Source organism: Marcopretia estuarina LEGE 06307 (assembly GCF_056633115.1).
Genome location: NZ_JBSJOY010000005.1, coordinates 1 through 225,088, shown reverse-complemented (window position 1 = coordinate 225,088; position 225,088 = coordinate 1). Strand labels below are relative to the sequence as shown.

The 225,088-nt window shown below is 67.3% G+C and carries 215 protein-coding genes, 3 tRNA genes and 2 pseudogenes (1 of these 220 cut by a window edge); 108 read left to right on the top strand and 112 right to left on the bottom strand.

Going from position 1 to position 225,088, the window contains the following annotated elements; genetic code table 11:
- The 6 genes from ACWJI3_RS12780 to ACWJI3_RS12755 all read left to right on the top strand — a co-directional run.
- On the top strand, positions 1–46 hold the final stretch of the coding sequence (locus tag ACWJI3_RS12780; protein ID WP_094513062.1) for an STAS domain-containing protein. It extends 305 nt beyond the left edge of the window; 46 of the gene's 351 nt are visible here — the last part of the coding sequence; its start codon lies off the left edge, out of view; its stop codon occupies positions 44–46.
- A 22-nt stretch (positions 47–68) separates the two neighbouring features.
- On the top strand, positions 69–449 hold the full coding sequence (locus ACWJI3_RS12775; protein ID WP_255100749.1) for a ribonuclease III domain-containing protein: 381 nt from the start codon (positions 69–71) through the stop codon (positions 447–449).
- 18 nt (positions 450–467) lie between these two features.
- Positions 468–2,690 carry a 23S rRNA (guanosine(2251)-2'-O)-methyltransferase RlmB gene (rlmB, locus tag ACWJI3_RS12770; RefSeq protein WP_480203863.1) on the top strand — a complete coding sequence of 741 codons (2,223 nt, stop codon included), beginning with the start codon at positions 468–470 and terminating at the stop codon, positions 2,688–2,690.
- Positions 2,691–2,772: 82 nt separating this feature from the next.
- Positions 2,773–3,021: a DUF1816 domain-containing protein gene (locus tag ACWJI3_RS12765; RefSeq protein ID WP_094513405.1), complete on the top strand. Its 249-nt coding sequence runs from the start codon at positions 2,773–2,775 to the stop codon at positions 3,019–3,021.
- A gap of 30 nt (positions 3,022–3,051) precedes the next feature.
- Positions 3,052–4,512 carry an Asp-tRNA(Asn)/Glu-tRNA(Gln) amidotransferase subunit GatA gene (gene gatA, locus ACWJI3_RS12760; protein ID WP_480203862.1) on the top strand — a complete coding sequence of 487 codons (1,461 nt, stop codon included), beginning with the start codon at positions 3,052–3,054 and terminating at the stop codon, positions 4,510–4,512.
- A gap of 93 nt (positions 4,513–4,605) precedes the next feature.
- Positions 4,606–8,148 carry a DNA polymerase III subunit alpha gene (locus ACWJI3_RS12755; RefSeq protein ID WP_480203861.1) on the top strand — a complete coding sequence of 1,181 codons (3,543 nt, stop codon included), beginning with the start codon at positions 4,606–4,608 and terminating at the stop codon, positions 8,146–8,148.
- Positions 8,149–8,210: 62 nt separating this feature from the next.
- On the opposite strand, the gene ACWJI3_RS12750 is transcribed toward ACWJI3_RS12755, so the two are convergent.
- The 6 genes from ACWJI3_RS12750 to ruvA all read right to left on the bottom strand — a co-directional run bounded on the left by ACWJI3_RS12750 (position 8,211) and on the right by ruvA (position 10,996).
- Complete coding sequence (locus tag ACWJI3_RS12750) at positions 8,211–8,507, bottom strand: hypothetical protein (protein ID WP_480203860.1); 297 nt, start codon at positions 8,505–8,507, stop codon at positions 8,211–8,213.
- 49 nt (positions 8,508–8,556) lie between these two features.
- Positions 8,557–8,703 carry a lmo0937 family membrane protein gene (locus ACWJI3_RS12745; RefSeq protein WP_144037023.1) on the bottom strand — a complete coding sequence of 49 codons (147 nt, stop codon included), beginning with the start codon at positions 8,701–8,703 and terminating at the stop codon, positions 8,557–8,559.
- Between the two features lie 351 nt (positions 8,704–9,054).
- Complete coding sequence (locus tag ACWJI3_RS12740; RefSeq protein WP_255100744.1) at positions 9,055–9,303, bottom strand: CsbD family protein; 249 nt, start codon at positions 9,301–9,303, stop codon at positions 9,055–9,057.
- A gap of 246 nt (positions 9,304–9,549) precedes the next feature.
- On the bottom strand, positions 9,550–9,984 hold the full coding sequence (locus ACWJI3_RS12735; protein WP_094513393.1) for a PAM68 family protein: 435 nt from the start codon (positions 9,982–9,984) through the stop codon (positions 9,550–9,552).
- Between the two features lie 8 nt (positions 9,985–9,992).
- The gene (rpsO, locus tag ACWJI3_RS12730; RefSeq protein WP_094513390.1) at positions 9,993–10,262 is read right to left on the bottom strand and encodes a 30S ribosomal protein S15; all 270 of its coding nucleotides are present in this window, start codon (positions 10,260–10,262) and stop codon (positions 9,993–9,995) included.
- A 71-nt stretch (positions 10,263–10,333) separates the two neighbouring features.
- Positions 10,334–10,996 (bottom strand): Holliday junction branch migration protein RuvA, encoded by a 663-nt coding sequence (gene ruvA / locus ACWJI3_RS12725; protein ID WP_480203859.1) that lies wholly within the window; start codon positions 10,994–10,996, stop codon positions 10,334–10,336.
- Between the two features lie 22 nt (positions 10,997–11,018).
- On the opposite strand from ruvA, the gene ACWJI3_RS12720 reads away from it, so the two are divergent.
- The 13 genes from ACWJI3_RS12720 (at position 11,019) to ACWJI3_RS12660 (ending at position 29,391) form a co-directional block, all read left to right on the top strand.
- Positions 11,019–11,477: a hypothetical protein gene (locus tag ACWJI3_RS12720; RefSeq protein WP_480203858.1), complete on the top strand. Its 459-nt coding sequence runs from the start codon at positions 11,019–11,021 to the stop codon at positions 11,475–11,477.
- Between the two features lie 591 nt (positions 11,478–12,068).
- Entirely contained in the window at positions 12,069–12,848 is a 780-nt protein-coding gene (locus ACWJI3_RS12715; RefSeq protein ID WP_255100741.1) for a hypothetical protein, read from the top strand.
- A gap of 60 nt (positions 12,849–12,908) precedes the next feature.
- The gene (locus ACWJI3_RS12710) at positions 12,909–13,808 is read left to right on the top strand and encodes a DUF4365 domain-containing protein (protein WP_480203857.1); all 900 of its coding nucleotides are present in this window, start codon (positions 12,909–12,911) and stop codon (positions 13,806–13,808) included.
- Positions 13,809–16,608: 2,800 nt separating this feature from the next.
- Positions 16,609–17,622 (top strand): DUF4331 family protein, encoded by a 1,014-nt coding sequence (locus ACWJI3_RS12705; RefSeq protein ID WP_480203856.1) that lies wholly within the window; start codon positions 16,609–16,611, stop codon positions 17,620–17,622.
- 48 nt (positions 17,623–17,670) lie between these two features.
- On the top strand, positions 17,671–17,832 hold the full coding sequence (locus ACWJI3_RS12700; RefSeq protein WP_480203855.1) for a hypothetical protein: 162 nt from the start codon (positions 17,671–17,673) through the stop codon (positions 17,830–17,832).
- Positions 17,833–17,847: 15 nt separating this feature from the next.
- Positions 17,848–18,213 (top strand): hypothetical protein, encoded by a 366-nt coding sequence (locus ACWJI3_RS12695; RefSeq protein WP_480203854.1) that lies wholly within the window; start codon positions 17,848–17,850, stop codon positions 18,211–18,213.
- A gap of 412 nt (positions 18,214–18,625) precedes the next feature.
- Positions 18,626–19,396: a hypothetical protein gene (locus tag ACWJI3_RS12690; RefSeq protein ID WP_480203853.1), complete on the top strand. Its 771-nt coding sequence runs from the start codon at positions 18,626–18,628 to the stop codon at positions 19,394–19,396.
- A 73-nt stretch (positions 19,397–19,469) separates the two neighbouring features.
- The gene (locus tag ACWJI3_RS12685; RefSeq protein ID WP_480203852.1) at positions 19,470–20,045 is read left to right on the top strand and encodes a VOC family protein; all 576 of its coding nucleotides are present in this window, start codon (positions 19,470–19,472) and stop codon (positions 20,043–20,045) included.
- Between the two features lie 997 nt (positions 20,046–21,042).
- Positions 21,043–23,916: a beta-phosphoglucomutase gene (pgmB, locus tag ACWJI3_RS12680; RefSeq protein WP_480203851.1), complete on the top strand. Its 2,874-nt coding sequence runs from the start codon at positions 21,043–21,045 to the stop codon at positions 23,914–23,916.
- Positions 23,917–24,477: 561 nt separating this feature from the next.
- Positions 24,478–25,545, top strand: a complete 1,068-nt coding sequence (locus ACWJI3_RS12675) for an HlyD family secretion protein (protein ID WP_480203850.1) — start codon at positions 24,478–24,480, stop codon at positions 25,543–25,545.
- Entirely contained in the window at positions 25,542–27,395 is a 1,854-nt protein-coding gene (locus tag ACWJI3_RS12670) for an ATP-binding cassette domain-containing protein (RefSeq protein WP_480203849.1), read from the top strand. The genes ACWJI3_RS12675 and ACWJI3_RS12670 overlap by 4 nt, the downstream gene beginning before the upstream one ends.
- Positions 27,277–28,266: an ABC transporter permease gene (locus ACWJI3_RS12665; RefSeq protein WP_480203940.1), complete on the top strand. Its 990-nt coding sequence runs from the start codon at positions 27,277–27,279 to the stop codon at positions 28,264–28,266. Before ACWJI3_RS12670 ends, ACWJI3_RS12665 begins: the two co-directional genes overlap by 119 nt.
- A 3-nt stretch (positions 28,267–28,269) precedes the next feature.
- The gene (locus ACWJI3_RS12660) at positions 28,270–29,391 is read left to right on the top strand and encodes an ABC transporter permease (protein ID WP_480203848.1); all 1,122 of its coding nucleotides are present in this window, start codon (positions 28,270–28,272) and stop codon (positions 29,389–29,391) included.
- A gap of 36 nt (positions 29,392–29,427) precedes the next feature.
- Here ACWJI3_RS12660 and ACWJI3_RS12655 read toward each other — a convergent pair whose 3' ends face one another.
- Positions 29,428–30,288, bottom strand: coding sequence for a DMT family transporter (locus ACWJI3_RS12655; protein WP_480203847.1), 861 nt, complete (start codon positions 30,286–30,288; stop codon positions 29,428–29,430).
- Positions 30,289–30,457: 169 nt separating this feature from the next.
- Here ACWJI3_RS12655 and dnaG point away from each other — a divergent pair, with 169 nt between their 5' ends.
- Positions 30,458–32,587 carry a DNA primase gene (dnaG, locus tag ACWJI3_RS12650; protein WP_480203846.1) on the top strand — a complete coding sequence of 710 codons (2,130 nt, stop codon included), beginning with the start codon at positions 30,458–30,460 and terminating at the stop codon, positions 32,585–32,587.
- Positions 32,588–32,644: 57 nt separating this feature from the next.
- On the opposite strand, the gene ACWJI3_RS12645 is transcribed toward dnaG, so the two are convergent.
- On the bottom strand, positions 32,645–34,135 hold the full coding sequence (locus ACWJI3_RS12645; RefSeq protein WP_480203845.1) for an SGNH/GDSL hydrolase family protein: 1,491 nt from the start codon (positions 34,133–34,135) through the stop codon (positions 32,645–32,647).
- A 220-nt stretch (positions 34,136–34,355) separates the two neighbouring features.
- Entirely contained in the window at positions 34,356–34,706 is a 351-nt protein-coding gene (locus tag ACWJI3_RS12640; RefSeq protein ID WP_480203844.1) for a hypothetical protein, read from the bottom strand.
- A gap of 157 nt (positions 34,707–34,863) precedes the next feature.
- Here ACWJI3_RS12640 and ACWJI3_RS12635 point away from each other — a divergent pair, with 157 nt between their 5' ends.
- Positions 34,864–36,192, top strand: coding sequence for an aromatic ring-hydroxylating dioxygenase subunit alpha (locus tag ACWJI3_RS12635; RefSeq protein WP_480203939.1), 1,329 nt, complete (start codon positions 34,864–34,866; stop codon positions 36,190–36,192).
- 3 nt (positions 36,193–36,195) lie between these two features.
- Here ACWJI3_RS12635 and ACWJI3_RS12630 read toward each other — a convergent pair whose 3' ends face one another.
- The 8 genes from ACWJI3_RS12630 to ACWJI3_RS12595 all read right to left on the bottom strand — a co-directional run bounded on the left by ACWJI3_RS12630 (position 36,196) and on the right by ACWJI3_RS12595 (position 43,568).
- Entirely contained in the window at positions 36,196–37,497 is a 1,302-nt protein-coding gene (locus ACWJI3_RS12630) for a Y-family DNA polymerase (protein ID WP_480203843.1), read from the bottom strand.
- A gap of 22 nt (positions 37,498–37,519) precedes the next feature.
- The gene (locus ACWJI3_RS12625) at positions 37,520–37,969 is read right to left on the bottom strand and encodes a LexA family protein (RefSeq protein WP_094513347.1); all 450 of its coding nucleotides are present in this window, start codon (positions 37,967–37,969) and stop codon (positions 37,520–37,522) included.
- A 71-nt stretch (positions 37,970–38,040) separates the two neighbouring features.
- Positions 38,041–38,466, bottom strand: coding sequence for a VOC family protein (locus tag ACWJI3_RS12620; protein WP_480203842.1), 426 nt, complete (start codon positions 38,464–38,466; stop codon positions 38,041–38,043).
- A gap of 65 nt (positions 38,467–38,531) precedes the next feature.
- A complete protein-coding gene (locus ACWJI3_RS12615; protein WP_255141736.1) occupies positions 38,532–39,053 on the bottom strand; it encodes a DOMON-like domain-containing protein in 522 nt (173 codons plus the stop codon).
- Between the two features lie 62 nt (positions 39,054–39,115).
- Complete coding sequence (locus ACWJI3_RS12610) at positions 39,116–40,264, bottom strand: phosphotransferase enzyme family protein (RefSeq protein WP_480203841.1); 1,149 nt, start codon at positions 40,262–40,264, stop codon at positions 39,116–39,118.
- A 64-nt stretch (positions 40,265–40,328) separates the two neighbouring features.
- Positions 40,329–41,870 (bottom strand): phosphonate ABC transporter, encoded by a 1,542-nt coding sequence (locus ACWJI3_RS12605; protein ID WP_480203938.1) that lies wholly within the window; start codon positions 41,868–41,870, stop codon positions 40,329–40,331.
- Positions 41,867–42,616, bottom strand: coding sequence for a phosphonate ABC transporter ATP-binding protein (locus tag ACWJI3_RS12600; protein ID WP_480203840.1), 750 nt, complete (start codon positions 42,614–42,616; stop codon positions 41,867–41,869). The genes ACWJI3_RS12605 and ACWJI3_RS12600 overlap by 4 nt, the downstream gene beginning before the upstream one ends.
- Positions 42,617–42,626: 10 nt before the next feature.
- Complete coding sequence (locus ACWJI3_RS12595) at positions 42,627–43,568, bottom strand: putative selenate ABC transporter substrate-binding protein (protein ID WP_480203839.1); 942 nt, start codon at positions 43,566–43,568, stop codon at positions 42,627–42,629.
- A gap of 228 nt (positions 43,569–43,796) precedes the next feature.
- Between ACWJI3_RS12595 and mnmH the strand changes: the two genes are divergently transcribed.
- Positions 43,797–44,846: a tRNA 2-selenouridine(34) synthase MnmH gene (gene mnmH / locus ACWJI3_RS12590; protein WP_480203838.1), complete on the top strand. Its 1,050-nt coding sequence runs from the start codon at positions 43,797–43,799 to the stop codon at positions 44,844–44,846.
- Here mnmH and selD read toward each other — a convergent pair.
- Entirely contained in the window at positions 44,843–46,942 is a 2,100-nt protein-coding gene (gene selD, locus ACWJI3_RS12585; RefSeq protein WP_480203837.1) for a selenide, water dikinase SelD, read from the bottom strand. The two genes, mnmH and selD, sit on opposite strands and share 4 nt — an antisense overlap.
- A gap of 213 nt (positions 46,943–47,155) precedes the next feature.
- Between selD and grrP the strand changes: the two genes are divergently transcribed.
- Complete coding sequence (grrP, locus tag ACWJI3_RS12580; protein ID WP_480203836.1) at positions 47,156–48,037, top strand: extracellular substrate binding-like orphan protein GrrP; 882 nt, start codon at positions 47,156–47,158, stop codon at positions 48,035–48,037.
- Positions 48,034–48,438, top strand: coding sequence for a GrrA/OscA1 family cyclophane-containing rSAM-modified RiPP (gene grrA, locus ACWJI3_RS12575; RefSeq protein ID WP_094513327.1), 405 nt, complete (start codon positions 48,034–48,036; stop codon positions 48,436–48,438). Before grrP ends, grrA begins: the two co-directional genes overlap by 4 nt.
- 89 nt (positions 48,439–48,527) lie before the next feature.
- Here the strand turns inward: grrA and ACWJI3_RS12570 are convergent, their stop codons facing one another.
- Together ACWJI3_RS12570 and ACWJI3_RS12565 are read right to left on the bottom strand one after the other, a co-directional pair.
- Complete coding sequence (locus ACWJI3_RS12570; RefSeq protein ID WP_480203835.1) at positions 48,528–50,357, bottom strand: mechanosensitive ion channel family protein; 1,830 nt, start codon at positions 50,355–50,357, stop codon at positions 48,528–48,530.
- Between the two features lie 36 nt (positions 50,358–50,393).
- Positions 50,394–50,475: transfer RNA gene (locus tag ACWJI3_RS12565), tRNA-Leu, on the bottom strand.
- 54 nt (positions 50,476–50,529) lie between these two features.
- Here ACWJI3_RS12565 and ACWJI3_RS12560 point away from each other — a divergent pair.
- The 3 genes from ACWJI3_RS12560 to ACWJI3_RS12550 all read left to right on the top strand — a co-directional run bounded on the left by ACWJI3_RS12560 (position 50,530) and on the right by ACWJI3_RS12550 (position 55,162).
- Complete coding sequence (locus ACWJI3_RS12560) at positions 50,530–51,534, top strand: Ycf66 family protein (protein ID WP_480203834.1); 1,005 nt, start codon at positions 50,530–50,532, stop codon at positions 51,532–51,534.
- Positions 51,535–51,590: 56 nt separating this feature from the next.
- Positions 51,591–54,674 carry an isoleucine--tRNA ligase gene (gene ileS / locus ACWJI3_RS12555; protein ID WP_480203833.1) on the top strand — a complete coding sequence of 1,028 codons (3,084 nt, stop codon included), beginning with the start codon at positions 51,591–51,593 and terminating at the stop codon, positions 54,672–54,674.
- Positions 54,675–54,742: 68 nt separating this feature from the next.
- Complete coding sequence (locus ACWJI3_RS12550; RefSeq protein WP_233133043.1) at positions 54,743–55,162, top strand: heavy metal-responsive transcriptional regulator; 420 nt, start codon at positions 54,743–54,745, stop codon at positions 55,160–55,162.
- Here the strand turns inward: ACWJI3_RS12550 and ACWJI3_RS12545 are convergent.
- The 5 genes from ACWJI3_RS12545 to ACWJI3_RS12525 all read right to left on the bottom strand — a co-directional run bounded on the left by ACWJI3_RS12545 (position 55,074) and on the right by ACWJI3_RS12525 (position 64,586).
- Entirely contained in the window at positions 55,074–57,956 is a 2,883-nt protein-coding gene (locus tag ACWJI3_RS12545) for a cation-translocating P-type ATPase (protein ID WP_480203937.1), read from the bottom strand. The two genes, ACWJI3_RS12550 and ACWJI3_RS12545, sit on opposite strands and share 89 nt — an antisense overlap.
- A 171-nt stretch (positions 57,957–58,127) precedes the next feature.
- Complete coding sequence (gene arsB, locus ACWJI3_RS12540) at positions 58,128–59,222, bottom strand: ACR3 family arsenite efflux transporter (RefSeq protein ID WP_094513313.1); 1,095 nt, start codon at positions 59,220–59,222, stop codon at positions 58,128–58,130.
- A gap of 210 nt (positions 59,223–59,432) precedes the next feature.
- On the bottom strand, positions 59,433–59,753 hold the full coding sequence (locus tag ACWJI3_RS12535) for an ArsR/SmtB family transcription factor (RefSeq protein ID WP_480203832.1): 321 nt from the start codon (positions 59,751–59,753) through the stop codon (positions 59,433–59,435).
- Between the two features lie 161 nt (positions 59,754–59,914).
- On the bottom strand, positions 59,915–60,619 hold the full coding sequence (locus ACWJI3_RS12530; protein ID WP_480203831.1) for a DUF4336 domain-containing protein: 705 nt from the start codon (positions 60,617–60,619) through the stop codon (positions 59,915–59,917).
- Between the two features lie 460 nt (positions 60,620–61,079).
- On the bottom strand, positions 61,080–64,586 hold the full coding sequence (locus tag ACWJI3_RS12525; RefSeq protein WP_480203830.1) for a diguanylate cyclase domain-containing protein: 3,507 nt from the start codon (positions 64,584–64,586) through the stop codon (positions 61,080–61,082).
- Positions 64,587–64,863: 277 nt separating this feature from the next.
- Between ACWJI3_RS12525 and ACWJI3_RS12520 the strand changes: the two genes are divergently transcribed.
- A complete protein-coding gene (locus tag ACWJI3_RS12520) occupies positions 64,864–65,946 on the top strand; it encodes an ArsJ-associated glyceraldehyde-3-phosphate dehydrogenase (RefSeq protein WP_480203829.1) in 1,083 nt (360 codons plus the stop codon).
- On the top strand, positions 65,943–67,196 hold the full coding sequence (gene arsJ, locus ACWJI3_RS12515; protein ID WP_480203828.1) for an organoarsenical effux MFS transporter ArsJ: 1,254 nt from the start codon (positions 65,943–65,945) through the stop codon (positions 67,194–67,196). Before ACWJI3_RS12520 ends, arsJ begins: the two co-directional genes overlap by 4 nt.
- Positions 67,197–67,409: 213 nt before the next feature.
- Here arsJ and ACWJI3_RS12510 read toward each other — a convergent pair whose 3' ends face one another.
- Entirely contained in the window at positions 67,410–67,676 is a 267-nt protein-coding gene (locus ACWJI3_RS12510) for a hypothetical protein (protein ID WP_094513287.1), read from the bottom strand.
- A gap of 105 nt (positions 67,677–67,781) precedes the next feature.
- On the bottom strand, positions 67,782–68,183 hold the full coding sequence (locus ACWJI3_RS12505; protein WP_480203827.1) for a Rid family detoxifying hydrolase: 402 nt from the start codon (positions 68,181–68,183) through the stop codon (positions 67,782–67,784).
- Positions 68,184–68,324: 141 nt separating this feature from the next.
- On the opposite strand from ACWJI3_RS12505, the gene ACWJI3_RS12500 reads away from it, so the two are divergent.
- Positions 68,325–69,431: an ABC transporter ATP-binding protein gene (locus tag ACWJI3_RS12500; protein ID WP_480203826.1), complete on the top strand. Its 1,107-nt coding sequence runs from the start codon at positions 68,325–68,327 to the stop codon at positions 69,429–69,431.
- A 13-nt stretch (positions 69,432–69,444) separates the two neighbouring features.
- Here ACWJI3_RS12500 and gloB read toward each other — a convergent pair whose 3' ends face one another.
- The gene (gloB, locus tag ACWJI3_RS12495) at positions 69,445–70,275 is read right to left on the bottom strand and encodes a hydroxyacylglutathione hydrolase (protein ID WP_094513279.1); all 831 of its coding nucleotides are present in this window, start codon (positions 70,273–70,275) and stop codon (positions 69,445–69,447) included.
- Between the two features lie 29 nt (positions 70,276–70,304).
- Here gloB and hisG point away from each other — a divergent pair, with 29 nt between their 5' ends.
- Complete coding sequence (gene hisG / locus ACWJI3_RS12490) at positions 70,305–70,949, top strand: ATP phosphoribosyltransferase (RefSeq protein WP_255101223.1); 645 nt, start codon at positions 70,305–70,307, stop codon at positions 70,947–70,949.
- The gene (locus tag ACWJI3_RS12485; RefSeq protein WP_255101224.1) at positions 70,949–72,748 is read left to right on the top strand and encodes an ABC transporter ATP-binding protein; all 1,800 of its coding nucleotides are present in this window, start codon (positions 70,949–70,951) and stop codon (positions 72,746–72,748) included. Before hisG ends, ACWJI3_RS12485 begins: the two co-directional genes overlap by 1 nt.
- On the opposite strand, the gene ACWJI3_RS12480 is transcribed toward ACWJI3_RS12485, so the two are convergent.
- Positions 72,721–73,500, bottom strand: a complete 780-nt coding sequence (locus ACWJI3_RS12480; protein WP_094513273.1) for an alpha/beta fold hydrolase — start codon at positions 73,498–73,500, stop codon at positions 72,721–72,723. The two genes, ACWJI3_RS12485 and ACWJI3_RS12480, sit on opposite strands and share 28 nt — an antisense overlap.
- Before the next feature lie 86 nt (positions 73,501–73,586).
- Here ACWJI3_RS12480 and ACWJI3_RS12475 point away from each other — a divergent pair, with 86 nt between their 5' ends.
- Positions 73,587–74,075: a GNAT family N-acetyltransferase gene (locus ACWJI3_RS12475; protein ID WP_094513270.1), complete on the top strand. Its 489-nt coding sequence runs from the start codon at positions 73,587–73,589 to the stop codon at positions 74,073–74,075.
- 22 nt (positions 74,076–74,097) lie between these two features.
- Here ACWJI3_RS12475 and ACWJI3_RS12470 read toward each other — a convergent pair whose 3' ends face one another.
- From ACWJI3_RS12470 to ACWJI3_RS12460, 3 genes and pseudogenes are all read right to left on the bottom strand, one after another.
- Complete coding sequence (locus ACWJI3_RS12470) at positions 74,098–74,808, bottom strand: TIGR04283 family arsenosugar biosynthesis glycosyltransferase (protein ID WP_094513267.1); 711 nt, start codon at positions 74,806–74,808, stop codon at positions 74,098–74,100.
- A pseudogene (locus tag ACWJI3_RS12465) lies at positions 74,796–75,380 on the bottom strand (TIGR04282 family arsenosugar biosynthesis glycosyltransferase); the annotation flags it as partial. The pseudogene ACWJI3_RS12465 and the gene ACWJI3_RS12470, both read right to left, overlap by 13 nt.
- A gap of 53 nt (positions 75,381–75,433) precedes the next feature.
- Positions 75,434–76,610, bottom strand: a pseudogene (locus ACWJI3_RS12460) (trypsin-like peptidase domain-containing protein).
- Between the two features lie 95 nt (positions 76,611–76,705).
- On the opposite strand from ACWJI3_RS12460, the gene dnaA reads away from it, so the two are divergent.
- Entirely contained in the window at positions 76,706–78,133 is a 1,428-nt protein-coding gene (dnaA, locus tag ACWJI3_RS12455; RefSeq protein ID WP_480203825.1) for a chromosomal replication initiator protein DnaA, read from the top strand.
- Between the two features lie 53 nt (positions 78,134–78,186).
- Here the strand turns inward: dnaA and cbbX are convergent, their stop codons facing one another.
- The 14 genes from cbbX to csoS1 (ACWJI3_RS12385) form a co-directional block, all read right to left on the bottom strand.
- Positions 78,187–79,137, bottom strand: coding sequence for a CbbX protein (cbbX, locus tag ACWJI3_RS12450; protein ID WP_233133041.1), 951 nt, complete (start codon positions 79,135–79,137; stop codon positions 78,187–78,189).
- On the bottom strand, positions 79,137–79,385 hold the full coding sequence (locus ACWJI3_RS12445) for a 4a-hydroxytetrahydrobiopterin dehydratase (RefSeq protein ID WP_094513256.1): 249 nt from the start codon (positions 79,383–79,385) through the stop codon (positions 79,137–79,139). Before ACWJI3_RS12445 ends, cbbX begins: the two co-directional genes overlap by 1 nt.
- Before the next feature lie 23 nt (positions 79,386–79,408).
- A complete protein-coding gene (locus tag ACWJI3_RS12440; RefSeq protein ID WP_480203824.1) occupies positions 79,409–80,542 on the bottom strand; it encodes a CO2 hydration protein in 1,134 nt (377 codons plus the stop codon).
- The gene (locus tag ACWJI3_RS12435) at positions 80,539–82,074 is read right to left on the bottom strand and encodes an NADH-quinone oxidoreductase subunit M (protein ID WP_255101228.1); all 1,536 of its coding nucleotides are present in this window, start codon (positions 82,072–82,074) and stop codon (positions 80,539–80,541) included. The genes ACWJI3_RS12440 and ACWJI3_RS12435 overlap by 4 nt, the downstream gene beginning before the upstream one ends.
- A 25-nt stretch (positions 82,075–82,099) precedes the next feature.
- Positions 82,100–83,950, bottom strand: coding sequence for an NAD(P)H-quinone oxidoreductase subunit F (locus tag ACWJI3_RS12430; RefSeq protein ID WP_480203823.1), 1,851 nt, complete (start codon positions 83,948–83,950; stop codon positions 82,100–82,102).
- Between the two features lie 76 nt (positions 83,951–84,026).
- Positions 84,027–84,500, bottom strand: a complete 474-nt coding sequence (locus ACWJI3_RS12425; RefSeq protein WP_480203822.1) for a ferritin-like domain-containing protein — start codon at positions 84,498–84,500, stop codon at positions 84,027–84,029.
- Positions 84,501–84,502: 2 nt separating this feature from the next.
- Positions 84,503–85,081, bottom strand: coding sequence for an alpha-carboxysome major shell protein CsoS1 (csoS1, locus tag ACWJI3_RS12420; RefSeq protein WP_480203936.1), 579 nt, complete (start codon positions 85,079–85,081; stop codon positions 84,503–84,505).
- Between the two features lie 277 nt (positions 85,082–85,358).
- Positions 85,359–85,610, bottom strand: a complete 252-nt coding sequence (locus tag ACWJI3_RS12415) for a carboxysome peptide B (protein WP_094513240.1) — start codon at positions 85,608–85,610, stop codon at positions 85,359–85,361.
- Positions 85,610–85,882 (bottom strand): alpha-carboxysome shell vertex protein CsoS4, encoded by a 273-nt coding sequence (gene csoS4 / locus ACWJI3_RS12410; RefSeq protein ID WP_094513236.1) that lies wholly within the window; start codon positions 85,880–85,882, stop codon positions 85,610–85,612. The genes ACWJI3_RS12415 and csoS4 overlap by 1 nt, the downstream gene beginning before the upstream one ends.
- A 1-nt stretch (position 85,883) precedes the next feature.
- Positions 85,884–87,443, bottom strand: a complete 1,560-nt coding sequence (locus tag ACWJI3_RS12405) for a carboxysome shell carbonic anhydrase (protein ID WP_480203935.1) — start codon at positions 87,441–87,443, stop codon at positions 85,884–85,886.
- Between the two features lie 142 nt (positions 87,444–87,585).
- Positions 87,586–90,030: an alpha-carboxysome scaffolding protein CsoS2 gene (gene csoS2, locus ACWJI3_RS12400; protein ID WP_255101231.1), complete on the bottom strand. Its 2,445-nt coding sequence runs from the start codon at positions 90,028–90,030 to the stop codon at positions 87,586–87,588.
- A gap of 147 nt (positions 90,031–90,177) precedes the next feature.
- On the bottom strand, positions 90,178–90,519 hold the full coding sequence (locus tag ACWJI3_RS12395) for a ribulose bisphosphate carboxylase small subunit (RefSeq protein ID WP_094513225.1): 342 nt from the start codon (positions 90,517–90,519) through the stop codon (positions 90,178–90,180).
- A gap of 86 nt (positions 90,520–90,605) precedes the next feature.
- Positions 90,606–92,018, bottom strand: coding sequence for a form I ribulose bisphosphate carboxylase large subunit (locus ACWJI3_RS12390; protein WP_094513223.1), 1,413 nt, complete (start codon positions 92,016–92,018; stop codon positions 90,606–90,608).
- Positions 92,019–92,091: 73 nt separating this feature from the next.
- Complete coding sequence (gene csoS1, locus ACWJI3_RS12385) at positions 92,092–92,403, bottom strand: alpha-carboxysome major shell protein CsoS1 (protein ID WP_015107695.1); 312 nt, start codon at positions 92,401–92,403, stop codon at positions 92,092–92,094.
- A 232-nt stretch (positions 92,404–92,635) separates the two neighbouring features.
- On the opposite strand from csoS1 (ACWJI3_RS12385), the gene ACWJI3_RS12380 reads away from it, so the two are divergent.
- The 3 genes from ACWJI3_RS12380 to bchL all read left to right on the top strand — a co-directional run bounded on the left by ACWJI3_RS12380 (position 92,636) and on the right by bchL (position 96,560).
- Positions 92,636–93,889: a ferredoxin:protochlorophyllide reductase (ATP-dependent) subunit N gene (locus ACWJI3_RS12380; RefSeq protein WP_255101232.1), complete on the top strand. Its 1,254-nt coding sequence runs from the start codon at positions 92,636–92,638 to the stop codon at positions 93,887–93,889.
- Positions 93,880–95,535, top strand: a complete 1,656-nt coding sequence (locus ACWJI3_RS12375) for a ferredoxin:protochlorophyllide reductase (ATP-dependent) subunit B (protein ID WP_480203821.1) — start codon at positions 93,880–93,882, stop codon at positions 95,533–95,535. The genes ACWJI3_RS12380 and ACWJI3_RS12375 overlap by 10 nt, the downstream gene beginning before the upstream one ends.
- Positions 95,536–95,660: 125 nt before the next feature.
- Entirely contained in the window at positions 95,661–96,560 is a 900-nt protein-coding gene (gene bchL, locus ACWJI3_RS12370) for a ferredoxin:protochlorophyllide reductase (ATP-dependent) iron-sulfur ATP-binding protein (protein ID WP_094513214.1), read from the top strand.
- Positions 96,561–96,640: 80 nt separating this feature from the next.
- Here bchL and ACWJI3_RS12365 read toward each other — a convergent pair whose 3' ends face one another.
- The 5 genes from ACWJI3_RS12365 to psaM form a co-directional block, all read right to left on the bottom strand.
- Entirely contained in the window at positions 96,641–97,531 is an 891-nt protein-coding gene (locus ACWJI3_RS12365) for a hypothetical protein (RefSeq protein ID WP_255141132.1), read from the bottom strand.
- Positions 97,531–98,082 (bottom strand): hypothetical protein, encoded by a 552-nt coding sequence (locus ACWJI3_RS12360; RefSeq protein ID WP_480203820.1) that lies wholly within the window; start codon positions 98,080–98,082, stop codon positions 97,531–97,533. Before ACWJI3_RS12360 ends, ACWJI3_RS12365 begins: the two co-directional genes overlap by 1 nt.
- Before the next feature lie 72 nt (positions 98,083–98,154).
- Positions 98,155–99,168 (bottom strand): protochlorophyllide reductase, encoded by a 1,014-nt coding sequence (locus tag ACWJI3_RS12355; RefSeq protein WP_094513208.1) that lies wholly within the window; start codon positions 99,166–99,168, stop codon positions 98,155–98,157.
- 123 nt (positions 99,169–99,291) lie between these two features.
- A complete protein-coding gene (locus ACWJI3_RS12350; RefSeq protein WP_233133039.1) occupies positions 99,292–99,612 on the bottom strand; it encodes a hypothetical protein in 321 nt (106 codons plus the stop codon).
- 292 nt (positions 99,613–99,904) lie between these two features.
- On the bottom strand, positions 99,905–100,009 hold the full coding sequence (psaM, locus tag ACWJI3_RS12345; RefSeq protein WP_094513206.1) for a photosystem I reaction center subunit XII: 105 nt from the start codon (positions 100,007–100,009) through the stop codon (positions 99,905–99,907).
- An 85-nt stretch (positions 100,010–100,094) separates the two neighbouring features.
- Between psaM and ACWJI3_RS12340 the strand changes: the two genes are divergently transcribed.
- On the top strand, positions 100,095–100,583 hold the full coding sequence (locus ACWJI3_RS12340) for a CRR6 family NdhI maturation factor (RefSeq protein WP_261346604.1): 489 nt from the start codon (positions 100,095–100,097) through the stop codon (positions 100,581–100,583).
- A gap of 4 nt (positions 100,584–100,587) precedes the next feature.
- Here ACWJI3_RS12340 and ACWJI3_RS12335 read toward each other — a convergent pair whose 3' ends face one another.
- Positions 100,588–101,358 carry a sulfite exporter TauE/SafE family protein gene (locus tag ACWJI3_RS12335; RefSeq protein ID WP_255101316.1) on the bottom strand — a complete coding sequence of 257 codons (771 nt, stop codon included), beginning with the start codon at positions 101,356–101,358 and terminating at the stop codon, positions 100,588–100,590.
- A gap of 107 nt (positions 101,359–101,465) precedes the next feature.
- Between ACWJI3_RS12335 and ACWJI3_RS12330 the strand changes: the two genes are divergently transcribed.
- Entirely contained in the window at positions 101,466–102,263 is a 798-nt protein-coding gene (locus ACWJI3_RS12330; protein WP_255101236.1) for a lipoyl protein ligase domain-containing protein, read from the top strand.
- Here the strand turns inward: ACWJI3_RS12330 and ACWJI3_RS12325 are convergent.
- Entirely contained in the window at positions 102,209–103,453 is a 1,245-nt protein-coding gene (locus ACWJI3_RS12325; RefSeq protein ID WP_094513196.1) for a site-2 protease family protein, read from the bottom strand. The two genes, ACWJI3_RS12330 and ACWJI3_RS12325, sit on opposite strands and share 55 nt — an antisense overlap.
- Before the next feature lie 81 nt (positions 103,454–103,534).
- On the opposite strand from ACWJI3_RS12325, the gene ACWJI3_RS12320 reads away from it, so the two are divergent.
- Both ACWJI3_RS12320 and ACWJI3_RS12315 read left to right on the top strand, forming a co-directional pair.
- Complete coding sequence (locus tag ACWJI3_RS12320) at positions 103,535–104,200, top strand: phosphoribosylanthranilate isomerase (RefSeq protein ID WP_255141135.1); 666 nt, start codon at positions 103,535–103,537, stop codon at positions 104,198–104,200.
- A 58-nt stretch (positions 104,201–104,258) separates the two neighbouring features.
- Complete coding sequence (locus ACWJI3_RS12315; RefSeq protein WP_255141136.1) at positions 104,259–104,768, top strand: hypothetical protein; 510 nt, start codon at positions 104,259–104,261, stop codon at positions 104,766–104,768.
- A 7-nt stretch (positions 104,769–104,775) separates the two neighbouring features.
- Here the strand turns inward: ACWJI3_RS12315 and folE are convergent, their stop codons facing one another.
- From folE to ACWJI3_RS12285, 6 genes are all read right to left on the bottom strand, one after another.
- Positions 104,776–105,519: a GTP cyclohydrolase I gene (folE, locus tag ACWJI3_RS12310; protein ID WP_094513189.1), complete on the bottom strand. Its 744-nt coding sequence runs from the start codon at positions 105,517–105,519 to the stop codon at positions 104,776–104,778.
- 7 nt (positions 105,520–105,526) lie between these two features.
- On the bottom strand, positions 105,527–106,237 hold the full coding sequence (locus ACWJI3_RS12305) for an SDR family oxidoreductase (RefSeq protein ID WP_480203819.1): 711 nt from the start codon (positions 106,235–106,237) through the stop codon (positions 105,527–105,529).
- Between the two features lie 24 nt (positions 106,238–106,261).
- Complete coding sequence (locus ACWJI3_RS12300) at positions 106,262–107,251, bottom strand: acetyl-CoA carboxylase carboxyltransferase subunit alpha (RefSeq protein ID WP_094513184.1); 990 nt, start codon at positions 107,249–107,251, stop codon at positions 106,262–106,264.
- Between the two features lie 36 nt (positions 107,252–107,287).
- Positions 107,288–108,340: a long-chain acyl-[acyl-carrier-protein] reductase gene (locus ACWJI3_RS12295; protein WP_255141138.1), complete on the bottom strand. Its 1,053-nt coding sequence runs from the start codon at positions 108,338–108,340 to the stop codon at positions 107,288–107,290.
- 150 nt (positions 108,341–108,490) lie between these two features.
- Positions 108,491–109,249, bottom strand: a complete 759-nt coding sequence (locus tag ACWJI3_RS12290) for an aldehyde oxygenase (deformylating) (RefSeq protein ID WP_480203818.1) — start codon at positions 109,247–109,249, stop codon at positions 108,491–108,493.
- A gap of 62 nt (positions 109,250–109,311) precedes the next feature.
- Positions 109,312–110,109 carry a creatininase family protein gene (locus tag ACWJI3_RS12285; RefSeq protein WP_094513176.1) on the bottom strand — a complete coding sequence of 266 codons (798 nt, stop codon included), beginning with the start codon at positions 110,107–110,109 and terminating at the stop codon, positions 109,312–109,314.
- 61 nt (positions 110,110–110,170) lie between these two features.
- Between ACWJI3_RS12285 and ACWJI3_RS12280 the strand changes: the two genes are divergently transcribed.
- The 3 genes from ACWJI3_RS12280 to pgeF are packed head-to-tail and all read left to right on the top strand — an operon-like array spanning position 110,171 to position 113,188.
- The gene (locus ACWJI3_RS12280; RefSeq protein ID WP_480203934.1) at positions 110,171–111,466 is read left to right on the top strand and encodes a S1 RNA-binding domain-containing protein; all 1,296 of its coding nucleotides are present in this window, start codon (positions 110,171–110,173) and stop codon (positions 111,464–111,466) included.
- A complete protein-coding gene (locus ACWJI3_RS12275; protein WP_094513170.1) occupies positions 111,463–112,350 on the top strand; it encodes a Tab2 family RNA-binding protein in 888 nt (295 codons plus the stop codon). The genes ACWJI3_RS12280 and ACWJI3_RS12275 overlap by 4 nt, the downstream gene beginning before the upstream one ends.
- A 10-nt stretch (positions 112,351–112,360) precedes the next feature.
- Positions 112,361–113,188 carry a peptidoglycan editing factor PgeF gene (pgeF, locus tag ACWJI3_RS12270; protein WP_255141141.1) on the top strand — a complete coding sequence of 276 codons (828 nt, stop codon included), beginning with the start codon at positions 112,361–112,363 and terminating at the stop codon, positions 113,186–113,188.
- Here the strand turns inward: pgeF and ACWJI3_RS12265 are convergent.
- Positions 113,167–114,867: an FAD-binding domain-containing protein gene (locus tag ACWJI3_RS12265; RefSeq protein WP_255141142.1), complete on the bottom strand. Its 1,701-nt coding sequence runs from the start codon at positions 114,865–114,867 to the stop codon at positions 113,167–113,169. The genes pgeF and ACWJI3_RS12265 overlap by 22 nt on opposite strands.
- A gap of 189 nt (positions 114,868–115,056) precedes the next feature.
- On the opposite strand from ACWJI3_RS12265, the gene ACWJI3_RS12260 reads away from it, so the two are divergent.
- The gene (locus tag ACWJI3_RS12260; protein WP_094513159.1) at positions 115,057–115,419 is read left to right on the top strand and encodes an AbrB family transcriptional regulator; all 363 of its coding nucleotides are present in this window, start codon (positions 115,057–115,059) and stop codon (positions 115,417–115,419) included.
- Here the strand turns inward: ACWJI3_RS12260 and ACWJI3_RS12255 are convergent.
- A complete protein-coding gene (locus ACWJI3_RS12255; RefSeq protein ID WP_255141164.1) occupies positions 115,385–117,112 on the bottom strand; it encodes an NAD(P)/FAD-dependent oxidoreductase in 1,728 nt (575 codons plus the stop codon). The two genes, ACWJI3_RS12260 and ACWJI3_RS12255, sit on opposite strands and share 35 nt — an antisense overlap.
- 195 nt (positions 117,113–117,307) lie before the next feature.
- Between ACWJI3_RS12255 and ACWJI3_RS12250 the strand changes: the two genes are divergently transcribed.
- Together ACWJI3_RS12250 and ACWJI3_RS12245 are read left to right on the top strand one after the other, a co-directional pair.
- Positions 117,308–117,460 carry a hypothetical protein gene (locus ACWJI3_RS12250; protein WP_198948298.1) on the top strand — a complete coding sequence of 51 codons (153 nt, stop codon included), beginning with the start codon at positions 117,308–117,310 and terminating at the stop codon, positions 117,458–117,460.
- Positions 117,461–117,489: 29 nt separating this feature from the next.
- A complete protein-coding gene (locus ACWJI3_RS12245; RefSeq protein WP_255141143.1) occupies positions 117,490–118,287 on the top strand; it encodes an MBL fold metallo-hydrolase in 798 nt (265 codons plus the stop codon).
- Between the two features lie 168 nt (positions 118,288–118,455).
- On the opposite strand, the gene ACWJI3_RS12240 is transcribed toward ACWJI3_RS12245, so the two are convergent.
- The 3 genes from ACWJI3_RS12240 to ACWJI3_RS12230 all read right to left on the bottom strand — a co-directional run bounded on the left by ACWJI3_RS12240 (position 118,456) and on the right by ACWJI3_RS12230 (position 119,892).
- Entirely contained in the window at positions 118,456–118,641 is a 186-nt protein-coding gene (locus ACWJI3_RS12240; RefSeq protein WP_094513153.1) for a hypothetical protein, read from the bottom strand.
- Positions 118,642–118,923: 282 nt separating this feature from the next.
- The gene (locus ACWJI3_RS12235) at positions 118,924–119,355 is read right to left on the bottom strand and encodes a hypothetical protein (RefSeq protein WP_255141144.1); all 432 of its coding nucleotides are present in this window, start codon (positions 119,353–119,355) and stop codon (positions 118,924–118,926) included.
- An 18-nt stretch (positions 119,356–119,373) separates the two neighbouring features.
- Entirely contained in the window at positions 119,374–119,892 is a 519-nt protein-coding gene (locus ACWJI3_RS12230; protein ID WP_255141145.1) for a pentapeptide repeat-containing protein, read from the bottom strand.
- A 50-nt stretch (positions 119,893–119,942) separates the two neighbouring features.
- On the opposite strand from ACWJI3_RS12230, the gene ACWJI3_RS12225 reads away from it, so the two are divergent.
- Complete coding sequence (locus ACWJI3_RS12225) at positions 119,943–120,341, top strand: YraN family protein (protein ID WP_255141146.1); 399 nt, start codon at positions 119,943–119,945, stop codon at positions 120,339–120,341.
- 15 nt (positions 120,342–120,356) lie between these two features.
- On the opposite strand, the gene ACWJI3_RS12220 is transcribed toward ACWJI3_RS12225, so the two are convergent.
- Positions 120,357–120,605 (bottom strand): hypothetical protein, encoded by a 249-nt coding sequence (locus ACWJI3_RS12220; protein ID WP_198948297.1) that lies wholly within the window; start codon positions 120,603–120,605, stop codon positions 120,357–120,359.
- Between the two features lie 330 nt (positions 120,606–120,935).
- Between ACWJI3_RS12220 and rsmA the strand changes: the two genes are divergently transcribed.
- From rsmA to ACWJI3_RS12185, 7 genes are all read left to right on the top strand, one after another.
- Positions 120,936–121,802, top strand: a complete 867-nt coding sequence (gene rsmA / locus ACWJI3_RS12215) for a 16S rRNA (adenine(1518)-N(6)/adenine(1519)-N(6))-dimethyltransferase RsmA (RefSeq protein ID WP_255141147.1) — start codon at positions 120,936–120,938, stop codon at positions 121,800–121,802.
- 13 nt (positions 121,803–121,815) lie between these two features.
- Positions 121,816–122,811: a 4-(cytidine 5'-diphospho)-2-C-methyl-D-erythritol kinase gene (gene ispE, locus ACWJI3_RS12210; RefSeq protein ID WP_255141148.1), complete on the top strand. Its 996-nt coding sequence runs from the start codon at positions 121,816–121,818 to the stop codon at positions 122,809–122,811.
- 56 nt (positions 122,812–122,867) lie between these two features.
- Positions 122,868–123,176 (top strand): DUF3082 domain-containing protein, encoded by a 309-nt coding sequence (locus ACWJI3_RS12205; protein WP_094513478.1) that lies wholly within the window; start codon positions 122,868–122,870, stop codon positions 123,174–123,176.
- Between the two features lie 266 nt (positions 123,177–123,442).
- Positions 123,443–124,426: a pyruvate dehydrogenase complex E1 component subunit beta gene (locus tag ACWJI3_RS12200; RefSeq protein ID WP_255101252.1), complete on the top strand. Its 984-nt coding sequence runs from the start codon at positions 123,443–123,445 to the stop codon at positions 124,424–124,426.
- A gap of 1 nt (position 124,427) precedes the next feature.
- Entirely contained in the window at positions 124,428–125,945 is a 1,518-nt protein-coding gene (gene secD / locus ACWJI3_RS12195; RefSeq protein WP_255141149.1) for a protein translocase subunit SecD, read from the top strand.
- Positions 125,946–125,951: 6 nt separating this feature from the next.
- A complete protein-coding gene (secF, locus tag ACWJI3_RS12190; protein ID WP_255141150.1) occupies positions 125,952–126,950 on the top strand; it encodes a protein translocase subunit SecF in 999 nt (332 codons plus the stop codon).
- Positions 126,947–127,129, top strand: coding sequence for a hypothetical protein (locus ACWJI3_RS12185; RefSeq protein WP_255101255.1), 183 nt, complete (start codon positions 126,947–126,949; stop codon positions 127,127–127,129). The genes secF and ACWJI3_RS12185 overlap by 4 nt, the downstream gene beginning before the upstream one ends.
- Positions 127,130–127,211: 82 nt before the next feature.
- Here ACWJI3_RS12185 and ACWJI3_RS12180 read toward each other — a convergent pair whose 3' ends face one another.
- The 3 genes from ACWJI3_RS12180 to psb28 are packed head-to-tail and all read right to left on the bottom strand — an operon-like array spanning position 127,212 to position 129,681.
- Positions 127,212–128,225, bottom strand: a complete 1,014-nt coding sequence (locus ACWJI3_RS12180; protein WP_255141151.1) for an AI-2E family transporter — start codon at positions 128,223–128,225, stop codon at positions 127,212–127,214.
- On the bottom strand, positions 128,222–129,301 hold the full coding sequence (locus tag ACWJI3_RS12175; protein ID WP_255141152.1) for an AI-2E family transporter: 1,080 nt from the start codon (positions 129,299–129,301) through the stop codon (positions 128,222–128,224). Before ACWJI3_RS12175 ends, ACWJI3_RS12180 begins: the two co-directional genes overlap by 4 nt.
- Positions 129,298–129,681 (bottom strand): photosystem II reaction center protein Psb28, encoded by a 384-nt coding sequence (gene psb28 / locus ACWJI3_RS12170; RefSeq protein WP_255141153.1) that lies wholly within the window; start codon positions 129,679–129,681, stop codon positions 129,298–129,300. Before psb28 ends, ACWJI3_RS12175 begins: the two co-directional genes overlap by 4 nt.
- A gap of 129 nt (positions 129,682–129,810) precedes the next feature.
- Between psb28 and ACWJI3_RS12165 the strand changes: the two genes are divergently transcribed.
- Both ACWJI3_RS12165 and ACWJI3_RS12160 read left to right on the top strand, forming a co-directional pair.
- Positions 129,811–130,560 carry a GUN4 domain-containing protein gene (locus tag ACWJI3_RS12165; protein WP_255101258.1) on the top strand — a complete coding sequence of 250 codons (750 nt, stop codon included), beginning with the start codon at positions 129,811–129,813 and terminating at the stop codon, positions 130,558–130,560.
- Between the two features lie 28 nt (positions 130,561–130,588).
- A complete protein-coding gene (locus tag ACWJI3_RS12160) occupies positions 130,589–131,008 on the top strand; it encodes an ATP-binding protein (RefSeq protein WP_480203817.1) in 420 nt (139 codons plus the stop codon).
- Between the two features lie 86 nt (positions 131,009–131,094).
- On the opposite strand, the gene ACWJI3_RS12155 is transcribed toward ACWJI3_RS12160, so the two are convergent.
- The gene (locus tag ACWJI3_RS12155; protein WP_480203816.1) at positions 131,095–131,496 is read right to left on the bottom strand and encodes a DUF6439 family protein; all 402 of its coding nucleotides are present in this window, start codon (positions 131,494–131,496) and stop codon (positions 131,095–131,097) included.
- 9 nt (positions 131,497–131,505) lie between these two features.
- Between ACWJI3_RS12155 and ACWJI3_RS12150 the strand changes: the two genes are divergently transcribed.
- Positions 131,506–131,793: a hypothetical protein gene (locus ACWJI3_RS12150; protein ID WP_094513133.1), complete on the top strand. Its 288-nt coding sequence runs from the start codon at positions 131,506–131,508 to the stop codon at positions 131,791–131,793.
- Between the two features lie 9 nt (positions 131,794–131,802).
- Here ACWJI3_RS12150 and ACWJI3_RS12145 read toward each other — a convergent pair whose 3' ends face one another.
- Positions 131,803–132,879 (bottom strand): class I SAM-dependent methyltransferase, encoded by a 1,077-nt coding sequence (locus ACWJI3_RS12145; RefSeq protein ID WP_094513476.1) that lies wholly within the window; start codon positions 132,877–132,879, stop codon positions 131,803–131,805.
- 108 nt (positions 132,880–132,987) lie between these two features.
- Positions 132,988–134,271, bottom strand: a complete 1,284-nt coding sequence (locus ACWJI3_RS12140; protein ID WP_480203815.1) for a type I glutamate--ammonia ligase — start codon at positions 134,269–134,271, stop codon at positions 132,988–132,990.
- A gap of 200 nt (positions 134,272–134,471) precedes the next feature.
- Here ACWJI3_RS12140 and ACWJI3_RS12135 point away from each other — a divergent pair, with 200 nt between their 5' ends.
- Both ACWJI3_RS12135 and ACWJI3_RS12130 read left to right on the top strand, forming a co-directional pair.
- On the top strand, positions 134,472–134,990 hold the full coding sequence (locus ACWJI3_RS12135) for an allophycocyanin subunit beta (RefSeq protein WP_094513131.1): 519 nt from the start codon (positions 134,472–134,474) through the stop codon (positions 134,988–134,990).
- 73 nt (positions 134,991–135,063) lie between these two features.
- Positions 135,064–136,269, top strand: a complete 1,206-nt coding sequence (locus ACWJI3_RS12130; protein WP_369803057.1) for a pyridoxal-phosphate-dependent aminotransferase family protein — start codon at positions 135,064–135,066, stop codon at positions 136,267–136,269.
- Here ACWJI3_RS12130 and ACWJI3_RS12125 read toward each other — a convergent pair.
- On the bottom strand, positions 136,199–136,729 hold the full coding sequence (locus ACWJI3_RS12125; RefSeq protein ID WP_399221456.1) for a nucleoside deaminase: 531 nt from the start codon (positions 136,727–136,729) through the stop codon (positions 136,199–136,201). The two genes, ACWJI3_RS12130 and ACWJI3_RS12125, sit on opposite strands and share 71 nt — an antisense overlap.
- A gap of 68 nt (positions 136,730–136,797) precedes the next feature.
- On the opposite strand from ACWJI3_RS12125, the gene ACWJI3_RS12120 reads away from it, so the two are divergent.
- A complete protein-coding gene (locus tag ACWJI3_RS12120; RefSeq protein ID WP_399221458.1) occupies positions 136,798–138,270 on the top strand; it encodes a pyridoxal phosphate-dependent decarboxylase family protein in 1,473 nt (490 codons plus the stop codon).
- A gap of 80 nt (positions 138,271–138,350) precedes the next feature.
- Here the strand turns inward: ACWJI3_RS12120 and ACWJI3_RS12115 are convergent, their stop codons facing one another.
- From ACWJI3_RS12115 to ACWJI3_RS12100, 4 genes are read right to left on the bottom strand one after another with little or no spacing between them, the layout of a single operon-like run.
- On the bottom strand, positions 138,351–139,940 hold the full coding sequence (locus tag ACWJI3_RS12115) for a YcjF family protein (RefSeq protein ID WP_480203814.1): 1,590 nt from the start codon (positions 139,938–139,940) through the stop codon (positions 138,351–138,353).
- Entirely contained in the window at positions 139,940–142,123 is a 2,184-nt protein-coding gene (locus tag ACWJI3_RS12110) for a transglycosylase domain-containing protein (protein ID WP_399221486.1), read from the bottom strand. Before ACWJI3_RS12110 ends, ACWJI3_RS12115 begins: the two co-directional genes overlap by 1 nt.
- Positions 142,107–142,583, bottom strand: coding sequence for a signal peptidase II (gene lspA / locus ACWJI3_RS12105; RefSeq protein ID WP_255101267.1), 477 nt, complete (start codon positions 142,581–142,583; stop codon positions 142,107–142,109). Before lspA ends, ACWJI3_RS12110 begins: the two co-directional genes overlap by 17 nt.
- Before the next feature lie 13 nt (positions 142,584–142,596).
- Positions 142,597–143,172 (bottom strand): biotin transporter BioY, encoded by a 576-nt coding sequence (locus ACWJI3_RS12100; RefSeq protein ID WP_094513125.1) that lies wholly within the window; start codon positions 143,170–143,172, stop codon positions 142,597–142,599.
- Between the two features lie 61 nt (positions 143,173–143,233).
- Here ACWJI3_RS12100 and ACWJI3_RS12095 point away from each other — a divergent pair, with 61 nt between their 5' ends.
- Entirely contained in the window at positions 143,234–143,497 is a 264-nt protein-coding gene (locus tag ACWJI3_RS12095; RefSeq protein WP_255141200.1) for an NAD(P)H dehydrogenase assembly family protein, read from the top strand.
- On the opposite strand, the gene ACWJI3_RS12090 is transcribed toward ACWJI3_RS12095, so the two are convergent.
- Both ACWJI3_RS12090 and ACWJI3_RS12085 read right to left on the bottom strand, forming a co-directional pair.
- Complete coding sequence (locus ACWJI3_RS12090; protein ID WP_255141199.1) at positions 143,443–144,786, bottom strand: M16 family metallopeptidase; 1,344 nt, start codon at positions 144,784–144,786, stop codon at positions 143,443–143,445. The genes ACWJI3_RS12095 and ACWJI3_RS12090 overlap by 55 nt on opposite strands.
- Complete coding sequence (locus tag ACWJI3_RS12085; protein ID WP_255141198.1) at positions 144,783–146,126, bottom strand: M16 family metallopeptidase; 1,344 nt, start codon at positions 146,124–146,126, stop codon at positions 144,783–144,785. The genes ACWJI3_RS12090 and ACWJI3_RS12085 overlap by 4 nt, the downstream gene beginning before the upstream one ends.
- A 52-nt stretch (positions 146,127–146,178) precedes the next feature.
- On the opposite strand from ACWJI3_RS12085, the gene ACWJI3_RS12080 reads away from it, so the two are divergent.
- The 11 genes from ACWJI3_RS12080 (at position 146,179) to ACWJI3_RS12030 (ending at position 157,714) form a co-directional block, all read left to right on the top strand.
- A complete protein-coding gene (locus ACWJI3_RS12080) occupies positions 146,179–146,922 on the top strand; it encodes a phycocyanobilin:ferredoxin oxidoreductase (RefSeq protein ID WP_255141197.1) in 744 nt (247 codons plus the stop codon).
- Positions 146,865–147,830, top strand: a complete 966-nt coding sequence (locus ACWJI3_RS12075; protein WP_255141196.1) for an HlyD family efflux transporter periplasmic adaptor subunit — start codon at positions 146,865–146,867, stop codon at positions 147,828–147,830. Before ACWJI3_RS12080 ends, ACWJI3_RS12075 begins: the two co-directional genes overlap by 58 nt.
- Before the next feature lie 16 nt (positions 147,831–147,846).
- Complete coding sequence (gene devC, locus ACWJI3_RS12070) at positions 147,847–149,031, top strand: ABC transporter permease DevC (protein ID WP_255141195.1); 1,185 nt, start codon at positions 147,847–147,849, stop codon at positions 149,029–149,031.
- A gap of 86 nt (positions 149,032–149,117) precedes the next feature.
- Entirely contained in the window at positions 149,118–149,813 is a 696-nt protein-coding gene (locus tag ACWJI3_RS12065; RefSeq protein WP_094513461.1) for a DevA family ABC transporter ATP-binding protein, read from the top strand.
- A 220-nt stretch (positions 149,814–150,033) separates the two neighbouring features.
- Positions 150,034–150,189, top strand: a complete 156-nt coding sequence (locus ACWJI3_RS12060; protein WP_011129965.1) for a hypothetical protein — start codon at positions 150,034–150,036, stop codon at positions 150,187–150,189.
- Between the two features lie 113 nt (positions 150,190–150,302).
- A complete protein-coding gene (locus ACWJI3_RS12055; RefSeq protein WP_255141194.1) occupies positions 150,303–151,235 on the top strand; it encodes a glycosyltransferase family 2 protein in 933 nt (310 codons plus the stop codon).
- A 143-nt stretch (positions 151,236–151,378) separates the two neighbouring features.
- Positions 151,379–152,092 (top strand): 30S ribosomal protein S2, encoded by a 714-nt coding sequence (gene rpsB / locus ACWJI3_RS12050; RefSeq protein ID WP_094513119.1) that lies wholly within the window; start codon positions 151,379–151,381, stop codon positions 152,090–152,092.
- 62 nt (positions 152,093–152,154) lie between these two features.
- Entirely contained in the window at positions 152,155–152,817 is a 663-nt protein-coding gene (tsf, locus tag ACWJI3_RS12045) for a translation elongation factor Ts (RefSeq protein WP_094513118.1), read from the top strand.
- Positions 152,818–152,857: 40 nt separating this feature from the next.
- Positions 152,858–154,420, top strand: coding sequence for a hypothetical protein (locus ACWJI3_RS12040; RefSeq protein ID WP_255141192.1), 1,563 nt, complete (start codon positions 152,858–152,860; stop codon positions 154,418–154,420).
- On the top strand, positions 154,378–156,942 hold the full coding sequence (gene recG, locus ACWJI3_RS12035; protein WP_480203813.1) for an ATP-dependent DNA helicase RecG: 2,565 nt from the start codon (positions 154,378–154,380) through the stop codon (positions 156,940–156,942). Before ACWJI3_RS12040 ends, recG begins: the two co-directional genes overlap by 43 nt.
- A gap of 22 nt (positions 156,943–156,964) precedes the next feature.
- Positions 156,965–157,714 (top strand): M15 family metallopeptidase, encoded by a 750-nt coding sequence (locus ACWJI3_RS12030; protein WP_255101275.1) that lies wholly within the window; start codon positions 156,965–156,967, stop codon positions 157,712–157,714.
- Here the strand turns inward: ACWJI3_RS12030 and ACWJI3_RS12025 are convergent.
- Entirely contained in the window at positions 157,648–158,025 is a 378-nt protein-coding gene (locus tag ACWJI3_RS12025; RefSeq protein WP_094513115.1) for a hypothetical protein, read from the bottom strand. The genes ACWJI3_RS12030 and ACWJI3_RS12025 overlap by 67 nt on opposite strands.
- Positions 158,019–159,782, bottom strand: coding sequence for an NADPH-dependent assimilatory sulfite reductase hemoprotein subunit (locus ACWJI3_RS12020; RefSeq protein ID WP_480203812.1), 1,764 nt, complete (start codon positions 159,780–159,782; stop codon positions 158,019–158,021). The genes ACWJI3_RS12025 and ACWJI3_RS12020 overlap by 7 nt, the downstream gene beginning before the upstream one ends.
- Positions 159,783–159,971: 189 nt before the next feature.
- Here ACWJI3_RS12020 and glyS point away from each other — a divergent pair, with 189 nt between their 5' ends.
- Entirely contained in the window at positions 159,972–162,140 is a 2,169-nt protein-coding gene (gene glyS, locus ACWJI3_RS12015; protein WP_480203811.1) for a glycine--tRNA ligase subunit beta, read from the top strand.
- Between the two features lie 84 nt (positions 162,141–162,224).
- Here the strand turns inward: glyS and chlP are convergent, their stop codons facing one another.
- On the bottom strand, positions 162,225–163,625 hold the full coding sequence (chlP, locus tag ACWJI3_RS12010) for a geranylgeranyl reductase (protein ID WP_255101279.1): 1,401 nt from the start codon (positions 163,623–163,625) through the stop codon (positions 162,225–162,227).
- A 128-nt stretch (positions 163,626–163,753) separates the two neighbouring features.
- Here chlP and ACWJI3_RS12005 point away from each other — a divergent pair, with 128 nt between their 5' ends.
- The 7 genes from ACWJI3_RS12005 (at position 163,754) to ccsB (ending at position 170,327) form a co-directional block, all read left to right on the top strand.
- Positions 163,754–164,497, top strand: coding sequence for a M15 family metallopeptidase (locus ACWJI3_RS12005; RefSeq protein WP_255101280.1), 744 nt, complete (start codon positions 163,754–163,756; stop codon positions 164,495–164,497).
- A gap of 61 nt (positions 164,498–164,558) precedes the next feature.
- Positions 164,559–166,367 carry a translational GTPase TypA gene (gene typA, locus ACWJI3_RS12000; RefSeq protein WP_094513110.1) on the top strand — a complete coding sequence of 603 codons (1,809 nt, stop codon included), beginning with the start codon at positions 164,559–164,561 and terminating at the stop codon, positions 166,365–166,367.
- A gap of 8 nt (positions 166,368–166,375) precedes the next feature.
- Positions 166,376–166,771, top strand: a complete 396-nt coding sequence (locus ACWJI3_RS11995) for a DUF309 domain-containing protein (protein ID WP_094513451.1) — start codon at positions 166,376–166,378, stop codon at positions 166,769–166,771.
- A 93-nt stretch (positions 166,772–166,864) separates the two neighbouring features.
- Positions 166,865–167,419, top strand: a complete 555-nt coding sequence (locus ACWJI3_RS11990; RefSeq protein WP_480203810.1) for an LptA/OstA family protein — start codon at positions 166,865–166,867, stop codon at positions 167,417–167,419.
- Positions 167,416–168,144, top strand: a complete 729-nt coding sequence (gene lptB, locus ACWJI3_RS11985) for an LPS export ABC transporter ATP-binding protein (RefSeq protein ID WP_094513108.1) — start codon at positions 167,416–167,418, stop codon at positions 168,142–168,144. The genes ACWJI3_RS11990 and lptB overlap by 4 nt, the downstream gene beginning before the upstream one ends.
- Positions 168,145–168,221: 77 nt before the next feature.
- Positions 168,222–169,340, top strand: coding sequence for an LptF/LptG family permease (locus ACWJI3_RS11980; RefSeq protein WP_480203933.1), 1,119 nt, complete (start codon positions 168,222–168,224; stop codon positions 169,338–169,340).
- A gap of 54 nt (positions 169,341–169,394) precedes the next feature.
- Positions 169,395–170,327: a c-type cytochrome biogenesis protein CcsB gene (ccsB, locus tag ACWJI3_RS11975; RefSeq protein WP_480203809.1), complete on the top strand. Its 933-nt coding sequence runs from the start codon at positions 169,395–169,397 to the stop codon at positions 170,325–170,327.
- Between the two features lie 375 nt (positions 170,328–170,702).
- Here the strand turns inward: ccsB and rpe are convergent, their stop codons facing one another.
- Entirely contained in the window at positions 170,703–171,386 is a 684-nt protein-coding gene (rpe, locus tag ACWJI3_RS11970) for a ribulose-phosphate 3-epimerase (RefSeq protein ID WP_255141189.1), read from the bottom strand.
- Positions 171,387–171,572: 186 nt separating this feature from the next.
- On the opposite strand from rpe, the gene glpX reads away from it, so the two are divergent.
- From glpX to ACWJI3_RS11935, 7 genes are all read left to right on the top strand, one after another.
- Positions 171,573–172,577: a class II fructose-bisphosphatase gene (gene glpX / locus ACWJI3_RS11965; protein ID WP_094513103.1), complete on the top strand. Its 1,005-nt coding sequence runs from the start codon at positions 171,573–171,575 to the stop codon at positions 172,575–172,577.
- Positions 172,578–172,587: 10 nt separating this feature from the next.
- Entirely contained in the window at positions 172,588–173,898 is a 1,311-nt protein-coding gene (locus tag ACWJI3_RS11960; protein WP_094513102.1) for a glutamyl-tRNA reductase, read from the top strand.
- Positions 173,899–173,976: 78 nt separating this feature from the next.
- Entirely contained in the window at positions 173,977–175,272 is a 1,296-nt protein-coding gene (locus tag ACWJI3_RS11955) for a glucose-1-phosphate adenylyltransferase (protein WP_480203808.1), read from the top strand.
- 86 nt (positions 175,273–175,358) lie between these two features.
- Positions 175,359–176,774, top strand: a complete 1,416-nt coding sequence (gene gndA / locus ACWJI3_RS11950) for an NADP-dependent phosphogluconate dehydrogenase (RefSeq protein WP_255101286.1) — start codon at positions 175,359–175,361, stop codon at positions 176,772–176,774.
- On the top strand, positions 176,774–177,502 hold the full coding sequence (gene pgl, locus ACWJI3_RS11945) for a 6-phosphogluconolactonase (protein ID WP_480203807.1): 729 nt from the start codon (positions 176,774–176,776) through the stop codon (positions 177,500–177,502). Before gndA ends, pgl begins: the two co-directional genes overlap by 1 nt.
- Positions 177,503–177,522: 20 nt before the next feature.
- Positions 177,523–178,086: a CIA30 family protein gene (locus ACWJI3_RS11940; RefSeq protein ID WP_480203806.1), complete on the top strand. Its 564-nt coding sequence runs from the start codon at positions 177,523–177,525 to the stop codon at positions 178,084–178,086.
- The gene (locus ACWJI3_RS11935; protein WP_480203805.1) at positions 178,083–178,559 is read left to right on the top strand and encodes a hypothetical protein; all 477 of its coding nucleotides are present in this window, start codon (positions 178,083–178,085) and stop codon (positions 178,557–178,559) included. Before ACWJI3_RS11940 ends, ACWJI3_RS11935 begins: the two co-directional genes overlap by 4 nt.
- Here ACWJI3_RS11935 and ilvD read toward each other — a convergent pair.
- From ilvD to ACWJI3_RS11895, 8 genes are all read right to left on the bottom strand, one after another.
- Complete coding sequence (gene ilvD / locus ACWJI3_RS11930; protein ID WP_094513096.1) at positions 178,556–180,226, bottom strand: dihydroxy-acid dehydratase; 1,671 nt, start codon at positions 180,224–180,226, stop codon at positions 178,556–178,558. The genes ACWJI3_RS11935 and ilvD overlap by 4 nt on opposite strands.
- Before the next feature lie 169 nt (positions 180,227–180,395).
- Positions 180,396–180,698: a hypothetical protein gene (locus ACWJI3_RS11925; protein WP_094513448.1), complete on the bottom strand. Its 303-nt coding sequence runs from the start codon at positions 180,696–180,698 to the stop codon at positions 180,396–180,398.
- Positions 180,699–180,733: 35 nt separating this feature from the next.
- Positions 180,734–182,248 (bottom strand): GMC oxidoreductase, encoded by a 1,515-nt coding sequence (locus tag ACWJI3_RS11920; protein WP_480203804.1) that lies wholly within the window; start codon positions 182,246–182,248, stop codon positions 180,734–180,736.
- Positions 182,245–182,856 carry a cytochrome c oxidase subunit 3 gene (locus ACWJI3_RS11915; RefSeq protein ID WP_255141185.1) on the bottom strand — a complete coding sequence of 204 codons (612 nt, stop codon included), beginning with the start codon at positions 182,854–182,856 and terminating at the stop codon, positions 182,245–182,247. The genes ACWJI3_RS11920 and ACWJI3_RS11915 overlap by 4 nt, the downstream gene beginning before the upstream one ends.
- Positions 182,857–182,859: 3 nt before the next feature.
- Positions 182,860–184,548 carry a cytochrome c oxidase subunit I gene (locus ACWJI3_RS11910; protein ID WP_094513093.1) on the bottom strand — a complete coding sequence of 563 codons (1,689 nt, stop codon included), beginning with the start codon at positions 184,546–184,548 and terminating at the stop codon, positions 182,860–182,862.
- A 5-nt stretch (positions 184,549–184,553) separates the two neighbouring features.
- Positions 184,554–185,477 (bottom strand): cytochrome c oxidase subunit II, encoded by a 924-nt coding sequence (locus ACWJI3_RS11905; protein WP_480203803.1) that lies wholly within the window; start codon positions 185,475–185,477, stop codon positions 184,554–184,556.
- On the bottom strand, positions 185,474–186,049 hold the full coding sequence (locus ACWJI3_RS11900) for a DUF2231 domain-containing protein (protein ID WP_094513091.1): 576 nt from the start codon (positions 186,047–186,049) through the stop codon (positions 185,474–185,476). The genes ACWJI3_RS11905 and ACWJI3_RS11900 overlap by 4 nt, the downstream gene beginning before the upstream one ends.
- The gene (locus ACWJI3_RS11895; protein ID WP_094513090.1) at positions 186,049–186,546 is read right to left on the bottom strand and encodes a DUF2231 domain-containing protein; all 498 of its coding nucleotides are present in this window, start codon (positions 186,544–186,546) and stop codon (positions 186,049–186,051) included. The genes ACWJI3_RS11900 and ACWJI3_RS11895 overlap by 1 nt, the downstream gene beginning before the upstream one ends.
- A gap of 180 nt (positions 186,547–186,726) precedes the next feature.
- On the opposite strand from ACWJI3_RS11895, the gene ACWJI3_RS11890 reads away from it, so the two are divergent.
- The gene (locus ACWJI3_RS11890; RefSeq protein WP_480203802.1) at positions 186,727–187,254 is read left to right on the top strand and encodes an HdeD family acid-resistance protein; all 528 of its coding nucleotides are present in this window, start codon (positions 186,727–186,729) and stop codon (positions 187,252–187,254) included.
- On the opposite strand, the gene ACWJI3_RS11885 is transcribed toward ACWJI3_RS11890, so the two are convergent.
- The 4 genes from ACWJI3_RS11885 to ACWJI3_RS11870 all read right to left on the bottom strand — a co-directional run bounded on the left by ACWJI3_RS11885 (position 187,238) and on the right by ACWJI3_RS11870 (position 193,726).
- Positions 187,238–187,378: a hypothetical protein gene (locus ACWJI3_RS11885; RefSeq protein ID WP_480203801.1), complete on the bottom strand. Its 141-nt coding sequence runs from the start codon at positions 187,376–187,378 to the stop codon at positions 187,238–187,240. The genes ACWJI3_RS11890 and ACWJI3_RS11885 overlap by 17 nt on opposite strands.
- Before the next feature lie 88 nt (positions 187,379–187,466).
- Positions 187,467–189,344, bottom strand: a complete 1,878-nt coding sequence (ggt, locus tag ACWJI3_RS11880; RefSeq protein WP_480203800.1) for a gamma-glutamyltransferase — start codon at positions 189,342–189,344, stop codon at positions 187,467–187,469.
- Positions 189,331–193,227 (bottom strand): hydantoinase B/oxoprolinase family protein, encoded by a 3,897-nt coding sequence (locus ACWJI3_RS11875; protein WP_480203799.1) that lies wholly within the window; start codon positions 193,225–193,227, stop codon positions 189,331–189,333. Before ACWJI3_RS11875 ends, ggt begins: the two co-directional genes overlap by 14 nt.
- A 7-nt stretch (positions 193,228–193,234) precedes the next feature.
- Positions 193,235–193,726, bottom strand: a complete 492-nt coding sequence (locus ACWJI3_RS11870; protein WP_094513087.1) for a YajQ family cyclic di-GMP-binding protein — start codon at positions 193,724–193,726, stop codon at positions 193,235–193,237.
- A 123-nt stretch (positions 193,727–193,849) separates the two neighbouring features.
- Here ACWJI3_RS11870 and ACWJI3_RS11865 point away from each other — a divergent pair, with 123 nt between their 5' ends.
- Both ACWJI3_RS11865 and ACWJI3_RS11860 read left to right on the top strand, forming a co-directional pair.
- Entirely contained in the window at positions 193,850–194,902 is a 1,053-nt protein-coding gene (locus ACWJI3_RS11865) for a serine hydrolase (protein WP_480203798.1), read from the top strand.
- Between the two features lie 40 nt (positions 194,903–194,942).
- Positions 194,943–195,416, top strand: coding sequence for an MAPEG family protein (locus ACWJI3_RS11860; protein WP_399220329.1), 474 nt, complete (start codon positions 194,943–194,945; stop codon positions 195,414–195,416).
- Between the two features lie 72 nt (positions 195,417–195,488).
- Here the strand turns inward: ACWJI3_RS11860 and ACWJI3_RS11855 are convergent, their stop codons facing one another.
- Positions 195,489–196,406: an SPFH domain-containing protein gene (locus ACWJI3_RS11855; protein ID WP_094513085.1), complete on the bottom strand. Its 918-nt coding sequence runs from the start codon at positions 196,404–196,406 to the stop codon at positions 195,489–195,491.
- A gap of 87 nt (positions 196,407–196,493) precedes the next feature.
- Here ACWJI3_RS11855 and ACWJI3_RS11850 point away from each other — a divergent pair, with 87 nt between their 5' ends.
- Positions 196,494–196,913 carry an NfeD family protein gene (locus tag ACWJI3_RS11850; protein WP_094513084.1) on the top strand — a complete coding sequence of 140 codons (420 nt, stop codon included), beginning with the start codon at positions 196,494–196,496 and terminating at the stop codon, positions 196,911–196,913.
- A 17-nt stretch (positions 196,914–196,930) separates the two neighbouring features.
- Here the strand turns inward: ACWJI3_RS11850 and ACWJI3_RS11845 are convergent, their stop codons facing one another.
- The 3 genes from ACWJI3_RS11845 to ebsA are packed head-to-tail and all read right to left on the bottom strand — an operon-like array spanning position 196,931 to position 198,997.
- The gene (locus tag ACWJI3_RS11845) at positions 196,931–197,443 is read right to left on the bottom strand and encodes a DNA recombination-mediator protein A (protein WP_094513083.1); all 513 of its coding nucleotides are present in this window, start codon (positions 197,441–197,443) and stop codon (positions 196,931–196,933) included.
- A gap of 50 nt (positions 197,444–197,493) precedes the next feature.
- On the bottom strand, positions 197,494–198,603 hold the full coding sequence (locus tag ACWJI3_RS11840) for a phosphotransacetylase family protein (RefSeq protein WP_094513082.1): 1,110 nt from the start codon (positions 198,601–198,603) through the stop codon (positions 197,494–197,496).
- 37 nt (positions 198,604–198,640) lie between these two features.
- On the bottom strand, positions 198,641–198,997 hold the full coding sequence (gene ebsA / locus ACWJI3_RS11835; protein WP_233133032.1) for a type IV pilus biogenesis protein EbsA: 357 nt from the start codon (positions 198,995–198,997) through the stop codon (positions 198,641–198,643).
- A gap of 154 nt (positions 198,998–199,151) precedes the next feature.
- Between ebsA and ACWJI3_RS11830 the strand changes: the two genes are divergently transcribed.
- Positions 199,152–199,883, top strand: coding sequence for an NAD-dependent epimerase/dehydratase family protein (locus tag ACWJI3_RS11830; RefSeq protein ID WP_255141179.1), 732 nt, complete (start codon positions 199,152–199,154; stop codon positions 199,881–199,883).
- Positions 199,884–199,932: 49 nt separating this feature from the next.
- Here ACWJI3_RS11830 and map read toward each other — a convergent pair whose 3' ends face one another.
- Positions 199,933–200,832, bottom strand: coding sequence for a type I methionyl aminopeptidase (gene map / locus ACWJI3_RS11825; RefSeq protein ID WP_255101301.1), 900 nt, complete (start codon positions 200,830–200,832; stop codon positions 199,933–199,935).
- A gap of 116 nt (positions 200,833–200,948) precedes the next feature.
- On the opposite strand from map, the gene ACWJI3_RS11820 reads away from it, so the two are divergent.
- From ACWJI3_RS11820 to gltX, 7 genes are all read left to right on the top strand, one after another.
- A complete protein-coding gene (locus ACWJI3_RS11820; RefSeq protein WP_480203797.1) occupies positions 200,949–201,236 on the top strand; it encodes a peptidase in 288 nt (95 codons plus the stop codon).
- 42 nt (positions 201,237–201,278) lie between these two features.
- Positions 201,279–201,728: a 50S ribosomal protein L19 gene (rplS, locus tag ACWJI3_RS11815; protein ID WP_094513430.1), complete on the top strand. Its 450-nt coding sequence runs from the start codon at positions 201,279–201,281 to the stop codon at positions 201,726–201,728.
- Between the two features lie 63 nt (positions 201,729–201,791).
- Positions 201,792–201,864 (top strand) — tRNA-Trp (locus ACWJI3_RS11810).
- Between the two features lie 36 nt (positions 201,865–201,900).
- A complete protein-coding gene (locus ACWJI3_RS11805) occupies positions 201,901–202,089 on the top strand; it encodes an SH3 domain-containing protein (protein ID WP_006043540.1) in 189 nt (62 codons plus the stop codon).
- 48 nt (positions 202,090–202,137) lie between these two features.
- On the top strand, positions 202,138–202,656 hold the full coding sequence (locus tag ACWJI3_RS11800; RefSeq protein ID WP_480203796.1) for an NADPH-dependent FMN reductase: 519 nt from the start codon (positions 202,138–202,140) through the stop codon (positions 202,654–202,656).
- Positions 202,657–202,755: 99 nt separating this feature from the next.
- A tRNA-Asp gene (locus tag ACWJI3_RS11795) sits at positions 202,756–202,829 on the top strand.
- 35 nt (positions 202,830–202,864) lie between these two features.
- Positions 202,865–204,316, top strand: coding sequence for a glutamate--tRNA ligase (gene gltX / locus ACWJI3_RS11790; RefSeq protein WP_480203795.1), 1,452 nt, complete (start codon positions 202,865–202,867; stop codon positions 204,314–204,316).
- 90 nt (positions 204,317–204,406) lie between these two features.
- On the opposite strand, the gene ACWJI3_RS11785 is transcribed toward gltX, so the two are convergent.
- Together ACWJI3_RS11785 and ACWJI3_RS11780 are read right to left on the bottom strand one after the other, a co-directional pair.
- Positions 204,407–205,594 carry a cation:proton antiporter domain-containing protein gene (locus ACWJI3_RS11785; RefSeq protein WP_480203932.1) on the bottom strand — a complete coding sequence of 396 codons (1,188 nt, stop codon included), beginning with the start codon at positions 205,592–205,594 and terminating at the stop codon, positions 204,407–204,409.
- A gap of 196 nt (positions 205,595–205,790) precedes the next feature.
- Positions 205,791–206,039: a hypothetical protein gene (locus ACWJI3_RS11780; RefSeq protein ID WP_094513077.1), complete on the bottom strand. Its 249-nt coding sequence runs from the start codon at positions 206,037–206,039 to the stop codon at positions 205,791–205,793.
- Between the two features lie 313 nt (positions 206,040–206,352).
- Here ACWJI3_RS11780 and polA point away from each other — a divergent pair, with 313 nt between their 5' ends.
- Entirely contained in the window at positions 206,353–209,463 is a 3,111-nt protein-coding gene (gene polA, locus ACWJI3_RS11775; protein WP_480203794.1) for a DNA polymerase I, read from the top strand.
- Positions 209,464–209,568: 105 nt separating this feature from the next.
- Positions 209,569–211,065 (top strand): cysteine--tRNA ligase, encoded by a 1,497-nt coding sequence (cysS, locus tag ACWJI3_RS11770; RefSeq protein ID WP_480203793.1) that lies wholly within the window; start codon positions 209,569–209,571, stop codon positions 211,063–211,065.
- A 93-nt stretch (positions 211,066–211,158) separates the two neighbouring features.
- On the opposite strand, the gene ACWJI3_RS11765 is transcribed toward cysS, so the two are convergent.
- A complete protein-coding gene (locus ACWJI3_RS11765; RefSeq protein WP_094513074.1) occupies positions 211,159–211,377 on the bottom strand; it encodes a hypothetical protein in 219 nt (72 codons plus the stop codon).
- 105 nt (positions 211,378–211,482) lie between these two features.
- Between ACWJI3_RS11765 and ACWJI3_RS11760 the strand changes: the two genes are divergently transcribed.
- Positions 211,483–212,724, top strand: a complete 1,242-nt coding sequence (locus ACWJI3_RS11760; protein ID WP_480203792.1) for a 1-deoxy-D-xylulose-5-phosphate reductoisomerase — start codon at positions 211,483–211,485, stop codon at positions 212,722–212,724.
- Positions 212,721–213,113: a (2Fe-2S) ferredoxin domain-containing protein gene (locus ACWJI3_RS11755; protein ID WP_094513072.1), complete on the top strand. Its 393-nt coding sequence runs from the start codon at positions 212,721–212,723 to the stop codon at positions 213,111–213,113. The genes ACWJI3_RS11760 and ACWJI3_RS11755 overlap by 4 nt, the downstream gene beginning before the upstream one ends.
- On the opposite strand, the gene ACWJI3_RS11750 is transcribed toward ACWJI3_RS11755, so the two are convergent.
- From ACWJI3_RS11750 to ACWJI3_RS11740, 3 genes are read right to left on the bottom strand one after another with little or no spacing between them, the layout of a single operon-like run.
- Positions 213,092–214,135, bottom strand: coding sequence for an alpha/beta fold hydrolase (locus ACWJI3_RS11750; RefSeq protein WP_255141201.1), 1,044 nt, complete (start codon positions 214,133–214,135; stop codon positions 213,092–213,094). The genes ACWJI3_RS11755 and ACWJI3_RS11750 overlap by 22 nt on opposite strands.
- A 14-nt stretch (positions 214,136–214,149) precedes the next feature.
- The gene (locus ACWJI3_RS11745) at positions 214,150–214,857 is read right to left on the bottom strand and encodes an SDR family oxidoreductase (RefSeq protein WP_480203791.1); all 708 of its coding nucleotides are present in this window, start codon (positions 214,855–214,857) and stop codon (positions 214,150–214,152) included.
- Positions 214,857–215,033, bottom strand: coding sequence for a hypothetical protein (locus ACWJI3_RS11740; RefSeq protein WP_198948295.1), 177 nt, complete (start codon positions 215,031–215,033; stop codon positions 214,857–214,859). Before ACWJI3_RS11740 ends, ACWJI3_RS11745 begins: the two co-directional genes overlap by 1 nt.
- Before the next feature lie 160 nt (positions 215,034–215,193).
- On the opposite strand from ACWJI3_RS11740, the gene ACWJI3_RS11735 reads away from it, so the two are divergent.
- Positions 215,194–216,753 (top strand): DEAD/DEAH box helicase, encoded by a 1,560-nt coding sequence (locus ACWJI3_RS11735; protein WP_480203790.1) that lies wholly within the window; start codon positions 215,194–215,196, stop codon positions 216,751–216,753.
- A 39-nt stretch (positions 216,754–216,792) separates the two neighbouring features.
- Here ACWJI3_RS11735 and infA read toward each other — a convergent pair whose 3' ends face one another.
- A complete protein-coding gene (infA, locus tag ACWJI3_RS11730) occupies positions 216,793–217,062 on the bottom strand; it encodes a translation initiation factor IF-1 (RefSeq protein ID WP_094513069.1) in 270 nt (89 codons plus the stop codon).
- A 1,076-nt stretch (positions 217,063–218,138) separates the two neighbouring features.
- Between infA and ACWJI3_RS11725 the strand changes: the two genes are divergently transcribed.
- On the top strand, positions 218,139–218,819 hold the full coding sequence (locus ACWJI3_RS11725; RefSeq protein WP_480203789.1) for a pseudouridine synthase: 681 nt from the start codon (positions 218,139–218,141) through the stop codon (positions 218,817–218,819).
- Positions 218,820–218,841: 22 nt separating this feature from the next.
- On the opposite strand, the gene ACWJI3_RS11720 is transcribed toward ACWJI3_RS11725, so the two are convergent.
- The 4 genes from ACWJI3_RS11720 to ACWJI3_RS11705 all read right to left on the bottom strand — a co-directional run bounded on the left by ACWJI3_RS11720 (position 218,842) and on the right by ACWJI3_RS11705 (position 221,789).
- A complete protein-coding gene (locus tag ACWJI3_RS11720) occupies positions 218,842–219,057 on the bottom strand; it encodes a hypothetical protein (protein ID WP_094513068.1) in 216 nt (71 codons plus the stop codon).
- Positions 219,058–219,610: 553 nt separating this feature from the next.
- On the bottom strand, positions 219,611–220,573 hold the full coding sequence (locus ACWJI3_RS11715) for an NAD(P)H-binding protein (protein WP_480203788.1): 963 nt from the start codon (positions 220,571–220,573) through the stop codon (positions 219,611–219,613).
- 64 nt (positions 220,574–220,637) lie between these two features.
- Positions 220,638–220,736: a cytochrome b6-f complex subunit PetM gene (petM, locus tag ACWJI3_RS11710; RefSeq protein WP_094513066.1), complete on the bottom strand. Its 99-nt coding sequence runs from the start codon at positions 220,734–220,736 to the stop codon at positions 220,638–220,640.
- Positions 220,737–220,754: 18 nt separating this feature from the next.
- Positions 220,755–221,789, bottom strand: coding sequence for a N2,N2-dimethylguanosine tRNA methyltransferase (locus tag ACWJI3_RS11705; RefSeq protein WP_480203787.1), 1,035 nt, complete (start codon positions 221,787–221,789; stop codon positions 220,755–220,757).
- 111 nt (positions 221,790–221,900) lie between these two features.
- Between ACWJI3_RS11705 and ACWJI3_RS11700 the strand changes: the two genes are divergently transcribed.
- Both ACWJI3_RS11700 and ilvN read left to right on the top strand, forming a co-directional pair.
- Positions 221,901–222,839 carry an alpha/beta fold hydrolase gene (locus tag ACWJI3_RS11700; RefSeq protein ID WP_480203931.1) on the top strand — a complete coding sequence of 313 codons (939 nt, stop codon included), beginning with the start codon at positions 221,901–221,903 and terminating at the stop codon, positions 222,837–222,839.
- A gap of 71 nt (positions 222,840–222,910) precedes the next feature.
- Entirely contained in the window at positions 222,911–223,441 is a 531-nt protein-coding gene (ilvN, locus tag ACWJI3_RS11695; protein WP_094513065.1) for an acetolactate synthase small subunit, read from the top strand.
- Positions 223,442–223,447: 6 nt separating this feature from the next.
- Here the strand turns inward: ilvN and ACWJI3_RS11690 are convergent, their stop codons facing one another.
- Positions 223,448–224,158 (bottom strand): peptidylprolyl isomerase, encoded by a 711-nt coding sequence (locus tag ACWJI3_RS11690; RefSeq protein ID WP_094513408.1) that lies wholly within the window; start codon positions 224,156–224,158, stop codon positions 223,448–223,450.
- 5 nt (positions 224,159–224,163) lie between these two features.
- Complete coding sequence (locus ACWJI3_RS11685) at positions 224,164–224,775, bottom strand: photosystem I assembly protein Ycf4 (RefSeq protein ID WP_480203786.1); 612 nt, start codon at positions 224,773–224,775, stop codon at positions 224,164–224,166.
- Positions 224,776–225,088: the final 313 nt, after the last annotated feature.

Genomic DNA, 225,088 nt, shown 5'->3' with positions numbered 1-225,088 from the left:
GCAGCCCGATCTGGAAACGGCACTGGGTGCCCTTGCCACCGCCTGATTCCGAGGCCGTCCGCTGGCTGATGCGCCTGCAACCGGCGGAAGCCGAGGCGCTGGGGCCGCTCCAGCTCGCCTGGCTGGGCGATGCGGTGTGGGAACTGCATCAACGTCTGCGCCACTGCCGCAGCCCCGGCCGCAGCGATGTGCTGCACCGGGCCGTGGTGGAGGAAGTGCGCGCCGATGCCCAGGCGCGGGCGCTGGAGCGGCTCGAGCCGCTGCTGGAGCCGGAAGAGCGGGAATGGGTGCGGCGTGGCCGCAACAAAGCCGGCCGTGGTCCTCGCCGGGGAGATCCGGGACGCTACGGACAGGCCACAGGGTTTGAGACAATGGTGGGCTGGCTCTTTTTACGGAATCCCGGACGGCTCGCCCAGCTGCTGGATCATCTGGAACAGACCGACCCCTGACCCCTTGCCTCCGTACCCATGAACCAACGTTTCGAGCGCCGCCGGCCCAATGGCGCAGGCGGGGGCAGCGATCGGCCCGGCGCCGGGCCGCGCGGCGCACGGCCGGCCCGTCCGGGCGAAGGGCGGCCTGAGCGCCGCGGTCCGGCGCCGGAGCGTGGCGGTCGCGAAGCCCCCGACCGGGGCGGTGAGGAATGGCGCAAGCAGCGCCGCGAGCGCGTTCAGCGCCCCGCCGGCGAAGGCCGCCCGGCCCGGGTGATCAGCTCACGTCCCGCCGGTCGCCGGCCGGAAGCGGGAGCGGCACCGGCCGAGGGCGGCGGCGTCCGCTTCGGTGGCGGTGGTGCACGGTTCGGCGGCGGCAGTGGTGCCGGCGGCGGTGCGCGCTTCGGTGGCGCTGGTGGCGGCGCCCGCTTTGGTGGTGGTGCCCGCTTCGGCTCCCGTCGTGGCACGGAAGATCGCGCCGGGGGTGAGCGGCGCTTTGGCGAACGGCCCGGTGGGGAGCGGCCTGCAGGTGATCGGCCCTCTGTGGACCGCCCAGCCGGCGATCGCCCCTCCAGCGACCGCCCTGGCGGCGATCGGCCCTCGGGCGCCCGCCCGTTCAGTGAGCGCCGCTTCGGCGATCGCAGGCCGGAAGGTCGTCCCTCCTTTGGTGGCCGTCCCTCTTTCGGCGGCCGTCCTTCCTTCGGCGGCCGCCCCACGGGCCGGCCGCCCTTCCGCAAGCCCCCCTTCTCCGCCCCCCGGCCTGATGGCCCCGGCGGTTCCGGCGGGGTGTTCGTCGACCGTGGTGCCAGCGAGCCGCCGGCAACGGGCGAATCGGAACGCTTCGGCGCTGAACCGGCCGATGATCTGATCTGGGGACGCCATCCCGCCCAGGCCGCCCTGGAGAGCGACCGGCCGATTCACCGCATCTGGTGCACCCCTGAGCTGCGCTTCGCTCCCCGCTTCCTGCAGCTGCTGCGCGAAGCCAAGGCCGGTGGGGTGCTGGTGGAGGAGGTCACCTGGGCCCGCCTCGGCCAGCTCACCGGTGGAGCGGTGCACCAGGGGATCGTGCTGCAGGTCGCTGCCGCCGAGACCCTCGATCTCGGCACCTTGATCGACGGTTGCCGCGGCATCGGCGAACCGCCCCTGCTGATGGCGGTGGACGGACTCACCGATCCCCACAACCTCGGCGCGATCGTGCGCAGCGCCGAAGCCCTTGGCGCCCATGGCCTGGTGCTGCCGCAGCGCCGCAATGCGGGCCTCACCGGCTCGGTGGCCAAGGTGGCCGCCGGCGCCCTGGAGCACCTGCCCGTGGCCCGGGTGGTGAACCTGAACCGCTCGCTGGAACAGCTCAAGGAGGAGGGCTACCGGGTGGTGGGCCTGGCTGAAGAAGGCACGGTAAGCCTCACGGAAGCCGATCTCGACGGCCCGCTGGTGGTGGTCACCGGCTCGGAGAGCCAGGGGCTTTCGATGCTCACCCGCAAGCACTGCGACCAGCTCATCCGCATTCCGCTGCGGGGCGCCACGCCCAGCCTGAACGCCTCGGTGGCCACGGCTCTGCTGCTCTATGAGGTAGCCCGCCGCGGCTGGATGCAGGCGATCACCGGCAATGCCCCGGCTCCACGCATCGTGCGTCCGCAGCTGCCGAGCAAGGCGGCAGCCAGCACCAGCGCAGCCGCGCCAGCGGCAGCCAACGTAGGTGCAGAGGCCGCAGCGGCGGTTGACCATTCGGCGGCCGTTGCTGACGGCCCGGACGCTGTGTTTTCGGCCGATGAGGAGCGGCAGGCCCTTGAAGAGGAGCAGCCTGTTGCTGGGCTGCTGGCCGTTGCGGAGGAGCTCCTCGTCGCTGCGGAGGAGCTCCTCGCCGTTGAGGGGGGGGGCCTTGTGGTTGAAGAGCTGTTGGTTGATGCGGACGTTCTCGTCGTTGAAGAGCAGCGCGCCGTTGCCGAGCAGCTCGCTGATGGGGACTTCACAGCCGATGCAGAGGCGCTCGCCGATCGGGAACGTTCCGTGAGTGGGGAGAGGCTCCTGGATGAGGAGCTGGAGGAGGAGGCAGCGGCTGCTGAGGAGTTCCTCACCGGCGTCGAACCGGAACCGGTGGGGCAAGCAGAAGCAACGGAGTCCGCCGCTCCCCCGTCGCCTGAGAGCACCAGCGAGGCGGCCGCTGGCACGGCACCCCCGGCAGCTCCCTCAGCGCCTCTGGAGCTCACCCTGGAGCTCTCGCCGACCAGCCCCACGGGCTTTCAGGGGGACATCCAGCTCTGAGTCCGACGGTGCACACCATTCGGGCAAAACGGCTATGGACGGCCCCATGCGAGGGCACAATGGGTCGGTACGAAAAGCCTGAATGGACGCCCTGATCCGGCCTTTGCGCAGCCTGGCGAACGGTCTGGGGATGGCATGGTGGGCGCGGGTGGAAACCCACGATCCCAACGTCATCTATTGGTTCGGCCCGTTCATGCGGCGCCAGGAGCTGGAAGTGGAGCTGGAGCACTTTCTCGCCGATCTTCAGGCAGAGGCGCCCGGCGGGCTGAGCCATGAAATCCTCCGCACCCACCGGGGCGAACCCCTCACCGACGTCCAGGAGCCCGGCTGATAGCGTCCCACCAGCAACGATGGGCTTGGGATGGGGATCGCCGAATGGCGTGAGCGGCTGCAGAGCGGAGATGTGTCCGCCCGTGAGCTCACCGATCACCACCTGGCCCGCATCGATGCGGTGGATCCCACCGTGCATGCCTACCTGGAGGTGACGGCGGAGAGGGCCCGCGCCGATGCCGATCGCATCGACGCCGCCCGTGCCGCAGGTGAGACGCTGCCGCCACTGGCCGGCATTCCCCTGGCGATCAAGGACAACCTCTGCACCAAGGGCATCGCCACCACCTGCTCCAGCCGCATGCTGGAGCACTTCGTGCCGCCGTACGAATCCACCGTCACCGAGCGGCTGTGGCAGGCCGGCGCGGTGTTGCTGGGCAAAACGAACCTCGACGAGTTCGCCATGGGCAGCTCGACCGAAACCTCCGCCTTCGGCCCGAGCCGCAACCCCTGGGACCCGGAACGGGTGCCGGGCGGCAGCTCCGGCGGCAGCGCGGCGGCGGTGGCCGCCGGCGAAGCGATGGCGGCCCTCGGCTCCGACACCGGCGGCTCGATCCGCCAGCCCGCTGCTTTCTGCGGCGTGGTGGGGCTCAAGCCCACCTACGGCCGGGTGAGCCGCTGGGGGCTGGTGGCCTTCGCCAGCTCGCTCGATCAGGTGGGCCCGTTCAGCACCAGCGTGGCCGATGCCGCCGAGCTGCTGCAGGTGATCGCCGGCGCCGACCCCCGCGATGGCACCTGCCTGCAGGCCACCGTGCCGGATTACCGGGCCGCGCTGCGGCAACCCATCGCCGGTCTGCGCGTGGGTCTCGTGCGCGAATGCTTCGAGCAGGAGGGGTTGGATCCCCAGGTGAAGGCGTCGGTGCTGGCGGCCGCCGCCCAGCTGGAGGCCCTCGGCTGCGAGCTGGTGGAGGTGAGCTGCCCCCGCTTCAACGACGGCATCGCCACCTATTACGTGATCGCCCCGTCGGAGGCGTCGGCGAACCTGGCCCGCTACGACGGTGTGAAGTACGGCTTCCGCTCCGAGCAGGCCGGCAGCCTGGCGGAGATGACCGCCCGCAGCCGCGCCGAGGGCTTCGGCGACGAGGTGCAGCGCCGCATCCTGATCGGCACCTACGCCCTCTCCGCCGGCTACGTGGATGCGTTTTACAAGAAGGCCCAGCAGGTGCGCACCCTGATCCGCCGCGACTTCGACGCCGCCTTCGGCCAGGTGGACGTGCTGCTCACCCCCACCTCACCCACCACCGCCTTCCGCTTCGGCGCCCACGCCGACGACCCGTTGGCGATGTACCTGGCCGACCTGCTCACGATTCCGGCCAACATGGCGGGCCTGCCGGCGATCTCCTTGCCTTGCGGCTTCGACGCCGACGGCCTGCCGATCGGTCTGCAGCTGATCACCGGCGTGCTGGAGGAGCCGCGCCTGCTGCAGGTGGCTCACCACTACGAACAGGCGGCGCGGGTGATGGACAGCCGGCCTGAGGCGGCCCTGGTGGCCTGAGCCGGCGATGCCTGAAAAGGGAACTGAACGCCAGATCTAGTGGTGTGACCGTAGGGTAAGCACACCCCGTAGTGGTTCAGCCACCGCACGCCCTTGGCTTTCGTTCCGCTCCACAACCACAGCGACTACAGCCTGCTGGACGGGGCCAGCCAGTTGCCGCAGATGGTGGAGCGCGCGGTGGAGCTGGGCATGCCGGCCCTCGCCCTCACCGACCACGGCGTGATGTATGGCGCGATCGAACTGCTGAAGCTGTGCAAGAAGGCAGGCATCAAGCCGATCATCGGCAATGAGATGTATGTGATCAACGGCTCGATCGAGGATCCGCAGCCGAAGAAAGAACGCCGCTACCACCTGGTGGTGCTCGCCAAGAACGACACCGGCTACCGCAACCTGGTGAAGCTCACCAGCATCAGCCACCTGCGCGGCATGCGTGGCCGGGGCATCTTTGCGCGCGCCTGCATCGACAAACAACTACTGCAGCAGTACAGCGAAGGCCTGATTGTGGCCACCGCCTGCCTCGGCGGTGAGATCCCCCAGGCGATTCTGCGCGGCCGCCCGGATGTGGCGCGGGATGTGGCCCGTTGGTATCAGGAGCTGTTCGGGGAGGATTTCTACCTGGAAATCCAGGATCACGGCTCCCCGGAAGACCGGATCGTGAATGTGGAGATCGTGCGCATCGCCGCCGAACTCGGCATCGAGCTGATCGCCACCAACGACGCCCACTACCTCACCAGCGGTGACGTGGAAGCGCACGACGCCCTGCTCTGCGTGCTCACCGGCAAGCTGGTCACCGACGAAAAGCGCCTGCGGTACACCGGCACCGAATACATCAAGAGCGAGGCGGAAATGGGCCGCCTGTTCGCCGATCATCTCGATGCCGCCGTGGTGGCCCGCGCCATCGCCAACACCGCCGTGGTGGCCGAGAAGGTGGAGGCCTACGACATCCTCGGCCGCCAGCAGATGCCGTGCTTCCCGATCCCCGATGGCCACACGGCAGTGAGCTATCTGCGCGAGGTGAGTGAGCAGGGGCTGCGTCAGCGGCTGGGGCTCTCGGCCGCCGAGCCGTTCACGCCGCTCTATGGCGAGCGGCTGGCTTTCGAGCTGCAGGTGATGGAGCAGATGGGCTTCCCCACCTACTTCCTGGTGGTGTGGGATTACATCCGCTACGCCCGTGAGCAGGGCATCCCGGTGGGTCCGGGCCGGGGCTCGGCGGCCGGCTCGCTGGTGGCCTATGCGCTTGGCATCACGGCGCTCGATCCGGTGGAACACGGCTTGCTGTTCGAGCGCTTCCTCAACCCCGAGCGCAAGTCGATGCCTGACATCGACACCGACTTCTGCATCGAGCGGCGCGGCGAGGTGATCGAGTACGTCACCCGGCGCTATGGCGACGACAAGGTGGCGCAGATCATCACCTTCAACCGCATGACTTCCAAGGCGGTGCTGAAGGATGTGGCGCGCGTGCTCGACATCCCCTACGGCGACGCCGACCGGCTGGCCAAGTTGATTCCTGTGGTGAGGGGCAAACCGGCCAAACTCGCCGAGATGATCGGGCCGGAGTCACCGGCGCCGGAGTTCCGCGAGAAATATGAAAACGACGCCAATGTGCGCCGCTGGGTGGACATGGCCCGCCGCATCGAAGGCACCAACAAAACCTTCGGTGTGCATGCCGCCGGTGTGGTGATCGCCGCCGAACCGCTTGATTCGCTGGTGCCGCTGCAGCGCAACAACGACGGCCAGGTGATCACCCAATACTTCATGGAAGACGTGGAGGCGATGGGGCTGCTGAAGATGGACTTCCTCGGCCTCAAGAACCTCACCATGATCGAAAAGACGGTGGATCTGGTGGAGCGGGGCAGCGGTGAACGCATCGATCCCGATGCCCTGCCGGCCAATGACCCCGGCACCTATGAACTGCTGGCCCGCGGTGATCTGGAGGGCATCTTTCAGCTGGAATCCAGCGGCATGCGCCAGATCGTGCGCGATCTCAAACCCTCTTCCCTGGAAGACATCTCCTCGATCCTGGCGCTTTACCGCCCCGGCCCGCTGGATGCCGGCCTGATCCCCAAATTCATCAACCGCAAGCACGGCCGCGAAGCGATCGATTTCGCCTGCCCGGCCCTGGAGCCGATCCTGAAGGAAACCTACGGGATCATGGTGTATCAGGAGCAGATCATGCGGATCGCGCAGGATCTGGCCGGCTATTCGCTGGGGGAAGCGGATCTGCTGCGCCGCGCCATGGGCAAGAAGAAGGTGTCGGAGATGCAGAAGCACAGCAGCCAGTTCGTGGAAGGGGCCACGGCCCGCGGTGTGAACAGTGCGGTGGCGGAAAAGCTGTTCGAGCAGATGGTGCTGTTCGCGGAATACTGCTTCAACAAGAGCCACTCCACCGCCTACGGGGCGGTGACGTATCAAACCGCCTATCTCAAGGCGCATTATCCGGTGGCCTACATGGCTGCCCTGCTCACCGTCAACGCCAGCAGCACCGACAAGGTGCAGCGTTACATCGCCAACTGCCAATCGATGGGCATCGAGGTGATGCCGCCCGATGTGAATGCCTCGGGCATCGACTTCACCCCCACCGGCGATCGCATCCTGTTCGGGCTCTCGGCGGTGCGCAACCTCGGTGATGGCGCCATCCGTCAGCTGCTGGAGGCCCGCCAGGCGGAGGGGCCCTTTGCCTCGCTCGCTGATCTCTGCGATCGCATCCCCACCAACCTGATGAACAGGCGGGCGCTCGAATCGCTGATCCACTGCGGCGCCCTCGATGCGCTGGAGCCCAACGCCAACCGCGCCCAGCTGATGGCGGATCTCGATCTGGTGCTGGATTGGGCAGGCTCACGCGCCCGCGACCGCGCCAGCGGCCAGGGCAACCTGTTCGATCTGTTGGCCGCCCCACCCGCCGATGGCGGCGGCAAATCAGGCGGCGGCGCTGGGGGCGCTGATCACAGCATGGCCCCGAAAGCTGCCCCTGTGGCCGACTATCCGCCGAAGGAAAAGTTGCGGCTGGAGAAGGAACTGGTGGGCTTCTATCTCTCCGATCACCCGCTGCGGCAACTCGCGCAGCCGATCCGGCTGCTCTCACCGATCGGCCTGGCCACGCTCGAGGAGCAGGCCGACAAGGCGCGCGTGAGTGTGGTGGCGATGGTGCCGGAGATCCGCAATGTCACCACCCGCAAAGGTGATCGCATGGCGGTGCTGCAGATCGAAGACCTCACCGGCACTGCCGAAGCGGTGGTGTTTCCGAAAACCTTCGCCCGGCTCTGCGACCACCTGATGGTGGATGCACGGCTGCTGATCTGGGCGTCGGTGGATCGCCGCGACGACCGGGTGCAGCTGATCGTGGAGGATTGCCGCGCCATCGATGATCTGCAGCTGCTGCTGGTGGAGCTGGAGGCCGAGCAGGCCGCCGACATCGCCGTGCAGCATCAGCTGCGCGAATGCCTGGTGCGGCACCGGCCGGAGCAGGATGAAGCGGGGGTGCGGGTGCCAGTGGTGGCACTGGTGAAGCTGCACGACCAGACCCGCTACGTGCGCTTCGGCCACCAGTTCTGCGTACGCGATGGCGTGGCCGCCGTGGACACGCTCCACGCCGCCGCCTTCACCGCCCGGCTGCACTCACCCCTGCAGCTGGCCTGAGGCCTGGCTGATGCCGATAGGCCCCTCTGGATTGCTCAGATGGAGCAGTGGCGCGTGCGCCATCAGAGCCCGTATCTGCGCAGCGTTTCCTGCCGGCAGGTGCGTTCAGCCGCCTTGAGATTGCTGTTGAAATCAAACTGCCTGAGAAAGCATTGGCAGGTGGATTGCGTCAAGTCTGCCGGCACGTTCTGACCCGAACGCCGCACTTCATCGCTCACGGCAAGCTGGCAGAAGTGCATGGCCAGATTGCGAGCATTGAGGCTCTGCGCCCTGACTGCCGCCGGCAGCGCCGGCACCACGACAGGCAAAGCCAATGCCAAGGCCAGCTGAAGCCTGAAGGGTGCAAGCAGATGGATCATGGGGCCAGAAGCAATGGGATCCGCCTTGCAACAAGGGATCGGGGTGCGATCAGACCCTCGTCCGTTGAAGCAGCCGCAGCACAAGAATGACAACAGCCACAACGAGAAACAGATGAATCAGCCCACCCAGGGTGAACGAACTGACAAGACCCAGCAGCCACAACACAAGCAGCACGACGGCCACGGTTTCCAGCATGGGAGGTTCTCCTGAAGAACTCAATTGTCGTTAACGTCGATAAAAGCTGGCAAAAACGAGCGAAAGGGAGGCATGTTCCTTGGATCCGTGCGCCTAGTCAGGCGACATGGAAGGACGCCTTGATCGGGCGGGCGGAAGAAATAGACCCGGTGGTTCAACGCGCCACGCGAGAACCACTGTTCCACGCAAAAGCCTCAGTGGAAGTGTTTCGCACTGGCAGTGCTTCAAGGGAAACCCCGCACCACCATCAGGCGGAGCGGAGCACACCCTGCTTGAATCCTGCCGGGAGGCCACAGGGTGAATGCAGCCCATCAGCCTGGGAGCATCAGGACTGTGAGCGCTTGGTCCTGGTCAGTTGATCTTGTCGGCGGCCTTGGAGGTGGCGTCGCTCACCTTGTTAGCGGTCGACTTCACGCTCTGTTTGAGGTCGGAGCCGGCCTGCATCGCTGCAGCCTGCACCTGTTTGGCCTGCCCTTTGAGCTTTTCGCCGGTGTCACCGGTGAGTTCGCCGTGGGCAGCTTCAAGCCGGCCTTCCGCTTGCTTGGCGGAGGCGGAGAGATCTTTGGACATGATTCTGGCGGCAAAGGGGGTGGTGGTCACGAAGCTGGTCGAGGCCATTGCAGGGGGCTGAAACACGCAAGAGGCGATCATCACGACCACGGCGAGAATCAGGGAAATCGGGAACCTCCGATCCATTCGTTTCATTGGCTAGGACTGCATGGGCACCCCCAACAGCTAGCCAGCACTCCCCCAAGCGGCCACGAACGCACCATGAACGGGCCAGCATGGATTCATTCCAGGGCAGATCTGCAGCACGTTCAGGAGCACCACTGAAGTGGCGGTGAGTCAGCCGGGCGCGTTGCTGCCCTGGCGCATCGCCCGGATGGAGGCACGCACGCGGCTGATGTTCACACCGATCTGCTCGAAGCCCAGCAGGCTGCCGGCCGCTTCTTCCCAGCTGGCCGAGAGCACGCCATAGCTGAGCCCCAGCACACCCAGCAGGAACAGGCCACCGGAAACCGCGAGGGTGAGCACCGGGGGGACGTCGTAGATATTGCGGCTCACCAGCAGGTAGCTGACCACGAACGCGGACATGCCCAGCACGGAGGGAACCCCCGTGGCCAGGGCGATGCGGCGTGCCATGCGGTTGGCCACAGCAGGCGGAATCACTTTCGCCCCACTGGCCTTGGCGGCAGCGCCGCCGCCAGATTTGCCCGCTCCCGCCGTGGCAGAGGGGGCAAGACCGGAGGCCTTCGGGCGGGGCTTGCGCTTGGCCGCCATGGATCCGCTCAGCCCCGGATACCGAGCTTGGCGATCAGCTGGGCGTAGCGATCTTCGCTCTGGGCGCGCAGATAGCCGAGCAGGCGCTTACGGCGCCCGATCATCTTCAGCAGACCCTGGCGGGAGGAGAAATCGTGCTTGTTCTGTTGCAGGTGACCGGTGAGCTGGGAGACCCGCTCGCTCAGCATCGCCACCTGCACCTCGACGGAACCGGTATCGGTGCCGTGGGTTTGGTGGCTGTTGATCAGTTCCTGTTTCTTGGTGGTGTCGAGCGGCATGCCGGCGTCGGGCCCTGACGGTGCAAACAGACAACTTACCGCCCCGTGGGCGCCCCCTGGGCCGGAGGGAGTCAGGCGGCCTGCTGGGCCAGCCAGCGCAGGCTTTCGCGCAGCCAGGCATCGGGGCCTTCGGCCGGCTCCAGGCCGCCGCGTCCCACGGCGTGCAGGGCCCGGTTGATCTCCAGCGGCGCGTAGCCGAGCGCCTCCAGCGTGATCTGCACCTCGTCGCGGGTGGCGGCCAGGGGGGTGGTGCCGCCGTCGGCGCCGGCGTCATCGAGACTGAAGGCCCCGCCAGCCAGCGCGGTCGCCCCGCCGTCGCTCTCGGCCAGCTTGCCGCGCAGCTCCACCGCCAGGCGCTCGGCGGTGCGCTTGCCCACGCCCGGCGCCTGGCAGAGCTTGCGCAGATCCGCCTGAACGATCGCGCGCACCAGCTCCTCCGGCGGATGGGCGCCCAGCAGGGCCAGCGCCAGCTGGGGGCCCACGCCGCTGACGGCCACCAGCAAGCGGAACAGGTCCCGCTCCTGCCGCCCGCCGAAACCGAACAGGGTCCAGCCGTCTTCGCGGATCGACTGATGGATATGCAGGGTGAGCACGGCGCCTTCACCCGGCAGCCGTTCCCAGTGGCGGCGGGTGAGCTGCACCTCGTAGCCCACCCCCTGGCAGCAGAGCAGCAGGCCGCAGCGGTGTCCCTGCTGCCACCGTTCCGCCACAGCGCCCTGCAGCCAGCCGATCATGGGCAAATCTTGAGGCGCCTCCATGCTGCCCGGTTCCCTTCTCACCGCCAGTGGGCGGTCTGCGCTGCCACCGCTGGGCGCCTGCCTGATCGCCCTGGCGCTCGGGCTGCTGCTGGCGCTCAGCGGCTGCCAGGGGGTGGGCCAGCCGTCGCAGCAGGTGCTGCTCGATGGCCTGGAGCTGCAGATCGCCCTCACCCAGCGCTCGATCGCGTCGGCGCTCGCGCTCGATCCCCCCGGAGCGCCCCAGGTGAGCCGGGTGCGCGTCAGCCATCAGGAGAAGGTCCCCATCGGCGATCGCCAGGGGCTTCACCTCAGCGGCCAGTTCGACTGGCGGCTCGCCAACGATCCCTACCGGGTGGACAGCGCCTTCGAGCTGTACCTGCTGCGCGGTGAGAAGGGGCAGAGCTGGCGCCTGGCGCGGCCCAGCGCAGAGGGCGACCATCCCGGCTGGGTGACCGATCCACTGCCGCTGAAGGGGTAAGTGAGCTGCCCAGGTCGAATGACTGACGGCCGGCCGCCAAGGGCGGTGATCGGATGCGCGTGGCAACGCTGCCGCTACCTGGCGGACCTGTGAGACGTGCACCTCGCCATCGCCTGGGAACCGCTGATTATGGAGTTCGAAGGCTCGGGAGTTTCCAGGCAGGGCAGTTTGTGGTCTCCTGCATCCTCAGCACGATGTGATGGAGATTGCCGGGCCGCATAGGGAGCCTCCACCCCAAGTGGCAATGAGCATCTCTGGACAATCGCCCAGGCAATCGCGTGGAAAGACGAGGTCATATCTAGAAGTTTGCAGACCAACAAGGCCACTTGAAGACCATTGGGTCACAATTCCAGGTTGTCAGAGGGAGGAGTGAAGTCTCACAAGTTGCATCGCATTGAACAGGGTTATACGGACCCGGCTAAGTCGACAAGGGCCTGCAGGGGAATCAGAAAGACCAGTCCAAGACTGGAGTCTGGTCAAGTTGCGTCAGGGGCTTCCCCGCTTATGCTGCAAAAGAGGCCTGAAGGGCGTTTTATGCGGATCCGCCCATTCGGCGTTGTGCGGACGCTATCTTGATGGCCTAAGGCTGAGATGCTTAACCAAGTGGGACGGAAAGAACGGCGGCCAAAGCCCTGCCGCCTATGCCATGCCGAGAAGAATCTCGTTGAAGCTCATATCATTCCAAGACATTTTTACCATTCAATTCGAAATAGTGGCATTGGATTTGGTGCCGGCGAACTCGTGCCTAGAATCTATGCTGCTGGAAGCAACCGGAAGCCAAAACAGTGCCAGAGCGGGATATTTGATTCAAATATGTTATGCGCCGACTGTGATCAGAAGGTGATTGGACCTTGGGATAAGTATGCTCAAGAACTTTTCCTTCGCAGCTTTCCTAAGCAGCTCGCAACCTCTATGCGGATCCCAGCATTCTACTGTGTCGACAGTTTCGACTATTCACGACTGAAGCTATTCTTCTTGTCGGTTCTATGGCGCTCCGCAGTAACTGAGCAAGAGTTCTTTGATCAGGTTGACATCCAGGGTAGCGAGGAGAAGATTCGGAGGATGCTACTAGAAGGCAATCCTGGAGCATCCGAAGAATTTCCAGTGATGGCCGTAAGATACGAGGGGCCGTTTAGTGAAGTTATGATATCGCCGTTGCGCGCCGATATAGATGAGGCAAGAATCTACCATTTTCGAGTCCCCAGATATGGCTGGTTTCATCAAACAAATGATGCACCGATAGGCAGAGAGATTGAGTTCTTTCGAGTAAGACCGAACAAGCCGTTATTGATAAAGAGCACGCGCTATGATTCGACGCCGGGCTTGAAGAACCTTCTGAGACTTCAGCGTGACGGAAAGATACCTGAGTAGAGCTCACAGCTACCGCACAACAAGCCCCTTGAGTGGCCAGGCCCCCATGATCCATCGGCTGTGCACCGCTCACTCCTCGCCTGCCACTCAGGAGCAGCGTTAGCTTCTTCTATGAGAACTCAAACACACATCGTTGATTCCAGGGCCGTCAAGGCCGTCATGGCGCATTTGCCGCATCACTGGGTGGTGCGAGAACTCACCGAACGCGACTATGGCATCGATCTGATAGTGGAAATCTTTGCGCCGGGCTTGAAAGATGCGAAGGGCAAAGATGCTTTTGCCGCGACTGGATCTGTGTTTCATATTCAGATCAAGGGTACCGAAGAGGCCCTTAAGCCGGTCCGAGCGGGAACAATCAACTACTGCATCGACAAGAACTCGCTCTCATATGTGGAAAAATTCAGTATCCCGTTCTTCCTGTTCCGTGTGAGCGTCGCAGAACCGCAGAAGATTTATTTCCTTTGGATTCAGCGTTACATCAAGGATGTCATGGACCGAGAGACGCCGATGTGGCGTGAGGACAAGCAAAAATCGATAATAGTTCGCATTCCTCCAGAAAATAAGCTATCAGACGGAATAGATAAACTTGAAGGAATTGCATTTCGCCCGAAGTACTTGGAGGAGCTTGCGGAGTTCTCCGAGATTTACGGGGATATTGGAAACACAATTGGAGCTATTCGCGCTGGCATGCACGACGTCAACGAGGATGTGATATCAAATCTCAAGAATCGTACAAATCGTGCCCGAAGGCTCGATGTGCTCCTTACGCGCAATGAATGCTGCATCAATAGGCAGAGCGTTGATGCATTGATCCAGTACATCATTGGCCTTGATACGCCGGAAGGACGCGGTACTCAACCTCCAGAGGAGCATAATTTCGAGATGCTCGCACAAAGCATGAACGGGATGAATATGGTTGAGAATTCTGTTTTGGAGAATGATGCTCTTTCGGCCTACTAATGAGCGCGAACTAACATCAAGATACAGAAGACGGGAGCAGAGGTGCCTTTCTCTGCCAAGGTTGCCACCCGCTTCTGATCTTGGGCGTTAGGCCGAATCTAGATCAGTTATAATCAGTGCAAGCTTTGCGAAAGATTGTTCCAGCAGAAAATCTCCCTGTTTTCCCTGTATCTGGCCAGTGGACGCTATTAGAGGCGCAATCAATGATTGCAGTATCCGGAGTGTTATTATTAGTATAGTAGATAGTTCTCCTAAACCTGTTGCTACGGTTTATATAGACCGCCTCGATGCATCCCATCCATGCTGTTGTTCCTGCATCATTGCCATAAGTTGAGCAGTCGCGGGCGATCGCTTTGCCCGTAACGAGAAAAATCAATGGCAAGACCCCAGCGAAAAGCATTAGCGGTAACGGCTTCCTCATGCTTAACCTTGATGATGCAACGTGGGAACTTGTGGGAACTTAAAAGAGGGCTATTAAAACCATAAATATGGCCCAACCACCATTGCAATGAACCTGTGGCAAAACGTAACATTGAGGAATGCCTCGTCGCATGCTAGCCCGAGAATAGTGTGTAGCATTCTTAGAAGGTATTCTCTGCTTTCATGTCATCTCAGAGCCACCTACAGGACCCAAAAAGCTTCTTTGATTACTGGAAACTGCGTTTAGCCTTTATCATGGGCTTGTCTCCCATGGACCATGAGCATGAGATTAATATTCTATGTTGGTCTGCGCTAGAGGCTCTTTCCCTGAGCTGGGCGAATACAAGCGGCTACAGTCAGTGCGGTCAGTTCTGCAAACAGAAACGGCGCGTCTTTGATACGTTTCTTGCAGCTCATGGTGGCTCAGTCTTTTCTCTCGTTAGCCTTCCGGACTTGTGGGCTAGGTGCGAAAGCATTCTCAAAGAACCCCATGCGAGTGAAAAGCAGAAAGGTTATCAGCCATCATTGGAACAATGCAGCTTTCTACGGTCCTATTATTGGAAATCTCCATCAGTACCTGAGGAGCGCCAAACTCGACAGATTTCAATGGATCGGACTTTGAGCCAGATCTGCGATGATCTCATAAGCCACTTCGCAAGTCGACCAACTGAAGCGCTTTGCACTTGGATCAGCCGTTCTAGATATGGATCAGTAGCATACAAGATACTGCGATGTCCATATATACATGAAGGCCGCCGTGGTCTTCACACGCATGGCTTTGCTCTGCATCTAAGCGAGACACAGCCATCATACCTAAGTCATGTTTACTCGCTGAACCTGCGGCTGGGATTCGGGCCAGCATTTATTGTGAATCTAGTAAGTGTCTGCATAAGCTCATTTGAGGCAGAGATAGGCTCTCAAGCAGATTGTAGTTCTTGAATTCTCTATGATTAAAGCTGTCCTTAAATCGGTCTAACATCCAGATGCAGAAGACGGGAGCAAGGAATAATGTCTGTGCCGAGGTTGACTTCCGCTTTTGATCTGGAGCGCTAGGCTCCTCAAGCCGCAAAATTAGTCTTTACGAATTACAACTAGACGCTTGACAGGAAACGTACAAATTATAACACTCAAGATAGTTTAGACAGGTTATCAAATGCCGAGCCGAAATTCTTTAGGCTTTATTTCGATCTTTGCGGTGACCTCGTTTGCTGGTACCCCATGCCTCAAGGCGCAATATCTCTATCCAGACGGAAGCATTCGCAATTCGTATGGTGTCATCCAGTCAGGACCAAATCCCTCACGCATGCTAGCGCCAAACAATCTCCCTACGAATCAGCGCTATCTCTATCCTGATGGTTCAATCCGAAGTGGTACTGGGGTTATCATCAATGGACCCAATCCATCACGGACACTTCCGACGTGGGACGGAAGTTACTAGTTTTCTGTCAACAAGAGTTTCCTGGCTATGCAGTACTTAAATCTTGGCACCAGAGATGTCCCTAGTCCGCTGGAACCATTTTTTGATCACTTAAAGAGAACTTTTCCCACCTGTGTCGTGCGCTTTATTTGCAAAGACTTTGATAGGCAGAACTGGGTAGGTATTCTCAATCCTACAAATAATAGATCGATCAACATTATGCTGGATCAAAGCGACATTCGGGATGGAAGATGCTTGCTGGATCAGCAGGAAATTGACGAGATCGCAAACCAACTGCTGTTGCAGAGCAAGTTTGGACGGAAGTAGCCATCGCAGGCAATGCCTATAAGTGCTTTTGCTGATTGCACCATTTCGATAACTCAATTAAGGCTTAAGAAGCGCTGGAAACATGCTGACAGAACGGCTCGGGCGCAGAAATCGCAGGGGTCGCAAGGGAGTGCTTGGGTCGCTGAGCGGTTGCACAGAACTTCCCTTGTCCTTGCGGCATATGCATCTTGGACTCTGATGGACAGACATCTGGGCGCATTTTAGAGATTGATAAACTTTAAAAGCGAGAGCCAAACATCAAGATCCATCTGTCACGCATCCTGAAGAGAGATGAGGATTGCAAAAAAGACTTGTGCGCAGGTGATCTTGAGCGTTAGGCGCCACAGGGGCGAGGGACCCCCTAGAGATGGGAGTGCAGCACACGACGTGCATCGCCTTGGCCCAGGAGACCCACGAGGCGTACCACGGCGTCCTCGCCTGTAAGCAGCTCTCCCGCGCTGTATTGATTCATGATCATGACGCAGATACCCCACTCGTTCCAGCCCCCCGCAGCGCTCGTCGCACCCGTGAAGGCTCCTGTCGTTTCTTGAGGGCTGCGCGCGCGGCTCGGTGCGCACCGCCACAGGAGCCGCAACCGGTCCATAATTGTGAACCTCGGCTCAAAGGAGAACAGCAGTGTCGAACCATTTCACTGGACTGAACCTCGGTCCTCCTCTCGGGGACCAACGCCTCGACCTCTGTGACCTCTATGCGTTCCAGTCGCCCAAGGACCCGTCGAGGACCGTGATCATCCTCAATGCCAATCCGACGGCCGACGCGCTCCATCCCGATGCCATCTACCGCGTTAACATCGACAACGATGGCGATTGTCTGACAGACATCGCCATCAGCTACGTGTTCTCGCCGCCGAACGAAGGAAAGCAAACCGTAACCGTGTTCGTTGCAAAAGGCGAGGAATCCCGCTCCGTTGAAGCTGTTGGAACAAAGATCATCGTCGATGCCGAGGTCTCCTTCGGTGCCGAACCCAACATCGTCAAGTCCGGCGCCTACACGTTCTTCGCCGGTGCTCGCAGCGACGCTTTCTTTTTCGACTTCGACGGCATCAAGAATCTCTTCGATACCTCAGGCGGCAGAAACTTCACCGCCCCCCACCTGGGCGGCAAGTCTCCGTGGACCGGCGTGGATTCAAACACGGAAGCCAACGTCTTCTCGATGGTGATCGAGCTACCCACGAGCGAGCTCGACGCCGAGCCGGAGATCCGCATCTGGGGGCGATGCAGCGTGCGTGAGGACGGCAAACTGCTTCATGTTGATCGCGCCGGCCACCCGAGTGTCAGCAGCTTCTTCAACACCGATGACACCAAGTTGGAATACAATGCCAGCGAGCCAGTTAACGATCGCAAGCGATGGAGGGATCAGTTCGTCCACCTGATGGGGCATACGGGCAATTACACCCGAGAAGAAGCCATCGCCGCGATCGACGCCGACCGCATTTTGCCCGACATGCTGTGTTTCAATCCATCTAAGCCTGCGACGTATCCCAACGGCCGCGTCTTTACCGACGACGTCATCAATCATCGCCTCGCCTTCCTTTCTAAGGGTGATATTCCCCCAACCGGCCTCTGCCCGCACACTGACATTCTCAAGGAGTTCCCGTACATCGGCACGCCCCATCAGAAGACAAGCTAACGCCAGGCCAACACGGCTGTATCCATAAGGCCTCAGCGGGCATGTGTTGTGCCCGAGAGCATCCAACACCGGGAGCGGGCCCCAATGGCGATCGGCAACGATGGCCGCTTCAACGTCTCGGCCTGCTACACCCACAACGACCGGGAGTTCCTGGGGGGCTTCAGCGACTGGGCGAAGAACCTCGCCGAAAGCCGCTCTGCCCGGGCTTAAGAGCGCAAGGCCTTCGTGCGCGAGGTGGTGCAACCGCTGCAGGAGAAGCTCGAAACGGTATATGTGGTGCCGGGCTCGGATGCCAAGGCCCATGTGGCGAAACGTTTCCCCCACAAGACGGTGAAGCGGGTGCGCAGCAGCCTCACACCGATCTCGGTCGAGGGGTTCCGCAACGTGTTGTCGATGACCTTTCAGCCCGGGCAGGCCCGCAACCTCACCGCCACATACCACTTCGAGTTCAGCGGCGCGGAGCCCTGCCGCGCAACCTGCTGCTGGCCGTGCTCACCGGCCGCATCCGCCTGCGGGGGAACCCACGGCTGCTGCTGCGGTTTGCGCGTGGCTTTGCGGTCTGAGCCGGCGTCCCCCGTTCGTCTGGCCTGATCCCGCCGGATCAGCTGATCTGTGGACTGTGAATCCGGCAACCCCTTCCAGCAAGCGTTGGGCAGCGTGACCGCTGAATCAAAGGGGTCTGCTTCAGACGTTTGTTCAACCACCCACACAAAAAGAAACTGCCATTACACCCACGGGACCGCCTTTTGCAGCCCGTGACTTTTACGTTCGGCTCAATCCCCCCAAACGGAGGTCAATGGCATGGAGCAGCATTCCCAGCACCACGAGTCGATCGCCAGGCGTCAAGCTGGGGATCCATTTGCCAGATAGGCGCCTCGATTCTTCCAACACGGCACGTCGTTTTACCCATGGGCTGAGCATCTAGCCATCATGGAACAAGGGGCGCGTGGATAATGGTAACAACCCTCAACCACAGATCTTTGACATGTGGCAACGAGCAGCCTTGGCCATTTCCACCCTTTCACTGGCAATCGCAGGCTGCACGCGCACCAGCCGTGAGCTGCCGAAGAATCTCAGTGACGTGGTCGTGACGATAGAGCTTGAACAGAACAGCAGTGCTCGAGTCTCCCGCGATACCATTCGTGCCGTGCTTGCCACTAGTGAAGGCACGGTGATTGAACGGGAAGATCTCCAGATCAAAGTCAATGGAACCAGGATGCAGTTCAAGGTCTGGCAAGGAAACTATTACGATCGCCACCCCTATTACTACATCGCCAATGATGCACACGAAGGCATCAGTATATTGCCACAGAAAGATTACAACTTTGTGCTGGTGATGCCCGATGGATCCAGTCACCAACTGACGACACTGAAAACCCCCATAGCAGTGTCCCTGGACCAATTCGGCTTTGTCAGAATCCCTTCATCCCCTCCAGCTGCGGCCTTCACCTGGAACGATCTTGCCGGCCCCATGCGTCTCTCCATTGCCCGTTCGGAGCAGATTCCTGATGCCGCCGAAGGTTCGGTGTCGATGGTCGGGAATCCCGGCAATGACGACGCGCTTCGCCGCACGATTGGTCCAGGTTGGTTCCGTCCCCGGAGTGGCAAGTGGCTCCTGCCGCAACGCTTTCTGATCTCCAGCCCTAAGCGACAACTGGTGAGTCTGGAGGCATGGATCCAAACCGAAACAATGGCCCCAGTGGCCCAACCCTTTTCAAGGAAGAGCTCGGCAACAGCCAGCCGCAAGCTGGAACTGACCTTGGAGTGGCCCTAGCACTGAGGGAAGGGACAGCCCAACATCAATGACCTGACCCCATTGATCGGTCAAGGGCTGATGAGAGTGGGTGGTGCATCAACAACTGCTGGGTATTGGAATCCCAGCCCACCCCAACACTCCAAAGACCGCCGCCTCTCGACACAACCATTCGTCAGCGCTGGACAAAGGCAACTTCCCCATCATTGCTTCCAGGATTACACTGTCATTCACAAAGCCAGAGGAGCTGACCATGCTTGATCTTGGACTTACCCACGTCGCCTTACCCGCTTCCGATATTGGACGCAGTGTTGAATTCTATGCTACCTATGCTGACATGCAAGTTGTGCATCGGCGCATTGACAAGGAAACAGGATCTGAAGTTGTCTGGTTGTCTGACCATACGCGACCGTTTGTGATTGTTTTGATTCAAGCCACCTTTGTGCAGCCAGTTCTCTCTCCCCTAGCCCATCTTGGAATTGGCTGTAAGAGCCGGGAAGCCGTGGACATGTTGTGCGACAAGGCTCGCCAGGCTGGGCTATTGCTTGAAGAACCCAAGGATTCGGGCTATCCGATTGGCTATTGGGCATTTTTGCGAGATCCGGACGGTCATACGCTGGAACTGTCCTACGGCCAAGAGATTGGTCTAACTGTCACGCAGGAAAGCTAGATCGCGATTCATCGTTCTTCCCAGGCGGTTTCCACTCCACGAAGCAGCAGAACCACTGGCAGGGCCCTTTGCCAGCCCCCACCGGTTGAACGGGTCACTGGCACAACAACCCCGCCGCCAGATGGTGCTGTCCCTACTCAGAAGTCCCGGTCCACCAAGCCGTGAGTGCTCAGTCCACTTCATGCCTGCTGCTGCATCCGCCTCCGGCTCAAGCGCATCCAATAGCGCCGGGGAGCTTGGCCTGCATTGGCTCGACTACACGACCTGCCAACGACTCCATTGAGGTCCGCCGCGACCTGAACCGCGAGCTGGTGCTTCCCATGGTGAGTACTGAGCCACTGGTCGTTGTGGGTGATGCCATCGGCGGGGTTGGTCTCCTCAACGGTGACCTGGTTCTGGTTGATCAGGCCAAGCTCCCCAGCTCAGGCCGTTGCATTGTCCTGGCCCCGGGCCAGCCTGGGTCGATGGACAATGCAACGCAGACGTACGCCTGAGCTAAGAGCAGCAGAGCGGTCGTGATCCGTACGCCTTGGGATCGGCGTTCCGGGGTCCATGTCACCTTCAGCCCCTCAAGACCGGTCGCGGCACCTCAGATCTGCCGCACAGCGACCACAACTGAGTCGTGCGCATCATCATGAAGGCAGGCTACGGGCTGGCGTTTGATCACTTCCCCCAGCCGCACTGGCTCAAGACATGGAGCAACACCATCCCAAGGGCCACGGCATCGACCCTGAAGCCAAGGATGGCTGAAGTCACTCGTCCAGGATTACACCGAAGCGATGGGATGTGTGCTGCCCCAAACCAACGCAACATCACCATTGCCCCATCGGCGCACAACCAGATCTGAAGGTTTAGTTTCACGCGTTAACAGAGCGAAGACACCATAGCTGCATACGCTTACACCCCCAGACAACCAGGGCCGATGACTTCCACAGAACTCACAAGCTCACTGCATCCTTCATGTGATTCTCATGAACTGACATACACAGACTGGAGCGTGAGCGAGCATCACTTCGATCCAGCAAAGATACGCTCCAGAGAAACAGTTTTTACGATCGGCAACGGGTACATGGGTACGCGGGGAAGCCTTGAAGAAGGGTATCTCAATGCGATGCCAGCCACACTGGTGCATGGTGTCTATGCCGACATTCCTGGAGCGTATACCGAGCTCGCAAATTGTCCAGATTGGCTGGAACTGGCGATCGTGATCAACGGCGATCGATTCCGACTGGATCATGGCACCATCCTCCACTACGAACGAACGCTGGATCTACGCAACGGGATCCTTAGCCGTGCACTGCGCTGGCGGAGCCCAACGGGGAACACCGTGGATCTTCGCTTTGAGCGCTTTGCGAGCTTGGCAGATCATCCCGTTTTCGGACTGAACTGCCAGATCACTCCTGTTGATTTCACTGGAGCGATTGAAATTCAGACCAGCCTTCATGGCTTTGCCAACAACCAGGGCTTTGATCATTGGCAACAGCTCGACCGGGGAGCGAAGGATCAAGGGATCTGGCTGCATGTTCGCACCCGCAGTTCTCATGTTGAACTCGGCATGGCAGCCAGAATGACACCGATCAACAACGATCTACCAATACGAACAACGAGCTCTGTTGATTGCCCCACCATCGCGATCACCTTTCTCGCGGCCAAGGGAAGAACCGTAGGCGTAGAGAAAGTTGTCACCTTGATCACATCACAGGATGTGGACCATCCCGCCCAGGCGGCTGTGGCCAAACTGACCAACCTGCCGGCCTATCCCGTTCTGCTGAGGGCGCATCAGAACGCATGGAACGAGTTTTGGCAGCAAAGCGATATAGAGATTGAAGGAGATACCAACGCACAAGTGGCCGTGCGCTACAACATCTTCCAATTGTTTATTGGCGCTTGTTCGCACATCGCGGGTGAATGCGCAGACAGCAGCCGCGTCAGCGTTCCGGCCAGAACGTTATCGGGATTTGGGTATCGAGGACACGTGTTCTGGGATACGGATATATTCATCTTGCCACTGTTCACCTTGACGCAGCCTGAGATTGCCAAGAGCCTACTGACCTACCGCTATCACACCCTGAGTGGTGCACGGCGAAAAGCTGCCCATAGTGGCTATCACGGTGCGATGTTTGCCTGGGAGAGTGCAGCCACGGGTGATGAGATGACGCCCCGATGGTCCATCCAGACCGACCCATACTCGAAAGCGATACGCATTTGGTGCCGTGATCGCGAAATTCATATCAGTGCCGATATTGCCTATGCGGCCTGGCACTACTGGCAGACAACTGGCGATGACATCTGGCTAAGAGACTACGGAGCCGAAGTCATTCTGGACACTGCCATCTTCTGGATGAGTCGGCTGGAGTGGAAGCCGGAGCGGGAACGGTTTGTACTGGATGGAGTGATAGGCGCTGATGAATACCACGAACAGGTGAACAACAACGCCTATACCAATTGGATGGCGAAGTGGAATCTGGAGACAGCCGTCTCCGTTTACGGATGGCTGCAGCAGCAGTTTCCTGACCACGCCGCTGTGCTCGCTCAAAAGCTACAACTCAATGCAGACAGGCTGCTCCAGCTCCAAGCCGCCATCGCACAGCTGTACACCCCATACGATACAAAGACCGGGCTGATTGAACAGTTTGATCAGTTCTTTGAATTACGAGACATCCACCTGAATGACTACGAGCCCCGACATCGCTCCATGCAGGACGTTCTGGGAATGGACGTGACCAATCAGTCTCAGGTGCTGAAGCAACCTGACGTCCTGATGCTCCTCTATCTCATGCGAGATACCAACACATGTCTTTCCTATCCTGATGTTCTCGAAAAGAACTGGAACTACTACACTCCCCGCACAGACACCACGTACGGATCGTCGCTCTGCCCTGCCATTCTCTCGATCCTGGCCGCAAAGCTGGGCAAGCAAGAAGAAGCCTATCACTACTTCATGCAGGCAGCAACCGTTGATCTCGAAGATAGCCGCGGCAACACAGCAGATGGGATTCATGCGGCATCAGCAGGTGGCGTATGGCAAGCCGTGGTGTTCGGCTTCGCCGGTATTCACATGAAAGGAAACAGCCCAATGGCGATTCCCCATCTGCCGCCAACCTGGAAGCGGCTCAGATTCAAGCTGCAATGGCGCGGTACCTGGCACAGTTTTGATCTGTCACAGCCAGCACCACCTCCAGCGCAAGGAAAAGGTCCAGCTCAAGGTCCACCTCAAACTCAAGCTCAAGACATCAAGGGCTTCATCTTCGATGTGGATGGGGTGTTGACGAACACCTCCGAATCTCATTACCGCGCTTGGCAGAGATTAGCGGATGAGGAAAAGCTACCCTTTGATCGCAAGGCCAATGAGGCCCTGCGTGGTGTGTCCAGACGCGGATCGCTTCTACAGATCATCGGCGACCGACATTACTCCGAATCTGCACTTCAGGACATGATGGAGCGCAAAAATCGCTACTACCTTGAAGACATCCAAACCATCACCCCCCAGGACATGCTTCCAGGGGCCATTGAGTTTTTGCAGGAGCTCAGACAAGCAAAGATGAAAATCGCGATTGGCTCCGCCAGCAAGAATGCACGCACTGTCATCGACAGGCTTGGGATCGGAGCGTTCATTGATGCAATCGCAGACGGCGACAGCGTTCAACGCCCCAAGCCAGCACCCGACATCTTTCAATGTGCTGCCGCTCAATTAAACCTTGCTCCTGCCAACTGTGTGGTGGTTGAAGATGCCGCCGTTGGCATTGAAGCAGCCAACGCTGCAGGGATGTGGTCGGTTGGCATCGGACCTCAGGAGCGTGTTGGTGCCGCCAACATCGTGCTCCCAGATCTGGATGGTGTTCGCCTGAGCGATCTCGGCATGCAATGGTGATCGATCCACGCTCCTCATCACGAACGTGGTGTTGGTGAGGCGGGGATGGCCAACTGCACAAAGGAAGCCAAGACTGTGTTCATGATCTCACCATCATCCTTGCGGACAACCGCAACCTGATCCCGCCGTGCAAGCCGGCCAAGGCGGCAACCACTACCCCCAGATCACGGTGATCTTGAGCATCTTTCGCTTCAGACCCCTGCCTTCTACTGATCAAGGCAATGCGCCAGACTTCCGCACATCTCGCACAGATGTGCTGCACTTCTGCCACCGATTCGGTACACCCTTCAGCCGGCGCCGTTGAACGGCCTGGCTAGACAGGGGTCTGCAACGGGCCTACCAGCAAGGGGAACAGGATCGTCGGGATCATTGAACGAAACCAACCCGGCTTGAACGCAAGGGAGAAGCGAGCACGGCTTTGTTTTCGGTGAATCAACTGCCATCCAGGTGTGACATCGATCAGGCAAACAAGCTGGCCGCCCTGTTGACCATCACCTGCCCCAATCTCCAGGCTGCTCAGGGATGGGCTTGGGTCGAGCTGATTCCAACCGCAGCCAGATCATGACCCGGCAGCATTGGCTTTTTGTGATCACGGCCCTTGCGGTGGCCGGTGCAGGGGCGGGCTGGCTCTGGCGCGCCAACCAGCCGAAGGGTTTGGCGTCGGGGTTCGCCAGCAGCAACGGACGCATTGAGGCCGTAGAAATCGATGTGGCGGCCAAGTCAGCGGGCCGGCTCAAGCAAGTGCTGGGAAAGGAGGGGGACTTCGTTGTTCGCGGGCAGGTGCTGGCCCGCATGGACACCGATGTGCTTCACGCCCAACTCCGTGAAGCCCAGGCGGATCTGCGCAAGGCCAGCAACGCTGTGGAGACGGCGCAGAGCAGTGTGGCCCAGCGACGCAGTGAGCGAACGGCTGCGGAAGCCATCGTGCTGCAGCACAGCGCAGAGCGCGAAGACGCCCGCCGCCATCGCCGCCGCACGGAGCAGTTGTTCGTCAGTGGCGCCGTTTCAGCGGAGAGCCTCGACGATGCCCGCGCCGGTTTCTATGGCGCTGATGCGATCGTCGCCTCCGCGCAGGCCACCGTGGCGGCCAGCCGCGCCGCCATCACCACCGCAAGCTCGCTGGTGATCGAGGCGAAGGCCTCGGTGGCGGCCGCCCAGGCCCGGATCGAGGGGATCAAGGCGAACATTGCTGACAGCCAGCTCCAGGCCCCCAGGGATGGGCGGGTGCAGTACCGCGTGGCCCAGCCCGGCGAAGTGTTGAGCGCCGGCGGGAAGGTGCTGAACATGGTCGACCTTTCCGACGTTTCGATGACGTTCTTTCTGCCCACGGCCCAGGCCGGCAAGGTGCGCATGGGGGCTGATGTGCACCTGGTGCTGGACGCCGCTCCTCAGCTGGTGATTCCGGCGCGGGTCACCTTCGTGGCCGATGTGGCCCAGTTCACGCCCAAAACGGTGGAGACGGCCGTGGAGCGCCAGAAACTGATGTTCCGGATCAAGGCCCGCATTGATCCCGCCCTGCTGAAACGCCACATCCGCAGCGTCAAGACCGGACTGCCGGGCATGGCCTACGTCCGACTCGACCCCAAGGCCGCCTGGCCGGCGGCGTTGACGGTGAGGGTTCCGGATTGACGCCAGCGGTCGTTCAGCTCCGGGATGTGCAGCTGCAGTTCGGCGCGACCCGGGCCCTCGCCGGCGTCAGCCTCGATGTGGGCGGCGGTGGCCTCACCGGTCTGGTCGGTCCGGATGGGGTGGGGAAATCCAGCCTGCTGGCCCTGGTCGCCGGGATCCGCCGCAGGCAGAAGGGCCGCGTGCAGGTGCTGGGGGGTGACATGGCCGATCCACGCCATCGCCGCGAGGTCTGCCCTCGCATCGCCTACATGCCCCAGGGCCTGGGCAACAACCTGTCGCCCACGCTCACGGTGATCGAGAACATCGACTTCTTCGCGCGTCTGTTCGGCCAGGGCCGAGCCGAGCGCCGTAGCCGCCGCGCCGAGCTGCTGGAGCGCACCGGACTCGCGGCCTTCGGCACTCGCCCGGCCGGCCAGCTCTCGGGGGGCATGAAGCAGAAGCTCGGCCTGTGCTGCGCCCTGATCCACGACCCCGGTCTGCTGATCCTCGATGAACCCACCACCGGGGTCGATCCCCTCTCGCGCCGCCAGTTCTGGGACCTGATCAGCAGCATCCGGCGCGAGCACCCAGCCATGACCGTGCTGGTGGCGACCGCCTCGATGGACGAGGCCGCCAGCTTCGACTGGCTGGTGGCCATGGATGGCGGGCGCGTGCTCAGCACCGGCAGCCCGGCGGAGCTGCGGCGGCGCACCGGCACCAGCACTGCGGAGGACGCCTTCATCGCCCTGCTGCCCGAGGCGAGGCGGCGGGAGCACCATCCGGTGACGATTCCAGCGCGCCCGCCGGGCGACGGCCAGGTGGCGATCGAGGCCATGGATCTCAGCAAACGGTTCGGCACGTTTCTGGCGGTCGATCGGGTCAACGTGCGCATCGAGCGCGGCGAGATCTTCGGCTTCCTCGGCTCCAACGGTTGCGGCAAGACCACCACGATGAAAATGCTGGCCGGGCTGCTGCCGGCCAGCTCCGGCCAGGTCCTCCTTTTCCACCAGCCCCTGGACGCCGATGACCTCAGCACCCGGCGGCGGGTGGGCTACATGTCGCAGGCGTTCTCGCTCTACAGCGAGCTGACGGTGCGGCAGAACCTGGTGCTGCACGCCCGCTTGTTTCAGATGCCGGAGGCGGAGATCCCCGGGCGTGTCGCGGAGCTGGTGCAGCAGTTCGGCTTGGCGGGTCTGGAAGAGGCCCTCCCCGCTGCCCTGCCGCTGGGGGTGCGCCAGCGGCTGTCACTGGCGGTGGCACTGGTGCATCGGCCCGACCTGCTCATCCTCGATGAGCCCACGTCGGGCGTCGATCCGATCGCGCGGGACACGTTCTGGCAGAACTTGATCGACCTGTCGCGCCAGGAACAGGTCACGATTTTCCTCTCGACCCATTTCATCAACGAAGCGCAGCGCTGCGACCGCCTCTCCCTAATGCATGCCGGCCGGGTGCTGGTCAGCGACACCCCCGCCGGCCTGGTGACGCGGCGCGGCGCGGCCTCGCTCGAGCAGGCGTTCATCGGCTACCTGGAGGAGGCGAGCGGCGACAGCGCCCCCACCCCCACAACCGCAGCGCTCCAGGCTCCCCCGGCAGGGAGCGCCCAGGCAGGAGCAGGGGTTCAGCCTGCAACGGCTGGGGAGCTACACCCGGCGCGAGGCCCTGGAACTGAGCCGCGACCCGATCCGCATCAGCACGGCCGTGCTCGGCAGCCTGTTCCTGATGGTGGTGATGGCCTTCGGCATGAGCATGGATGTGGAGAATCTGCCCTATGCCGTGCTCGACCGCGACGGCACCACAACAAGCCGGGACTACGCCCTCAATCTGGCCGGGTCGCGCTATTTCATCGAACATCCGCCACTGGACGGCTATGACGCCCTCGATCGGCGCATGCGCTCGGGCGAGCTGAGCGTGGCGATCGAACTGCCACCAGGCTTCGGGCGTGATCTTGAGCGCGGCAACCCCGTGCAGATCGGCGCCTGGATCGACGGATCGATGCCGATGCGGGCCGAGACGGTGCGCGCCTATGTGCAGGGCCTGCATGGTCAGTGGCAGGAGGACAGGGCACGGCGCGTGTTGGGTCAAACCAGCCCGATCCCCCCCGCCAGCATCGAGACACGCTTCCGCTACAACCCCGACATCAGCAGCCTGGTGGCCATGGTGCCGGCCACGATTCCGATCCTGCTGCTGCTGATCCCGGCGATCCTGGCGGCGCTCTCGGTGGTGCGCGAAAAGGAACTGGGCACGATCGTCAACTTCTACGCCACCCCCGTCACCCGCCTGGAGTTCCTGCTGGGCAAGCAAGTGCCTTACGTGGCCCTGGCGATGGTGAACTATGTGCTGCTCACCCTGCTGGCGGTCACCCTGTTCGCCGTGCCTCTCACCGGCAGCGTGCTGGCCCAGGCCAGCGGCGCCCTGCTCTACGTGATCTGTGCCACCTCCCTGGGGTTGCTGATCTCCACCCTGGTGCGCACCCAGATCGCCGCCCTGTTCGGCACCGCGGTGCTGACAATCCTGCCGGCCACCTCCTTCTGCGGCTTGCTCGATCCGGTGTCGTCCCTGCAGGGCGCCGGAGCGGTGATCGGAGCGATCTATCCCACGGCCCACTACCTGACCATCTCCACCGGCACCTTCTCCAAGGGCCTGGGCTTCGCAGATCTATCCGGCGCCTTCGCCGCGCTGCTGCTGGCCATGCCCGTCCTGCTCGGATTGTCCGTTCTCTTCCTGAAGAAACAGGAGGGCTGAGCCATGCGCGCCGCCAATGTTCTGCATCTGGGTCTCAAGGAGCTGTGGAGCCTGGCCCGCGACCCGATCATGCTGCTGCTGATCGTCTTCGTCTTCACGGTGTCGGTCTACACCGGTGCCACGGTGCTTCCTGAAACGCTGCACACGGCCCCGATCGCGATCGTGGATGAAGACCATTCACTGCTCTCCGAGCGGATCATCGTTGCGTTCGAGCCGCCCTACTTCCAGCTGCCGGAGTTGATCCAGCAGGCCCGGATGGACCAGCGCATGGATGCGGGGCTCGACACCTTCGCCCTGGTGATTCCCAGCGGCTTCCAGCGCGATGTGCTGGCCGGCCGTTCACCGGCTGTTCAGCTCAACGTGGACGCCACCCGCGTCAGCCAGGCGCTCACGGGCAGCGGCTATGTCCAGTCGATCATCAGCACCGAGGTGCAGACCTTTGTGCAGAACAGCCAGGTAACTGCGGTGCCCCCGCTGCAGCTGGTGACGCGCATGCGCTTCAACCCCGAGCTCACCAAGACCTGGTTCGGCGCCGTGAACAAGGTGATCGACAACATCACCCTGCTTTCAATCGTGTTAACCGGCGCCGCGCTGATCCGGGAGCGGGAGCGGGGCACGATCGAGCACCTGCTGGTGATGCCGGTGACGCCCTTCGAGATCATGGCCAGCAAGGTGTGGTCGATGGGTCTGGTGGTGCTTCTGTCCGGCCTGCTGTCCCTGATGTTCGTGGTGCAGGATCTGCTCAAGGTGCCCCTGGCCGGTTCGCTGCCGCTGTTCACCGCCGGGGCGACGCTCTACCTGTTCGCCTCCACCTCGCTGGGCATCTTCCTGGGCACCTTCGCCCGTTCGATGGCTCAGTTCGGCCTGTTGCTGATGATGGTGCTGCTGCCGCTGCAGATGCTCTCGGGTGGGGTCACCCCGCGCGAAAGCATGCCCGAGCTGGTGCGGACCGTGATGCTGGCGGCGCCGAACACCCACTTCGTGATGCTCGCCCAGGGCATCCTCTTCCGTGGGGCCACGCTCTCGGTGGTGTGGCCCCAGTTCCTGGCCCTGCTGCTGATCGGTTCGGTGTTTTTCGGCGTGGCCCACGCCCGCTTCCGCAGCGCGATCACGGCGATGGCCTGATGGTGATGGCCTGAGCAAGGCCGCCGGCGTGACCCCTCAGCGGCCCAGGCTCAAGAGGGTGGAGCCGAGCACGAGGCCGGCGGCGGTGAGGATGTCGGGGTCGAGGGTTTCGCCGAACCACAGCAGCCCCCAGAGGGCGGCGAGCGGCACCTGCACGTAGCTGAGTGCGGTGGCGCGGGCGGCCGGCATGGTCATCAGGCCGCGGGTCAGGGCCAGCTGGCCCAGCTGCGTGAACACCCCCACACCCAGCAGCCAGCCCCACTCCGCGACGGTGGGCATCACCGGATGCAGCAGCACCAGCGGCAGGCTGAGCGGCAGCGCCAGCAGCGGGAAATAGAACACCACCACCAGGGGGTGTTCGCTGCGGCGCAGGGCGCGCACGCTCACATAGGCCAGTGCCGACAGCAACGCGCCGGCCAGGGCGAACAGCAGCGGCAGGGTGGGCAGGGCCGCGCCAGCCGCCACACCAGCCGCCGTGCCTGGCGGGAGAACCAGCGCCAGGGCGCCGGGATCGGTGAGCAGCAGCACGCCCAGCCAGCCGAGGGCCACCGCCAGCCACACCCGGGCGCCTGGCCGTTCGCCCAGCAGCGGCCAGGCCAGCAGGGCCGTGAAGGTGGGATGGAGGTATTGCAGCACCGTGGCCACCGCGAGGGGCAGGCCGGCGATGGCCAGGAACACGCAATAGAGGCCGGCCGTGCCGAGCACGCCACGGCTCACCAGCAACTCCTTGCGCTGCCCCCAGGGCGAGACACCCGCCCGCCTGAGCATCCACCAGCTGATCAGCAGGCTCACCACCGAGCGGGCCAGCACCACCTGCTCCACCGGCAACCGCCCGCCCAGCGCCTTGACGCACACCCCCATCAGGCTGAAGGCCAGGGCGCTGAGCAGCATGTCCATGCCGGATCCCAGCCGAGCAGGCGCGACGCCCGCAATCGCCGACGCTAGACACTGCCCGGCCGGCGGGGCGGTGCCTGGCGTCGCCGGGATGGTGGCAACGGCAGCTCCCCACACCTGGTGGCCTCGGGCAGAATGGGAACAAGTCAGCCCCTACCGGTAGCGCCTTTCCTTGAGTCCCACGGCACCCCAGGCCCGCCTTCACCCCCGCACGATCGAGGCCGTCAAGGAACGCGCCGACATCGTGGATGTGGTGGGGGAGCACGTGGTGCTCAAGAAGAAGGGCCGCGAGTTCGTGGGCCTCTGCCCCTTCCACGACGACAAATCGCCGTCGATGACGGTGTCACCCGCCAAGCAGTTCTATTACTGCTTCTCCTGCGGGGCCGGCGGCAACGCGATCAAGTTCCTGATGGAGCTGCAGCGCACCAGCTTCAGCGATGTGGTGCTGGATCTGGCGCGCAAATACCAGCTGCCGGTGGAAACGGTGGAGGGGCCGCAGCAGGAACGGCTGCGGCAGCAGCTCTCGCGCCGCGAAGCGCTGCTGCGGGCGCTGGCGCTGGCCTCCGGCTGGTTCCGCAGCCAGCTGCGCAGCCCCGCCGGCGCCGCTGCCCTGGCCTACCTCAAGCAGCAGCGGGGCCTGAGCGAAACCACACTGGAGAGCTTTGAGCTCGGCTATGCGCCCGAGGGGTGGGATGGGCTGCTGAAGCACCTGCAGCAGGTGGAGGGGCTGGCGCCCGAGCTGCTGGAGGCCGCCGGTCTGGTGGTGCCGCGCAAGGGGGGCGACGGCTTCTACGACCGCTTCCGCCACCGGGTGATGGTGCCGATCCGCGACCGGCAGGGGCGAGTGATCGGCTTCGGCGGCCGCAGCCTCAATGGCGGCGAACCGAAATACCTCAACTCCCCCGAAACGGAGGTGTTCGAGAAGGGCAAGCACCTGTTCGGCCTCGACCGCGCCACCAACGCCATCCGCAAGGACGACCAGGCGGTGGTGGTGGAGGGCTACTTCGACGTGATCGCCCTGCACGCCGCCGGCATCACCAATGCGGTGGCGTCACTCGGCACGGCGCTCAGCAGCCAGCAGATCACCCAGTTGTGCCGCTGCTGCGACAGCCGCCGCCTCGTGCTCAACTTCGACACCGACGGCGCCGGCGTGCGGGCAGCGCAGCGGGCGATCGGCGAGGTGGAGCAGCTGGCGCTGCAGGGACAGGTGGAGCTGCGGGTGCTGCACCTGCCCGCCGGCAAAGACCCCGACGAGTTCCTCAAGGAGCACGGCGCCGGCGAGTACCGCGCCCTGCTGGAGCAGGCGCCGCTCTGGCTCGACTGGCAGATCGAGCAGGCACTTGAGGGCAAGGACCTGGCCCGCGCCGATCAGTTCCAGCAGGCGGTGTCGGCTCTGGTGGCCCTGCTGGGCAAGCTGCCGCAGAGCGCCGTGCGCAGCCACTACCTGCAGCAGGTGGCCGAGCGCCTCTCCGGCGGCCAGGCGCGCCTGGCCCAGAAGCTGGAGGAAGACCTGCGCCTGCAGGTGAAGGGCGAGCGCTGGCACGGCCGCGCCAGCCGCTGGGACAAGCCCGGCGAGGTCGGCCTGCGCGAGCGGGCGGAGGCGGAGCTGCTGCGGCTCTACCTGCATGCGCCCATCCATCGCGGCGCGATCCGGCGAGAGCTGCGGCTGCGCGAACTGGATGATTTCGCCCTGCAGCACCACCGGCTGCTGTGGGCGGCGATCAGCCAGCTGGAGGAAGACAACCTCGGCGCCGGCCGGCTGGAGGCGGTGAACCGCGGCACTGATCCCGGCGAGGATCTGGGGGATCTCGACCTACCCCGCCTGCTGGCCGACCAGCTGCTGATGGACCAGAGCGAACTGCTCAACCGGCTCACCCCCCTGCTGGAGCCCAACGAGCTGCAACGCATGGTGCTGGCCCAGCCCCTGCTGCAGTTGCGCGGCACCACGGCCGTGCTGGAGCGTCAGCGCAGCCTCAAGCGCTGCCGCCACCTGCTCGATTCCTGGCGCGGCCAGAACCTGGAAACCCTGGAGCGCTGCATCGCCCGGCTGCTGGCCGAAGAGAACGGCAACGGCTCAGCAGCAGCAAGCCGAAGCACGGCGGCGGCCCCGTCGAGCAGCCCCAGCGCGGCAACACCTGCCCTGCTCGACATGGAAAGCCGGATCGGGGCGCTGTTCGTTGAACTGAACCGCGATGCGCTCCATTTCCAGGAGCTGTATTACAGCGAGCGGCTGCACATCGGCCATCTCGATCAGCAGCGCTGCGCCGGCTGGGAGGAAACGCTGCAGGCCCCGGCGGCCTGAGGCAGGCCACACGGCGGCCGGCTGTGGGAGGCGGCTTTCGGTGCTGCGCAACGGCGCTCAGCGCCCCAGCAACGCCATCACCTGGGTGAAGAAATCGACGACCTGATCGTTCTCGATGAGGTCGTCGAGCACGCGGATCGGTTTGCTGTAAAGCTCATCCTGCTTCAGGATCTCAGGCCTATCGATCGCAGCAGAGGCCGGGGCGGAGCCATTGGCCTGGAAGGCCTTGAGAAACTCCCAGGCGATGATCCCCTGGCCGATCACGGTGGGGTGGATGCCATCCAGGCTGAAGATGCCGCCCTCCAGCAGTTCCCCCTCTTTGCTGGCTTTGTAGAACTTGGTATTGAGCGGCGGATACAGCCACTGGAATTCTTCGGGATACACATAATTGGGCATGCCGCTGTTGCGCTTCCAGGCCATGCGGGAGAGCACATCGCCAATGTCCACCAGCACGAACGGGCTGTGGGAATAGCGCTGATTGAATTCAGCCAGCAACTGCTTGATGATCGTGTTGTAGCGAAGAATCACCGTGTCGATGAACTGGGCATCACGAAAGGTGAGGTGGTTCTGCCGCCGTGAAAGCGCTGTGGCATCGCTGACGCCATAGCGCTTGTAGTACTGGTAATAGCGGAAGGTGCCGGATGCGTTGCCCGGCGGTACGCGCGGATCCTTCACCACCCGTTCCTCCCCGAAGCCGTCGATGATCGGCGCGATCGTCACCAGCGGCACCGTTCCCACGTAGGCCTTCCAGCTGGCGTTGCGGTTGCTGGCCATCGCCTGACAGATCTTCTCGAGCAACTGCCGGTAGTCGCGCTCGAAATCGTTCGGATGCCAGAGGTTAAAGGGATCGGGCTTGGTCGGGTCTTCGCTGCGGGCGGTGAAGCTTCTGCCAGTCCCCGGTGTGAGGCGAACGTCGAGGGAAAAGAGGGTGCCGAGAGCATTGTTCGCCCCCAGGAACACGATCAGATTGTCGACACCTTCACTGGCCGCCACAACCTCCAGCCAGCGGATCGGGGATTGGGCGTCAAACGTGTCGTTCGCCTGGGGATTGAGCACGCGGTAGGCGGCCCGGTAGAAGGGTTGATTGGCGCAGGCAAGGCCGAAGTTGTTGTCGAGGCCACGGCTGTCGCGCTGGATTCGATGCTTGCAGAGCGCCGGGGTGATCTCCCAGGCATCGCTCACCCGCATCCCTTCCACGGCGGTGTTGTCGGTGAACGGTGAGCTGAAGGACGGCACGGGCTTGCCGATCGCTCCCGGCCCTCGCTCGAAATAGGTTTCAGCGCGATCCAGCTCGCCCATGATCTGCAGCAAGGCCCGCGGCCATTCCCCCCAATCCACGTCCACACCGAAACGGCCCTCCAGCCTGCGGAACAGTGCTTCGAGGTCGAACTTGAGCTTTTCCCCTTCCCACAGCACCAGCCGGTAGTCGCTGGGCGCGATCCCCAGGGCTCTGGCCAGATGGGTGCCGTAGGCGTGTTCCGTGAAGGCGGTGCAGCCACTGCGAAAGCCCTGCGAGACGCTGTCGCCGATCGTGAAGAGCCTGCCCATCCAGCCGCTCGGTTCCGGTGCTGCTCACCACTCTGTCCAGGATCAGAGCACTGCCACAACTCCGAGACATCTCTTCCAGTTCCGCATCACGCTTCCTGAAGGCGGCAGGTGTGGGGTGAGGACGCTGCTGCCTGCCTTCCCTGTAGCAAGTCCATGGGGAGGCCCGCTCGAGCCGCTGTTCTCTTGGGCAGACCCCTGCGGCAGTCTGCGCGGTGATCGCTCACTCTGCGATCTCGACATCTGTGACAGCGAAATCTGTGGAAGCGAAATCTGTACCCATGACATCAGCAACTGCATGATCTTTATCGATGATTTTCAGGCCTGTGATCTCTATACTTGTGATCTCTGCATCCGTGAAGTCAACAGCAATGATTGCTGCCACTGTGAATTCAACAGCAAGGATATCTTTAACTGTAAATTCTGCAGCCGGGACCACAGCTGGTTGACGCTGGGGGGCATCAGGAGCTGCAGGCGAGAGTTGGAAGGGTGGATTGAAGGGCCGTCTGGTCAGTTCTTGTGCGCCGAATCCCGTCCGGCGCCACAGCCGTGCCGCAACAAGTCCGTCAGACAACCTGCGGAACTGGCTCGGCCCCCAGGATCGCTCTGCCATCCGGCCGCACCGCGACCACCCCGGCAGCCCTGCCAGATTCGACCCCCCAGGTTGTGCTCCGTTGACACCCGCCGCTGCCGCCGACTCCGCCAGCCCTACGACCGTGGCCACCGACGCCCTGCCGGCCGCGGGGTCGATCTGGCGGCGCAGCTGGTATCCCGTGGCCTATCTCAAGGACCTGGACCCGGCGCGGCCCACCCCGTTCACCCTGCTGGGCGACGACCTGGTGCTCTGGTACGACCGGGAGCCCGGCCAGTGGCGCGCGTTTGCGGATGTGTGCCCGCACCGGCTCGTGCCGCTCTCCCAGGGCCGGCTGAACGGGGCGGGCGAGCTGGAATGTCCGTACCACGGCTGGACCTTCAACGGCGACGGGCACTGCACCGCCATTCCGCAGGCGGAGGGCGACACGGCCGCCGCTTCGCCCCGCAGCCACTGCCGCGCCTATGCCACCGCCACGGGGCAGGGGCTGCTGTTCGTGTTCGCCGGGGAGGCGGAGGCGGCTGCCGCCGTGCCCTTGCCGCTGCTGCCGATGCTCGCGGCGGAACCGGAGCGCTGGAGCGTGCAGGACACCTTCCGCGACCTGCCCTACGACGCCCTCACCCTGCTGGAGAACGTGCTCGATGTGAGCCATGTGCCGTTCACCCATCACGCCACGGTGGGCAAACGCGAGACGGCCGGTCCGGTGAACCTGGAGCTGACCAGCAGCGGACCGGACGGCTTCACCGGCGTGTGGCCCGAGGGGCCGCGCCGGGGCACGCTCGGCACCCAGCACACCACCTTTCAGGCCCCCTGCCTGATGTGGCATGACCTCACCGCCAAGGGTTTTGCCCGCATCCTCACCGTGGTGTACGCCACACCGATCCGGCCGGGGGAGTGCCGCCTGTTCGCCCGCTTCCCCTTCCGCTTCGAATCGGCGCTGCCGGCGCGGCTGCTGAAGCTGCGGCCCGAATGGCTGCAGCACCTGGCCAACCACGTGGTGCTGGAAGACGACCAAGCCTTCCTGCACTGGCAGGAGCGGGTGCTGCAGCAGCGGGGCGGCAGCGACGCGCTGGTGCGTTCCTGCTACCTGGCCACCCCGTCCGATCGCTACGTGCGCGCCCTGCACGACTGGGTCAGCGGCGGCGCCGGTAAACCCTTCGGTGAGGCGCCGCTGCCCGAGCGGCTGGGGGAAACGCCGCTGCTCGAGCGCTACGAGAGCCACACCCGCCACTGCCGCAGCTGCTCCGGCGCCGACCGGCGGCTGGCCCAGCTGCAGCCGCTGGCGGCGGCCGTGCTGCTGCTGGCGCTTGGCGCGGCGGCCTGGTGGGGGGCCTCAGCGGCGGCGGCCGCTGCGCTGGTGGTGGCGGCGCTGGCGGCAGCGACCTGGTTCCAGGCAGGGCGTTGGCGGCATCAGTTGCGCGTGGGGCGGCCGGTGCCGCCGCGCAACAGCCTGCGCACCAAGGCCTGAGGCTCAGGCCCGCACCACCGGGATGTCGCTGAGGCGGGTGGTGGCGGCACGCGAGAGCTGCTGCCGCTTCATCGCCCAGGCCGGCCGGAGGCCGCAGGCGGCCCACTGCACGGTGCCGCGGCCGTAGCGGCGGTTGAGGCCATCGATCGTGGCCATCAGCGCTTCGCGCCGCTGCTGCTGCTCCGGCGGCAGCGGCGTGAGCAGATGGTGCTGCAACTGCTGCAGGGGCTGCAGGTTCTGCAGCAGCACACCGGCCTTCTGCAGGGGTTTGTGGGGGCGGAACAGGCGCTCGGCCAGGGGCAGGGCGGCGGCCAGCAGCACGGCCGTGTCGTTGCTGGCCAGCGGCAGCGACACCGTGGCGGCATTGGCGTAGAAGCTGGTGCCGTTGAAGGGGCTGCTGCGCACGAACACGGTGATGGTGTCGGTGCGTTGGCCCTGGCGGCGCAGCTTCTCGGCGGCGCGGCTGAGGTAGGTGGCGATCGCCTCCCGCAGCTGGGGCAGCTCCCGCACCGGTTCGCTGAAGCTGCGGCTCACGCAGGTTTCCCGCTTGGCGGGCGGCACCGCCACCAGCGGCAGGCAGCTGTGGCCCCGCAACTCCTGCTGCAGCCGCAGCCCCACCACGCCCGCCCTGGCCCGCAGCTCACCGCTGGCCATGTCGCGCAGCTGCAGCGCATTGGCCACGCCGCGCAGCCGGCACCAGCGCGAGAGCTTGCGGCCGATGCCCCACACGTCTTCGATCGCGACGGCCGCCAGCCAGGGATCGGGGGCGGCCACCGCCCCCAGATCGAACACACCGCCGTGGGCGCGGTTCTGCTTGGCCAGCTTGTTGGCCACCTTGGCGAGCAGCTTGGAGGGGGCGATGCCCACCGCCACCGGCAGCCCCAGATGCCGCCGCACCTGGGCCCGCAGCGCCTGGCCCCAGGCGGTGAGATCAGCGCCGGTGTCTGCCGCGCCACCGGTGCCGGCGGGGCGGCGCAGGCGGCCGAACGCTTCGTCGATCGAATAGACCTCCAGCTCCTCCACCCAGGGCTCGAGCGTGAGCATCAGGCGGTGGCTCATGTCGGCGTAGAGGGCGTAGTTGGAGCTGCGCACCACCACCCCGAGCCGCTCCAACTCGCGGCGCACCTGGAAATAGGGGGTGCCCATGGCGATGCCGAGGGCGCGGGCCTCGGCGCTGCGGGCCACGATGCAGCCGTCGTTGTTGGAGAGCACCACCAGCGGCCGGCCGATCAACGAGGGATCGAGCGCCGCCTCGCAGGAGGCGTAGAAGTTGTTGCCGTCGATCAGCGCGGTGGCCCAGGCCATGGAGGTTGGGGTGGAGGGGGGCTCAGAGCGGGTGGATCACGTGGATGGCCACGCCCCAGAGGAGCGTGTCGTCGCCCTCGCCCAGGGCCAGCGGCGGGTAGGCGGGATGGGCCGCCTCCAGCCGCAGGCGACCGCGGTGCAGCACCAGGCGCTTGAGCGTGAAAGCCCCCTCCAGCACGGCCACCACGATGCGGCCGGGGCGCGGCTCGACGCTGCGATCGACGATCAGCAGGTCACCGTGATGGATGCCGGCCTCCACCATCGAATCGCCGCTCACGCGCAGGAAGAAGGTGCTGCTGGGGCGGGCGATCAGCTGCTCGTTGAGGTCGATGCCGGTTTCGACGTAGTCGTCGGCGGGGCTGGGGAAACCGGCAGCCACGCTCTCGCCGGCCAGGGGCAGCAGCAGGCCGGTGCGGCACTGGCGCAGGGGCCGCGGGAGCGGCTGGGGCTCGGGCGGTGACTGGGCGGGCATGGGCCCCGGGGCAGGCCCTGCAGATTAGTACATCTGTATTGGTTTTTCGTCGGCAAGGGTGGCCGTGGCGCTCAGCCCGCCATGGGCGTGCACAGCTCGATCAACGTGCCGTCCGGTGCCCGCACGTACGACACCAGCTGGCCCCAGGGCTTCCGGGCAGGCGCAGCGATTTCCCCAGCGCCATGCTCCAGGGCGCGGGCGTGGGCCTGGGGCACGTCGTCGGTGACCAGGGCGATCTCCATGCCCAGCGGCTGGACCGTTTCGCTGGCCTTCACCACCCCGCCGGGCACATTCAGGTCCCCGAGCACGTGGGCGGCGAAGCCTAGGGTGGTGGCACCGGTGGCGCATTCGCCATAGGTGCCGGTGGGGTCGAGAAACTTCTGCGTCAGGCCGAAAGCGGCCGCATAGAAGTGCAGCGAAGCGGCCACATCGGGCACGTAGACGATCGTGTAGCCCAGTTGCATGGCCCCAGGTCCAGCGGGTCCGAGCAGAGCCATCGTGAGGTCCGGCGCCGTGCCACGACTGTAGAAGCGGCGCTCAGGCCACGCGACGCCAGCCGGCCTCACAGGCGCAGCTGAAAGCCGTCGCGGCGGTGGAAATCGGGCGCGCTGCCGGGGTGGGCCAGGGCCCAGTAGGTGAGGGCGCCGCCGGCCTGCTCCACCACGGCGGTGACTGCCAGCTCCAGCGGGCCGCCGCCGGGCAGGAGGGCGGCAAGGTCGCAGGTGAGCTCAAGCTCCAGAACGCCAGGCGTGCGCGTGACCCGGAAGGGCAGTGCCTGCAGCGCCGCCGCCGGCGCCATCCCCTGGCGGTAGCCACTGAAGCGGTAGACGTTCCAGTGGCCGGCGGGGGAGAGGTTCACCTCCCAGTAGGCGTCGGCACCGGGAGTGGCCAGGAAGAACTCCAGGCAGGTGGTCTGCCAGAGGTCATCGCAGCGCTGGGGCAGCGCCGCCGGCTCCGGCAGGCACACGCCCTCGAGCGCGCCCGCCAGCCGCCAGCCGATCTGCAGCTCCGCGCCGCGCCGCACCACCTGGCCGGTGAGGGTGAGGGCCGCCGCTGGGGGAGACGCCGCTGAGGAGGCCGCCATGAAGGGATGAAGCGTGAAGGCGTGGGAGTCCAGAGGTGGCGGTGGCGATGAGGGTGGCGAGGTCATGCCATCACCGCCGCGACGATCGCGCGGATCTCGGCTTCCTGCGCCTCGATGCTGGCGGCGAGAGCGAACTGCACCAGGGCCCGCTGCAGGTTCTGCCCCGGCCGGCGCACTTTGAAGTACACGTCGCCGGCGAGATGGTCGGTGAGGAAACGCACCCCCAGCTCGAAGGCCAGCAGGCGGATCGCGTCGTAGAGGAAGGCCACGTCGTCGGTGGTGAGCATGGAGCGGGCCGCCGCCGCGTACCCCTCCAGCAGCGCCGCGCAGAAGCCGGTGTCGAAGCGCACCGCGCGCCAGTCGGCGGCTTCCTCCCCGGCGAGGTTGCAGGCCGAGCGCAGGCAGTCGCCGATGTCGTAGTGGATCAGGCCCGGCTTCACGGTGTCGAGATCCACCAGGCTGATCGCGGCGCCGCTGGCCGCATCGATCAGCACGTTGTTCACCTTCGGGTCGCCATGGATGGGGCGCAGCTGCAGCCGGCCACTCCCCTTGGCGTCCTCCAGCACCGACGCCCACCGCTGCCGTTCCGCCACAAAGGCAGCGCAGTGGCGCAGCTCGGGGGAGGCGGGCGGCGGTGACGCGGCGCAGACCCGGTGGTAGGCCGCCAGGTAGGTGGGGGTGATGTGAAACCCCTCCAGCGTGTCCACCAGCTGGTCCACCGGCAGATCGCTCACCAGCCGGTGGAAGCGGCCCAGGCCATAGCCCACCTCACGGGCCTGCCCGGTGTCACTGAGCTGGTCGAGGCTGCGGGCGCCGCCGATGAAGGTGGTCATGCGCCAGAAGGCGCCGTCGCACTCCAGCCAGGGATCAGCGCCGCCCTGCAACGGCACCACGCGCGGCACCTCCCAGCGGCGGCCCAGGCCGGACGCCGGCGCCTGCAGCTGGCGCTCGGCATGGGCGGTGAAGGCCAGCAGGTTGCGCATCACATCCCGGGGCTGGCGGAACACGTGGGTGTTGAGGCGCTGCAGCACATGGGAGCCGCCGGGGGCCCCCACCAGCTGCACCAGGTAGGTGTCGTTGACGTTGCCGCCGCCGAGCGGGGCGATCGCCTGCACCGGAGCGCCGAGCGCGAACTGCTCGGCCACCGCCACCAGATCGGGCGCGGCGGGCGGCGATGGCACTGCGGGGGCACCCCCCGGCTCGTCGGTCATGGCCTGCGCGGCAGCCTGCGCTGCGGATGGTGCCACCCACCCTGCCGCGCCGCCCGTCCCCGGCTCAACCGCTGGCCAGCAGCCTCGCCCGCCAGCGGTCGCTGAGGTCTTCCCCCAGCAGCGTGAGCAGGGCATAGACCAGCACCAGCGCCAGCAGCTGGTCCCAGGCGAACGAACTGAGGCTCTCCAGCAGCTGGCTGCCGAGGCCCGTGGCGCCCACCAGGCTCACCACCACCGATTCCCGCAGCATCACATCGCTGCGGTAGGCGGCATAGGCGAGGTAGGGGCGGGCCACGCCGCTGAGGCGGCCGTAGAGCAGGGCCAGCCGCGGCCCGCTGCCGGCGCAGGCCAGCGCCTGCTCCGTGGCCGGGCTGGCATCGGCGGCGCTCTCCAGCAGCAGGCGGCCGAGCACACCGAGGTTGTGAAAGCCGAGGGCCAGCGCACCGGTGACGACACCGGGCTGCAGCACCAGCAGCAGCAGCAGGGCCGTGAGCGGCGGCGGCCAGAGGCGGCCCAGCGCCCAGACCAGACGCAGCGGCGCCCGCAGCCAGCGGGACGGGGCCGCCAGCAGCAGCAGCAGGGGCGCCAGACCCACCGCCAGGCAGGCCGCCAGCAGCGTCAGCCCCAGGGTGCCGCCCACCAGCGCCGGCCAGGGCAGGGCCAGCACGCTGGGCCAGTCGCTCTGCAGCGGCGGCAACGGCTGCACGCTGAGCAGCGCCTGGGGCTGCACGCCAAGGGCATGACCCAGCAGCAGCGAGAGCGGCAGCAGGGCCAGCAGCACCAGCAGCATCTCCCGCGCCCGCAGCCCCACCGACGGCTGCTGCAGACCGAAGCGCACGGGCATCAGCCAACGTCGCCGCAGATGGCCCAGGCCGGCCTCCAGGCTGAGCATCACGGCGAGCAGCAGCCACAGGCCGGTCCAAAGCTCATGGAAAGCGAGCGACTGCATGGTGAGCTTCAGCTCGGTGCCGAGGCCGCCAAGGCCGAACACCCCCAGCAGGGTGGCGCTGCGCAGGGCGCACTCCAGCCGGTAACCGCCGTAGCTGAGCACCCCCGGCAGCAGGGCGGGGCCGAGCGCCGTGAGCAACGCGGCCGGCGCCGGCGCCCCACCGGCCCGCAGGGCCTCCACGTTGGTGGTCGGCAGCGCGTCGAGCAGATCACTCAGCACCCGCGCCACCAGCGCCGCATAGGGGATCACGATCGCCAGCACAGCCACCGCCGGCTGCAGCCCCAGCAGTTGCAGGAGCAGCAGCCCCCAGATCAGTTCATGGATGGAGCGGGGAACGGCCAGCAGGCGGCGGATGCCGGTGGCGGGCAGTGCACTGCCGCTGAGGGTGGTCCAGACGGTGCGGGAGCTGGCCACGCCCAGCAGCAGGCCGAGCACCAGGCTCACCGCCCAGCCCAGCAGCGCCATCGCCACGGTCACCAGCAGCCCACCGGCCACCGAGCGCAGCACCACCGGATCCAGCGACGGCGTCAGCGCCGCCATGGCGAACTGACCGATCAGCTCCCAGCCACCGCCGTGGCTGAGGCCCGGCAGCACCAGCCCCAGCGGCAGCAGCACCAGGGCCGGCAGCAGCACCAGCAGCGGCGGCGCAACTCTCAGCTGCACGGCGGCGTGCCTTCGTAGAGATCGGTCAGCAGCGCCCGGTGCACCGCGGCGATCGGCCCGTCGAACACCAGCCGGCCCTGCCGCAGACCGATCGCCCGATCAAAGCCCTCCAGCAGATCGGGGCGGTGCAGGCTGAGCAGCAGGGCCCGCGGCGGCGCCGCCTGACGCAGCAGCAGGGCCAGCAGCTCCGCCGCCAGGCGGGGATCAAGGCTGGCCAGAGGTTCATCGGCCAGCAGCAGCACCGGGTCCTGGCGCAGCAGCCGTGCCATGGCCACCCGCTGGCGCTGGCCGCCGGAGAGGGCCGACACCGGCCGCTCCAGCAGGTGCGGCTCCAGGTCCATCGTCGCCATCGCCTGGCGGCAGGCGTCGGTTTCGAGCGGCAGCAGCAGGTTGAGCAGGGCCTTCGGCCAGCCCCAGACCGCCAGCCGCGCGGCATTGAGGTTCTGCTGGACGCTGAGCTCCTCCACCAGGCGCAGGTCCTGCCAGAGGGTGCCGATGCGGGCCTGCTGCAGGCGGCGGCCCCGCCGTGAGCGGGCCGGTGGCCGCCCCTCCCACAACACCTCACCGTGCTGCGCTGGCAGCAGCCCATTAGCCACCGCCAGCAGGGTGCTCTTGCCGGCGCCGCTGGCCCCGAGCAACGCCACCCGCTCGCCCTGGCGGATGGTCAGGTCAATGCCCTCCAGCCGCGGTCGCGGTTGGCCCGGCACCGTGATGCCGCGCAGTTCGAGCACCGGGTTCATCGGTGCGTCCTCAGCGGATCTTGCCGATCTGACGGCCCACCTGCTCGATGCGGGCGTAATCGGCGGCCTTAGCGGGGATGAACCGCTGGGCGCCGAACAGGGAAAGGATCTGCTTCTGCTCGGGGTCGGTGGTCCGCCAGCTGAGGATCGCCGTGCGCATGCGGGTGCTGAAGCCCTTGCCGAAGCGCTTGTCGAGATCGGGCTGGGCGAGCCAGTGGTAGTTGGGGTAGCCGGGGGTTTTCCAGATCTGGATCACCTTGGCGCGGTTGACCTTGCCCTCGCTGAGGTTGCTGCGCCACACCTCTTCGCTGAGGGCGCCGGCCTGGTAGGCGCCGCTCTGCACCAGGGCGATGGTGGCGTCATGGCTGCTGCTGAAGCCGGGGACACCGCCGGCGAAATCGCTGAGCTTGACCCCGGCCTGGTTCAGGTAGAACTGGGGCATCAGGCGGCCGGAGGTGGAGCTCTCCGAGCCAAAGGTGAAACGCTTGCCCTTCAGCTCCGTGAGCCCCTTCACGTTGGAGATCGGCTTGAGGCCGCTGCTGGTGTTGGCGATGAAGACGCTCTGGAACGAGGCGTCGATGTCGCGCTGGGCGACCACCTGGGCGCCGGGCTTCTGCAGGCGCGCCTGCACCCCCGTGAGACTGCCGAACCAGACCAGATCCAGCCCACCGGTGCGGAAGGCGGTGACGGCTGCGGCGTAGTTCACCACCGGCACATAGGTGACCTTCACGCCCAGCTGACGGCTGAGTTCATTGGCCACCAGCGGGTAGAGCCGGTTGAGCACCTCAGGCTTCTGGTCGGGGATCGCACCGATGCGCAGCACCTTGGTGTTCTGCTGCGCCTTCGCCTCGCTCAGCAGCGACGGCAGGGGGCCGCCGGCGGGGGCCAGGGCCGGCAGCAGCGCCAGGGAAAGGCCCACCAGCGCAGCGGTGGCACGGATGCGGAACGTCATCGGTGAGAGGGGATCGGGGGGAAGGATCAGAGCGGGAGGCGGGTGAGGCCCAGGCCGGCGCCTCGGCACGCAGACGGCTGAACGGGCAACTGCGCTGGGAAACGCAGAAGCAGCTCGCAGCACAGCGGAGCGAGGAGGCACGAGGAGGTGTCCGAGGAGCCACACGTCGCGCTGCCCGGGGTGCCGTGCAAGCAAGGTGCGCCGCAGCAGGGCGGCCCTGGAGCCACTATGGCGCTCACGACGTCGTGCCCCGGGTTGGCGATGGTGGTGCCCCAGCCGATCGAGCGCTTCCTGCAGGAGACGGGGCCACTGCTGGATGTGCGCACCCCGGCGGAATTCGCCCAGGGCCACATTCCCGGCGCCGTCAACCTGCCGCTGTTCAGCGATGCCGAACGGGCGGAGGTGGGCACGCTCTACAAGCAGCAGGGGCGCCAGGCGGCGGTGCTGCATGGCCTGGCGGTGGTGGGCCCGCGCCTGAAGGGGCTCGCGGCGGATCTGGCCGCCTGCAGCGCCGAAGCCGAGGGGGCGCCGCTGCGGCTCACCTGCTGGCGGGGGGGCATGCGCTCCGGCAACGTGGCCCTGTTGGCCGAGAGCCTGGAGCTGCCGGTGCGCCTGCTGCACGGCGGCTACAAGAGCTTCCGGCGCTGGGCGCTGGAGCTGTTCGAGCGGCCCTGGCCGCTGCGCCTGCTGGGGGGCCGCACCGGCTGCGGCAAGACCGAGCTGCTGCTGGCCCTGCAGCAGCGCGGGGTCGCCGTGGTGGACCTCGAAGGCCTTGCCAACCACCGCGGCAGCAGCTTCGGCGGGCTGGGGCTGCCGCAGCAACCCAGCACGGAGCACTACGAGAACCAGCTGGCCATGGCCTTGCAGGCGCTGGAGGGGGCGGCGGCGATCTGGCTGGAGGCGGAGAGCGCCATGGTGGGCCGCTGCCGCATCCCGGCCGGCCTCTGGCGCCAGATGAAGGCAGCACCGGTGCTGGAGGTGCAACGGCCGCTGGAGCAGCGGCTGTCCCATCTGGTGGCGGTCTACGGCCAGCACGACCCGGAGGCGGTGGCGGAGGCCACCCGTCGCATCGCCAAGCGGCTGGGCCCCCAGCGCACAGCCGTCGCCCTGGAGGCGATCGCCAACGGGGAGGCGGCCGAAGCCTGCCGGCAGATGCTCGACTACTACGACCGCTGCTACGACCACGACCTCAGCGATCGTGGCGTCGCCAGCGTGGAGCTGGGGGAACAGAGCGCGGAGCAGGCCGCCGTCCGGCTGCTGGCGGACGGCCTGATCTAAGCCAGCACCCGGCCGATCAGGGCAGCAGCGCCGAAGCCGGCCGCCCGCAGCTCCTGCAGGGCGGCAGCGGCGCTGCTGGCTGGCAGCGCCGCCAGCAGCGGGCCGCAGGTCTGGGGATCGATCAGCAGAGCCCTGTGGGCGGGCTCAAGGCCATGCGGGCCAGGACCTTCCAGCTGCACCGCACCGTCCAGCAGCGCCAGGGCGGCGGCATTGGCGGGTGCCAGGCTGCTGGCCACACCGGCGGCCAGCAGCTCCAGGGCACCGGGCAGCGCCGGCACGGCGGCCCAGTCGAGGGTGACACGCACGGCCGGGCTGGCGGCGATCATCTCGCCGAGGTGGCCAAGCAGCCCGAAGCCGGTCACATCGGTGCAGGCCCGGCAGCCGTGGCGCGCCAGCAGCGGCAGCAGCGGCGCCTGGCTCTGCTGCAGCACCGCCAGCGCCTGCTCGATCCAGGCGGGATCCGCGGCCGCCGCCATCGCCGCCGCGAACAGCACGCCACTGCCGAGCGGGCGGCTGAGCAGCAGCACATCACCCGGCTGGAGCGGGCCCTTGCGCCAGAACTGCGCCGGCGCCACCCGGCCGTTGACCGTGAGCGCCAGGCTGAGCCCGGCACCATCGCGGCCCTCCAGGGTGTGCCCGCCCAGCAGCACGGCCCCCTGCGGCTCCAGCACGGAACACACCCCTGCCAGGGTCTGCACCAGCAGCTCTTCCTGCACGGCGGCGGCCGCGGCCGGCAGGGTCACCAGCGCCTGGGCGCTCTCCACCGGCGCCCCACAGGCCCAGAGGTCGCTGCAGGCATGCAGGGTGGTGAGGCGGGCATTGAGCCAGGGGTCGTCCACCAGGGCCGGGAAGCCATCCACGCTCTGCAGCAGCAGCGCGCCGTCGTCAAGCCGGGCCACCACGGCGGCGTCATCGGCGGGGACGGCAGCCGCAGCGAGTCGCCCCAGGGCCGCCTGCAGTGGAGCAGCGGGCAGCTTGGCGGCGCAGCCGCGGCAGGGCATGGGCTCCGCCGCAGGGGCGGCACCCATCGGCTGCAGAGCGGTGAAGCGGTCCATGAACGCCTGGTCGATGGCCTGCTTCCAGTGCCACAGCCAGCGGTGCGGACCGAGCGCCAGCGGCCCGAACAGGGCCAGGGCCCGTGGACCGGCCGGTTGCCAGCCGCCATCGCCGAGCAGTTGCAGGGCGAACGGCTGGGGCCGCCAGGGCCGCAGGGGGCGGCCGGGGCTGTCGATGCTGCGTTTCAGGTTGGCCGCCAGCACCGGCGCGGCCCGCACCGCCCAGACCCCCGACGGGGGGCGGGGCTGGCCGTCGATCAGGCCACAGTCACCGCAGGCGAACAGGCCGGGGCGGCCCACCACCTCCAGGCTGGCCGCCGTGCGGACACGGCCGCTGCCGGGATCGACCGGCAGGCCGGCAGCGGCCAGCCAGGCAGGCGCCAGGCTGCCGGTGCAGGCCAGATCCGCCGCGGCCCGCTCCGGCGCCTGGCGCTCCAGCGGAATCACCGCCGCCGCCAGCAGGCGCTCGCCGGCGCGGTTGGCGGCCGCCGACCCCAGCTGCAGCCCCTGGCCCCGCAGCAGCAGGCGGGGCCGCCGCCCACGGGCGCGGAAGGCCAGCGCCAGCTCCACCGCCGCAGCGCCACCACCGCGCAGCACGGGGCCTTCCGCCGCTGCATAGCCGTCGGCCCAGGCCAGGAAGGGTTCCAGCGGCTTCACCGCCATGGCGCCGGCGCACGGCGCAGTGACGGCACCCACATCCAGGCTGAGCCGCGCAAAGCGCAGTGCCGGCCGGCCAGCCAGCAGCAGCGCCCGCTCGGCCAGATCCAGCCCGGTGATCTCCGCCTGCACGAAGGTGACGCCGGCCAGCCGGCAGAGGCGGCGCAGATCGATGGCGGCGGCGCCAGCGGGCACCAGACCCGCCACCACAGCGGGCACCAGGCCGGAATAAAGCGCCGTGCTGCCGCGGCTCACCAGTGTGATCAGGGCAGCGGCCGGGCGCTGGGCAGGCCGCATCACCCAGCGGCGCAGCAGCAGGGCATGGCTGTGGCCCCCTCCTGCCAGCACCAGGTGCAGCCGGGGCGGGGCAGAAAGCCCGGGCACGGGCGTCGTCGGGCGCAGATGGCGCCATTGTGGCCGCGCCCGGGCCGTGAACAAATCCCCTGCCGCCGCCTGACGGGTGGCAGGATTCGGCAAGTGGGGCCAGATTCGGTGAAATCACACCGCCATCCAGGATTGTCCTGCCTGCCTCGCCGCCCAGGCGGCCATTCACAACCCTGCCGTCGCTGGCCGTCGCTGGCGTGGTGCACAGCCGCGTTGCTTGCCGCCTGGGTGTGGCCAGTCAACGCCCGCGCCGAAACCGTGCTGGAGCGGGCGGCGCGCACCGGCGTGATCACCATGGGCGGCCGCACCGACCTGGTGCCTTACTCCTTCGTGGACGGCAAGGGCCAGCTGGTGGGCCTGTCGATTGATGTGGCCGAGCGGATCGCCGCCGAAGCCAGCACTTACCTGAACCGTCCGGTGCGGCTGGCGTTCACTGCCGCCCCCGACGCGAACACCCTGTTCAAACAGGTGCACACCGGCGAGACCGACCTGGCCTGCGGCGTCCAGTTCACCTGGGAGCGGGAGATGTTCGTCGACTATTCGATCCCCTTCAGCCTGTCGGGAATCCGCCTGCTCACCCGCAGTGGTGGGCTCGATGGCACGGCCGCCTCGTTGCAAGGCAAGCGGATCGGTGTGCTGGCCGGCTCGCTGGGTGATGCCACGATCAAGAGCTATGCGCCCCAGGCGGTGCGGGTGCCCCTCACCGAGATCGATGCCGCCGTTGCAGCGCTGCAGGCGGGCCGGGTGGAGGCACTGGCTGGCGATTCCATCCTGCTGGCAGGCGCCGTGGCGAAAACGGGCGCCAAGGGTCTGGCACTGGTGCCCGGGGTGGGACTGCAGCGCTATGCGGTGGGGTGCATCATTCCGGAGAACAATTCCACCTTCCGCAACCTGATGAACCTGGCGATAGCCAAGTTGCTTCAGGGCTATATCAATGGCAATCGTGATGCCACCGAGAGCGTGAATCGCTGGTTGGGCCCCAGTGGAATTCTGGAATTGCCGCCGCAAGTGATCAAAGATTATTTTCAGATGGTGCTGCTCACCAATGAGCAGATTCGCGTCCCAGCTGACACCACTCCGGAAGCAAAACCATGAGCATTCACTCCCGAGCCGGCGTGCTGGGTTTCCTGCTGGCGCTGGCGGCGCTCACCCTGCCAGTCGCCACCGCCGCGCCGGTTGCCTCCCATCCTGAGGCGTCAGTTGAGGACCGTCTGCGCCGCATAGCCACCGCCTTCCGCGCCCATGGCGGCCTGGACGCGGGCCTCGTCAGCCATGGGCACGGCACGGAGGATCCCACCCTGCTGGCAGCCGGCTTTGCCAATGGCGGACGGGGCGGCTTTGCCAACGCGGCCAACCGTGGAGGCTTCGTCAATGGGCACCCCTATTACGGCGGCGGCGGCGGCGGCTTCGTTAACGGCGGCGGCGGCTTCGTCAATGCCCGCTATGGCGGCGGCTTCGTCAACGGGGGCGGGGGCGGGGCCTTCCGCAACTGGTGATCGCCTGAAGAAAGGATCGCCCTTCACAACTGCCGAACGATCGAAGGCCGCCGCTGCCGCGATTGGGGCCAACCCAGCGTCCTGGCCCATCAGTCCGACGCCAACACAGGCGCGGGAGAAGCCAGGGGAATCCGTTCCCGCTGGAGGCGGTCGAGCAGGCGCCGCTGCAGCTCACGGCTGCAGGCCCACTGCTGACCAGCCTGGGTGGTGAGCAGCATGCTCACGGTGATCCCGAGCGGGCCGGTGCCGGTGACACCGCGCAGGAAGGGGGCCGCCAGCAGCAGCGGCCCCCAGAGCGGATCGCGGCCGAGGGCGTCGAGTTCTTCGGCGATCACCGCCAGCACGGCGTTGATGTCGGCGATGCGATGGGAGAGCAGCACCTCCACCAACTTGCCGGAGCGGATCTTGGTGTGGTTCACCACCCGGTCGAAGGCACCGTTCTGAATCACCGCCACCCGCTGATCGAGGCAGCGCAGCTGGGTGCTCAGCACGCTCAGATCCACCACATCGCCTTCGATGTCGCCGATCTCGATCCAGTCGCCGATGGCGTAGCGATCCTCCAGCAGCACCGCCAGGCCGGCGGCGAAATCCCGCAGCAGCCCCTGGAACACGATCGCCAGGCCGCCCAGCACGGCGCCGCCGGCCAGCAGGAACGACGCAGAGGTTTCGCGCACGCCGGGGATGCCCACCACCACCCAGCCGGCGGCGATGGCGATGCAGGCCAGATCCACCAGCCGGTGGAAGATGCGCTCGAGGCTGTGGTGGCGCTGGTCGCGGCGGGCCAGCTGGTCGGCGGGCACCCGGCCACTGGCGGCCCACTGATCCAGCAGAAACGACACCAGCGCGCGGCCCAGCAGCGCCGTGAACGCGAACACCAGCACCTTGATCGCCACCAGCGCTGGCTGCAGCAGCACCTCCAAGGCCAGCGGCACGCCGCCGGGAATGGCCATCAGGCCCAGTGCCACCACCGTCATCAGCTGCAGCAGCACGAGCACCAGCAGCACGAGGCTCAGCGCCTCGAACAGCTGAAGGCGCAGCCCGCGCGTGGCAGCCGCCGCTGGGGCTGCTGACGCCACCGGAGCCGCCAGCGCGAACGCCGCCGGGGCCGCCACTTGCGCCTTGAGCGTGGCGATGGCCAGGCGGTTGCGGCGCCACAGCCAGAAGGTGCCAGCGGTGAGCAGCAGCACCAGGGCCATGGCCAGCAGGCAGAGCATCAACCGCTGGCGCAGGCTCTGCGGCAGCAGCGCCTGGCGGGCGTAGCGGAGGCGGCTCTGCAGCCGCTCCTGCCAACGCCGGCCCAGTTCCAGCGCGGTGGTGCCGTTCATGGTGGCGTCGGCAAAGGTCACGGTGAGCAGCGGCAGCGGCTGGGGCCGCTCCGGCACCGTGGCCTCGAGGATCACGGCGCCGGTGGGCAGCTGCCGCACCTCCACCGTGAGGTCGTCGGAGGCGGCACGCACGCCATCGGTCAGACCGCCCTCACAGGCGGGATCGTTGGCCCCCAGAGCCCGCAGCAGGCTCCACTCGGCCAGCCGTTCACTGTTGGTGCAGAGGGCGGTGGGGTTGTACAGCAAGCGGAGGTTGCCCTCGATCACCTGGGCGCGGCGCTCCGCATCGGGACCGGTCTCCGCGTCACTGCCATGGCCGTTGCTGTTGCCAGTTCCGTTGCCGTTTCCCACCACCGGCGACGCCACCATCAGGGTGGGAATGCCGAGGATGCGCACGATCGCCACCTCGTAGCTGCCGGCCGCCACCATCGAGGTGGCGCGATCGAGGGAGGGCGGTGAGGCCGTGAAGGTGGGGCGCGCCGGTGAGGGGATCTGAACGGCCGCCGGCGTGGCCCGCAGCGGCGACCCCATGGCCAGCAGCACCACCACCAATGCCAGCGCCCCGAGCAGCCACGTGCGCGCCGGCTTCGTCAATCCGTCTTCCCTGTCATGTCCATGTTGCCTGCGCCATGCCCACCGGGGGACTTGAACCCCCACGACCGAAGCCACTGGTACCTAAAACCAGCGCGTCTACCAATTCCGCCAGGTGGGCAGCGGACCGACTGTAATCAGCGGCGCAGAATGGGGCCGCCCTGCTGCGACAGCCATGCTTGCCACCCTCGGTGGAACCCTGGCCCTGCTCGCCGGCCTCGCCCTGCTGCTCCTGCCGCTGCTGGTGCCGGAGCTGAGCCGCCCGCGCGATGCCTTCTGGGGCGCGGTGGTGCTGCTGCTGGGCCTGGTGCTGGTCACCAGTGCCGAGCGGCTGAGTGGCGCGCCGATGCTGGCGGTGCTCTGCGGCGGGCTGCTGATCGGGCGGCTCAGCACCGAGGTGAGCCAGAGCCGCTGGCGTCAGCTGAGCGAGGAGGAACGCCAGGGCTTCTGGTCTGCAGCGCGGTGGCAGACGAGCCTGAACCAGTTGGGCACCACCGTGATCGCCCTCGGCGGGCTGCTGTTCTCTCGGGCCATGGCGCTGGGCGGCTGGCTCAAGCAACGCAGCGCCGCCGTCTCCGCGAGCCTCTCCAGCAGGACCACCACCGCCAAGCCATCCCAGACCACCAAGCGCTGGGTGCGACCCGAACCTGCCGGCGCAGAGACCCCCACGGCTCCCGCTCCGCCAGCGCCGGCCGCTGACGCCCCCGAAGCGCCGCTGGCGGTGGTGAGCGACTTCGCAGAGGTGGACGCCCGCGTGCGCGCAGCACTCGCCGCCGATCAGGAGCCGCCGTCGGTGACGGAAACCGCGGAGACGGCAACGGCGCCGGATCCGGCAGGCACCACAGCGGTGAGTACTGCCGAGCCAAGTGCTGAAGAGCCCAGTGCTGCCCAGGAGAGTCCTGGGCCGGTGAGCCCTGCAGCGGGTGCTCCCGCAGGTTCCGCAGAGCCAGTTGCCGGCAACGAACCTTCAGCCGATCACGACCCAGAGACCACTCACCCCAGCCCAGCCCCGTACCAGTCAGACGCTCAGGGCATCCCCGCCGGCGACCTCAGCCTCAGCGCCACGGCGGCTGCAGACACCGAAACCCGCACCGACCACGAGCGGACGCCGGAGCCCATCGCCGAACCCGGGCCCCCGAATCTGGCTGGCGATCCTCCGACCGGACCCAGCGCCCGCTGAGCCTGCTCGCAGGATCAGAAGCGACCTCCACGCAACCACACCGCTGCCGCCGGGGAATGCCGGGGCCGATAATCCCGGTTGCTGCCCCAGGCGCCGTGACCGCCCCGCCGGTGTCCTACAAGGACACCCTCAACCTGCTGCAGACCCCCTTCGGGATGCGGGCCAACGCCAGGACGCGTGAACCCGAACTGCAGGCGTTCTGGGCCGAGCAGCGCCTCTACGAGCGGCTCAGCAGCAGCAACCCCGGGCCGGTGTTCACCCTGCACGACGGGCCGCCGTATGCCAACGGCGCCCTGCACGTGGGGCATGCGCTCAACAAGATCCTCAAGGACATCATCAACAAGTACGCCCTGCTGAAGGGGCGACGGGCGCGCTTCGTGCCCGGCTGGGACTGCCACGGGCTGCCGATCGAGCTCAAGGTGCTGCAGGGCATGGGCAGCGAGGAGCGTCGCGGGCTGACGCCGATCGAGCTGCGCCGCCGCGCCCACGCCTATGCGCTCGAGCAGGTGGCGGGCCAGAAGGCGGGCTTCCGCCGCTGGGGCATCTGGGCCGACTGGGACCAGCCTTATCTCACCCTGCAGAAGCACTACGAGGCCGCCCAGATCGGTGTCTTCGGCCAGATGGTGCTGGCGGGTCACATCTACCGGGGCCTCAAGCCGGTGCACTGGAGCCCCAGCTCCCGCACCGCCCTGGCTGAAGCGGAGCTGGAATACCCCGACGGCCACACCTCCCCGAGCGTCTACGTGGCGTTTCCGGTGGTGGAACTGCCGGCGGGGCTGGGCGCACGCCTCACCGCCATCGGTCTCACCAGCGCGGAAGCGGCCACCACACCGGCTGCCGGTGCCCTGGCTGTGGCGATCTGGACCACCACCCCCTGGACCCTGCCCGCCAACCTGGCGGTGTCGGTGAACGGGGCGCTCGATTACGCGGTGTGCCGGGTGGAGCCGGGCCGCCACCTGATCGTGGCCACGGCATTGGTGGAGAGCCTGCGCGAGAGCCTGGCGCTGCCGCTGGAGCCGCTGCTGTCGTTGAAGGGGGCCGAGCTGGAAGGGGTCGTGTATCGCCATCCCCTGATGGAGCGCAGCAGCCCCGTGGTGATCGGCGGCGACTACATCACCACCGAAGCGGGAACGGGCCTGGTGCACACGGCGCCGGGCCATGGCGTCGACGACTTCAACACCGGCCGCAAGGCGGGCCTGCCCGTGCTCTGCCCGGTGGACGAAGGCGGCACGCTCACCGCCGAAGCGGGCCCGTTCGCCGGCCTGAACGTGCTGAAGGACGCCAACCCGGCGATCATCTCGGCCCTGGAGGGGGCCGGTGCCCTGCTCAAGCAGGAGAGCTACGCGCACCGCTACCCCTACGACTGGCGCACCAAGAAACCGACGATCTTCCGGGCCACCGAGCAGTGGTTCGCCTCGGTGGAGGGCTTTCGTGCCGAGGCGCTGGACGCCATCGCCGCCGTCGACTGGCTGCCGGCCAGTGGCCGCAACCGCATCGAGGCGATGGTGCGCGAACGGGGCGACTGGTGCATCTCGCGCCAGCGCACCTGGGGCGTACCGATCCCGGTGTTTTATCACCGCGAAACGGGCGAGGTGCTGCTCGATGCGGCCACCCTCGATCACATCCAGGCACTGATCGCCGCCCACGGCTCGGATGTGTGGTGGGAGAAGGAGGAAGCCGAGTTGCTGCCCCCTGCCCATGCCGCCGAGGCGCATCTGTGGCGCAAGGGCACCGACACCATGGACGTCTGGTTCGACTCCGGCTCTTCCTGGGCGGCGGTGCTGGGCGGCCTGCAGACCGGCGAAACCACCACTGAGGACCCTCAAGCGAGCGAAACCCCTGGTCAGCCCTCAACCAGCGCAGCCGCTAAGGGGTCCCAGGAGCCGCCTGCCACCCGCCTCAATTACCCCGCCGACCTGTATCTGGAGGGCTCGGATCAGCACCGCGGCTGGTTCCAGAGCAGCCTGCTCACCTCGGTGGCCGTGAACGGCTGTGCCCCCTACAAGCGGGTGCTCACCCATGGGTTCACCCTCGATGAGAAGGGCCGCAAGATGAGCAAATCGCTGGGCAATGTGGTGGATCCGGCGGTGCTGGTGGAGGGCGGCAAGAATGAGAAGCAGGAGCCGGCCTACGGCGCCGATGTGCTGCGGCTGTGGGTGAGTTCGGTGGATTATTCCGCCGATGTGCCACTGGGTCCGGGGATCGTCAAGCAGCTGGCGGATGTGAGCCGCAAGGTGCGCAACACGGCCCGCTATCTGCTCGGCAACCTGCACGATTTCGACCCACGACCCCGCGCTGAAGGAGGCGACGCGGTGCCGTTGGCGGAGCTTCCCCTGCTCGACCGCTGGATGCTGCACCGCATAGCTGCGCTGATTGAGGCGGTGAGCACCGATTTCGACAACTTCGCCTTCTATCGCTTCTTCCAGGCACTGCAGAATTTCTGCGTGGTGGACCTGTCGAACGTCTACTTCGACATCGCCAAGGACAGGCTGTACGTGAGCGCAGCCGGGTCCTTCCGCCGCCGCAGCTGCCAGACGGTGCTGCAGCTGGTGGTGGAGCGGCTGGCCGGGCTGATCGCCCCGGTGCTGTGCCACATGGCGGAGGACATCTGGCAGAACCTGCCCTATCCCGTGGCCGAAGCCTCGGTGTTCGAGCGTGGCTGGCCCACCGCCCCGGCCGCGTGGAGCGCGCCGGAGCTGCTGGCGCCGATGGAGCGCATCCTGGCCCTGCGGGCCCGGGTGAACCGGCAGCTGGAAAGCTGCCGCAGTGCCGGTGCCCTGGGCGCGTCGCTGGAGGCACAGGTGCAGCTGAGCGGCGTTGATGCCGCTCTGGCCGAGGCCCTGGAGCTGCTGGAGAGCAGCGCCCACCCGGAGGTCGACAACCTGGCCGACTGGCTGCTGGTGTCGGCGGTGCAGCTGGAGGGCGCGGCGCCGGCGGTGGTGCTGGCCGAAGACCATGGCGACACCCCCAGCGACGACAGCAACGAAACCGGTGGCGGCTTCAGGCTGCGGCTCGCCCACGCCGACGGCGAGAAGTGCGAGCGTTGCTGGCACTACACCACCGATGTGGAGGAGCACACCCTGGCGCCAGGGGTGAGCGGTCGGATCTGCGGGCGCTGCCGGCAGATCCTTGCTGACTGACCATTCACAGATGGCGGAATCAGCGGCTCCAGCCGCTAGCTTCACCGGCCGAATGGAGAGTGGGATCGATGGCGCGTCCCGCCGTGGGGCAAGGGGGAATGAAAATCGGGGCATTGGCGTCGCGCAGCGGCGTGCCGGTGAAAACCCTGCGGTATTACGAAGACCTGGGCCTGCTGCCGGCGATCGGCCGCAGCGAGGGTGGCTATCGCCTGTTCGATGAACACAGCCTGCGCCGCCTGGAGTTCATCCGGCGGCTGAAAACCCTGGGGCTCACGCTGGAGGAGATCCAGGCCTGCCTCAACGTCCACGACGCCGGCGCCCTGCCGTGCGACAGCATCCAGGCCCAGCTCCTGCACCAGATCGAGCGGATCGATCACCAGATCCGTGATCTGCGTCACCTCAAGACGGAGCTGAAGGAGCTGCTGGCCCGCTGGCAGCGCCATCCTGTCGACGACGGCAGCGAAATCTGCCCGAACCTGCACATCTGAGCGGCCTGCGGATCAGCCACTTGTGCACTGTGTCGGCGAGCAGCACCGCCACGGGAGCCAGGGCGATCGGGCCGAGGTAGCCAACCGGGAAGCGGGCCAGCTCAAACACAGCGGCGATCGGGGCCACCAGCACCAGGAGGCCCGCCACCACGGGCTCGCTGAAGAAGCCAAGCCACAGCAACGGATTGGGAATGGGCAGAAGGTCCCAGAAGGGGCGCCTGTCGCTGCGGCAGGCCAGCAGCGCGGCCATTTGGCCGGCCACAATCAGGCAGAAGGCCACGGTGGAGGCCTGGTGCTGAATCGCCAGCACCTCAACGGTGGCGCGGTGATGGAGCAGGTCTGGCGCCAGCTGCTGCAGGGCGGCCAGGTCCACGCCGTTGTTGCGCCACACCAGCAGGTACCCCGCCATCGCGCTCAGTCCTTCCACCAGACCCAGCACCAGATAGGCCCGCACCATCAGGGGCCGGTTGAGCAGGGGCAGGTCCCGGGGGCGGGGCGGCTGGCGCATCACCCCCGCCTCGGGGGTCTCGGAGCCCAACCCCAGGGCCGGCAGCAGGTCGGTACCGAGATCCACCGCCAGGATCTGCAGCACGGTGAGGGCCGCCGGGATCCGCAGCACCACCATTGCCAGGAACGGCGCGACCTCGGGCACGTTCGAGGCCAGGATGTAAGTGATGAACTTGCCGATGTTCGCCACCACCGAGCGGCCGAAGCGGACCGCCTCCACGATCGTGGCGAAGTTGTCATCGAGCAGCACGATGTCGGCCGCCTCGCGGGCCACATCGGTGCCGGTAATGCCCATGGCCAGGCCCACATCAGCGGCACGCAGGGCCGGGGCGTCGTTGACGCCATCGCCGGTGACGGCCACCACCTCACCCAGGGCCTGGTAGGCCTGCACGAGCCGCAGCTTCTGCTCCGGGGCCATGCGGGCGAACACCAGTCGGTGGCGGTACTTGAGCAGCTGGCGCAGATGCACGTCGCTGATCTGGGCCAGGGTGGAGCCCTCGATCACCCGTACGGGGTCGGCGCCGGACAGTCGGTGCTGACCATTGCCCTGGTGGCTGTTGACTCCGCGACCATTGGGGGCGGGCGGCTCCAGCAGGCCGATCTGGAGCGCGATCGCCTGGGCTGTGAGTCCGTAGTCACCGGTCACCATGGTCACCCGAATGCCGGCGTCGCGGCAGCGGCGGATGGCATCGGGTACTTCGGGGCGGGGCGGGTCGTACAGGCCCAGCAGGCCGAGCAGCGTCTGGCCCGTTTCCAGCAGGTCTCCTGGCGTCGCCTGCAGTTCTTCCGCCCCGGGGGCCCGCAGGGCAACGCCGATCACCCGAAAGCCCCTGGCGGCCAGGTCGTCGTTGGCGGCCACCACACTGAGGCGCCGACGCGCATCGAGCGGTTCGCTGCCGGCAGGGGTGAGCCAGGCGTCGCAGCGCTCCAGCACCTCCAGCGGCGCCCCCTTGGTGATCACCAGGCTGTCGCCAGCGGCGATGGCCAGGGGTGGGTCAGGCCAGCTCACCAGCACCGTCATGCGCCGCCGGTGCGAATCAAAGGGGATCTCGCGCTGGCGGGGGTGAAGGCGCTGCAGCTCCGCCGGATCGAGGCCCGCGGCCTGCGCCGCCTGCAGCAGCGCCGTCTCGGTGGGATCTCCCACGGCACCGCTGGCATCCAGGCGAGCGTTGCTGCAGAGGGCGGCCCCTTGCAGCAGCAGCTGATGCAGCTGCTCGCCGGGAACCGGCAGCCAGGTTTCCTCCACCGCCATGCGGTTGCAGGTGAGGGTGCCGGTCTTGTCGCTGCAGATCACACTTACGGAACCGAGTGTTTCCACCGCCGAGAGGCGACGCACCAGCGCCTTGCGCCGGCCCATCCGCTGCACGTTCAACGCCAGCGCCAGGGTGACGGTGGGCAGCAGACCCTCGGGCACGTTGGCCACGATGATGCCGATCGCGAAGACCAGGCTTTCGAGGGGCGTCATGCCCACGAACACCAGGCTCAAGGAGAAGGCGAGCAGGCCCATCGTGAGCGCGATCGTGCTGATCGTGTGCACGATGCGGGCCACCTGCTGCTCGAGGGTGCTGACGCTGCGTGGCGTGCCGGCCGTGAGATGGGCCACCTGGCCGAACTCGGTTTCAGAGCCGGTGGCGTACACGAACGCCTCGCCCCGGCCGGAGGCGATCGTGCTGCCCGCCAGCAACAGGTTGGGCCGCTCGCCGGTGGGCAGGCGCAGCTCGGCCTGGTGAGCCGGCAGGTCCATGGCCTGGCGGGCCACGGGCGCCGATTCGCCGGTCAGCACCGAAAGATCGACGCGAAGCTCATGGCTCACACTGATCCGGCAATCGGCCGGCACCCGGTCCCCTTCCTCCAGCAGCAGCCGGTCGCCGGCCACCAGCTCCTCGGCGGAGCGGAAACCCAGCGTGCCGTCACGCCACAGCTGCACCTGGCGGGGCAGGGCACGGGTGAGGGCGGCCAGGGTGCGCTCGGCCTGGAACTCCTGCCAGAAGGAAAAGAGGCCGTTGATCAGTACAACCGCCCAGATCGCCCAACCCAGCTGCGGCGTTCCCGCCACGAAGGCCAGCACCCCGGCGATCCAGAGCAGCAGGGCCATGAAGTGGACCATCTGGTCGAGCAAGCGCAGGGCCAGGGACCGGCGCTTCAGGGGCGGCAACCTGTTGGCGCCGTAACGCTCCAGCCGCTGCTGCGCCTCCGGCTGGCTGAGACCTTCTGGGGTGGTGCGCAGCCCCGGGTACACCTTCTCCAGCGGCAGGGACCAGATCGGCTGTGAAGCAGAAAGCAGCACCGGCGCCAACAGGCTGTGATGCTTTCAGGATGACCCTGGCGAATTGAATGAAGTGTCAGTCCGCCATCAGCTGTTACTGCCGCTCGCAAACGTCGGAGATGGCAGTCGCCACCGCAACCCCAACCTTTCAACACGCCGCCTCAGATCTGGGCATGGCTGTGGCGCCGCCATTCAGCCCATGGCCCGAACCTCGAAACGGCGCCTTAACCACAACGACACATACACAAGCGCCACCAGCACCGGTACCTCGATCAGCGGACCGATCACACCGGCCAAGGCCTGACGGGAGCTGACCCCCCACACGCTGATGCTCACCGCGATGGCCAGCTCGAAGTTATTGCCGGCGGCGGTGAACGCAAGGGTTGCCGTTTTCGGATAGCTGAGCCCGCTGTGCCGGCCCATTGCAAAGGCCACACTCCACATGATCGCGAAGTAGAGCAGCAAAGGCACGGCCACGCCGGCCACTGCGAGCGGGTCGGAGGTAATCGCCTGGCCCTGCAGGGCGAACATCACCACGATCGTGAACAGCAGGCCGTAAAGCGCGAAGGGGCTGATGAACGGGATGAACCGCTGCTCATACCAGCGCGGTCCCTTGAGCCGGAGGCCGATGCGACGGCTGAGGTAGCCCGCCGCCAGCGGCAGCCCCAGAAACACCAGCACCGCCTTGGCAATCTCCGCCATCTGAAACGCCACGTCCTGAGTGGCCAGGCCCAACCAGCCGGGCAGGATCTTCAGGTAAAAGCCACCAAGCAAGGCATAGGCCAGAACCTGCACGATCGAATTGATCGCCACCAGCAGGGCAGCCGCCTCCCGGTCGCCCCTGGCCAGATCGATCCAGATCAAGACCATGGCGATGCAGGGGGCCAGGCCGATCAGGATCAGCCCCGTGCGGAACTCCGGCTGGTTCGGCAAGAACAGCCAGGCGAGCACGAACATCAATGCCGGCCCCAGACCCCAGACCAACACCAAGCAGAGCCTCAGCAGCCGGCGATCCCGCGCCGCCCTGCCCAACTCCTCGTAGTGCACCTTCGCCAGCACCGGGTACATCATCAGCAGCAGCCCCAGAGCAATCGGCAGGGAGGTGTTGCCGATCCTCACGGCATCGAGCCAACCCTGGATGGCAGGAAAGAAGCGGCCCAGCAGCAGGCCGCCGCCCATCGCCAGCAGGATCCAGAGCGGCAGGAAGCGGTCGAGCAACGACAGCTGGGCCAAGACGGCCTTGTCATCGGCAGCCCGTCTGCCATGGTCGTTGGATTCCGGGGCCATGCAAGAAAGGGCGATGGGAAGGACAAGGGAGCTGGCGAGCTGAACAGCCGAAGGACGCTCACGCCATCAAGGCCTGGACGAGCAGAGAGCGGACGACTTCAGCAGTGGATCAGGTCCTGGCGCGACGTCTCACCGATCGATCAGCGCCGATGGCACAAGGTTGATGCACGCCACCCACACACTCAGCCACCGCTCGAAGATGCCCATGGATCAGCAGCAGGGGGAAGCGGGAGCGGCGCAGTCTGCAGACAGGTCCGCCAACCAGTGCTGGAGCGCCACGAGGGCTTCGCGGCGCAGGCGGTAGTAGATCCAGCGACCCTCCTGGCGATCGGCGAGCAACCCGGCCTCCTTGAGCACCTTGAGGTGAAACGACAGCTTCGATTGCGCCAGGCCCAGATCCGTGGTGAGATCGCAGACGCAACGCTCGCCATGGCCGAGGGCCTCGATCACCTGCAGACGCAGCGGATCAGCGAGGGCTTTGAGCAGTTGGCGCGCCTGCTCCGTCGGCAGGCCCGTGGTGGCGACGCTCACGGGACCATTCCTGCATAGTTGATCAATTCTAGTTGATGCATTTGTGGCCCAGTGCACCGGCGCTGTTCGCAGGCAACACCCCAGCAGCACGGTCGCATCGTCGTCTCCAGCGCCATTGAGCCGGCCCCCACAGAAGGCAAACCAATGGTGAGAACCAGCGATCAGCTCCGAAAGCCCGCATACGCCGCTGCCAGCATGGGCTTGCCGCCGGTTTCAACGATGGCGCCATGGGCAACGATCACGCGATCAAAGTCCCACGCCAACACCGCATCGATCGAGGCACGCACCCTACGCCGATCCGATGAGGCGAGGCGTTCGAGGATTGTGGGCTCCAGGCGATTGAAACCGCCGGCGATGCGGGTCGTGAAACGCGTGAGCCAGGGGAAAGAGGCGTCGAAATTGAACGCGCTGTCGGTGAGAAGAAGGGTCTGGCTGGGAACGTGGCACAAGGCAATTTCATCCAGAGGCACAGGACCGAGGGGGCCCATCGTGTTCAGGCCCTGCAGCTGGCACAGAAGCAGATCCGGCCAGGGGGAGGGCGCTTCAGCAGTCAGCAGCTGATCGATCATCAGGTCAGGGCACTTGGCCTTGAGCGCGGCAGACCCCCAGAACCTGGCCTGCGGAAAGCAGAGCTTGAACGCATTGGCATACAGATGGTGGAAGGAATTCGGCGCCACGATATGGTCGATGTGGCCAAGTGTGGTCAGTGCGTCCACAAGCTCCGCCGTGGGCTCGATCGGAGAAAGAACGAGCAGGTTGCCGGTGTCCTGCAGGCGAATCACCGTCATCCTGGCGCCGATGCTCAGGCCGAAATACGTCTGCACCTGTTCTGCCACCCATAGATCCGTAGCCACGAGGCGAAGCATGGAGGGGTGAGTAAAGATGCTGCAGAATAAGGATGATCGGGCGCAGCGGATGGTGGGGAGCCAGCTTCAGAAGGGCTCAGCCTGGGTCTTTCAGCACGCAAACCATTCACTCCGAAGTGCAAACTGAGCACTGCGCCACTCAACGTTACTCTCAAGCGCTGAACAAAGACACACAACCCACAACGGGGTACTCACTGCTCAGCCACACCAATCAGAACTCCAATCCTCGTTCTACGCAGCAATCTTCGCGCTACGCAGCAGTCTTCGTCGCTTCTCAGCACTCCTCTCCCTTCTCGGCACCTCTCTTTCCCCTCAACACTCAATCCAGGCCTTCGATTCAGCAGGCTGCACACACCTCGCCGCCACCATTCACTGCCGGGCCGGCGGGCACCCACTGCATCGATGGCGACCGCCGCAGCGAAGAGCCCTTCCTGATGGCCATGATGCGCTGGCACCAGGCTCAGAGGGCCACCACCCTGTGGCGGCCGCCTGCTTTGGCGGCGTACATGTTGCGGTCGGCGCGCCTGAGGAACAGGGCCGCATCCTCTCCGGCGCCGTGCAGGGCCACGCCGATGGAGAAGGAGGGGGTGATGCTGTGATCCCCCCAGGGGACCGGCCTGGAAATCGCCACTTGCAGCTTCTCTGCCACCGCGATCGCATGCTCCAACGCCCGAATCCCATCAAGGATCACCAGAAACTCATCGCCACCGATGCGGCCAGCATGGTCACGGTGGCGGATCACCTGCTGGATACGCCGCGCCACGCTCTGCAGCACCACATCGCCGCAGGCATGGCCGTAGCTGTCGTTGATGTCCTTGAACCCATCACAGTCACAGAACAGCAGGGCCAGCGGCTGGGCCCTGAGGGTCTTGTCATCCAGCAGGCGTTGCTCCAGCAGGCTGAGGATGGCGTCGCGGCTGTCAAGGCCGGTGAGGGGATCGTGGTTGGCCCGTTGCAGCAGTCGTTGTTCTTCGATCACCTTCTGATCCACAGGCTGCAGGGTGATCACATAGCCCTCGTGCAGATTCAGCGCAGCCGGCGATCCCGCGGGAGCGGCGCTGGACTCACCGCTGCGCCGCCCCTCCTCCTGCAGGCGCCTCACACTCAGATCCACCCAGCTCCAGCCTCCCTTGGGATCCGCCAGCCGCAGGCGTCCCTGGTGAATCGGGCCATGGGGCGTTAGCCAGGCATCGAGCTGCAGGGGCTCTGGCCGACCCTCGGCTGACACAAACAGCTCGCAGAAGGTCTTTCCCTTCCATTGGTCTTCTCGCCAGCCCGTCATCGGCTCCAGGGAAGGAGACACCCACACCACCTCCTCCTGCTGATTGAGCAGCATCACCACCTCCACGATGTTGTCGGTGAGCAAGCGATAGAGGGCTGCAGAATTCGCCAGGGTGCGTGCGGCCCTGAGGCGATCCGTCACGTCGCGCCAGCTCACCACAAGAAAGCCGCGTGTTGGCAGGATCTGTATGTCGTAGCAGCGGTGGGCCTGGATGAGGGTGTCATCCTTGTAGACGAAATCGTTGATGAACGTAGGGGTGCTGCGGGAGGCGGCATCGATGTGGATCTCCAGCAGGCCGTTCTGCTCCATCTGCGGAAAGATGGTCAGTAGGGTCTTGCCCACGATGGCCTCCCGTTCCTGCTGCATCGTGGCGCAGGCCGATTGATTCGCCTCCAGGATCAGAAAGTCGGTGATCGAATCCTCGTCCCCCTGGATCACCTGCAGCAGCATGAAGTAGTCGTCGGCCAGATCGAAGGCGGAACGCAGCAGTTCCAGTTGTTCAAACGTGCTGGGCACGGATGTGCTGTTTCCCTGCCGGTTGGGCTGCAGGCTCACCTGGCTCTGCCAACGGCCGGTGTCATCTCCGCTCTTTGGGCTGGTGAGGCGATCACGGAGCAGGGTTTCAAAGGCGTCCAGCTCCAGAGGGCGGCCACAGAGGTAGCCCTGGTAAAGGTTGCAGCCGAAGTCCTCGAGGATCTGGCGTTGCTCCTCTGTCTCGACCCCCTCAGCGATGCACTCCATCCCCAGGCCTTGCGCCAGGGTGATGGCGGCCTGCACAATCGTGCGATCACCGGCTGAGGCGGTGAGGCTCCTCACGAAGGTGCGGTCGATCTTGAGGCGGTGCGCCGGCAGGTCGCGCAGCAGCTCCAGCGAGGCATAGCCCGTGCCGAAGTCATCGATGGTGATGCGAAAGCCCTGATCGGCCAACACCCGCAGGTGTTCGCGGCAGGCAAGCGGATCCTGCAGCAGGGCCGACTCGGTGATCTCCAGCTCCAGCTGCGCCGGGGTGAGGTTGTGCTCCATCAGCCCATCCATCAGCGAGCTGATGTACTGCCGGCCAGGCAACTCCAGCTCCCGGGGCGAAACATTGAGCGCCAGCCGGGGCACCGGCAGGCCCGCTGCACGCCAGCGCACCAGGTGCTGCAGGGTCTGCTGAAACACCCAGCTGCCCAGCTGCAGGATCAGGCCACTCTGTTCAGCCAGAGGGATGAAATGGCTGGGCGCCACAGAGATCCCCCGGCTGTTGGTCCAACGCAGCAGCATTTCAGCGCCGACCAGAGCGCGGGAGCAGTGCACCTGCGGTTGCACCACCAGCCGGAACTGCTGCCGGTCAATGGCCTGGCCCAGCTCACCGCTCAGGTGGATGCGCTCCTGGATCTGGCGGCTGATCGTGCTGGAGTAGGCGCACACCTGGCTGCGACCCAGGCTCTTGGCCTTCGACAGCGCCGTGTTGGCGCATTGGATGAGCGTCTGCCCGGTCTGGGCGTGCTCGGGATAGGAAGCGAGGCCGATGCAGAGGCTGGGCAGCAAGGGCAGATCAGCCAGCAGCTGGTTCTGCCGGCCCCAGCGCTGCTGAAGGTGACGGCAGGCCATCAGGCCATCGCCGAGAGAATGGATCGAATCCTCCAGCACGAGGAGGAAGTCGTCGCTGCTGAGGCGCGCCAGCCAGGCCTCCGATCCCATCAGCTCCTCAAGTCGCCGGGCCACTTCCTGCAGCACCTGATCGCCCACCTCGGAGCCGAACTGGTCGTTGATGTCCTGAAAGCCGTCGATGTCCAGGCTGAGCACGGCCATGGAGTTGTTGTAGCCGCGGCCCTGCAGGCGCCGGTTGAGCTCCTCAAGTGCGGCCAGCTTGTTGGGAAGGCCGGTGACCGGATCGTGGGTACGCTCCCCGATCTGGCGCTGCAGCAGGCTCTGCTCCCGGCTCAGGTCACGCAGGGTGCCCAGAGCGCGCAGGGGCTCCCCGCTGGTGTCATAGGTGATCTGTGCATCCACCTGCATCAGCCTTTCGCTGCCATCGGCAAAGGCCAGGCGGTGGCGGCTGCACAACGCTTCGCCCAGATTGACCGCCCGCTGCAACTCCTTGTGCCAGCGGTTGCGGTCGGAGGGATGCACCAGGGCGCCATAGGCCAGGATCGTGGTGGCCGTTTCGTGGTCCGCCCACCGGCACAAGCGCCGCATCTGTGGCGACCCGCGCAGGGTGCCATCGGCAAAACGCAGCTCCCAGGAGCCGATGCCGCTGAACGCCTCCCCGTCACTCAGCAGTTTGCAGGCGCTGGCCACGCTGGTGTCGCGCAGATGCGCCTCAGTGAGGTCGCGCACGGAGCTCAGCACCAGCTGCTCCCCCTGGAGCGTCAACACCCGGTGGCTCACCTCCACATCCAGGATTGTGTGGTTCTTGCAGCGGTGACGGGTCTGAAAACTCCCCCCACCAGCGGCCACCAGTTCCTGGAGCCGGGCCGCCACCCAGGCGACATCGTGGTCAGGGTCCGCCTGGATGGCGGCCGGGGTGAGAGTGAGCAGTTCGGCTCTGCTGTAGCCCAGCCGGGTGTGTGCGGAGTCATTGCAGGCCACGAAGCGGCCGCTGCTCAACGCGAGCACAAGCAGATCAGTGCCGGTGAGGTCGGCGATCAGGCAGAAGTCGGCAATCCGGCTGCGGGCTGCTTCCGAGAGCCCACTCACCATGCCACTATCCCTCATCCTGAGTGATGCCCATTAAGGCATATCCAATCACACCAAAGCTCCCGGCTGACCACCGAATGACGTGCGTCATTGGGACCCCGCCCGGGCCGCTCTCTCGGCAGCTTCAGGCCCCCATCAGGGCCTGCGGCCTCCACCAACGCGCCGCCTGGAGCTGGGGCGCTGGAGTGCCGGACAGGCACAACGGCACCCGGCGTGTCCCACAACACGCATCCATCAACCAAACTTGATTTAACGTCGATCTGCTTGCGATCGCCTTGCGATGAAGATCGGCATCAACGGCTTTGGCCGGATCGGCCGCCTTGTGTTCCGCGCCCTCTGGGAACGCCCGGCCCACAGCAGTGCGGACGCCGGGGGCTACACGTTGGTCCATGTCAACGATCCTGCCGGTGACGCTGCGTCTGCCGCCCATCTGCTCGAATTCGATTCCGTGCACGGCCACTGGCCTCAGGCGGTGCAGGCCGAAGCCGACGGCTTCCGCATTGGCAATCATGCCGTGAGCTACAGCCGTCACAAGGATCCCACCGCCGTGCCCTGGGCCGACGCCGGCGTGGACCTGGTGCTCGAATGCAGCGGCAAGATCAAGACCCCCGACACCCTTGAGCCCTACTTCACTGTGCCGGGCCTCAGGCGGGTGATCGTGGCCTGCCCGGTGAAAGGCATCGTCGCCGGCGCAGAAGCTCTCAACGTGGTGTTCGGCATCAACCATCACCTCTATGAGCCCAGCCGCCACCGTCTGCTCACCGCCGCTTCCTGCACCACCAACTGCCTGGCGCCGGTGGTGAAGGTGGTGCACGAAAGCTTCGGTATTCGCCACGGCTCGATCACCACCCTGCACAACATCACCAACACCCAGGTGGTGATCGATGCCTTCAAATCCGACCTGCGCCGCGCCCGCTCCGCCGGCAGCTCGCTGATCCCCACCACCACCGGATCGGCCAAGGCAATTGGTCTGATCTTTCCCGAACTGCAGGGCAAGCTCAACGGCCACGCCGTGCGGGTGCCGCTCACGAATGCCTCGATCACCGATGCGGTGTTCGAACTGGAGCGCGCGGTGAGTGTGGAGGAGGTGAATGGGGCCTTTGCCGCCGCCGCCGCCGGCCCACTGCAGGGAATCCTGGGCTACGAAGAGCGGCCGCTGGTGTCGGTGGATTACATCAACGACAGCCGCAGCTCGATCATCGATGCTCTCTCCACGATGGTGGTGAACGGCACCCAGCTCAAGGTGTTCGCCTGGTACGACAACGAGTGGGGATACAGCTGCCGCATGGCCGATCTGGCCTGCCACGTGGCGGCGCTCGAAGCCGGTGTCGGGCCAGCGGTCCGCGAGCTTTCCGAATCATGAAGCAGCTCACTGCCCTGCAGCAATACGGCATCGTGACGGCCAACTACTGGGCCTTCACCCTCACCGACGGGGCGCTGCGCATGCTGGTGGTGTTCCACTTTCACCAGCTGGGTTACACCACCCTGGAAATCGCCTTTCTGTTTCTGTTCTACGAATTTTTCGGCATCGTCACCAACCTCTACGGCGGCTGGCTCGGGGCCCGTTTCGGGCTGCGGCTCACCCTCTGGGCCGGCACCTTGCTGCAGGTGGGCGCCCTGCTGATGCTGATTCCGGTGGCTGACGACTGGCCCCGCTGGTGGAGCGTGGCCTACGTGATGGTGGCCCAGGCCATCAGCGGCATCGCCAAAGACCTCAACAAGATGAGCGCCAAAAGCGCCATCAAGACCGTGGTGGCGGAAACCCCTGACGACCACAGCCGGGGCGAGAGCCAGCTGTTCCAATGGGTGGCGATCCTCACCGGCTCCAAGAACGCCCTCAAGGGGGTGGGCTTCTTCCTCGGTGGGGTGCTGCTCGCCACGATCGGCTTCAGCGCCGCCGTGGGAGCGATGGCGGCCGGCCTGTTCCTGGCCTTTCTGCTCACCCTGGTGCTGCCCGGTGAGATCGGCCGCATGAAGGAGAAACCGGCGATCACCGCACTGTTCTCGAAATCAAAGGGCATCAATGTGCTCTCAACCGCCCGCTTCTTCCTGTTCGGTGCCCGTGATGTGTGGTTCGTGGTGGCCCTGCCGGTGTTTCTGCAATCGGTGCTGGGCTGGAAATACTGGGAGGCCGGTGGCTTCATGGGCCTGTGGGTGATCGGCTACGGGATCATTCAGGCCTCGGTGCCGGCCCTGCGGCGCACCTGGGGCAGAAGCGGCCCACCAGGGGTGTCTGCGGTGCAGTTCTGGAGCGCCGTGCTCACCGCCATTCCCGCCCTGATCGCCATCAGCCTGTGGCGCGAGGTGGGCAATCCCAGCGTGGCCCTGGTGGTGGGGCTGGTCGCCTTCGGCGCCGTGTTCGCGATGAATTCCTCGATTCACAGCTACATGGTGCTGGCCTACACAGATGCCGAATCGGTGAGCCTCAACGTGGGCTTCTATTACATGGCCAATGCGGCCGGCCGGCTGGTGGGCACGTTGCTCTCGGGCGCCCTGTTCCTGGTGGGCGGCCTGCAGGCCTGCCTTTGGGCCTCGTGCCTGCTGGTGGCACTCGCCTTTCTCTCCGGGATCAGGCTGCCGCCGCCGCTGCGGCAGCAGCTAGAAGCCGCCTGAGGCTCCAGCTGCTCAGCCGGTTCTGCCAGTACGAGTGTTCAATTGCCCGGTTGCAAGACACGATGGTGCCGGTCAGCGTGAAGTGGGTGCCGAGGCGCCGCTGGCGAACGGGCCACCGAACACGAGGAAGGGAGTAGTGATCGTGATGAACGGCTTGTCCCGCTCATCCTCCAGCACTTATTGACAACCAACGCGCCGAGACTATCGACTCTTTCAGTGCATAAGTCCGGGCCAGCCGCCCGGGTAGCGCAGGGTTCGCCAGTCGCCGCGGGGTGTGCTCACCTCGATGCCGATCTCGATCGGTTGCTCCACTGCACAGGCCTGCTCTTCCCACCAGCTCAGGGCCGCTTCCCAGGCGGCATCCATCGACTCGAAGTGGTCGTCGAGCACCGGGTGAGGAGCGCACTGGCGGTCGACCAGGCGATACAGCCGCTGCGAGCCGGCGGCGGGGGCAGAGCGACGAAAGGGGGAGAACGCCATGAACGTCGTAACGCAGAGGAACAGTGTCGGTCCTGTGCCAGCTGCTGACTGTCACGTCGACTACGTGATGTCGTGTTCGTTACCTGACGGCGGCCCCAACAGGCCTCAACCGAGCACCGCGATGCAGTCGATCTCCACCCGCGCGCCCCGCGGCAGGGCCGCCACTTGCACGCAGGCGCGGGCGGGGGGCACAGGCCCCTGGAAGGTTTCGGCGTAGATCGCGTTCACCCGGGCAAAATCGGACAGGTCGGCCAGAAACACCGTGGTGCGCACCACCTGGTCCGGGCCGCTGCCTGCCGCCCGCAGCACCGCCACGAGGTTGCTGAGCACCTGTCGGGTCTCAGCCTCCACATCGCCGTCGCCCACCATCGCGCCGCTGACGGGATCCAAGGCGATCTGACCGGAGCAGAACAGCCAGCCGCCCGCCAGCACGGCCTGGTTGTAGGGGCCCACCGGCTCAGGAGCGGCGGGAGTCTGGATCGCCTCGATGGACTGGCCGGCGCCCATGGCGTTGGAAGATGGGAAAAACGAGCTTAAGGGTGTCCTATCGCCAGCTCCACCGGGGTTTCCGCAGCGGCCGCTGCCCGTGCTGTCGCTGCAGCTGCTGCCAACGCTGCCACCGGGAACCGACCTGCAGCCGCTGAGTCCATGCCGGCCGATCCGGTGCGCCTCGATGGTGTCTGGCACCGCTACGGGCGCGGCGGCGCCCCTGGCGAGGCAAACGACTGGGCGCTGGAAGCGATCGACCTGCACCTGGGCCCGGGGGAACTGGTGGGCCTGCTTGGTCCCTCCGGCTGCGGCAAGACCACACTGCTGCGCCTGATCGCCGGCTTCGAACGGCCGTCGCGGGGGCAGGTGACAGTGCAGGGCCGGCAGGTGGCCGGTCCGGCCGTCTGGGTGCCGCCGGAGCGGCGCGGGGTGGGCATGGTCTTTCAGGACTACGCCCTGTTTCCCCACCTCGATGCCTGGCAGAACACCTGTTTCGGCCTGCGGCCCCGCCAGGACCGCAGCCGGGCCGCCTGGTTGCTGGAGTTGCTGGGGCTGGCGGGTCTGGAGCAGCGCTACCCGCACGAACTCTCCGGCGGCCAGCGGCAACGGCTGGCACTGGCCCGGGCGCTGGCGCCCGCACCGGAGCTGGTGCTGCTCGATGAACCCTTCTCCAACCTGGATGTGGACGTGCGGCTGCGGCTGCGTAGCGAACTGCCTGGCGTGCTCAGCCGCTGCGGCGCCAGCGGCCTGATCGTCACCCACGACCCGGAGGAGGCGCTGGCGATCTGCGACCGCGTGGCGGTACTCAAGGACGGGCGCCTGCACCAGTGCGCGGCGCCGCAGGAGCTGGTGGAGCATCCCGCCACCGCCTTCGTGGGCCACTTCGTGCTGCAACGCAACCTGCTGCCGGCCCAGTGGCGCAACGGCCAGGTGGTCACGCCACTGGAGGCCTTCGCGCCCCTCTCCGGCGCGGCGGCCTCCCCCTGCCCGGACGGGGCACCGGCCGAGGTGCTGCTGCAACCCGATGCCCTGGAGCTGACTCCCGATCCGGCTGGCACTGCCTGGGTGATGGGTCGGGAGTTTCTGGGGCGGGAATGGCTGCTGCAGGTGGAGCTGGAACAGCCCCAGGCGGCCCCGTTCCGCCTGCGGCTGCGCCTGCCGCTGGAGCGCACCTTCCAGCTCTCCGAACGTTGCCGCCTGGGCCTGCGGCCCCAGCAGCCGGCCCTGCTCTTTCCCCAGCGGCTGCCCCTGCTCCCCTGCCTCTGAGCCCCCTGACGCCTCAGCCCTGCCAGCCGTCCTTGTGCCGACGCAGCGCGGCGAGCGTGGCGGCGTTGCCGGCACGCAGGAACAAATTGGTGGCACGCTCCAGAGCAATCGTGCTGGGGATGGTGGCCTGTCCCTGGCTGCGGGCCAGCTCCACGGCCGCCAACCGTGCCGTGATCGCGCCCGCGGCAGCCTCTGGCTCTGCCGCCACCAGCGCAGCAGCCCAGCGAAGGTTGGCGCGGGTGTACTCGTGGGCGCACCACACGCGCGTGCTGTCCGGCAGCTGCGCAAGCTGCTGCAGCGAGTGGTGCATCTGCTCCGCCGAGCCCTCGAACAGCCGCCCGCAGCCGGCGGCGAACAGGGTGTCGCCGCAGAACAGCTCCCCGTGCCCGCCCGGCACCTCGGGCAGCACATAGGCCAGATGGGCGCGGGTGTGCCCCGGCACCTCCAGCACCTCCACGGCCCGGCCCAGCAGGGTCAGGCAGTCACCGCCACGCACCGAGAGGGTCTGGAGCGGAATGCGGTCGCGGTCGGCGGCGGCGGCGATCACCGCAGCGGCTGGCCAGCGCTCCAGCAGGCCGGCGGTGCCACCGATGTGATCGGAGTGGTGGTGGGTCTGCAGCACGGCCACCAGCTCCAGCCGGTGGGCCTCCAGCCAGGCGCGCACCGGCGCCGCCACGGCGGGATCCACCACCACCGCCCGGCCGGATGGCTCCTCCGCCTTGGGCGAGTCGTGCAGCACGAACACGTAGTTGTCGTTCAGCACCGGGATCAGCGACACGGCCAGCGCCGGTGGCCGCCCGCCCGTTGCTGCCACGGCCGGCGGCTCGCTGCGGGAGGTCTGCATCGGTAAAGTCCAGGTTGCGGAGCACGCCCATGATCACCGTTGCTCTGGCCAAAGGGGCCCTGCTGAAGGATTCGGTGCGCTGCCTCGCCGCGGCCGGTCTTGATTTCTCCGCCCTGCTCGACAGCGACAACCGCCAGTTGATGGTGCCCAGCCCGTGCGGTACCGCCCGCGCCCTGCTGGTGCGCAACGCCGATGTGCCTGTCTACGTGGCCTACGGCCAGGCCCAGCTCGGCATCGTCGGCGAGGACGTGCTGCGGGAGCACCAGCTGCCGGTGGCCCCCCTGGTCGACCTTGGTTTCGGTGGCTGCCGCATGGCCGTGGCGGTGAAGGCGAGCAGCGGCTACCGCCGGGCCGCCGATCTGCCGGCCCACTGCCGCGTGGCCAGCAAGTTCGTGCGCTGCGCCGAAACCTTCTTCAACCAGCTCGACCTGCCGGTGGAGCTCATTCACCTCACCGGGTCAGTGGAGCTGGGCCCGATCACCGGCATGTCTGAGGCGATCGTGGATCTGGTGGCCACCGGCCGCACCCTGCGCGACAACGGGCTGGTGGCCATTGAGGACCTGTTCCACAGCACTGCCCGGCTGATCGGCCATCCCCTGGCCCTGCGACTGGATCAGGGCCAGCTGCAGACGATCATCGACCGGGTGGCGGCGGCCCGTCTGGAGGCGCGCTGATGGCCGCCCGCGACCGTCAGCGGCTGCTCAACCTGATTCCCTACCTGGGCCGCGACCGCCGCCGGCTGCTGCTCACGCTGCTGCTGCTGATTCCCGTTGCCTTCTCGGCGGCCGTGCAGCCGCTGCTGGTGGGCCAGGCGATTTCGGTGCTTCGCAACGAGCCCAGGGCCGCCTGGCTGGTGGGCCAGAGCGTGTCGGAGGCGATGCGCACCCTGGTGCTGTGCCTGCTGGCAGCGGTGCTGGTCCGCCTGGCGCTGCAGGGAGTTCAGAGCTACAGCGTGCAGGCCGTGGGGCAGCGCCTCACCGCCCGCATCCGCGACGACCTATTCCGCCATGCGATGGCCCTGTCGCTGCGCTTCCACGACCGCACCCCGGTGGGCAAGCTGCTCACCCGCCTCACCAGCGATGTCGATGCCCTGGCCGAAGTGTTCGGCAGCGGCGCCATCGGTGTGCTCGCCGACCTGGTGACCCTGGTGGTGATCGCCGTCACCATGCTCTCGATCGAGTTCCGCCTCGGCGCCCTGCTGCTGGTGATCCAGATCCCGGTGGTGGTGGTGATCCTCTGGCTGCAGGGGCGGTACCGCAAGGCCAACTACCGCGTGCGCGAAGAGCTCAGCCAGCTCAACGCCGACCTGCAGGAGAACCTGCAGGGGCTGGATGTGGTGCAGATGTTCCGGCGTGAGGCTGTGAACAGCGCCCGATTCGGCGTCACCACCAACGCTTACCGCAAGGCGGTCGACGGCACGATCTTCTACGAAAGTGCGATCTCCGCCTTCATCGAATGGGTGGCCCTCACGGCCGTGGCGATCGTGCTGGCCCTGGGTGGCTGGATGGTCACCGACGGCACCATCGGCCTGGGCACCCTGACCACCTTCATCCTGTTCTCCCAGCGCCTGTTCGATCCGCTGCGTCAGCTGGCGGAGCGCTTCACCCAGATCCAGGGCGGCCTCACGGCCGTGCAGCGCATCGGTGAGCTGCTGGAGGAGCCGATCGAGATCAGCGATCTTGCCAACGAACAACGCACCGCCGCCGCCCGCCGCTCCGGCCGCGAACGGGCCAGCGAGGGCGAAGTGATCTTCGAGAACGTCTCGTTCGCCTACCGGCCCGACGATCCGATCCTCACCGACCTCAGCTTCCGCATCGCCCCGGGCGAGCACGTGGCCCTGGTGGGCCCCACCGGCTCCGGCAAGACCACCGTGATCCGCCTGCTCTGCCGTCTCTACGAACCTCAGCAGGGGCGGATCCTGCTCGATGGCATCGACATCCGCGAGCTGCCCAGCCTCACGCTGCGCCAACGGCTCGGCGTGGTGCTGCAGGACACCTTCCTGTTCAGCGGCAACGTGGCCGACAACCTGCGCCTCGATGCGGCGATCCCCGACGACGAGCTGCAGCGGATCTGCCGTGAGCTCGGCCTCGATGCTCTGCTGCGGCGCCTCCCCGATGGGCTGGCCACCGAACTGCGCGAGCGGGGCGGCAACCTGTCCTCGGGGGAGCGGCAGCTGCTGGCGGTGGCAAGGGTGGCGATCCGCGACCCATCCGTGCTGGTGATGGATGAGGCCACCGCTTTCATGGATCCCTCCACTGAAGCCACCTTGCAACGCGACCTCGACAAACTGCTGCATGCCCGCACCGCGATCGTGATTGCTCACCGCCTGGCCACCGTGGAGGCCGCCGACAGGATCCTGGTGTTGCGGCGCGGCCGCTTGATCGAGCAGGGCACACACCGCGAACTGCGCCAGGCCGGTGGGCTCTACGCCCAGCTGGCCGATCTTCAGGAGCGTGGCCTGGCCAGGCTCTGAACCCAACTCTCGATCACCTCGGCGAGCTGATGGGGCGACTGGCGCATCGGCAGATGGCCGCAGCCCTGCAGTTCGGCCAGCTCGTGGCGATCGGAGTAACCCGCCAGATGACGTACGTAGCGGGGCTCCATCACCTGGTCACGGCTGCCCGCGATCCAGAGGCTCGGCACCTGGAGGCCGGCCACCAACGCCGGCAGCTGGCGCACGGCGCCGCGGTTGGTGCTGCAGGCCAGCAGGCTGCGGGCCGCCCGCTGCTCGGCGATCAGGGGGCTGCGGATGGCGCCGGTGCCCGGCAGCTCCGCCAGCCAGCTGGGGCGCCACTGCAGGAACAGCCGACCACCATTGCGCAACTGGCTGAAGGCACGCGGCTGGTACACCCCGCCCCCCGCCGCGATCTGAATCACCCCCAGGAGCCGATCGCCCAGCAGCGGCGCCGCATGCAGCGCCACGCTGCCGCCGAGCGAGTGGCCCACCAGCACCACGCGCCGCTCTTCCAGGCTGAGGCACTGGTCAGCCACCCAACGGCCGTAGCTGGCCAGGGTGGGGTGGAGGGAACGGGGACGGGGCGTGCCACCGAAGCCGGGCAGGTCAGGGGTCCAGAGCCGCTGGCGCCCGTCCAGTGCCAGGCGCAGCGGGTCCCAGAGGCGACCGGCCAGCAGCCAGCCGTGCAGGCACACCAGCAGTGGCCGCTCTTCTCCGGCAGCGGCGGGAGGGGGGGCGACGCCCTGGTCAGCCGGAACGGAACGGGGCAATCCAGGGGCGAAGCAGGCCTCCAGCCTGCAACGGAACCCCCCCGATCGGGCAGGATCGTCCCATTGCGTTGCCTCGGCCCTCAGGATTGGACTCCGACCCCCTTCTCTCCAGCTTCTACGGCGTCGGATTCCGCCTTTGCCCCACGCCCAATCCGCAGCTGCAGCTGGTGTTGAGCGAAGACCGGGACATCGATCTGGTGGAGCTCGAAAAACTCTGTGATGCGGTGGGCTGGAGCCGCCGGCCGCTGCGGCGGGTGCGCAAGGCGCTGCAGCACAGCCTGCTGCGCGTTGGGCTGTGGCGTCACGATCCACGCGTGCCGCGGCTGGTGGGCTTCGCCCGCTGCACCGGTGATGGCGTGCTGGAAGCCACGGTGTGGGATGTGGCGGTGCACCCGCTTTATCAGGGAGCGGGGATGGGGCGGCAGCTGATGGCCTACGTGCTCGATCGCCTGCGCACCATGGAGGTGGAGCGGGTGAGCCTGTTCGCCGACCCCGACGTGGTGGGCTTCTACCAGTCGCAGGGCTGGGAACTGGAGCCGCGTCAGCGGCGCTGCGCCTTCTGGTATTCCCCCTGAACCATCGCCCGACCATTCGCTCTCAAAGCTGGTAATAGCGGCGGGCGAGCTCGCCGGCCTCGGTACCGTGGCGCCAGGCACGTCTGAGCCGCGCGTTGTGCCAGGTGGTGCGCCACACCCCCAGCCGCCGCCAGCGCCTGCCTTCCACCCACACCACCGGTCCCAGGCAGCGGACCGGCGCCCACCGGCGCAGGCGCAGCACCAGATCGAGGTCCTCCATCAGGGGCAGGGGACGCAGCCCACCGGCCCGCTCCAGCAGGCGCCGGGGCAGCAGCAGCCCCTGGTCGCCGTAGGGCGTGCACGCCCAGCGGCTACGCAGCTCCACGGCCGCCTCCATCAACCGCAGGGCCAGGCCCGGCTCCTGCACCCGCAGACGGAAGTACCAGGCGGCTTCGGCCTGCCCGAGCGCCGCCCGCACCGACTCCCACCAGCGCGGCGGCAGACGCAGATCGCCATGCAGCAGCAGCAGCCAGGGGGCTTCCGTGGCGGCCACCCCCGCCACCAGCTGGGCACCCCGGCCCCCGGCGGCCTGCCGCAGCGCCGCACCGGCCAGCCGCGCCAGCCGGCCGCTGCCATCGGAGCTGCCTCCATCCACCACCAGCAGTTCGCTGATCAGCCCCGGTGGCGCCAGCGACAGATCGGCCAGCAGCAGAGGCAGATGGGCCGCCTCATTGCGTACGGGGATCACCACGGCGATCCCCCCCGGCGGCGCGGCGGCCGTCAGCTGTGCCATGGCGCCAGGTCGCCGACGCGGTCGAGGTCGCTGCGCAGCGGCAGCAGAGTGGGTTCCAGACGGCATTGGCGGGCCAGATGCAGGGTCTGATCCAGTACCGCCGACGAGCCCCAGTCGATGCCACAGAACAGCGCCGGTTCAGGCCGGCGCAGACCGATCAGCCAGTAACCGCCATCGGTGGCGGGGCCCAGCACCAGGGGGCTGTGCTCGAGCGCCACGAAAGCAGCGGCCAGATCCGCGCCCTCCAGCAGGGGCAGGTCTGTGCCGATCAGCACCACCCGGTGGGCCCCGGCGCGAAAGGCGCGGTGAAACTGGCGGGCCATGCGCACGCCCAGGTTTCCCTTCCCCTGCAGCACCACCGCCTCAAGGCCTGCGCCGCGCCCCCAACGCCCTGCCGCCCGCCTGCCCAGCCCCTCCACGGCCAGCAGCGTGGAGCAGCGGCCGGCAGCGGCCAGAGCCCCGGCCACCACGAGGGTGTGGGCGGTGAGTAGGCGCTGGATCCGGGCCGCCGAAACGGCGCCGATGCTGGCCCCCAGGCGCCGCTTGCAGCGGCCCGGGGCGGGCCAGCGCGCCATCACCACCAGAACACGCTGCCCCCTGGGTGAGGGAGCCGGCTCAGCCTCGCTCATCCAGGAGTCTTGAGCTCCGCCGGTCGCATGTTGAGCGTGAGGGTCTGGCTGCCACGGCGCACCCTGATGGTCATGTCGCTGCCGACCCGCACCTGATCCACCGCCACCTGCACCTCGGAAGGACTGCGCACGGCCTTGTCGTCCACCTGTTCGATCAGGTCGCAGGGCTTGAGCCCCCCCCTGCTCGGCGGGGCTGCGGGGCAGCACCTCCACCACCACCACACCCTGGACTTCCGGCAGCTCGCACTCGGAGGAGGTGGCGTTGATCTCGCGCGCCAGCTGGGGCGTGAGCGCCTGCAGGCGCACGCCGATGTAGGGGTGCGAGGCCCGTCCCTTCTCCAGGATCTGGGCGGCGATCTGACGGGCCAGGTTGACCGGGATCGCAAAGCTGAGGCCGGCACCGGGCGCCTGGCGGATGGCGGTGTTCACGCCGATCACCTGTCCCCGGTCGTTGATCAGCGGCCCACCGCTGTTGCCGGGGTTCACGGCCGCGTCGGTCTGGATGTAGGGCACCCGCTGGCCTTCGCCGATGGCATTGGTGCGCTGGATGGCGCTGATGATCCCTGCGGTGACGGTGTTGTCGAGCCCGAGCGGGTTGCCGATCGCGATCGCCCACTCCCCGGGCCGCACGCGGGCGGAATCCCCCAGCGGCGCCACAGGCAGACCCTGGGCCACCACCTTCACCACGGCGATGTCGGTGAGCGGATCACTGCCGAGCACCTTGCCGGTGAAGCTGCGCCCGTCGGGCAGCGTGATCGACACCTCGTTGGCCCCCTCCACCACGTGGGCGTTGGTGATGATCACCCCGTCGGAGCGGGTGATGAAGCCCGAGCCCTGCCCCTGCTGCTGCTGAATCGCCGGGCCACGCCCGAACAGGCCACCCAGCGGGTTGATTACCCGCTTGACCGTGTCGATGCGCACGACGGCCGGACCCACCTTCTCGACCGCATTGACGATGAAGCTGTTGCCGGTCTGCAGCGGCCCCGCCGGCGGCGCATCGCTCACCTTCGGCAGGGCGGGAGCACGGTCGCTCCGGGGCAGCTGCGGCAGCCGGGGCAAGCCGGGCAGGTCCGGCAGGCTCACCGCGCAGCCGCTCATGGCGATCCCCAGCAGTCCGGCAGTGAGGCCAGCCCGTGGAAACCGGCGCGGACGGGGGAGGCGGACAGGGGACATCGCGGGCGGGCAAGCCAGGTCAGGATGCGCCTCAACGGAGGCCGCCCGCCTGGAAGGTCTCTGCCTATATTCGGCCCCCGGGCGTTGGGGTGGTGGTGCAGCAGGGTGATCAGCTGTGGCACCGGGTTCAGGATTCGCTTCAGGCCAATCTGAGCAAGCCGACCTTCGAAACCTGGATCCGTCCAGCCCGCTGTGCCGGCTTCAGCAACGGGGTGCTGCAGCTGGAAGCGCCGAACAGCTTCGCCTGCGGCTGGCTGCGCAAGAACTACCTCACCACCATTGCCGCCGTCGCCTCCGAGCTCGCCGGGCACGGTGTCGCCGTAGAGGTATCCACCGCCCAGACGGTCGCTGAACAGAGCCCTGATGGGCTGCCGGACGCCATGGCCGGCGAAGGGGGGCCGGTGGCGGCCGGTGCCAGGGCGATGGCGGGCCCGTCCTCCGGCGCCCCGGTGCTAGCGGCGACCGCCAGCGGTGAAACACCCAGGCGGCCGGCGCCGGGGCTCAACCCCCGCTATGTGTTCAACCGCTTTGTGGTGGGGCCCAACAGCCGCATGGCCCATGCGGCGTCGCTGGCGGTGGCGGAGGCGCCGGGGCGGGAGTTCAACCCCCTGTTCCTGTGCGGTGGGGTCGGGCTGGGCAAGACCCACCTGATGCAGGCGATCGGCCACTACCGCGTCGAGATCGACCCGGACGCGCGCGTGTTCTACGTATCCACAGAGTCGTTCACCAACGACCTGATCCAGGCGATCCGCAAGGACGGCATGCAGAAATTCCGCGACCGCTACCGAGCCGCCGATCTGATCCTGGTGGACGACATCCAGTTCATCGAAGGCAAGGAGTACACCCAGGAGGAGTTCTTCCACACCTTCAACGCCCTGCATGAGGCGGGGCGCCAGATCGTGATCGCCAGCGATCGCCCCCCCAGCCAGATTCCCCGCCTGCAGGAGCGCCTGATCTCACGCTTCTCGATGGGCCTGATCGCCGACATCCAGACCCCGGACCTGGAGACCCGCATGGCGATCCTGCACAAGAAGGCGGAGCAGGAACGCATGACCCTGCCGCGCGACCTGATCCAGTACCTGGCGGGCCGCTTCACCTCCAACATCCGGGAGCTGGAGGGGGCGCTCACCCGGGCCGTGGCCTTCGCCTCGATCACCGGTCTGCCGATGACGGTGGAATCGGTGGCGCCGATGCTCGATCCGGTGGGCAACGAGGTGGTGGTGACGCCGCAGCAGGTGGTGGAGAAGGTGGCCGAGGTGTTCGGTGTCAGCATCGACGAGATGCGCAGCAGCAGCCGCAAACGGGCCGTGAGCCAGGCGCGCCAGGTGGGCATGTATCTGATGCGCCAGACCACCGATCTGAGCCTGCCCCGCATCGGCGATGTGTTCGGCGGCAAGGACCACAGCACCGTGATGTATGCCGTGGAGCAGGTGGAGAAGAAGCTGGCCAGCGATCCTTCCCTGGCCCGCCAGCTGCAGCAGGTGCGTGATCTCTTGCAGATCGACGGCCGCCGCCGACGCTAGAAGCTGGTGGTGATCTGCAGCCGCCAATCCGCAGCCACTGATCGGCCCTTGGCTCAGGTGAGCGGCAGGCTGCGATCAAGGCCTTCGACGCGGCCCTGGAAAACACTGCTGGCGGTGATGTCTTCCGCCTCGATCGTGATCAGATCCCGCTTGGTGAGGCCGCGCCCCATGTGGTTGAACAGCCGGTTCGCCTGGCGCATGCGGGCCCGATCGATGGCATTGCGGATCGAGCGGGCATTGGCGAAGAACGGCAGCAGCATACGGCGCTGGATATAATCAGAAAAGGCGATGCTGGCCTCATCGCTGAAGCGATAGCTTTCACCGGCAAGAATCAGCTTGGCGATGGCCAGCAACTCCGGAGCAGTGTAATCCGGGAAGTCGATATGGTTGGCCACACGGGAAGAAAGGCCGGGATTCGATTGATAGAAGACATCCATCTTATCTTTGTAGCCCGCAAAGATCACCACCAGATCATCACGGTTATTCTCCATCACCTGCAGCAGGATCTCGATCGCCTCAGCGCCATAATCGCGCTCATTCTCAGGGCGGTAGAGGTAGTAGGCCTCATCGATGAACAGCACGCCACCCATGGCCCGCTTGAGCATCTCCCGCGTCTTGGGGGCGGTATGGCCGATGTACTGGCCCACCAGATCATCACGGGTGGCCGTGACCAGGTGGCCTTTGCGCACATACCCCAGCCGGTGCAGGATTTCGGAAATCCTCTCGGCCACAGTCGTTTTGCCCGTGCCTGGATGCCCCGTGAACGACATGTGCAAGCTGGGGGCCGCCGTGGCCAGCCCCACCTGCTTGCGGGCCCGCTCCACCACCAGCAGGGCGGCAATCTCACGGATCCGCATCTTCACCGGCTTCAGCCCGATCAGTTCACGGTCGAGCTGATCGAGCACATCACCCACGCCGGTGCCTTCGTAGGCGGCCCGCAGATCCACCGGGGTGTCATCCGCCATCACCGGATCGGAGCTGGGGCCGACGGTGGAGGGGGCCATCAGGGCACGAGACGATCGATGGCCTCGGCGAACGCGGTTTCTGGTTCACCGATCGGGCCGTCCTCTGTTTCGCTGCGCAGGGTGAGATTCACGTAGGTCCGCCCGAAGCTGATGTCCGGAAAGCGGCCGCTCCGCTCGGACAGATCGTTGAGCTGCTCGAGGAAGACGCGGGTGGTTTCGTAGTCGCCGAATTCCAGCCGCCGCTCCAGACGTTCGGGTCGCTGCCGATGGGTCCAGGGTTGCTCCATCTGGGAAACCTACTGCAGGGAAATCATCCAGCCGCGGCGGCCAATCGGTCAGGCAGGCAGTCGATGCGCGCCACCCGCAACCGCTCGATCCAGGCCATCGCATAGGCCCGGTTGGCCTGTTGTTCGCTCGGGTCACTGCTGGAGAGCGGATGGGGAAAGGTGCCGTCGATCGCCGCATTGGTGACGCAGAACATCGCCTTCTGAAAACTGGCGCAGATCTTCACGCGTAGATCACCCTCCCCCCGGCCCCGGCTGCGGTACACCTGCAGCAACGCCGCCGGCAGATGGCGGCTCATGTCCTGCATCAGCAGGCTGGGCGGAATGCCCGCACCCATGGTTGGCAGTGGATCGGCATAGAGCGCGCCGTACTGGAAACAGGCCTGATCGATCGGGATCTGGCGCGCCTGCGCGTTGAACGACACCGTGCCGAGGAACGGACTGCCCCGCAGGAACACCGCCTCCACGTAGGGCACCGCCACATCACCCAGGAAGGTGAGGCCGGCGGCAGGCGGCAGGATCTCGAAGGGCACACCATCGAGCTCCACCGTGTAGCAGATGGGCTGGCCGGCAGCTGCCACCAGCCCCTCGCGGATGAAGGCCACCACAGCGGCGATCGTGGCGACCTCACCGCGGCGGTGGGAGGCGGCGAGATCCAGGAACAGATCGCTCATCACCCGCCAGAACTGGCCCAGCGCGCTGGCGGTGGCCGCCGAGCGGATCAGCTCAGGCAGGAACTCCGGGAACAGAGGATCCAGCAGGGCCAGCAGCGGATCACGGCGGCGCTTGTGGCCGATCACCACGGCGCAATGCTGCCGGAAGGCAGGCGAATCGAGGTAGGCATCAAGGCCGCCGGTGCCATGCCAGAGCATCAGGCGCTGGCAATATTCGGCGTATTCGAAGTTGATGCGGTCGTGGATCAGGTGGCGCCAGAGCCGCTGCGGGGTGACCTCCCCGTTGAGGAAGCGCAGCACCGGGAAGGGATTGAGAAACTCGCGCTGGGCCTGGTGGATGAGGTTGCGGCTGTAGGCATCGAGCACCTCCCCATAGCTCTCCAGCACCGCCACCACCTCCAGCAGATGCTCGGCGGAGTGATCGAGCAGCGGCACCCCTGCGAGCAGGCGCTCCAGCATCGCTGCCGCTTCAGGCTGACGGGTCATCGCCCCCTCCCCCCGGCGACCAGGCCATCAGGCACCACCGGGGCAGGCAGAGCCGCAAGGCTGTGCGGCGCCCGGCTCATCGCCGTCGTGGTGGCCGTGGCAAGGGTGCCCAGTCCCTGCGGCGCCACCCCGAGCAGCAGCACCGCCACCGTGAGCGCAAGTGCAGGGATCTGTCGGGCCAGGGGCACCGCCGGCAAGGGCGTGTCGACGTCGTCGGCCGGAGGGGAAAGGCGCCCGAAGAACACCCGGTTCACCAGCAGCAGGAAGTAGACCGCCGTGAGGCCCGAGCCCACCATGCACAGGACGGTGGCCAGCGGGAAGGGCACCAGGCTGCCGCGGAACACCAGAAATTCGGAGATGAAGCCCGCCATGCCGGGGATGCCCGCACTGGCCATCACCCCGGCGATCATCAGCGAACCGGTGATCGGCAGACCCCGCTCCGGGTTGAGCAGGCCACGCAGCACGTTCAGGTCGCGGGTGCCGGTGGTGGCATACACCACCCCCACCAGCAGGAACAGCAGCGCGGAGATCAGGCCGTGGCTCACCATCTGAAAGAGCGCGCCCAGCAGACTCACCGGAGTGGCAGCGGCAGCTGCCAGCAGCACGTAGCCCATGTGGCCCACGGAGCTGTAGGCCACCATCCGTTTCATGTCCTGCTGCTGAATCGCAGCCAGCGAGCCGAACAGAACCGACACCGCCGCCCAGCCCGCCAACCAGGGAGACATCAACTGCCAGGCATCGGGGAAGAGGCCAAGGCAGAAGCGCAACAGTCCATAGGTGCCGAGCTTCAGCAGCACCCCGGCCAGCAGCAGGGACACGGGCGTGGAGGCCTCGGTGTGGGCATCCGGCAGCCAGGTGTGGAACGGAAACAGCGGGATCTTGATGCCGAACCCCACCAGCAGGGCCCCCATCAGCAGCAGCTGAAGGCCCATACCCAGCTGTTGGCCCAGCAGCGGCTGCAGGCTGAAATCGGCCGTGCCGGTGGCCAGCGCCAGTCCGAAGAAGGCGCCAAGGATCAGCACACCGGACACGGCGGTGAACAGCAGGAACTTCGTGGCCGCATAGGCCCTGTTGCTGCCACCCCAGATGGCGATCAGCAACCAGAGCGGAATCAGCTCCAGCTCATAGAAGAGGAAGAACAACAGCAGATTCTGGGCGAGGAAGGCGCCGTTCACCGCCCCGCTGATCAGCAGCAGCAGGGCGTAGTAGAGGCGGGGTCGCGGCGTGGAGGTGGACGTGACCAGCGCCGCTGCCAGCGAGAGCGCCCCATTGATCAGCACCAGAGGCAGCGAAAGGCCGTCGATGCCGAGCCGGTAGTCGAGGCCAAGGCTGCCCACCCAGGGCGCCATCTCCTCAAGCTGCAGGCCGGGAATGGCGGGGTCGAACTGCCACAGCACCCGCAGCGACCAGGCCACCTGCAACACCAGCAGCGCCAGGCAGGTGCGACGCAGACGCTCGCCGCTCACCTCACCGGGCCAGAGCAGCAGGGCGATGGCGCCGAGCAGCGGGATCAGCAGCAGACCGCTCAACATGGCGGTACCTGTTCGGAAGGAAGGGTCATCGCACCACCCAGGAGAGCGAGGTGAGCAACAGCACGATCGCCACGGTCCCGGTGAGCACGTAGGTCTGGGTGTGACCATTGACGCTCAGCTTGAGGCCTTCGGCACTGGCCAACGACAGGCTGCCCACCCGGTTCACCAGAGCGTTGACCACATCGCGGTCGAAGCGGGCGGCGGCACGCGAGAGCCCCGCCACCAGGGCCACGATCGTGACCCGGTAGATCCGATCGGTGTAGAAGTCGTAGGCGAGCAGATCCTGCAGCAGGCGCAGCGGCCGCAGGATCGTGACCGACCAGCCCTTGCGCAGCGGCAGCAGGCAGCCGGCCACCAGGGCGCCGGCACTGGTCAGCAGGAGCGAGAGCGCCACCGGCAGCGAGAACGAGGCCAGGCCGGGCACCGGGTCGATCACCACCATGATCAGCGGTGTGACCAGCACCAGCACGGTGAGGCTCACCATCGGCAGGGCCATCTGCCAGTTCACCTCAGGGGTGCGGCGCGTCTTGGGCTGGGCCGCGCCGAGGAACACCAGCCGGAACACCCGCGTGAGGTTGAGCACGGTGAGCGCGTTGGCGAGCAGCACGATCGCCGCCAGCCAGGGAGCGCTGCGCAGCATCGCCTGCACATCCAGACCCAGCGCCCAGAAGCAGCCGAGGGGAACCAGGCCGGTGGTACCTGCCGCCCCCACCAGGAACGCGCAGGTGGTGGCGGGCATGCGCCGACCCAGACCGCCCAGTTCGCTGAGGTCCTGGCAGTTGGTGGTGGCGATCACACAACCGATGCTCATGAACAGCAGTGCCTTGCCGACGGCATGGGCGAACAGCAACAGCAGGGCAATACCTGGCTGCTGCATGGCGATGGCAATGAACACCAACCCCATCGAGGCGCTGGTGGAATAGGAGAGCGTGCGCTTGATATCCACCTGAGCGATGGCCACGAGCGAACCGCCGATGGCGGTGACGGAGCCGAGCACCACCAACGCCGCCAGGCTCAGGGGTGAAAGCTGCAGGATCGGCATCAGGCGCAGCAGCACGAGCGCGCCGCAGGTGACCACCACCGAGTTGCGCAGGATCGAAGCTGGATTCGGCCCCTCCATCGCCTCATCGAGCCAGAGGTGCATCGGAAAAAGGGCGCACTTGCCCAGTGGCCCGGAGATCAGCGCCAGGCCGAGCAGATTGCCCGCCAGCGGGCTGATCTGTGCCCCTGCCGCCCAGCTGTAAAGGTCGTCGAAGCGCATCACCCCCGCCCACGCCGACAACGCCACCACCCCCATCAGCAGCAGCACGTCGCCCACCCGTTTGGTGAGGAAGGCATCGCGTGCGGCCGTCACCACCAGCGGCTGGGCATACCAGAAGCCCACCAACAGGTAGGTGGAGAGGGTGAGCATCTCCAGCAGGAAGTAGGTGAGAAACAGCGAACTGCTGAGCACCACCCCCGCCATCGCCCCCTCGAAAAATCCCACCAGGGCGTAGAAGCGCGCCAGCGACCACTCCTTGTCGAGGTAACCGAGCGCGAAGAACTGGGCCAGCAGGCTCAGCCCTGTCACCAGCTCCAGGCTGGCCAGGCTGGTGAGCGAGAGATCGAAGCTGAGCGAGAGGGTGAGGTCGGCGGCCTGAAACCAGGGCACCGTGATCGCGAAGGGGCCTTCACGCAGCACGACGGCCAGCACGGCGCTGCCATGCAGGAAGGCCACCAGCGAGACGAGAATGTTCAGGTACGCGGCCGGCCTGGGGCCATCGCGGCGAATCCAGCCGCAGGCCCACGGCAGCGACAGCACGACGCCGACGAAGCCATACAGAGGAATCAGCCAGGCCAGCTGAATGATCAGGGGCGGAGCGGCGACCGTGAGCAAGGTGGCGCGACGGGTGGGTTGGGACGTGGACCGTTCAGCAGTCTTGTTGTGCCAAGCCCGCCTGGGGGCCGAACACTCAGAAAGTGGCGCGTTGATTCACGAAAGCGCGCTGGTCGCCCAGCAACTGGTGGAGCCAGTCGTGCAGTTGCTCACCATGCAGGCGTTCTTCCGTCCAGAGGCGGTGGAAGAAATGGCCGTTGGCGGTATCGCCGATCAAGGCGCAGAAACGGCTGGCTTCCCCGTAGTGATCAACCAGGCGCTGCTCGAGCTCGGCATTGCGCCGCAGCAGACCGACCAGGTCGCCGGCAACGCTCACGGGCGTGAGCTGCGAAGCGGCGGGAGCCACCCCAAGCAGGAGCATGTGCTCCACGAGGCGCTGGGCACGCTGCATCTCCTCGGCGGTGTCGAGCCTGAAGCGCTCTGCGGCCTCCTCCTGGCCCCAGAGGCTCAGCAGTGACGCCTGGGTCATGTACTGCTGAACCGCGGAGAGCTCCAGGCTGAGGGCCCGGCCGAGATAGCCGAGCACCCGGGGATGGGTACCGGCCTGCATGATCAGCTCCTGCGCAGGGCGCCGCTGAAGGTCAGCACGGGCTCCAGTTCGGAGTGGGGGCGCGCAATGATGTGGGCCGCCACCAGGCCATCGCCCACCCGTTCGCAGGCATCGGCACCGGCGCGCACGGCAGCGTTCACAGCGCCGGTTTCACCACGCACCATCACGGTCACGTAGCCGCCGCCCACGAATTCGCGGGAGATCAGGGTGACTTCAGCTGCTTTGGTCATGGCGTCAGCGGCTTCGATCGCCGGCACCAGGCCGCGGGTTTCAATCATGCCGAGGGCGATGCCGGTCGGTGTGGAGGCCATGGCTGTGCTCTCAGTAGGGGATGGGGTGGGGGGGGTGCCGCTGCCGCCGCGGGAGGAGCCGCGGCTGGCAGAGGAGGGGGTGGCGGCGCGGGAGGGGGTCGCTCGCCGGGGGGTGGGTGTGGACGGCGCCCTGCGGCGGCTGGTGGAGCGGACCGGCGCCGAACGGGCCGGGCTGCTGGTGGCGATCGCCTTCGCCGGGACGGTGATCGGCGGGGACGCTTCTCCAGCCGACACGGAGGAAACAGCCGACGGCGAAGCCGCGGCAGCCACCGTTGGAGCAGCGCTGCTGGACGCAGGGGTGCTGCTGGCGGCTGGGGCCGCTGCCTGGGGTGTGGGTGCGGGGGCTGCAGTGGCCGCTGAAGCCGATGGCGCGGCCGCCGCAGGGGTGACGGCAGGCAAGGCCTTGGCCGGATCCGCTGACGCCGTTGTCGTGGAGGGAGGGGTCACGGCAGCGGCGGGCGATGTGCGGCGGGACGAGGGCTGGCGGGAGGAGGGGGTGGCCATGGGGCAGCAGGAACGGACGGTATGGAAGTTGGAGAGGGAAGGGTCAACCGTCCGGGTCCCACAGGTCGATGATCCCGCCGATGGTCAGATCGGTCTGGATGTCGGGATTACCGGTGGCGAAGCGGGCTGCAGAGCCGCTGGCGGTGAACACCCAGTTGCCGGGCAGGGCGCCGATGGGATCGACCGCCACGCTGAGCTTGCCCTTGGTGTTGCGCAGCACCCGCAGGTGGCAGTGACGCAGACCTTCGATCCGCTGGGTGCAGACAAGCGATCCGGTGACCTGCATGATCTCCATCAGGCAGATCTCCGTTCGGCCGATCCAGATTCAGGATCCCAGTGGTCAATGATGCCCACGATTGTGAGATCGCTGGGATACGACTTACTGCCGGCTGCTTCCCGGGCAGCAGAGCTACCCACGCAGATCACCCAGTCGCCGGGAATGCAGCCAACGGCATCGACCGCCACTTTCTGGGAACTGCCATCCAGCACCACCTGAAGATGCTTGTGCTCGAACTCAGCGATGCGATTGGTGGCCACCAGAGGCTTGAGCACTTTGCAGATCAACATCTCAGTGCCCTCCTCCCGTGCCGAAGCTGATCGAAGACCCTACGGCTTCGGCTGGGGCATGCTGATCACGGTCGCGCACAGTCAGCAGGGTTTGCAGCAATCCCTCCGCACACAGCTGGCTGTAGCGGCTGCGAATGGCCGCATCCGTGCGGCGGCAATGCTGGATGGCCCGATCCCGAGCCCCCGGCACGCTGCCGTGATAATCAAAACGCACCACCACTGGCACCGGCAGTCCGCGTGACACATTCAGTCCCTTGAAGATCTTCACGCCCACATCCATGTCTGCGGAGCCTTCCTCCAGGGTGTCCATGTGAGCGAAGTAAGTGAGATTACGCAAATGAATCTCCTTGAAACCGATGCCAACACCGATGAAGCGTTCGGCATGGCCAGCGTCCACATAGGCACCCTCGTGATAAGTGCGCACATAATCAATCTGGGAAAGATTGTGCTCGAGAAGCCGGGCCACCAGTGCCACCATGCCGTCATCGGGTTCACCGGGAGCCGCCTGGCGCACCAGTGAGAGCAGCTTGTGGCGGGCAGCCTCAGGAGTCAGGGCCTGGGTGTCGTCGTAGGCCTGGCGGGCATCCAGCCAGCGCTCCAGATCCGTAGTCCCATCCTGAGCCGGAACGTGTACGCGGATGGCATCGGTGTCGGTGTCCATGCCGATCAGCAGCAGATCCACCGAAGCGCCGCAACAGAAGCTGTTCTCCACCGCCTGCTGGAAGTCGCGGAGGCGGGCAAGGGCAGAAGCGGCGGCCAGCACATCATTGGAGCCGTGGGCGGCGCAGCCTTCGTGCAGCGGATCGCGGGAACTGAAGTGATACATCGCCACCTTGAGGTAGCGGGTGGGCTCGTGGGCGGGATTCGGCCGACCCTCGCGGTAACGCAGGTGCTCAGTCTTCACCCAGCGATCCACCGTGTTCTCCACATCAAGCAGGGCGCCGGCGTGGGGGCGGCGACGCACGGAGCTGAACGGCAGGCGCAGCGCGTAGGTGATGGCGTGGGCCAGACGCCCATCAGCGCAGGGAGTGACATCGAGCAGATGGAACCCACACGCCAGCAGAAAGGCATTGAAGGCCTCAGCCGCGGCGGTTCCATCCTGGGCTTCGAGTGGGTCTTCACGGAAGAAAGCCCCACTGACCTGTTCATAGGTTTCGAACACGCACCATGCGAACAGAGTGCGCATGTCGAGCTGCTGCACCCAGGCCGATTCCAGGATGGGCAGGGGCAGCTCAAAGCCCAGCTCGGCGGCAGCGTGCTGCTGGGCCTGGGCGATGAAATCGGGTTCGTGCTGAAGCGCCGAGAGCCGTTTGAGCACCGGCACGATGCGGTCGAAGGCTCCCTTCACATGGGCGTCGTAGGCGTGCAGGCGTTCGTTGGCAGCGGAATCGGTGAGCGGGTGAAGCGCCCCCGCCGGCAGTGGACGGCGGCCGCGCATGGGCCGGGCGGGACGGAACGGGCCGCGGGCACCCGCCTTGGCGCGGGCGAGAGACAGCGGATCGGCAGCCCGGAGGATGGGTTCGGGAGCGAGCGAACGCAACTCCTGTGGAGCCGCCCGCATGAGTGACTCGGGCGCGATCGCCTGGATACCGGTCTGGTCCTGACGGCGCCGCGGAGCCGTGGGAGCCAGAGGCCTCTCAACGGAGGGATAGCGGCGCGAAGAAGCCAACGTCAGCAGTCAAGCGAAGGGACGAAACGAAGCATCAACCGCGGGCACCACCGGAAACGGTGATCAGGGAGCCCTTGTCCGTGCCACCGCTGGAGCCGGTCACGCGGCTCACCGGCTGGGCAATCTCATCGTTGCGCTTCGGCTGAACAGGAGCCATGGCGGACATCGGGCCGGTGCGGGTGGGATTGCGGCGGCGTGCCGAGGCTCCCTCCGTGCCGGTGACACGCTTGCCCCGGTCCCAGTCATCGCCGGTGATGTGCAGCCCGGCAGAGATACCTTCGCCAGTCACCCGTGAAAGCGGGCGTTCGGCTTCTGCCGGTTCAGCGAGCGGGGGAGCAGAAACCACCGCAGGGCCGGGGGCCATGCGCCGGGCCATCGGGATGGTGGCGGCGACGCTGGGGCTGGTGGGGCGGTCGAAGCGGAACTGTTCGGTGCCGGTGACTTTGTCACCGGCCAGATCAAAAGGGCCGGTGATCCTGGCGCTGGTTTCGTAGCGGGTTCCGGTCACAGCATGGCTTCGTTCCCGCTGCTGATGGGCGGCGCGGGCCGGCGACTGAACGCTGAACTGTTGCCAGGGCTGGGTGTCGAGCGGCTGAGGGAAATCGGCCTCATGGCCTTCGGCGGCACCGCAGGCCTCGTTGAACTGGTCGGCGCCCACGTACGGGGTGCCGGTGACTGGCTCACAGGCACCCTTGGAGGCGCCGGTCATGATGCCGCCGATGCCGGGTTGAAGGCCACTGAGGCGAGGTCCTGGGGTGCCCATGCCGACGGGGACTCTCTGGCGGATCGTGCGGACCGCTTCGGGTGCACACCAGCCGGAAGCCTGCTCAAGGCCGGCATAGGGAGTGCCGGTGACGGCCTTGCAGGTGCCGGGCTCATCGCCAGTGACCTTGGAGGAGCGGCCGGTGTTGGTGCCGGAGACGATCTGCTGCTTGCCGGTGAGGCTGAAGCCCACCTTGGCCGCTTCCGGCTCGGGGCGCGCCCCGCAGAAACCTTCGTACTGCTGGCTGCCGATGTATTCATCACCGGTGACCCGGCGGCAGGTGCCCGGCTCGTTGCCGGTGACCTTTTCGGAGCGGCCCACGAGAGTGCCGGTGATGCCCGTGCCCCTGAGGGTGTGCACCTGGCCCACCTTCGGCGGCGCCTGACCGGGGCTGGCGATCGAGTCGTTGCCGACGTACTGGGTGCCGGTGGTGCGTACCGAGGCGCCGTGCTCATCACCGGTGACCTTCTCGGAGCGACCCACCATCACACCGGAGACCGGGCGGCCACCGAGGGTCTGGCTGAGGCCCACCTTGCGGGGACTGGGGGAACCGGTGGTGCCGCAGTAAGCCGCCGCCTGGTTAGCGGAGATGTATTCGGTGCCAGTGATCGACTTGCAGGTACCGGGCTCGTCGCCGGTGACCTTCTCAGAGCGGCCGACTTCGTTGCCGGTGACGCGGTTGCCATGGGTGGTGGCGGTGACGCGCACCTTGGCTGGCTGCAGGGGGGTGGGTTCGTTCTGGCAGAACAGGCGGAAGACGTCGGCGCCCATGTATTCGGTGCCGGTGACCGGCCGGCAGGTGCTGGCCTCGTTACCGGTGGTCTTCTCGGAACGATTGGCCTGGGTGCCGGTGACCACCTGACCTCGGGTGGTTTCACTGGCGCCCACCTTCCAGGTGGCGTCCTGAGCGCCGACGGGCCGGTTGGCACCACGACGGGGACCGCAGGGCCGCGAGGTGCCACCGCAAGGACCCACGGCGCCGGCACCGTTCTTGCTCTTGAGGTCGCGAAGGCGCTGGGCGAGTTCGCGGCTGCTCATCTCGGGGTTGCCTTGCCGCACGACGGCGGCTGTGCCGTTGGAGCCATTGGTGGCGGCGGATTTTCCGTGCTTGGAGAGGGCTTCGCGGCGGGCCAGGCCCCGGGCACGGCTGGGGTTGTGCTGGGCCACCCGGCGGTTGCCGGAAAGGCGGCGATCGTCGCTGCGGCTGGCAGAGCTAGTGGAACCAAGGCCGGCGGTGCGGCCGCTGCCGAGTGACCACTGGTCTGAAGCCGCAGGGCGTTCAGCCGCAGCAGCGGCGGCGTCTGTCTTGCCCTTGCACTTGCAATCGGCTGGCTTGGCGGCAGCAGAGGTGGAAGGCGCTTCCTTGCGGGTGCGATCGCGGCTTGTGTCGGCGCGCTTTCCCTTCTTGCTGAGGGCTTCGCGGCGGGCCAGCACCAGATCCCGGCTGGGGTTGGCGATGCGCGACGGAATCGAGCGCTGGCTGGATCCACTGGGAGCGGCGCCGAGCTGTTCAAAGCGAGGCGAGCGGCGCTCGGGAGCGGAGACAACGGCAGCAGGTTTGGGCGGGGCCGCTTCCACAGTGCGGGCTGGGCGAGCTTCGGCAGCACCACGCACCCGGTTGGGGCTGGAGGAATAACGCTTCTCAGCAGACTTTCCGGCGGTGGAAAGTGCCAATCGACGTGCCAGTGCCGCTTCGCGACTGGATTGAGTTGCCATATCCGCCCGGTAAGGAAAGTGCCAGTGAACGTTCGTTGCGCGCAGCGTCAGACCGATCGACCGTGCGATGCGGTACTGAACAGAACTGGGAGCGTTTGGAGTGAAAGGAAGGGGAGGAGGTCCCGCCGAAGCGGGACCCACACCGCTTCAGCGCGCTTCGAAAACCACGAAGCAGGAACCCTGGCTCTGGGTGTAGGCGTCGTAGCCCACCAGACGCACGTGGTGATCGGGGTAGGCACGATGGCAGGCCTCGAGCTCACTCACGATCACGCCCAGATCCTTCTCGCCGAAGAAGGGGAGCTTCCAGTACGACCAGTAGGTGGCCATTGAACGGCTGGGGTGGACATGCTCAACGAGCGGGCTCCAACCCTGGGCAATGATGTAAGCGATCTGGTCGTAGATCTCGTCCTGGGACATCGGCGGAAGAAAGCCGAAGGTCTCCAGGGTGGCGACTGTTTGATAGTCACCCACGGTGCTCTTGAAGGGCATGGGGGTCCTTGAAGTGGAGGGGAAGGTTCAGAGGAGCTCCGCAGTGGCGGTGAAACAGGTTCACCGCCAGAACGGACTGGGGAAAATCAGCCGACGTCGAGCTTGTCGACGGTGTCGAACTCGAATTTGATTTCCTTCCAGGTTTCGAGAGCGATGGCCAGCTCAGGGCTGTGCTTGGCGGCTTCCATGAGGATGTCGCGGCTCTCCTTCTCGATTTCGCGACCGGCGTTGCGGGCCTTGACGCAGGCCTCGAGGGCCACACGGTTGGCGGCGGCGCCAGCGGCGGAACCCCAGGGGTGGCCGTGGGTGCCACCACCGAACTGCAGCACGGAATCGTCGCCGAAGATCGCCACCAGTGCGGGCATGTGCCACACGTGGATACCGCCGGAGGCCACGGCGAAGACGCCGGGCATGGAGCCCCAGTCCTGGTCGAAGAAGTTGCCGCGGCTGCGATCTTCAGGAACGAAGGATTCACGCAGCTGGTCGATGAAGCCCAGGGTGGTCTGGCGATCACCTTCAAGCTTGCCCACCACGGTGCCGGTGTGCAGCTGGTCACCACCGGAGAGACGCAGGCACTTCGCCAGCACCCGGAAGTGGATGCCGTGCTTGGGATGGCGGTCGATCACCGCGTGCATGGCGCGGTGAATGTGCAGCAGCATGCCGTTCTTACGGCACCACTTCGACAGACCGGTGTTGGCAGTGAAGCCACCGGTGATGTAGTCGTGCATGATGATCGGCTGACCCAGTTCTTTGGCGAACTCGGCCCGCTCGTACATCTCTTCAGGAGTGGCGGCGGTGCAGTTGAGGTAGTGACCTTTGCGCTCGCCGGTTTCCTGTTCCGCCGATTTCACGGCTTCTGCCACGAACTCGAAACGGTTCTGCCAGCGCTGGAAGGGCTGGGAGTTGATGTTTTCGTCGTCCTTGGTGAAGTCAAGACCGCCGCGGAGGCACTCATAGACCACCCGGCCGTAGTTCTTGCCGGAAAGGCCGAGCTTGGGCTTGATGGTGCAACCGAGCAGGGGACGGCCGTACTTGTTCATCCGGTCGCGCTCGACGCAGATGCCGTTCGGCGGGCCGGGGCAGGTCTTGATGAAGGCCATCGGGAAGCGGATGTCTTCCAGACGCAGGTGGCGCAGGGCCTTGAAGCCGAACACGTTGCCCACCAGGGAGGTGAGCACGTTGGTGATCGAACCTTCCTCGAACAGATCGAGGGGATAGGCAATGAAGGCATAGAAGGATTCCTTGTCGCCAGGAACGTCTTCGATGCGGTAGCAACGGCCCTTGTAGAAGTCGAGATCGGTGAGGAGCTCGGACCACACGGTGGACCAGGTGCCGGTGGAAGATTCAGCGGCCACGGCGGCAGCCACTTCTTCTTTGGGAACGCCTTCCTGGCCGGTGACCTTGAAGCAGGCCAGCAGGTCGGTGTCGAGGGGAACGTAGTCGGGAGTCCAGTACGTATCTCTGTACTCCTTGACCCCGGCGTCGTACTTCTTGCTCATGGGGGAAATCTCGTGGTGGGTCGGGTGGGAAGGGGAAAGCTGGGCAGCCCTCGATTCAGGGGCGGTTCAGCTCTCAGTCCTTGGAGCCCAGACCAAAGCTGCTGTTGAGCGCCGGTTCGACTTCACGGTGCGGGCGGGCAATGATGTGGGCTGCCACGAGGCCGTCGCCGACACGCTCGCAGGCGTCAGCGCCAGCGCGAACAGCAGCGTTGACAGCGCCGGTTTCACCGCGCACCAGCACGGTGACGTAGCCGCCGCCGACGAACTCACGACCGATCAGACGCACTTCTGCGGCTTTGGTCATCGCGTCGGCCGCTTCGATCGCGGGCACCAGGCCGCGGGTCTCGATCATGCCGAGGGCGATGCCCATGGTTTCATTCGCCATTGACGACTCCGGAACAGTGAGGAGGAGGTTCGCTAGGAACACTGCTCTTCGGGGTACCCCTGCGTCAAGCGATTTGGGTGGCCCTTCCCATCACCGTCCATGGTGAACCCGATAAGCGCTGCTCATGGGTTCCAGGTCGTTACGCCCTGTGAAGGAAACCGCTGATGTGGCCAGCTTTCCTCTCTCTTTGACGCCGGACGGATTAACCAGGAAGGGACCAACACCCGTGCCCATGGCCTCGACGCCAACCCTGCCGCCCTTGTTGCGTGAAAGCGGCCAGCGGGAGGTCTTTTGTGGTCTCACCTCGATCGTGTGGCTGCATCGCCGCATGCCGGATGCCTTCTTTCTGGTGGTGGGCTCCCGCACCTGCGCGCACCTGGTGCAGTCGGCGGCAGGGGTGATGATCTTTGCTGAACCCCGCTTCGGCACAGCGATCCTGGGGGAAAGGGATCTGGCTGGCCTGGCCGATGCCAATGAAGAGCTCGACCGGGTGGTGAACGACCTGCTGGAGCGCCGGCCCGAAATCCGCACCCTGTTCCTGGTGGGCTCCTGCCCGTCGGAAGTGATCAAGCTTGACCTGGCCAAGGCGGCAGAGCGGATCAACACCCGCATGCGCGGCCGTGTCCGGGTGGTGAACTACTCAGGCAGCGGCATCGAAACCACCTTCACTCAGGGCGAAGACGGCGCCCTGAGTGCGCTGGTTCCCTTGCTGCCCAGCAGCGATGAAAGCCAGCTGCTGCTGGTGGGAACCCTGGCCGATGGCGTCGAGGACCGCTTCCTCACCCTGTTCGAGCGCCTGGGTGTCGGTCCGGTTCGCAGCCTGCCGCCACGCCAGTCGACAGATCTCCCCGCCGTTGGCCCGGGCACCAAGCTGTTGCTCGCCCAGCCCTTTCTCAGCGACACGGTTCGGGCACTGGAGCGCCGCGGCGCCACCCGCCTCGCCAGCCCTTACCCCCTGGGAGTGGAGGGCAGCCGCGCCTGGATGGCCGCCGCCGCCGCCGCCTTCGGTGTCGACCCCGGCCTCGTGGCGGAGGTGCTTGATCCGCTGGTGGAGCGGGGCCGCCGGGCGCTGGCTCCACTGCGGCAGCAACTCGAAGGCAAGCGTCTCTTCCTGATGCCCGACTCCCAGCTGGAGATCCCGTTGGCCCGCTTCCTCAGCCGCGAATGCGGCATGGAGCTGGTGGAGGTGGGCACCCCCTATCTCGATCGCCCCCTGATGACGGAAGAGCTGGCCCTGCTGCCGGAGGGCACGCAGCTCAGTGAAGGCCAGGACCTGGAGCGGCAGCTGGAGCGGGTGCGCGCCGCCCGTCCCGATCTTGTGGTCTGCGGGCTGGGGATCGCCAATCCGCTGGAAGCGGAGGGCATCGCCACGAAGTGGTCGATCGAGCTCGTCTTCAGCCCCATCCACGGCATCGACCAGGCCGCCGATCTCGCCGAATTGTTTGCCCGTCCGCTGCACCGCCGCCAACTCCTGAAATGGAACTGACCCTCTGGACCTACGAAGGCCCCCCTCATGTGGGCGCGATGCGGATCGCCGCCTCGATGGAAGGGCTGCACTACGTGCTGCATGCGCCCCAGGGCGACACCTACGCCGACCTTCTGTTCACGATGATCGAGCGGCGAGATCGCCGTCCCCCCGTCACGTACACCACCTTCCAGGCCCGCGACCTCGGCGGTGACACAGCTGAACTGGTCAAGCGTTCGATCCAGCAGGCGGTGGATCGCTTCCAGCCCGAAGCCCTGCTGGTGGGCGAGAGCTGCACGGCGGAACTGATCCAGGACCAGCCGGGTGCACTTGCCGGTGGGATGAATCTCGGCGTGCCGGTGGTGAACCTGGAACTGCCCGCCTATTCAAAGAAAGAGAACTGGGGGGCAGCCGAAACCCTCTATCAGCTCTGCCGCAGCCTGCTGCGCGAGCAGGTGCCGGCGCCCGGAACTCCGCGGCCCTCACCCGATCGCTGGCGGGCCGAAGGCCGTCGGCCGCGGGTGAATCTGCTCGGACCGAGCCTGCTGGGGTTCCGCTGCCGCGACGACATCAAGGAGATCCGCGGCCTGCTGAGCGAACACGGCATCGATGTGAACGTCGTGGCACCGATGGGCGCCAGGCCTGCCGATCTGTCGCGCTTGCCGGAAGCTGACGCCAATGTCTGCCTGTATCCGGAAGTGGCCGGGCCACTCTGCAGCTGGCTGGAGCGCCAGTTCGGCACGCCGGTGGTGCGCACCGTGCCCATCGGTGTGGGAGCCACGCGGCGGTTTCTTGACGAACTGAGCACCGTGCTCGATCTGGAAGCGCCCGAAGCCAACGAGGCCGACCTGCGCTCCAGGATGCCGTGGTACTCGCGCTCGGTGGATTCCACTTACCTCACCGGCAAGCGGGTGTTCATCTTTGCCGATGCCACCCACGCGATCGCCGCTGCGCGCATCGCCGCCGATGAGCTCGGCTTCACGGTGGTGGGGCTGGGCACCTACAGCCGCGAGCTGGCCCGCGAGGTGCGGGCCGCAGCCAAGGACCTGGGGCTGGAAGCCCTGATCACCGATGACTACCTCGCCGTGGAGAAAGCGATGGGAGAGGCCGCACCGGAGCTGGTGCTGGGCACCCAGATGGAACGCCACAGCGCCAAACGGCTGGGCATTCCCTGTGCGGTGATCAGCGCTCCGCTGCACGTGCAGGACGTGCCGGCCCGTTACGCCCCGCAGATGGGCTGGGAAGGGGCGAACGTGATCTTTGATTCCTGGGTGCACCCGCTGATGATGGGTCTGGAGGAACACCTGATCGGCATGTTCCGCCACGACTTCGAATTCGTCGAAGGGCATCGCAGTCATCTGGCTGAGGGAGCGCCTCCCCGTCAGGCTGCGGCAGCCGAGCCTGTCCAGGCCGCGCTGGCCGGGCCGTCCCTGGCAGCGGCGGCCAACGGCGCCGCAGCAGCGGGCGCCACGGCCACACTGGCACCTCCCTCAGTGTCCGAAGGCGTCGCGGTCTGGAGCGCCGACGGCGAAGCCGCCCTGCGCAAAATCCCCTTTTTCGTGCGTGGCAAGGTGAAAACCAACACCGAAACCTTCGCCCGTGAACACGGGTTGGTGGCGATCACCGAAGAGGTCCTCTATGACGCCAAGGCGCATTACAGCAAGTGAGGGAATGAGCGCAGAGCAGCCGGGAGATGTTTCGGTTTGCACCATGCGCGAACACGCCTGGCCGTGCTGACCTTGCATGGAACCAAGCCATTGTTCGGCCCCGTTTCAAGGCAAGGATCGCGCTGATGACAGCCACGCTCACGACTCCCACCAATCGCGTTGAAGACGGCGAAGGCAGCCTGCAGGTGCACCAGGACGCCTCGATGAACATCGAGACCGGCGCCCTGGTGATTGCGGTGTACGGCAAGGGGGGGATCGGGAAATCCACCACCTCCTCCAACCTCTCGGCCGCCTTTTCGAAGCTCGGCAAGCGGGTGCTGCAGATCGGCTGCGATCCCAAGCACGACAGCACCTTCACCCTCACCAAGAAGATGGTGCCCACGGTGATCGACATCCTCGAAACCGTGGACTTCCACAGTGAGGAGTTGCGGCCTGAAGATTTCGTCTTCGAGGGCTACAACGGCGTGATGTGCGTGGAGTCGGGTGGGCCGCCGGCTGGCACCGGCTGCGGGGGTTACGTCACCGGCCAGACGGTGAAACTGCTCAAGGAGCACCACCTGCTGGAAGACACCGATGTGGTGATCTTCGACGTACTGGGCGATGTGGTCTGCGGTGGGTTCGCCGCACCCCTTCAGCATGCCCATTACTGCCTGATCGTCACGGCGAACGACTTCGACTCGATCTTCGCCATGAACCGGATCATGCAGGCGATCAATGCCAAAGCCAAGAACTACAAGGTGCGGCTCGGTGGTGTGATTGCCAACCGCTCGGAGGAAACTGACCAGATCGATAAGTTCAACGAGCGCACGGGCCTGCGCACGATGGCCCACTTCAAAACCGTTGATGCCATCAGGAAATCACGCCTGAAGAAGTGCACCATCTTTGAGATGGAACCCAGCCCGGAAGTGGAGGCGGTGCAACAGGAGTACCTGAGCCTTGCTCAGAAGATGCTCAGCGATGTGGAACCGCTGGAGGCCGAATCCCTCAAGGATCGGGACATCTTCGATCTGCTCGGCTTCGACTGAGTACGGATCGCCGGCGGCACACCCCCTGTCGCCGGCATGACACGTTCCCGCAGCGATGACTCCGCCGGTTCAGACCCGGTTCACACTTCGGCAGCCGCCCGTTCCACCAGGCGGCGGGCCACTGCCTGCACACCCGTGTGGGCATAGGTGTCGGTAAAGGCGTCCAGGAACACGGCGAACTGATCCAGTCGCCCCTGCCACGGTCCCAGCGTTGATTCCATCGCCCGCACGGCAGATTGGCCGGTGAGGGCGAGTTCAGCCGTGAATCCGCCGGCCCAGCCCAGCCACTGGTCCACGCCCCGGCGCAGAAAGCTGAGGTGGGCCTGATCGCCGCGCCCCGGAATCAGACCGGCCATCTGCCGGTAGGAGGGCAGCCGCTGCAGATCTTTCTGGCCAGCCGCCCCCAGCAGGCCATCCAGGCGTTGCAAGGCCTGATCACCGAGCGGCAGCAGGGCATCGAAGCAGATCAAGGCAGCCATTCGCACCCTCGCTTCACCGGCATAGTCGGCCAGGGCAGCGCCGAAGGCGCCGAAGCTGTCGCCGGGCAGGCCATTGACCTGGGTGAAGGCCAGGAGCTCCGCCGCCACCTTCAGGCTCAGATCCACCGCCTGCAGGGTGTCGCCAGGCGGGGTCAGATCGGCCAGGCGCTTGAGCAAGGGCAGACCAGCGCTCACGTTGGCGAGCAGCCGCACCCCACCCGCCGCGTGCTGGGAGCGGTTCACGGCGTCGTACAGGCTGAGCGCACGGCCATAGCCCTCGGCGCGGGCACGGCTCAGCAGATCGGCGCGGGAACGGATGCGGGCGATCAGGGCAGGATCGTCGTCGCCGATCACCTCCTTGATCAGATCCTCAGCGCTGCGGAGGTTGGTCCACCCCCCGGGCACCAGGGTGCTGATGCCCTGGAGCGCCAGCACGGTGAGGCCCCGACGGGGCAGACGCTCAAGGCGCTCAAGCACAGTGGGGCGGGCCATCAGCGCACCAGAGCAAGGGATGGGACCGTGGCGGCAGGGCTTGACGAGGGGCCGAGCCGCCTGGGCCGCACAGAAGCGAGGGCCTTGAGGTCAAAGCTCTCCAGCAGCTCATGGCGCTCCTGCGCATCGAGGCCAACGCCCTGGCCGATCACCTTCACCTGAAAGCGGCCACCCACCAGCACGGCGCTGGCCTGGCTGCCCTGCTCCACCAGGGGCCAGCCGGCCAGGGTGTCAGCAGCGGCAGCGAACTTCTCGCGGGCCTCGGGGCCGGTGGTGGTGTCGGAGATCGCCAACAGCGCCACCACTTCGCCACTGCGCTTCAGCCTGGCCTCGCTGAAGCCACGCTTCTCCTGGCTGAACACCAGCTCTTCGCCCGGCGAGGCCGCCGGAAACAGGCGGTTGAAGGCCGTGCCGTTGACCACCTGCTGGGCGGGCACATCGCCCACGGTGCCGCCGGGGAGCCAGTCGGAGAAGGGGAGCAGCACCACAGCGCCCCCCACCAGAGCGGCAGCGAGGCCAAGGGCAAGGATCCAGCGCAGGAAGCGGGGCATCGACAGGCTGGGCGAAGAACAGAGAAGGGAGAATCAGGGAAAGAAAGCGAAGAGGGGCTGGCCGGCGCCGGCTCAGCTCAGGCCCACCAGTTGCAGGGAAAGGTCCCAGGTCTGGGCAGCGATGGCGGGATCGCTGGCTTTCTCCGAGAGCTCCTGCACGAACTGCTTGCCGCCCTGCTTCTGCCGGTTGCCCCAGCTCCAGTGGGCACCGGACACGGCGAAGGCTGGATCGGCCACCACTTGCGCCACCCTGACGCCGGCCAGCTCCTGGCTGACATAGCCGCCGGTGATGTTCTTCTGAAACCAGGGGAAGATCTTCTGAAAAAGGGGATAGCTGTTGCGGAACAGCGGCGTATCCGCCACACACCCCGGATAGAGCGAACTGAACACGATGCCGGTGCGTTCGTGCAAGCGCCGGTGCAGCTCCTGCGTGGTGATCATGTTGCAGAGCTTGCTGTCCTTGTAGGCCTTGCCCGGCTTGAATGGCTTGCCGCTGGCCATGGTGATCGGGGCCTTGAACCCTGCCTTGAAGCCGGAGAGATCGCCCAGATCGGCGGGCGCCGGGATCGGGATCTTGCCGCCCAGCTCCTTGGAGTTCGCCGTGACCGTGCCCAGGATCACCAGGCGGCGCGACGGATGGGTGGAGCGCTGCAGATCCTCGAGCAACAGCTGTATCAGCAGGAAGTGGCCCAGATGGTTGGTGGCCATCGACAGCTCGTAACCCTGGGGCGAACGCAGCGGCTGCTTGAGCAGTGGCAGGTACACCGCCGCATTGCATACCAGCGCATCGAGCGGCCGCCCGGTGGCACGGAACGCCTGCACCAGCCCCCGGACGCTGTCGAGATCGCCGAGGTCCACCTGCAGGTGGGTGACGCTGGCCTCCGGAAGGCCCAGAGCCGTGGCGGCCGCGCGGGCCTTGGCGGTGTCGCGGCAGGCCATCACCACATGCCAGCCGCAGCCCACCAATGCCTTGGCGGCATAAAGACCCACGCCCGACGACGCACCTGTGACCATCACCGTGCCGGGCTGGCCGGTGGTGACTGCGGTGCCGGCCGTTGAAGAGGCGGAGGTCTGCTCTGTCGCCATGGGTTGAAGGGACGCGGTGCGCCTCAACCTAAGGAGGGAGCCTCAGGTCTCCGGGGCTTTACCGGCGAGATTCAACAGAAGGAAACGCGCAACGAGCGCCCCAGGGGAAGGGAGGAAGCAGGGTCAACCGCCTGCTGGAGCGGGCTTCGACGCCGGTGTGGACTGGGCGGCTGATGAATTCTTGAGCTGGGAATCTTCCCAGACGATCCGCAGCCGATTGGGAGCGATCCATTGATCCTGCTCACGAATCAAACGCTGTTCGCCGTCCTTGGAAAAAAGCTGATCGAAGCGTTGCTGAACTTTGCGGAGTTTATTTTTTTCGATATCGAGAATGGCGCTGATTTCGCCGTGGCTGTCAAGCCGCTGCTGGTAAGCCCCAGCCAGGTGCACCAGGCTCACAGAGGCGAGCAGGCCAAAGCCGAGCTTCACGGCCAGGCCGATCACGCTGCAGAGAAGTTCCTGGCGTTCACTCGAGGCCTGCCAGCCGTCGGGGTGCAGGTCTGCGGTGGTGCTGGAGGCGGCGGAGCTCAGGCGGGTGACAACCCCGGCTGGGGCGGCAGATCGTCCGTGGCCAATGCGAGGGAGATCTTTTCCCCCTGCAGGAGGCTTGGCACGGCTGGCCCGGCGCGGGCTATCGGTGGGAGCCTGACGGGAGCGCAGGGCGGAAGCCAATGGGGGCGGCGCAGGGGTTGCCGTCTTGTAGCAGGCGGAACGCCCCCTGCCAAGGCCTGAAGCTTCAGGAGTTGTAGAGGCTGACGCTCAGACGGATGGCCAGCACGCCGGCGTGGGCCGCCACAACCAGCGCGATCAGAACTTCAACCTGGCTCAGAGAGGTGACCATGGCCGACGAAAACAAGCGTTTGACGCCACCATTGTTGGCTCAACCCTGCCATGGGCCCGACCCAACCGTTGGGCTGTCACAGCTCTTGATCTCCTCCGTTCCCTCCCTGCTGCCCATCTCCGCCGATCAGATCCGGGCCCTCGACACCTCACCCCTGATGGCCTGGAGTTCGCTCTCCGCCGCCCAGCTGATCGAGCAGGCGGGCAGCCTGCAGCTCAGTTTCGACTGGCCCCGTCCGCAGGAAGATCCGCGCGAGCTGTCGGAAGTGCCGGAAGTGCGGCTCTGGAACCTGCGGGCCGACGCCCTGCATCCCTGGCTGCCATTCGTGCTCGATCGCGGCAGCGGCCAGCTGTGCCGACACGTGGCCATGCTGTTGCCCCATGGCTTCAGCCGCAACGAGGGGATTCGCTTCGCGCCGGAGAGCCTGGAGCTCTGGATCACCCACCGGCTTTTTCTGCTCGACGACTGGAGCCGCCGGCACGACCTGCACTGTCGCCAGGGCCTGGGGCAGATGGCGGCAGTGCTCGGCTTTGATCTCGATCCCTCCTTCTGGGCCGCACTGCCGGAGCGCTGAAGCCTCAGGCGAGCAGCAACTGCAAGCCGCGCCGTCCGCTGTCCAGTGCCAGCGCCACCGTGATCGTGCGCAGCATCAGCACCAGGCGGGCCTCGCTCACCGTGTCCAGCCGCGCCGCCGACCAGCGGGCGGCCATGGCGGCTGAGCCCCCAAGCAACAGGGCCATCACCGCATCGGCACGCCCACCGGAGAGCAACTCCACCGAGGCGGCCGAGGCGGAGCAGAGCACCGCCAGGGTGCTGAGCCGGATGGCCGCATGCAACGGCATCCTCAGGCCCTTCACCATCAGCGGCACCATCATCAGCCCGCCGCCCACACCGAGCAGGCCCCCGGCAAAGCCAGCCAGCCCTCCCACCGTCACCAGCCCTGGCAGGGGAACGGGTGGCTCCTCTGCGCCGGCTGACGCCCCCCGACGGGGTTCGATCGTGAGGGCCAGCACGGCGTACATCAGCGCCTGCAGGGCCAGCAGGTGCCAGCCCTGCAGCAGCCCGCCCAGGCGGCTGAACGCGACGCCGCTGACGGCCGCCGCCACGCCGATCGCCAGGCAGGGCCGCACGGCGAGGTGGCCCTGCCGCAGATGCGACCAGGTCCCACCCAAGGTGGTGGGCACGATCGCCACGGTGCTGGTGGCCAGGGCCTCATGCGGCGGCAGACCGTTCAGCAGCAGCATCGGAGCGAATACCAGCCCACCACCGATGCCGAGCAGGCCCGACAGCAATCCGGCCACCACCCCCATCAGCAGCAGGGGCAGAAGTGGCAGCAGGTCGATCAGCATGGTGACGCCCTGACGCCCAGCCACTGGCCCCTGCATCTTCCCTGACGCCCACCCTGCCCACGCATTGGCGCTGGATCCCGCCCCTGACCAGCAGCGGTGATCGCCAGATGGCTATCGATGATCTGCTGCTCGACGGCCTGGTGCAGGGTTCTGGCCAGGGGGTGCTGCGTCTGTACCACTGGGACCGGCCGACCTTGTCCTTGGGGCACCACCAGCACCGGCTGGAACCCCACTGGCAGGCGCTGGTGGATGCCGGCCGCCTGTCCATGGTGCGCCGCCCCAGCGGCGGGAGAGCCGTGCTGCATGACGGCTGCCTCACCTACGCGCTGCACTGGCCAGCGGCCAGCGGAAGCCGCGCCCAGACCTACTGCCGCGCCGTCCAGTGGTTGCGGCAGGCACTGGCGGGCTGGGGCCATCCCCTTCACCCTGGGCAGCAGGCCGCCAGCCGTCAGCGCAGCAGCTGTTTCGCCACGAGCACGGCGGCCGACCTGGTGGAGGCGACTGGGGCCAAGCGGGTGGGCAGCGCCCAGCTCTGGCGGCGTGGGCACCTGCTGCAGCACGGCACGCTGCTGCTGCGGCCCTCAAGCACCCGCTGGCAGGAGGTGTTCGGGCAGGAGCCCCCGGCCGCGCTGGCCCCACTGCCGGTGGAGGGTGAGGCGCTGATCGAGGGCCTGCGGCAAGCCGCCCAGCAGGATCTGGGCGGCAGCTGGAGCAGCCGGCCGCTCAGCGGCAGGGAATGGGACGAGGTGGAGCAGCGCCGCGGCAACTTCGCCGTGCGCAGCGACGGCAGCGGTCGGAAGGCGGCTGAAGCGAAGGGGGCGGAGGCGGCCGTGGTAGTGAGGGATGGGCCTCAGCGCGGCACGTCACCGCCGGCCGATTCCAACGCCATGCCGCGGGCCACCTGAGCGATGGCCATACCGAGCGGGTAAGTGCCCTGACGACGGGCCGCCTCAAGCAGCGCCGGAGGCAGGCGTACCCCCAGACGCTTGAGCACGACTTCAGAAAGCTCAGGCCGCTCGATCGTGCCAGTGGGCAGGCCGGAGACCCCCAGCACCAGCAAGCGATCGACGCCGGGCTCATCCAGTTGGACGGCGGCCTGCCAGAGGGGAGCGTCCTCCCGGATCGAGGGGAGCGTGGAGAGGGGCTGCTGGTGGTCGCCCACCCGTTCCTGATCCCAGCGCTGAACAGGCAACGACTGGAGGGGGTCGTCGTTGATCACGCCCTGCCAACGGCCCTGCTCACAGATCAGCACCCAATCGGCCGGTTGGATCGTTTCCTCCTTGCGGCGCAGCTGGCTGAGCTCCCGCAACGAGCAGCTGGACTCGAGCACCCGAAAACGACGCCGGGCGGCTTCACTCACCTTGAGATCGCGCAGGGCCTGCTGCAACGAGAGCAACTGCAGCTGATTGCGGGAGGCACCAAGACCAAACCAGCCCAGCACAATCAACCAGAACGCCCCGAAACCTCCCCCTCGCAGCACCAGCAGGGTGCCCATGCCCACCGCCATCAGGGAGAGGAAGCGGCCGATCGCCGCCGCCACCTGAATGCCGCGCCGCTGGCTGCCGGTGAACTGCCACACCAGCGCCTTGACGATCAGGCCGCCGTCCAGCGGCAGCCCAGGCAGCAGATTGAACAGCGCCAGGATCAGGTTGAGCACCCCGAGCTGGGTGACCATCTCGCCCAGCAGGGGTGACAGATGGGCAGCCGGATGGGCCCCCGCCAGCAGCAGCCCCGCCAGGATCAGACTCACGAACGGTCCGGCAGCCGCCACCTGAAGCGCACCGATCGCGGTGCTGCATTCCCGCTCCACGGTGGCCACCCCACCGAGCAGGAAGAGTGTGATGCTGCGCACCTTGACGCCGTGAGCGATCGCCACCAGCGAATGCCCCAGCTCGTGGAGCAGCACCGATACGAACAGCAGCACGGCCGTTGCAGAGGCCAGCAGCCACAACGCCACTGGGGAGGCGCGCCCCACCAGGGAGACGGAATACTGTTGTTGGAAGCCTGCCGTGGCCAGACCCAGCACGATGAACCAGCTGGGATGGATCCGCAGCGGGATGCCGCGGATCTTGAACAACATCCAACCCTCGCCCACGCCGTTATCCAGTAGTGCCCCAGGGCTGACCCAAGGCCGTCGAAGCCCGATCCTAGAAACCTGGCGGATGGGCAGGCTGCGATGACCCCACTTCTCAAGATCTGCGGACTTCGCAGCCCGGACCAGGCATACGCCGTGGCGGCGTTGGGGGTGGAGGCGATCGGTGTGATCGCGGTGCCAGGGTCACCACGGTGGCTGGAGCCCCAGCAGCGCGCTGCGGTGTTCAGCGCCGCACGCCAGGCCAATCCCGCCTGCCTGGGGGTGCTGGTGGTGGCCGATCCCGAGGACGCGATCCAGGAGCAGCTGGATCCCCTCATCGGTGGGCATCAGTTGCTGCAGCTGCACGGCAACGAGACACCCGAGCGCTGCCGGATGCTCAGCGAAACGCTGGGGTGCCAGGTGTGGAAGGCGCTGCGGATTCGCAGCCCGGAGGATCTGCAGCGGGCCGAGGACTACCGCGAGGTGGTGGCCGCCCTGCTGCTCGATGCCTGGGTGCCGGATCAACTGGGCGGCAGCGGCCGCCGCCTGCCGATTGCCTGGCTGGAAGGGTTTGCCCCCGGCTGCCCCTGGTGGTTAGCGGGGGGGCTGAGTCCGGGCAACGTGGGTGAGGTGCTGGAGCAGCTTCAGCCCGACGGTCTTGATGCGTCCAGTGGGGTGGAACTCGCACCGGGGGACAAGGACCTGGCCCGGGTGGCAGCTCTGGTGGAGGCCGTGAAGGGAAGCGGAAACGCAGCAGGCGGGAGCTGATGCTGGCGGTTGGCCCCAAAGCGGGCGAGCATCACGGGGTAGCCATCCCCCCTTCCCCTTGAGACCCATTCCATCGTTTTCACTGGCCCCGCTGCTGCTGCTGACGGCCCTGACCGGGAGTCAGGCGGCCGTGGCACAGGGCATGATCGCTGGCTGCCGGTTGGTGGGCGCCGACCTGCAGTGCGTGCCTGGGCTGACCACAACACCTGAGCAGCAGATCCGGATCATGCAGGGTCAGATCAGCGCCGACACGGCCATGGAAGGGCTTGTGGATCAGCAGATCACAGGACTCAGCCAGTTGCTGCTGCAGGGGGAAACCGCCATTGGCTCCGTGCTGACTGCCCAGCTGATTGCCACCACCCTGGCCACCCTCAGCACCCCGGAGTTCCACTGGTACGTGAAGCGGCCGGGGGAGAGCACCTGGATCCTGATTCCCGGAGCGCAGGGAGGCGCTTACACCATCAAGCCGGCTGATGCCGGCAGCTTGCTGATGGTGGTAGCTGTAACCACGGAAAACGGGCAGGTGAAGCGCGAAGCGTCGCCCCCACTCGGCCCCTTGGGCCAATGATCTGAGCTCAGCTGGTGAGCATTGACTCCTGCTGCTTCACCAGCTCAAAGAATTCCTGCTTCAAGCTGGGATCATGGCGAAAATCGCCGCGCACCACGGAGTTCACCATGCTGGTCTGGGGCTCCTTGACGCCGCGCCACTTCATGCAGTAGTGCTGTGCCTTCACCAGTATCGCCAGACCCTGGGGCTGGCAGAGACGCTCGATCTCATCGGCCAGGATCATGACGGCCTCCTCCTGGATGTGGGGACGGGAGAACACCCAATCGGCCACACGAGCGAATTTGGAGAGGCCGATCACCCGATCGCCTGGCTTGATGCCGATCCAGCAACTGCCAAGAATCGGAACCAGGTGATGGGAGCAAGCCGAACGCACCGAGATCGGACCGACGGTGTAGATCTCGTCGAGCTTTTTGACGTTGGGGAAGCTGGCAATCTTGGGCTGCTTGTGATAGCGGCCTTTGAACACCTCGTGTAGGTACATGCGAGCGACACGCTCTGCCGTTTCCTCGGTGTTGTGGTCGTTATCGATATCGATAACCAGACTGCGCAACATCTCGCGCACTTTTCCTGCCACCTCGATCTCGAGCTGCTCAAGCTCCCCCTCTTGGAGATGATCGGCCAGGTTGTCATTAGCGAAGAAGGAGACCCCGGCCTGCTGCAGGCGCTCACGAATGCGCAAGCTGACAGGTGCCGGACCCACTTCAGGCGTAAGGGCACGATCCAGCGGGGTGGAGGAAAATGTGGAGGTCATGGAAGACTCAAAGAACACCAGTTGCGGGCATCAGGGTGAGATCCTCCACCAGTTGAGACGGAGGCTGCTGGGCCAGATACAGCAGAGCTTCAGCGGCCTGATCTGCTGAAAGCATGGCACGCCGATCGAAGGAAGCGTGGACGGTTTCCGTCCCCCACAGGGGGGTATCCACGGCACCGAGGGTGAGCGTGCTCACCCGGATGCCATGACTACGTTCCTCTTCGGCGAGGCAGCGGCTGAACGATTCAAGCGCTGCCTTGGTGGCGCAATACGCGCCCCACTCGGGGAAGGCGCGGCGGGCTGCGTGGCTGCTCACGTTGATGATCTGTCCCCCACCGATCTGACGCATGGCGGGAAGCACCGACTGGCAGACCTGGAAGACGCTGGTGAGATTCAACTGCCACAACCATTGCCAGTGCTCCAGTGTCATGGCGGCAAGTTCGCCGGTGTAAGCAGCGCCAGCGTTGTTGATCAACACGTTCGGCGCCGCATGGCTTGCCAGCAGTGCGGCGATGGCCGGCGCGATGGCGCTGGGATCAGCAAAATCCACGGTGGCGATCCCCACCTGCCTTCCCCTTTGCCGGAAGGGTTCAGCCACGGCTTCCAGATCCTGGAGCGTGCGTGCCATCAGCTGCAGATCCCAGCCAGCGCCGGCAAAGGAGCGAGCTGCAGCAGCTCCGATGCCCCTGGAGGCACCCGTGATCAAAACCGACGGCAAACCGAAACCGCTCCTGCTGAAACCTTAAGAACCCACGGTGGAATCCGTGGTACCGGCACCGAGCACCCGTCCCATGCGACGGAACTTGTCGTAGCGCTGCTGCAGAAGCTCCGCCTCGCTGAGCTGGCCCAGTACGGCCAACTGCTCGATCAAGGCGCTGCGGAGTGTGTCCGCCGCCTGCATCGGCCCCCAGTGATTGCCGCCTGAGGGCTCATTGAGCACAACATCGATCAACCCGAGTTGCAGCAGATCCGCTGCCGTGATCTTCAAGGCGGTGGCAGCGACAGGGGCTTTGGCCGCATCACGCCAGAGGATGGACGCGCAGGCCTCAGGGCTAGCCACGGTATAGACGCTGTGCTCGAACATCAGCAGCCGATCGGCCACGCCGATGCCCAACGCACCACCGGAGCCACCTTCACCGATCACGGTGGCGATCACCGGCACCCGCAGCCGGAACATCTCGCGCAGATTGACGGCGATCGCTTCCCCCTGGCCGAGCTCCTCGGCCAGAACCCCTGCATAGGCGCCCGGAGTGTCGATGAAGGTGAGGATCGGCAGCCGGAAACGATCGGCGTGCTCCATCAGCCGCATCGCCTTGCGATAGCCGCCAGGGGAAGCCATCCCGAAGTTGCGGGCCACGTTCTCCTTGGTGTCACGGCCCTTCTGATGGCCGATCAGCACCACGGGCTGATCACCGATGCGGCCGACTCCACCCACCAGAGCCTGGTCGTCGGAGCCTCGGCGATCGCCATGCAGCTCCAGCCACTCATCGGTGATCACCTGGATGTAATCCAGGGTGCTGGGACGCTGCGGGTGGCGGGCCACCTGGATCTTCTGCGCCGGAGTGAGGGCGCTGAAGATGTCCTCGCGGCGTCGGGCGGCAAGGGTTTCCAACTGAAGAAGTTGCTGGCTGACATCCACTTCGGAATCCTTTGCCAGCTGCCGGATCTGCTCGATCTGCTCCTCGAGCTCCACGAGCGGCTTCTCGAAATCAAGCAGGGGGCGTCGGGCCATGGGGTGGGGGGAGGCGGGAGTAGCGAGCCGAAAGGGTCAGGCGACGGCGGCGGCCAGCGGCTGCGGGACCACCGGCTCGAGGCCGAGCGGTTGGAAGCCATGGCGGAGGGACGCGTTGCCAATCTGTTCCATCGACTCGACGCTGATGTTGTTGCGGCCCCAGCTGAAGTTGGTATGCCAGCCTTCGAATTCCAGGAGCATCGCCTCTGCGAAACAGGCAAACATCTGGCGCTTGGGATTCTCCATTTCGGCAACTTCCATCATCTGCCAGTCGATGTCGTTGAAGAACTCCACCACGCCACCTTTTAGCACGTGCACACCATCACCGGCCGCCTTGGTGTCGAGGTTCTTTGGGTAGCCACCATCGATCATTAGGCAGGGGTGCTGCAGACGCTCACGATCGATCGTGAGCGTCTGCGGCAGGCTGGCGACCCAGACCACCACATTCGCCTCTGCCAGGGCGTCTTCAAGCGGAAGAATGCGGCCGCCTCCGAGCTCGCTCTGCAGATCCAGCAGGCGTTGACGCTGCCGGGCCACCAGCAGGAGCTCACCCACGCCGGTGCGCTGGCTCAGCCAGCGGCACACCCCACTGCCGATGTCGCCGGTGGCGCCCACCACCGCCACCTTGGCGGTGGAGAGATCAATGCCGAGATGCGGAGCGTTGGTTTCAACCTGGCGGCAGATCACCCAGGCGGTGTGGGTGTTTCCAGTGGTGAAACGCTCCCACTCCAGGGTGGTGGAGCGAATCTGCTGAAACTTGGAGAGATCAAAGTTCTCGAAGATGATCGAGGTGAAGCCGCCCAGCGCCGTGATCGCAATGCCGCTCTTCTGGGCGAGCTCCATGGCGTTCTGAACTTTGCGCGTGGCCGTCTTGAAGCGGCTCAGCATCTCCGGCACGAAGCAGGAGTCGATGTAGACGCCTTGGATGGTTTTGCCCGTGAGGCTGGTGACACTGACCGTTTCCAGCAGCTGAGGCGGCGCGCTGCACCACACGTCCAGATCGCCGGCGGCGAACTCGTCGTAGCCGAGAGCTCCGGCCTTGCGACGCGCCTCTTCGAAGCTGCTGGAGTGACCGATCAGACCGAACATGGGAGATGCGTACCCTCAGGCTGAGGGGAAGGTGGCGGGGGCCACAGGGTTGCGCACGCTACATCGGCGGTTGCGAACCGAGGCAGCTGCAGGGTCCATGTACAGACGGAGGGCCGAACCCCGGTCCAGCCACCAGACCCCCTCCTTGAATCAGCCGATCAGGGCGGCAGCGGCCATGCGGGCGATCTCGCGGGTGGAGAAGCCGATCTCGGTGAGCGCTTCCTGGTAGGCGATCAGGAAATCTTCGATCAGGCTTTCTTTCTCCATGCCGAGCACGGCTGCATCACCAGCAACCTCTTCGAGCATGCGGCGCACGAGAGGGAGATTGTCGCGGTTGGCTTGCTCAAGCTCAGCGCGGGAGGCTTCAAGGTTGGCTTTCAGCCACTCCTGGCCGTAGTTCAGGTGGGTGTATTCATCACGCACCACACCCTCAGTGATCTTGCGGGCGAAAGGATCAGCGACCGGAATGTAAATGTGATAGGCCGAGATAGCGAAGGCTTCGATCAGCAGGGCCTGAATCAGCAGACAGGTCACCACCTTGCCTTCAGCCAGGGCCGCCTGGAAGTTGCCGTGCAGCGGCAGGAAGAAGCTCTTGGCGAAGGGCATGTCTGCCGTGACGCTCAGATTGCGGGCACAGGCCTGGAAGCCCTTCATGTGCTTCAGCTCCATCCGCGCCAGGCGGGCCAGTTCCTCCGCCTCATCGGGAAGCAGGGTGCCAAGGGAGATGTAGTTGTCGTGGGCTTCCTGCTCACCCTCGATCACAATCGCGTTGATGCGGCTGTAGGCGTCTTTGTAGAGGTCGGTGGTGAAGTCCGGCAGTCCGGCAAGATCGGCCCCGGCCTCCTCGCCGGCTCCAAGGGATGACGTCTGAACGTCAAGGCTGGCCGCCGGAGTGTCGAGCGCATGCATCGAGGACAAATCGTGAAGGCTTCGACTGTAACCACCGCCGGCCATCTCTGGTCTGCCGCCGTTCAATCGCTGCGTAAGCGCCCACGCGGTGGCCACGGGCTGGCCAGCAGGGATTCCAGCCGCTGACACCAGCCCGCCACCAGCCGCTCGAACAGTTGCTCGCCGAGGGCGGCGCTGGCGCCGCGTGCATCGCCCACCACCCCCGTGGCCGACACATCCGCCGTGAGCCAGGCGTACGGCACGGCGCCCTCCAGGCTCCAGCCGCTGGGGGGTGGGGGCTGCAACTGACCGTCGCAGGGGCGCTCGGGCCCCACCCACTGCGGCTGCAGGTGCAGCATGAGGCTGGTTTCAGCCAGGCCGGCGTGCAGACCATCGCTGCGTTCGGGTTCAGGCAGCAGGGCGCCGATCCCTTCCGGACCGCTCCAGAGAAAACAGGGCAGCACCGCCAGTGCCGGATGGGCGGCGCGCAGCTGGCGGGCAGCCACCTGCAGCAGGGCGATCTGGCCGCCGTGGGCGTTGAAGAGCACAAGGCGCTGAAAGCCGGCGGCCGCCAGCTGGGCACCGATCGTCATCACCTGGGCGATCAGCAGCTCAGCCGGCAGGCTGCAGGTGCCGGGGAAGGCAGCGTGTTCAGGTGAGAAGCCGAACCAGGACACCGGCAGCCGCCAGATCGGCAGATCGTCCGCCAGGCGGGCAAGCACGGCATCGGCCACCCGATCGGCGAAGAGAGCATCGGTGCCGAGCGGCAGGTGAGGACCGTGCTGCTCGACGGCGCCGAAGGGCCAGAGCACGGTGCTTCCCGGGCGACTCGCCGCCGCACGCACCTGAGGCCAGCTGAGCCGTTCCAGCGCTCGCTCCATGACCCAACCCTTGTGTTCGGCCCTGATCCTTACAGTGGGCAACTGTCTGCTCCCTTGGACCATGGCCGGCTCCGGCAACCAGCAGCCGCGACAGCCCCGGGAAGGAAGCCGGCGTCCCGTGCCCCCGACGGCGCCGCGGCAACCCGCAGGCGCTCCGGTGCGCAAGCCCCCGCAGGTGTTGCACATCAGCCGCAAGGACGACGAGCCGGTGGTCGACACCAGTGCCCCGATCGCCGCTGATCCGCCCACACCGGTGGCTGCTCCCATGGCCGTGCGGCCGGCGCCCCAGGCCCCGGAAGCCGCCGCCATCTCCGACGACGACCGCTTCGAGACCGCCAGCCTCGAAGGCCTGACGATGGCCGATCTGCTGGGACCCGCCCCGGAAACCGGCCGCAAAGCGGCACGCAAAACAGCACCTGCGGCAGCAGCGGCATCCGGCCAGCCGGCGGCGCCGGCCCGTCAGGTGGACGATTTCGATTTCGACGAAGAAGCCTTCCTTGCCGCGCTTGACGAAAACGAGCCGGTGGGCGTTTCCGGCGAGGTGGTGCCCGGGGTTGTGATCGGCGTCGAAAGCGATGGGGTGTATGTGGACATCGGCGGTAAGGCGCCGGGTTTCATGCCCAAGAGCGAATGCGGCCTCGGTGTGATCACCAACATCAAGGAACGCTTCCCCAAAGGCCTGGCGGTGGAGGTGCTCGTCACCCGCGAGCAGAACGCCGATGGCATGGTCACGATCAGCGCCCGCGCCCTCGCTCTGCGCCAGAGCTGGGAAAAGGTGCGCCAGATGGAGAAGGAGGGCAAGGTCGTGCAGGTCAAGGTGACCGGCTTCAACCGCGGCGGTGTCACCTGCGACCTCGAGGGCCTGCGTGCCTTCATCCCCCGCTCCCAGCTCCAGGACGGCGAAAACCACGAGCAGCTGGTGGGCAAGACCCTCGGCGCCGCCTTCCTGGAGGTGAGTCCCGACAACCGCAAGCTGGTGCTCTCCGAGAAGCGCGCCTCCACAGCGGCCCGCTTCTCCGAAATCGAAGTGGGCCAGCTGGTGGAGGGTCAGGTGGTGGCCGTCAAGCCCTATGGCCTGTTCGTGGATCTCGGCGGGGTGAGCGGCCTGCTGCACCAGTCGTGCATCACCGGCGGCACCCTGCGCGAACTGCGCGAGGTGTTCGATCAGGGCGATCGGGTCCAGGCGATCATCACCTCCGTGGACCCCGGCCGCGGCCGCATAGCCCTCAACACCGCCCTGCTGGAAAACCAGCCGGGTGAACTGCTGATCAACAAGGAACAGGTGCTGCTGGAAGCAGGCGATCGAGCCAACCGGGCCCGCCTCACCCTGCGGCAGCAGGAGCAGGCGCCGGAATGAGCGGTCCTGCCACCGCAGCACCCAGCGCCGACTGGGAACTCGACTACTACTCCAGGCCCGTGCTCGAGGCCGATGGCAAGAAGCGCTGGGAGTTGCTGATCTGCAGCACCCCAGCCTTTGGGAACTCCCGGTCGGCGTTCCGGTGGGTCAAGGTCTGTCCGGCCACCAGCGTGAATTCGATCTGGCTGCAGGAGGCGCTGGCCGAGGCCCTCACCGCCGCCGCCGCCGAGGGCCTGGCAGCGCCGCGCCGGTTGCGGTGCTGGCGCGCCTCGATGCGCACCATGGTGCAGCGTGCCGCCGACGCCATCGGCCTTGAAACCGTGCCGAGCCGGCGTTGCTACGCGCTGATCGAGTGGCTGCAGGAGCGGGAGCAGCAGGTGTATGCCATGGAGGAGGGCTTCATGGCAGGTCCGCTGGCGCCTGCCCCGCTGCCGCCCCAGGCGCCGGCCATGCTGCTGCCGGAAGCGGTGCGCGGCGACAGCTGGAGCTGGGCCACCCTCAGCGTGGCCGACCTGCGCGAAGCCGCCGGCTGGGACGTGGGCTTCGATGGGCTGGTGCCCCTGCCCGCCCAGCTCAGCGACACGGCATCCGTACCTGGCATCCGGGTGTTCAGTGCCCGACGCTCCCTGGCGATCGCCGGCTGGGTGGCCGGGCTTGAGCCCGTGCGCCTGCGTCTCGATGCGGGCGCACTGGTGCTGGAGGCGGGGCTGGAGAACAGCTGGCTGCTGGGTCGCCTGGACCCCGCCGAGGCGGAAGCCGCCCAACAGGCCTTCGTGGCCGCCCGGGACGAGGCCGGTGGGTTGCAGTTCCTCGCCATCCAGAGCGACGAGCGCTCAGAGCGGTTCGAAGGCTTCTGGCTGCTGCGCGATCTCCCTGCCGGCTGAGCGCCACTCCATGGCCGAAGCCACCACGCCCCCCTTTGATCGCACAGACCTGGGCTTCAATGCCCTCGCCGGCTGGACGTGGGTGGGCACCTACGGGGGCTATTACCTTCAGGCCGATCTGCTCTCCGGCTTCGAGCACGGCTTCTTCAGCCGCCAGTGGAGTGGCCGGGGGCCCCACGAATTGGCCGGCTTCATCAGCGCCGGGGTCAGCGTTCACCGCACCCGTCAGATTCACGGCGCAGCGGTGGTGCCTGCCGCGGCGGCCATCGCCGAGCCCTGGCCCGAGGCTGATGGGCTGGTGAGCGATGCGGGCGGCCAGAGCCTGTGGGTGTGCGGCGCCGATTGCACGCCCGTGCTGATCGCCGATCTGGGCAGCGGTCAGGTGGCAGCCTGCCACGCCGGCTGGCGGGGGGTGGCGGGGCGGATCGTGCCGGCGGCGATCGAGCGGCTTGAAGCCGGCGGCAGCCGGTGCCACGACCTGCGGGTGGCCCTGGGCCCGGCCATCAGCGGCCCGGCTTACCAGGTGCACCGCTCCGTCTCCCTGCAGGTGGCCGCAGCGGTCTCTCCTGCTCCCTTGCCCAGCGAGACAGCCCTTGAGCAGCTGGCGCAAGCCGGTGCCCGCCAGGCCGATGCCCACCCCGATCACGACCGCCTCGACATCCGCCGCGCCACCGCTGCCCAGTTGCGTGCGGCCGGACTGCATGACGAGCAGATCAGTGTCTGCCCGCTCTGCACCAGCTCGGAGCCGCTGCTGTTTCACTCCTGGCGCCGGGACCAGGTCAAGGCGGTGCAGTGGAGCGGCATCGTGTCCCAGGGCTACGGCCACAGCTCCAGCTGATCGGGATTGACCCGGCCGCTCGAGCCACGCCGGTGGCGCGACGCAGCCGCCGGGCGCGTGGGGCCCGGCCGCACCCCAGGGCGAAACCAGCTCTCGAGCGCAACCTGCGCTGGTGGGTCGAGTGCGGCGAGCTCCAGCTGTGGCGGGAACAGCTCGGCCCGCTCCTGCTGGGCCCAGGCCACCACCGCCGCAGGGAGGCGGTCGGCCCCGAAGGGCACCGGCTGGCCCGGCATCGCCGCCATCTGTCGGGCGGGGTTCAAGGCCGGATCCGCCGCCTCGCGCCGTGCCGCCAGCTGGCGGATCCGCTCGCGACGGGCCTGCTCGTAGCTCAGGATCGGGGCAGGGTAAGCCGCCATCGGCGGCGGACAGGCCAGCTGGTCATTGGTGAGCTCGGCCAGCTCGGGCAGCCAGCGGCGGATGAAAAGCCCCTGGGGATCGCAGCGCTGCACCGCCACCGCCCCCGGGTGATAGATGCGGGTCCAGGCCTGCGCCTCCCGCTGGGTGACACCGGCCTGCATCGCCCACTGGTAGTGATCGATCGGGCAATCGCCATCGATCAGGTGGCGCATGAAGTGCAGGGCCCCGAAGCGCCAGTCGATGCCGCAGAGATTGGCCAGGAAGCTGGCATAGATCGCCCGGCTGCGGAAGTTCAGCTCCTGCCAGCCGCCTGAACCGCGCAGGCAGCGGGCAGCGGCGTCAACCATGGGAAAACCGGTGCGCCCCTCTTTCCAGGCGGCATAAAGCTCCTCGTTGAACGGCCAGGGTTCCTGATCGAAGCAGCGCCAGAGGGAGCGCAGCTCCAGCTGAGGCAGGTAGCGGAAGCGTTGGGCCATCGATGTGCCCCAGCGCAGGCGGCTGATCAGCTGCCGGGCACTGCGCTGCCGGCGATCGTCAGGGTGATCGACCAGGGGGGCCAGCCGGGCCACCACCTGGCGCGGGCTCAGCACGCCGAACTTGAGATGGGGACTGAGGCCGGTGGTGACCCTGGCCGAGGGCACGCTCAGCTCCCAGTAGTAGGTCTGAGCCGCCGGACCTTCGAGGAAGGTGCGGAGCAGGGACTGGGCCGCCGCGCTGCCGGCCGGCGGCAGCGGTTTGCCATCGGGCTGCAGCCCCAGCGCTTCAAGGCTGGGTACCGGCAGATCCGCGAGCGGATCGGCGGGATCGGTAGGCCGGTCGGGATCGGCTGGAGCCGGCACCATCAACTGCCTGGGCGCCGGTAGGGGCGTGCGGGCCACTGCCTGCTGCCAGAGCTGGCGATAGCGGGGATAGGGAACCAAGGCGTCCACTGCTCCCACCGGCTCGACCCAGCGGATCGGCACAGCGGCGGCGGCCAGCAGGCGATTGACCCGGGCGTCACGCACACGCCCCACGATCCGCTCGCTGTCGGTGTGGGCCATCACACCAGTGGCTCCGCCCTCCCGAACCAGCCGCAGCAGCTCAGCGGCCGGATCACCGAAACGCACCAGCAAGCGGCCGCCCCGTCGCCGCAGGTCTTGGTCGAAGGCCTGCAGCGTGGCCAGCAGGAAAGCAACGCGGGCCACACCGGTTTCCGGATGAAACAGGAGCTGACGGTCCAGAACGAACAACGGCAGCACCGTGCCGAGGCGGCTGGCCTCCAGCAGCGGCTGGTGATCGCTGCAACGCAGATCACGGCGGAACCAGATGATCGTGCGGGTCAAACTCGAGGGGGAAACGACAAGCCACAGCGTGGGGCATGGGAACCACCAGCCGCGAATCCTCACGGTGCATGGGCGAGATAGCGATGAGCATGACCAGATGAGGTGGTCGATGCGCCCTGAAGGACCGCAAAAACCCTTGCATCAAACAAACGTTTATCAGATAATGAGAAGGTTCTGGGTGAAAGGCCAATGTTGAGTGGCGCCGACCTTCTCGCCAAAGTCAAGGAGATGGGGGATGCAAGCAAATCCGACATCGTGCGGGCCTGCGGCTATGTCTCCACAAAGAAGAACGATAGTGAGCGCCTGAATTTCACAGCCTTCTACGAGGCACTGCTCAATGCCAAGGGGGTGGATTTCGGAGCCAATCCAAAGGTAGGAAAAGGCGGTCGCAAGCTGAGTTTCACCACAAAGGTTCAGTTCAACGGCAACCTGATGGTGGGCAAGGCCTATACCGCCCTGCTCGACCTGAAACCGGGGGATGATTTCGAGATCAAGCTGGGGCGCAAGCAGATCCGACTCATCCCGCTGGGCTCCGACGACGAAGACGAGTGAGCGCAACGGCTTCGGCCACTTTGATGCCGTCGATTGCCGCAGAGAGGATCCCCCCGGCGTAACCAGCCCCTTCCCCTGCCGGGAAGAGCCCCGCAATGTTGAGGCTCTGGAAATCATCCAATCGGGGAATTCGAACCGGCGATGAGGTGCGCGTTTCCACTCCGGTCATGACGGCCTCGGGTGCCGCAAAGCCGGGAATGGAACGCTCGAACGCCGGCAGGGCCTCCATCAGCGCCTGCACGGCGAACGGGGGCAGGCAGGCGCGCAGATCGCCGTAGCGCACCCCCGGCGCGTAGGAGGGCTGGGGGGCCGTCGCCGACAGGCCAGACGCCGGGCCAGGCGGGTGAGAATCCGGGGCAGAAGGAGCAACGGCCAGGTCGATCTCGTCCGCTCCGCTGGCCAGGAAATCGCCCAGGCGCTGGGCGGGGGCGTGGTAGGTGGAGCCCGCCGCGTGGAAGGCCGCCGCCTCCCAGTGGCGCTGAAACGCGACCCCCGCCAGGGGGTCGCCGGGCGCCTTGCCATAGGGCGCCAGGTCTTCGAGGCCTACCGTCACAACGATGGCGCTGTTGGCGTTCCGTTCGTTGCGGGAGTGCTGGCTCATGCCGTTGGTCACCACGTGGCCCGGCTCCGAGGCGGCGGCCACCACGAGCCCGCCGGGGCACATGCAGAAGCTGTAGACGCTGCGGCCGGCGCTGCCGTGATGCACCAGCTTGTATTCGGCTGGTCCAAGACGCCGGTGACCGGCGAAGGGCCCCCAGCGGGCCCGATCGATCAGCTCCTGGGGGTGCTCGATCCGCACGCCGATCGAAAAAGGCTTGGCTTCGATCGCCACCCCCACAGCCTCCAGCATCGCGAAGGTGTCCCGGGCGCTGTGTCCCACCGCCAGCACCACGTGGTGGGCCGGCAGCACGGAACCATCGGCCAGCACCACCCCAGAGATGCGCTGCTGCCTGCCACCCTCACCGTCACAGGGCTCCAGCACGAGGCGATCGACGCGGCTCTGGAAGCGGATCTCACCCCCGAGCGCCTCAATGCGGGCCCGCAGCCCACGCACCACGGTGGCCAGCTTGAAGGTGCCGATATGGGGGCGCTGCAGGGTGAGAATCTCCGCATTCGCTCCGCAGGCCACCAGCTCCTCCAGCACCTTGCGCCCGTGGTGCAGGGGATCACGCACCTGGCTGTAGAGCTTGCCGTCGGAGAAGGTGCCGGCGCCACCCTCGCCGAACTGCACATTGGATTCCGGGTCGAACGGACGCTGATGGCGCCAGAAGCCGAAGGCATCGGCAGTGCGTTCCTTCACCGGTTTGCCGCGCTCCAGCAGCAGCGGCCGAAAGCCCATCTGGGCCAGCAGCAGGGCCGCGAAATAGCCACAGGGACCGGCGCCGATCACGATCGGGCGATCCTGGGGGTCGGCGGCGTCAGCCTTGCCCACGAAGCGGTAGGTGGTGTCCGGGGTGGGCCGCAGGTGCGGATCGTTGCGGAAGCGGCGCAGCAGCGGTTTCTCGTCGGCCAGCTCAAGATCCACGCTGTAGCTGAAGCGGATCTCCGCCTTGCTGCGGGCATCCACGCTGCGCTTCACCACGCGGTGGCCGAGCAGAGCGGCCGCGGGAAGCCCCAGCCGCCGCAGGATCGCCTGGCGCAGATCCTCCTCCCCGTGATCGAGAGGGAGCTTGACTTCGCTAAGCCGCAACACAGGATCTGTCACCGCGCCTGGCGCGGCCTGACGCACCCCCTCATTCCAACAGTCCGTGCCCCGCTCGCACAGGCCGAGTCGCGCCGGCCGGGCCGGCCGGTTGCCGCCGGAAGGGTTGCAAAGCTGTGCGCCCCAACCCATCCACCACCAACCGAGACCAAGCGGTGCCAGGGTGGGGGGACTTCCCGCTTTCGCATGGGACTCACCCACTGCCCCCTCTGCGTCGCTCTGGCGGTGTTCAGCGCGGTGCGCTTCAGCGCCCATGCCGTGCTGCTGTGGCAACTGGTCCGCCCCGCTCCCGCGGCATCTGGTGGGCGCCCCTCGCGCCTGCGCTGGCAAGGCGTCTAGCGTCCGGGGCCAGCCGCTCGCCCGCCTCCATGGCCCTGCATGCCACCTATCTCGGTGCCAATGGCTGGTTGCTCGAGTTCGGTGCCCTGCGCGTGCTGGTGGATCCCTGGCTCACCGGCCCCCTGGAGTTTCCACCTGGCCCCTGGTTTTTCCGTGGCAAGTTGCCACAGGAGCGTCCCGCTCCCTTGCCGGTCGATCTGCTGGTGCTCACCCAGGGGCTGCCCGACCATTGCCATCCCGCCAGCCTGGCGCTGCTCCCGCCGACCACTCCGGTGGTGGGGTCTCCCGCGGCGGTGGCCCGGGCGCGTGCGCTTGGCTTCACCCAGCTCACCGCCCTGGCGCACGGCGAAAGCCACTGCCACGAGCAGCTGCGCCTCACGGCTTCGCAGGGGGCTCCGGTGCCGCAGCCGGAAAACGGCTACCTGTTCGACCATCCAGGCGGCCGTCTCTACCTGGAACCGCATGGGTTCCTTGATCCCAGCCTGCCGGAGCAGCCGCTGGACGCCGTGATCACGCCTGTGGTGGATCTGGGTGTGCCGCTGGTGGGGGCGTTCGTGAAGGGCCAGCAGGTGCTGCCCCAGCTGGTGGAGCGCTTCAAGCCCCTCACCGTGCTGGTGAGCACCACCGGCGGGGATGTGCGCTTTGAGGGTGCCCTCAACCGGCTGCTCTGGCTATGGGGATCGCTGCAGGCCGCGGCGGCGATGCTGCCCGAGGGGTGCCGGCTGATCGATTCAAGGGCCGGCGAGCGCTACCGCCTGGAGCAACGCCAGCCAGCCGCCGCCGTGGCCCATGCTGGTGGCGCCAGTTCAGGCACCGCCGCCAGCTGACGCGACCAGTGAGCTCATCCGGCGGTGCTGAGCAGCATTTCCGCCAGCAGCGCGGTGCAGGCTCCCAGCAGGAGGCAACGAAACCCCTTGCCGAGCAGGCTGTTGAGCAGGATCGCTTGCATCGGGATCATGGTGGGGCCTCGAAGGGAAAGGGGGCGGGCGCGGGGATCAGGCGGCAGCGGCGCGCAGGCTGATCACAGCGGCAATCGGCACAGCGAACGGGGGCGAGCCGCTGCGGGTGAGCGGCCAGCGGCGCACCCAGCAGCGGTCGTCGATGTCATCGACGCTCACCACCTGGAAGCTGGTGCCGGCCTGGCTGGCCAGAAGCACAAATTCACCGGGTTGAACAGACATCAGCAGAAGAGGGGAACGGGAACGAAGGCCTCGCTGGTGAGCGACGGCGTGGGCCAACACAGAAGGGAGAAGGTTGACCCCCGAAATGTATCGGAAGATTGCGAGCAATTGACAGCCAGTCACATCGCAGTCGCATGAGTCGGCAAATGCGGATCATGACTGTCGGCCGATCGCGGCGCTGACACACTGGCGCTTGACCCAGTGCCTGCCCAGCCCAAGCAAGGCCAGCGGCTGCAGATGCGCCTGTCCAGCCTTGCCGGCACCCGGCAGTCAGCGTTCGGGTCAGCTGTCTGGCTCGTCTTCCAGCAGCAGCGAATGGAACTCGCGATACAGCTGCTCGTGCTCCTTTATGGCGGCGGCAGCGGGGGCGCCCGCCAGGGGGGTCCGGGGCGTTCGGGCGGGGCCAAGGCCCCCAGGAACCGCCGGTGCTGCTGCTGCTCCAGCAGGCGCACCCGCCGGCGGCGGCTGGCGCTGACGCTCCCGCCTGGCGGTCTCGAGCGTCGCAAGACGCTCCATCAGATGGGGGGGCACCAAGCCATCGGGGCTCGCTTTGATCAGCTCATGAAACAGCTTGTCCGGGTCCTGCTCGGTTTCCACCGCATGCAGCCGCTGCTGCGGCGCGGCAGCGGGGCGGGCCTGCGGGGCCGGCAAGGGCTGGGGAAGCTGGCGGCCCAGCTCGCGAAGCCGCTCAAGGCTGCGTGGATCAAAGCTCATGGCACGGAAGGAGGACCATCAGACGCAGCCGAGGCTGGCGCGGGTGGAGCGGCCGGTGACGGGGTTGGTGCCGGTGGCATCGAGGCAGAGCTTCTTCAGCACATCGGCCCGGAAGGGAACATTGGTGAAATCAGCGCCATCGATCTTCACCGCGTTGAACTTGGTGTTGAACGCGAAGGCATCTTCCAGTAAGGCGTCGCGCAGGTCGGTGCCATCGAGCACCGCGGAGTCAAGAGTCGCCTCACGCAGGTCGGCACCGTGCAGATCCGCATCCTGCAATTTCGCACCGAACAGGGTGGCCCCCCGCAGATCGGCACCGGAAAGATCGGCCTCGCGCAGGTTGGTGAGGCTGAAGGTGACCCCGCGCAGATCGCTGCCATGAAAATCGGCGCCGATCAGCACCTGCTTGGCATAGTCCATCGCCGCCTGGGCCGGCGCCGCCGGCAATAGCGCCACGCCCAGCGCCAGCACCAGCAGCAGCGAAGCAAGCCAGGAACGGCAAGGAAGTCCGGCGCGGCAGCGCAGCGGGGAGGCCATGGCAGCAAGGGACAGAGAGGGAACCCTAGGAACACACGCCTTGGCCCTTCGTGAAAGGAGCCCGACCGCAACAGAGCGCCGACCGGGCGCGCAGCCGTTGCACCGTGCCCGGCCGCTGGGCGGAGCAGCGGGCGCTGCGGCTGCTGCAGACGCGCGGCTGGCGGCTGCTCTCTCAGCGGTGGCAGTGCCGATGGGGCGAACTCGACCTCGTGCTGCTGAAGCCGGGCCGGTTGCTGCTGGTGGAGGTGAAGGGCCGGCGCCGCAGCGGTGCCGATGGCTGGGGCAGGGCCAGCGTGAATCGACGCAAACGGCAGCGGCTGGCGGCCGCCTGGTCGTGCTGGCTGTGCGAACACCCCTGTTGGAGGCACCTGCCGGTGGAAGCGGTGTGCGCGCTGGTGCCGCTGCCACCGGCCCGGGCACCGGTGTGCTGGCTGCGGCTCGAATGGTGAGCGCGGGTGGTCCGCTCAGGGGCTGGACAGGCCAGCGGGGGCGGGCGTGCTCGTGCCGGGAACCGACGGATCGGGAACGGTGAACTCCACCGTGCAGCGGTAGCGGGTGTTGTCCATTCCCACCGAAAAGTCTTCGCAGCGCGTGCTGGTGACCGTGGCGCCCGCCGGCACCTGCTGCATGGCCCTTTGTTTGGCGTTGTCACGGTCCCAGACGGAATCGGCGGTGGCGCTGCCAGCCAGCGCCGGACCACTCAGCAGGGGCATGGCCAAAGCGCCGATCCAGCCGACCCAGGCCAGTGAATGACGGCCAGGGTGCGCTGTTTGCCGCGCCCGGCTTCGAATGAGCGCTGCAGGGCTCACGGCAGCCGGCGGGACGCCAGCGGACCTTGAGGTCAGCGGAATCACAACGGCCTCAGGGAAGCCAGCCGTGGCCGAAGCCGCCGATGCCACTGGCTCCACCCGCTCTGCGGGCTCAGCGTGTTCAACGGGTGCCATGGGTTCAACGCGTACCAATGCAGCCATCGCCCGGTCCCCGTCACTGCACCTTCTCTAGCCGCACCGGAAGGCAATGTGGGAGATCTCACGCCCAGGGTCATGACCTTCAGCGGCCACCGGGCCCGCAAACGCTTCGGCCAGCACTGGCTCACCGATGCCGGCGTGCTCGATCGCATCGTGCAGGCGGCCGAACTCGACGTCCACGACCGGGTGCTGGAGGTGGGGCCGGGCCGGGGGGCGCTGACCGAACGGCTTCTGCAAACCCCCCTGGCCAGCCTCACGGCAGTGGAACTCGACCGCGACCTGGTGGTCGGCTTGCGCCAGCAGTTTGGCGGCGATCCCCGCTTCTGCCTGCTGGAGGGGGATGTGCTTGAGCTTGAGCTGCCGTTGGCCACCAAGGTGGTGGCCAACATCCCGTACAACATCACCGGTCCGCTGCTGGAGCGGCTGGTGGGCCGGCTCGACCGCCCTGCCACTACGGCGTACTCGCGGCTGGTGCTGCTGGTGCAGCAGGAGGTGGGGGAACGCATCCGCTGCCGTGCAGGCAGCAGCGCCTACAGCGCCCTGAGCGTGCGCATGCAGTTGATGGCCCGCTGCAAGGGCGTGTGCGCCGTGCCCCCTCGCTGCTTTCAGCCGCCGCCCCGGGTGCACTCGGAGGTGATCGTGATCGAGCCCTTGCCACTGGCGGAGCGGCTGCCCGTTTCCGTGGCCGCCACGGTGGAGCGGCTGCTGCGGCGCTGCTTCGCAGCCCGGCGCAAGATGCTGCGCAACACCCTGGCGGGCCTGCTGCCGGCGGAGGCGCTCAGTGCCCTGGCCGCTGGTGCCGGCATCGATCTGCAGCAGCGCCCCCAGGACCTGGAGCCCCAGCGCTGGGTGGCGTTGGCGGAGGGCTTGAATCAGGCCGAAGCCTCGGCGCCAGCCGCCCCTCTCAGCGCAGACAAGGCGAGCCTCCATCCCGATCCGTAGCCCAACGCAACCCATGGCAGCACTGAGCCGCAGCCTCACCGTTCTTGCTCCCGCCAAGATCAACCTGCACCTCGAAGTGCTCGGGTTGCGGCCGGATGGCTTCCACGAGCTGGCGATGCTGATGCAGAGCATCGATCTGGAAGACCGGCTGATCCTGCACGAACGGGACGATGGCCGCCTCCAACTGAGCTGTGACTGCCCGGGACTGCCCACGGACGGCACGAACCTGATCAGCCGCGCCGCCCTGCTGCTGCAGCAGCGGCTGGAGGGGCCGCTGCGGGGCGCCGACATCCACCTGGAAAAACGCATCCCGATCGGAGCCGGGCTGGCGGGAGGGTCGAGCGATGCGGCTGCCGCCCTGGTGGGCCTGCACCAACTCTGGAACATGAATCTCCCCCCGGCGACCCTGCTGGAACTGGCGGCGGAGCTGGGCTCCGATGTGCCGTTCTGCCTCGCCGGGGGGGGCCAGCTGTGTTTCGGGCGGGGAGAGCAGCTGGAGCCGGTGCCGGCGGCAGACGATCCCCTGGCCGTACTGCTGATCAAGGATCCAGCGGTGAGTGTGTCGACGCCGTGGGCCTATGGGCGCTGCCGGGAGTTGCGCGGCGACTTCTACCTCGACTGCGAGGCCGACTTCGAGCAACGCCGGGAGCACCTGCGCGGCGGCCCGCTGCTGGCCGCCCTGCGGGGGGAGCGCGGATTGCCGCCCCTGCGCAACGATCTGCAGGCCGTGGTGGAGCCGGAGCAGGCCAGCGTGCGCGAGGGCCTGGCTCTGCTGCGCGGCCTGGCCGGCACCCTCGGCGTGGCGATGAGCGGATCCGGGCCCAGCCTGTTCGCTCTGTTCAGCAGCGCCGCTGAAGCCGCTGCGGCCCAGCAGCAGCTCGCTCCGGCCCTGCAGGCCGCGGGGTTCGACGCCTGGTGCTGCCGCTTCACGCCGGCAGGTGCCAGGGTCATCAGCGATCAGGCCATGCCCCCGGCCGGCTCCGTCCCCGATCCCGACGCCCCACGATGAGCGACCCCCAGCAGACCGACCCCGGCAGCACCTCCGGCAACAGCTCCAGCAGCGGCATGCCAGCGGCCGCCGCCTCACCCACCGCTCCGCCCCGCAAGGGGCCGCTCAGTTTCCTCTCCGGTGCCGTCACCAGCGGCGCCCTGGCCTGGGTGAGCCTGCTGCTCAGCCAACGGGTGGTGACCTACTTCGCCCTCCATCCGCCGCACTACAGCAAACCGTTCGCCCAGAGCATCGGCACCGCCATGAAGACCCTGATCGTGGGCATGAGCTTCCTGGCCACCTTCAGCTTCGCCTTCGTGGGCCTGGGCCTGTTCCTGGTGTTCATTCGCAGCCTCTTGCCCGCCAGCTCCACCGAGCCTTCCTAAGCTTGCTGCCACCACCGGTTCCCCCACCGCTGCGATGACCCCTCACGATCTCGGCCTGCTGGCCCTGCTGCTCTCGCCGGGGATGATCCTGTCGGTGCTCCTGCTCGCCACCTTCGCGGCCGGCGGCTGAGCGGCACCGGCTTCACCCTGGCAGCCCTCAGACCAGCGAGCCTGCACCTCCCCTCCAACGCAGCGAGGCTGCGACTGGCGGGCCTGAGATAAGTTGGCCCCACTTCCGGCACCTGCGCCGGGTCCGCATCTCCCCTGTGGCAGAAACCCTTCTGTTCAACGCCCTGCGCGACGCCATCGACGAGGAGATGGCAAAAGACCCCACCGTCTGCGTGTTCGGCGAAGACGTGGGTCAGTACGGCGGCTCCTACAAAGTCACCAAGGACCTCTACGAGAAATACGGCGAGCTGCGCGTGCTCGACACCCCGATCGCGGAAAACAGTTTCACGGGCATGGCCGTGGGTGCAGCCATGACCGGCCTGCGGCCGATCGTGGAGGGCATGAACATGGGCTTCCTCCTGCTCGCCTTCAACCAGATCTCCAACAACATGGGGATGCTGCGTTACACCAGCGGCGGCAACTACACGATCCCCACGGTGGTGCGCGGCCCCGGCGGAGTGGGGCGTCAGCTCGGGGCTGAACACAGCCAGCGGCTTGAAGCCTATTTCCATGCCGTGCCCGGCATCAAGATCGTTGCCGTCAGCACCCCCACCAACGCCAAGGGCCTGATGAAGGCCGCTATCCGCGATAACAACCCCGTGCTCTTCTTCGAGCACGTGCTGCTGTACAACCTCAGCGAGGAGATCCCTGAAGGCGATTACATCTGCGCCCTTGATCAGGCCGATGTGGTGCGTGAAGGCAAGGACGTAACCATCCTCACGTATTCCCGCATGCGCCACCACTGCCTCAAGGCAGTGCAGCAACTCGAAGCCGAGGGTGTTGATGTGGAGCTGATCGATCTGATCAGCCTCAAACCCTTCGACATGGAGACGATCAGCCGATCGATCCGCAAGACCCATCGGGTGATCGTGGTGGAGGAGTGCATGAAAACCGGTGGCATCGGCGCCGAGCTGATCGCCCTGATCACCGAACACTGCTTCGACGATCTCGACGCTCGTCCCCTGCGCCTCTCCAGTCAGGACATCCCCACCCCCTACAACGGCGGTCTGGAGAACCTCACGATCATTCAGCCCAGCCAGATCGTGGAGGCCGCCCGGCGCCTCAAAGCAGGCACCCTCTGAGATGGCACGCCAGCAAGGATGGGTGGCCCTGATCCTGGCCCTGGCGATTGCCGCCGGGGTGGTCCTGGTCACATTTCCGCTTCAGCTCGGCCTCGATCTGCGCGGCGGCAGCCAGCTCACCCTCCAGGTGATGCCGGCCGGCGCGATTCGGCAGGTGCAGGCCGAGCAGCTCGAAGCGGTGCAGGAGGTGCTTGATCGCCGCATCAACAGCCTCGGGGTGGCCGAATCCACCCTGCAGCGCGTCGGCGATGACCAACTGCTGCTGCAGCTGCCCGGTGAGCAGGATCCCAGCCGCGCCGCCAGGGTGCTGGGCACCACGGCCCTGCTGGAGTTCCGGGTCCAGAAACCCGGCACAGAGCAGCAAATGCAAGGGTTGCTGCGCCTGAAAACCCAGGCCTCCGCCGTGCTCGGCCGGCTGAAGAACAGGCGCCCGGCTGATCCTTCCACCCCCGGGCTCCCTCCGGGCGCCACGCCCCCGCCAGCCCCCAGCTTCCCCGCTGAGGAAATGGCCAAGGCCTTCAGCGCCCTGGGCCTGGAAGTGCCGGCGGGAGCCAGCGAAGCCGACCAGCTCGAACTGCTCCTGGCCGAAGTGAACAAGCGGATCGTGGCTCTCTATGAACCGGCCGCCTTCACGGGCCGTGATCTCACAGGAGCCGGTCGCCAACAGCAGACCAATGGCCCCGGCTGGGATGTGACGTTGAACTTCAACCGCGCCGGAGGGGAAGCCTTCGCACGCCTCACCCAATCGATCGCGGGCACCAACCGACTGCTCGGCATCGTGCTCGATGGACGCTCGATCAGCGAGGCCAGCGTGGGCGAACAGTTCAAGGCGGCTGGGATCACCGGTGGCGCCGCGAGCATTTCCGGCAACTTCACCGCCGAAGAAGCCCGGGATCTGGAGGTGCAACTGCGCGGTGGCTCCCTGCCCCTGCCGATCAAGATCATCGAAGTGCGCACCGTGGGGCCCACGCTCGGGGCCGAGAACATCCGCTCCAGCCTGGTGGCGGCTCTGGGCGGCCTGGCGCTGGTGGCGGTGTTCATGGTGGTGGTCTATCGCCTGCCCGGCTTCGTCTCGGTGCTGGCCCTGCTCCTCTATGCCCTGTTCAACCTCGCGGCCTACGCCCTGATTCCGGTCACGCTGTCGTTGCCGGGCATCGCCGGCTTCATCCTCAGCGTGGGCATGGCGGTGGATGCCAACGTGCTGATCTTCGAGCGGGTGAAGGAGGAGCTGCGCGGCGGCAACACCCTCATCCGCTCGATCGACACGGGTTTCTCGCTGGCCTTCTCCTCAATCATCGATGGCCACGCCACCGGCCTGATCAGTTGCGTGGCCCTGTTCGCCCTCGGCACGGGCCTGGTGAAAGGCTTCGCCGTCACCCTGGCGATCGGCCTGGTGCTGAGCCTGTTCACCGCACTCACCTGCACCCGCACCCTGCTGCGGCTGCTGATGAGCTACCCCTCGCTGCGACGCCCCACCTACTTCCTCCCGGGCAGCGAGCTTCCCTCCCCTGCCGCCTGAATTCCCATGAGCCCCACAGCCGCGGATTCAGTTCCGGCGATCCGTTACTTCCGCATCAATCGCCATCGCCGTCTCGCCTGGGCCGCCTCAGGAGCGGCTTGCCTGCTGAGCCTGATTGGCTTGCTGCTCAGCTGGCTGAATCCGTCGATCGGCCTGCCGCTGAGGCCAGGCCTCGACTTCACCGGTGGCACCCGCATCCAGCTGGAGAGGGCCTGTGGTTCCAGCTGCACTCCGCTCACGGCGCCGCAGGTGGAAGAGCAGCTTGCCCGGGTGAAGCTGCCCGAGGAGGCCGGGGTGGCCGCACCCCAGCTCGAGCGCGCCCCTCTGCAGGTGCTTGATGGCGGCCGCTCGATCGACCTGCGCATGCCCACCCTCAGTGCCGATCAGAGCACGGCCCTGATCGACCAGCTCAGCAGCCGGATTGGCCCGTTCCTTCCGGGAGACACCTCGGTGGAAACGATCGGTCCCACCCTGGGTGTCCAGCTGCTGAGGAGCAGTCTGGTGTCCCTGCTGGTGAGTTTCGCGGCCATCGCCGTCTACATCAGCTTCCGCTACGACCGCCTGTTCGCCTCCCTGGCCATCCTCTGCCTCGGCCACGATGTTCTGATCACGGCCGGGCTGTTCGCCTGGCTGGGCCTGGTGCTGGGCGTGGAGGTGGACTCGCTGTTCGCGGTTTCGCTGATCACGGTGGCTGGCTATTCCGTCAACGACACCGTGGTGGTGTTCGATCGCATCAGGGAGCAGAAATCCCTGCTCGGCCACCTTCCCATCGAGGATCAGGTGGATGTGGCCGTGGATGCCACGCTCACCCGTTCGCTCTACACCTCGCTCACCACCCTGTTGCCGCTGCTGGGCATGATCTTCTTTGGCGGCAGCAGCCTGTTCTGGTTTGCCGTGGCGCTCGCCACTGGAATCGCCGTCGGGAGTTGGTCGAGCATCGGCGTGGCGCCCACCCTGCTCAGCCTGATCACAGCATCGAACCGGGCGCGCAGCCCGCTGGCATGAGCCGCATTCCCTTTGTGCCGGTGGTGCTCGTGCTGCTGGCGCTGCTTGAACTCAGGACCGAATTCCTGCTGCTCAGTGATCACTTCACCATGGCCGCCGTGATCGCCGCGGTGAGCCGCCATCCCCTGCCGATCGGCGTGCTGGTGCTGGCGCCTGAGCTGTTCAACCGCTTCCGCTGAACGCAGCAAGCGTGTGGATCGCAGCGATCCGTGGGTTGGGCAGCGATCACAGCCACACTTCGCCCCCTGCCTGGGAAACCAGCTAAGGCGCTTCCAGCGTCCAGCGGTCCATCACCTGTTCCACCAGCACCTTCTGGCAGATCACCTGCAGCACCACCACCAGCGGCAGGGCCAGCAGCACCCCGGGCAGGCCCAGCAGGGCGCCCATGCAGAGCTGGGCCATCAGTGCCACTGTGGGCAGCATGTTGACCGTACGGCTGAGCAGCACGGGCGTGAGCACGAAGGCTTCCAGGTTCTGAAGCAGCAGGCGCAGCAGCAGCACCTGCAGCACCTTGGCCGGGGAAATCAGCAGGGCCACCGCCAGTGGCAGCAAGGTGGCGGCCGTGGGACCGATCGTGGGCACAAAGGTGAGCAGGCCACACACCAAGGCGCTGAGCAGGGCCAGCGGCACCCTCAGCAGCGCCAGGCCGGCCCAGGTGAGCAGAAAAACGGTGACGGCGGAGATCGTCATGCCAGCCAGCCAGCCGCCCATGGCCTGACGGCAATCGTGCAGCAGGCTCTCCATGCCGGGGCGGGCAAAGCGCGGGGAAACGGCAAGCAGCAGGCGCTGGTGGCTGCGGGGATCGAGCGCGAGCAGCAAAGCCAGCAGCACCATCAGCAGCACCTGGATGGTGGTATTGGCGGTGCTCCCTGCCACCCCCAGCAACTGGGTGCCGAGCGGTTGCAGCCTGTCCAACGTGGTGAAACTGGCGAACTGCTGCTCGAGGCTCTGGAACCCCTTGATCCCACCGGCCAGTTCCCCCAAGCGCTGCACCAGCTCCGGCACCAGGCGCGTGAATTCACCGGCCTGCTCCACCAGCTCGGGCAACAGCAGCTCCGACACCTTCCAGCCCAGCAGCACCAACACCAAGAGCACCGACAACAGGGCGGTGGGCCGGTTGATCGGCAGCCGCCGGCGCAGCTGGGTGACCGGCACATCGAGCGCTACGGCCAGCACCACGGCTCCGAACAGCACCAACAGCACCCAGCGGAGCTCCCAGAGGAGCAGCCCCAGCACCACGAGGCCCAGGAGTCCGAGCACAGCGCGAGGCTTCATGAAAGCCGACGCTGAAGCTGCCAGGGGTTGAGCACGTCGTGGATCAGTACTTCACGAATGATCACCTGTAGACACACCGCCAACGGCAGCGCCAGCAACAATCCGATCGGTCCGAACATCACCGTGAACAGGAACTGGGCGCACAGGGTGAGGCCGGGCAGCAACTTGAGCTGGTGATGCATCACCGAAGGAGTGATCACATAGCTCTCCAGATGCTGGATGACCAGATAGAGGCCAAGCACCGCCACCGCTTTCCAGGGGGCATCGAGCAGCGCCACCGACATCGGAAAGATGGTGCTCAAGGTGGGTCCCACATTGGGGATCACGTTCAGCAGGCCGGCCAGCAACGCATTGGCCACCACAAGATTCACCCCCAGCAGCCAGAGGCCGATGCCTGAGAGCAGCGCCACGAAGCAGGAGCTGATCAACACCCCCACCATCCAGTCGCTGAGGGCGGTGCCGCAGAGTTCGAGCACGCGGCGGAAGCGGCGACGGTAGAAGGAGGGCACCAGCAATACCGCCACTTCCCTGTAGGCGGTGGGTTGCACCGCCACCATCAGGCTCACGGCCACCACGAACAGCAGCTGCACAGCGCCGCTGCCGAGATTTCCCGCCAGACCCAGGAGCCGCATTGCCCCCTGGCCGATCCCGCCGGCCAGGGCGGCGGTGCTGTCCCCGCCGGCCGGCAACAGGGAGGTCAGCCACCCGAAATCAAGGCGGGTGTCCTGCTGGCCATAGATTATCGTCCCCCCCCAGGAGAGGGTTTCGCGGCCCATCTTCAGCAGCAGCGCGGCGGCGGCGGGCACCTTGGTGAGCAGCAGTCCGAACTGCTCGGCGAAGGGGGGGATGAGCACCGCGATGGCCACGGACAGCACCACCACCAGCCCGAGCACGCTCACCAACAGCGCCAGCGAGCGGTTGCAGCGCAACCGTTGCTGCACGAATCCCACCAGGGTGCAGATCGCCATGGCCAGCACCACGGCGGCAAAGACCTGAATCACCACACCGCGCAGGCTCCAGAGCAGTGCGGCAGCGGCGATGGTGGCGGCGAACCCAAGCCAGTTCCCGAAGTTCAAGCCGGATCCGACTCCGCAGCAGGGTCTCCAGCGTCAGCCTCGTCGTCCTGGCCGGCGAAGCCAAGGCCGTGGCCCGCGGCATAGCGCTCCGCGAAACGCATGAAGCGCTCGAAATCTTCTTCGTTCTTCCAGGTGTAGGTGGCTTCGATGGCGCTGGCGCGGCCGTTCACGAAGCGAGCCTTCACCTCACGGGTCACGAGCTCCCCCTCTTCATCAAGGAGGAACATGCCGGTGATGTCACCAATGCTTTCGGGGGCCAGTGCTTCCGGCTCCTCGAACACGAACATCGCCTGGCCGGTGCGGCCGTCGCGGGAGCGGGTCAGCCGGATGTCGGGAATCACGGGTTCGTCCACCCCGCGGAAGAACTGAATAGCCGTCATCGCAGAGGGGTGGAAAATTCGATCCTAGGCAGAGCCGGATCGGCGCTTCACGGTGCGTCGTCTCCGACCCGTAGGGCTCGGCTGACATAGTGGGCAACACGCTGGCCCTGCTCTGGCTGGCTGAACGCCATGCTTTCCGGACCACCCGCCTCTGCCACGGTCACAGCCGATCAGCTGCTGGAGCGGTTCCTCAGCGCTTCCCCACGGCAGCAGCGCAGCCTGCTGGCCCAGCTGGAGGCACGTCGCACCGAGCTGCGCCCTCTGCTGATCGATCGCTTAGCGGGGCTTGATGCCAGCGGCGACGACTGGGTGCCGGGCGCCTTGATCCACTGGCTGTTGAGCGAGACCGACCCCCTGGCTGCCGATTTCCGCGGCCGGTACCCCCAGGGGTGGCTGGAAACCCCTACCGGCAGCGGCATCGACTACCAGCCTCTGCAGGCGGCCCTGAGCGAGCAGGCCTTCGAGCTGGCCGATCGCTGCACGAGCTCGATCCTGCGCCAGCTGGCCGGGCCCGCCGCCGAGGCCCGCGGGTACGTCTATTTCAGCGAGGTGCCACCGATCAGCGGCATCGATCTGCAGACCCTCGACCGGCTCTGGCTCTGCTATTCGCGCGGACGCTTCGGCTTCTCCGTACAGGGGCGCCTGCTGCAGGCCTGCGGCGGCCGCTGGGAGCGGTTGTGGCCCAAGCTCGGCTGGAAGGAGGAGGGCCTCTGGACCCGCTACCCCAAGGCTTTCACCTGGTCGCTGGAGGCACCGGATGGGCATATGCCCCTGATCAACCAGCTCCGGGGCGTGCGGCTGATGGATGCGCTGCTCAGCCATCCGGCGCTGCAACAGCGCGTGAAGGGTGTCGCTGAGGGCAACGGCGCACGGCGTTAGGGTCAAGCCAGAGCGGAAAGCGGAGTCGATGCCCCGGCCATTGGTCCCATCCCTGCGCTGGACCGATTTCATCACCCCTTCCACCCTGCAACTGGCGCCGCTCCTGGAGCTGCTGTTGGAGCCGATGCGCAGGGCCCACAACCTGGCCCAGCTTCAGCTTGGCTTGCAGGAAGCCCTGGTGAACGCCGTCCGCCATGGCAACGGCGGCGATCCGGGCAAGTGCCTGCGCATCCGTCGCATCCAGACCCCGCGCTGGATGATCTGGCAGATCCAGGACGAAGGCACGGGCGTGCCGACAGCGCGGCGCACCAGCGTTCTGCCGGAGGAACCCGGCTCCTGCTGCGGCCGTGGTTTCTTCCTCATCCACCACTGCTTCGACGACGTGCGCTGGAGCGACCGGGGCAACCGCCTGCAGCTGGCGGTGCAGATCCGGCCCGAACGGGGCTGAGTGCTCAGCAGGGTCCTTGGTTGGTGCCCACGACCTGAGGATCACTGCCTGCGGATCGCTGCCGGATCAACACGACCGGATGATCCCTACCGGGAGCCGTGCCCATGGCTCGGGCAGCCGGGGTCGCTTCGCTCCCCTTTCAGCCAGCCCAGGCCGTGCTCCAGCAAGGCGATCGCCTCCGCATGGGCGACAGGGTCGCGGCGGTGGGCCGGACTGGCCTCGCTGAGCAGATGCACCAGCGCCGAGGCGATCTGCTCGGCCGCGCGCCTTGGCTTCTGGCTCTTGTGCGCATGCCAGTCGCGGCCATCAATCACCAGCAGACGCTGCAGCTGCTCGGCCAGCTCACGGCTGCCCGGCGGCCATCCGGTTGCAGGGCCAGTGCCGGAGGAGGGCTCTGTGCTGGTGGCGGTGCCGGTGGAGGGGCCGGTGGAGAGGGCAGAGCTGCCGGAGTGCATCGGCACTGGACGAAACCAAGGGGAGGGATCCATCCTGGCGGCATGACCAGCGGTTTGACCCCTCGCAGCCGTCCCTCCAGTCGCCAGGCGGGGGGATGGCTGCACAGCCTCTCACGCATGCTGGCAGTGGCCGCCCGGGCCGAGCGGCTCAAGCCGGACGACAACAGCAGCGGCGCCCGGCGCCTGCGCCAGCGGCTTGAACTGGGCCAACGCCTGCTCGACCCGCTGCCCAAGGCCCTGCGCACCTCCAACTGGCAGGAGGAAGTGGTGTGGAAAGCCCTGCGCTGGGGGGGAGCCGGAATGCTGCTGGCACTGTGGTTGAAGCGCTGAGCAGCCGTCTCAGGCCGTCACCGCTGCCTCGCGAGGGCGTGTGGCGCACCAGACCCGGGTCATGAAATGCGTCTGGGCCGTGACCGCCTCGAAACCGGCCTGTTGCAGCCGGGCCTCGATGTCGTCGCCCACGTAATCGCGGTAATAGGGCTCGTGGAACACACGGCGGAAGTTCTCCATCGCTGCAGAGAACTGGGGCGAGTCGGCCAGCTGGATCGAGTCGGCCAGCAGTAGGACCCCTCCCGGCTCGAGCACCTTGAAGCAGGCGTTGATCACGTTCTGCCGCGCCTCGGCGGGAAGTTCATGGAGCAGGAACACGCAGGTGACGGCCTGGAAGGAGCCATCGGCGAACGGAAGGGCCTCAGCATTGCCCTGCACCAGCTGGGGCAGCTCACCCGGCAGCTGGCTCAGGCAGCGGTTGGCTTCACGGAGATAGGCGGCCGAGAGGTCGAGGCCCACCAGCTGCACCCCGGGCAGGGCCCCGCGCAGCTGGCGCAGGGTGCGGCCCGTGCCGGCGGCCACATCAAGCACCCGCAGCTGACCCGGACGACGATCGGCGAAGGCCCGCAGGCCCCGCTGAAGCGGCGCCAGCAGACGGCGACGCATCGGATCGGCGGTGCCGTTGAACAGGATCTCCACCTGCAGGTCGTAGAGCGCGGCGGAGTGGTCGCTCAGGTAGCCGTCGGTCTGGTGGTGGAAGTTCTGCAGGTAATAGCCGGGGTAGTTCTCCGGCTCCACATCCCGCGGCAGGTCGCGGACATTGCGCTGGCTGCGCCGGCTCCAGATGTTGGGCAGGTCGAGCCAGACCAAGGGGTAGCGGGTGGCCCAGTCAAGCCAGGGGGCATCGAACAACAGCGAGGCGGGATACACCCCCCGCTCCGCTTCCTGCCAGTCGAGTTCCAGCAAGCGGTCCATGGAGGCGCGCAGCTGGTTGAGCATCTCCGGTGGCACCGGTACGGTCTTCGGGCCCCCGTCGGCGGCCAGCAGCTGCCCCAGACGGGTGCTCAGCTCCTTGTGCGCCACTCCCACCAAGCTCTTGCCTTGCTGGAGGGTCTGGTACGCGAGCTTGCTCACGGCATCGGGCATGGCGGCGCGGGAACATCCCTTCACATCGGCTTCATTCCAGCGGATCGCCGCGGAGGTCGCGAGCCCCACGCGCCCGAATCTTCCGGCGAAACCGGTCTGATCGCGGGCTCAGACCGACCGGAACGGCTCCCCTTGAGGTGGGGCCAGCGGCAGTCGCCGCCGCTGTCGCTCGATCCAGAAGGCAATCCAGGCACTGCTGAACACGTCACCCTCCAGCAGGAAGGCATGGTCCGTGGCCAGAGCCTCCAGCGCGGCGAGCGGGTGCGTGGGCAGCGGCGGGAACGGGTCTGGCTGGGCCTCCGCCGGCGGATGGGAGGGATCGAGCACCTGGATCCCGCCGGGATCGATCTGGCGGCGGATGCCATCGAGGCCCGCCAGCAGCAGGGCGCTCCAGGAGACGTAGGGATTGGCAGCGGCCTCAATGGCCACGAACGCCAGTCGCTGGCTGGCCGGCGTGGGCCGGGCCACCGGCAGACCTACCACGGTGCTGCCAACCCCTGGCGCGTAGGCCCGGCGCAGTGGCGCAGCGCTGCCTGCGCCCCCCCAACCGCCATCGATCGACGCACCGGTGCCGGTGAGGGCAAGCAGGGCCGGGGCATGCAGCAACAGCCCACCGATGTACCAGCGGGCCGTCTGGGAGAGATCGGCGCGGGTGCCTTCGCCGTAGAACAACGGCAGGCGGGCCTTGCGAAGGCTCTGGCTCACCGGCAGGCAGCCGGCCGCCTCCGCCGGCCGCTCCGCCGCCACCAGGGCCGCTGACAGCCCGCAACAGGCGGCCAGATGATGGGCGGTGTAGCCGAGCCGCATCAGGCCATCGGCAGCGGGAAGCAGCTCCGCGGCCTGCAGGGGGGCAGGCGTGCCCAGCAGCGAGAGCAGTTCGCTGCGGAAGGCCAGCGACCGCTCCGGCAACGCTGCTGCCTGTCCGTGCTCCCCCAGGGGGATGCGGCCGGCGGAGCGTTCACCGGCGCCACGCAGCAGCAGATGCGGAGCCACCTGGAACAGGGCCGTGTCCGCCAGGCCAGAGCTGGCCAGCGCCTCGGTGGCGCGGCTGGCCAGCGAGCGGGCGCAGCCGGGATGGCCATCGGAGCGGCAGCGCATCCAGCCGAACAGGCTGAGCGGTGCGGTGGGGAGGAACGGATCACGCCAGGCACTGGCGGCATCGAGCACCACCGCCGCTTCCTGCAGATCCCCTGCCGCGAGCGACTCCCCGCCGAAGCCAGCGGCGGGCAGGGCTGCAACGGACACACCTTCGCTGAAACTGGACGGCTGGATCAGCTCGGCGGCCACGGTGAGGTGATGCCAGCGGCCGGACAGGTCGCAGAGGCCGAGATCGACCCGTTCAATCGCCTGATCACGTAGCCGGCGCAGGACGTCATCGACGGTCAGAGCCATGGGCGAAAGGGAAGGAAGAGGAGCGCAAGTGGGGACCAGCAGACCAGCATGACCCCGGCCCCCGTAGGGCCGGCGGGGCTGAAACAGGCCGAACGGCCTGCGTAACCGTTTCTGTCAGATTCGGCAGATCCCTCAGCTGGACAGGGTTCTGGGCATTTCACAGTGCTAGCTTCCAGCCCAGGTGCGTCGATTTCAACGTCATGCGCGATGCCATCACCGGTCTGATCGGCCGGTATGACCAGCTGGGGCGCTATTTCGATCGGAACGCGATCGATCGCATCTCCGCCTACCTGGCGGAAGGCGAACAACGGCTCATGGCTGTGGAAATCATCAACCAGGGAGCCACCGACATCGTGCGGGAAGCCAGCCGGCGCCTGTTCGAGCAGGATCCCGAGCTGCTGCTGCCCGGCGGCAATGCCTACACCACCCGGCGCCTGGCGGCCTGCCTGCGGGACATGGACTATTTCCTGCGCTACGCCAGCTACGCCCTGATCGCCGACGACGCCACGATTCTCAACGAGCGGGTGTTGAACGGTCTCGACGACACCTACAAGAGCCTGGGAGTTCCCACGGGCCCCACGGTGCGCAGCATCACGCTGCTGGCCGATGTGGTGATGGAGCGGCTGGCCGAAGCCGGTTTTGATCCGGCTCCGCTCGTGCGGGTCCCCTTCGATCACATGGCCCGTGGCCTGTCTGCGCTCGACGTGCGCTGCCGCTGAATCCGCTCCAAGCCGTGTCTGCCCAGGGCCAGCTCTGGCCTCTGGGTAGGCTGCAACTCACTTCTTCGACGCCCTGCTGGCCTTGGTCACACAGTCTTCCGATCTCCCGGTGAACGATCGTCATCGGCTCCCCCTGGAACCGATCGCCACCCCCGATCGCCTGCTGCTGGGCCCAGGGCCGTCGAATGCCCATCCCACGGTGCTGGCTGCGCTGGCACGCACACCGATCGGTCACCTCGATCCGATCTACATCGAGCTGATGGGCGAGGTGCAGGAACTGCTGCGTTACGCCTGGCAGACCGACAACCGCCTCACCATCCCGATGAGCGGCACCGGCAGTGCCGCCATGGAAGCCACCCTGGCCAACACCATCGAACCGGGTGACAAGGTTCTCGTGGCCGTGAAGGGCTATTTCGGCCTGCGGCTCGTCGACATGGCCCAGCGCTACCGCGCTGAGGTGGTCACGATCGAGCGCCCCTGGGGGGAAGCCTTCAGCCTCGAAGAGCTCGAAGCGGCGATGGCGCTCCACAAGCCGAAGATCCTGGCGCTTGTTCATGCCGAAACCTCCACCGGTGTGTGCCAGCCGATGGAAGGCATCGGCGATCTCTGCCGCCAACACGACTGCCTGCTGCTGCTCGATACGGTCACATCGCTCGGCGCCGTGCCGGTGCATCTCGACGCCTGGGGCGTGGATCTCGCCTACAGCTGCAGCCAGAAAGGGTTGAGCTGCCCTCCCGGCCTTGGTCCCTTCACCATGGGCCCTCGGGCTGAAGCCAAGCTGGCTGCCCGCAGCGGCAAGGTGCCCAACTGGTACCTGGATGTGTCACTGCTCAACCAGTACTGGGGGAGCAACCGGGTGTACCACCACACGGCACCGGTGAACATGAACTTCGGCATGCGCGAAGCGTTGCGCCTGCTGGCGGAGGAAGGCCTGGAGCACGCCTGGGGCCGCCATCGCAGCAACGCCGAGCGCCTCTGGAGCGGCCTGGAGCGGCTCGGCCTTGAGCTGCTTGTGCCACAGCCCCTGCGCCTGCCCACGCTCACCACGGTGCGCATTCCCGAGGGTGTGGATGGAAAGGCCTTCAGCCTCCATCTGCTCAACCGCCACGGCATCGAAGTGGGCGGCGGGCTCGGCGCGCTGGCCGGCTCGGTGTGGCGCATCGGCCTGATGGGCTACAACAGCCGCGCCGAAAACGTCGATCTGCTGCTCAATCTGCTGGAGACGGAGCTGCCGGCGTTCCAGTCGGGCCGCACGGCCGTCGCTGTCGCCGCTGCCTGAACCAATCCGCCAGGAGCAGGGTGGCCTGCACCTCCAGCAAGCCACCCTCCACCTCCATGCGGTGGTGAGCGCTCGGGTGCCGGGCCAGGTCCACGGTGCCACCCAACCCTCCGCGTTTGGCGTCTCCGGCGGCGAACAGCACCCGCCCCATACGGGCCTGCACCAGGGCGCCGGCGCACATCGGGCAGGGTTCGAGCGTCACGATCAAGCTGCAGTCGTTGAAACGCCAGCTGCCACGCATGGCCGCGGCCTGGCTCAACGCCACCAGCTCGGCATGGCCGAGCGGATCCTGATCCAGCTGGCGGCGGTTGCTGCCCCAGCCGAGGCAGCGCCCTTCCCCATCCAGCACCACCGCCGCCACAGGGATTTCTCCCCTATCACCGGCGCGGCGGGCCTGGCGCAGCAACCGCTCCATCCACAGGCGCTGCTGGGCGGCAGGAACGGGCGGAGGGCTCAGCACAGCGCAGCGGTGGCCGGGTCGGGCACCCAGCGTGTCAGTGCCTCCATGCTGAGGGACGGCAAGGGAGAATGAAGCCCCTTCCTGCACCGCCGTTGGCCGTCACGCCACACCTGCACCAGGCGCTTGAGCCGTTGCCGTTCGCAGCGCCAGGGCAGGCCGATCCGCTGCTGGAAGCGTTTCTCAACGGGGCGGTGCAGCAGCTCTGCCAGTGGCTGGGCACAGCCACCAGCCGCCCGCCACTGCCCGGGCTGAGCCTGTTGCCGGAACTGGAGCCCCGCCGCCACGGCCTGGATGGCACCACGCTGCTGGCCGACCTGCAGGTGCTGATGGACGGGGCCTACAACCCCAACCACCCCGGCGCCCTGGCCCACCTCGATCCGCCGCCGCTCACCGCTTCGCTGGTGGGCGACCTCGTCTGCGCCGGCCTGAACAACAACCTGCTCTCCGAAGAGCTGTCCCCCTCACTCAGCCGCCTGGAGCGGGGCCTGTGCGGCTGGCTGGCCCGTCGCCTCGGGCTGGGAGACGCCGCTGGCGGCATCCCTGCCAGCGGCGGCAGCCTCAGCAACCTGATGGCGCTGGTCACGGCGCGCCAGAGCCGCGGCCTGCAGCACCGCCCAGACGTGGTGGTGCTGACCAGCACCGACGCCCATGTATCGCTCGACAAGGCGGTGCTGGTGATGGGACTGGCGCCTGAGGCCTTGCTGCGGCTGCCCACCGATGCAGAGGGACGGCTGGATCCGCAGCGGCTGGAGCAGGCGCTCACTGACCTGCAGCGGGCCGGCCGGCCCGTGCTGGCCGTGGTGGCCACCGCCGGCACCACGGTGCGCGGCGCCGTGGATCCGCTGGAGCCCCTGGCCGAGCTGTGCCAGCGCCATGGCCTCTGGCTGCACGTGGACGGGGCGATCGGTGGCGTGCTCGGCCTCAGCACCGTGCACTGCGGGGGTGTCGCAGGGCTGGGCCGGGCCGATTCGGTCACGTTGAACCCCCAGAAGCTGCTTGGGATCACCAAAACCTCTTCGCTGCTACTGCTGGCCGAGCCCGACGCCCTGCACCAGACCTTCGGCACCGGGCTTCCCTACATGGAACCCAGCTGGGGAGGCGCCCATGGCGGCGAGTGCGGGCTACAGGGAAGCCGCAGCGCTGAGATCCTCAAGCTCTGGCTTGGCCTGCGTCAGCTCGGGCTCGAGGGGATCGACCAGCTGGTGGGCGAGGCGATCGCCCGCCGCCAGCGGCTGGAGCAGCTGCTGCACGCCGCGGCCCCGGCCGGGGCCCTCAGCCTGGTGAGTGGCCCGTTGCACCTGCTGGCCTTCCGGCCCAGCGGCGCCGATGCCCAGGCCTGCGCCCAGTGGTCGCAGCAGTGCCGTGCGGCGCTGCTGGCGGAGGAGTTGATGCTGTCCCGGCCGCTGCATCAGGGCCACCATCACCTCAAAGCGGTGCTGGGCAACCCCCACACCCAGGGCGAACATCTGGAGCGGCTGGCCGCCGTGGTGGCCCGCTCGCTGCCCGTGCCTTCCGCGCTGCTGGTGCCTTCCCATGGCTGATTCCGACAAGCGCGGCCGCTGGGTGGCCATCCTCACCGGGGCGATCTCGATTCTGATCGGGGTGCTCTACCTCGGGCTGATCACGGTGCTCGACGCCCGCGGCCCCCTGCTTCCCCCTCCCCCCGAGGCCCTGGGCGTGGCGGCAGCTGGGGGTCCTTCCGCCGCTGCAACGGCTCCACCACCCGGTTGAAGGCCGCCTGCAGGAAGTCCTTGAGGGCCCCCTCGCGGCGGTTGAGGTCGTAGAGGCGGCGCACCACCTCCTGCATGCCGCCATCACCCCAGTCCTGCCCCTGCTCGAAGTAGGTGAGAAAGCTCTGACCGGCAATGCGGGTGAACCAGGCCGCACTCACCCCCTGCACCGCCTTGCTCACGATCAGCGCCGGCAGGTTGAGGGTGAGGGCGGAGCCGATCAGGGCCAGCCCGCCCTTGATCACGCCAAGACCGGCCAGCGTGCGCCCCACCGACAGGGCCAGATCCTGGCCGGCCTCCCGCGTGAGGGTGACGCCATAGACCTTGCCAAGCTCCACCACCATCTGGGCGTTCACCGCCGCGGTGCCAAGCAGATCCACCACGGGCAGGGGCGTCACCACGAGCACCCCGGCACCGATCCACATGTAGCGATCCACGATGCGTTCGCCGTCGCTGCGGCGCTGGGCGCTGAGCAGGGCCCGGCTGGCCTCGCTCAGCCGGCGGCTCTGCAACAGGATGTTGTCCGCCAGCAGCTCCTCACCGTCCTGATGCAGCACGGTGGCGATCCGTCGCAGCAGGGCATCGATCTCCGGCAGCGGCTGGTGCGGGCGGCCCCCGGGCAGCGGTACCGACTGGGGGGCGGCGCTGGCAGGCAGCACGTCCTCGTCGGCGAGGCGGCCGGAACAGCGGCGGCGCAGCAGCTCAAGCAGGCGGCGCTCCTCCTCCTGGCCGCGCAGATCGCACTTGTTGAGCACCAGCAACAGGCGCTTGCCGAGGCTGGCGAGCGCCTCGAACACCTCCAGTTCAGCGGCGCGCAGGTCGCCGTCGACCACGAAGAGCAGCAGATCGGCGCGGGCGGCCCGTTCCCGCGCCGTGATCTCCCGTTGGCGGCCATCACTGCCTGCTTCCAGAATGCCGGGGGTGTCCACCAGCCGCAGACCGCGGCGCAGTCCCTTGAGCCGCAGGCGGTAGACGCGGCAGTCGCCGGTGGAGCCCATCGCGGCACCCACCTCCCCCACCACTTCATCCAGCAGGGCACGGATCAGGGAGGTCTTGCCGGTGGAGCCGGTGCCGAACACCACCAGCTCGAGATCACCACGGGCCAGCTCCGCCTCCACCCGTTCCCGCTCCTGCCGCAACGCCACGCGCGCCACGTCGTCCCGGACCCGTTCGAGCACCTGATCGATCGCCTGCAGCTGCCGTTCGGCCGCCTCCTGGCGGTTGCCGGGCGCCACGGCCGGCGGTGGCGGCGCTGCCGGCGGGGGGCGGCGGCGCCAGGCCAGCAGCCAGGGGCCGGCAAAGCGGGCCACCAGCAGCACACCACCACCGATCAACAGCAGGGTGACCGGGCCCACCAGCCAGGCCGGCAGCAGGTAGCTGAGTTGCCAGAGCAGATTGTTGACGGCCTGGATCAGCACGGAGGCCGCCACGACGGCGGCCAGCGCCACCGCCAGCCAGATCCAGAGGCGGAAGCGGGGCATCAGCGCCGGGCGACGGCGGCTGGGGTGCCGCTGGGCGCCGCCCGCATGATGTCGCCCCAGAGGGCAGCGGCCTGGGCGCTGGAGCCACCGGTGGGGCGGTTGTCGTCGTTGCCGAGCCAGATGCCCATCACCATGTGCCGGCGCGGTTCGAAGCCCACGAACACCAGGTCACGCGCCTCGTTGGTGGTGCCGGTCTTGCCACCCTCGTTGCCACCCAGGTAGGCGGCAGTGCCGGTGCCGGAACGCACCACCGCGCGCATCATCCCTTGCATGGCCTTGGCCGTCTGGGGTTTGACCACTTGCCGGCCCGGGCTCACGCTTCTGGCAGTACGGGCCCGCTGCTCGCGACAGCGGGCGCTGTCGAGGCCGGCACAGGTTTCGGCATCGGTGAGGCGGCGGATGGTGCTGGGCGCATGCCACACCCCGTCGTTGACCAAAGCCGCGTAAGCGGCGGTGAGCTCGGTCAGCACCACCTCACTCTGGCCAAGGGCCAGCCCGGGAACGGCATGCAGTGGCGAGGTGATACCGAGGTCTCGGGCCGTCTGCTCGACCGCCTCCAGCCCGACGCGGCGGGCCAGCCGCAGCGCGGCGGTGTTGCTGCTCATCGCGAAGGCCTGCCGCTGGCTGATCGCGCCGCGGCAGGTGCTGGCGAAGGATTGCCCCGCCCAGGTGAGCGGGCCGCAGTCGATGCCATCGCCGGGCTTGGCACCACGCTCCAGCGCCGCCACGTAGGTGAACAGCTTGAAGGTGCTGCCGGGCTGCCTGAGGGCCATGCTGGCCCGGTTGAACTGGCTGCGTCGGTAATCGCGGCCGCCGGCGATCGCCAGCATCCCGCCGCTGCGGCTGTCGAGCACCACCACCGCCCCTTCCGAGGCGCCGCCGCGGGCCAGGGCCCGCCGCAGCTGGCGCTCCACCACCTGCTGCAACGCCGGATCAAAGTGGGTCTCCACCAGGAAGTTGCCCTCCACGGCCACCTCCGCACCCACCAGGGTTTCCAGATCAGCGCGCACCTGATCGGTGTAGAAGGGCGCCGGGCGTCCCTGGCCACTGCGGCAGGCCTTGGGGCCGAGCTGAATCGGCCGGCGGCGGGCCTGGCGGGCCTGATCGGCGCTGATCTTTCCCGTGTCGGCCATCTTGGCGAGCACGGCATTGCGCGCGTCCAGCGCCGCCTGGGGATTGGAGCAGGGATCGTGGCCGTTCGGCGAAGGGAGCAGACCCACCAGCAGGGCCGCTTCATCCAGATCGAGCCTGGCGGTGGGTTTGCCGAAGTAGCTGCGGGCGGCATCCTCGAAGCCCCAGCCCACGCCCAGATACACCCGGTTGAGGTAGCTGAGCAGCAGCTCGCTCTTGCTGAATCGGGCTTCCAGCTGCAGCGCCACCAGCAGCTCGCGCCACTTGCGGGCCAGGGTCTCGCCCTGCCCCACCTGGTCGGGGTAGAGGCTGCGGGCCAGCTGCTGGGTGAGTGTGCTGCCCCCCTCCAGCACGCGCCCGCCCAGCAGGTTGGTGACCAGGGCGCGACCGGTGCCGATCGGATCCACCCCCGGATGCCACCAGAAGCGGCTGTCCTCACTGGCCAGCAGCGCATCCCGCAGCACCGGCGGGAAATCGGAGAGGTTCTTGTTCTCGCGGTGTTCGCGCGAATCGGCTGATTGCAGGGGCCGGTTGGCGCGGTCGTAGAGGGCCAGCGGGCCCCGCACCGGCGCCAGGCTGCCGCGCAGCGGCAACTGCAGCGCTGACAGACCCAGCAGCAGCAGGCCGGCCCCGGCAGCGCCAGCCAATGCCAAGGTGCCGGCCCGGGCCAGGCGCAGCAGCCGGGGCATGGGTCGCCGCTGGAACACCAGTTCTGGCAACCCCGGCTCCGAGGGCGGGCCGAGCCGCACCACGTCGCCGTCCCGCAGGAGCAGTGCAGTCACCCGGCTGCCGCGCCAATAGAGGCCGTTGGTGGAGTTGTCATCGCGGATCAGCCAGTCACCGCCCACCTGCTCCAGCAACGCGTGCTGCTTGCTCACCGCCGGATGGTCGATGCCGACCTCCAGGCGGTTATCGCGGCCGATGCGATAGAGGCCGCCGTAGAGGGCCAACCGGCGTGAGGGCTGACCGGGGAGGAACACCTCCAGCACAGCGCCTCCCGCTTCGGGCGGCTGCGCCAGGCGCTGCTTGAGGCGCTCAAGTCCCGCGACCACGGCTCTCCTCCAGCAGGTCGAGCGCCAGGCAGATCACGGCCACGTTGATCGCCACATCCGCCAGGTTGAACACCGGAAAGCGCACCGGCACCAGTTCGAGAAAATCCACCACCCAGCCGAGCCGCCAGCGGTCGAGGCCATTACCGAGCGCACCACCCAACAGCGCCCCCACCCCCAGCCACTGCCAGCGGCGCAGGCTGCTCTGGCGCTGGATCCACACCCCCAGGCCGATCGCTACCACCAGGCTCACCAGCGCCAGCGCCTTGGTGGAGCCGGTGAACAGGCTGAAGGCGGCGCCGGTGTTGAAGACGAGGCGCAGGCGCAGCAGACCGGGCAGCAACGGGCTGCTGGAGGTGCCGGAGAGGGCCGACAGGGCCCAGGCCTTGCTGGCCTGATCGAGCACCAGCACCACCAGGGCGGTGATCCAGGCGGCGCGGCGGCGATGGCCGGCGAGGCTCATGACGGCCCCCCGTTCACGAGCTGACCAGCAGCAGCCGGCGCAGCGGCACGGCCAGCACTGCCACGGCGCAGCAGAGCATCAGCTGGGGCAGCAGCGGACCGAGGCTGTAGGCGAGCAGCAGATCGCCCAGGCCCCCTCCCCAGCGGCCCACCAGTCCACCGAGCAGCAGGTAGGCGAGGCCGCATAGCTGGATCACCCCCAGGCCGAACAGCGCCGCCCCCATCAGGCGCAGCAGTTCGCCCATGCCGGGCTGGCTGGCCAGGCGGCCGCTCAGCCAGGCGGCCGGGATGAAACCGGCCAGAAAGCCGAAGCCCGGATCGAGCAGGTAGGCCATGCCGCCACCGGTGTGGAACACCGGCAGCACCAGCAGGCCAAGGCTCAGGTAGGCCACCGCCGCCAGCAGGGCCGGCCGTGGGCCGCACACCAGGGCAGTGAGCAACAGGGCCGGCACCTGTGCGGTGACCGGCAGTTCGCGCAGGGCGTAACCCCCATCCACGAAGGGCATGGCAACGGCGACACGGATCAGGCCGCCGCTGATGATCAGCAGAAGTCCGACGATGGCGCCGCTGCAGTTGGCTAAGGCCCGCAAGCAAGGGAGATCTGGTTGGCTCCATCCTGCTGTAGTGGGGGGCAGCTGCACAGCCTTGCCAATGGACGAACCGCCATCCCCTGCCTATGCCGTCGGTGCCCTGGTGCAGCTGGGCGAGCGGCCGGCCTATCTCAAGACCGCCGACCCGATGCCGATGCTGCGACCGCCCGATCTGGTGGACAGCGGAGAGGTGGGTCAGGTGGTGAGCCTCAGAGCACTGGGACAGCTGGCCGTGCGCTTTCGGCGTGGCACCTTTCTGCTGGAGCCCGATCAGCTCTGCGCCGCCGCTGACACGGACCCCCCTGCCGAACGCCCCAACGGGTGAGCGGCCCAGGCCCGTTCCGCCATGGCGAGGGCGCCAGCTGGACCGCACAGGCTGAGGCTGGGGGCTGCCAGCAAACTGCGCGCCACTTGCTGCAGGGCGTGGGGGGTGAGCGCTTCGGCGCGGACCACCGCCTCATCGGCGTAGGACCAGGGCAGGCCATGGCCGAGCACCAGCGCCTGGCGATCGGCCACCTGGCCACCCGTCTGGCGGCCAACCGCAGCGGAACCGCGGAACTTCGCGAGGGCGAGCTGCCACTCCGGGAGGGTGAGGGGTTGATCCAGCAGCCGCTGCCATTCGTTCAGCAGCTCGGTGGTGGCCAGCGCCGCCCGCTCGGCTGAACTGGAGAGGTGGCAGACGAACGGGGCGGCCCCGCGGCGAGCCGGCAGGTGCACACCCACGTCGTAGGCAAGGCCGTGCTCTTCGCGCAGGGCCACGAACAGCCGGCTGGACATGCCCACACCGAGATGGCACTGCAGCAGGCGCAGAGCCAGGGAGCGGGGATCGGCCAGGGGCACCGTGGCGGCTCCGAGCATCAGCACCAGCTGCTCGGTGTCCTGCTCCACCGTCACCAGCTCAGGGCCGCCGCAGCCTGCGGGGCCGGCGCCGGGCTGCGGCGCAAAGGTGGTCCAGGGAGAGGGTTCCTGACCCTCATCCGCCACCTCCAGCAGATCCCGCACCGCCTCGGGCGGTTGGCCCGCCATCACCAGCACCGCCCCCTGCGAGCCGAGCCCGGCGGCGGCCTGCGCCAACCGGGGCCGCTCCACGGCGGCGAGCTCATCGTCCACACCCAGGGGGTCATGGCCGTAGCCCCCCTGGCCGTAGAGCTGGCGGCGCAACAGATCGTGGGCCTGCTGGAACGGATCTTCCCGCTGGCGGGCGAGGGTCTGCAGGTTGAGCTGCCGCTCAAGGCTGAGCTGATCCGGCGCCAGCCACGGGCTGCGCACCATGGTGTGCAGCAGCGGCAGCACGGCAGAGGCATCGGCCGTGGCGCACTTGAGGCTGATCACCAGGGCGTCTTCGCTGGCTTCGCAGCGCAGTTCATCGCCGAGGCCCTCCACCAGATCGGCAATCGCCTCGCCACTGAGGTTTCCGCAGCCGCGGGTGAGCAGGCCGGCCAGCAGCTGGGCGCGACCCCGCTCACCGGGCGGGTCGGCAGCGCTGCCGCCCCTGATCCAAAGGCGCGCCGACAGGATCGCCGGGCCAGGGCGCCGGCTCACCCAGACCGGACAGCCGCTGCTCAGGGTGAAGGTGTCAGGCGCCGGCAGGGGGGGGATGGGAGGAATGCTCATGCGGGCAGGGCCAGCACACGGCAGGCGCGCTCAGGGGCGAACAGGGGCAGGATCTCAGCGTGCAGCCGTTGCGGCGTCCAGAGCCGCAGCCGTTCGAGCGGCTCCTGCAGGGGCTCCAGCCGCCCCCAGAGGCTCTGGTTGCCGATCAGCCCCGCCACCGGCGAAGCCGCCTCCAGACCAAAGCGATAGCCGTTCGCCACCAGCCGCTGGGCCCGCTCCCACTCGCTGGTGCTGGGGGGCGTGACGCTGAGCTCCTGCCAGACCTTGCCGATCTCCGCCTCCACAGCCTCCGCCTGATCGGGTTCGCAGACGGCTTCGAGCAGGGCCAGACTGCCGGCCTCGAGCACGTTGAGATCGAGGTCAACACTTTCCACCAGGCGCAGATCCTCCCGCAACCGCTGCACCAGACGGCTGCGGCGTCCCTCCGCCAGCAGGGTGGTGAGCAGGTCAGCGCCGGCCGTGGCCTCCAGATCGGCAGCGGCGGGCAGTTGCCACACCATCAGCAGGCGGGCCGCCTCCAGGCGAGGGAGCCGGAGGGTGTGGCGGCCGGGCTGCAGCGCGAGGACTGGGGCAGGAGCGGCCGAGGGCGCAGAAGCAGGGGCCGATGGGGTGGCTGGTGTGGCGGTAGCAGGGGGCTCGCCGGGTCCGGCACTGGCGGAGAGGCCTGCAGGATCAGCCAGGTCGGCCAGGGCGCTGCCCGCCACCATGGCCTCGAGATCCAGGCCATCGAGGGCACCGGCCACCGCCAGGCTGCAGGCGCTGGGCCGGTAGCCGCGCCGGTGGAAGGCAGCCATGCGCTCGGGGTTGTGGCGGGTGAGGGCCTCACGCTCACCGAGAATCGCCAGTCCGTAGGCATGACCTGGGCAGGCCAGCGCCAGCAGCCGCTGGAAGGCCACGTCCTCCGGCTGGTCTTCGCTCTGGGCGAGTTCTTCGAGCACCACCTGGCGCTCCATGTCGAAATCGGAGGCCTCCAGGCGCGGGTGCAGCACCAGATCCAGCAGCAGATCGAGGGCTTCCGCCGCCGCCGCCGGTGGAATCAGCACGTGGTAGTGGACGTCATCGAAGCCGGTGGCGGCATTGCTGCTGCCGCCGAGCGCCTCGATGCGCTGATCGAACGCTCCAGGGGCAAGGGTTTCGCTGCCCTTGAACACCATGTGCTCGAGGAAGTGGGCCAGGCCGGATTCGGCCGCCTGCTCGCTGGCGCTGCCGGCGCGGCACCAGAAATCCAGGCAGACCACCGGCGCCTGCTCCTGCCGCACACTCACCACCGGAACGCCGTTCTGGAGATGGAAGGCCTGGGGCGTCGGCAGGGCCTCATGCAGGGCAGGCAGGGAGCTCAACGGTTCAGATCCTGGCCGTGGGAAGATCAGCATTCTGCTGGCTGAGGCTGCATTGGCGAGCGCCACGATCCCAGCCACCGGCGGGGTGCACCCCTTGGTGGACACGCTGGCGGCAGCGATCCGCAGCAGCTGGCAGGCGCTGCCAGAGCTGGAGCCGCTGGCGATCGCCGACGACCTGGAGGCGATCAGCGGCAGCCTCGATGGCGAGCGGCTGTTCATCCACAACGAGCTGCGCCGCTGCCGCGGCCTGCGCAAGCTGCATCTGGAAACCGCCCGGCTGGGGGCCGGTCTGCAGATCCTTCACTGCGTCTACTTCCCTGATCCCCGCGCCGATCTGCCGGTGTTCGGCGCCGACATCGTGGCCGGGCCGGCGGGGGTGTCCGCCGCGATCGCCGATCTCTCCCCCACCCGCGGTGCGCTGCCGGAGGGCATCGCCGGGGCCCTGGCGGCCCTGCCGGTGCATCCCTTCAGCCAGCCACGGGAGCTGCCGCCCTGGGGCACGATCTTCTCGCCCTACGTGCGGTTCGTGCGCCCGGCAACCGCCCAGGAGGAGGGCTGGTTCATTGAAGAAGTGCAGGGCTTTCTGGCGGTGCTCTCGGCCGCAGCCCAGGCCGCCCACTTTCAATCGTGGGACGATCCAGCTACGGTTGCTCGGTATCACGGTCAGCTGTCGTATTGCCAGCAACAGAAACGAAACGACAAGACGCGGCGGGTGCTGGAGAAGGCCTTCAGCCCAGCGTGGGCCGACCGGTACATCGAGGAGCTTCTGTTCGACGATCCGCCGGAGCTTCCCTGACTCCCGGCCGTCCCCGCGCCCTGCGCATCGCGATCGCGGCGCTCGTGGTGGCGGGCGTGGCTGCGGTGGCCTGGCAGTTCCGCCCGAAGCCGGCCCCCACGCCGGCACCCGTCGCCAGCAGCCGGCCTGCCGTGGTGGATGCCATTTCGGCGCTGGGCCGGCTCGAACCGGCCGGTGACATCCGCAATCTGGCGGCACCGATGTCGGAGATGGGCGGCAGCCCCCGCATCTCCGAGCTGCTGGTGCAGGAGGGAGACAGCGTGGCGGCGGGGCAGTTGCTGGCGCGCTTCGACAATCGCCCTTCGCTGCTGGCCCGGCGCAGCCTGGAGCGCAGCCGCATCGCCAACTTGAACCGCAGGGTCGCTGTGCTGGAGCGTGAAGTGAACCGCTACCGCCAGCTCGCCCGCAATGGCGCCGTCGCCGCCTCCGAACTGGAAACGCGCGAACTCACGCTGCTGGAGCTGCAGGGCAACCTGCGTGAAGCCCTTGATCAGATCGCACGCACCGAAACCGATCTGGTGAACAGTGAGTTGCGTGCTCCGATCAGCGGCACCGTTCTGAACGTCGAAGCCCGGGCGGGCGAGCGGCCCGGCGACAAGGGCATCCTCCAGATCGGTGCCAGCGACCGCATGGAAGTGGTGGCCGAGGTGTACGAGAGCGACATCCGCCGGGTGAAGCTCGGCCAGACCGCCAGCATCAGCAGCGAGAACGGCGGCTTCGATGGCAGCCTGCGCGCCCGCGTGATCCGGATCAGTCCGCAGGTGCAGCAGCGGGAGGTGCTCGCCACCGATCCCACCGGCGATGCCGACGCGCGGGTGGTGGAGGTGCGGCTCGCGCTGGATCCGGCCGATACCGCGAAGGTGCGCAACCTCACCGGAACCAAGACGATCACCCGCTTCGACCCATGAGCCGGAGCCTGCCGTGATGCGCGTCCCCTTGCTCGGGGATCTCTGGGCCGCCCGGCGCATCCCCCTGGCCTGGCTGCTGCTCACCCGTCAGCCCATGCGGCTGCTGGTGGCGCTGGCGGGGATCAGCTTCGCGGGCATCCTGATGTTCATGCAGCTGGGCTTCCGCGACGGCCTGTTCGACGCCAGCATCACAATCCACCGGCTGTTCGACGCCGACCTGGTGCTGATGAGCCCGCGCACGATGAGCTCGATCAGCATGTCGAGCTTTCCGCGCCGCCGGCTCGTGCAGGCCCTCGGTGACCCTGCGGTGCAGGGGATCACCCCGGTGCACTGGAGCTTCCTGCTGTGGCGCAACCCTGAAACGCTCGCCACCCGTCAGATCCTGGCGCTTGGCTTCGAGCCGAACGATCCCCTGTTCACCGACCCGGGCCTGGCAGCCAAGGCGAAGCTGCTCACCCAGCGCGACCGGGTGCTGTTCGATGAGGCCTCAAGGCCGGAGTTCGGGCCGGTGGGTCCGTGGTTCCGCGAAGGGAAGACGGTGGAAACCGAGGTGGATGGCAAACGGGTGCGGGTGGCGGGCCTGGTGGCCCTGGGCCCCTCCTTCGGCGCCGACGGCAACCTGATCACCAGCACCGAAACCCTGCTGCGGCTCAAACCCAACACCCCGCCGGGGGCGATCGAGCTGGGCCTGATCCGCCTTCGGCCCGGCGCTTCCCCAGAGGTGGTGCAACAGCGGTTGCGGGAGCGACTTCCCGCCGACGTGACAGTGTTCACCAAGCAGGAGTTCGAGGAAGCCGAGAAGGACTACTGGCGCACCAGCACCGCGATCGGGTTCATCTTCACGCTCGGTGCCGCCATGGGCTTCGTGGTGGGCTGCGTGATCGTGTACCAGATCCTCTACAGCGACGTCAGCGACCACCTGCCCGAGTACGCCACCTTGATGGCGATGGGCTACCCACTTGTGACCCTGCTGGGGGTGGTGGCCCGGGAGGGCATCCTGCTGGCCGTGCTCGGCTATGTGCCGGCCTACGCCGCCGGCACTGGCCTCTACCACCTGGTGCGCTCCGCCACGCGCTTGCCGGTGGGGATGGAAGCCAACCGCTCCCTGTTGATCTTCGGCCTGATCCTGGTGATGTGCATGGGCTCCGCAGCCCTGGCCATGCGCAAGCTCGGCGATGCCGATCCTGCCGAAATCTTCTGAGCCCTGCGCCGATGTCCCCCGTCACCAGCACCGTCACGAGCCCAGCCGACTACGGCAGAGCCGATGCCGGCGCCAACGCCTCGGCCATGGTGGAGATCAGCGGCCTCTGCCATTCCTATGGCAAGGGAACGATGCGCCGGCAGGTGATCCAGAACGTGGATCTGCGCATCGACCCGGGCGAAGTGGTGCTGCTCACCGGCCCGTCGGGATGCGGGAAAACCACGCTGCTCACGCTGGTGGGGGCGCTGCGCCAGGTGCAGGAGGGCCACGTGCGTGTGCTGGGCCAGGCCTTGGAGAACAGTGGCCGCGGCGAGCGGCAGCGCTTGCGGCGCCGCATCGGCATGATTTTTCAGGGCCACAACCTGTTGCGTTGCCTGACGGCCGAGCAGAACGTGCAGATGGGGGCGGATCTGCTGCCGGGGCTTGGCTACCGCGCCCGCCGCGACCAGGCCCGCGAATGGCTGCGGGCCGTGGGGCTCGGCGATCACCTGGGCAAGTTGCCCCACGACCTCTCGGGCGGTCAGAAGCAGCGGGTGGCGATCGCCCGGGCCCTGGCCACCCATCCACGCCTGCTGCTGGCGGATGAACCCACCGCCGCCCTCGACAGCCAGAGCGGCCGCGAGGTGGTGGAACTGCTGAAGCGCCTGGCGCGCGAGCAACAGTGCGCCGTTTTGATGGTCACCCACGATCCGCGCATCCTTGATGTGGCCGACCGGCTCGTGAAAATGGAAGACGGTCGCCTGTCGTCCGCGCCACTGGCGATCGCTGCGACAGCGCACTGAGGGGGCCCGGAAGCTGCGCTCCAGCGGAGCAGCTGACTACAGCTGTGAGCTGCGGCGGTGATCTGCTGCCATGAGCTTCAGCTGAGCTGCCGCAGTGAAACTGGGCCGTCTGAAACGACGGCGATCCAGGGCCGTGCGAAAGGGCAGTGCTGGCTGGGCGAGCTGAAGCCGCTCGGAACCCATTGGCTAGAGTGAACGATCTCCCGTACCCAGGTCGTCCATGGCGAAACGCCGGAACCTCAAAAAGGAAAAGCAGGAACGTAACCGCTCCTACGCCCGCAAATTCAAGAAGCGCAAGCTCCGCAACGACGGTCGCGGTGAAGGTGCCGGCAACGGTGTCACCGGCACCGCCAACAACGGTGGCGCCGCCGACTGAGCCGTCGCGCCACGCCCCTTGATCAATGGAAAGGGATCCTGCGGGGTCCCTTTTTTTGCCTCTCGATTCGCCCTCCCCTCCGGCTTCCCCCGTCCTCCCTTCGTTTCAGGCGCATGTTTCTCAGCGTCGTCATTCCCACCTACAACCGCCGGCCCATCCTCGAGAAGGCACTCACCGCGCTGGAGCAGCAGCGGCTCGGAGCCCCGATCGAGGCCTACGAAGTGGTGGTGGTCGACGACGGCTCCACCGATGACACCCCCGCCTGGCTGCGCCAGGAGGCCGGCCGCTTCCCCCACGTGCGGCTGGTGGAACAGGACCATGGCGGTCCGGCGGAAGGGCGCAATCGGGGCGTCGCCCATGCCCGCGGCGATGTGATCGTGTTCATCGACAGCGACCTGGTGGTGAATGACGGCTTCCTGCTGGCCCATGCCGAGGCCCTGGTCGCCTACTGGGAGCGGCACGGCCACCGCCGTTGCTTCACCTACGGCGCGGTGATCAACACCTCCAACTTCGAGGACCCGCGCAGCGAACCCCACAAGCTCAGCGATCTCTCGTGGGCCTACTTCGCCACCGGCAATGTGGCGATCGACCGGGCACTGCTGGAGCAGGCCGGCCTGTTCGATACCGGCTTCCGGCTCTACGGCTGGGAAGACCTCGAACTGGGCGAACGGCTAAGGCAGCTCGGGGTGGAGCTGGTGCGCTGCCCTGCAGCGGCGGGGTATCACTGGCATCCGGCCCTGCGCCTGGAACAACTGCCCGATCTGGTGCGCATCGAGCAGGAACGGGCGCGCATGGGCCTGGTGTTCTACCGGAAGCACCCCACCCGCAGGGTGCGCTTCATCATCCAGTTCACCTGGTTGCACCGGCTGCTGTGGGAGGTGCTCACCCTCGGCGGGCTGGTCAACGAACGCACGCTGCGGCCCCTGCTGGCCTGGTTGATCCGCCGCGGCCAGCCGGGGCTGGCGATGGAGCTGCTGCGGCTGCCACTCAACCGGCTTGGCGTGCGGGCTCTTTACCGGGAAGCAAGGGCCGCAGGGCTGCGCTGAAGGCCCGTTTGGTAATTTGAGTGGTCCCCACAAACCGCACACCTGTCCGTTTCGGGTGTTCACACGATCAAGGGCGCCTCTTTCTCGAGTCGCTTCGTGCTGAACCCAGGCAGGTGGAGGCGAACCCGAAACCCTCTCCACCCATGGCTGTCGTAACCCTCTCCGAAATGATGGAGGCGGGTGCCCACTTCGGGCACCAAACCCGCCGCTGGAATCCCAAGATGTCGCGCTACATCTATTGCGCGCGCAACGGGGTCCACATCATCGATCTCGTGCAGACCGCCGTCTGCATGAACAACGCCTACAAATGGACCCGCAGCGCCTCGCGCGCTGGCAAGCGGTTCCTGTTCGTGGGCACCAAGAAACAAGCCTCCGAAGTGATTGCTCAGGAGGCTGCCCGCTGCGGCGCCGCCTACGTGAACCAGCGCTGGCTGGGCGGCATGCTCACCAACTGGAGCACGATGCGCGCCCGCATCGATCGCCTCAAGGATCTGGAGCGGATGGAGTCTTCCGGCGCCATCGCCATGCGGCCGAAGAAGGAAGCGGCCGTGCTGCGGCGCGAGCTGGAGCGGCTGCAGAAGTATCTGGGTGGTCTGAAGAACATGCGCCGCCTGCCGGATGTGGTTGTGCTGGTGGACCAGCGCCGCGAAACCAACGCCGTTCTGGAGTGCCGCAAACTCGACATTCCCCTGGTGTCGATGCTTGACACCAACTGCGACCCCGACCTGGCCGACGTGCCGATCCCCTGCAACGACGACGCCGTGCGTTCCGTGCAGCTGGTGCTGGGCCGCCTGGCCGATGCGATCAACGAAGGTCGCCATGGGGCCCAGGAACCCCGCGACGACGACGAGGGCTGAAGCCCTCCTCCGCCTCCCTCAGCCTCTTCACTCCCTCTCCCTTCTCCCCCTCCGTTTCTGTCATGGCTGAGATTTCAGCAAAGCTCGTCAAGGAACTGCGCGAAAAAACCGGCGCAGGGATGATGAACTGCAAGAAGGCACTGGCCGAAAACGCCGGTGACATGACCAAGGCCGCCGAATGGCTGCGCCAGAAGGGCATTGCCACTGCGGAGAAGAAAGCCGGTCGTACAGCAGCGGAAGGGGCGATCGGCAGCTACATCCACACCGGCGCTCGCGTCGGTGTGCTGCTTGAACTCAACTGCGAAACCGACTTCGTCGCCCGCGGTGATGTGTTCCAGGAGCTGCTGCGCAACGTGGCGATGCAGATCGCCGCCTGCCCCAACGCCGAATACGTGAGCACCGAGGAGATCCCCCCGGAAATCGTCGAGCGCGAGAAAAGCATCGAAATGGGCCGCGATGATCTTGCCGGCAAGCCCGACAAGATGAAGGAGAAGATCGTCGAGGGACGCATCGGCAAGCGGCTCAAAGAGCTCGCGCTGCTGGAGCAACCCTTCATCAAGGACAGCGCGATCACTCTGGCCGAACTGGTGAAGCAGGTGGCCGGTCAGGTCGGTGAAAACATCCAGGTGCGGCGCTTCACCCGTTACACCCTGGGTGAGGGCATCCAAGTCGAAGCCAGCGATTTCGCCGCTGAAGTGGCGGCCATGAGCGGCCCGAGCGCTTGAGCGGCTCCGCCGGAGTCCTCCTCTCCGTGGAGTGTCAGCCTTGGAATCCAGCGCCACGGCACTGACGGAAGCCCAGGCCCACCTGCACCAGCTGCGCCAGCGCATGGAGCAGAGCAATCAGGCCCTGTATCGGGATCTGGCCCTCTACCTCCAGGTGCTGAGGGCCGGCTTGCCGCAGGCAGTCCTGCAGGCCACCTTTCACCTGGCCACCCAGGTGGTGCCGGCGCGCTACACGGCGCTCGACACCGCCGAGCGGCTTGGACTGCAGCAGCGCCTGCAGCAACTGGTGCAGCGCTGCAACGCTCTGCTCACGGTGGAGCAGCTGATCGTGCTGGCACGCCAGGTGCGCTCTGAACAGCAGCGCCTGCGGCGGCGGGAGCAGCGGCGTCTGCTGGCCGCCATGGCTGCTGCCGCTGGGGAAGCTACAGAGTCTTCCCATGGCGATGACACCCCTGGCCCATCCGGCGACGGCTCTGGCCAAGACTCCGGCCAGGCGATGGGCTTGCCCCGCGGTTCCGTGCAGCTGGGCATGGATCTGCCGCTCAGTGCCGATCTGTTCGCCGCCGGCCTGCCGGGCCTGAGCGGGCTGTCCGGCCTGGCCGCGCTCACCAGCGGCAGCGAGGAGGAAGGCGGCCGCGCCGCTGCGTACGGCGGCGGCGACACGGAGGACGAGGATGAGGACGACGCGCACAGCGGCCACCACGATCCAGACGGCGCCGATGCGGACGACGGGCGGAGCTACGACGCCCAGAGCTACGACGACGCAGACGAAGACGACACCGACGATGACGCTCTCATCGACGCCGACCCCGAAGATGACGACGCCGATCCAGACGGTGTAGGCCGAAACGACGACGTCCGAGACGATGGTGGCCGCAGCCACCGCCGGCACAGAAACCGCTCAGGCGGCAGCCAGGGAGATCGTGCCGCCACTCAGGCCGCCAGTGGTTTCGACGCCGGCGGCGAACCCGCCCATGTGTTCCAGGCGCTGTTCGCGATGGCCAGCGAGGCGATGGGGCGCCTGCCTGCTCCGGCCAGGGACACCGACAACGACGGCGATCAGGATCTCGATGACGACAGCGAGGGGAGCGCCGTATCAGCGTCCGCCTCGCCTACCGGCCCAGACGACAGCAGCGAGGCGCCCTATCTGTTGCCGCGCCAGCCGCTGGAGCTGCTGCACTGGTGGGGCGCCTTCGACCTCGCCCTGCAGCGGCGTCTGCGCAATCTCTCGCACGCGATCAACCTCGAATTGCTGCGCCTGGGCCTCACGCGCAGCCTGCTGCCGGCGAGCCTGCTGGATGCGGTGCTGCGCGGGCAGATCGAAGCACTGCCGGCTCCCGCCAACCTGCTGCGCCTGTCTCTGCCCTTCAGCACCGATGGCATGGCCGCGCCGATGGAAGCGTTCGGTCTGCTGCTGCGCGGCCCTGATCTCGAGGCTGAGCAGCCGCGGCTGCGCACCAGCCGGCGCCGGCTGGAAGAGCGGCGCAGCGAACTGCGCACGGTCGCCCGGAACTACCGACACTGGCAGCGGCGCACCCTCGCCCTGGAGGCGGAGCAGCAGTGGTTGCAGGACAGTCGGATGGCAGGTCCGGTTCAGCCCTGACCCCGGGCTCGCCAGCGGGCGATTGGCTGGCCACCCTGCAACAGGCCCTGAGGGTGGAGGCGGAACGCGGTTTCGGCGACCTGCAGGGCCGCCACGAGTGCTTCAGCGCCTTCCTGGCCCGCAGCTGCCGCCAACCACCGGACGGCCTGACCCAGCGACCGGAGGATCAACGCGCCCTGGCCGAGCTGGCTGCCGGCTTTGAGGGCTACAGCGGCCTCAGCCCCGCCCGCCGGCAGACCCTGGTGCGCCAGTGCCGCGAGCGGCTGCATGCCCTGCGCCGCTCCTTCGACCCACCGGCCACCGTGGCGCCGCCGCGGCTGCCGCGGCGCGAGGCGCCCGCGCCTGCGGCAGGCAGCAGAGGTGCAACCAGCGGCGATGCACGCACCAGCGGCGTAAGCAAGGGGCAGGCGGCCATCGAACCCGACACGCCGCTGGGGGCGATCCGTGGCATCGGCGCCAGGACCGCCACCCAGCTCGCCGCCATGGGGTTGCTGCTGGCCCGTGATCTGGTGCGCCACTACCCCCGCGACTACGTCGATTACGCGAACCTGGCGCGGATCGGTGCCCTGCGCGCCGGCGAGACGGCCACCGTGGTCGCCACGGTGAAGCGCTGCCATGCCTTTGCCAGCCCGCGCAATCCCAACCTCTCGATCCTGGAGCTGCAGCTGCAGGACATCACGGGCCGGCTGCGGGTGAGCCGGTTTCTGATCGGCAAGCGCTTCAGCACGCCGGGTTGGCTGAAAGCCCAGCAACGCCAGTTCCCGCCCGGCTGCACGGTGGTGGCCAGCGGCCTGGTCAAGGACTCGCCCTACGGCCCCTGCTTCCAGGATCCGCTGATGGAGGTGCTGGAGCGCCCGGATGCGCCGCTGCGCTCCGATCGCATCGGCCGGCTGCTGCCGGTCTACGCGCTCACCGAAGGCCTGAACGCCGAACGCTTGCGGCAGGCCTTGCGGGTCGTGCTGGAGGCGGCGGTGCGTTGGCCCGATCCCCTGCCGGCCAGTCTGCGCCAGCGGGAAGCTTTGATGGGCCGTGGGGAGGCGCTGCAGGGGTTGCACGATCCCCGCGACCGGGATCATCTGCAGGCCAGCCGTCACCGGCTGGTGTTCGATGAGTTTCTGCTGCTGCAGTTGCGGCTGCTGCAGCGACGCCTGCAGCAGAGCCGCCGGCCCTCCACGCCGCTCTCGGTGAACACGGGCGCCGGCAGCCTGGTGGGCGGCTTCCTGGCGCTGCTGCCCTTCCCCCTCACCGCCGCCCAGCAGCGGGTGCTGGCGGAGATCCGCGCCGACATGGCCCGGGGCCAGCCGATGGCACGCCTGGTGCAGGGGGATGTGGGCAGCGGTAAGACCGTGGTGGCCATTGCCGCCCTGCTCACGGCGATCGAAGCCGGTTGCCAGGGGGCCTTGATGGCTCCCACCGAAGTGCTGGCCGAGCAGCATGCCCGCAAACTCGGCGACTGGCTGCCCCAGCTGCATGTGCGCGCGGCGCTGCTGACCGGCTCCACTCCGCAGCGGCGGCGCCGTGAGCTGCTGCAGGACCTGGCGAACGGCCAGCTGCAGCTGCTGGTGGGCACCCACGCCCTGCTGGAGGATCCGGTGCAGTTCGCCCGGCTCGGTCTGGTGGTGGTCGATGAGCAGCACCGCTTCGGGGTGCGGCAGCGCGACAGGCTGTTGGGGAAGGATGTCCAGCCCCACCTGCTCACCATGACCGCCACCCCGATCCCCCGCACCCTGGCGCTTTCGGTGCACGGAGATCTCGAGGTGAGCCAGATCGATGCGTTGCCCCCCGGCCGCACCCCCATCCGCACGCGGCTGCTGCGCAGCGGGGAGCGCCAGGAGGCCTACAGGCTGATCGCCGAGCAGGTGGCACTGGGGCAGCGGGCCTATGTGGTGCTGCCGCTGGTGGAGGAATCCGAGAAGCTCGACCTGCGCTCGGCGGTGGAGGTGCACCGCCAGCTGAGCGAGGAGGTGTTCCCGCAGCTGCGGGTGGGGCTGCTGCACGGCCGCATGGCCAGCAGTGAGAAGCAGGAGGCGATCACTGCCTTCGCCAGCGGCGCCTGCGATGTGCTGGTGGCCACCACGGTGGTGGAGGTGGGTGTCGACGTGCCGGACGCGAGCGTGATGGTGATCGAGCACGCCGAGCGCTTCGGCCTGGCCCAGCTGCATCAGCTGCGGGGGCGGGTGGGCCGCGGTGCCGCCGCCTCCCACTGCCTGCTGATCAATGACAGCCGCAACGCCGAAGCCCGTCAGCGGCTGGAGGTGCTGGTGCGCAGCAGCGACGGCTTCGAGATCGCCGAAATGGACCTGCAACTGCGGGGCCCCGGGCAGGTGCTCGGCACGCGCCAATCGGGGCTGCCCGATCTGGCCCTGGCCAGCCTCACGGAGGATGGCGCCGTGCTGGAACAGGCACGGGCCGTGGCGCAGGGGCTGCTGGCGGCGGATCCGGAGCTGCAGCGGCACCCGGGCCTGGCCCTGGCCCTGGCCGAACAGCGCCAGCGGCAGGCGGAAGCGGCTCGCTTGAATTGAGCCTGTCCCCTGGTCTGCCGCCGTGCCGCGTCCCTGGAGCTCGGTCCCGATCGAAGACAACGGCGAACCGCTGATCCCACTCCCCCCCGAGCTGCTCCGGCTCGAGCCTCACCCTTATGCGGCTCTCGGGGCCCCCTATGGCCAGGCCGGCTGCCCCTTCCGCCTGCGCCAGGGGGTGGTGGAGCGTCTGCTGCAGGCTCAGGACGCCCTGCAGCAGCAGCAGAATGGCTGGCGGCTGGCCGTGTTTGATGCCTGGCGGCCGCTGGCGGTGCAGGCGTTCATGGTAGAGCACGCACTGCGGGAGGAATGCCGAGCCCGTGGGGTGGATCCCGAGCGGCCGGGGCCGGAGCGCGAGGCCGTGGCCGCAGAGGTGGGCCGCTTCTGGGCCCCGCCCAGTGCCGATCCAGCCACACCGCCGCCGCACAGCACAGGGGCAGCCGTGGATCTCACCCTGGCCGGGCCGGCAGGCGCGCTGCTGGGAATGGGCGGGGACATCGATGCGATCGGCGCGGTCTCAGAGCCTGGGCACTACGCCGACGCTGCCGCAGAGGATCCAACCGGCCCAGCGGCGAGCTGGCACCAGCGACGGCTGCTGCTGCAGGCGGTGATGGCGGCAGCTGGGTTCAGTCAGCACCCCAACGAGTGGTGGCACTTCAGCCATGGTGATCAGCTGTGGGCCTGGCGCAGCGGCGCTGCGCAGGCCTGCTACGGGCGCTGGACAGGCGCTGGGTCTGGAGAGGGCACGGTGGCGGTGGGCAGCGGCATCAGCTGAAACTCGCGCCAGATCTGCTCCGCCTCCGGCCGGCTGAGATGGCCGAGAGCGGCGCAGCGTTTCAAGGTGGCCTCGCCCATCTCCAGTTGCACCTCCCGCAGGCGGGCCAGCACCTTCGGTGGTTGGCTGGCGAACTGGTTGAGCTGGCGCCGGTAGGCGGCCAGCAGGTTGTCGCGCTTGCAGGTGAGGGGATCCGGCTCGAACGTCTGCACCGGGACGGCAGGTGTGCGTCGGTCCTGGCTGAGGGCTGCGGGCCCGGCCATGGACAGGGCGGCGAGCACAAGAGCGAGCCGCAGCGGCCGGATCAACATCCGACCAGGGCCTCACGCACGGCCACATCACCCAGCTGGGCCACGTGCTCACCGAAGCTGCGCCGCCCACCGGCCGCCTTCCAGCCCCGCAGCAGGGGTTCAAGGGTGCTCTCCAGTTCCGCCAGGGGCATCCGCTCCAGGAAGGGACTGGCCAGACGGGTGAGGTTGGGGGTGCCCCCCAGCCAGAGCTGGTACTGCTCCACGCCGCTGCCCACCAGACCGATCTCCGCCATGTACGGGCGGGCGCAACCATTGGGACAGCCGGTCATGCGCACGAGCACGGGTTTCTCGATGTCCAGGCGCCGCAGCAGGGCATCGAGGCGATCGAGCACCTCAGGAAGGATGCGTTCCGATTCGGTGATGGCCAGACCACAGGTGGGCAGGGCCGGGCAGGCGATCGCATGGCGGGCCAGCAGATCGGGAGCTTCGGGGGCCTGGAAGCCGAGCTCCGCCAGGGCGGAGCGCACCGAACTGCGCTGGGGGGTGCCGATGTTGCAGAGCAGCAGGTCCTGGTTGGGAGTGAGCCGCACCTCCAGCTGGTAGGTCTCCACCAGCTTTCGCAGCCCCTGCTTGCGCTCGCCTTCGAGGCGGCCACAGAGCAGGGGCAGGCCCACGAACCAGAGATTGGCGCTCTGGCGATGCCAGCCCAGGTAGTCGGCGAGGCGGGGGGTGGGCTCGTTCTGCAGGCCGCGGATCGGATGGGGGAAATAGCGCTTGAGCTCCTGCTTGAACCAGGCGATGCCCCGGTCGTGGATCAGGTACTTCATGCGGGCGTGACGCCGCACCTGGCGGTCGCCGTGGTCGCGCTGCAGGGCAGCGATCGCCTGGACGAGATCGAGCACATGCTCGGCAGCCACGTAGCCGAGCGGATCGGCAGTGCGCGCAAAGGTTTCGTCCTTGTTATGGGTGCGGCCCATGCCCCCACCCACGTAGGCGTTGCAGCCCCTGAGGCGCCCACTCGGATCGGTGAACACCACCAGGCCGATGTCCTGGGTGAGCAGATCCACGGAGTTGTCGCCCGGCACCGTGACGGCCACCTTGAACTTGCGCGGCAGGTAGGTGCCGCCGTAAAGGGGCTCGGAGGCATCACCGCTGAACAGGGCTCCTTCGCGCTGGCGCTCGCGTGCCTCACGCACCGGCTTGTCGGGCTTGAAGCGGTAGCTGTGATCCCCTTCCACCCAGAGGTCGAGATAGGAGCCCTCGGCGGCCTCCGGCGACAGCAGATCGGCGATCTGATCCGCCAACCGACGCGCGGCGGGGTAACCCCCCTTCTCGAAGGGGGCAGCGGGGGCCATCACGTTGCGGTTGATGTCACCGCAGGCCGCCAGCGTGGAACCCAGCGCGCGCACGATCGTGCCGATCACCTCGCGCAGATCGGCCTTGGCGATGCCGTGCATCTGGAAGGCCTGGCGGGTGGTCACCCGCAGCGTGCCGTTGCCGAGGTTGTTGGACAGGTCGTCCATGGCCAGATAGAGCGGCACCGGGATGCGCCCGGCGGGGCTGCGTAGCCGCAGCATCATTTGCCAGTCCTTTTCACGGCCCTTCTGGCGGTTGTCGCGGTTGTCCTGCTGATAACTGCCGTGAAACTTGAGGATCTGGACGGCGCCGTCCGTGAAGAACGGCTTGTCGTTCTCCAGTTCGGTGGCCAGCGGCTCCTTGAGATGGCCGCTGGCCGCCTTGAGCAGCTCGAACTTGGTGGGTGGCAGGTCGTTGGCAGTCGCTGGTTGCCCAGCCGTTGATTGCCCAGTGGCAGCCAACGGTTGCCCTGCTGCAGGCTTGGTGGATCCACCCTCTGAAGGGCCACCCTCAGCCTCCCGTTCCCCCACGGACTTGCGAACACGGTTGGGGGTCACGGTCACGTTGGTGCTACCAGGTTGTTTGAAGGTAGCGAAGCAGCCGCGTCGTCACTGGCGTTCAATACAGTCGGTGGCTGTTGAGACACTTGCGTGGCCACGTTCCTGCTGGAGATCGGCACCGAGGAACTGCCGGCGGATTTCGCCCGGATGGCCCTCCCTCAATTGGAGCAGCAGGTGCGCCAGGCACTGAGCGCGCACAAGCTGCCGCTGGAGTCGCTGTGGTGCAGCAGCACGCCCCGCCGCCTCGCCGTGTGCGTGAGTGGCCTGCCGGAGCGCCAGGCCGATCAGGAAGAGGAGCGCAAGGGCCCACCGGCGGAGCAGGCCTTCGTGAACGGGGAGCCGGCTCCCGCCGCCATCGGCTTCGCCCGGCGCTGCGGCGTGGACGCCAGCGAACTTGAAGTCCGCCAGACCCCGAAAGGGCCATTCGTCTTCGCCCGCCTGCGGCAGCAGGGGCAGCCCACCTTCGAGCTGCTGAGCGGCCTGATTCCCGGCTGGATCGATGCCCTGCAGGGAAGGCGCTTCATGCGCTGGGGCCAGGGAGACAGTCGCTTCAGCCGGCCGGTGCGCTGGCTGGTGGCCCTGCTTGATGAGCGGGTGATTCCCGTGCAGTTGCCGGCTACCGATCCCTGCATCCAGAGCGGCCGCCTCAGCCGCGGCCACCGACTCGTGCAGTCGGAGGTGTCGATCACGGCGGCGTGCACCTACAGGCATGAGCTGGCCGCCGCCGGGGTACAGGTCGACCGCCAGCTGCGCGCCCAGTGGATCCGTCAGCAGCTGGAGGCGGCAGCCACCGCCGCCGGCGCCCGGCCCGATCTGCCGGAGGCGCTCTTCGAGGAGCTGGTCGATCTGGTGGAGAGCCCCTCGCTGATTGAAGGCAGCATCGATACGCACTTCCTTGCCCTGCCCCCCGAGGTGCTGAGCACGGTGATGCGTTCCCACCAGCGCTATGTGCCACTGGAGCCTGTGGGCGCCCAGGCGGATGTTCTGGCGCTCTCGGCCCGGTCCTTACTGCTGCCCAGGTTTCTCTGCATCGGCAACGGCCTGGAGGCGGCGGCCTCAACAGTGCGCCGGGGGAACGAGCGGGTGCTGCGGGCGCGGCTGGCCGATGCCGCCTTCTTCCTGGACGCAGACCGCCGGGTGAGCAGTCACAGCCGCCTCAGTCAGTTGGAGCGGGTCACGTTTGCTGAAGGCCTGGGCAGCCTGAAACAGCGCGCCGAACGAATCTGCTGGCTCACCGACACCCTGTTGGAGGCACTGGCGTTAGCGGACGACGACGCCGAAACCGCCCGCTGCGCCGCCGAACTCTGCAAGCACGATCTGGTCAGCCAGATGGTGGGCGAATTCCCGGAACTGCAGGGGGTGATCGGGGCGAAGTACGTGCTGGAGGAAGGCAAATCGCGCGGCGTGGCCCTGGCTGTGCTGGAGCACTACCTGCCGCGTGGTGCCGGCGATCGCCTGCCCAGCTCCGCTGCCGGAGCGGTGGTGGCGATGGCGGAGCGCCTGGAGCTGCTGCTCAGCATCTACGCCAAAGGGGAGCGGCCGAGCGGGTCTTCCGATCCCTACGGGCTGCGGCGGGCCGCCAACGGGCTGCTGCAGGTGCTCCACGCCCAGGGTTGGCGCCTTGATCTGAACGCGCTGCTGAAGGGCGCCACGGCGCACTGGCAGGCGCTGCTGCCAGGCCTTGGGGTGGATTCCGTCGCCCTGTCACTGGAGCTGCAGGAGTTTCTGCGCCAGCGGCTGGTGGCCCAGCTGGAGGAGGAAGGCTTCGATGCTGACCTGGTAAGGGCGGTGGCGGGTGCCACGGTCCAAGGGGAACGCCTGCTGCGCCAACCCATCGACGCCTGGGAGCGGACCCAGGTGTTGGCGGACCTTCGGGCGAGCGGCGCCCTCAAGGAGGTTCAGGCCGTGGTGCAGCGTGCGGCGCGGCTGGCGCAGCACAGCGAGCTCAGCGGCCAGGTGCTACGGGCTGATGGCGTGGTGGAGCCAGCCCGCTTCACTGCCAGCAGCGAAGCGCAACTGCTGGCAGTGGTGCAGGACATTGAGCCGCTGGCCTGCGGAGAGGCAGGCAGCATCGACTACAGCGGTCTCGCCGCAGCCCTCGGCCAGGGTGCGGGAGCGCTGGCGGCCTTCTTCGATGGCGAAACGAGCGTGATGGTGATGTGCGACGACATGGCCGTGCGCACCAACCGGCTGAATCTGCTGGCGGTCCTCACCAATCAGTCAGAGGTGCTCGCCGATTTCAGTGCCCTTGATGGGTGATCGGCGCTGCCTGTCAACGACAAAAGACCGCCAAGACTCCCCCTGGATTTGGGCAGAGCCCCAGTGAGGCGCTGAGGAGTCAGTTCAGTGACCCATCAGGGCAGGTTCCCGTTCCTCGGCTTCGGTCACGACGGACCCTGCCGCTGACGGGGTGGGGGCGATGTCGGCGGCCAGCCCCTCAGCCTGACGGGGCTGCAGGGAACCGGTGGCGGCGAAGAGCTCCATCTCTGCCTGGGTGCGGACAGCGCTCTTCACCGGCTGGTAGCCGGCGGGGGCCAGCGCCTGGCCGCGAAGCACGGAGCCGAGGGTGAGCAGGGTGAGCTTGATCTGCTGCCACGGGTTCATCATCACCACCCGCTTGTAGAGGTAGCTGTCGAAGGTGAGACGCTGCACATCTTTGTCATCGCACATTTCAACGAAGGCCTCGCGGGCAGCGTCGTTGCGATAGAAGATGTTTTGCAGAAGCTCAAGAACTTTGTAGGTGGCACCGTATTTGCGGTCCCACTTCTTGATGTAGACCTTGAGATCTTTTTCGGTGGGAATCGTTGCTCCAGAGCTGCTGGCTGCCACGATCTGTTCGGCGCACATGCGGCCACTCTTGGCGGCGAAATAGATTCCTTCACCGGAACTCTTGGTCACGTAGCCGGCGGCATCGCCCACCAAGGCCATGCGACCCACCACCCGACGCGGGCGGGGATGCTCAGGGATCGGGTGAGCTTCCACCTTGATCACCTCACCATTGAGCAGGCGGGCGGAGGCCCGTTCCCGAATGCCCTTCTGGAGCCCCTTGATCAAGGCCTGGTTGACCTGCATGGTGCCGGTTCCAACGGCCACGTGGTCGAACTTGGGGAAGACCCAGGCGTAGAAGTCCGGGGACACATCGGTGCCCACATACATTTCTGCGAGGTCTTCGTAGTAGGACATCTCCTCCTTGGGAAGACGGATGCGCTCCTGAAAGGCAATGGCAACGTTGTAGTCGCCAGCATCCATCGCCTTGGCAACGCGGCTGTTGGCCCCATCGGCGCCGACGATCAGATCCACTTCGAGAGTCTTGATCTCACCGGTAGGGCCACCGGAGGAATAATCGGCATACTTGAGGGTATAAGGGCCCTGGCGGTTCTTGCCGGTGTCGATGCTCTGAACCAGCCCGTTGACGAGGTGGGTGCCCAGCTCGGCGGCCCGATTGCGCAGGAAGCCATCAAGCACTTCGCGGCGGCACATGCCGATGTATTCATCGGCGTTGTCCAGATGGATATCCACCTCACGATTGGAGGGCGAGATCATCTTCATGTTGCGCACCTTGCGGTCGATGATCGACTCCGGCAGGTCGAATTCATCAACCATGCAGAGCGGAATCGCACCACCGCAGGGCTTGGCATTATCAAGCTTTCGCTCAAACAACCAGGTTTCGATGCCCGCCTTGGCGAGGACCTCCGCAGCACAGGAACCGCTTGGGCCGCCACCCACCACTGCGACTCGCAACATCTTGAAACCTGCTCCGCTGGAACGATCCTGGGCTGGAAGCTAACACTCCTGTTCCGGCTTTTGAGGCGCCGAAGGGCCTGGCCCCTACGATTGTTTCAAGCTTGTAGCCCCGTCCTTTGCCCCCGCGAATGTCCGCGCGTCATCAGGGCGACGACATCCCGGTGGCTCAGCGCTCGCTGCGCCCCGGGCCACCCCGGGGACGATCGCTGCGCGCGGTGCTCGGCACCGTGATGGTGCTGGTGGTGGGCGGTGGCGCGCTGGGTTTTCGCTTCCGCGAGCCGCTGGTCCAGTTGCTCACCCCTCCCCCCGTCCCCGGGATCGATGCACGGCTGGGCAGCGATGGGCGGCTGCTGGGCCACTTCCCCTATGCGGAAGCGCCGACGGACCAGCTCACCAACGTGGCGCCGGGCCTGATGCTGCATACAGAGGCTGCCGTCGAGCTGCTCGCCATGCAGCGGGAAGCGGCCGCCGATGGGGTGGATCTGCGCTTGCTGAGCGGTTTCCGCTCAGTGGATCTGCAGCAGCAGATTTTCTTTGGTGTCAAATCGGAGCGCAACCAGAGCGCCGAGGAGCGCGCCCAGGTGAGCGCCCCACCGGGTTTTTCCGAGCACAGCACCGGCTACGCCGTCGATCTCGGCGATGGCGGCCGGCCCGCCGCCAACCTGAGTGTCGACTTCGAGCGCACTCCCGCCTTCCGCTGGCTGCAGGAGAATGCCAACCGCTACCACTTCAAACTCTCGTTTCCGCGCGGCAATGCCCAGGGCGTGACCTACGAGCCATGGCACTGGCGCTTCGAGGGATCAGCGGAGGCGCTGCGGATGTTCGAACCGGCCCGACAGCTGCAGGGATCTGAGCGGAGCGGGCTGGGATAGGGTGAAGGTTCATTGCAACCGGTAGTGGTTGCGTCAGAAAGGATTGAAGGAGAGATCACGCATGAGCGCCGCTTCCCAGAGCGCACCGATTCGCAATATCGCGATCATCGCCCACGTTGACCACGGCAAGACCACGCTCGTGGATGCCCTGCTTCAGCAGTCGGGGATCTTCCGGGACGGCGAGGCTGTGCCCACCTGCGTGATGGACTCGAACGACCTGGAGCGCGAGCGCGGCATCACGATCCTCTCCAAGAACACCGCGGTTGATTACGCCGGCGTACGCATCAACATCGTCGATACCCCCGGACACGCCGATTTCGGCGGCGAGGTGGAGCGGGTGCTCGGCATGGTGGATGGTGCCCTGCTGATCGTGGACGCCAACGAGGGGCCCATGCCCCAGACCCGCTTCGTGCTCAAGAAGGCGCTCGAGCAGGGCCTGCGGCCGATCGTGTTCGTCAACAAGATTGACCGCGCCCGCGTCGACCCGGAACAGGCGGTCGACAAGGTGCTGGATCTGTTCCTCGAGCTCGGCGCCGACGACGACCAGTGCGACTTCACCTACCTGTTCGGCAGCGGCATGGGGGGCTACGCCAAGCCCGACATGGCCACCGAGAGCGAAACGATGAAGCCGCTCTTCGACGCCATCCTGCGCCATGTGCCGCCGCCGGTCGGAGACCCTGAAAAGCCCCTGCAGATGCAGGTCACCACGCTCGACTACTCCGACTTCCTGGGTCGGATCATGATCGGCCGCATCCACAACGGCACTATCAAGGCCGGCCAGAGCGCCGCACTGATCCGCGACGACGGCAGCATCAAGCGCGGCCGGATCAGCAAGCTGCTCGGCTTCCAGGGCCTGCAGCGGGTGGAGATTGAGCAGGCCAGCGCCGGCGATCTGGTGGCCGTGGCGGGCTTCGATGAGGTGAACATCGGCGAAACGATCGCCTGCCCCGATCACCCCGAAGCGCTGCCCTTGATCCGGGTGGATGAACCCACCCTCCAGATGACCTTCGTGGTCAACGATTCCCCCTTTGCCGGCAAGGAAGGCAAGTTCGTCACCAGCCGTCAGCTGCGTGACCGCCTTCAGAAGGAGCTGCTCACCAACGTGGCGCTGCGGGTGGAGGACACCGACTCCCCTGATCGCTTCTCCGTGAGCGGCCGTGGTGAGCTGCACCTGGGCATCCTGATCGAAACCATGCGCCGCGAAGGCTATGAGTTCCAGGTGTCCCAGCCGCAGGTGATTTTCCGCACGATCGACGGCACACCATGCGAGCCGGTGGAAACCCTGGTGATGGACGTTCCCGAAGATGCGGTGGGCTCCTGCATCGAGAAGCTCGGCACCCGCAAGGGCGAGATGCAGAACATGGAAACCGGCAACGACGGCCGCACCCAGCTGGAATTCGTGGTGCCGGCCCGCGGCCTGATCGGTTTCCGTGGTGAGTTCGTGCGCGCCACCCGCGGCGAAGGAATCATGAGCCACTCCTTCTTCGAATACCGCCCCATGCAGGGGGATTTCGATGCCCGCCGGAACGGCGTACTGGTGGCTTTCGAAGAAGGCACCGCCACCTTCTACGCGCTCAAGGGCGCGGAGGATCGGGGCCAGTTCTTCATCACGCCTGGCACCAAGGTCTACAAGGGCATGATCGTGGGCGAACACAACCGGCCGCCCGATCTTGAGCTGAACGTCTGCAAGGCCAAGCAGGTCACCAACATCCGCTCGGCAGGCGCTGAAGTGCTCGACACGCTTCAATCCCCGATCCAGATGACGCTTGAGCGCGCGCTTGAGTACATCGGGCCGGACGAAATGCTGGAAGTGACCCCGGAATCGATCCGGCTGCGCAAGCTGCCGGTGAAGAAGGCCGCCAAGCGATGAGCCAGGGGATGGCGTCCCGCCACCCCGGCCCAGTGCCCCCCGCCGACGACCTGACCGCAGACCCCCGTCTGCAGATGGCCGCAGGGCTGTTCAACGCGGGTGAGTGGTACGCCTGCCACGACGTGTTCGAGGAGATCTGGCACGAAACCCAGGGGCCCGACCGAGCCGCGCTTCAGGGATTTCTGCAGATCGCCGTGGCCCACCTGCATCTGCAGCGCGGCAACCAGCGTGGAGCCACGCTGCTGCTGGGTGAAGGGCTGGGCCGGCTGGCACCGTTTCCGGCCGACGCCCTCGGCTTCAACCTCACCCTGCTGCGCGCCCGGGTGGCTGACCGGCTGCACTGTCTGCAACAGGGGAATGACCCAGGGGCCCTCCCCCTGCCAGTGTTGACGCCAGCTGCCTGACCCGCAGACCCCTGCCGCGAAGCTCGCTCCCTGAGACGGATGCGGGACTCCCACGCCCGCCCCCTTCCTGCCACTGCCGGAACCATGCCTGAGATGCACCGACGCCGTCGCCCCCCCCTCGCTACCGCAGGGGCGGCACTAATGCTCGCGCTCTGGAGCCTCCATTCCCCCCTGGCGCGGGCGCTGCCGCTGGGGTCGCAGGTGCCCGAAGCGCCCCAGTTGCCGCGGCCGGCGGGCGCCGCACCGGGGGCCCCGATGCCCACCTCGACGTCAGCCCCTGAAGGAACGGTGCTCACGCCGCAGGCACCGATCACGCCCACCGGCCTGGTGACGATCGAATCGGACACGCAGCGCGCTGACAACAGCACCGGCATCGTGACCGCCACCGGCAACGTGAGGATTCTTTACCCCGATCGGCGCCTGGCCGCCACCGCCCGCCAGGCCCAGTACTTCACCCGGGAGGGGCGCATCGTGCTCACCGGCGATGTGGACGTGGTGCAGGAAGGCGGCAACCTGCTGCGCGCCGAACGGGTGGTCTACCTGGTGGACACCGAACGGGTGCTGGCCCAACCCACCGATGGCAAGCAGGTGTTCAGCCAGCTAAGGATCCAGCAGAACGCTCAGCCTGCTGGGCCAGCAGTGCCATGAGCCTTGTGTTGGAAGGGGTGGCCCTGAGCATCGGAGGCCGCCCTCTGGTCAAGGGGGTGACCCTCGCCCTGGAGCCCGGCGAAGTGGTCGGCCTGCTGGGCCCCAACGGCGCCGGCAAGACCACCACCTTCAACCTCGTCACCGGCTTGCTCAAACCGGATCGGGGCCGGGTCGTGCTCGATGGGAAGCGGGTGGAGCGGCTGGCCATGCCGGAGCGTGCCCGTCTGGGCATCGGCTACCTGCCCCAGGAGCCGAGCGTTTTCCGGCAGCTGAGCGTGCGCCAGAACCTGCAGCTCGCCCTGCAACAGAGCGGCGCTCCGGTGGCGGGGCGGCGGGAGCGCGTCGAGCAGTTGGTAGAGGAGTTCCACCTGACCAACTTTCAGCACCGCCGTGGCTTCCAGCTGTCTGGAGGAGAGCGGCGCCGCTGCGAAGTGGCGCGCGCCCTGGCGGTGGGCGAAGCGGGCCCGCGCTACCTGCTGCTGGATGAACCCTTCGCCGGCGTCGATCCGCTCGCCGTTGCCGACCTCCAGACCCTGATCGGCACTCTGCGGGATCGCAACATGGGTCTGCTGATCACCGATCACAACGTCCGGGAGACCCTCTCCATCACCGACCGCGCCTACATCCTCACGGAAGGCAGCCTGCTGGCCTCCGGGCCTTCGGCTGAGGTGGCCAGCAACCCGCTTGTGCGCCAGCACTACCTGGGGGAGGGCTTCCAGCTGTGACACTTGCTCATGAACCCGTGCTGGCGCCCAAGCGGCTGCTGCGCCCCGTACTGCTGCTCTGGGAGCGCCTGCCGCTGATGGACCGTTGGCTGAGCGGTGAACTGCTCGGCCCGCTGCTGTTCGGCGTGGCGGCCTTCACCACGGTGTCCCTGTCGGTGGGGGTGGTGTTCGAGCTGGTGCGCCGGGTGGCGGAATCGGGCTTGCCGGTGACGGCGGCGATGCAGGTGCTGGGCCTGCGCCTGCCGGGATTCCTGGTGCTGTCGTTTCCGATGGCCACCTTGATGGCCACACTGCTGGCCTACAGCAGGCTGTCGGGCAACAGTGAGCTCACGGCTCTGCGCAGCATCGGCGTGAGCACCAGCCGCATGGTGATGCCGGCCCTGGGCGTGGCGCTGCTGATGAGCCTGCTCACCTTCACGTTCAACGACCTGATCGTGCCCGCTGCCAACCTCCAGGCGGCCGACACCCTCAATGAGGCCCTGGGCAGGTCGGTGGCCACGGAGAAGGGCAGTAACATCATTTACTCGCGCTTCAGCCTGCGGCCCGCCAAGGATGATTCCGGCGCCGACCGCTACCTCTCTCAGCTCTTCTATGCGCGCAGATTCGAGAAAGGGGAGATGCAGGATGTGACGGTGCTCGATTTCACCCGCGAGAACGGCACCCAGATCCTGCAGGCCAAGCAGGGAATCTGGAACGCGGAGCAGGGCATGTGGGAATTCAGGGACGGCCAGGTGGTGCTGGTGGGAGGGGCTGAGGGCTCCACCACATCCGCCAGGTTCGACCGCTATCTCTATCCGCTCGATCAGGGGCCGCTGAAACTGGCTGCCCTGCCCAAGGACGCCGCCAGCATGTCCGTGGCCGAAGCCCTGCGCGCCGAGCAGTTGCTCAGAGAGGCCGGCGACCAGAAGGAGGCCCGCCGGATGCGGGTGCGCATTCAGGAGAAATTCGCCTTCCCCACCATCTGCCTGGTGTTCGGGCTGATCGGCAGCAGCCTGGGCGTGCGCCCGGATGCCCGCACCAGCCGCAGCCAGGGGTTCGGCATCAGCGTCCTGCTGATTTTCTCCTACTACCTGATGTCCTTCATCTTCAGTTCGCTGGGGGTGAAGGGCACCCTGGCCCCCTTCCTGGCAGCCTGGATGCCGGTGTTCATCGGTCTGGCGGGTGGCCTTGTGCTGCTCCGACAGGCCAGCCGCTGATCTCCCTGCCCGCCAGGCAGACTGACCCAACCGCTTCTGGGAATCGTGCTTTCTGTGACCGATCCGGTTCTGACCCTCGCCCTGATCGCCTTCGGCCTGCTGCTGGTCGCTCTGCCGCTGGCCTTCTGGAGTTTGAGCGGCGGCCGTTCGAGCACGGTGGTGCGCCTGCTGGTGGCCGGCGCCAACGTGAGCCTCACCGCCCAACTCACACTGCGCTGGTGGGAATCGGGACACTTCCCGATCAGCAATCTCTACGAATCGCTCTGCTTCCTGGCCTGGGCCTGCACGCTCACCCAGCTGCTGGTGGAGCGCTCCTGGGCTTCCCCGCTGGTGGCGGCGGCAGCGACACCAATGGGTCTTGGCTGTGTGGCCTTTGCCAGCTTCGCCCTGCCCGACCGCCTGCAGGCGGCCTCCCCACTGGTGCCGGCCCTCCGCTCCAGCTGGTTGGTGATGCATGTGAGCGTGATCATGGTGAGCTACGCCGCCTTGCTGGTGGGTTCACTCCTATCGGTGGCCGTGCTGTTCACCGAGCGGGGCCGCCAGCTGGAGCTGCGCAGCAGTTCGATCGGCAGCGGCGGCTTCCGCCGCGCCCAGCTGGCCGTGGTGCCGGGGGGCGGCGAGGCCAGCAGCGGCCAAGGCCTGGAGCTGAGCAGCGTGGCCATCGGCGTGAGCGAACAGCTCGACAGCCTCAGCTACCGCACGATCACGGTGGGCTTCCTGCTGCTCTCGGTCGGTCTGGTGAGCGGCGCCGTGTGGGCCAATGAGGCCTGGGGCAGCTGGTGGAGCTGGGACCCGAAGGAAACCTGGGCCCTGATCTGCTGGCTCGTCTATGCCGCCTATCTGCACACCCGGCTGAGCCGCGGCTGGCAGGGCAGGCGACCGGCCCTGGTGGCCTCTGCCGGGCTGGTGGTGATCGTCGTCTGCTACATCGGCGTGAATCTGCTGGGCATCGGTTTGCACAGCTACGGCTGGTTCCTGGGCGCCTGAGCCCCACCTCCCTGACCCCGTAGGCCCCGCCACGAAAACGCCGGCTGTGGTGTTCGGGTTCATGGCTCTGATGATTGCTGCGTTCAGTGAGCAATCAGCACGCATTGAGTGCGCAGCCCGACATGGTGTGGTTTCTCGCCAGGTTGTGCATTCCTCAAGCTCACTGGGCCGCTGTTGGGGGGGGTGAGGCTCAGCCATGAAAAAAGGCGCCGGATTCGCTTCCGGCGCCCTCGAAATCAACCGGCTGGGGAATCAGCCGCCCTAGGGGTCAAGCGCGACTGGCCCAGTCATCGAGGCTCAGGGCAGACCAGCCTCGGACCGGGCGCTACGACCGGTCGGTCGCTCACTCAAGACCAGGCACTCCGACCTCGCACTTCAAACGAGGATCGCTTCGGGGCGACGGCTGTGGCGAATACCGTCGATCGCTTCGCGGTAATCAGGCGCGTTGAACACGGCCGAACCGGCCACGATCGCGTTGGCACCGGCTTCCACCACCTGCCAGGTGTTGTTGGCCTTGAGACCGCCATCCACTTCGATCCAGGGATCGAGGCCCCGCTCGTCGCACATACGTCGCAGGCGGCGTACCTTTTCCACGGCTGAGGGGATGAAGCTCTGGCCGCCGAAGCCGGGGTTCACGCTCATGATCAGCACCAGGTCACAGAGCTCGAGGCAGTACTCGAGGGTTTCCAGCGGTGTGCCGGGGTTGAGCACCGCACCGGCCTTCTTGCCCAGATCCTTGATCTGGCCGAGGTTGCGGTGGAGGTGAGGGCAGGCTTCCACCTGTACATAGATGTGATCGGCGCCCGCCTTGGCGAAATCGCCCACATAACGCTCGGGCTCCACGATCATCAGGTGCACATCGAGCGGTTTCTGCGTGACGGGGCGCAGGGCTTCGACGATCAGTGGGCCGATGGTGATGTTGGGGACGAAGCGTCCGTCCATCACATCCACATGGATCCAATCGGCCCCCGCCTCGTCAACGGCCCGCACTTCGTCGCCGAGACGGGCAAAATCTGCAGACAGGATCGACGGGGCGATCACCAGAGGCTTGGTGCTCATGGCTGGGGCCACCGGGGCAAGAGATCCACGCCATTGTAGGAAGAGGCCGGTACCGGCCCCCCAGCCGCTGGCCGCCCCATGGGGCGCTGATACAGTCGCCACGGCCAGAGACCGAAACAAACCTGCTGCAGCTGGTCTGCCGGTTCTTGCTTCGGCACCGCCGCTCCCTCCCCCTGCCGGACTTTTGTGGATCGCACCCTCATTCAGGAACTGCTTGAAGTCGTCGAGCAGGCCGCCATCGCCTCTGCGCACCTGACCGGCCTCGGCAAGAAAGATGAAGCCGACGCTGCTGCCGTGGAGGCCATGCGCCTGCGGATGGGCAGCATCGCCATGCAGGGCCGGATCGTGATCGGCGAAGGGGAGCGCGACGAAGCCCCGATGCTCTACATCGGCGAGGAAGTGGGCAGCGGCACCGGTCCCGGCGTGGATTTCGCCGTCGACCCCTGCGAAGGCACCAACCTCTGCGCCAACGCCCAAGACGGCTCGATGGCCGTGCTGGCCGCTTCCGACCGCGGTGGCCTTTTCAATGCGCCCGACTTCTACATGAAGAAGCTGGCGGCACCGCCGGCCGCCAAAGGCAAGGTGGACATCCGCAAGAGCGCCACGGAAAACATCGCCATCCTCAGCGAGTGCCTCGGCCTGCCCGCCAATGAGCTGGTGATCGTGGTGATGGACCGCGCCCGCCACAAGGATCTGATTGCCGAGATCCGCGCCACCGGCGCCCGGGTGAAGCCGATCAGCGACGGTGACGTGCAGGCGGCCATCGCCTGTGGCTTCTCCGGCACCGGCACCCATTGCCTGATGGGCATCGGCGCTGCTCCGGAAGGGGTGATCTCCGCTGCAGCCCTGCGCTGCCTGGGTGGCCACTTCCAGGGTCAGCTCGTGTATGACCCCGCGGTCGCCCAGACCTCCGAGTGGGCCGATTACACCAAGGAAGGCAACATCGCTCGCCTCAATGAAATGGGCATCACCGACATCGACAAGGTGTACGAGGCCGAGGAGCTGGCCTCCGGCGAGAACGTGGTCTTCGCAGGCAGCGGCATCACCGATGGCCTGCTGTTCAAGGGCGTCAAGTTCGAGCGCGACTGCACCCGCACCAGCAGCCTGATCATTTCCTCGCTCGATTCCAGCGCCCGCTTCACGGACACCATCCACATCAAGCCCGGCGCTCAAAGCGTCGCGCTGCGCTGAGTCCCACCCCATGCACATCGCCGTCGTCGGGCTCAGCCATCGCACGGCTCCAGTCGAAATCCGGGAGCGCCTCAGCATCCCGGAGCAGACGATGGAGGAATCCCTCCAGATCCTGCGCGGCGATGCCCAGGTGCTCGAGGCCTCCATCCTCAGCACCTGCAACCGGCTTGAGATCTACACGCTGCTGCGCCATCCGGAGCAGGGCATCACGGCCGTGGGCTCCTTCCTGAGCCAGCACTCGGGCCTTGATTTCGGCGAACTCACCCCCCACCTCTTCACGTATCACCATGAAGAGGCGGTGGGTCATCTGCTGCGGGTGGCGGCAGGGCTCGACAGCCTGGTGCTTGGGGAAGGGCAGATCCTCTCCCAGGTGAAGAAGATGGTGCGGCTGGGCCAGGAGCATGGCTCGATCGGCCCGATCCTCAACCGGCTGCTCACCCAGGCGGTGAGCACCGGCAAGCGGGTACGTACCGAAACCAATCTCGGCACTGGCGCCGTGTCGATCAGCTCGGCGGCGGTGGAGCTGGCCCAGCTCAAGGTGGGCCAGAGCCGCGGCGTCGACGACCTCGTGTCGCTCGAGGGGGAGCAGGTGGCGGTGGTGGGAGCGGGGCGCATGTCCCGGTTGCTGCTGCAGCACCTGCAGGCCAAGGGCTGCCGCGCTCTTGTGCTGCTCAATCGCACCGTGTCACGGGCGGAGGCCCTGGCGGCTGATTTTCCCGAGCTGCCGGTGCAATGCCGGCCGCTCGAAGACCTGGACCATTGCCTCAGCACCTGCTCGCTGGTGTTCACCAGCACGGCAGCCGATGAGCCGATCATCGACGCCGCCCGGCTGCAGGGTCTCAACCGCCGCTCCTCGCTGAAGCTGATCGACATCGGCGTGCCACGGAACATCAGCTCCGACGTCGCTGCCCTGGGTGGGGTGGAGGCCTTCGATGTGGACGATCTGCAGGAGGTGGTGGCTCGCAATCAGGAGGCCCGCCGTGAGATCGCCGCCGAAGCCGAAGGGCTGCTGCAGGAGGAAGCTCGCCAGTTCCTCGACTGGTGGGACGGCCTGGAAGCCGTGCCCACCCTCAACCGGCTCCGCCAGCAGCTGGAGCTGATCCGCGAACAGGAGCTGCAGAAAGCGCTCAGCCGCATGGGCCCCGACCTTTCAGCGCGGGAGCGCAAGGTGGTGGAAGCCCTCACCAAAGGCATCGTCAACAAGATCCTGCACAGCCCGGTCACCCACCTGCGGGCGCCCCAGCCACGCCAGCAACGCCATCAATCCATGAAAGTGCTCCATGAACTTTTCGCGCTCGATGAGTCCAGCGGTGAGGGCTGAATTCCAGACCACCGACCGGGGGTCACGTGCTCCGGTACGGTGCTCGAATGCTGACAACAGCAGTCCTTGGGGGCAGTGATGAAGCGGGTTCTGGCGATCATCCTCGGCGGCGGAGCGGGCACCCGGCTCTACCCGCTCACAAAGATGCGGGCCAAGCCGGCGGTGCCGCTGGCCGGTAAATACCGGCTCATCGACATCCCGGTGAGCAACTGCATCAACTCCGGGGTCAACAAGATCTACGTGCTGACGCAGTTCAACAGCGCGTCGCTCAACCGCCACCTCACCCAGACCTACAACCTCTCCGCCGGCTTCGGGCAGAGGTTCGTGGAGGTGCTCGCGGCTCAGCAGACCCCTGACAGCCCCAGCTGGTTTGAAGGCACTGCGGACGCCGTGCGCAAATACCAGTGGCTGTTCCACGAATGGGACGTGGACCACTACCTGATTCTCTCCGGCGACCAGCTCTACCGGATGGATTACAGCAGCTTCGTGCGCCACCACATCGACACCGGCTCCGACCTGAGCGTGGCGGCGCTGCCGGTGGATGCAGCCCAGGCGGAGGGCTTCGGCCTGATGCGTACCGATCCCCAGGGGTGGATCCGCGAGTTCAGCGAGAAGCCGAAGGGCGCCGCCCTGGAAGCGATGGCGGTCGACACCTCCCGCCACGGCCTCTCGGCCGACGAGGCCCTCAAGCGCCCCTACCTGGCGTCGATGGGCATCTATGTGTTCAGCCGCGACACCCTGTTCGACCTGCTGGTGAGCAATCCCGAAGCCACCGACTTCGGCAAGGAGATCATCCCCACCTCCCTGGCGCGGGGCGACAAGCTCAGCAGCTTCGTCTTCAACGACTACTGGGAGGACATCGGCACGATCGGGGCGTTCTACGAGGCCAACCTGGCGCTCACCGACCAACCCAGCCCGGCCTTCTCCTTCTACGACGAGAAATTCCCCATCTACACACGGCCCCGTTACCTGCCCCCCAGCAAGTTGCTGGACACCCAGGTCACGCAGTCGATCATCGGTGAAGGCTCCCTGCTGCAGGCCTGCAGCATCCACCACTGCGTGCTCGGCGTGCGCTCGCGCATCGAGGCCGAAGTGGTGCTTCAGGACACCCTGGTGATGGGCGCCGACTACTTCGAATCGGCGGAAGAGCGGGCCGTGCTGCGCGAGCGGGGCGGCATCCCACTGGGCGTGGGCAATGGCACCACCGTGCGGCGCTCGATCCTCGACAAGAACGTGCGCATCGGCCGCAACGTCACGATCGTGAACAAGGACCACATCGAGGAAGCCGACCGGCCGGAGCTGGGCTTTTACATCCGCAACGGCATCGTGGTGGTGGAGAAGAACGCCACCATCGCTGACGGCACCGTGATCTGAGCGGTTGCTGACACAGCCGCGCAGGCGGCGGCGTCGGGCGGGCCGCAGGGGCACACTGGCTCAGAAAGGTTTGCAGCCCAACCCACATGAGCAAAGCGCACTTCGGCCTGATCGGCCTGGGCGTGATGGGCGAAAACCTGGTCCTCAACGCTGAGCGCAACGGCTTCTCCAGCGTCGTCTACAACCGCACCTGGGCCAAGACGGAAGAGTTCCTCAACGGCCGCGGCGCCGGCCTTCAGATCATCGGCGCCCACTCCCTTGAGGAGTTCGTGGCCAGCCTGGAGCGGCCCCGCCGCATCCTGATGATGATCAAGGCGGGCCAGCCGATCGACGACACCATCGCCGCCATCTCCCCGTACCTGGAGGACGGCGATCTGCTGATCGACGGCGGCAACTCTCTCTACACCGACACCGAGCGGCGGGTGAAGGAGCTGGAGAGCAAGAGCTTCGGCTACATCGGCATGGGGGTGTCCGGTGGCGCCAAGGGCGCCCTGGAGGGGCCGAGCATGATGCCCGGCGGCACCAAGGCGGCCTACGACGCCATTGAGAGCCTGGTGACCAAGATGGCCGCCCAGGTGGAGGACGGCCCCTGCGTCACCTACATCGGCCCCGGTGGCGCCGGCCATTTCGTCAAGACGGTGCACAACGGCATCGAGTACGGGATCGAGCAGATCCTGGTGGAGGCCTACGACCTGATGAAGCGCGGCGCCGGCCTCGATGGCATCGCCATGGCCGATGTGTTCGACGGCTGGAACCAGCTGGAGGAGCTCTCCTCCTATCTGGTGGAGATCACCGAGGTGTGCCTGCGCACCCGCGATCCCGAGGATGGCGGCGACCTGGTCGAAAAGATCCTCGACGTGGCCGGCCAGAAAGGCACCGGCCTCTGGACCGTGATCAGCGCGCTGGAAATGGGAGTGCCCGTGCCCACCATCTACGCCTCCCTGAACGGGCGGGTGATGAGCTCGATGAAATCCGAGCGGGTGGCCGCTGAATCGGTGCTGCCGGGTCCGGCGCCCCACCCCGTGCAGCTCGGCGAGCCCACCGAAGGCCTGCCGCCGCTGCGCGATGCGGTGATCCTTGCCTGCATCGCCAGCTACGCCCAAGGCATGGCCCTGCTGGTGGAAGCCTCCAAGCTGCACGACTACAACCTCCACCTGTCCGCGATCGCCCAGATCTGGAAGGGGGGCTGCATCATCCGCGCCCGCCTGCTGCAGCGCATCCAGGACGCCTACGACGCCAATCCGGGTCTGGCGAACCTGATGGTGGACCCCTGGTTCGCCGAACAGATCAACCGCCGGCTGCCCGGCCTGCGCCAGGTGGTGGCAGATGCCGCCCAGGCCGGCATTCCCGTGCCCTGCCTGAGCAGCACGCTCGATTACATCGACAGCTACCGCACCGCCCGCCTGCCCCAGAACCTGCTGCAGGCCATGCGCGATTGCTTCGGCGCCCACACCTATCAACGGGTGGACCGCGACGGTGCCTTCCACACCGAGTGGCTCTGATGGAGCACACCCCATCGCCCACCTATCAGCTGAAGGTGGTAGCCGGGGGGCAGGAGCAGCTGGCCGAGTGCGCCGCCACCACGATCGCCTCTGCCATCGACCTGGCGCTGGCGGAGCGGGAGCGGGTCCAGATCGCCCTCGCCGGTGGCACCACCCCGGAGGCCGCCTATCGCCATCTGGGCGCGGCCCATCTGCCCTGGAACCGGGTGGACGTGCTGCTCGGGGATGAGCGCTGGGTGCCGGCCGACGACCCCTCCAGCAATGCGCTGCTGCTGAGCCGCTCCCTGCTGGCCGCCGGCCCGGGCCGGGAGGCCTGCTTTCATCCCATCCCCACCGATCAGGACACGCCGGAAGCCAGCGCCGCCGCCTTCGCGGCCGTGCTGGCTCGCCTCTGCGCCGGCGATCCGCCGGTGCTGGATGTGGTGCTGCTGGGTCTGGGGGAAGACGGCCACACTGCCTCGCTGTTTCCAGGCACGGCGGCCACCACGGTGGTGGATCGCCCGGTGACGATCAGCGAGGGCAAGGGCCTGCCCCGCGTGACCCTCACCGCACCGGTGCTGAGTGCCGCGCGCCAGGTGGTGTTTCTGGTGAGCGGGGCAGGCAAGCGCCAGGCCCTGCAACGCCTGCTTGATCCGAACGAGCCGGCCGTGCGCACCCCGGCCCGGCTGGTGAAGCCCTTCACTCCGGTGCTGATCCTCGCCGATCCCGCCGCTGCGGCAGGCTTGTAGCCTTGATGGAGCCGGCTGGCATGGTGGCACCGCTGGTGGTGGTGAGCGGCGACGGGTTCAGCGGCTGGCTGGCCTTGAACGACACGATCATGGGAGGACGCAGCAGCGGCGTCTGCCGCATCGGCCCGGAGGGGCTGGTGCTGGAGGCCGATGTGGTGGAGCAGGGCGGTGGCTTCGTGAGTTGCCGCTCGCCGCTGTTCTCCCCGCCGCTGAACCTGGGCGACTACCGCGCCCTGCAGCTGGAGTTGCGTGGCGACGGCCGCCGCTACAAGCTGGCCGTGGCCTGCGCCGATGGCGTCGCCGGGCTCACCGAGCTGATCCCCGGCGGGCTGCGCTGGGTGGCGGAGTTCGACACCAGCGTCAGCGCGCCTGACCAGCCGCCCCAACGGGTGGAGATTCCCTTCGCTCAGCTGCGGGCCTCGGTGCGGGCCCGCCCGCTGAACCTGCCACTGCGCCTCGATCCCGGCCGGGTCACGCGGCTGCAGGTGCTGCATTCCAAGTTCGGCGACGACGGCCAGCTGAACGCAGGCTTCCGGGCCGGCCCGCTGCAGTTGTCTCTGGTGGCGGTGCGAGCGGTGCCGTGAGCGCCGCCGATGAGCTCAGCCGGCGGATCGCCGCCGCGGCCGATCTCTGCCTCAAACCGCACCGCCATGCGGTGGTGGGAGCCATGGCCAGCGGGGCCTCCGGCTGTGAAGGCTCCGCCAGCGAAAGCTCGGGCGGGCCTGGCGACTGCTGCCTGCGCCTGCAGCCGCGGGGGATCGACGGGGAGCGGCTGCCGCAGCAGGACATCGAGCTGGAGCTCTACCGCAGCGGCAACGACCTCCACATGATGCTCAGCTGGCCGGAGCAACCGGAGCAACCGATGCTCTGGCACGGCCAGCACCCCGTCTGGATGGATGGGGAGACGGGGCTGCGCACCGAGCGGCCGCCGGCCGGCGCCCCGCTGGAAGCCCTGGCCCGGCGTCTGCGCGCCTTGCTCAGCCTCCCCTCCGATGCACACGGAGGGGACCCTGCAGAGGCTGCAGGCCCTGCGGGCGAGCCCCCCTGGCAGGCCTAGACCGGATCGGTGACGGCGCCCAGACTGCTGCTGCTCACCAGGCGGGCGTACTTGCCCAGCACGCCGGTGCGGTAACGGGGGGCGGGGGCCACCCAGGCAGCGCGCCGGCGCTCCAGCTCGGCCGCGTCAACGTTCAGCTGAATCAGCAGCTGGTGGGCGTCCACAGTGATGCTGTCGCCTTCTTCCACCAGCGCGATGGTGCCGCCCACGGCCGCCTCCGGTGCCACGTGTCCCACGACCATGCCGTAGGAGCCACCACTGAAGCGGCCATCGGTGATCAACGCCACCGATTCGCCCAGCCCCTGGCCCACGATCGCGGCGGTGGGGGAGAGCATCTCGCGCATGCCGGGGCCACCCACGGGACCCTCGTAACGCACCACCACCACATCGCCGGCCCCCACAGCTCCGGCCAGGATCGCCTCCAGGGCACTTTCCTCGCTCTCGAACACGCGGGCCGGGCCGGTGATCACGGGGGTCTTGACGCCGCTGATCTTGGCCACCGCCCCCTCTTCCGCCAGGTTGCCCTTGAGGATGGCCAGGTGCCCCTTGGCATAGAGCGGATTGGAGAGGGGCCGGATCACGTCCTGACCGGCCGGGGGCTCGCTGGGCACATCGGCAAGCACCTCACGCAGGGTGCGCCCCTCGATCGTGCCGCAGTCGCCGTGCAGCAGGCCCGCATCGAGCAGCAGCTTCATCACCTGCGGGATGCCGCCGGCCCGGTGCAGATCCACCGTCACGTAGCGGCCGCTGGGCTTGAGGTCACAGATCACCGGCACCCGCTGGCGGATGGTTTCGAAATCGTCGATGGTGAGCGGCACCTCGGCGGTGCGGGCGATCGCCAGCAGGTGCAGCACCGAGTTGGTGGAGCCGCCGACGGCCATGATCACGCTGATCGCGTTTTCGATCGCCTCGCGGGTGATCAGGTCGCGGGGGCGGATGTTCGCCTCGATGGCACGCACCAGCACCTCCGCCGAACGGGCGGCGCTCTCCGCCTTCTCCGGATCTTCCGCCGCCATGGTGGAACTGCCCGGCAGGCTGAGCCCCATCGCTTCGAAGGCCGAGCTCATCGTGTTGGCGGTGAACATGCCGCCGCAGCTGCCGGCACCGGGGCAGGCGTTCTTCTCGATCGCCAGCAGCTCCGCCTCATCGATGCGCCCCCCCGAAAACTGACCCACCGCCTCGAAGGCGCTCACCACGGTGAGATCACAGGGACCAAGCCGGCCGGGCTTGATCGTGCCGCCATAGACGAAGATCGCCGGGATGTTCATGCGGGCCATGGCGAGCATGGCGCCGGGCATGTTCTTGTCGCAGCCGCCGATCGCCAGCAGGCCGTCCATGCTCTGGGCGTTGCAGGCGGTTTCGATCGAATCGGCGATCACCTCCCGCGACACGAGCGAATACTTCATTCCCTCGGTGCCCATCGAGATGCCGTCGCTGACGGTGATGGTGCCGAACATCTGGGGCATGGCACCGGCGCTGTGGGCGGACTGCTCAGCGCGCCGGGCCAGGTCGTTCAGGCCGATGTTGCAGGGCGTGATCGTGCTGTAGCCGTTGGCGATGCCGATGATCGGCTTGTCGAAGTCGCCGTCGCCGAAGCCCACCGCCCGCAACATGGCGCGGTTGGGGGAACGCTGGACACCTGCGGTGATGGCGGCGGAGCGGAGCATGGAAGGCAGGGGAACACCGGAGATCAACCTACCGATCCGCAGGAAAAGCCTCCGCGTCAGGAGAGTCCGCAGAACACAGCGTGCGGCGGGAAGGGTTCCAAGTCGGAGGAGCCGTGAGGCAGGCCTTTGGCTTGCGCCTGGGCTGAAAGCTGTTGGGCCAGCGGGCGGATCAGTTGTCCGGGGTTAGGCACTCCAGCTGGCGGCGCACATCCTCGATGGCCTGGTTGAGCTCCTGAACCTTGTGCTGCAGCTCCTTTTCGAGCAGCGGGCGACGGATGTAGCCCTCTCCCTCGCTGGGGCCATCCTGAAAGCGCGACAGGGTGAGGCGACGGCGCTGGCGCTCGGCCAGCCGGCGGCGCTCAGCGGCGTCGAGCAGCCACCAGGCCAGCCCGGCCGCTCCCACCACGGCCCCGGCGATAGCGCTGGCCAGGATGGTGCTGCCGCCGCGCGTTGACCCGTTGTGTCCTGCCATCAGGTGGCTCCGATCCAAAAGCCCAGTGACACAGCCTAGAAGGCGTGCATCAAGGCATCCGCCACGCGCAGGGCATTGGCGATCACCGTGAGGCCGGGCGACACCGATGGACAGCTGGGGAAGACGCTGGCATCGGCGATCCAGAGGTTGGCCACTTCATGGCTACGCCCCGCCAGATCCACCACGGAGCTGGCCGGATCACTGCCCATGCGGCAGGTGCCGCAGGCGTAGCCCATCACCGCCAGCGGTGCTTCGCCGCGTGGATGCACCGGCGAGGGACGCACCACCTGGGTGAGGGGGTCCTTTTCGGTGCGCCGCAGGGTGTCGATCCAGCGGTAGACGAGCCGGTCGTGGGCTTCGAGATTGTTGGGCAGGTAGTGGATGCGGATGCGGTCACGCCGCAGGGTGATCGCATTGTCCGGATCGGGCAGCACCGCACTCATCGCCCACCAGCACACCGAGCGGGCCGCCAGCTGCCGCAACGCCGCGTTGGGGAGCAGCCGGGTCACCAGCGAAAGCACCGGCGGGGATTCGGCGAACAGGGCGTCCTGCAGCACGCCGCCGCCGCTCTCGATGTGGCCGAGCGGGAAGCTCACGTTCTTGTCACCCCAGTAGTAGTCGTTGACGCCGAGGCTGCGGGGGTAAGCGCCGGAGTTGGCCCGGGCCGCCAGCTGCAGGATCGCCGTGAGCTGGGGCCGCATCAGGTTGCGGCCCACCTGGCCGGAGCCGTTGGCCAGGCCGGCGGGATGGGGATCTGAGACAGAGCGCAGCAGAATCACCGCCGTGTTCACTGCGCCAGCGGCCAGCACCACCTGATCACCACGAAAGAGCCAGTTCTGGCCCTCGATCTCCGCCTCCACTCCGCGCACCTCCGTGCCGCCGGGATTCACATGCAGGCGGTTGACCCTGGCGTTGGTGCGCAGGCAGGTGCGGGCGCCAGCAAGCGCCGGAGTGACACCGAACAGCTCCGCATCGCCGCTGGGGTCTGCCGGATCCTCCGACCAGCTGAGCGGCAGGTCGTAGGGATGGCACGACTGGCGACGGAGGCCTTCACGCAGCTCCTCCAGCAAGGGATCAAGCGGCCGCGGCAACCTGGCGTAGGCGGCGAAACGGCTGGGCTCGGTGGGATCCACCCCCTGGCGGCCATGCACGCGGTAGAGGGCTTCAGCCCGGTCGTACCAGGGGGCGAAATGGTTGTAGGGGAGACCCCAGGAGGGTGCGGTGGCTTCCTGATAGCGCAACGGGCCGAACTCCTGCTCCCGCATCCGCTCCAGCACCGCCCCCCAGATCTTGGTGTTGCCGCCGAGGGCATACACCGCCTGGGGGGAGAAGGGATCGCCATCGGTGCCGAACCACTGCTCGCCAGGGTGGTAGCGGTCTTTGCGGAACAGGTCCACATCCGCGACGTTCTGGTCTTCTCGGGGCAAGGCGGCGCCCCGCTCCAGCAGCAGCACCGAGCGGCCCTTCGCCGCCAGATCGCTGGCCAGGGTGGCGCCTCCGGCGCCGCTGCCGACGACGATCACGTCGTAGTGGGTGTCATCGATGATCATGCTTGCCAGGCGTAGAGAAGCAGAAAGAGCAGCACCCAGATCACATCCACGAAGTGCCAGAACAGGGAAACAGCGATGACACCCTGTTCACCGTTGTCGTAGTTGCCTGGGTAGAACGAGCGCCCCAGCATCAGGCCCATCAGCAGGATGCCGGTGGCCACATGCAGGCCGTGAAAGCCGGTGAGCAGATAGAACAGACCGCCGAAGGTGCCGCTGGTGAAGCCGAACGAAAGGCCGCTCCATTCACTCGCCTGGCCATAGAGAAAGACGGAGCCCATCGCCATGGTGAGCAGCAGGAAGGCGCGGAACGCCCACAGGCGTTTCTGGCCGAGGAAGTGCTCCGCCACGGCGATCGTGCCGCTGCTCGACACGAGCACCACCGTGAACTGCAACGGGGTGCGCCACTCCAACCCCTCCACACCCGGCGGCAACCAGCTGGTGGCGGTGGATTTCAGCAGCGCATAGGCGGCGAAGAACGCCAGAAAGATGACGCTCTCGGAGCAGAGAAAAATGATGAAGCCGGTGAGTGTGTAGCTGGGGTGGCTGGCGTGGCCTTCGCCATGGGCCGGGCCGGGGCCGGTGGGCGCCGCCGTGGGAAGGGTGGTCATGGTTCAGGCCTCCTGCAGGGCGCGTTCATAGGCCTCCTGGTGCTCCACCAGGGGTTTGCCCGTGCCGTAGCCGTAGGGGCCGCTGATCACGGTGGGAACGTTGTCTTCAAAGTTCTCGGCCGGAGGAGGGGAGGGGAGCAGCCACTCCAGGCCGATGGCTTTCCAGGGATTGGCCGGCGCCTTGGGCCCCCACACCCAGGAGCTCACCAGGTTGAGCAGGAAGGGAATGATCGACACCCCCAGCAGAAAGCCGCCGAGGCTGGCGATCACGTTCCAGAAGGCGAATTCCGGGTCGTACGACGACACGCGCCGGGGCATGCCCATCAACCCGAGCGGATGCATCGGAAAGAAGTTGAGATTGGTGCCTACAAAGGTGAGCAAAAAATGGAGCTTGCCCAGCCCTTCGAAATACATATGGCCAGTGAACTTAGGGAACCAGTGATAGATCGCCGCATACACCCCCATGGTGGCAGCGCCGTAGATCACGTAGTGAAAATGGCCCACCACGAAGTAGGTGTTGTTGACGTGGATGTCCACCGGCACCGTGGCCAGCATGATGCCGGTCACACCGGCGAACACGAAGTTGAACAGGCCACCGAGGGAAAACAGCATCGGTGTGTTCAGCTGGATCTTCCCCCCCCACAGGGTGCCCAACCAGGCGAACACCTTGATGCCGGTGGGTACCGCGATCAGCATCGTGGACACCATGAACAGATCCCGCATCCACTGGGGCACCCCGCTGGGGAACATGTGGTGCACCCACACCACCAGGCTGAGGCCCACGATCACCAGCGAAGCCATCGCCACGAACACGTAGCCGAACAGGGGCTTGCGGGCGTGCACGGGAAACAGTTCGGAGAAGATGCCGAACACCGGCAGGATGATCACATACACCGCCGGGTGGGAATAGAACCAGAAGAAGTGCTGATAGAGCACAGGGTCGCCGCCCCCTTCCGGGCGATAGAAGGACGTGCCCACCACCAGATCGAACAGCAGCATCACAGCGCCGCCGGTGAGAGCGGGCAGGCCGATCAGCTGAATCGTCTGGGCGGAGAGGGCGGTCCAGCAGAAGATCGGCATCCGGAAGAACGTCATGCCGGGAGCGCGCATGCGCAGGATCGTGGTCACGAAGTTCACCGCTCCCATGATCGACGACACGCCGGAAAGGGCCACCGCCGTGATCCACAGCGCTTCGCCATTGATCAGATGGCCCAGGGGGTTCTGCAGGCTCACCGGTGGATACGACCACCAGCCGGAGGCCGCCGGACCACCGGGCACCAGGAAGCTGGCCATCAGGATCACGCCGAACACAGGCACAAGCCAGAAGGCGGCGGCATTGAGGCGCGGAAAGGCCATGTCAGGGGCGCCGATCATGCAGGGGATCAACAGGTTGTTGAGGCCGTTGAGAACCGGAAACATGAACAGAAACAGCATGATCGTGCCGTGCATCGTGTAGAGCGCGTTGTACACGGTGCGATCCACCAGATCCGCCTCAGGCGTGATCAGCTCGCCACGCATGATCATCGCCAGCAGCCCTCCCACCAACAGGAAGAACAGCGAGGTCACGATGTATTGGATGCCGATCACCTTGGCATCGGTGTTGAAGCTGAAAAAGCGCTTCCAGTTGTTCGGTGCCCCCGGCACCGGGTGGGCGGCCTTGAGGATGCCGGGATCAAGAGAGGTGAGGGTCATGGGGGTCAACCTGCGTGGGGAAGGGTGTTCGAGCCGGGCACGTTGACCATTGGGGGGGGAGCCGGGGGCACGGTGGGATAGCCGGAGGCGCGCAGCCGGGATTGCTGCTGGGCGTATTCCCGGGAGGCATCGCTGATGCCGGGCCGCAGGGGCTGGGCCGCCGCCCGGGTGAGCCAGTCCTGGTAGGCCTCCTCGCTCTGCACCACCACATCCACCTGGTTGGCGGCGAACCAGGTGCCGCTGTATTCGGAATCGCGCAGGCGGTAGCGACCCTCGCGAGTGGGGGTGATGAAGAAGGCGATCGAGCGGCCGGGGATCACCTGCTGCTTGAGGCGGAAGGCGGGCACGTAGAAGCCGTGGATCACATCGGCGCTCTCCAGCTGCAGGCTCACGCGACGACCCACCGGCAGGTGCAGCTCGGTGCTCGACGCAGCCGCATCCGGGTAGCGGAACTCCCACGACCACTGACGGGCGATCACCTGGATCTCGGCGGTGGGGGCGCCGGCCATCGCCTCGGCGGTGTCGCCGTGGCTGTGGTCCATGGGGCCGATGGCGCCGATCTCACGGTTGACGCCGATGGTCGTCCAGGCGATCGCCATCACCAGCACCAGGGGAATCACCGTCCAGATGATCTCCAGCACGGTGTTGCCCTCCACCGGAGCGGCATCGTCCATGTCGTATTTCTCGGCCCGGTTGAACAGCAGCACGTACGCCATCACCGACACCACACCGGCGAACACGAAGCAGGCGATCGCGGTTTCGAGGCTGAAGAGGTCGTCGACCAGTGGGGCGGCGCTGGAGGCCTGCACTGGCAGCCAGCGGTAGGCCTGCTGCCCCAGCCAGTGCGACAGCAGCACCAGCAGCCCCACCCAGACGCTGACGGCGGCCACCGCGGCCCGATTGACAGAGGCGGGCGGTGAGCTGGTCATGGCAGAGCCTCACGGAGATCGGCGCCGGCGGCCAGCAACTGGTTGGCGGTGACGTGCACGCCGAATTCGACAGCCAGCTGGGCGCCGATGGTGCCGTGCACCCCCAGCAGGGCGAACATCACGATGCCGAGGGCCAGGTAGCTCCACTGCACCTGCCGCCCCATCTCGCGGCGCCAGGCATAGCGCTGAAAGCCCCGCCACACGGTCATCAGCACGATCACCAGCAGCAGCAGCAGACCACCGGCGCCGTGCCAGAGCATGCTGCCGGTGCTGCTGAGGCCGAAGCTGCTGGTGATGCCGGGCAGAGGCACGGCCAGCTGCATCTCGAAAAAGCCGGCGGTGACGGTGAAGAAGCTCACCACGCTGCAGGCCAGCAGGTTGTACCAGCCCACATCGTGCAGGGCGGAGCGGGTCACCGGCAGCGCCAGAAAGCGGAACACACGCCGCTCCAGCGGGAACAGGGCCCCGGCGATATCAAAGGCGATGGCGATGATGAACAGGCCGATGGTGAGATGCACCAGGTTCGGGTGAATCGGCAGGCTGTAGGGGAGGCCGTTCGGACCGAGGGCCATCACACCAATCCCTCGCGCATCGCTTCCACCACCTTGACGGTGTGAAGGCCGTAGATCCAGACCAGCTCGCTACCCAGCAGCACCTGCACCACCACCAGCACGCTCAGCACCGAGCCGGCGCCGAGGAAGGCCAGCGGCAGGCGGCGCGGATCCTTGCTGCGGATCACGTAACGCCAGGCCGTGAGCACCGAGAGGATGCCGGCCAGCGCCCAGCCGATCGTGCTGTGCAGGTTGAGGATCTCGCGCGATTCGCCATAGGGGTTGGCCAGACCCGCTTCCACCTGGCCGAAGATGATCGCCACGAAGATCGCCGCGGTGGCGAACAGCAGGTTCCAGAAGCTCACCTCATAGAGCTCAGGCTTGCCGGCCAGGCGCCCGATCACGTCGAACAGGAACGCGATCAGGGCCATGGCGATCACGAAGTGGACGACGATCGGATGGATCGTGTCCATCCAGGGAAGGTTGCGATCGTTGAGCTGGGGCAACAGCTCGAGCATGGCCGCAGAGGGGAATGGCTGGCCCCACCTTGAAGCTTGGCTTCGGGCGGGTGCGTCATTATCAAGAAATAAAGCTAGTGCGTTTGTGCAACCCGACACATCGGAGCGTGCGGGTCATGCAGGGGGAGAAGGCCAGTCCCGGTTCTGCCTTTAGCGTTGGCTTTCGCGAGACCGTGCCCGATGTCGATTCCTGAGTCCAAGCCGTTGCGCTGGCTGGCTGCCGCCCTGGTCTTCGCTGCTGCCGGCCTGTCGATCGCCCTGCCGTTCGTGTCAGCCACGCTGCTGACGATCGTGCTGGGCGGGGTGGCGGTGGCAGGCGGGATCTCCCAGCTGCTGCGTCTCACCGGCGGCGGCGACCTCAGCACCAAGCTGTTTCGCGGCCTCAGCGGGCTGCTGTATGTGGGCGGTGGCCTCTGGATTCTGGTGTTTCCGGTGAGCAGTGAGGTGAGCCTCACCCTGTTCGTCGGCCTGCTCATGGCCTTCGAAGGGGTGATGGAACTGGCCGCCGGCGCCGCTGCCGATGGCCAGGCCCGGGGCCTGGTGATCGCCGACGGTCTGGTGACCGCGATCCTGGGCGGTCTGCTGATCGCGGAATGGCCCAGCGACAGTCTCTGGGTGATCGGCACCCTGTTCGGCGTGGCGCTGGCCTTCTCCGGCGTCAACCTGCTCACCGCGCCTGATCCCGGCGCCGTCAGCGGGAACGTTTGACGAACCAGGCGGCCACCAGAAACGCCGCCATCACCAGGGACAGCTCGATCAGCCCGCCACTCCAGAGCCAGTCGCGGAAGGTGAACACCGCGGGAGCAAGCGGAACCAGAAGCAACGGAGCCATGGGGGTTCACCGGCTTCAGCCGGTCAGTGGCGGTCGGGCCTGATTGTGAGGCTTCGGCGCCCGTCCTGCCGTGGCGCAGGGCGCGGGCTCACTCCCCGGCGGCGAGGGCGTCGGGGCGGCGCGGATCGGCGACCCCCAGGCTGCCTCCGCCCGGCAGAGCCTCCACCGACTGGGCCGAGCCCATCGCCCGGGCTGGCCGGAGCCGGTGGCCCATCGCCTCCAGCAGGGCGAGCGTGTCGGAGCTGAAGCCCTGCTCGATCGCCACTTCATCCGGCCAGAGCTGGCTGTGAAAGCGCGGTGCACTCACGGCCGTGGCCAGGTTGAGGCCGTGTTCCAGCCGGTTGAGCAGCACCTGCAGCACGGTGGTGATGATGCGGCTCCCGCCCGGGCTGCCGGTGGCCAGCAGTGGGCCGCCGCTGCGATCAAGCACCAGGGTGGGGCTCATCGAACTGAGCGGCTGCTTGCCCGGAGCGATGGCGTTGGCTTCCCCCTGCACCAACCCGTAGGCATTCGGCACACCAGGCTTGGCGGTGAAATCGTCCATCTCGTTGTTGAGCAGGAAGCCGGCAGCCGGCACGCTCACACCGTTGCCGTAGGCGAAGTTGAGCGTGGTGGTGGTGGCCACCATCAGGCCATCGCGGTCGATCATTGAGAGGTGGGTGGTGTTGGGGCCCTCCGGCCGGCCCGGCGGTGGCGGCGCCAGTTCGGCGGCGGGCGTGTGGCGGTCGGTGCGGAGGCGGCGGCGCTGGGCGGCCGCATAGGCCGGGCTGAGCAGACGCTGCAGCGGCATCGTCACGAAGCGAGGGTCGCCCAGATAGGTGTTCCGATCCCGGTAGGCCAGGTTCATGGCCTCGGTCATCACGTGGATCGTGGCGGCGCTGTTCAGCCCCATGGCCGCCAGCGGGAACCCCTCCAGGATCCCGAGCAGCTGAATCAGCGTGACCCCGCCGGAGCTGGGCGGCGGCATGGTGATCACCGGTTGCCCCCGCCAGCTGCCGATCAATGGCGGCAGCGCCTGGGCGCGGTAGGCGGCCAGGTCTGCAAGGGTGATCAGCCCGCCCTGGCGGCCCATCAGCGCGGCCAGGCTCTCGGCCACCGGCCCCTGGTAGAAGCCCGCCTCGCCGCGCCGGGAGATGCCGGTGAGCGTGGCGGCCAGCTGGGGCTGACGCCAGAGCTCGCCGGGGCGATAGGGATTCCCGTCCGGGCGGAAGAACAGCGCCGCGGAGGTGGGATCGGCGCGCAGCAGGGGGGCGGCGCTCTCCAGGGAGCGGGACAGATCCCGACTCACCGGGAACCCCTCTGCCGCCAGGCGGATCGCCGGCGCCATCACCCGCGCCAGCGGCCAGCGGCCGTAGCGGCGCTGGGCCAGCAGCAGGCCCGCCACCGTGCCGGGCACGCCCGTGCTCTGCAGGCTGCGGGTGGCCCGTTGGCGATCCACCTGCCCGCTGGCATCGAGGAAGAGGTCGGCCCGGGCGGCGGCGGGTGCGGTTTCGCGGAAGTTGATCGTGACCGCCCGGCCTCGGCCCACCCGCCGCTCTCCCTCCAGAAGCGGCGTGCCCGCCCTTGCCGGTTCCGGGCGCCAGAGCACGAGGAAGCCACCACCGCCGAGGTTGCCGGCCTGGGGCAGGGTCACCGCCAGGGCGAAGGAGGCCGCCACCGCCGCATCCACCGCGTTGCCGCCGTCCCGCAACACGTCACGGCCTACCCGGCTGGCGTGCGCCTCCTGGGTGGCCACCATGCCCCCTGCCGACACGACGGGGTGAAAGCGCTGGCCGGCCTCCTGCAACACATTGGCGGGCACCGCCGATGGCGCCGCACCAACCGGCAACCCCTGGGCCCGCCCCGACAACTGCAACGGAAAGGGCAGTGCTAACGACAGCGTCAGCGGCCAGAACGGCACCAGCAACGGCGCGCCGGCCGCCAGCCCCACCAGCAGCCGCAACAGCCGCTGCTCAGCTCTCGCCATAGCCGCCGCCCCCCGGGGTGCAGATCTCCAGCAGGTCACCCTCCTGCACCTGCAACTGCGCGGCCCCCTCCAGCAGCAAGGCAGGCTGGCCCGCCCGCTCCAGGCTGTTGCGACCGAGCGCGCCCGGTCCGCCGCCGGCCAGGCCAAAGGGGGGCACCCGTCGCGATCCCGTCAGCAGCGACACCGTCATCGGTTGCAGAAAGCGAAGGCGCCGCTCCACCCCCTCCCCGCCGCGCCAGCGGCCCGTCCCGCCGCTGCCCTGCCGCACGCGAAAGCTCTCCAGCTGCACCGGAAAGCGCTGCTCCAGCACTTCTGGATCGGTGAGGCGGGAGTTGGTCATGTGGCTCTGCACCGCATCGGCACCCGCGAATCCCAGGCCGGCGCCGCTGCCACCGCAGATCGTTTCGTAGTACTGGCAAGCGGCATCGCCGAAGGTGAGATTGTTCATCGTGCCCTGCGCCGCCGCCATCACCCCGAGGGCCCCGAACAGGGCATTGGCCACCGCCTGGGACGTTTCCACGTTGCCCGCCACCACCGCCGCCGGCGGCCTTGGCCGCAGCAGGCAGCCCTCGGGGACCACCAGCTGCAGCGGCCGGAAACAGCCGGCATTGAGGGGGATCGGCTCCGCCACCAGGCAGCGAAACACATAGAGCACCACGGCCTTGGTGATGGCCAGGGGGGCGTTGAGGTTGCCGGGTTGCTGGGGGGAGGTGCCGCTGAAGTCGATGCAGGCCGTGCGGGCGCGGCGATCGATCGTCACCGCCACGGCGATGCGGGCGCCGCCGTCGAGCTCCACACTCCATTGGCCACCCTTCAGCGTGCCGATCACGCGCCGCACGGCCGCCGCGGCGTTGTCCTGAACATGGGCCATGTAGGCCGTGACCTGCGCCACCCCCTCGCGGCGGCAGAGGCGCTCCAACTCCGCAGCCCCGAGCTGGTTGGCCGCGATCTGCGCCTGCAGGTCGGCGAGAAACTGGTCGGGATTGCGCACCGGCCACGGACCGGCCTGCAGGCGCTGCTGCCAGGCCGTCGCATCGAACACCCCCTCACGCAGCAACGGCACGTTGGTGAGCAGCAGGCCTTCCTCGTCGATCAAGCGGCTGTGGGGCGGCATGGAGCCGGGGGTGAGGCCGCCAACATCGGCGTGGTGGCCGCGGCAGGCCACGAAGAAGCAGGGCCGATCAGCACCGGCGAACACCGGGCTGATCACGGTGATGTCGGGCAGATGGGTGCCGCCGTTGTAAGGATCGTTGGTGGCGATCACATCGCCGGGGCGCAGCGGTGGCCGTTCCCCGCGCCCCACCATCTCCAGAAGGCTGGCAAGGCTTTCACCCATGGAGCCGAGGTGCACCGGGATGTGGGGCGCATTGGCCACCAGGGCGCCATCGGCATCGAAGAGCGCACAGGAAAAATCCAGCCGCTCGCGGATGTTCACGGAGCGGGCGCTTTGGCGCAGCCGTTCCCCCATCTGCTCGGCGATCGCGGCGAAGCGGTGATGGAACAGCTCCAGACGCACCGGGTCGACGGAGGCTGCAGCCGCGGAAGCGGCGCTACTCACAGGGGTGACAGCCACAGCAGCGCCTGAGGTGGCTGTTGTGATGGTGCAGGTGGTGGCAGCTGGGGCAACAGCCGCGAGCTCGCCAGAGGCGGGGCGCTGGAGCAGCAACTCGCCTTGCGGCAGCACCTCGGCCCGCCAACCCGCCGCCAGCACAAGGGTGCCGATCGACTCCAGCACGAGAGCCGGTCCCTGCAGCGTCTGGCCGACCGCCAGCCACTCCCGGCGCACCAGCGGCACGGTGTGCCAGCAGCCCCCAGCATACAACGACACCGTGGGGACAGTGGGGGGCGTGGCTCCATCCGTCAACAGCAATGGCACAGCACCGGCCGCTGCTGCCGGCCAGACCAGTTCCACCTCCAGCCGCTCCACCACGAGAGCTGGGGCGGCCCCGTGCCGTGCCTCCTGCGCGTGGCCGAAGTGGCGGCGATGGCTGGCGTCGAAGGCAGCCTCCATCCCCTCGATCTCTCCGAGAGGCACGATCAGGCTCACCTCGCTCGCGGGGTAACGCAAGGCCACCCGCACCTCCCGCCGCAGGGTTGAGGCCGGGCCAGCAGGTTCCCCTTCGCGAGCAGGTTCCCCTTCGACACCGGCACCGGCACCGGCAGTCCAGCGACCATCGGGCGCAGCGCCGAGGGCCAGCGCGCCGGCGGCGGTGAGCGCCTCAGCCCAGGCCATCAGGCGCGGCAGCAGCGACGCTCTGAGCGGCTCGCGCACCACCTGCTCGCGCAGCAGCCGTTGATCGGCCTGACCCAGGCCGTAGGCGGAGAGCACACCGGCCAGGGGGTGCAGAAGGATGGTGTCGATCTCCAGGGCTTCGGCAAGCGCGCAGGCGTGCTGGCCACCGGCCCCGCCGAAGCACACCAGCGTGGCGCCGCGGATGTCGTGGCCCTGCTGAATCGAGATGCGCCGGATCGCCGCGGCCATATGGTCGATGGCGATCGCCACGGCACCTTCCGCCAGGGCTTCCGGCTGTTGCGGCTGCCCCACGGCGGCGCCGATGCGGGCGGCCAGGGCCTCGAAGCCAGCGCGAACGGGCTCCAGATCGAGCGGCTGGTCGCCGGTGGCACCGAACAGGGCCGGGTAGCCATCGGGTTGCAGCCGGCCCAGCAGCAGGTTGGCATCGGTGATGGTGAGCGGGCCGCCGCGGCCGTAGCAGGCCGGACCCGGCTGGGCACCGGCTGACGCGGGGCCCACCTGCAGCCGCTCGCCGTCAAAATGGAGCACGGAACCACCACCGGCGGCCACGGTGTGGATCGGCAGCATCGCCGCCTCCAGTTGCAACCCGGCGATCACGGCCTGTTCGCTGCGTTCCCAGCGCTCGGCGACCGCGTCGTGCTCCGAGCCCGTGGGGGAAGGTTCGCTTGCCACCACATGGAAGACATCCGTGGAGGTGCCGCCCATGTCGAAGCCCACGATCGCCCTGGCATCGATGGGCCCGGCGCGAGCCGCTGCCGCCGCCTTCAGCGCGCCCACCATGCCACCCGCCGGCCCGGAGAGGATCGTGTCCTTGGCGCGGATCAGCTCGGGAGCCAGCAAGCCGCCGCTCGACTGCATCACCTGCAGCGGCGTGCCGGCACCGAGGGCACGCCGCAACCCCGCCAGATAGGCCTGCAGCGCCGGCCCCACATAGGCCTCCACCACAGCGGTCTGGGCGCGGCTGACCAGCCGCGGCCGCGGAGCCACCGCGTGGGACAGCGCCACCTGCTCGAACCCGAAGCGCTCCAGCCAGGCGCCCAGCTGCTGTTCATGGCGGGGATGGCGTGCGGCATGCAGCAGGGCCACGGCGCAACTGCGCAGGCCATCGGCGCGCGCCTGGGTCAGGGACCGGGCCAGGGCGTCATCCAGCACCAGCGGCTCAAGCTCGCGGCCATCGGCCGCCAGGCGGCCCGGCACCTCCAGCACCCGGGTGTGCAGCGGCTCAGGCCGACGGATCTCGAGCGCAAACAGATCCGGGCGATGCTGATCGCCGATGCGCAGCGCGTCGCCGAAACCGCGGCTGAGCAGCAGCAGGGTGGGAGCACCGCGCCGCTCCAGCAGGGCGTTGGTGGCCACCGTGGTGCCCACCCGCACGTCGGCAATCAGGCCGGCGGGGATCGGTCGATCCGGCGCCACCTCCAGCAGCGCGCGGATGGCGACCATGGCAGGATCTGGGCCGGCGCCGGCGGCGCTCTGCGCCGGGTGTGAGGGCAGCTTGCGCACGCTGCAGACGCCGCTGGGGCTGAGCGCCACCAGGTCGGTGAAGGTGCCGCCGCGGTCGATCCAGAAACGCCAGCCGGAAGGGCCGCTGCGGGGGTTGCCGCTCACCGGCGGCCGCTCCTGTTGCACCGCCCGCTCAGCGGTAATTCTCGAACTGCAGCGGCAGCTCGAGATCTTCAGCGCGGAGCAGCTGGATCACCTGCTGCAGATCGTCCTTGTTCTTGCCCGTGACCCGCAGGCTCTCGCCCTGAATCGCCACGGTGACCTTCTTGACCTGATCGCGCACCGTTTTGCTGAGCCGCTTGGCCAGCTCCTGGCTGAGGCCTTTGCGCAGCTTCACCACCTGCTGCACGCGGTTGCCGCCCACCGGCTCCGCCGGCTGGAAATCGAAGATCTTGAGCGAGAGCTCACGCTTGACGGCCTTCTGGCGCAGCACATCGGCCACGGCTTCCAGGGTCATGTCGCTGGCGGTGGTGATCGTGAGGCTGTTCTCCTCCAGATCGATCTCGGTCTTGGAGTCCTTGAGGTCGTAGCGCTGACCCACCTCACGGCGCACCTGGTCCAGCGCATTCACCAGCTCCTGCCGATCGAAATCCGACACCACGTCGAAAGAAAAGGTGTCGGCCATGGGCAGGTGCTCGGAGCTGAAGACCTGACTTTAGGAAAGTGCTTCCGGGCGTCCCATGGCCAGGGAGAGGATGGACCGGGGAGGAGGGCTGCGCCCCTCCCCGAACCCCCTGAGCTGATGGTGATGTCTACGTCCCGGCGCCGCGTGCTGGATTCCATCGGGGGGGTGGCCCTGGGCTCCACCCTGTCGTTGTTCCTCCAGAGCGGACGCTCCCGGGCTGCAACGGCCCCTGCCCCACCGCGCAGCCTTGACGCTCTGAATCAGACCATTCGTTCCTCCTTCAGCGCCCTGAGAGGAGAGAAGGCGTTCCTGATGCGTTCGCCGACATCGGGAGCCTCGGCATCGGGAGCCCAGACGACGGCTGCCTGGGAACAGGGGCTGAATCCAAGCCAGCCCCTGTTCTGCGGCAGCAGCTTCAAGGTGTACGTGCTGGCTGAATTCCTGCGGCAGCTGGAGAGCGGCAAGGTCAGCCTGCAGGAACAGTTACCGGTGAATGATTCGGTGCGGTTTCTCAGCAGCCTGGTGCTGGAGAACGTCAGCGGCACGATTCCGGCTTCGGTGGCCCTGGAAGCCATGATCATGCACAGCGACAACACCGCCACCGACATGGTGCTCAAGCGGATCGGCGCGGACAGCGTGCGGGGCTTGATCGCCTCTCTCGGCCTGGCTGATACCCGGATCCCCACCAGCACGCGTCAGTTCTTCTCCTATCTGCTGGGAGCCCCCGCCGGCGTGGATCTGGGCTGGCAAGGGGTCAACAAAGCCCTGGAGGCCAGCGGAACGCAGACGCGGCCGATCATCAACGACCAGGAGACGATGGTGGGGTCTCCCGCGGATTTCGTCCGCTTCTATTCCAGGGCCTTGCAGGGAGAGCTGTTCCGCACCAGCAGTTCCCTGAAGGAGTTCAGGCGCATCCTGGGGTTGCCGCCAGCGATCACCGTGCTGGATCTGCCCCGCGCCCATCTGTTCCTCAAGGGCGGAAGCCTGGATTTCGCCCCCGACTATGTGATGTCGCTGGCCGGCGGCATGCGGCTGTGCAACGGCCGCTGGATCACTTTCTCCTTCCAGCAGAACTGGAAGGACACCGATCCTGCGGCCGCCAAGGCCACCCTTCAAACCTTCATCGACACGATCGCGGGCATCTTTCGGGCTGCGGCAGGGTTCTTCTCAGGCTGAGCCGCCCGGTAGAACAGAACCTCCCCCATGCGCCCCTCCCATGGACCTGCCACTGCTGTTCATGGACCTGCCGTTGCTGCTGACGGGCGAACCGAAGGCCCCCCTGGCCTGGTCGCTGGTGCTGTCGGGGGCGGTGGTGATCCTCAGCCTGGTGCCACTGGGGGCCGGGCGGGCCAACGCGGATTTCACCCCCGCCGATCTGGCCGCCCCGCGGGCCATGTTCGAGCGGCTACCGGCCTGGGGTCAAAGGGCCAGCTGGGCCCACCAGAACTGTTTCGAGGCCTTCACGCTGCATGCGCCCGCCTGCCTGCTCTGCCTGCTGGCGGCGCCGGCGATGCTGGCAGCGTCGCCGCTGCTGGCCCTGGCGGCCCTGCTGCACCCGGCGCTGCGGCTGGCGTACATCGGCGCCTACCTGGCCAACCAGCCGCTGCTGCGCAGCCTGAGCTGGGTCGGTGCCCTGCTCTGCACCGCCCTGCTCTACACGGAAGGGCTCAAGGCACTGCTGCACGCCTGAAGTCCGGGATGCTCGCCTGAAGTCCGTCCGGGCTGGTCGCCTGAAGTGCGCGCTGCCAGCCAGGGCCAGCGCTCAGCTGCCGCCCTTCTCCTGCAGCCCCTTGAGCGCGGCCAGCAGGGAGGCGGGGCTCTGGGGATCCACCATCAGCACCGATCCCCCCTTGCTCGCTGCCATCGCCTGGCCCATCGCCATCCAGTCCTTGGCGAGCAGCAGCCTCAGGCTCTCGGCGGCAGCGGGATGGGAGTCGATCACGGCGGCCAGCTGGGCGGCAGATTCGGCCCTGGCCCTGGCCAGCAGCAACTGCTGCTTGGCCTGGGCATCGGCATCAAGCAGCACCGCCTCCTGCTTGGCCTTGGCATCAAGCACCAGCGCTTCGGCCCGCCCCTTGGCGGCATTCACCTGGGCCTCTCGCTCCCCCTCGGAACGAAGAACGGCCGCCCGCTTCTCCCGCTCCGCACTCATCTGCATCTCCATCGCCTGCTGCACCCCCTTGGAGGGCTGAATGTCACGCAGTTCCACGCGGGTCACCTTCACGCCCCAGGGATCGGTGGCCTGATCGAGCTCGCGCAGCAGCACCTCGTTCACCTCGGAGCGGGTGGAGAAGGTCTGGTCGAGGTCGAGCTTGCCCATCTCCGAGCGAATCTGGGTGAGCACCAGGTTCACCATCGCCGACTTGAGGTTGTCGAGGGCGTAGTAGGCCTTGGCATGCTCAAGCAGTTGCCAGTACACCACCGCATCCACCTCGATCGAGACGTTGTCGCGGGTGATGCACTGCTGCGGGGGAATGTCCAGCACCCGCTCCTTCAACGACTCGTTGCTGACGATGCGCTCCACCACCGGCAGCACCAGCGACATGCCGGGGGTGAGCTGGCGGTCGTACTTGCCGAGGCGCTCCACCAGCATCGAGCGGCCGCCATTGGTGATCTTGACGCTGCTCACTCCGAGCACCGCCAGCAGCGCCAGCGCGGGCAAGGAAAACAGGACCTCCATGAAGGCGGCAGAGAACGGGGTGCCATCACAGTACGCAGCCCGCCCGGGCCCAGCCAGCAGACTGGGGCCGATTCGAGACTCCCCGTCATGGCATCCCTGATCTGGCTGGCGGTGGCGGCGGTGCTGTTCCTGGTGGAGGTGAGCGTGCCGGGCTTCGGCGGCTTTCTGATCGCCGCCATGGCGGCGTTGGTGGTCTCGTCGCTCACGGCGCTGCTGGGGCTGGCCCTGCCGCTGCAGCTGGGGCTGTTCGCGCTGCTCACCGTGGCGGGGAGCGCGGCGATCTGGGCCTGGTCGAAGCGGCAACGGCCAGCCCGCGATCGGATCGAAACGAGCGACCGGGCCGTGGTGATCGATGGCTTCGATGCCCAGGGGCGCGGCCGCGTGCGCTGGCAGGGGCAGAGCTGGGCCGCGGAAAGTCTGGAAGGGGAACGGCTGCTGCCGGGCGCCGCGGTGGTGGTGATGCGCCGCGTGGGAACCAAGCTGGAAGTGCTGGCCGATGGGCGCTGAGAGGTGCTCCCCAGCGCTCAGTCGAAGAACAGCAGGGTGACCACCTTGCCCATGTCTTCGGCGGTGCGGCAGCTGGCCAGCAGGGTTTCGCTGTCGTGGAAGGCGAAGCAGATCAGCTGGTCGCAGCGGCCGATGATCTCCTGGTTGCAGAGGGTGCTGGCCATCGGCAGGGTCAGGTCGTCGTGGTCGGGCTTCTCCACTAGGTGCAGCACCTTCTCCAGCTGCTGGCGCGATTCCAGCGGCTGACGCTCGAGGCTCTGGGGCAGCAGCACGGTGAGGCGCGAGGGGTCGACGCCGAGCACACCGCGGATCACGGCGGCGTTGACCCCCTGGGAGCCGGAGGTGACGAGGCTGTGGCCCTCCTGGGCCAGGGAGCGGGCCACCAGCTCCACCAGATGGATCGACACCACCGGCACGTGGCGGCTGCCGAGGATGGCGATGCGTCGCTTGCCCGTGTCCTGCAGCAGGGCCAGTTCCTGAGCCAGGGTGTCAATCCGGTCCAGAGGGGGCAGATCAAGGGACCGGGTCACCGAGCACGTGCAGCCGATGGCACGAAACTAGCAGTGCCCCTGCAGGAGCTTCAGGCGCTGATCGGCAGCCGCAGGCGATCGAACAGGCGGTCGAAGCGGCAGTGTTCCTCCACCAGCCGGATGGCGTAGGTGGCTTTGACGGATTCGTGCAAACGCACGTTGCCGAAGGCCCGCTCGATCACCTCCACGGTGGTGAGTGTGTCGTGCTCCACCTTGAGCAGGGGCACGTCGAGTTCTTCGGCGCGATTGATGAGCTGGGAGAGCGGATCGCCTGCGCCGGTGAGGATCAGGCACTGGGTGGAGGCCTCCAGGGCCGCCAGCTGGATGTCGGTGCGGTCGGCACCGGTGACCACGGCCATGTTGCGCCGGCGACGGAAGAATTCCATCGCGGAATTGACGTTCATCGCCCCGATCGAGAGTGTTTCCACCAGCAGATCGAGCCGCTCGGGGCAACAGAGCACCTTCGCGCCCAGCCGCTCGGCCAGCTCTTCCACGGTGACGCTGCGCAGCAGTGGGCTGCGGGGCAGCACGCCGAAGACCTGCAGCCCCAGACGCTCCATGGCGGGCACTTCCTCCTGCAGGAGGGTCTCGACGGCATCGGGATCCACAGCGTTCAGCACCACGCCGGCCAGGCGCTCGCCGAGCAGGTCGCGGGCCTGCAGCAGGGGATCAATGCTGCAGCTGTCGAGCCAGTGGTGCACCAGGACCACCGGGGCTTCCAGCCCGTGCGCCAGCTGCACCAGGCTCAGCCCATAGAGCAGACCTTCGCTGAGGCTGCCGGAGGCCTCCAGCAGCGTGAGCCCATCATTGGGGGCACTGAGGTGGTCGCGCAGGGCCCCGAATCCATCACCGGCGCCCAGTTCGCCCTGCAGGAGTCGCTGCCGCGCCGTGGCCGGCTCCAGCAGCTGCAGCGAAGGCAGCAGGCAGTCTGGCGCCAGGCCGAGGATGCCGCCGACGAAACGCACGTCGTCATCGATCAGGGGGGCCGATGGACCATCGCCACCGGGTAAGGGCCTGCGATCCAGCCGCAGACTGGTGGCCAGGGGTTTGCCGAAACGCACCGGCACACCCATGCGGGCTGCCTGCCTTGCCAGGCCGAGCACCAGCGCTGATTTTCCGCTGAAGGGGTGGCACGAACCGATCAGCAGAGTGCTGCTCATGGGGATGGGTTCGCCGGGGCCAGGGTCAGGCAGCAGCCTACGAGGAGACCGGTGGCGGGGCCTCGCCGAGGATCAGCCAGCGCCAGAACGATTCGGGAAGGTCGCCACCACCGCTCACGGCGCGGTCTTCCAGCAGATCCATCAACCAGCCCACCAGGTGGTGGGTGGGCACCGTGAAGCTGTAGCGGATGTCCGGTTGGTCAGGGAAGGCGAGCTCACACTGGCTCGGCTGTTGCGGGGCTACACCGGAGGTCCAGCTGAGCTCGAAGCGATGGGCCCCGTTCGGATGCAGCGGGCGCAGCCCACTCACCCGCCGGAGGGCGAGCTGATCGAGACCGCGTTGCAACCAGCCTTCACGGCTCAGTCCACCGCAATAGGGGGCGAACAAGGCCACCTGTGCAGCTTCCTGGGACAGGGTGGATGATCCTTGTGCTGGGCCCTCACTAAACACGTTGGATGTTGCCTGTCCTTAGAACAAAAAGAATGTCCTCACCTGATCGTACCGGCTGTAACAGTGGTTCGCCCACCACCGCGCAGCGATGAATGCCATGAGGTCCGCCTTGCTGCCACTGCAGGGCCGGCATGTGGCGGTCACCGGCGCCGGTGGCGCTTTCGGCAGCGCCCTGCTCCGCCGCCTCCATGGCCAGGGGGCCAGACTGCTGGCGCTCACCTCCCGGCCCACCGCCGTAGAACTCAGCGATGCCAGCGGGCAACCGATTCCGTTGTCCAGTCTCTGCTGGGGCTGCGGCGGAGAGGCGGCGCTGCGTGATCAGCTGCTGGATGTGGACATCCTGGTGATCAACCATGGCGTGAACGTGCATGGGGATCGCAGTCCCGCCGCCGTGGAGCGCAGCCTCGAGGTGAACGCGCTGAGCAGCTGGCGTCTGGTGGAGCTGTTTCTGTCTCTGCCCGAGCCTGCGGCTGATCGCCCCCGCCGCGAGCTGTGGGTGAACACGTCGGAAGCCGAACTGATGCCGGCGGTGAGCCCGCTTTATGAGATCAGCAAGCGCCTGCTGGGTCAGCTGCTCAGCCTGCGCAGCCTCGATCAGCAGGGGCCCCGGGCCTGCCGGATCCGGCGCCTGGTGCTCGGCCCCTTCCGCTCCGCCCTCAATCCGATCGGTGTGATGAGTGCCGACTTCGTGGCCGGTCAGGTGATCGCCCAGGTACGCAGAGGCATGGGGCTGGTGATCGTGACCCCCAACCCACTCACCTATCTGCTGTTCCCGCTGGCGGTGCTGATGCGACGGCTCTACTTCGGGCTCACAAGCCGCAGCATCTGAGTGGCCGGAGCGCACCGCGGCTGCGTGGCCTGGCGCATGGCGATGCCGCTCAGAAGTCGCGGTCGGTGAGGATCTCGCAACCGTCGGAGGTGACGGCGATCGTGTGCTCCCACTGGGCCGAAAGGCTTCCGTCCACCGTCACGACCGTCCAGCGGTCGCGCAGGGTGCGGCAGTGCTTGCTGCCGCCGTTGAGGATCGGCTCCACGGCGAGGGTCATGCCGGGGCGGAGCTTCACGTTGGGCAGATCCTTGGTGCGGAAGTTGAACACCGAGGGCTCTTCGTGCAGGTTGCGGCCCACGCCGTGGCCCGTGTAGTCCTCCACCACGCTGTAGCCATGGGCTTCGACGTGGTCCTGGACGGCGCCGGCGATGTCGAGCAGGGTGTTGCCGGCCTTCACCTTGGCCAGGCCCTGCATCAGCGACTCCTGGGCCACGCGGCTGAGTCGGCAGGCGTCGTCGCTGCTGGCACCCACGCAAAGGGACACACAGCTGTCGCCGTGGTAGCCCTCGAAGTAGGCGCCGGTGTCGATCTTGAGCAAATCGCCCTCGCGGATTACCCGCTTGCTGCTGGGGATGCCGTGCACCACTTCGTTGTTGATGCTCGCGCAGATGCTGGCGGGGAAGCCGTGGTAGCCCTTGAAGCTGGGGGTGGCGCCCAGTTCACGGATGCGCCGTTCGGCGTGGCGATCGAGGTCGGCGGTGGTCATGCCGGGGGCGGCCAGTTCCAGCAGTTCGCGCAGCACGGTGGCCACGATCCGGCTGGAGCGCCGCATGATGCCGATCTCGCGCGCCGACTTGATCTCCACGCCGCGACGGCTTTTCTGAATGCGGGGACCGGCCTGGGTGACCACAGAAGAGGGCGACGCCGCCGCCATTCCCACGGCCGCCCCTCCGCCGCCCTGTGCGCTCGATCCTTGGGTGGCGGCCAGCAGATCGGCGAACAGATTCATCGACGGATCCTTGACATCTCAGACTCCAAGCTACCAATTTCAACCCGGCACCTATGCAGACCCTGGCGGCGTTGCGGCGCTGGCATGCGCAGGCAGCTCCGTTCGTGCTCGCCCCCATGCTTCTCACAGCGACCACCGGCATGGGGTACCGGCTGCTGCGTGACTGGGGCGGCCTGAGCCGCGATCAGGCCCACCTCTTGATGGTGCTGCATGAAGGCGAATGGTTGGGCAGCACCGGCAAGACCTTTTATGTGGCCCTCAACGGCCTGGGATTGCTGTGGATGCTGGTCAGCGGAGGCGCCATGGTGGCCGGCAAATGGCAGCGCGCCACTGCCGCCCGGCGCCCCGCCGGGCCCGCTGCCACCAACCGCACCGGCGGCGACGCTTCCGAGGGGGGCGGATGACCCGGTAAAGTCGCTGTTTGCTCAGGCGTGAAGGAAGCCGGGATGGCAGCGGAACTCATCGAAGACAGCACCAGCGAGACGAGCACTCCCGAAGCGGGCACCGCTGCGGCAGCGCCTGCGGTCCGCACCGGCAAGCTCAGCGCCTACGAGCTGATGCGCACATTCGAGGCGGAGCAGCTCAAGAGCGACCTTCCCGAGATCTACGTGGGCGACACCGTCCGTGTGGGCGTGCGCATCAGCGAGGGCAACAAGGAGCGCATCCAGCCCTACGAGGGTGTGGTGATCGCCAAGCGCCACGGCGGCCTCAACGAAACCATCACCGTGCGCCGGATCTTCCAGGGCATCGGCGTGGAGCGTGTGTTCATGCTGCACAGCCCTCAGGTGGCCACGATCAAGGTGGAACGCCGGGGTAAGGTGCGTCGTGCCAAGCTCTTCTACCTGCGCGATCGGGTGGGCAAGGCCACCAGGGTCAAGCAACGCTTCGACCGCTGATCCCGCGATTCCCATCGTCTATCCAGGTGTCGCCCTGCGGCACCTTCTGAGGGTCATCGCCTTGCGCCGTTAGTTCAGTTGGTAGAACGCAGGTCTCCAAAACCTGATGTCGGGGGTTCAAGTCCTCCACGGCGCGCTCGATGACCCTTCCTGCACTTTTCTGGTTCCGGACATGGAGTTGGATCTACAACCCGGTGATGTGGTCAAGGTTCTTGAGTCGGCCGCACTGGGCTGGGTACGGGCTCGGGTGATCCGGGTCAAATCCGGAGGCCGTGTGGTGGTTCAGAGCGACCAAGGTCGGGAATTCACCGCCCGTGGCAACCAGGTCCGTCTCATTGAACCTGCTGGCTTTCGCCCCTGAGCGCGCGGATCTTTTTCGTTCGCCGCTGATTGCTTCAAGCCGCCGGCCATGCTGATTCTTGCGGCCAGCAATGGCCACAATCTCACTCTCGCTACACGTGTGGCCCAGGAAGCAGAGCTTCAGGGCCACTCTTTTCATGTGATGGATCTGGTCGATCTCGGCCTGCCGCTCTACAGCCCAGCGGCCGAGGTGGCCGGCGGCGGCGCCCACCCTGGGGTAGATGCGCTGGCCCACCAGCTGCGCTCCCTGGGGCGGCTGTGGGTGTGCGCGCCCGAATACAACGGCTCCCTGCCGCCCACGCTCAACAACGCCCTCGCCTGGCTGTCACGCAGCAGCGATGATTTTCGCGAGCTGTTCAACGGCCTTCCTGTGGCTCTGGCCACCCACAGCGGCGGTGGCGGTCAGAAGGTGCTGAGCGCCATGCGCCTGCAGTTCGCCCATCTCGGCTGCTCAGTGCTGGGGCGGGAGCTGCTGAGCACCGGCCAGAAGCCCGCCAACCCTGCCTCCATCAGCGCGATGGTTGCAGAGTTGCACCGTCTGGCGCCTGCCATCGCATCGGCTGGTTGACGACGGGACCGGCGGCAACTGATACTGCCGAGGTCGCCGACGCGACAGCGCACCCCGCACGGGAGCCCGGCCCAGCCGAGCCACCAGTACGGATGAACTGGGACTGTAGTTCAATCGGTTAGAGCACCGCCCTGTCACGGCGGAAGTTGCGGGTTCGAGCCCCGTCAGTCCCGTTTTCAATTCATCCCATCCACCAGGAGTGAACGCATTGACGGTGAGGGTTCGTCTCGCTCCCAGCCCTACCGGCACGCTTCACATCGGCACAGCCCGCACGGCGGTGTTCAACTGGCTCTTCGCGCGCCACCTCGGCGGTGCCTTCCTGCTCCGCATCGAGGACACCGATCGCGAGCGCTCCAGGCCCGAATACACCGCCAACATCCTCGACGGCCTGCGCTGGCTGGGCCTGGACTGGGACGAGGAGCCGGTGATCCAGAGCGAGCGCATCGAGGCGCATCGCGCCGCGATCCAGCAGCTACTCGCCAGTGGGCACGCCTACCGCTGCTACGCCAGCGAGGCGGAGCTGGCGGAGATGCGGGAGGCTCAGGCCGCCGCCAAGGAGGCCCCCCGCTACGACAACCGCCACCGCAACCTCAGCCCGGAGCAGGAGCAGGCCTTCATCGCCGAAGGGCGTGAAGCGGTGGTCCGTTTCCGCATCGATGACGGCGCCACGATCGTCTGGAACGATCTGGTGCGCGGCGAGATGCGCTGGAGCGGCAGCGACCTGGGCGGCGACATGGTGATCGCCCGGCGCGCCCCGGCTGATGCCATCGGCGACCCCCTCTACAACCTGGTGGTGGTCGTCGACGACGCCGCCATGGCGATCAGCCACGTGATCCGCGGCGAAGACCACATCGCCAACACCGCCAAGCAGTTGCTGCTCTACGACGCGCTGGGCCTGGCCGCGCCGGAGTTTGCCCACACGCCCCTGATCCTCAACGGCGAAGGCCGCAAGCTCTCGAAGCGCGATGGGGTCACGTCGCTGAGCGAGTTCCGAGAGCTGGGCTACACCGCCGATGCGCTGGCCAACTACATGACCCTGCTCGGCTGGTCGCCGCCGGAGGGCATGGGGGAGCGCTTCAGCCTGGCCGAGGCGGCACCGGTCTTCGGCTTCGAGCGGGTCAATCGCGCCGGCGCCCGCTTCGACTGGGACAAGCTCAACTGGCTGAACGCCCAGGTGCTGCATGGCCTGCCGGCCGAGCAGCTGCTGGCTATGCTGGCGCCGCGCTGGCGGGCCCAGGGGTGGAGCGCCCCCTCAGGGGAGGCCGGCTGGGAGCTGGAGCTAGCCGCCTTGCTGGGCCCCTCCCTGGTCACGCTGCAGGACGGCGTCGAGCAGGCCCGGCCCTTCTTCGAGCGTCCCAGCCTCAACGACGAAGCCCGCCAGCAGATCGAGAGCGAAGGGGCCAGGGCGGCCCTGGCGGCAGTGCTGCAGGCACTGGAGCCTGCGGATCCCGCCCAGCTGGCCCACCAAGCACTTGATGCCGATCAGGCCAAGACCCTGCTGGGGGAGGCCGCCAAGACAGCCAGCGTGAAGAAGGGCGTGGTGATGAAGAGCCTGCGGGCAGCCCTGCTCGGCAGCCTTCAGGGCCCCGATCTCGTGGCCACCCTGCTGCTGCTCCAGCCCGGCGGCGAGGCCGTCGCTCGACTGCAGCGCAGCCTCTGAAATTGGCCAGCAGCGGCGCTCACGACCAGGCCCGCTCAGACCGAGGGGCCAGCCAGCGCCCTCAGCCTCCGGCTCCACCCGGCTCAGCGGCTACTCAGCCAACGCTTCATCAGAATCAGCCACCCGATCACCTGCCGGCTCCACCAGGCCCAGCCGCCGGGCCAGGGCTGCGGCGGTGAACCCCTGAATCCCCACCGTGAGGAGGATCGTGAGGAACACGAGGCCCTTGAGAGCGCCGCCGCCCGGCACTCCGGCTTCGTCGAGCCGGAGGGCGAACAGGCTGGCCACGGCGGCGGTGACGATGCCGCGCGGGGCGATCCAGCTGAGCATGAGCTTTTCGCGCCAGCCGAGCCCGGGCAACCCCAGGCCAGCCACCTGGATCACCGGCCAGCGGCAGAGCATCAGCACCAGCACGCAGGCCACGCCACCCAGCCCCAGCGGGCTCAACTCCGACCAGGACAGATCGGCGGCCAGCAGCGGGAACAGCACGGTGATGGCCAGCAAGGCGAGTTGCCGGATCAGCTCATCGAGCTGACTGGCCCCACCCTCGAGCCTCAGCCCCACCACCACCCCGGCACTCACGGCAGCCGGTAATCCGGATTCGGGCAACAGGGTTTCGCAGCCTCCCACCAGCAGGAACAGCACGCCGAGGCTGAGCTGCAGCGCCAGGGCATCGAGCACCTCGGAGCCTTGCAGCAGACGGCGCAGCAGCTCAGAGAGCAGCCACCCCGCCAGGCTGCCGATCAGCACACCGCCACCCAGCCGCAGCACCAGCCGACTGGCCACCTCCTGCCAGCTGCCGAGATCACCGATGGCGAGCTGCAGCAGCAGCAGCGCCAGCACGGCGCCCAGCGGTTCGAGCGCGAGCCCTTCGGCTTCGAGCACATTGGCGAGCGAGGGCAACAGGCGCATCTGCTGCACCATCGGTGTGACCACGGTGGGGCCGGTGGCGAGCGCGATCGCCCCGAACACCAGAGCCAGCGGCCAGGACAGACCGGCCAGCAGGTGGGCCAGCAGCACCGCCGCCAGGAAGCCCAGCACGGCCCGCACCAGCACCACCTGCACAACGGTGCGCTGCAGGTCGCGGCCCGCCAGCCTCAGATTGAGGCCGCCATCGAACAGGATCAGGCCCACCAACAGGCTGACCAGTGGCTCCAGCACCGGCCCCAGCGCCTCGGTGTCCACCAGGTCGAAGCCGGCCCTGCCGATCACCAGGCCCACCGCCAGCAGCAGCACCACCGCCGGCAAACGGCTGAGCTGGGCCAGCAACTGGGCCATCGCCCCGGCGAAGAAGGCCTCACCCCAGATCAGCTCCAGCCTGCTCAAGCGGCCCCGGACAGAAGGAGAGCGATGGCCTTGGGCGGCGTGATCACAGTGGCTCTGCGCGGCGTGAGCGCGGTGGCGACTGCAGACCTCCGGTGCGGGAGGCCCCGGGCCTGTTCAGGCGGGCTGGGACGCGCTGCAACCATGGGGATCATCGGGAAGCGAATTCCGGCACGATGCGGATCCCCACCACAGAGCTGGGACGCAGCACCAGGTATTCCCCTTCAAGGTCGTTGATCGGCACATTCACGAAGGCATCGCCGTTGCTGCCGTTGAGCACGCCGCCGTACCACTGCTGGAACGCGTCGAGCGTGGCGAAATGGATGATCTGCTGGTGACCGCCGAGCAGCAGCAGATGAATGGTGTAGCGGCGGGGTTGGCGTTGGGATTGGGAGTCCATGGCGTGCGCGTGCGGGAAGCGACCGGTGGCTCCGCAGGAGACGGCCGTGGGCCACAGCCCCGGGGGCTGGCGGAAATCTAAAGCGCCCGACGAAGCATCACTCCTGGATGCATCGCACGTGCAGACGACGGGTCACCGCAAGCGGTGGGCGATTGGGAGGATCGGGTCCGGCAGGCCGCCCTGTGGTGGTTCCAGATGGCAGGCTGAGGCGCAGCTGAGGGTGGGGCAGGACGTGGCCAAGGCAACGAAGAATTCGGCTGAGAGTGGTCCGGCTGAAGCAGGTTTGCCTGGGAGTGGTTCACCAGAGAATGGTTTGCCTGGGGCCGGCCCAGCCCCCAACGCTCCGGCCGATCACCGGTCGGTGGGGGAGCAGCGGCCCCTGCTGCTGCTCGTGGACGGCCACTCGCTGGCCTTCCGCAGCTTCTATGCCTTCGCCAAAGGCGGTGAAGGGGGCCTGGCCACCCGCGATGGTGTGCCCACCAGCGTCACCTATGGCTTTCTCAAGGCTCTGCTCGACAACGTGAAGGGCCTCACCCCCCAGGGCGTTGTGATCGCCTTCGACACCGCTGAGCCCACCTTCCGCCACAACGCAGACGCCGCCTACAAGGCACACCGCGACGAAGCGCCCGAGCACTTCTTCACCGACCTGGCCAACCTGCAGGAGATCCTTGCCGGCGCCATGGATCTGCCGCTGTGTATGGCGCCCGGCTACGAAGCCGATGATGTCCTCGGCACCCTCGCCAACCGGGCCGCAAACGACGGCTGGCGGGTGAGGATCCTGAGTGGCGATCGCGATCTGTTTCAGCTGGTGGATGACGAGCGGGACATCGCCATCCTTTACATGGGGGGAGGACCTTACGCCCGCAACGCCGGCCCGCAGGTGATCCGCCGGGAGGGGGTGATCAGCAAGCTCGGGGTGACGCCGGAGGAGGTGGTGGATCTCAAAGCGCTCACCGGCGACGCCAGCGACAACATCCCCGGCGTCAAGGGTGTGGGCCCCAAGACAGCCATCGTGTTGCTGCAGGCCCATAACACCCTCGATGGCATCTATGCCGCCCTCGACCAGCAGAAGGGAGCGCTCAGAGCCAAGCTGGAGGCCGACCGGGACAACGCTTTCCGCTCGCGCATGCTGGCCGAGATCCTCGTGGACATCCCGCTGCCGAGCGAACCACGCCTGGCCCTCGGGTCCCTCGACCGGGACGCCCTGGCCCAGCGGCTCGAAGAGCTGGAGCTGCACAGCCTGGCCCGCCAGCTGGAGGCCTTCGAACGGGTGTTCTCCGGAGCTGCAGCCAGCGGCCGCGCGAAGGCTCAGACCACAACACCCAGCAGCAAAGCCAGCGGAACGGCCAGCGCAGAACCCGCCGCGGCCACCCCCTCAGCATTCGCCGGTGAACCAGCGGAAAGAGGCGGCCACGGCCAGGAGCCACGGAGCAGCAGCTCGGCTTCAGGCGACCACCCGCCTGCCGGCGCCGGGGGGCCTGAATCTCTCGCTGGCTCCCTCTTGCCGGTGCTGGAGCCCCAGCTGATCGCCACCACCAGCGCGCTGGCGGCCCTGGTGGAGCGGCTTCTGGCAGCCACAGATCCAACGGCACCGATCGCGCTCGACACCGAAACCACCGCACTCAACCCCTTTCAGGCGGAGCTCGTTGGGGTGGGGCTGTGCTGGGGAGACGGGCCTGCCGATCTGGCCTACATCCCGATCGGACACCAACCCGCAGTGGCCGAACCCGCCGCCGATCTGCTCACGGCAGCGGAACCAGCGACCGACGCCCCTGCCCAGCTGCCGCTGGCGGCGGTGCTCACCGCGCTGGCTCCCTGGCTGGCCAGCACGGCCCATCCCAAGGCCCTGCAGAACGCCAAGTACGACCGGCTGGTGCTGATGCGCCACGGGCTGGAGCTGGGCGGCGTGGTGATGGACACCCTGCTGGCCGATTACCTGCGCGACGCCAACGCCAAACATGGCCTGGAGGCCATGGCCCTGCGGGAGTTCGGCTTCAGCCCCACCGGCTACACCGACCTGGTGGCGAAGGGGCAGACCTTCGCCTCGGTGCCGATCGCCGCAGCCGCGCTCTATTGCGGCATGGACGTGCACCTCACCTGGCGCCTGGGCCGGCTGTTGCGGGAGCAGCTGGAGACCATGGGCCCCCGGCTCCTGCCCCTGCTCGCCCAGGTGGAGCTGCCGCTGGAACCTGTGCTGGCCCAGATGGAGGCCACCGGCATCCGCATCGACACCGCCTACCTGGCCGAACTCAGCGCGGAGCTGGGCGAGCAGTTGCACCGCCTCGATGGTGAGGCCAAGGCGGTGGCCGGCGTTGATTTCAACCTGGCCTCCCCCAAGCAACTGGGGGAACTGCTGTTCGACACGCTCGGACTCGACCGGAAAAAGTCCCGAAAGACCAAGACCGGCTGGAGCACCGATGCCGCCGTGCTCGAGAAGCTCGAAGACGACCATGCGGTGGTGCCGCTGGTGCTGGAGCACCGCACCCTCAGCAAGCTCAAGAGCACCTACGTGGATGCCCTGCCCCTGTTGGTGGAGGCGGAAACGGGCCGTGTGCACACCGATTTCAACCAGGCGGTAACCGCCACCGGCCGCCTGTCGAGCAGCAACCCCAACCTGCAGAACATCCCGATCCGCACCGAATACAGCCGACGGATCCGCAAGGCCTTCCTGCCCCAGGAGGGCTGGCACTTGATCAGCGCCGATTACTCCCAGATCGAGCTGCGCATCCTCACCCACCTCTCCGGTGAGGAGGTGCTGGTGGAGGCCTTCCGCAACGGCGATGACGTGCATGCCCTCACCGCCCGCTTGTTGCTGGACACCACCGAGGTGAGTGCCGCAGAGCGGCGACTGGGCAAGACGATCAACTTCGGCGTGATCTACGGCATGGGTTCCCAGCGGCTGGCCCGGGAGACCGAACTCAGCCCCAGCCAGGCCAAGGAGTTTCTCGGCAAGTACAAGCAGCGCTATCCGAAGGTGTTCGCTTTCCTGGAGCTTCAGGAGCGGCTCGCCCTCAGCCAGGGATACGTGGAAACGATCCTGGGACGGCGGCGGCCCTTCCCGTTCGATCGCAATGGGCTGGGCCGCTTGCTGGGCAAGGATCCCTTCGAGATCGATCTGGAGGTGGCGCGGCGGGGCGGCATGGAGGCCCAGCAGTTGCGAGCCGCGGCCAATGCGCCGATCCAGGGCTCCAGCGCCGACATCATCAAGCTGGCGATGGTGACGCTGCAGCGCACCTTGGAGCAGCTGGCACTGCCGGCCCGGCTGCTGTTGCAGGTGCATGACGAACTGGTGCTCGAAGCGGCCCCTGACGCACGCGAGCAGGTGGTCGCCACCGTGAAGGCCACGATGGAGCAGGCGATTCAACTGAGCGTGCCCCTGGTGGTGGACACCGGCTGGGGTCCGAACTGGATGGAAGCGAAGTAGGCGAGGGCGGGGCGAACAGCTCCACACAGTCGGCGGCCTAGGTTCGCGCACACGGCCCCTGGCCAACCACTGCCTTTCTCCTCCGGCCCCGGGCCGGCATGCCTCTTGACCCTGCGGCTCACCAACACCCTCACCCGCCGCCTCGAGGCCTTCGAGCCCCTGGTGCCGGGTCAGGTGTCGATCTACTGCTGCGGAGTCACGGTCTACGACCTCTGCCACCTGGGGCACGCCCGCAGCTATATCGCCTGGGATGTGCTGCGCCGCTATCTGCAGTGGCGGGGTTATGCGGTCACCTTCGTGCAGAACGTGACCGACATCGACGACAAGATCCTGGCCCGCGCCGCCGCCGAAGGCAGCTCGATGGAGGCGGTGAGCGAGCGCAACATCCGCGAGTTTCAGACGGACATGGCCGCCCTGGGGATCCTGCCGCCCGACCGTCTGCCCCGGGCCACCCGCTGCCTTGACGGCATCCGCCGGATGATCGCGGAGCTGGAGGCCAGCGGCGCGGCCTATTCCGCCGATGGCGACGTGTATTTCTCGGTGCTGAAGAAGGCCGACTACGGCAAGCTCAGCGGCCGCAGCCTCGACGAGCAGCAGGAGGGGGCCAGCGGCCGCATGGGCGAAGCGGAAGAGGCCCGCAAGCAGCACCCCTTTGACTTCGCCCTCTGGAAAGGAGCCAAGCCGGAGGAGCCCAGCTTCCCTTCCCCCTGGGGGCCGGGGCGGCCCGGCTGGCACATCGAATGCTCCGCGATGGTGCGCCAGGAGCTGGGCGACACGATCGACATCCATCTGGGCGGAGCCGATCTGATCTTTCCCCACCACGAAAACGAAATTGCCCAGTCGGAAGTGGCCACCGGCCAGGCGCTGGCGCGCTTCTGGCTGCACAACGGCATGGTGAACGTGGGCGGCGAGAAGATGAGCAAGTCGCTCGGCAACTTCACCACGATCCGGGCCCTGCTGGACGGCGGCACCACACCGATGACCCTGCGCCTGTTCGTGCTGCAGGCCCACTACCGCAAGCCGCTCGATTTCACTGCCGCAGCGCTGGAAGCGGCGGCCACCGGCTGGAAGGGGCTCAATGCGGCCCTGCTGGTGGGGGATCAGCACGCTGCCTCGCTCGGCTGGGCTGCCGCCGCCCCGGCAACCGCTGCCACGGGGATGGCCCCCCAAGCCGACGCCGACCCTGCCGCTCCGCTGGGAGAGGCCCGCCAGCGCTTCATCGACGCGATGGACGACGACCTGAACACGTCCGCCGCCCTGGCGGTGCTGTTCGAGCTGGCGCGGCCCCTGCGCTCGCTCGCCAATCGGCTGGAGCGGGGGGATGCCGCCGCCGCCCCGGACGACCTGCGAGAGCGTTGGCTGCTGCTGCAGGAGCTCAGCACTGTGCTGGGTCTGGTGGCGGAGCGGCCCGCCGCAGGGGCGACAGCACCCGGCGCGGACGGACCCAGCGAAACCGAAATCCAGGCGGTGATCGAGGCCCGCCGGCTGGCCAAGGCCAGCAAGGATTACGCCACCGCCGACGGCCTGCGCGACCAGTTGCGCCGTGCCGGCATCGAGCTGATCGACCGCCCTACCGGCCTCACCGAGTGGATCCGGAAGTAAGCGGCCCCGAACGCCTACGGCATCGGAATCGGCAGGCTTGAAATGGGCCCGCTTGGGATCGGCTGGCCCGGCTCCATGGTCAGCTGGAGCGGCTCAGGAATCAGCTGGCGGTGTGGGCCCTTTGCCCACCATCAGCTTCTCGATCTTGCGGATCCGCCCCAGGGTGGTCTGCCACACCTCCTGACGGAAGGGGTCGTCGGCCGGGCAGGCGGCCACCAGCGCCTCGATGTCCTCCTGGCGCTCGAAGGCGTCCCAGAGCTCCCGCTCCAGGCGGGCCCGCTCGATGAAGTTCCAGCGCTTGAGCCAGAGCACGGAACACCGCGGCAAGTGCGTTCAGTGTGACGCGCTGCAGACCCAGGCCGTCTGCCCTGCAGCTGGCAATGGGAGACTGGCGCCCTGCAGCGTCGGGCCGTTCTGATGAAAGCGATCAGCGTGCTGGGCTCCACCGGCTCGATCGGCACCCAGACCCTCGAGCTGGCCGAGGAATTCCCCGATCGCTTCAAGGTGGTGGGGCTCACCGCCGGACGCAACCTGCCCTTGCTGGTGGAGCAGATCGTGCGCCACAGCCCCGAAGTGGTGGCGTTGGCCGAGGGGGAGCTGCTGGCTGAGCTGAGCGCACGGCTCGATGCCCTGCCGAAGGAGCGGCAACCGCTGCGGCGCCCTGAGCTGCTGGGCGGCAACGAAGGGCTCTGCGCCGTTGCCGCCTGGGCCAGCGCCGATCTGGTGGTGACCGGCATCGTGGGCTGCGCCGGGCTGCTGCCGACCCTGGCGGCGGTGGAGGCAGGCAAGGATCTGGCCCTTGCCAACAAGGAAACCCTGATCGCCGCAGGGCCGGTCGTGCTGCCAGCGCTGAAGCGCAGCGGCAGTCGCCTGCTGCCGGCCGATTCGGAGCATTCCGCCATCTTCCAGTGCCTGCAGGGCACCCCCTGGGCCGACACCGCCCGCCTCTCCACCGGCGTTCCCACCCCGGGGCTGCGCCGCCTCCAGCTCACCGCCTCGGGCGGTGCCTTCCGCGACTGGCCGGCCGCCGATCTGGCCAAGGCCACCGTGGCCGATGCCACCAGCCACCCCAACTGGAGCATGGGGCGGAAGATCACGGTGGATTCCGCCACCTTGATGAACAAGGGGCTGGAGGTGATCGAAGCCCACTACCTCTTCGGCCTCGATTTCGACCACATCGAGATCGTGATCCATCCCCAGAGCATCATCCACTCGATGGTGGAGCTGGTGGATTCGTCGGTGCTGGCGCAGCTGGGCTGGCCCGACATGAAGCTGCCGATTCTCTACTGCCTCAGCTGGCCGGAGCGGCTGGAAACCCCCTGGCGCCGCCTCGATCTCACCGAGGTGGGCACGCTCAGCTTCCGCGCCCCCGACGGCGCCAAGTATCCGTGCATGGCCCTGGCCTACGCGGCCGGCCGCGCCGGCGGCACGATGCCGGCGGTGATGAATGCCGCCAACGAGCAGGCGGTGGCCCTGTTCCTGGAGGAACGGGTGCACTTCCTCGACATTCCGAAACTGATCGAACAGGTCTGCGACCGCCACCGGGCCGACCTCAGCGCCGCCCCCTCGCTCGCTGACGTGCTTGCCGTTGATTCCTGGGCGCGCCAGGCCGTGCGGGAGGCCGCCGCGGCCACCGGCCGCACTCTGCTGACCGCATGAGCAGCGGCATCCTGCCGGCGTCAGCCGGCGTCGAGCGCCACCTGCTGCTCTGCGCCACCCCCACCAAGGCCCTGTGCGGTGATCCAGCGGTGGGAGCCGCCAGTTGGGCCCTGCTCAAGCGCCTGCTGCGCGAGCGCGGCCTGGAGGACCCGGGGCGCCCCCAGGGAGTGGTGCTGCGCTCCAAAGCCGACTGCCTGCGCGTGTGCGAAGGCGGGCCGATCCTGCTGATCTGGCCGGAAGGCCTCTGGTACGGCGGTGTGACGCCGGAGCGGATCGAGCGGATCGTGGACGACCACCTGATCGCCGGCCGTCCCATCGACGACTGGGTGATTCGCCGCACGCCGTTCGCCCCCACCGCCACCGGCGTTCAGGGGCTCCCCTGCACCTGATCCAGCAGCCAGCGCGTCACCAGCAGATCCGACCAGCTGCCCCCCGGGCCGTGGAAGCCGTTGTGGCCGCCCGCCTGACTGAGCACGATCTGCAGCGGTGAGGCCGGCGTGAGCCGCTCCTGCAACGCCACCGCGGGGGCAGCGGGCACCCATGGATCGTCGAGGGCATGCACCAGCAGCAGAGGGGGCAAAGGCCGCGCTGGAGGTTCTCCCGCCAGGCAGCCCTGCAGCAGCCAGAGCGGACTGGCGCCCGCGTAGTAGGCCTCCACCGACTCGAATCCCCAGCGCGGCGCGGTGATCAGGGCGTCGAAGGCGCGGATCGACTCCACCGCCTGCAGCTGGCTGCGCTGCCCGTCCTGCAGGCCACCGGGATCGGCCAGGGTCTGCTGGCGCAGGCGCTGCAGCAGCCAGCGCTCGTACAGGCGGTTGCGGGGCCGACCGATGGCGGCCGAACTGCTGGCCAGATCGATCGGGGAACTCACGACCACCAGGCCGTCCAGCAATCCCGGGGCGGAGGCGTCGAGCAGGCCATTGAGCAGCACGGTGCCGCCGAGCGACAGCCCCACCCCCAGCAGAGGGCGGCCGGCGGCGAGGCTGCGGGCCTGCCGCAGCGCCGGGATCAGATCGCGGTTGCAGCGGGCGGCGTAGGTACCCCGCGCCAGGCTCCGGCCCGCTCCCGCGCCGCGCAGGTTCAGCCGCAGCACGGCAAACCCCGCCTGCCGCAGGACATGCGCCAGCCGCAGCAGGCCGATGCTGCGGCTGGAGCCGCCCAGCCCATGCAGCAGCAGCACGAGGGCGTGGGGGCTGGCGGCGGAACCGTCGGGGCCAGCAGCGGGGGCATCAAGGCAGCCGAGCAGGGCTTCGCCTCCGGGCAGCGCCAGCGGCACCGCCTGGGCCGACTCCGCCGGTAAGCGCTCTGGACGCAGCGTGTCGCGCAGGGTCTGGAGATCGGCGCCCCACCAGGGCGCCCGGGGCTGGAAGGGCGGCACGCCCAGGTGATCCAGCAAAGCCGCAGCAGTCAACGTCAACGGGGCGATCAGGCGCGCGCGGGGCTGGCGCCGGCCGCCCCCTCCAGCCACTGGGCCAGGGAGCTGGGCGGCAGGTCCTGGCTGCTGGTGATTTCGATGAGACGACCGATGGAGGCGGGCGCTTCGACGGCATCGAGGCAGACGCGCGCCACGAGGCGGCGGGGAATGCTGTTGCTCTCCTGCTGATCCGGACCGCTGAAACGCAGCCCTTCGCTCTCGAGACCCTCCTCGCTTTCGCGCAGCCCACCGGGGCGGATCACGGTCCAATCCAGGCCGCTGCTCTCCAGCCAGCGCTCGCCGACGCGCTTCCAGATCAGGATCAGGCCGAACAGGTTGAGCGGGTGAAACAGCCGGCCGCTGCAGAGCGAGCTCACCAGCACCACGCGCTTGACCCCGGCGGCACGGCAGGCGGCGATCTGGCTGCGGATCGCCAGCGCATCCACCTGCAGGGGACCGGTCAGGTCGATCGACGGGCGCGCGCCGGTGGCGATCACCAGCGCCTCCACGCCGGCGAGTGCCTGCTGCAGGGCGCTCTGGTCGGACAGTTCCAGCCGGATCAGCTCCGCCCCTTCCAGTCCTTCAGGGACGTTCGAGCCCGGCCGCAGGATCGCCCGCACCGAATAACCACGGCGGCGCGCTTCCTGTACAACCCGCCAGCCGGTCTTGCCGGAGGCACCAGTGACGGCCAGCAGTGCCGGAGTGGAGGGGAAGGGCATCAGAACAACGGCAGCAATTCCTGTTCCAGGCAGCGGGCCTGCACCACCGAGCCGAGATGGCGCAGCAGACGGACCCGCAGGATCACGGGGTCGATGTCGCACTCCTGCTGGAAACAACCCTCAAGGTGCTCACGGAGGAGGGGTTCCGGCAGACCGGACTCGGGGAACTCTCTCATCGGGGCCTCAACGGCGCGGAGAACAGCGGGGGCTGCAGGTCCTGGGGGGATGGCCTGAACGTAGGGGCGGAAGCGGGAAAAACCCTGGGAACAAACCCCCATTCTTTCCGCTCAGGCAGCCACAGCGAGGGGCGGCACAATGGCGCCACCGCAGGGAACCGTGGCCGCACCCTCCTTCGATCTTGGCAGGCGTGCCCCAGGCACCGCCACAGCCGCATCCGGAGCGGCAGCGGAAGCGGCGTCCGGCCCGGCCACCGGCGGCGGGCTCAGGCCGCGCCAGTGGCAACGCCAGCTGATCGACCTGATGCGGCGGCGGCTGGTGCGCGCCGGGCCGCAGGGCGAAGACGTGCTGGTGCATGCCGGGCCCGGAGCCGGCAAGACCCTGGGGGCGCTGCTGGGGTTCCAGCGCCTGCTGGCGGAAGGGCGGCTGAGCCATTTCCTGGTGTTCTGCCATCGCCAGTCGATCGCCAGCCAATGGCGCTCCTCCGCCGCACGCCTGGGCCTGGAGCTGGGGGAGCTCGATCTCGAATCGAGCGCTGCAGGCGAAGGCAGTGGCAGTAGCGGCTGGAGTGGGATGGTCCCCGGCCAGGGGCTGCTGATCAGCTACCAGAGCGCGGCCCGGCACCGGCTGCAATTGGAGCGCGAGCTGGCGGGCCTTCAGGCCGGCAAGGTGCTGGCGATCGCCGATGAGGTGCACCACCTCGGCCTCGATCCCGACGATCCGGAAGCCACCGCCTGGAGCCATGCCTTCGGCCGCCTCAGCCGGAACTGCGTGATGCGCCTAGGGCTGAGCGGCACTCCGTTCCGCGCCGACAACCTCGGTTTCAGCGCCTCCCGCCGCATCGCCCGGCGGCAGGAGGGCGTGATCGTCGAGGAGATCGCCCCCGACCTGAGCGTGGAACCGCGCCAGTTGATTGATCAGGGGGACGTGCGGCCGCTGGAGTTCCGCTTCCAGGACGGTTGGGTCGACCACGGCCAGGCCAGCGCCGATGGGGCGCTGGCGGCAACTGAACTGGAGCGTTCGCCCCTTTCCGCCGAGCACCGGGAGAGCTGGCGCGCCCGCAACCTGCGTCGGGCGATCCGCCTGGGGGATCCCAGCAGCATTGCCCTGCGGGTGCTGCTTCAGGCGAGGCGCAAGCTCGAAACACTTCGCAACACCGACCATCCCGAGGCCGGCGGCCTGGTGATCGCCCGCGACATCGCCCATGCCCGCGGCCTCTCCGGACTGCTGGAGGAACAGGGCGACCAGGTGCTGCTGGTGCATTCGCAGGATCCGGAGGCGGCCCAGCGGCTGGCGGACTTTCGCGCCGGTGGCGCCGACTGGCTGGTGAGCATCGACATGTGCGCCGAAGGTTTCGATGCCCCTCGCGTGCGGGTGGTGGCCTACCTGACCACCGTGGTCACCCGCAGCCGCTTCGTGCAGGCGATTACGCGGGCCGTCCGCGTCGATGGCCAGCGGGCGGAACAGGAAACGATCCCAAGGCACCCCTCCTATGTGTATGCGCCCGCCGACCCTTTGCTGGTCAGTTATGCGCGCACCTGGTCGGTGGCAGAGCCCTATCTGATCCAGCCGAAGCCCATGCCGGAGGAGCCCGGGGCCGCGGCGGGTGGACGCGCGCCTGGGTTGCCACTGGAGGCCCTGCGCGATGAAGCCGGCGAGGTGATCCGGCTGCGCGGGCCCCAGCTGCCCGGCTTCCTGCACACCCGTCAGCGCGCCTGAAGCGGTGGGCACGCAGGGTGGCGTGTCAGCGCAGGGGTTTCAGCGGCGGCGCGGGCCGCCCGGACGGTTGCCACCCGGGCGCGGGCCCGTGGCACCGGCGTTGCGTTCCCGGTAGGTGATGCGGCCACGGGTGAGGTCATAAGGGCTGATCTCGACCAGCACCTTGTCACCGGCCAGCAGCTTGATGCGGAACTTGGTGAGCTTGCCTGCAGCACGGCACAGGCACTGGTGGCCAGCGGGCTGATCGAGGGTCACCAGGTAGAAACCATTGCCCTGTTCCTTCTCGATCACGCCCGAGGTTTCGATCATGCGGAGCGGGTGCTCAATCTGTAGGAGAAGGCACAGCTTAAATTGGCGCCTCTCCCCCCCCCCTCCAGGCCGGCCCCTCTCCACACCGGTAAGCAGCGCAACTCCTGAACCACAAGCTGAGCATCACGCCTGAGCCAGCAGAGTGCCCGCCCTGCGCCAGCTGAGCAGTGCCCCCGAGCCAGCGGACCACTGGCCCAGTGACGCCCCGAGCAAGCCACACCGGCAACAGGCCCTACCCCCAGCAGCATCAGACCCAAACCTCAGTGGCACGCAGGCCGAAACCCCGCCGACCTGCCACCACAACGCTGTCGCCCCCCAACCCCTAGGGTCTGCGATCGCTCCGGGGCCAAGCCTTGATCGTTCCTTCCCTGTCCCTCGATCTGGGCTTGCTGCTGATTTCCATCGGCGCAGTGAACCTTTGGCGCGCACGCCGCAGCGCCAGCTGAGTGGCGATGAGCCTGCCTGCGCAATCCAGCTTGCTGCCTGGATCTGCCTCAGGCCAATGGCTGGGCTGGTTCCGCATCGGAAGGCTGGCTGAACGGGGTGGAGCCACATGGGACTGGGCTCCTCTGGGTGGATCACAGCCGCCGGGGCCCGGTCAGGGTTTGGCTCGCGGGCCCGATCTGATTGAGTTCCGAAACCAGAAATGAACTCCGGCAGGTTGCGCCAGATGGGGGCCAGTGCCATGGCTTGCCTGGCGGCATCAGCCAGCTGGTTCAAGCCAGCTCAGGAGCCTGTGAGGCACTGCCTACCGGCTTTGAGCTTCCGTCTGCTGCCCGCAAGCCTTGGAGCTGAGGACTGGAAGCTGTCTCCATCAAGCTGTCGCCTTCCTGCAGTGGCCATCAAGCAGTTGTCATCAAGCAGAGGGCTCCAAACTGTCCCCTACCAGCTTTGATCTGCAAGCCATGGCCTTCCTGCGGAGGTCCATGGCAATGGACTCCATGCTGTGGCCGTTCTGCTGTGGCCGATCTGCTGTGGCCTTCGTGCGGTGGGCTCCATGCTGGTGCCTGAGGCCAGAGGGCGACACACACCATTCCACCCCAACCACCGCCACCAACAGCTAACGAGCAACGACCGTGCCCACCCTGCTGTTCCACAAGCCCTACGGCGTGCTCAGCCAGTTCACGGCAGAACCGGGAAGCCCATGGGTGCACCTGGCAGAGTTCATCCCGGTGCGGGAGGTCTACGCCGCCGGACGGCTGGATGCCGACAGTGAGGGACTGCTGCTGCTCACGAGCGTGGGCCGCCTGCAGCAACGGCTCACCGATCCCCGCTGGGGACACTGGCGCCGCTACTGGGTACAGGTGGAAGGGGAGCCCACCCCGGCCGGGCTGGCCGCCCTGCAAGCGGGGGTGACCATCCAGGGCCAGCGCACCCTGCCCGCCCGGGCCCGGCTGCTGGCGGATCCCGGCCTGCCGCCACGGGATCCACCGATCCGTGAGCGGCGCGCCATTCCCACCAGCTGGCTGGAACTGGAGCTGCGCGAGGGGCGCAATCGGCAGGTGCGCCGCATGACCGCGGCAGTGGGATGGCCCACCCTGCGGCTGATCCGCACCGCCATCGACCTGATGGACGGTCAGCCGCCGCTGGATCTGATCGACCTGCCGGCCGGCCAGTGGCGCCCGGTGAGCCAGGCAGAGGAGGAACGCCTGCAGCGGCTGCTCCTGATTGCTTCCGCCCAGAGCGACGGTCCCGTCCGAGGGCGAGGCGGACGGGCCGGTGGCGGGAAATCCGGGCGCAACGGCGGTGGCGGATAGGGAGGCTTGGCATCCATGCCGCTCAGCCGATCACCTGTTGCAGCTCCCGCACCGTTTGCAGTTGGCCGTAGTAGTAGTTCGCTCTGGAGCGCCGATCGGGATCCTCCAGCGCGTCGAGGGCATCAAATCCCAGGCTCTGCCACAGCTCATGGCCGCAGGCACGGTTCAACTCCTGCACCGATTCCTGCTCCAGGTTGGCGAGACGCCGCTGCAGGTTCTTGATCTGAGCAATCGACATGGGGCGAACAGGGCCGGGGGGTGAAAGAGGCAGGAAGCGGGGGAGAGACCCAGCAGGGGCGCCGGAGAGGCGCGGCAGGAACTGAGAAGTGACGAGGGAGAGGCTGGGGGGGAGGTGCCCAGTGGACAGGGAGCAGCCTTGCAGCGGATGGGCAGCAGGGAAGCGACTGGGGGAAAAGAAGCAGGAAGTGAAAGGGGGCGAACTGGAGCCGGCGTCAGCGGACCAGCCCCCTCAGCCAATGTCCGCCCCATCAGCCACTGCGCCGCCTCACTCCACCACTGGCCCACTCACACAACCACTGGGCCGCCTGATTCAGCCACTGGACTTCCTGCTTCAACCACTGGGGCTCCTCCAGCCCTTCAAACGGCCTTCCCCATTCTCCTGCCATAGTACAGATGAACTTACCCCAGCTGTATCACCCAGCCAGGCTTCCGGGTCTGCGATGTGGCCAAAGCCTGGGAACAATTCCAACCGCAGCCATGGACGGCCATGGACAGACAGGACAGACAGAAAGACGCGGCCAGACAGTCAGGTGCGGCCAATCGCCTGAAGCTCAGAAGGGAAGCTTCTTCTTGGCGCTCTTGTCGAGATCGGCCTCCATCTCGCGCAGACGCCGCAGGATCGTGTCGTAATACTCCTTGAGGTAGTCCTCCAGGCGGGTGGTAGCGGCCGGGTCCAGCCCGAAGGCGGCATAGCTCTCCTCCATCGGTGCCTCCAGGCTCTGGCCTCCCCCTGTCACGTCGGCGAAAGCCAGCCGTTCAGCCACCTGCACCCCGGGCTCGAAGAACGACGCCAGACCCTGCATCAGACGGATCAGGAAGGGCCGCACACGGAACACGCGAGCCGATCGCCCGCTGTAGCGCTCGCACAGCTGGGTGACTTCCCCGGTGTTCCAGGCCTTCGGCCCCACCACAGGAAAGGACTGGCGGATCGTTTCGTCATGGCTCAGGGCCGCCACCGAAAATCGGGCTACGTCCTGGGTGTTCATGTAGGCGATCGGCGTGGGCGTTCCGCTCACCCACACCGTCTGGCTTTCGAGCACCGGGATGGCGAACTGACCGATCACCCCCTGCATGAAGGCCACGCAGCGCAGGATCGTGAAATCCAGTTGGGAGGCCGCCAGCAACTGCTCGGTGCAGTATTTGATATCCATCAGCGGCACGTTGCGGTGCTGCGCCGCCTCCAGCAGCGACACGAACACGAAGCGCTTCACGTTGGCCGCTTCGCAGGCCCGCACCAGATTGAGCTTTCCCTGCCAGTCGATCGTGTAGATGCCGGCACTGTCGGTGGGGCGGGCGGTGGCCGCATCGATCACCGCTTCCTGGCCCTCAAGGGCGTAGGCGAGGCTGTCGGGTTCCAGCAGGTCACCACGGGTGAGCTCGCAGCCCCATTCCTGCAGGAACGAGGCCTTGCGAGGGGAGCGCACCATGCAACGCACCTGATGCCCCTGCTCCAGCGCGTGCCGGGCGATCTGGCGGCCGAGAGTTCCTGTGGCGCCGACGACCAGAACCTGCATGAACCACCGGTGGATAGGGCGCTGAGCCTAAAGCTGAGGCAGGGGGCGACGCGCCGCAGGCGGCTCAGTCTTTCTGCAGCTTGAGCAGCAGGGCACCGCCGGCCAGACCCACGGGGATGAGCACCCAGAAGATCGCCGCGATGCCGAAGATTTCAGAGGCCATGGCCCATTGGGAAAACGGCTACCTATTTAGCGCCCCGGCCCGTTCGAGCACCAGTGGCCAGGGGGCATCGGTGCGGAACTGGCCGGGCATCACCCCACTGGCGCAGGCCTCCCATCCCTGGTTGTGCAGGTCTGCGAGCAGTGCCTGCAACCGCGGCGGACCGCCCCCCAGGCGCCGGCCCAGCTCGGCCAGGGGCCAGCAGCGCGCGGGCAGGCCCGCGTCGGCGGCGAGGCTGCCCAACAGGCGGGCGGCAGCACGGCAGAGCGAAGCATCCTCCGCCGCAGTGGCAGCACGGATCGCCGTGAGCGTGGCGGGATCCTGCAGCGGACCGATCCAGAGCGGGCCACTCACCGCCAGCGCGGCCGCAGGCTCGCAGCACACCTGCCACTGGCGCAGGCGCAGCAGGCTCTGCACCTGCTGCTCACCGCAGTGGTGGCAGTGCGCCAGCAGGCCGAGCTGCCTTTCCTCGCCCGCCAAGGGCCGGCGCAGGATCCGCACCGCCGTGCGGAACGTGCGGCCCTCACTGAAGCTGAACACCGGCTGCAGGCCCCGCCCCATGGCCCAGGCCGTGCGGGCGATCACCCCCAGCTGCAGGCGCAGCGCCAGCTCCCAGCTGGCCGGGTGGGCCCGCGCCGCAGCCCCCAGGGTGCGCACGGCGGCAGAACGGTCGTGGCCGGTGGGGGAGCGGCCATCAGTGCTGGCCACGTAGAGCACACCGCCGAAAGCCACCGCCTCCAGCGCCAGCGGCAACAGGGGAGTGGGACAGCCGAAGGCGTCAAGATCAACGAGCTCGAAGCGCTCCTGCCGCTGCAGGCAACCCGCTAGCAGCTGCTGGGCGGTGAGGGCGGAGCAGCGCAACTCCAGCCCCGGGCGATCCGCCAGGGGGGCAAGGTTGGCGTGCAGCAGCGGCTGACGGTCGGGATCGGCGTCGTTGGCCCACACCAGCTGGGCCGGGCTCTCCTGGCCGTAGCGCAACGCCCGGATGCCGCAGCCGGTCATGAGGTCGAGCACCCGCAGGGGGCCCGCCAGGCTGAGCTGGCGCGCCAGCAGCACCCCCAGATCACGGGAGGGCCGGGATTCCGGCCGGAAGAACCCCTGACCCGTGCACAGCGCTGCTGAAGCTTCGCAATAGTGAGAGGTGTCTTGCGTGAACCCGCTCCGTTGGTGACATCCCTGGGCCAGCCTGTCGCAACGGCCGGACCCGACTGGGGCCGCGCGGCGGTGTGGCGATGGCGCGGGCTCGACTGCCACTGGCGCGTGCTGGGCGATCCGGACGGGCCACCACTGCTGCTGCTGCATGGCTTCGCCGCCGGCAGCGGCCACTGGCGGGCCACCGCCGGCCCACTGGCAGCCGCAGGCTGGTGCGTCTATGGCCTCGATCTGATCGGCTTCGGCGCCTCGGCCCAGCCGGCGATGCGCCTCGACAACCGGCTCTGGGCCCGTCAGGCCCAGGGGTTTCTTGAACAGGTGGTGCAACAGCCGGCCGTGCTGATCGGGCACTCGCTGGGAGGGCTGGTGGCACTCAGCTGCGGCGTGTTCTTTCCCGCCTGGGTGCGGGGGGTGGTGGCCGCACCGCTGCCGGATCCCACTTTGCTGATGCCCGTGCCGGCGCGGCGGGCGCCATGGCAGCGCTGGCTGCAACGCCGGGCGGTGGTGTGGCTCTGCCGGCTGCTGCCGCTGGAGCTGCTGGTGCCCCTGATCGCCCGCACGCCGCTGCTGGATCTGGGCATCCAGTCGGCCTACAACTCGCCGGTGATCGGCGACAGCGCCCTGCACCAGCTCATCGCCCGTCCGGCACGTCGCCCCACCGCCGCCTGGGCCCTACGCGGCATGAGCATCGGTATGGCGCTGCGCCCCCGTGGAGCCACCGCAGCGGTGCTGCTGCAGCGCCTGCGCCGGCCGCTGCTGGTGCTGTGGGGGGAAGCCGATCGGTTGGTGCCGATCGAGGTGGCCGCCGAGATGCGGAAGCTCCGGCCCGACCTCGAACTGCACAAGCTGGAGGGGGTGGGCCATTGCCCACACGACGAAGATCCCGCCACGGTCGATCGCCTGCTGCAGGCCTGGCTTCGCCGTCTGCCACCCCGGCCCGAGGATCCCCGCTGAGCACCCGGCCCTGAGGGCCGTGAGGCCAGCGCGTAATTTGGGAAGCTGATCGCCTGCTGTGCCCGCCGGGAATGAAGCACACCCTCTCGGTGCTGGTGGAGGACCAATCCGGTGCCCTCAGCCGGATTTCTGGATTGTTCGCCCGCCGCGGCTTCAACATCGAGAGCCTGGCGGTGGGCCCGGCCGAGCAGCGGGGCGTCTCGCGCCTCACCATGGTGGTGGAGGGCGACGATCGCACGCTCGAGCAGATGACCAAGCACCTCAACAAGCTGGTCAACGTGCTCAACGTGATCGACCTCTCCACGATTCCTGCGGTGGAGCGCGAACTGATGCTGCTCAAGGTGGCGGCGCCGGCCGAGAGCCGAGCCGCCATCCTGGATCTGGTGCAGGTGTTCCGCGCCAACGTGGTGGACGTGGCCGACAACGCCCTGATCCTTGAGGTGGTGGGCGACCCGGGCAAGCTGGTGGCTCTCGAGCAGATCCTCGAGAGCTACGGAATCCTCGAAATCGTGCGCACCGGAAAAGTGGCCCTGGAGCGGGCCTCCGGTGTGAACACCGCCTACCTCAAGACCACCGCCTCAGAGAAACGGGTGCCGGCCTGAGGCGCCTCAGGGCTGACCCTTCACCAGGGTGCCGCCCTCGATCACGCTGGCCTTCACCAGCTTGTCTCCCTGCTGGATGCGGTCCACCACGTCCATGCCCTTCACCACGCGGCCGAACACGGCGTAGCGGCCGTCGAGCTCGGGAAGCGGCCGCAGAGCCACGTAGAACTGCGCACTGGCGGAGTTGGGGTCCTCGGAGCGGGCCATGGCGATGGCACCGCGCTCGTGCACGAGCCGCAGCTGCGCTGCATCCGCCGGATCGGTGAGCTGCTCGCCGTAGCGGGGAGTGGCCTTGCCCTTCATGCCCAGTTCCAGCGGAATGAAGCGGGGCTGACCGGTGCTGGGGTCCACGAAGCTGCCGGTGCCGAACAGCTCGGGACTCACGCCGGGGGTGGCGCTCTGGGGGTCACCGCCCTGCACCACGAACGGTGTGGGCTGGTTCACCACTCGGTGAAAGACAGTGTTGTTGTAGGTACCGCGGCGCACCAGGTCGACGAAATTGCCGGCGGTGAGGGGGGCATCAGCGCCATTGAGCTCCACGACCACATCGCCGCGGCTGGTCTGGAGCGACACCACGGCCTTGCCGCTCAGGCAGGGGCTGGCGGCAGAGGCGCAACCGAGAGCGGCCTGGCTCTGATCGCTGCCGCAAGCGCTGAGGCCGAAGGGTGTGAACAGCAGCAGGCTCACCAGAAGGGTGCGGGTGAGCGAGAACGCCATCGTGTTCATACGCCCTCCAGAGGCACCTTGAGGAAGCGGGCGAGTTCCGCGCCGCTCTGCTCCAGCTCGGCCAGAGGCAGCGGTTCGCCCACCCGGGTGAGGGGCAGGTCGCGGCGCCCCAGCACACGCAGGGCAAGACGACGGCGCGGGTTAAGGCCGTCGCGCACGTCCACCTTGACGGCCTGAATCTCGCGCAGGGGCAGCTCGAAGCTGATCAGGCTGCGGAAGCCGCGGCGGCTGATCGTGGCCGTGCCGCTGCTGCGATCGAAGCGGTTGGCACCGGCGCCCACGTCGATGCTGATCACGCTCCAGAGATAGAGGGAGAGCAACAGGGCTGCCACGCCATAGGCCCCCATCACCAAGCCCTGTGGAACCCAGGCAAGGCTGGCGGGGTGCCCGATCGGCAGCAGATCGATCCCCAGCCGGCTCGAGAGGCTGGTGAGCAGGAAGCCAGCGCCTCCAGCACTCACGGCCGAGGCCACCAGCAGGTTGGAGAGGCGCCGGGATCCCTGCACCGACTGCTCAAGCACATCGGCGGGATCGCTGGCGCGGGGAGCTGGACTGGCGGCCGGGTCGGGGCGCGGCGGAGTGCCGGCGGAGGAAGAAGCCGGGGGCATGGGAGCGGGGGTGGTGGCGGAAGACTTGCCATCCTCGCCTCCATGCCGCGAGGCTGTGGAAAAGCGAAGACGGGACCAGCGAAAAGGTTGCTGGGTTCGGCACCATGCCGCCGCCGCTGGGCAATCAGAAGAATTGCTTAAGAACGCTGGCTGCGGCAAGGGTGTCAGCCCATTTCGGGCTTCCTCGCAGCGGTGGGTTTCGTTGTTACGATCCTGCGGTATCCCTCAGCTTGGCGGGATTTCCGCACTTTTTCTTCCCATGACGATTGCTGTAGGGCGCGCGCCTTCGGCTCGGGGATGGTTCGACGTCCTC

Bases quoted from the DNA above. Each gene is read 5' to 3' on its own strand.
- rlmB (WP_480203863.1), top strand. From the start codon at position 468: ATGAACCAACGTTTCGAGCGCCGCCGGCCCAATGGCGCAGGCGGGGGC.
- ACWJI3_RS12655 (WP_480203847.1), bottom strand. From the start codon at position 30,288: ATGGACATGCTGCTCAGCGCCCTGGCCTTCAGCCTGATGGGGGTGTGC.
- arsJ (WP_480203828.1), top strand. From the start codon at position 65,943: ATGAAGCAGCTCACTGCCCTGCAGCAATACGGCATCGTGACGGCCAAC.
- ACWJI3_RS12290 (WP_480203818.1), bottom strand. From the start codon at position 109,249: ATGCATGCGCTCGACACTCCGGCGGCCAGCCTTGACGTTCAGACGTCA.
- ilvD (WP_094513096.1), bottom strand. From the start codon at position 180,226: ATGCTCCGCTCCGCCGCCATCACCGCAGGTGTCCAGCGTTCCCCCAAC.
- infA (WP_094513069.1), bottom strand. From the start codon at position 217,062: ATGATCGAAACCTCGGGCGTGATCGAGAAGGAACAGGGCAATGGTTTC.
- ACWJI3_RS12140 (WP_480203815.1), bottom strand. From the start codon at position 134,271: ATGGCTCTGACCGTCGATGACGTCCTGCGCCGGCTACGTGATCAGGCG.
- ACWJI3_RS12330 (WP_255101236.1), top strand. From the start codon at position 101,466: ATGGCTATCGATGATCTGCTGCTCGACGGCCTGGTGCAGGGTTCTGGC.
- pgeF (WP_255141141.1), top strand. From the start codon at position 112,361: ATGGCCGAAGCCACCACGCCCCCCTTTGATCGCACAGACCTGGGCTTC.
- ACWJI3_RS12155 (WP_480203816.1), bottom strand. From the start codon at position 131,496: ATGGATCCCTCCCCTTGGTTTCGTCCAGTGCCGATGCACTCCGGCAGC.
- ACWJI3_RS12560 (WP_480203834.1), top strand. From the start codon at position 50,530: ATGCTTGCCACCCTCGGTGGAACCCTGGCCCTGCTCGCCGGCCTCGCC.
- ACWJI3_RS11720 (WP_094513068.1), bottom strand. From the start codon at position 219,057: ATGTCGATTGCTCAGATCAAGAACCTGCAGCGGCGTCTCGCCAACCTG.
- ACWJI3_RS12625 (WP_094513347.1), bottom strand. From the start codon at position 37,969: ATGCCCGCCCAGTCACCGCCCGAGCCCCAGCCGCTCCCGCGGCCCCTG.
- ACWJI3_RS11905 (WP_480203803.1), bottom strand. From the start codon at position 185,477: ATGACCAGCTCACCGCCCGCCTCTGTCAATCGGGCCGCGGTGGCCGCC.
- ACWJI3_RS12295 (WP_255141138.1), bottom strand. From the start codon at position 108,340: ATGTTCGGTCTGATCGGTCACTCCAGCAGCTTCGAAGAGGCGCGTCGC.
- lspA (WP_255101267.1), bottom strand. From the start codon at position 142,583: ATGAGCCTCGCCGGCCATCGCCGCCGCGCCGCCTGGATCACCGCCCTG.
- ACWJI3_RS11715 (WP_480203788.1), bottom strand. From the start codon at position 220,573: ATGCAGGTTCTGGTCGTCGGCGCCACAGGAACTCTCGGCCGCCAGATC.
- psb28 (WP_255141153.1), bottom strand. From the start codon at position 129,681: ATGACGGCTATTCAGTTCTTCCGCGGGGTGGACGAACCCGTGATTCCC.
- ACWJI3_RS12715 (WP_255100741.1), top strand. From the start codon at position 12,069: ATGCTTAACCAAGTGGGACGGAAAGAACGGCGGCCAAAGCCCTGCCGC.
- ACWJI3_RS12660 (WP_480203848.1), top strand. From the start codon at position 28,270: ATGCGCGCCGCCAATGTTCTGCATCTGGGTCTCAAGGAGCTGTGGAGC.
- csoS4 (WP_094513236.1), bottom strand. From the start codon at position 85,882: ATGTTGATCTGCAAAGTGCTCAAGCCTCTGGTGGCCACCAATCGCATC.
- ACWJI3_RS11885 (WP_480203801.1), bottom strand. From the start codon at position 187,378: ATGGCTCCGTTGCTTCTGGTTCCGCTTGCTCCCGCGGTGTTCACCTTC.
- devC (WP_255141195.1), top strand. From the start codon at position 147,847: ATGCGCGTCCCCTTGCTCGGGGATCTCTGGGCCGCCCGGCGCATCCCC.
- ggt (WP_480203800.1), bottom strand. From the start codon at position 189,344: ATGGCGAGAGCTGAGCAGCGGCTGTTGCGGCTGCTGGTGGGGCTGGCG.
- mnmH (WP_480203838.1), top strand. From the start codon at position 43,797: ATGGCGCTCACGACGTCGTGCCCCGGGTTGGCGATGGTGGTGCCCCAG.
- rpsB (WP_094513119.1), top strand. From the start codon at position 151,379: ATGGCTGTCGTAACCCTCTCCGAAATGATGGAGGCGGGTGCCCACTTC.
- gatA (WP_480203862.1), top strand. From the start codon at position 3,052: ATGGGGATCGCCGAATGGCGTGAGCGGCTGCAGAGCGGAGATGTGTCC.
- ACWJI3_RS12065 (WP_094513461.1), top strand. From the start codon at position 149,118: ATGGTGGAGATCAGCGGCCTCTGCCATTCCTATGGCAAGGGAACGATG.
- ACWJI3_RS11760 (WP_480203792.1), top strand. From the start codon at position 211,483: ATGAAAGCGATCAGCGTGCTGGGCTCCACCGGCTCGATCGGCACCCAG.
- ACWJI3_RS12235 (WP_255141144.1), bottom strand. From the start codon at position 119,355: ATGAGCTTTGATCCACGCAGCCTTGAGCGGCTTCGCGAGCTGGGCCGC.
- ACWJI3_RS12500 (WP_480203826.1), top strand. From the start codon at position 68,325: ATGCCGGCCGATCCGGTGCGCCTCGATGGTGTCTGGCACCGCTACGGG.
- ACWJI3_RS12245 (WP_255141143.1), top strand. From the start codon at position 117,490: ATGGCCCTGCATGCCACCTATCTCGGTGCCAATGGCTGGTTGCTCGAG.
- ACWJI3_RS11805 (WP_006043540.1), top strand. From the start codon at position 201,901: ATGGAGTTGGATCTACAACCCGGTGATGTGGTCAAGGTTCTTGAGTCG.
- ACWJI3_RS11690 (WP_094513408.1), bottom strand. From the start codon at position 224,158: ATGGCGTTCTCGCTCACCCGCACCCTTCTGGTGAGCCTGCTGCTGTTC.
- ACWJI3_RS12025 (WP_094513115.1), bottom strand. From the start codon at position 158,025: ATGTTGATCCGGCCGCTGCGGCTCGCTCTTGTGCTCGCCGCCCTGTCC.
- ACWJI3_RS12095 (WP_255141200.1), top strand. From the start codon at position 143,234: ATGGACGAACCGCCATCCCCTGCCTATGCCGTCGGTGCCCTGGTGCAG.
- ACWJI3_RS11895 (WP_094513090.1), bottom strand. From the start codon at position 186,546: ATGCTCGAGCTGTTGCCCCAGCTCAACGATCGCAACCTTCCCTGGATG.
- ACWJI3_RS12775 (WP_255100749.1), top strand. From the start codon at position 69: ATGCGCCTGCAACCGGCGGAAGCCGAGGCGCTGGGGCCGCTCCAGCTC.
- typA (WP_094513110.1), top strand. From the start codon at position 164,559: ATGAGCGCCGCTTCCCAGAGCGCACCGATTCGCAATATCGCGATCATC.
- arsB (WP_094513313.1), bottom strand. From the start codon at position 59,222: ATGGCCCCGGAATCCAACGACCATGGCAGACGGGCTGCCGATGACAAG.
- csoS1 (WP_015107695.1), bottom strand. From the start codon at position 92,403: ATGGCGAATGAAACCATGGGCATCGCCCTCGGCATGATCGAGACCCGC.
- ACWJI3_RS12250 (WP_198948298.1), top strand. From the start codon at position 117,308: ATGGGACTCACCCACTGCCCCCTCTGCGTCGCTCTGGCGGTGTTCAGC.
- ACWJI3_RS11870 (WP_094513087.1), bottom strand. From the start codon at position 193,726: ATGGCCGACACCTTTTCTTTCGACGTGGTGTCGGATTTCGATCGGCAG.
- ACWJI3_RS12090 (WP_255141199.1), bottom strand. From the start codon at position 144,786: ATGAGCATTCCTCCCATCCCCCCCCTGCCGGCGCCTGACACCTTCACC.
- ACWJI3_RS11980 (WP_480203933.1), top strand. From the start codon at position 168,222: ATGGACCGTTGGCTGAGCGGTGAACTGCTCGGCCCGCTGCTGTTCGGC.
- ACWJI3_RS12160 (WP_480203817.1), top strand. From the start codon at position 130,589: ATGCCCCGGCCATTGGTCCCATCCCTGCGCTGGACCGATTTCATCACC.
- ACWJI3_RS12445 (WP_094513256.1), bottom strand. From the start codon at position 79,385: ATGGAGCAACCCTGGACCCATCGGCAGCGACCCGAACGTCTGGAGCGG.
- rpe (WP_255141189.1), bottom strand. From the start codon at position 171,386: ATGAGCACCAAGCCTCTGGTGATCGCCCCGTCGATCCTGTCTGCAGAT.
- ruvA (WP_480203859.1), bottom strand. From the start codon at position 10,996: ATGATCGGCTGGCTGCAGGGCGCTGTGGCGGAACGGTGGCAGCAGGGA.
- ACWJI3_RS12620 (WP_480203842.1), bottom strand. From the start codon at position 38,466: ATGGCTCTGCTCGGACCCGCTGGACCTGGGGCCATGCAACTGGGCTAC.
- ACWJI3_RS12365 (WP_255141132.1), bottom strand. From the start codon at position 97,531: ATGGCCCGCCCCACTGTGCTTGAGCGCCTTGAGCGTCTGCCCCGTCGG.
- ACWJI3_RS12380 (WP_255101232.1), top strand. From the start codon at position 92,636: ATGGCCTCGACGCCAACCCTGCCGCCCTTGTTGCGTGAAAGCGGCCAG.
- ACWJI3_RS12165 (WP_255101258.1), top strand. From the start codon at position 129,811: ATGCTTTCCGGACCACCCGCCTCTGCCACGGTCACAGCCGATCAGCTG.
- ACWJI3_RS11900 (WP_094513091.1), bottom strand. From the start codon at position 186,049: ATGGCCCTCGGTCCGAACGGCCTCCCCTACAGCCTGCCGATTCACCCG.
- ACWJI3_RS12220 (WP_198948297.1), bottom strand. From the start codon at position 120,605: ATGCCCCTGCTGAGTGGTCCGGCGCTGGCTGGCAGCGCCACCGCCGAT.
- ilvN (WP_094513065.1), top strand. From the start codon at position 222,911: ATGAAGCACACCCTCTCGGTGCTGGTGGAGGACCAATCCGGTGCCCTC.
- ACWJI3_RS12320 (WP_255141135.1), top strand. From the start codon at position 103,535: ATGACCCCACTTCTCAAGATCTGCGGACTTCGCAGCCCGGACCAGGCA.
- ispE (WP_255141148.1), top strand. From the start codon at position 121,816: ATGGCAGCACTGAGCCGCAGCCTCACCGTTCTTGCTCCCGCCAAGATC.
- ACWJI3_RS12630 (WP_480203843.1), bottom strand. From the start codon at position 37,497: ATGGCCTGGGCCACCGCGCTGATCGACGGCAACAACTTCTACGCCTCC.
- ACWJI3_RS12135 (WP_094513131.1), top strand. From the start codon at position 134,472: ATGCGCGATGCCATCACCGGTCTGATCGGCCGGTATGACCAGCTGGGG.
- ACWJI3_RS12055 (WP_255141194.1), top strand. From the start codon at position 150,303: ATGTTTCTCAGCGTCGTCATTCCCACCTACAACCGCCGGCCCATCCTC.
- lptB (WP_094513108.1), top strand. From the start codon at position 167,416: ATGAGCCTTGTGTTGGAAGGGGTGGCCCTGAGCATCGGAGGCCGCCCT.
- ACWJI3_RS12720 (WP_480203858.1), top strand. From the start codon at position 11,019: ATGCTGCCCGGTTCCCTTCTCACCGCCAGTGGGCGGTCTGCGCTGCCA.
- bchL (WP_094513214.1), top strand. From the start codon at position 95,661: ATGACAGCCACGCTCACGACTCCCACCAATCGCGTTGAAGACGGCGAA.
- gloB (WP_094513279.1), bottom strand. From the start codon at position 70,275: ATGCAGACCTCCCGCAGCGAGCCGCCGGCCGTGGCAGCAACGGGCGGG.
- csoS2 (WP_255101231.1), bottom strand. From the start codon at position 90,030: ATGGCAACTCAATCCAGTCGCGAAGCGGCACTGGCACGTCGATTGGCA.
- ACWJI3_RS12745 (WP_144037023.1), bottom strand. From the start codon at position 8,703: ATGCTGGAAACCGTGGCCGTCGTGCTGCTTGTGTTGTGGCTGCTGGGT.
- ACWJI3_RS11925 (WP_094513448.1), bottom strand. From the start codon at position 180,698: ATGGCAGGACACAACGGGTCAACGCGCGGCGGCAGCACCATCCTGGCC.
- ACWJI3_RS12395 (WP_094513225.1), bottom strand. From the start codon at position 90,519: ATGCCCTTCAAGAGCACCGTGGGTGACTATCAAACAGTCGCCACCCTG.
- ACWJI3_RS12185 (WP_255101255.1), top strand. From the start codon at position 126,947: ATGAGCCGCATTCCCTTTGTGCCGGTGGTGCTCGTGCTGCTGGCGCTG.
- ACWJI3_RS12505 (WP_480203827.1), bottom strand. From the start codon at position 68,183: ATGGGCGCCGGCCAGTCCATCGAGGCGATCCAGACTCCCGCCGCTCCT.
- rplS (WP_094513430.1), top strand. From the start codon at position 201,279: ATGGCAGCGGAACTCATCGAAGACAGCACCAGCGAGACGAGCACTCCC.
- ACWJI3_RS12360 (WP_480203820.1), bottom strand. From the start codon at position 98,082: ATGCCCCGCTTCCTGCGCTGGATCCTTGCCCTTGGCCTCGCTGCCGCT.
- ACWJI3_RS12285 (WP_094513176.1), bottom strand. From the start codon at position 110,109: ATGGAGCGAGCGCTGGAACGGCTCAGCTGGCCTCAGGTGCGTGCGGCG.
- ACWJI3_RS11745 (WP_480203791.1), bottom strand. From the start codon at position 214,857: ATGCCCTTCCCCTCCACTCCGGCACTGCTGGCCGTCACTGGTGCCTCC.
- ACWJI3_RS12520 (WP_480203829.1), top strand. From the start codon at position 64,864: ATGAAGATCGGCATCAACGGCTTTGGCCGGATCGGCCGCCTTGTGTTC.
- ACWJI3_RS12280 (WP_480203934.1), top strand. From the start codon at position 110,171: ATGGCCGGCTCCGGCAACCAGCAGCCGCGACAGCCCCGGGAAGGAAGC.
- gndA (WP_255101286.1), top strand. From the start codon at position 175,359: ATGAGCAAAGCGCACTTCGGCCTGATCGGCCTGGGCGTGATGGGCGAA.
- ACWJI3_RS11910 (WP_094513093.1), bottom strand. From the start codon at position 184,548: ATGACCCTCACCTCTCTTGATCCCGGCATCCTCAAGGCCGCCCACCCG.
- ACWJI3_RS12425 (WP_480203822.1), bottom strand. From the start codon at position 84,500: ATGCAGGCCGGTACCCATCCCCGGGTGCTCGGCTATCTCGGCCGGGCC.
- pgl (WP_480203807.1), top strand. From the start codon at position 176,774: ATGGAGCACACCCCATCGCCCACCTATCAGCTGAAGGTGGTAGCCGGG.
- ACWJI3_RS11860 (WP_399220329.1), top strand. From the start codon at position 194,943: ATGGACCTGCCACTGCTGTTCATGGACCTGCCGTTGCTGCTGACGGGC.
- ileS (WP_480203833.1), top strand. From the start codon at position 51,591: ATGCCGGGGCCGATAATCCCGGTTGCTGCCCCAGGCGCCGTGACCGCC.
- ACWJI3_RS12145 (WP_094513476.1), bottom strand. From the start codon at position 132,879: ATGCCCGATGCCGTGAGCAAGCTCGCGTACCAGACCCTCCAGCAAGGC.
- ACWJI3_RS11820 (WP_480203797.1), top strand. From the start codon at position 200,949: ATGCTTCTCACAGCGACCACCGGCATGGGGTACCGGCTGCTGCGTGAC.
- ACWJI3_RS12115 (WP_480203814.1), bottom strand. From the start codon at position 139,940: ATGCCCCGCTTCCGCCTCTGGATCTGGCTGGCGGTGGCGCTGGCCGCC.
- ACWJI3_RS12230 (WP_255141145.1), bottom strand. From the start codon at position 119,892: ATGGCCTCCCCGCTGCGCTGCCGCGCCGGACTTCCTTGCCGTTCCTGG.
- ACWJI3_RS12750 (WP_480203860.1), bottom strand. From the start codon at position 8,507: ATGATCCATCTGCTTGCACCCTTCAGGCTTCAGCTGGCCTTGGCATTG.
- ACWJI3_RS12240 (WP_094513153.1), bottom strand. From the start codon at position 118,641: ATGTCTGTTCAACCCGGTGAATTTGTGCTTCTGGCCAGCCAGGCCGGC.
- ACWJI3_RS12600 (WP_480203840.1), bottom strand. From the start codon at position 42,616: ATGAACCCGGTGCTCGAACTGCGCGGCATCACGGTGCCGGGCCAACCG.
- ACWJI3_RS12060 (WP_011129965.1), top strand. From the start codon at position 150,034: ATGGCGAAACGCCGGAACCTCAAAAAGGAAAAGCAGGAACGTAACCGC.
- secD (WP_255141149.1), top strand. From the start codon at position 124,428: ATGGCACGCCAGCAAGGATGGGTGGCCCTGATCCTGGCCCTGGCGATT.
- ACWJI3_RS11995 (WP_094513451.1), top strand. From the start codon at position 166,376: ATGGCGTCCCGCCACCCCGGCCCAGTGCCCCCCGCCGACGACCTGACC.
- ACWJI3_RS11800 (WP_480203796.1), top strand. From the start codon at position 202,138: ATGCTGATTCTTGCGGCCAGCAATGGCCACAATCTCACTCTCGCTACA.
- rsmA (WP_255141147.1), top strand. From the start codon at position 120,936: ATGACCTTCAGCGGCCACCGGGCCCGCAAACGCTTCGGCCAGCACTGG.
- ACWJI3_RS11740 (WP_198948295.1), bottom strand. From the start codon at position 215,033: ATGAGAGAGTTCCCCGAGTCCGGTCTGCCGGAACCCCTCCTCCGTGAG.
- ACWJI3_RS12550 (WP_233133043.1), top strand. From the start codon at position 54,743: ATGGCGCGTCCCGCCGTGGGGCAAGGGGGAATGAAAATCGGGGCATTG.
- ACWJI3_RS11780 (WP_094513077.1), bottom strand. From the start codon at position 206,039: ATGGACTCCCAATCCCAACGCCAACCCCGCCGCTACACCATTCATCTG.
- ACWJI3_RS11920 (WP_480203804.1), bottom strand. From the start codon at position 182,248: ATGATCATCGATGACACCCACTACGACGTGATCGTCGTCGGCAGCGGC.
- ACWJI3_RS11955 (WP_480203808.1), top strand. From the start codon at position 173,977: ATGAAGCGGGTTCTGGCGATCATCCTCGGCGGCGGAGCGGGCACCCGG.
- ACWJI3_RS12645 (WP_480203845.1), bottom strand. From the start codon at position 34,135: ATGGGCAGGCTCTTCACGATCGGCGACAGCGTCTCGCAGGGCTTTCGC.
- ACWJI3_RS12180 (WP_255141151.1), bottom strand. From the start codon at position 128,225: ATGAAGCCTCGCGCTGTGCTCGGACTCCTGGGCCTCGTGGTGCTGGGG.
- grrA (WP_094513327.1), top strand. From the start codon at position 48,034: ATGAGCATTCACTCCCGAGCCGGCGTGCTGGGTTTCCTGCTGGCGCTG.
- ACWJI3_RS11830 (WP_255141179.1), top strand. From the start codon at position 199,152: ATGAGGTCCGCCTTGCTGCCACTGCAGGGCCGGCATGTGGCGGTCACC.
- ACWJI3_RS12440 (WP_480203824.1), bottom strand. From the start codon at position 80,542: ATGACCCGTCAGCCTGAAGCGGCAGCGATGCTGGAGCGCCTGCTCGCA.
- ACWJI3_RS12510 (WP_094513287.1), bottom strand. From the start codon at position 67,676: ATGGCGTTCTCCCCCTTTCGTCGCTCTGCCCCCGCCGCCGGCTCGCAG.
- ACWJI3_RS12610 (WP_480203841.1), bottom strand. From the start codon at position 40,264: ATGACCGACGAGCCGGGGGGTGCCCCCGCAGTGCCATCGCCGCCCGCC.
- ACWJI3_RS12405 (WP_480203935.1), bottom strand. From the start codon at position 87,443: ATGCGGGCGGCTCCACAGGAGTTGCGTTCGCTCGCTCCCGAACCCATC.
- chlP (WP_255101279.1), bottom strand. From the start codon at position 163,625: ATGTTGCGAGTCGCAGTGGTGGGTGGCGGCCCAAGCGGTTCCTGTGCT.
- ACWJI3_RS12390 (WP_094513223.1), bottom strand. From the start codon at position 92,018: ATGAGCAAGAAGTACGACGCCGGGGTCAAGGAGTACAGAGATACGTAC.
- ACWJI3_RS12530 (WP_480203831.1), bottom strand. From the start codon at position 60,619: ATGCTTCGCCTCGTGGCTACGGATCTATGGGTGGCAGAACAGGTGCAG.
- ACWJI3_RS12525 (WP_480203830.1), bottom strand. From the start codon at position 64,586: ATGGTGAGTGGGCTCTCGGAAGCAGCCCGCAGCCGGATTGCCGACTTC.
- ACWJI3_RS12260 (WP_094513159.1), top strand. From the start codon at position 115,057: ATGTTGAGTGGCGCCGACCTTCTCGCCAAAGTCAAGGAGATGGGGGAT.
- folE (WP_094513189.1), bottom strand. From the start codon at position 105,519: ATGACCTCCACATTTTCCTCCACCCCGCTGGATCGTGCCCTTACGCCT.
- petM (WP_094513066.1), bottom strand. From the start codon at position 220,736: ATGGCCTCTGAAATCTTCGGCATCGCGGCGATCTTCTGGGTGCTCATC.
- ACWJI3_RS12615 (WP_255141736.1), bottom strand. From the start codon at position 39,053: ATGGCGGCCTCCTCAGCGGCGTCTCCCCCAGCGGCGGCCCTCACCCTC.
- ACWJI3_RS12675 (WP_480203850.1), top strand. From the start codon at position 24,478: ATGACCCGGCAGCATTGGCTTTTTGTGATCACGGCCCTTGCGGTGGCC.
- ACWJI3_RS11940 (WP_480203806.1), top strand. From the start codon at position 177,523: ATGGTGGCACCGCTGGTGGTGGTGAGCGGCGACGGGTTCAGCGGCTGG.
- ACWJI3_RS11855 (WP_094513085.1), bottom strand. From the start codon at position 196,406: ATGGAGGTCCTGTTTTCCTTGCCCGCGCTGGCGCTGCTGGCGGTGCTC.
- rpsO (WP_094513390.1), bottom strand. From the start codon at position 10,262: ATGCCGCTCGACACCACCAAGAAACAGGAACTGATCAACAGCCACCAA.
- cbbX (WP_233133041.1), bottom strand. From the start codon at position 79,137: ATGGCCCCCTCCACCGTCGGCCCCAGCTCCGATCCGGTGATGGCGGAT.
- tsf (WP_094513118.1), top strand. From the start codon at position 152,155: ATGGCTGAGATTTCAGCAAAGCTCGTCAAGGAACTGCGCGAAAAAACC.
- ACWJI3_RS12595 (WP_480203839.1), bottom strand. From the start codon at position 43,568: ATGACGTTCCGCATCCGTGCCACCGCTGCGCTGGTGGGCCTTTCCCTG.
- ACWJI3_RS11850 (WP_094513084.1), top strand. From the start codon at position 196,494: ATGGCATCCCTGATCTGGCTGGCGGTGGCGGCGGTGCTGTTCCTGGTG.
- ACWJI3_RS11865 (WP_480203798.1), top strand. From the start codon at position 193,850: ATGTCTACGTCCCGGCGCCGCGTGCTGGATTCCATCGGGGGGGTGGCC.
- ACWJI3_RS12415 (WP_094513240.1), bottom strand. From the start codon at position 85,610: ATGGAGATCATGCAGGTCACCGGATCGCTTGTCTGCACCCAGCGGATC.
- ACWJI3_RS12765 (WP_094513405.1), top strand. From the start codon at position 2,773: ATGGACGCCCTGATCCGGCCTTTGCGCAGCCTGGCGAACGGTCTGGGG.
- ACWJI3_RS11755 (WP_094513072.1), top strand. From the start codon at position 212,721: ATGAGCAGCGGCATCCTGCCGGCGTCAGCCGGCGTCGAGCGCCACCTG.
- ACWJI3_RS12120 (WP_399221458.1), top strand. From the start codon at position 136,798: ATGAAGCCCCTTCCTGCACCGCCGTTGGCCGTCACGCCACACCTGCAC.
- map (WP_255101301.1), bottom strand. From the start codon at position 200,832: ATGAATCTGTTCGCCGATCTGCTGGCCGCCACCCAAGGATCGAGCGCA.
- ACWJI3_RS11990 (WP_480203810.1), top strand. From the start codon at position 166,865: ATGCACCGACGCCGTCGCCCCCCCCTCGCTACCGCAGGGGCGGCACTA.
- ACWJI3_RS12485 (WP_255101224.1), top strand. From the start codon at position 70,949: ATGGCCGCCCGCGACCGTCAGCGGCTGCTCAACCTGATTCCCTACCTG.
- ACWJI3_RS12435 (WP_255101228.1), bottom strand. From the start codon at position 82,074: ATGTTGAGCGGTCTGCTGCTGATCCCGCTGCTCGGCGCCATCGCCCTG.
- secF (WP_255141150.1), top strand. From the start codon at position 125,952: ATGAGCCCCACAGCCGCGGATTCAGTTCCGGCGATCCGTTACTTCCGC.
- ACWJI3_RS11840 (WP_094513082.1), bottom strand. From the start codon at position 198,603: ATGAGCAGCACTCTGCTGATCGGTTCGTGCCACCCCTTCAGCGGAAAA.
- ACWJI3_RS11685 (WP_480203786.1), bottom strand. From the start codon at position 224,775: ATGCCCCCGGCTTCTTCCTCCGCCGGCACTCCGCCGCGCCCCGACCCG.
- ACWJI3_RS12355 (WP_094513208.1), bottom strand. From the start codon at position 99,168: ATGGCGACAGAGCAGACCTCCGCCTCTTCAACGGCCGGCACCGCAGTC.
- ACWJI3_RS12470 (WP_094513267.1), bottom strand. From the start codon at position 74,808: ATGGCACAGCTGACGGCCGCCGCGCCGCCGGGGGGGATCGCCGTGGTG.
- ACWJI3_RS12005 (WP_255101280.1), top strand. From the start codon at position 163,754: ATGTCCGCGCGTCATCAGGGCGACGACATCCCGGTGGCTCAGCGCTCG.
- ACWJI3_RS12205 (WP_094513478.1), top strand. From the start codon at position 122,868: ATGCCAGCGGCCGCCGCCTCACCCACCGCTCCGCCCCGCAAGGGGCCG.
- ACWJI3_RS12735 (WP_094513393.1), bottom strand. From the start codon at position 9,984: ATGGCGGCCAAGCGCAAGCCCCGCCCGAAGGCCTCCGGTCTTGCCCCC.
- ACWJI3_RS11890 (WP_480203802.1), top strand. From the start codon at position 186,727: ATGTCGATTCCTGAGTCCAAGCCGTTGCGCTGGCTGGCTGCCGCCCTG.
- ACWJI3_RS12300 (WP_094513184.1), bottom strand. From the start codon at position 107,251: ATGGCCCGACGCCCCCTGCTTGATTTCGAGAAGCCGCTCGTGGAGCTC.
- ACWJI3_RS11915 (WP_255141185.1), bottom strand. From the start codon at position 182,856: ATGACCACCCTTCCCACGGCGGCGCCCACCGGCCCCGGCCCGGCCCAT.
- ACWJI3_RS12275 (WP_094513170.1), top strand. From the start codon at position 111,463: ATGAGCGGTCCTGCCACCGCAGCACCCAGCGCCGACTGGGAACTCGAC.
- ACWJI3_RS12375 (WP_480203821.1), top strand. From the start codon at position 93,880: ATGGAACTGACCCTCTGGACCTACGAAGGCCCCCCTCATGTGGGCGCG.
- hisG (WP_255101223.1), top strand. From the start codon at position 70,305: ATGATCACCGTTGCTCTGGCCAAAGGGGCCCTGCTGAAGGATTCGGTG.
- ACWJI3_RS12335 (WP_255101316.1), bottom strand. From the start codon at position 101,358: ATGCTGATCGACCTGCTGCCACTTCTGCCCCTGCTGCTGATGGGGGTG.
- ACWJI3_RS11960 (WP_094513102.1), top strand. From the start codon at position 172,588: ATGCACATCGCCGTCGTCGGGCTCAGCCATCGCACGGCTCCAGTCGAA.
- ACWJI3_RS12150 (WP_094513133.1), top strand. From the start codon at position 131,506: ATGACCAGCGGTTTGACCCCTCGCAGCCGTCCCTCCAGTCGCCAGGCG.
- psaM (WP_094513206.1), bottom strand. From the start codon at position 100,009: ATGGTCACCTCTCTGAGCCAGGTTGAAGTTCTGATCGCGCTGGTTGTG.
- ACWJI3_RS11785 (WP_480203932.1), bottom strand. From the start codon at position 205,594: ATGGCCCAGTTGCTGGCCCAGCTCAGCCGTTTGCCGGCGGTGGTGCTG.